The 230,686-nt window shown below is 47.4% G+C and carries 201 protein-coding genes, 4 tRNA genes and 2 pseudogenes (1 of these 207 cut by a window edge); 135 read left to right on the top strand and 72 right to left on the bottom strand.

Features of this window, described 5'->3' with window-relative positions:
- Positions 1–2: 2 nt before the first annotated feature.
- Positions 3–422: a cytochrome c-type biogenesis protein gene (locus EYR25_RS08750; RefSeq protein ID WP_011715695.1), complete on the bottom strand. Its 420-nt coding sequence runs from the start codon at positions 420–422 to the stop codon at positions 3–5.
- Positions 419–2,458, bottom strand: coding sequence for a heme lyase CcmF/NrfE family subunit (locus EYR25_RS08755; protein ID WP_133179409.1), 2,040 nt, complete (start codon positions 2,456–2,458; stop codon positions 419–421). The genes EYR25_RS08750 and EYR25_RS08755 overlap by 4 nt, the downstream gene beginning before the upstream one ends.
- Positions 2,459–2,963: 505 nt before the next feature.
- Between EYR25_RS08755 and sirA the strand changes: the two genes are divergently transcribed.
- From sirA to EYR25_RS08815, 12 genes are all read left to right on the top strand, one after another.
- Entirely contained in the window at positions 2,964–5,093 is a 2,130-nt protein-coding gene (gene sirA, locus EYR25_RS08760; RefSeq protein WP_039978842.1) for a dissimilatory sulfite reductase SirA, read from the top strand.
- 58 nt (positions 5,094–5,151) lie between these two features.
- Positions 5,152–5,595 carry a rhodanese-like domain-containing protein gene (locus EYR25_RS08765; protein ID WP_207953683.1) on the top strand — a complete coding sequence of 148 codons (444 nt, stop codon included), beginning with the start codon at positions 5,152–5,154 and terminating at the stop codon, positions 5,593–5,595.
- Positions 5,596–5,689: 94 nt separating this feature from the next.
- Positions 5,690–6,469 (top strand): FKBP-type peptidyl-prolyl cis-trans isomerase, encoded by a 780-nt coding sequence (locus EYR25_RS08770; RefSeq protein ID WP_133179411.1) that lies wholly within the window; start codon positions 5,690–5,692, stop codon positions 6,467–6,469.
- Positions 6,470–6,533: 64 nt separating this feature from the next.
- Positions 6,534–7,208 (top strand): nitrite reductase, encoded by a 675-nt coding sequence (locus EYR25_RS08775; RefSeq protein WP_133179413.1) that lies wholly within the window; start codon positions 6,534–6,536, stop codon positions 7,206–7,208.
- An 86-nt stretch (positions 7,209–7,294) separates the two neighbouring features.
- Positions 7,295–8,002: a 4Fe-4S dicluster domain-containing protein gene (locus EYR25_RS08780; RefSeq protein ID WP_133179415.1), complete on the top strand. Its 708-nt coding sequence runs from the start codon at positions 7,295–7,297 to the stop codon at positions 8,000–8,002.
- Between the two features lie 2 nt (positions 8,003–8,004).
- A complete protein-coding gene (gene nrfD / locus EYR25_RS08785; RefSeq protein ID WP_011715701.1) occupies positions 8,005–8,952 on the top strand; it encodes an NrfD/PsrC family molybdoenzyme membrane anchor subunit in 948 nt (315 codons plus the stop codon).
- Positions 8,953–9,074: 122 nt separating this feature from the next.
- Positions 9,075–9,566, top strand: coding sequence for a nitrous oxide reductase accessory protein NosL (locus tag EYR25_RS08790; protein WP_133179417.1), 492 nt, complete (start codon positions 9,075–9,077; stop codon positions 9,564–9,566).
- Between the two features lie 9 nt (positions 9,567–9,575).
- A complete protein-coding gene (nosD, locus tag EYR25_RS08795; RefSeq protein WP_133179419.1) occupies positions 9,576–10,850 on the top strand; it encodes a nitrous oxide reductase family maturation protein NosD in 1,275 nt (424 codons plus the stop codon).
- Positions 10,847–11,893, top strand: coding sequence for an ABC transporter ATP-binding protein (locus tag EYR25_RS08800; protein ID WP_133179422.1), 1,047 nt, complete (start codon positions 10,847–10,849; stop codon positions 11,891–11,893). The genes nosD and EYR25_RS08800 overlap by 4 nt, the downstream gene beginning before the upstream one ends.
- On the top strand, positions 11,890–12,777 hold the full coding sequence (locus EYR25_RS08805) for an ABC transporter permease (RefSeq protein ID WP_133179424.1): 888 nt from the start codon (positions 11,890–11,892) through the stop codon (positions 12,775–12,777). The genes EYR25_RS08800 and EYR25_RS08805 overlap by 4 nt, the downstream gene beginning before the upstream one ends.
- A 214-nt stretch (positions 12,778–12,991) precedes the next feature.
- Complete coding sequence (locus tag EYR25_RS08810; protein ID WP_133179426.1) at positions 12,992–14,275, top strand: winged helix-turn-helix domain-containing protein; 1,284 nt, start codon at positions 12,992–12,994, stop codon at positions 14,273–14,275.
- A gap of 231 nt (positions 14,276–14,506) precedes the next feature.
- Positions 14,507–16,639, top strand: a complete 2,133-nt coding sequence (locus EYR25_RS08815) for a M13 family metallopeptidase (RefSeq protein WP_133179428.1) — start codon at positions 14,507–14,509, stop codon at positions 16,637–16,639.
- A gap of 46 nt (positions 16,640–16,685) precedes the next feature.
- Here EYR25_RS08815 and EYR25_RS08820 read toward each other — a convergent pair whose 3' ends face one another.
- On the bottom strand, positions 16,686–19,079 hold the full coding sequence (locus EYR25_RS08820) for a fatty acid cis/trans isomerase (RefSeq protein ID WP_133179430.1): 2,394 nt from the start codon (positions 19,077–19,079) through the stop codon (positions 16,686–16,688).
- 184 nt (positions 19,080–19,263) lie between these two features.
- On the opposite strand from EYR25_RS08820, the gene EYR25_RS08825 reads away from it, so the two are divergent.
- Positions 19,264–19,890, top strand: a complete 627-nt coding sequence (locus EYR25_RS08825) for a flavin reductase family protein (protein ID WP_133179432.1) — start codon at positions 19,264–19,266, stop codon at positions 19,888–19,890.
- Positions 19,891–20,407: 517 nt separating this feature from the next.
- On the opposite strand, the gene EYR25_RS08830 is transcribed toward EYR25_RS08825, so the two are convergent.
- The 3 genes from EYR25_RS08830 to ubiD all read right to left on the bottom strand — a co-directional run bounded on the left by EYR25_RS08830 (position 20,408) and on the right by ubiD (position 24,576).
- Positions 20,408–21,421 carry a hypothetical protein gene (locus tag EYR25_RS08830; protein WP_133179434.1) on the bottom strand — a complete coding sequence of 338 codons (1,014 nt, stop codon included), beginning with the start codon at positions 21,419–21,421 and terminating at the stop codon, positions 20,408–20,410.
- Positions 21,422–22,293: 872 nt separating this feature from the next.
- Complete coding sequence (gene fre, locus EYR25_RS08835) at positions 22,294–22,992, bottom strand: NAD(P)H-flavin reductase (RefSeq protein WP_023268869.1); 699 nt, start codon at positions 22,990–22,992, stop codon at positions 22,294–22,296.
- A gap of 102 nt (positions 22,993–23,094) precedes the next feature.
- Positions 23,095–24,576, bottom strand: a complete 1,482-nt coding sequence (gene ubiD, locus EYR25_RS08840; protein WP_023268868.1) for a 4-hydroxy-3-polyprenylbenzoate decarboxylase — start codon at positions 24,574–24,576, stop codon at positions 23,095–23,097.
- Between the two features lie 158 nt (positions 24,577–24,734).
- Here ubiD and EYR25_RS08845 point away from each other — a divergent pair, with 158 nt between their 5' ends.
- Both EYR25_RS08845 and EYR25_RS08850 read left to right on the top strand, forming a co-directional pair.
- Positions 24,735–25,490, top strand: coding sequence for a hypothetical protein (locus EYR25_RS08845; protein WP_133179437.1), 756 nt, complete (start codon positions 24,735–24,737; stop codon positions 25,488–25,490).
- A 95-nt stretch (positions 25,491–25,585) separates the two neighbouring features.
- Complete coding sequence (locus EYR25_RS08850; RefSeq protein WP_133179439.1) at positions 25,586–26,803, top strand: MFS transporter; 1,218 nt, start codon at positions 25,586–25,588, stop codon at positions 26,801–26,803.
- Positions 26,804–26,863: 60 nt separating this feature from the next.
- Here EYR25_RS08850 and EYR25_RS08855 read toward each other — a convergent pair whose 3' ends face one another.
- The 4 genes from EYR25_RS08855 to arfB form a co-directional block, all read right to left on the bottom strand.
- Positions 26,864–27,541: an SDR family NAD(P)-dependent oxidoreductase gene (locus EYR25_RS08855; RefSeq protein ID WP_133179441.1), complete on the bottom strand. Its 678-nt coding sequence runs from the start codon at positions 27,539–27,541 to the stop codon at positions 26,864–26,866.
- Positions 27,542–27,568: 27 nt separating this feature from the next.
- Positions 27,569–28,024 carry an acetyl-CoA carboxylase biotin carboxyl carrier protein gene (gene accB / locus EYR25_RS08860; protein ID WP_133179443.1) on the bottom strand — a complete coding sequence of 152 codons (456 nt, stop codon included), beginning with the start codon at positions 28,022–28,024 and terminating at the stop codon, positions 27,569–27,571.
- A gap of 34 nt (positions 28,025–28,058) precedes the next feature.
- Complete coding sequence (gene aroQ / locus EYR25_RS08865) at positions 28,059–28,493, bottom strand: type II 3-dehydroquinate dehydratase (RefSeq protein ID WP_133179445.1); 435 nt, start codon at positions 28,491–28,493, stop codon at positions 28,059–28,061.
- A gap of 101 nt (positions 28,494–28,594) precedes the next feature.
- Positions 28,595–29,008 carry an alternative ribosome rescue aminoacyl-tRNA hydrolase ArfB gene (gene arfB / locus EYR25_RS08870; protein WP_133179447.1) on the bottom strand — a complete coding sequence of 138 codons (414 nt, stop codon included), beginning with the start codon at positions 29,006–29,008 and terminating at the stop codon, positions 28,595–28,597.
- A gap of 148 nt (positions 29,009–29,156) precedes the next feature.
- Between arfB and EYR25_RS08875 the strand changes: the two genes are divergently transcribed.
- From EYR25_RS08875 to EYR25_RS08905, 7 genes are all read left to right on the top strand, one after another.
- Complete coding sequence (locus EYR25_RS08875) at positions 29,157–29,522, top strand: SpoIIAA family protein (RefSeq protein WP_023268861.1); 366 nt, start codon at positions 29,157–29,159, stop codon at positions 29,520–29,522.
- 36 nt (positions 29,523–29,558) lie between these two features.
- On the top strand, positions 29,559–29,762 hold the full coding sequence (locus EYR25_RS08880) for a DUF3012 domain-containing protein (protein WP_133179449.1): 204 nt from the start codon (positions 29,559–29,561) through the stop codon (positions 29,760–29,762).
- 164 nt (positions 29,763–29,926) lie between these two features.
- The gene (locus tag EYR25_RS08885; RefSeq protein WP_165953558.1) at positions 29,927–30,376 is read left to right on the top strand and encodes a hypothetical protein; all 450 of its coding nucleotides are present in this window, start codon (positions 29,927–29,929) and stop codon (positions 30,374–30,376) included.
- A gap of 208 nt (positions 30,377–30,584) precedes the next feature.
- Positions 30,585–31,955: a TolC family protein gene (locus EYR25_RS08890; RefSeq protein WP_133179453.1), complete on the top strand. Its 1,371-nt coding sequence runs from the start codon at positions 30,585–30,587 to the stop codon at positions 31,953–31,955.
- A 15-nt stretch (positions 31,956–31,970) separates the two neighbouring features.
- Entirely contained in the window at positions 31,971–33,251 is a 1,281-nt protein-coding gene (locus EYR25_RS08895; protein ID WP_133179455.1) for an efflux RND transporter periplasmic adaptor subunit, read from the top strand.
- A gap of 77 nt (positions 33,252–33,328) precedes the next feature.
- Positions 33,329–36,541: an efflux RND transporter permease subunit gene (locus EYR25_RS08900; protein WP_133179457.1), complete on the top strand. Its 3,213-nt coding sequence runs from the start codon at positions 33,329–33,331 to the stop codon at positions 36,539–36,541.
- A gap of 129 nt (positions 36,542–36,670) precedes the next feature.
- On the top strand, positions 36,671–36,994 hold the full coding sequence (locus EYR25_RS08905; protein ID WP_133179459.1) for an antibiotic biosynthesis monooxygenase family protein: 324 nt from the start codon (positions 36,671–36,673) through the stop codon (positions 36,992–36,994).
- An 81-nt stretch (positions 36,995–37,075) separates the two neighbouring features.
- Here EYR25_RS08905 and mscL read toward each other — a convergent pair whose 3' ends face one another.
- Positions 37,076–37,486, bottom strand: coding sequence for a large-conductance mechanosensitive channel protein MscL (gene mscL, locus EYR25_RS08910; protein WP_023268854.1), 411 nt, complete (start codon positions 37,484–37,486; stop codon positions 37,076–37,078).
- Between the two features lie 189 nt (positions 37,487–37,675).
- On the bottom strand, positions 37,676–38,623 hold the full coding sequence (locus EYR25_RS08915) for a LysR family transcriptional regulator (protein WP_133179461.1): 948 nt from the start codon (positions 38,621–38,623) through the stop codon (positions 37,676–37,678).
- Positions 38,624–38,720: 97 nt separating this feature from the next.
- Here EYR25_RS08915 and EYR25_RS08920 point away from each other — a divergent pair, with 97 nt between their 5' ends.
- From EYR25_RS08920 to EYR25_RS08940, 5 genes are all read left to right on the top strand, one after another.
- Positions 38,721–39,776, top strand: coding sequence for an HlyD family secretion protein (locus EYR25_RS08920; RefSeq protein WP_133179463.1), 1,056 nt, complete (start codon positions 38,721–38,723; stop codon positions 39,774–39,776).
- Between the two features lie 13 nt (positions 39,777–39,789).
- Positions 39,790–41,397, top strand: a complete 1,608-nt coding sequence (locus EYR25_RS08925; RefSeq protein ID WP_133179465.1) for a DHA2 family efflux MFS transporter permease subunit — start codon at positions 39,790–39,792, stop codon at positions 41,395–41,397.
- Positions 41,398–41,524: 127 nt separating this feature from the next.
- The gene (locus EYR25_RS08930) at positions 41,525–41,998 is read left to right on the top strand and encodes a GNAT family N-acetyltransferase (RefSeq protein ID WP_133179467.1); all 474 of its coding nucleotides are present in this window, start codon (positions 41,525–41,527) and stop codon (positions 41,996–41,998) included.
- Positions 41,999–42,041: 43 nt separating this feature from the next.
- On the top strand, positions 42,042–42,368 hold the full coding sequence (locus tag EYR25_RS08935; RefSeq protein WP_133179469.1) for a putative quinol monooxygenase: 327 nt from the start codon (positions 42,042–42,044) through the stop codon (positions 42,366–42,368).
- A 26-nt stretch (positions 42,369–42,394) separates the two neighbouring features.
- Entirely contained in the window at positions 42,395–43,282 is an 888-nt protein-coding gene (locus EYR25_RS08940; protein WP_133179471.1) for a radical SAM protein, read from the top strand.
- Between the two features lie 305 nt (positions 43,283–43,587).
- Here EYR25_RS08940 and EYR25_RS08945 read toward each other — a convergent pair whose 3' ends face one another.
- Positions 43,588–44,313 carry a FadR/GntR family transcriptional regulator gene (locus EYR25_RS08945; RefSeq protein ID WP_133179473.1) on the bottom strand — a complete coding sequence of 242 codons (726 nt, stop codon included), beginning with the start codon at positions 44,311–44,313 and terminating at the stop codon, positions 43,588–43,590.
- Between the two features lie 280 nt (positions 44,314–44,593).
- Here EYR25_RS08945 and EYR25_RS08950 point away from each other — a divergent pair, with 280 nt between their 5' ends.
- The 10 genes from EYR25_RS08950 to EYR25_RS08995 all read left to right on the top strand — a co-directional run bounded on the left by EYR25_RS08950 (position 44,594) and on the right by EYR25_RS08995 (position 55,260).
- Positions 44,594–45,829 carry an OprD family outer membrane porin gene (locus EYR25_RS08950; protein ID WP_243729948.1) on the top strand — a complete coding sequence of 412 codons (1,236 nt, stop codon included), beginning with the start codon at positions 44,594–44,596 and terminating at the stop codon, positions 45,827–45,829.
- A 379-nt stretch (positions 45,830–46,208) separates the two neighbouring features.
- Positions 46,209–47,876, top strand: a complete 1,668-nt coding sequence (locus EYR25_RS08955) for an FAD-dependent oxidoreductase (RefSeq protein ID WP_039978820.1) — start codon at positions 46,209–46,211, stop codon at positions 47,874–47,876.
- A gap of 65 nt (positions 47,877–47,941) precedes the next feature.
- Positions 47,942–48,286, top strand: a complete 345-nt coding sequence (locus EYR25_RS08960; protein ID WP_039978818.1) for a cytochrome c3 family protein — start codon at positions 47,942–47,944, stop codon at positions 48,284–48,286.
- A 278-nt stretch (positions 48,287–48,564) separates the two neighbouring features.
- The gene (locus EYR25_RS08965) at positions 48,565–48,909 is read left to right on the top strand and encodes a metalloregulator ArsR/SmtB family transcription factor (RefSeq protein WP_133179477.1); all 345 of its coding nucleotides are present in this window, start codon (positions 48,565–48,567) and stop codon (positions 48,907–48,909) included.
- A gap of 40 nt (positions 48,910–48,949) precedes the next feature.
- Complete coding sequence (arsB, locus tag EYR25_RS08970; protein ID WP_133179479.1) at positions 48,950–49,969, top strand: ACR3 family arsenite efflux transporter; 1,020 nt, start codon at positions 48,950–48,952, stop codon at positions 49,967–49,969.
- A 65-nt stretch (positions 49,970–50,034) separates the two neighbouring features.
- Positions 50,035–51,048 (top strand): ArsJ-associated glyceraldehyde-3-phosphate dehydrogenase, encoded by a 1,014-nt coding sequence (locus EYR25_RS08975; protein ID WP_133179481.1) that lies wholly within the window; start codon positions 50,035–50,037, stop codon positions 51,046–51,048.
- Positions 51,049–51,087: 39 nt separating this feature from the next.
- Positions 51,088–52,326 (top strand): organoarsenical effux MFS transporter ArsJ, encoded by a 1,239-nt coding sequence (gene arsJ, locus EYR25_RS08980; RefSeq protein WP_425057222.1) that lies wholly within the window; start codon positions 51,088–51,090, stop codon positions 52,324–52,326.
- A 4-nt stretch (positions 52,327–52,330) separates the two neighbouring features.
- Entirely contained in the window at positions 52,331–53,194 is an 864-nt protein-coding gene (locus tag EYR25_RS08985; RefSeq protein WP_133179485.1) for a DUF2927 domain-containing protein, read from the top strand.
- A 118-nt stretch (positions 53,195–53,312) separates the two neighbouring features.
- Positions 53,313–54,755, top strand: coding sequence for an MBL fold metallo-hydrolase RNA specificity domain-containing protein (locus EYR25_RS08990; RefSeq protein ID WP_133179487.1), 1,443 nt, complete (start codon positions 53,313–53,315; stop codon positions 54,753–54,755).
- 133 nt (positions 54,756–54,888) lie between these two features.
- Complete coding sequence (locus EYR25_RS08995) at positions 54,889–55,260, top strand: hypothetical protein (RefSeq protein ID WP_243729949.1); 372 nt, start codon at positions 54,889–54,891, stop codon at positions 55,258–55,260.
- 67 nt (positions 55,261–55,327) lie between these two features.
- Here EYR25_RS08995 and EYR25_RS09000 read toward each other — a convergent pair whose 3' ends face one another.
- On the bottom strand, positions 55,328–56,683 hold the full coding sequence (locus EYR25_RS09000; protein WP_133179491.1) for a flavohemoglobin expression-modulating QEGLA motif protein: 1,356 nt from the start codon (positions 56,681–56,683) through the stop codon (positions 55,328–55,330).
- A 279-nt stretch (positions 56,684–56,962) separates the two neighbouring features.
- Between EYR25_RS09000 and EYR25_RS09005 the strand changes: the two genes are divergently transcribed.
- Complete coding sequence (locus EYR25_RS09005; RefSeq protein ID WP_133179493.1) at positions 56,963–57,925, top strand: PDC sensor domain-containing protein; 963 nt, start codon at positions 56,963–56,965, stop codon at positions 57,923–57,925.
- 104 nt (positions 57,926–58,029) lie between these two features.
- Here EYR25_RS09005 and EYR25_RS09010 read toward each other — a convergent pair whose 3' ends face one another.
- Positions 58,030–58,206 carry a PA3496 family putative envelope integrity protein gene (locus tag EYR25_RS09010; protein WP_011621344.1) on the bottom strand — a complete coding sequence of 59 codons (177 nt, stop codon included), beginning with the start codon at positions 58,204–58,206 and terminating at the stop codon, positions 58,030–58,032.
- A gap of 311 nt (positions 58,207–58,517) precedes the next feature.
- Here EYR25_RS09010 and EYR25_RS09015 point away from each other — a divergent pair, with 311 nt between their 5' ends.
- The 4 genes from EYR25_RS09015 (at position 58,518) to rimK (ending at position 63,903) form a co-directional block, all read left to right on the top strand.
- Entirely contained in the window at positions 58,518–60,671 is a 2,154-nt protein-coding gene (locus EYR25_RS09015) for a CHASE domain-containing sensor histidine kinase (RefSeq protein WP_133179495.1), read from the top strand.
- The gene (locus EYR25_RS09020; RefSeq protein WP_023268834.1) at positions 60,668–61,102 is read left to right on the top strand and encodes a response regulator; all 435 of its coding nucleotides are present in this window, start codon (positions 60,668–60,670) and stop codon (positions 61,100–61,102) included. Before EYR25_RS09015 ends, EYR25_RS09020 begins: the two co-directional genes overlap by 4 nt.
- Positions 61,103–61,111: 9 nt before the next feature.
- Positions 61,112–62,830: a putative bifunctional diguanylate cyclase/phosphodiesterase gene (locus tag EYR25_RS09025; RefSeq protein WP_023268833.1), complete on the top strand. Its 1,719-nt coding sequence runs from the start codon at positions 61,112–61,114 to the stop codon at positions 62,828–62,830.
- 167 nt (positions 62,831–62,997) lie between these two features.
- Entirely contained in the window at positions 62,998–63,903 is a 906-nt protein-coding gene (gene rimK / locus EYR25_RS09030; RefSeq protein WP_133179497.1) for a 30S ribosomal protein S6--L-glutamate ligase, read from the top strand.
- 44 nt (positions 63,904–63,947) lie between these two features.
- Here rimK and EYR25_RS09035 read toward each other — a convergent pair whose 3' ends face one another.
- The 4 genes from EYR25_RS09035 to EYR25_RS09050 form a co-directional block, all read right to left on the bottom strand.
- Positions 63,948–64,640: a TorF family putative porin gene (locus EYR25_RS09035; RefSeq protein WP_133179499.1), complete on the bottom strand. Its 693-nt coding sequence runs from the start codon at positions 64,638–64,640 to the stop codon at positions 63,948–63,950.
- A gap of 290 nt (positions 64,641–64,930) precedes the next feature.
- The gene (locus tag EYR25_RS09040; RefSeq protein WP_133179501.1) at positions 64,931–65,203 is read right to left on the bottom strand and encodes an HU family DNA-binding protein; all 273 of its coding nucleotides are present in this window, start codon (positions 65,201–65,203) and stop codon (positions 64,931–64,933) included.
- Between the two features lie 146 nt (positions 65,204–65,349).
- Complete coding sequence (locus tag EYR25_RS09045; RefSeq protein ID WP_133179503.1) at positions 65,350–66,147, bottom strand: response regulator; 798 nt, start codon at positions 66,145–66,147, stop codon at positions 65,350–65,352.
- 73 nt (positions 66,148–66,220) lie between these two features.
- Positions 66,221–66,604 carry a hypothetical protein gene (locus tag EYR25_RS09050; protein WP_133179505.1) on the bottom strand — a complete coding sequence of 128 codons (384 nt, stop codon included), beginning with the start codon at positions 66,602–66,604 and terminating at the stop codon, positions 66,221–66,223.
- Positions 66,605–66,728: 124 nt separating this feature from the next.
- Between EYR25_RS09050 and EYR25_RS09055 the strand changes: the two genes are divergently transcribed.
- Positions 66,729–67,238: a DUF4240 domain-containing protein gene (locus EYR25_RS09055; protein ID WP_133179507.1), complete on the top strand. Its 510-nt coding sequence runs from the start codon at positions 66,729–66,731 to the stop codon at positions 67,236–67,238.
- 6 nt (positions 67,239–67,244) lie between these two features.
- Here the strand turns inward: EYR25_RS09055 and EYR25_RS09060 are convergent, their stop codons facing one another.
- Positions 67,245–67,559, bottom strand: a complete 315-nt coding sequence (locus EYR25_RS09060; protein ID WP_133179509.1) for a hypothetical protein — start codon at positions 67,557–67,559, stop codon at positions 67,245–67,247.
- Between the two features lie 151 nt (positions 67,560–67,710).
- Entirely contained in the window at positions 67,711–68,019 is a 309-nt protein-coding gene (locus EYR25_RS09065) for a hypothetical protein (protein ID WP_133179511.1), read from the bottom strand.
- 270 nt (positions 68,020–68,289) lie between these two features.
- Here EYR25_RS09065 and EYR25_RS09070 point away from each other — a divergent pair, with 270 nt between their 5' ends.
- Entirely contained in the window at positions 68,290–68,814 is a 525-nt protein-coding gene (locus EYR25_RS09070; protein ID WP_133179513.1) for a DUF3016 domain-containing protein, read from the top strand.
- A 15-nt stretch (positions 68,815–68,829) separates the two neighbouring features.
- Here the strand turns inward: EYR25_RS09070 and EYR25_RS09075 are convergent, their stop codons facing one another.
- Positions 68,830–70,584, bottom strand: a complete 1,755-nt coding sequence (locus tag EYR25_RS09075; protein ID WP_133179515.1) for a GGDEF domain-containing protein — start codon at positions 70,582–70,584, stop codon at positions 68,830–68,832.
- 138 nt (positions 70,585–70,722) lie between these two features.
- The gene (locus EYR25_RS09080) at positions 70,723–71,031 is read right to left on the bottom strand and encodes a prephenate dehydrogenase (RefSeq protein WP_133179517.1); all 309 of its coding nucleotides are present in this window, start codon (positions 71,029–71,031) and stop codon (positions 70,723–70,725) included.
- A gap of 48 nt (positions 71,032–71,079) precedes the next feature.
- Between EYR25_RS09080 and EYR25_RS09085 the strand changes: the two genes are divergently transcribed.
- Positions 71,080–71,976 (top strand): TraB/GumN family protein, encoded by an 897-nt coding sequence (locus tag EYR25_RS09085; RefSeq protein WP_133179520.1) that lies wholly within the window; start codon positions 71,080–71,082, stop codon positions 71,974–71,976.
- A 142-nt stretch (positions 71,977–72,118) separates the two neighbouring features.
- Here EYR25_RS09085 and EYR25_RS09090 read toward each other — a convergent pair whose 3' ends face one another.
- Positions 72,119–72,904 carry a methyltransferase domain-containing protein gene (locus EYR25_RS09090; protein WP_133179522.1) on the bottom strand — a complete coding sequence of 262 codons (786 nt, stop codon included), beginning with the start codon at positions 72,902–72,904 and terminating at the stop codon, positions 72,119–72,121.
- 660 nt (positions 72,905–73,564) lie between these two features.
- On the opposite strand from EYR25_RS09090, the gene EYR25_RS09100 reads away from it, so the two are divergent.
- Positions 73,565–74,395, top strand: a complete 831-nt coding sequence (locus EYR25_RS09100) for a MaoC/PaaZ C-terminal domain-containing protein (RefSeq protein WP_133182800.1) — start codon at positions 73,565–73,567, stop codon at positions 74,393–74,395.
- A 53-nt stretch (positions 74,396–74,448) separates the two neighbouring features.
- Here EYR25_RS09100 and EYR25_RS09105 read toward each other — a convergent pair whose 3' ends face one another.
- Entirely contained in the window at positions 74,449–75,339 is an 891-nt protein-coding gene (locus EYR25_RS09105; RefSeq protein WP_133179524.1) for an aldo/keto reductase, read from the bottom strand.
- A 228-nt stretch (positions 75,340–75,567) separates the two neighbouring features.
- Here EYR25_RS09105 and EYR25_RS09110 point away from each other — a divergent pair, with 228 nt between their 5' ends.
- Positions 75,568–77,280 (top strand): formate--tetrahydrofolate ligase, encoded by a 1,713-nt coding sequence (locus EYR25_RS09110; protein ID WP_133179526.1) that lies wholly within the window; start codon positions 75,568–75,570, stop codon positions 77,278–77,280.
- Positions 77,281–77,360: 80 nt separating this feature from the next.
- Here EYR25_RS09110 and EYR25_RS09115 read toward each other — a convergent pair whose 3' ends face one another.
- A complete protein-coding gene (locus tag EYR25_RS09115) occupies positions 77,361–79,013 on the bottom strand; it encodes a mechanosensitive ion channel family protein (RefSeq protein ID WP_133179528.1) in 1,653 nt (550 codons plus the stop codon).
- Between the two features lie 221 nt (positions 79,014–79,234).
- On the opposite strand from EYR25_RS09115, the gene EYR25_RS09120 reads away from it, so the two are divergent.
- A complete protein-coding gene (locus EYR25_RS09120) occupies positions 79,235–79,564 on the top strand; it encodes a hypothetical protein (protein WP_023268816.1) in 330 nt (109 codons plus the stop codon).
- An 80-nt stretch (positions 79,565–79,644) separates the two neighbouring features.
- Here EYR25_RS09120 and EYR25_RS21495 read toward each other — a convergent pair whose 3' ends face one another.
- Positions 79,645–79,770 carry a hypothetical protein gene (locus EYR25_RS21495; protein ID WP_011627280.1) on the bottom strand — a complete coding sequence of 42 codons (126 nt, stop codon included), beginning with the start codon at positions 79,768–79,770 and terminating at the stop codon, positions 79,645–79,647.
- A gap of 255 nt (positions 79,771–80,025) precedes the next feature.
- Here EYR25_RS21495 and EYR25_RS21335 point away from each other — a divergent pair, with 255 nt between their 5' ends.
- The 6 genes from EYR25_RS21335 (at position 80,026) to rraB (ending at position 84,633) form a co-directional block, all read left to right on the top strand.
- Positions 80,026–80,316 carry an ABC-type zinc uptake system zinc chaperone gene (locus EYR25_RS21335; RefSeq protein ID WP_133179530.1) on the top strand — a complete coding sequence of 97 codons (291 nt, stop codon included), beginning with the start codon at positions 80,026–80,028 and terminating at the stop codon, positions 80,314–80,316.
- 81 nt (positions 80,317–80,397) lie between these two features.
- Positions 80,398–81,579 carry a porin family protein gene (locus EYR25_RS09135; protein WP_023268814.1) on the top strand — a complete coding sequence of 394 codons (1,182 nt, stop codon included), beginning with the start codon at positions 80,398–80,400 and terminating at the stop codon, positions 81,577–81,579.
- Entirely contained in the window at positions 81,563–82,471 is a 909-nt protein-coding gene (locus EYR25_RS09140) for a metal ABC transporter solute-binding protein, Zn/Mn family (protein ID WP_133179532.1), read from the top strand. Before EYR25_RS09135 ends, EYR25_RS09140 begins: the two co-directional genes overlap by 17 nt.
- Before the next feature lie 4 nt (positions 82,472–82,475).
- The gene (locus EYR25_RS09145; RefSeq protein WP_133179534.1) at positions 82,476–83,255 is read left to right on the top strand and encodes a metal ABC transporter permease; all 780 of its coding nucleotides are present in this window, start codon (positions 82,476–82,478) and stop codon (positions 83,253–83,255) included.
- Positions 83,256–83,438: 183 nt separating this feature from the next.
- A complete protein-coding gene (locus EYR25_RS09150) occupies positions 83,439–84,182 on the top strand; it encodes a 1-acylglycerol-3-phosphate O-acyltransferase (protein WP_133179536.1) in 744 nt (247 codons plus the stop codon).
- A 43-nt stretch (positions 84,183–84,225) separates the two neighbouring features.
- Positions 84,226–84,633, top strand: a complete 408-nt coding sequence (rraB, locus tag EYR25_RS09155) for a ribonuclease E inhibitor RraB (RefSeq protein WP_011715766.1) — start codon at positions 84,226–84,228, stop codon at positions 84,631–84,633.
- A 57-nt stretch (positions 84,634–84,690) separates the two neighbouring features.
- Here rraB and EYR25_RS09160 read toward each other — a convergent pair whose 3' ends face one another.
- Together EYR25_RS09160 and EYR25_RS09165 are read right to left on the bottom strand one after the other, a co-directional pair.
- Positions 84,691–85,665 carry a GGDEF domain-containing protein gene (locus EYR25_RS09160; RefSeq protein WP_023268809.1) on the bottom strand — a complete coding sequence of 325 codons (975 nt, stop codon included), beginning with the start codon at positions 85,663–85,665 and terminating at the stop codon, positions 84,691–84,693.
- Between the two features lie 18 nt (positions 85,666–85,683).
- Positions 85,684–86,679: a response regulator gene (locus tag EYR25_RS09165; protein ID WP_023268808.1), complete on the bottom strand. Its 996-nt coding sequence runs from the start codon at positions 86,677–86,679 to the stop codon at positions 85,684–85,686.
- 569 nt (positions 86,680–87,248) lie between these two features.
- On the opposite strand from EYR25_RS09165, the gene EYR25_RS09170 reads away from it, so the two are divergent.
- Positions 87,249–88,055, top strand: coding sequence for a crotonase/enoyl-CoA hydratase family protein (locus EYR25_RS09170; protein WP_133179538.1), 807 nt, complete (start codon positions 87,249–87,251; stop codon positions 88,053–88,055).
- A gap of 65 nt (positions 88,056–88,120) precedes the next feature.
- On the opposite strand, the gene EYR25_RS09175 is transcribed toward EYR25_RS09170, so the two are convergent.
- The gene (locus tag EYR25_RS09175) at positions 88,121–89,038 is read right to left on the bottom strand and encodes a DUF3530 family protein (protein ID WP_133182802.1); all 918 of its coding nucleotides are present in this window, start codon (positions 89,036–89,038) and stop codon (positions 88,121–88,123) included.
- Between the two features lie 247 nt (positions 89,039–89,285).
- Positions 89,286–92,192 (bottom strand): RNA polymerase-associated protein RapA, encoded by a 2,907-nt coding sequence (gene rapA, locus EYR25_RS09180; RefSeq protein WP_133179540.1) that lies wholly within the window; start codon positions 92,190–92,192, stop codon positions 89,286–89,288.
- Between the two features lie 402 nt (positions 92,193–92,594).
- Between rapA and EYR25_RS09185 the strand changes: the two genes are divergently transcribed.
- From EYR25_RS09185 to EYR25_RS09195, 3 genes are all read left to right on the top strand, one after another.
- Positions 92,595–93,989: a PhoH family protein gene (locus EYR25_RS09185; protein ID WP_011627270.1), complete on the top strand. Its 1,395-nt coding sequence runs from the start codon at positions 92,595–92,597 to the stop codon at positions 93,987–93,989.
- A gap of 218 nt (positions 93,990–94,207) precedes the next feature.
- On the top strand, positions 94,208–97,918 hold the full coding sequence (locus EYR25_RS09190) for a response regulator (protein WP_023268803.1): 3,711 nt from the start codon (positions 94,208–94,210) through the stop codon (positions 97,916–97,918).
- Between the two features lie 84 nt (positions 97,919–98,002).
- Entirely contained in the window at positions 98,003–100,405 is a 2,403-nt protein-coding gene (locus EYR25_RS09195) for a zinc-dependent metalloprotease (RefSeq protein ID WP_133179543.1), read from the top strand.
- Between the two features lie 40 nt (positions 100,406–100,445).
- On the opposite strand, the gene EYR25_RS09200 is transcribed toward EYR25_RS09195, so the two are convergent.
- Positions 100,446–102,254, bottom strand: coding sequence for a protein kinase domain-containing protein (locus tag EYR25_RS09200; protein WP_133179545.1), 1,809 nt, complete (start codon positions 102,252–102,254; stop codon positions 100,446–100,448).
- A gap of 244 nt (positions 102,255–102,498) precedes the next feature.
- Here EYR25_RS09200 and EYR25_RS09205 point away from each other — a divergent pair, with 244 nt between their 5' ends.
- Together EYR25_RS09205 and EYR25_RS09210 are read left to right on the top strand one after the other, a co-directional pair.
- Positions 102,499–102,843, top strand: coding sequence for a hypothetical protein (locus EYR25_RS09205; RefSeq protein ID WP_039978797.1), 345 nt, complete (start codon positions 102,499–102,501; stop codon positions 102,841–102,843).
- A gap of 89 nt (positions 102,844–102,932) precedes the next feature.
- Positions 102,933–103,589 carry a thiopurine S-methyltransferase gene (locus tag EYR25_RS09210; RefSeq protein ID WP_133179547.1) on the top strand — a complete coding sequence of 219 codons (657 nt, stop codon included), beginning with the start codon at positions 102,933–102,935 and terminating at the stop codon, positions 103,587–103,589.
- A 199-nt stretch (positions 103,590–103,788) separates the two neighbouring features.
- On the opposite strand, the gene EYR25_RS09215 is transcribed toward EYR25_RS09210, so the two are convergent.
- Positions 103,789–103,980: a bacterioferritin-associated ferredoxin gene (locus tag EYR25_RS09215; protein ID WP_011715776.1), complete on the bottom strand. Its 192-nt coding sequence runs from the start codon at positions 103,978–103,980 to the stop codon at positions 103,789–103,791.
- Positions 103,981–104,217: 237 nt separating this feature from the next.
- Between EYR25_RS09215 and EYR25_RS09220 the strand changes: the two genes are divergently transcribed.
- Entirely contained in the window at positions 104,218–105,792 is a 1,575-nt protein-coding gene (locus tag EYR25_RS09220) for a methyl-accepting chemotaxis protein (protein WP_133179549.1), read from the top strand.
- 159 nt (positions 105,793–105,951) lie between these two features.
- Here the strand turns inward: EYR25_RS09220 and EYR25_RS09225 are convergent, their stop codons facing one another.
- Positions 105,952–106,884, bottom strand: coding sequence for a D-2-hydroxyacid dehydrogenase (locus tag EYR25_RS09225; RefSeq protein WP_133179551.1), 933 nt, complete (start codon positions 106,882–106,884; stop codon positions 105,952–105,954).
- Between the two features lie 90 nt (positions 106,885–106,974).
- Between EYR25_RS09225 and EYR25_RS09230 the strand changes: the two genes are divergently transcribed.
- A complete protein-coding gene (locus EYR25_RS09230) occupies positions 106,975–107,310 on the top strand; it encodes a DUF3392 domain-containing protein (RefSeq protein WP_011621386.1) in 336 nt (111 codons plus the stop codon).
- A 23-nt stretch (positions 107,311–107,333) separates the two neighbouring features.
- Here the strand turns inward: EYR25_RS09230 and EYR25_RS09235 are convergent, their stop codons facing one another.
- From EYR25_RS09235 to rsgA, 5 genes are all read right to left on the bottom strand, one after another.
- Positions 107,334–108,056, bottom strand: coding sequence for a glycerophosphodiester phosphodiesterase (locus EYR25_RS09235; protein ID WP_133179553.1), 723 nt, complete (start codon positions 108,054–108,056; stop codon positions 107,334–107,336).
- Positions 108,057–108,071: 15 nt separating this feature from the next.
- Positions 108,072–111,275, bottom strand: a complete 3,204-nt coding sequence (locus EYR25_RS09240; protein WP_039978981.1) for a mechanosensitive ion channel domain-containing protein — start codon at positions 111,273–111,275, stop codon at positions 108,072–108,074.
- A 68-nt stretch (positions 111,276–111,343) separates the two neighbouring features.
- Positions 111,344–112,228, bottom strand: coding sequence for a DMT family transporter (locus EYR25_RS09245; protein ID WP_023268794.1), 885 nt, complete (start codon positions 112,226–112,228; stop codon positions 111,344–111,346).
- A 14-nt stretch (positions 112,229–112,242) separates the two neighbouring features.
- On the bottom strand, positions 112,243–113,121 hold the full coding sequence (asd, locus tag EYR25_RS09250; protein ID WP_011627258.1) for an archaetidylserine decarboxylase: 879 nt from the start codon (positions 113,119–113,121) through the stop codon (positions 112,243–112,245).
- 80 nt (positions 113,122–113,201) lie between these two features.
- The gene (gene rsgA / locus EYR25_RS09255) at positions 113,202–114,266 is read right to left on the bottom strand and encodes a small ribosomal subunit biogenesis GTPase RsgA (RefSeq protein WP_133179555.1); all 1,065 of its coding nucleotides are present in this window, start codon (positions 114,264–114,266) and stop codon (positions 113,202–113,204) included.
- Between the two features lie 112 nt (positions 114,267–114,378).
- Between rsgA and orn the strand changes: the two genes are divergently transcribed.
- From orn to EYR25_RS09395, 28 genes are all read left to right on the top strand, one after another.
- Positions 114,379–114,924, top strand: coding sequence for an oligoribonuclease (orn, locus tag EYR25_RS09260; RefSeq protein ID WP_086902935.1), 546 nt, complete (start codon positions 114,379–114,381; stop codon positions 114,922–114,924).
- Positions 114,925–115,113: 189 nt separating this feature from the next.
- Positions 115,114–115,189, top strand: a tRNA-Gly gene (locus tag EYR25_RS09265).
- A gap of 123 nt (positions 115,190–115,312) precedes the next feature.
- Positions 115,313–115,388 (top strand) — tRNA-Gly (locus EYR25_RS09270).
- A gap of 32 nt (positions 115,389–115,420) precedes the next feature.
- A tRNA-Gly gene (locus tag EYR25_RS09275) sits at positions 115,421–115,496 on the top strand.
- A 44-nt stretch (positions 115,497–115,540) separates the two neighbouring features.
- A tRNA-Gly gene (locus EYR25_RS09280) sits at positions 115,541–115,616 on the top strand.
- 440 nt (positions 115,617–116,056) lie between these two features.
- Positions 116,057–116,512, top strand: coding sequence for a ferritin family protein (locus EYR25_RS09285; protein ID WP_011621393.1), 456 nt, complete (start codon positions 116,057–116,059; stop codon positions 116,510–116,512).
- Positions 116,513–116,756: 244 nt separating this feature from the next.
- The gene (locus EYR25_RS09290) at positions 116,757–118,256 is read left to right on the top strand and encodes an NAD(P)H-hydrate dehydratase (RefSeq protein ID WP_133179557.1); all 1,500 of its coding nucleotides are present in this window, start codon (positions 116,757–116,759) and stop codon (positions 118,254–118,256) included.
- Positions 118,257–118,335: 79 nt separating this feature from the next.
- A complete protein-coding gene (gene tsaE / locus EYR25_RS09295) occupies positions 118,336–118,794 on the top strand; it encodes a tRNA (adenosine(37)-N6)-threonylcarbamoyltransferase complex ATPase subunit type 1 TsaE (RefSeq protein ID WP_133179559.1) in 459 nt (152 codons plus the stop codon).
- 8 nt (positions 118,795–118,802) lie between these two features.
- Positions 118,803–120,194 carry an N-acetylmuramoyl-L-alanine amidase gene (locus tag EYR25_RS09300; RefSeq protein WP_133179561.1) on the top strand — a complete coding sequence of 464 codons (1,392 nt, stop codon included), beginning with the start codon at positions 118,803–118,805 and terminating at the stop codon, positions 120,192–120,194.
- Between the two features lie 13 nt (positions 120,195–120,207).
- Complete coding sequence (gene mutL / locus EYR25_RS09305; protein ID WP_133179563.1) at positions 120,208–122,154, top strand: DNA mismatch repair endonuclease MutL; 1,947 nt, start codon at positions 120,208–120,210, stop codon at positions 122,152–122,154.
- Positions 122,147–123,073, top strand: a complete 927-nt coding sequence (gene miaA, locus EYR25_RS09310) for a tRNA (adenosine(37)-N6)-dimethylallyltransferase MiaA (RefSeq protein ID WP_133179566.1) — start codon at positions 122,147–122,149, stop codon at positions 123,071–123,073. Before mutL ends, miaA begins: the two co-directional genes overlap by 8 nt.
- Before the next feature lie 92 nt (positions 123,074–123,165).
- A complete protein-coding gene (hfq, locus tag EYR25_RS09315; RefSeq protein WP_011070934.1) occupies positions 123,166–123,438 on the top strand; it encodes an RNA chaperone Hfq in 273 nt (90 codons plus the stop codon).
- Positions 123,439–123,461: 23 nt separating this feature from the next.
- Positions 123,462–124,769, top strand: a complete 1,308-nt coding sequence (gene hflX, locus EYR25_RS09320; RefSeq protein WP_011715789.1) for a ribosome rescue GTPase HflX — start codon at positions 123,462–123,464, stop codon at positions 124,767–124,769.
- A gap of 36 nt (positions 124,770–124,805) precedes the next feature.
- Positions 124,806–125,951: an FtsH protease activity modulator HflK gene (hflK, locus tag EYR25_RS09325; RefSeq protein ID WP_133179568.1), complete on the top strand. Its 1,146-nt coding sequence runs from the start codon at positions 124,806–124,808 to the stop codon at positions 125,949–125,951.
- A gap of 3 nt (positions 125,952–125,954) precedes the next feature.
- A complete protein-coding gene (gene hflC, locus EYR25_RS09330) occupies positions 125,955–126,848 on the top strand; it encodes a protease modulator HflC (protein ID WP_023268786.1) in 894 nt (297 codons plus the stop codon).
- Between the two features lie 368 nt (positions 126,849–127,216).
- On the top strand, positions 127,217–127,807 hold the full coding sequence (gene petA / locus EYR25_RS09335; protein WP_011715792.1) for a ubiquinol-cytochrome c reductase iron-sulfur subunit: 591 nt from the start codon (positions 127,217–127,219) through the stop codon (positions 127,805–127,807).
- Positions 127,807–129,021 (top strand): cytochrome b, encoded by a 1,215-nt coding sequence (locus EYR25_RS09340; protein WP_011715793.1) that lies wholly within the window; start codon positions 127,807–127,809, stop codon positions 129,019–129,021. The genes petA and EYR25_RS09340 overlap by 1 nt, the downstream gene beginning before the upstream one ends.
- Positions 129,021–129,719: a cytochrome c1 gene (locus EYR25_RS09345; RefSeq protein ID WP_133179570.1), complete on the top strand. Its 699-nt coding sequence runs from the start codon at positions 129,021–129,023 to the stop codon at positions 129,717–129,719. The genes EYR25_RS09340 and EYR25_RS09345 overlap by 1 nt, the downstream gene beginning before the upstream one ends.
- Before the next feature lie 96 nt (positions 129,720–129,815).
- Positions 129,816–130,445 carry a stringent starvation protein SspA gene (gene sspA / locus EYR25_RS09350; RefSeq protein WP_011715795.1) on the top strand — a complete coding sequence of 210 codons (630 nt, stop codon included), beginning with the start codon at positions 129,816–129,818 and terminating at the stop codon, positions 130,443–130,445.
- Complete coding sequence (locus EYR25_RS09355) at positions 130,445–130,882, top strand: ClpXP protease specificity-enhancing factor (RefSeq protein ID WP_011715796.1); 438 nt, start codon at positions 130,445–130,447, stop codon at positions 130,880–130,882. Before sspA ends, EYR25_RS09355 begins: the two co-directional genes overlap by 1 nt.
- A 156-nt stretch (positions 130,883–131,038) precedes the next feature.
- A complete protein-coding gene (locus EYR25_RS09360; RefSeq protein ID WP_133179572.1) occupies positions 131,039–131,614 on the top strand; it encodes an anthranilate synthase component II in 576 nt (191 codons plus the stop codon).
- Positions 131,615–132,069: 455 nt separating this feature from the next.
- Entirely contained in the window at positions 132,070–134,550 is a 2,481-nt protein-coding gene (locus EYR25_RS09365) for a S9 family peptidase (protein ID WP_133179574.1), read from the top strand.
- Between the two features lie 199 nt (positions 134,551–134,749).
- Positions 134,750–135,895, top strand: a complete 1,146-nt coding sequence (locus EYR25_RS09370; protein WP_133179576.1) for an HDOD domain-containing protein — start codon at positions 134,750–134,752, stop codon at positions 135,893–135,895.
- Positions 135,896–135,950: 55 nt separating this feature from the next.
- Entirely contained in the window at positions 135,951–136,862 is a 912-nt protein-coding gene (locus EYR25_RS09375) for an alpha/beta hydrolase (RefSeq protein ID WP_133179578.1), read from the top strand.
- Between the two features lie 308 nt (positions 136,863–137,170).
- Entirely contained in the window at positions 137,171–138,388 is a 1,218-nt protein-coding gene (locus EYR25_RS09380; protein WP_133179580.1) for an aspartate aminotransferase family protein, read from the top strand.
- A 127-nt stretch (positions 138,389–138,515) separates the two neighbouring features.
- Entirely contained in the window at positions 138,516–139,535 is a 1,020-nt protein-coding gene (gene astA / locus EYR25_RS09385) for an arginine N-succinyltransferase (protein WP_023268779.1), read from the top strand.
- Positions 139,536–139,543: 8 nt separating this feature from the next.
- Complete coding sequence (astD, locus tag EYR25_RS09390; protein WP_133179582.1) at positions 139,544–141,007, top strand: succinylglutamate-semialdehyde dehydrogenase; 1,464 nt, start codon at positions 139,544–139,546, stop codon at positions 141,005–141,007.
- Between the two features lie 164 nt (positions 141,008–141,171).
- On the top strand, positions 141,172–141,975 hold the full coding sequence (locus tag EYR25_RS09395) for a DUF1338 domain-containing protein (RefSeq protein WP_133179584.1): 804 nt from the start codon (positions 141,172–141,174) through the stop codon (positions 141,973–141,975).
- A gap of 125 nt (positions 141,976–142,100) precedes the next feature.
- On the opposite strand, the gene EYR25_RS09400 is transcribed toward EYR25_RS09395, so the two are convergent.
- From EYR25_RS09400 to crp, 4 genes are all read right to left on the bottom strand, one after another.
- The gene (locus tag EYR25_RS09400; RefSeq protein ID WP_133179587.1) at positions 142,101–143,429 is read right to left on the bottom strand and encodes an ATP-binding protein; all 1,329 of its coding nucleotides are present in this window, start codon (positions 143,427–143,429) and stop codon (positions 142,101–142,103) included.
- Complete coding sequence (locus EYR25_RS09405; RefSeq protein WP_011715803.1) at positions 143,426–144,100, bottom strand: response regulator transcription factor; 675 nt, start codon at positions 144,098–144,100, stop codon at positions 143,426–143,428. Before EYR25_RS09405 ends, EYR25_RS09400 begins: the two co-directional genes overlap by 4 nt.
- Positions 144,081–144,428: a PepSY domain-containing protein gene (locus EYR25_RS09410; protein WP_023268775.1), complete on the bottom strand. Its 348-nt coding sequence runs from the start codon at positions 144,426–144,428 to the stop codon at positions 144,081–144,083. Before EYR25_RS09410 ends, EYR25_RS09405 begins: the two co-directional genes overlap by 20 nt.
- 82 nt (positions 144,429–144,510) lie before the next feature.
- Positions 144,511–145,146 carry a cAMP-activated global transcriptional regulator CRP gene (crp, locus tag EYR25_RS09415; protein WP_011070954.1) on the bottom strand — a complete coding sequence of 212 codons (636 nt, stop codon included), beginning with the start codon at positions 145,144–145,146 and terminating at the stop codon, positions 144,511–144,513.
- A 419-nt stretch (positions 145,147–145,565) separates the two neighbouring features.
- Here crp and EYR25_RS09420 point away from each other — a divergent pair, with 419 nt between their 5' ends.
- Entirely contained in the window at positions 145,566–146,345 is a 780-nt protein-coding gene (locus EYR25_RS09420; protein ID WP_039978780.1) for a tetratricopeptide repeat protein, read from the top strand.
- Between the two features lie 117 nt (positions 146,346–146,462).
- Here the strand turns inward: EYR25_RS09420 and thpR are convergent, their stop codons facing one another.
- A complete protein-coding gene (thpR, locus tag EYR25_RS09425; RefSeq protein ID WP_133179589.1) occupies positions 146,463–147,035 on the bottom strand; it encodes an RNA 2',3'-cyclic phosphodiesterase in 573 nt (190 codons plus the stop codon).
- Positions 147,036–147,206: 171 nt separating this feature from the next.
- Here thpR and EYR25_RS09430 point away from each other — a divergent pair, with 171 nt between their 5' ends.
- From EYR25_RS09430 to EYR25_RS09465, 8 genes are all read left to right on the top strand, one after another.
- The gene (locus EYR25_RS09430; RefSeq protein WP_023268772.1) at positions 147,207–149,393 is read left to right on the top strand and encodes a putative bifunctional diguanylate cyclase/phosphodiesterase; all 2,187 of its coding nucleotides are present in this window, start codon (positions 147,207–147,209) and stop codon (positions 149,391–149,393) included.
- Between the two features lie 193 nt (positions 149,394–149,586).
- Positions 149,587–151,593, top strand: coding sequence for a TonB-dependent copper receptor (locus EYR25_RS09435; protein ID WP_133179591.1), 2,007 nt, complete (start codon positions 149,587–149,589; stop codon positions 151,591–151,593).
- Positions 151,594–151,724: 131 nt separating this feature from the next.
- A complete protein-coding gene (gene hrpB, locus EYR25_RS09440) occupies positions 151,725–154,274 on the top strand; it encodes an ATP-dependent helicase HrpB (RefSeq protein WP_165953486.1) in 2,550 nt (849 codons plus the stop codon).
- A 77-nt stretch (positions 154,275–154,351) separates the two neighbouring features.
- Complete coding sequence (gene mrcB, locus EYR25_RS09445; RefSeq protein ID WP_133179593.1) at positions 154,352–156,646, top strand: penicillin-binding protein 1B; 2,295 nt, start codon at positions 154,352–154,354, stop codon at positions 156,644–156,646.
- 77 nt (positions 156,647–156,723) lie between these two features.
- The gene (locus EYR25_RS09450; RefSeq protein WP_023268767.1) at positions 156,724–157,002 is read left to right on the top strand and encodes a peptidylprolyl isomerase; all 279 of its coding nucleotides are present in this window, start codon (positions 156,724–156,726) and stop codon (positions 157,000–157,002) included.
- 169 nt (positions 157,003–157,171) lie between these two features.
- A complete protein-coding gene (locus tag EYR25_RS09455) occupies positions 157,172–157,621 on the top strand; it encodes a hypothetical protein (RefSeq protein ID WP_133179596.1) in 450 nt (149 codons plus the stop codon).
- 721 nt (positions 157,622–158,342) lie between these two features.
- Positions 158,343–158,948, top strand: coding sequence for a tetratricopeptide repeat protein (locus EYR25_RS09460; RefSeq protein ID WP_133179598.1), 606 nt, complete (start codon positions 158,343–158,345; stop codon positions 158,946–158,948).
- 239 nt (positions 158,949–159,187) lie between these two features.
- Positions 159,188–160,165, top strand: coding sequence for a transposase (locus tag EYR25_RS09465; protein ID WP_133179600.1), 978 nt, complete (start codon positions 159,188–159,190; stop codon positions 160,163–160,165).
- A gap of 604 nt (positions 160,166–160,769) precedes the next feature.
- On the opposite strand, the pseudogene EYR25_RS21340 reads toward EYR25_RS09465, so the two are convergent.
- Both EYR25_RS21340 and EYR25_RS09470 read right to left on the bottom strand, forming a co-directional pair.
- Positions 160,770–160,910: pseudogene (locus EYR25_RS21340) on the bottom strand (IS3 family transposase); the annotation flags it as partial.
- Positions 160,911–161,122: 212 nt separating this feature from the next.
- A complete protein-coding gene (locus EYR25_RS09470) occupies positions 161,123–164,215 on the bottom strand; it encodes a M9 family metallopeptidase (RefSeq protein WP_133179602.1) in 3,093 nt (1,030 codons plus the stop codon).
- A 428-nt stretch (positions 164,216–164,643) separates the two neighbouring features.
- Here EYR25_RS09470 and EYR25_RS09475 point away from each other — a divergent pair, with 428 nt between their 5' ends.
- Positions 164,644–165,642 (top strand): NAD(P)H-quinone oxidoreductase, encoded by a 999-nt coding sequence (locus EYR25_RS09475; protein ID WP_133179604.1) that lies wholly within the window; start codon positions 164,644–164,646, stop codon positions 165,640–165,642.
- Positions 165,643–165,964: 322 nt separating this feature from the next.
- Positions 165,965–166,369, top strand: a complete 405-nt coding sequence (locus EYR25_RS09480; protein WP_023268761.1) for a hypothetical protein — start codon at positions 165,965–165,967, stop codon at positions 166,367–166,369.
- A 109-nt stretch (positions 166,370–166,478) separates the two neighbouring features.
- On the opposite strand, the gene EYR25_RS09485 is transcribed toward EYR25_RS09480, so the two are convergent.
- The 5 genes from EYR25_RS09485 to cutA all read right to left on the bottom strand — a co-directional run bounded on the left by EYR25_RS09485 (position 166,479) and on the right by cutA (position 173,051).
- A complete protein-coding gene (locus tag EYR25_RS09485) occupies positions 166,479–167,510 on the bottom strand; it encodes an aldose epimerase family protein (protein ID WP_133179606.1) in 1,032 nt (343 codons plus the stop codon).
- Between the two features lie 123 nt (positions 167,511–167,633).
- Positions 167,634–168,779, bottom strand: a complete 1,146-nt coding sequence (galK, locus tag EYR25_RS09490) for a galactokinase (RefSeq protein ID WP_133179608.1) — start codon at positions 168,777–168,779, stop codon at positions 167,634–167,636.
- Between the two features lie 329 nt (positions 168,780–169,108).
- Positions 169,109–170,740, bottom strand: coding sequence for a cation:proton antiporter family protein (locus tag EYR25_RS09495; protein ID WP_023268758.1), 1,632 nt, complete (start codon positions 170,738–170,740; stop codon positions 169,109–169,111).
- A gap of 152 nt (positions 170,741–170,892) precedes the next feature.
- Entirely contained in the window at positions 170,893–172,731 is a 1,839-nt protein-coding gene (locus EYR25_RS09500) for a protein-disulfide reductase DsbD (protein ID WP_133179610.1), read from the bottom strand.
- Positions 172,728–173,051 (bottom strand): divalent-cation tolerance protein CutA, encoded by a 324-nt coding sequence (gene cutA, locus EYR25_RS09505; RefSeq protein WP_023268756.1) that lies wholly within the window; start codon positions 173,049–173,051, stop codon positions 172,728–172,730. The genes EYR25_RS09500 and cutA overlap by 4 nt, the downstream gene beginning before the upstream one ends.
- A 223-nt stretch (positions 173,052–173,274) precedes the next feature.
- Here cutA and EYR25_RS09510 point away from each other — a divergent pair, with 223 nt between their 5' ends.
- Positions 173,275–173,865, top strand: a complete 591-nt coding sequence (locus tag EYR25_RS09510) for an FxsA family protein (protein ID WP_133179612.1) — start codon at positions 173,275–173,277, stop codon at positions 173,863–173,865.
- 154 nt (positions 173,866–174,019) lie between these two features.
- Here EYR25_RS09510 and EYR25_RS09515 read toward each other — a convergent pair whose 3' ends face one another.
- Together EYR25_RS09515 and EYR25_RS09520 are read right to left on the bottom strand one after the other, a co-directional pair.
- Entirely contained in the window at positions 174,020–177,103 is a 3,084-nt protein-coding gene (locus EYR25_RS09515; RefSeq protein ID WP_133179614.1) for an efflux RND transporter permease subunit, read from the bottom strand.
- Positions 177,104–177,106: 3 nt separating this feature from the next.
- Positions 177,107–178,189 carry an efflux RND transporter periplasmic adaptor subunit gene (locus EYR25_RS09520; protein ID WP_133179616.1) on the bottom strand — a complete coding sequence of 361 codons (1,083 nt, stop codon included), beginning with the start codon at positions 178,187–178,189 and terminating at the stop codon, positions 177,107–177,109.
- 129 nt (positions 178,190–178,318) lie between these two features.
- Here EYR25_RS09520 and EYR25_RS09525 point away from each other — a divergent pair, with 129 nt between their 5' ends.
- On the top strand, positions 178,319–179,308 hold the full coding sequence (locus EYR25_RS09525) for a LysR family transcriptional regulator (RefSeq protein WP_023268751.1): 990 nt from the start codon (positions 178,319–178,321) through the stop codon (positions 179,306–179,308).
- On the opposite strand, the gene EYR25_RS09530 is transcribed toward EYR25_RS09525, so the two are convergent.
- Positions 179,305–180,663 carry an MATE family efflux transporter gene (locus EYR25_RS09530; protein ID WP_133179618.1) on the bottom strand — a complete coding sequence of 453 codons (1,359 nt, stop codon included), beginning with the start codon at positions 180,661–180,663 and terminating at the stop codon, positions 179,305–179,307. The genes EYR25_RS09525 and EYR25_RS09530 overlap by 4 nt on opposite strands.
- A gap of 227 nt (positions 180,664–180,890) precedes the next feature.
- On the opposite strand from EYR25_RS09530, the gene EYR25_RS09535 reads away from it, so the two are divergent.
- Both EYR25_RS09535 and groL read left to right on the top strand, forming a co-directional pair.
- Positions 180,891–181,181: a co-chaperone GroES gene (locus EYR25_RS09535; protein ID WP_011071021.1), complete on the top strand. Its 291-nt coding sequence runs from the start codon at positions 180,891–180,893 to the stop codon at positions 181,179–181,181.
- Between the two features lie 57 nt (positions 181,182–181,238).
- Positions 181,239–182,876, top strand: a complete 1,638-nt coding sequence (gene groL / locus EYR25_RS09540; protein WP_023268749.1) for a chaperonin GroEL — start codon at positions 181,239–181,241, stop codon at positions 182,874–182,876.
- 240 nt (positions 182,877–183,116) lie between these two features.
- Here groL and EYR25_RS09545 read toward each other — a convergent pair whose 3' ends face one another.
- The 4 genes from EYR25_RS09545 to EYR25_RS09560 form a co-directional block, all read right to left on the bottom strand.
- Positions 183,117–184,877, bottom strand: a complete 1,761-nt coding sequence (locus tag EYR25_RS09545; protein WP_133179620.1) for an ATP-binding protein — start codon at positions 184,875–184,877, stop codon at positions 183,117–183,119.
- Positions 184,874–185,353 (bottom strand): hypothetical protein, encoded by a 480-nt coding sequence (locus EYR25_RS09550; RefSeq protein WP_133179622.1) that lies wholly within the window; start codon positions 185,351–185,353, stop codon positions 184,874–184,876. Before EYR25_RS09550 ends, EYR25_RS09545 begins: the two co-directional genes overlap by 4 nt.
- Complete coding sequence (locus EYR25_RS09555; protein WP_133179624.1) at positions 185,350–186,522, bottom strand: dsDNA nuclease domain-containing protein; 1,173 nt, start codon at positions 186,520–186,522, stop codon at positions 185,350–185,352. The genes EYR25_RS09550 and EYR25_RS09555 overlap by 4 nt, the downstream gene beginning before the upstream one ends.
- Before the next feature lie 113 nt (positions 186,523–186,635).
- Complete coding sequence (locus EYR25_RS09560) at positions 186,636–187,442, bottom strand: NYN domain-containing protein (RefSeq protein WP_133179626.1); 807 nt, start codon at positions 187,440–187,442, stop codon at positions 186,636–186,638.
- A 950-nt stretch (positions 187,443–188,392) separates the two neighbouring features.
- Between EYR25_RS09560 and EYR25_RS09565 the strand changes: the two genes are divergently transcribed.
- From EYR25_RS09565 to EYR25_RS09585, 5 genes are all read left to right on the top strand, one after another.
- Complete coding sequence (locus tag EYR25_RS09565; protein WP_133179628.1) at positions 188,393–188,695, top strand: c-type cytochrome; 303 nt, start codon at positions 188,393–188,395, stop codon at positions 188,693–188,695.
- A gap of 1 nt (position 188,696) precedes the next feature.
- Complete coding sequence (locus tag EYR25_RS09570; protein ID WP_133179631.1) at positions 188,697–189,923, top strand: sulfite oxidase; 1,227 nt, start codon at positions 188,697–188,699, stop codon at positions 189,921–189,923.
- Positions 189,923–190,306: a cytochrome C gene (locus EYR25_RS09575; RefSeq protein ID WP_133179633.1), complete on the top strand. Its 384-nt coding sequence runs from the start codon at positions 189,923–189,925 to the stop codon at positions 190,304–190,306. The genes EYR25_RS09570 and EYR25_RS09575 overlap by 1 nt, the downstream gene beginning before the upstream one ends.
- Positions 190,303–190,686: a c-type cytochrome gene (locus EYR25_RS09580; RefSeq protein ID WP_133179635.1), complete on the top strand. Its 384-nt coding sequence runs from the start codon at positions 190,303–190,305 to the stop codon at positions 190,684–190,686. Before EYR25_RS09575 ends, EYR25_RS09580 begins: the two co-directional genes overlap by 4 nt.
- A gap of 63 nt (positions 190,687–190,749) precedes the next feature.
- Positions 190,750–191,253, top strand: coding sequence for a hypothetical protein (locus EYR25_RS09585; protein WP_243729950.1), 504 nt, complete (start codon positions 190,750–190,752; stop codon positions 191,251–191,253).
- Positions 191,254–191,395: 142 nt separating this feature from the next.
- On the opposite strand, the gene EYR25_RS09590 is transcribed toward EYR25_RS09585, so the two are convergent.
- On the bottom strand, positions 191,396–193,639 hold the full coding sequence (locus EYR25_RS09590; RefSeq protein ID WP_133179637.1) for a TonB-dependent hemoglobin/transferrin/lactoferrin family receptor: 2,244 nt from the start codon (positions 193,637–193,639) through the stop codon (positions 191,396–191,398).
- A 194-nt stretch (positions 193,640–193,833) separates the two neighbouring features.
- Here EYR25_RS09590 and EYR25_RS09595 point away from each other — a divergent pair, with 194 nt between their 5' ends.
- Positions 193,834–194,220, top strand: coding sequence for a carboxymuconolactone decarboxylase family protein (locus tag EYR25_RS09595; RefSeq protein ID WP_023267738.1), 387 nt, complete (start codon positions 193,834–193,836; stop codon positions 194,218–194,220).
- 67 nt (positions 194,221–194,287) lie between these two features.
- Here the strand turns inward: EYR25_RS09595 and EYR25_RS09600 are convergent, their stop codons facing one another.
- Together EYR25_RS09600 and EYR25_RS09605 are read right to left on the bottom strand one after the other, a co-directional pair.
- Complete coding sequence (locus EYR25_RS09600; protein ID WP_133179640.1) at positions 194,288–194,791, bottom strand: hypothetical protein; 504 nt, start codon at positions 194,789–194,791, stop codon at positions 194,288–194,290.
- Between the two features lie 186 nt (positions 194,792–194,977).
- Entirely contained in the window at positions 194,978–195,229 is a 252-nt protein-coding gene (locus EYR25_RS09605) for a DUF2999 family protein (RefSeq protein ID WP_007650566.1), read from the bottom strand.
- 393 nt (positions 195,230–195,622) lie between these two features.
- On the opposite strand from EYR25_RS09605, the gene katG reads away from it, so the two are divergent.
- From katG to EYR25_RS09625, 4 genes are all read left to right on the top strand, one after another.
- Positions 195,623–197,845, top strand: coding sequence for a catalase/peroxidase HPI (gene katG / locus EYR25_RS09610; protein WP_133179642.1), 2,223 nt, complete (start codon positions 195,623–195,625; stop codon positions 197,843–197,845).
- 196 nt (positions 197,846–198,041) lie between these two features.
- The gene (locus tag EYR25_RS09615) at positions 198,042–199,535 is read left to right on the top strand and encodes an ATP-binding cassette domain-containing protein (RefSeq protein ID WP_133179645.1); all 1,494 of its coding nucleotides are present in this window, start codon (positions 198,042–198,044) and stop codon (positions 199,533–199,535) included.
- 175 nt (positions 199,536–199,710) lie between these two features.
- Positions 199,711–200,007 carry a DUF134 domain-containing protein gene (locus EYR25_RS09620; protein WP_133179647.1) on the top strand — a complete coding sequence of 99 codons (297 nt, stop codon included), beginning with the start codon at positions 199,711–199,713 and terminating at the stop codon, positions 200,005–200,007.
- Positions 200,004–200,501 (top strand): NifB/NifX family molybdenum-iron cluster-binding protein, encoded by a 498-nt coding sequence (locus EYR25_RS09625; protein WP_133179649.1) that lies wholly within the window; start codon positions 200,004–200,006, stop codon positions 200,499–200,501. Before EYR25_RS09620 ends, EYR25_RS09625 begins: the two co-directional genes overlap by 4 nt.
- Before the next feature lie 447 nt (positions 200,502–200,948).
- Here EYR25_RS09625 and EYR25_RS09630 read toward each other — a convergent pair whose 3' ends face one another.
- The 4 genes and pseudogenes from EYR25_RS09630 to EYR25_RS09645 all read right to left on the bottom strand — a co-directional run bounded on the left by EYR25_RS09630 (position 200,949) and on the right by EYR25_RS09645 (position 204,234).
- Positions 200,949–201,611, bottom strand: a complete 663-nt coding sequence (locus EYR25_RS09630; RefSeq protein WP_037429972.1) for a hypothetical protein — start codon at positions 201,609–201,611, stop codon at positions 200,949–200,951.
- 299 nt (positions 201,612–201,910) lie between these two features.
- Positions 201,911–202,888 (bottom strand): annotated as a pseudogene (locus EYR25_RS09635) (transposase).
- A 186-nt stretch (positions 202,889–203,074) separates the two neighbouring features.
- On the bottom strand, positions 203,075–203,422 hold the full coding sequence (locus EYR25_RS09640) for a thioredoxin family protein (RefSeq protein ID WP_023268672.1): 348 nt from the start codon (positions 203,420–203,422) through the stop codon (positions 203,075–203,077).
- A 218-nt stretch (positions 203,423–203,640) separates the two neighbouring features.
- Complete coding sequence (locus EYR25_RS09645; protein ID WP_133179651.1) at positions 203,641–204,234, bottom strand: excalibur calcium-binding domain-containing protein; 594 nt, start codon at positions 204,232–204,234, stop codon at positions 203,641–203,643.
- A 304-nt stretch (positions 204,235–204,538) separates the two neighbouring features.
- Between EYR25_RS09645 and EYR25_RS09650 the strand changes: the two genes are divergently transcribed.
- The gene (locus tag EYR25_RS09650; protein WP_039978743.1) at positions 204,539–204,895 is read left to right on the top strand and encodes a PadR family transcriptional regulator; all 357 of its coding nucleotides are present in this window, start codon (positions 204,539–204,541) and stop codon (positions 204,893–204,895) included.
- 1 nt (position 204,896) lies between these two features.
- Entirely contained in the window at positions 204,897–205,847 is a 951-nt protein-coding gene (locus EYR25_RS09655) for an HAAS signaling domain-containing protein (protein ID WP_023268669.1), read from the top strand.
- Between the two features lie 22 nt (positions 205,848–205,869).
- On the opposite strand, the gene EYR25_RS09660 is transcribed toward EYR25_RS09655, so the two are convergent.
- Positions 205,870–206,670: a type 2 periplasmic-binding domain-containing protein gene (locus EYR25_RS09660; protein WP_133179653.1), complete on the bottom strand. Its 801-nt coding sequence runs from the start codon at positions 206,668–206,670 to the stop codon at positions 205,870–205,872.
- Between the two features lie 442 nt (positions 206,671–207,112).
- Between EYR25_RS09660 and EYR25_RS09665 the strand changes: the two genes are divergently transcribed.
- From EYR25_RS09665 to EYR25_RS09700, 8 genes are all read left to right on the top strand, one after another.
- Positions 207,113–209,194 carry a TonB-dependent receptor gene (locus EYR25_RS09665; protein ID WP_133179655.1) on the top strand — a complete coding sequence of 694 codons (2,082 nt, stop codon included), beginning with the start codon at positions 207,113–207,115 and terminating at the stop codon, positions 209,192–209,194.
- Positions 209,195–209,429: 235 nt separating this feature from the next.
- Positions 209,430–210,926, top strand: coding sequence for an alkaline phosphatase family protein (locus EYR25_RS09670; protein WP_133182808.1), 1,497 nt, complete (start codon positions 209,430–209,432; stop codon positions 210,924–210,926).
- A gap of 42 nt (positions 210,927–210,968) precedes the next feature.
- Positions 210,969–212,609, top strand: a complete 1,641-nt coding sequence (locus tag EYR25_RS09675) for an alkaline phosphatase family protein (RefSeq protein WP_133179657.1) — start codon at positions 210,969–210,971, stop codon at positions 212,607–212,609.
- Positions 212,610–212,717: 108 nt separating this feature from the next.
- Positions 212,718–213,464, top strand: a complete 747-nt coding sequence (locus EYR25_RS09680; RefSeq protein ID WP_133179659.1) for a hypothetical protein — start codon at positions 212,718–212,720, stop codon at positions 213,462–213,464.
- A 153-nt stretch (positions 213,465–213,617) separates the two neighbouring features.
- The gene (locus EYR25_RS09685) at positions 213,618–214,448 is read left to right on the top strand and encodes an AraC family transcriptional regulator (RefSeq protein WP_133179661.1); all 831 of its coding nucleotides are present in this window, start codon (positions 213,618–213,620) and stop codon (positions 214,446–214,448) included.
- Between the two features lie 112 nt (positions 214,449–214,560).
- On the top strand, positions 214,561–215,265 hold the full coding sequence (locus EYR25_RS09690) for a LysE family translocator (RefSeq protein ID WP_133179663.1): 705 nt from the start codon (positions 214,561–214,563) through the stop codon (positions 215,263–215,265).
- Positions 215,266–215,399: 134 nt separating this feature from the next.
- Complete coding sequence (locus EYR25_RS09695; RefSeq protein ID WP_133179666.1) at positions 215,400–216,209, top strand: hypothetical protein; 810 nt, start codon at positions 215,400–215,402, stop codon at positions 216,207–216,209.
- 99 nt (positions 216,210–216,308) lie between these two features.
- Positions 216,309–217,043: an Lcl domain-containing protein gene (locus tag EYR25_RS09700; protein WP_133182810.1), complete on the top strand. Its 735-nt coding sequence runs from the start codon at positions 216,309–216,311 to the stop codon at positions 217,041–217,043.
- A 37-nt stretch (positions 217,044–217,080) separates the two neighbouring features.
- Here EYR25_RS09700 and EYR25_RS09705 read toward each other — a convergent pair whose 3' ends face one another.
- Complete coding sequence (locus tag EYR25_RS09705; RefSeq protein ID WP_133179668.1) at positions 217,081–217,623, bottom strand: hydrolase; 543 nt, start codon at positions 217,621–217,623, stop codon at positions 217,081–217,083.
- A gap of 324 nt (positions 217,624–217,947) precedes the next feature.
- Here EYR25_RS09705 and EYR25_RS09710 point away from each other — a divergent pair, with 324 nt between their 5' ends.
- The 5 genes from EYR25_RS09710 (at position 217,948) to aroG (ending at position 222,682) form a co-directional block, all read left to right on the top strand.
- The gene (locus tag EYR25_RS09710) at positions 217,948–218,286 is read left to right on the top strand and encodes a P-II family nitrogen regulator (RefSeq protein ID WP_011071066.1); all 339 of its coding nucleotides are present in this window, start codon (positions 217,948–217,950) and stop codon (positions 218,284–218,286) included.
- Positions 218,287–218,296: 10 nt separating this feature from the next.
- Positions 218,297–219,547, top strand: coding sequence for an ammonium transporter (locus EYR25_RS09715; RefSeq protein WP_133179670.1), 1,251 nt, complete (start codon positions 218,297–218,299; stop codon positions 219,545–219,547).
- 116 nt (positions 219,548–219,663) lie between these two features.
- Positions 219,664–220,011, top strand: coding sequence for a hypothetical protein (locus EYR25_RS09720; protein WP_133179672.1), 348 nt, complete (start codon positions 219,664–219,666; stop codon positions 220,009–220,011).
- Between the two features lie 118 nt (positions 220,012–220,129).
- Positions 220,130–221,314: a tetratricopeptide repeat protein gene (locus EYR25_RS09725; RefSeq protein ID WP_133179674.1), complete on the top strand. Its 1,185-nt coding sequence runs from the start codon at positions 220,130–220,132 to the stop codon at positions 221,312–221,314.
- 309 nt (positions 221,315–221,623) lie between these two features.
- The gene (aroG, locus tag EYR25_RS09730; protein WP_133179676.1) at positions 221,624–222,682 is read left to right on the top strand and encodes a 3-deoxy-7-phosphoheptulonate synthase AroG; all 1,059 of its coding nucleotides are present in this window, start codon (positions 221,624–221,626) and stop codon (positions 222,680–222,682) included.
- 50 nt (positions 222,683–222,732) lie between these two features.
- Here aroG and EYR25_RS09735 read toward each other — a convergent pair whose 3' ends face one another.
- Complete coding sequence (locus tag EYR25_RS09735) at positions 222,733–222,909, bottom strand: hypothetical protein (protein ID WP_023268654.1); 177 nt, start codon at positions 222,907–222,909, stop codon at positions 222,733–222,735.
- Between the two features lie 447 nt (positions 222,910–223,356).
- On the opposite strand from EYR25_RS09735, the gene EYR25_RS09740 reads away from it, so the two are divergent.
- On the top strand, positions 223,357–225,153 hold the full coding sequence (locus EYR25_RS09740) for an ABCB family ABC transporter ATP-binding protein/permease (RefSeq protein WP_133179679.1): 1,797 nt from the start codon (positions 223,357–223,359) through the stop codon (positions 225,151–225,153).
- Between the two features lie 82 nt (positions 225,154–225,235).
- Complete coding sequence (locus EYR25_RS09745; protein ID WP_023268652.1) at positions 225,236–225,493, top strand: hypothetical protein; 258 nt, start codon at positions 225,236–225,238, stop codon at positions 225,491–225,493.
- 33 nt (positions 225,494–225,526) lie between these two features.
- Here EYR25_RS09745 and EYR25_RS09750 read toward each other — a convergent pair whose 3' ends face one another.
- The 3 genes from EYR25_RS09750 to EYR25_RS09760 all read right to left on the bottom strand — a co-directional run bounded on the left by EYR25_RS09750 (position 225,527) and on the right by EYR25_RS09760 (position 227,976).
- Entirely contained in the window at positions 225,527–225,733 is a 207-nt protein-coding gene (locus EYR25_RS09750) for a hypothetical protein (protein WP_039978734.1), read from the bottom strand.
- Positions 225,734–225,880: 147 nt separating this feature from the next.
- Positions 225,881–227,371, bottom strand: coding sequence for an FMN-binding glutamate synthase family protein (locus tag EYR25_RS09755; protein ID WP_023268651.1), 1,491 nt, complete (start codon positions 227,369–227,371; stop codon positions 225,881–225,883).
- Positions 227,372–227,382: 11 nt separating this feature from the next.
- Complete coding sequence (locus tag EYR25_RS09760; RefSeq protein ID WP_023268650.1) at positions 227,383–227,976, bottom strand: histidine phosphatase family protein; 594 nt, start codon at positions 227,974–227,976, stop codon at positions 227,383–227,385.
- 188 nt (positions 227,977–228,164) lie between these two features.
- On the opposite strand from EYR25_RS09760, the gene EYR25_RS09765 reads away from it, so the two are divergent.
- The 3 genes from EYR25_RS09765 (at position 228,165) to EYR25_RS09775 (ending at position 230,288) form a co-directional block, all read left to right on the top strand.
- Positions 228,165–228,755 (top strand): DUF5610 domain-containing protein, encoded by a 591-nt coding sequence (locus EYR25_RS09765; RefSeq protein ID WP_133179681.1) that lies wholly within the window; start codon positions 228,165–228,167, stop codon positions 228,753–228,755.
- Positions 228,756–228,877: 122 nt separating this feature from the next.
- Positions 228,878–229,627, top strand: a complete 750-nt coding sequence (locus tag EYR25_RS09770; RefSeq protein ID WP_133179683.1) for a ferredoxin--NADP reductase — start codon at positions 228,878–228,880, stop codon at positions 229,625–229,627.
- 64 nt (positions 229,628–229,691) lie between these two features.
- The gene (locus tag EYR25_RS09775; protein ID WP_023268647.1) at positions 229,692–230,288 is read left to right on the top strand and encodes a glutathione S-transferase; all 597 of its coding nucleotides are present in this window, start codon (positions 229,692–229,694) and stop codon (positions 230,286–230,288) included.
- Positions 230,289–230,298: 10 nt separating this feature from the next.
- On the opposite strand, the gene EYR25_RS09780 is transcribed toward EYR25_RS09775, so the two are convergent.
- Positions 230,299–230,686: the 3' portion of a hypothetical protein gene (locus EYR25_RS09780; protein ID WP_039978732.1), read on the bottom strand. 32 nt of this gene lie beyond the right edge of the window; only the last 388 of its 420 coding nucleotides appear in the window; the start codon falls outside the window, past its right edge — the gene reads right to left on this strand; its stop codon occupies positions 230,299–230,301.

Consider the following 230,686-nt stretch of genomic DNA (forward strand, 5'->3'; position numbering starts at 1 on the left):
CGCTATGGTCTGCGTTTTATTAGTGCCAGCCCTAAGCCCAATCCAACGACCAGTAGTACTATAGGGCCGAGCCAGAGTGCCAGTGTGGCGGGCTTAAATTCGGGCTGATAACGGATTTTCTCGCCGTAGCGCTGCACCATAAAATCGAGGATCTCGTCCCGCTTATAGCCTTGTTCCAACAGTGAAAAGATTTGCCCTTTAAGCTCATGGGCAATCGGTGCCTGAGACTCAAATAAGGTTTGATTGGTCGCCATAGGGCAGCGCAGCACTTTGCTGATCTCTATGGCTTGCTGTTGATAGGAGGCGCCAAGGTTGGGAGCCTCCTGCGCCGTTGCTAGAAAAGTTGCGCCTCCAAAGCAGAGACTCAGTGATAGCAACCAAAACAATAGGCTCAAATAAGGCGAGCGAAACAGTGGGTTCATAACGACATTGTCTCCCTTGGTGAGTTGGTTACATTCAATGCCTTTGTTTGTGCGACTCTATGAGGTTGTTTGATTGGCCATGCGGCAATAGCGCCCGCAAGCATCATCAATAAGGCGCCCAGCCAGATCCATGTGGCTAAGGGTTTATAACTAATGCGGATCAGGTATTCGGTGTCGCTCAGTTGTAGCCCCATTGAGACATAGAGATCCCGCCAAAAACCGTGGTCTATGCCCGCATGGGATACTTCCATACCATTACTATTAAAGGTTTGCCGTTGCGGATGGAGGTAACCCAGTACAAGATCATCCTGCTTGGCATCGCGGATGCTGATATTGGCCTGAATCGCTGTAAAGCTTGGGGTTTCTACTGGTTCTGTGCTTTCGTACACCAGCACATAATTGGCAAGCGGTTTACCTTGGCTTGGTCCCATACGCAGCAGGGCTTCCTGCTCAAAAAACGACACTGAGGTTGCGCCGATAATGGTGACCGCCACACCCAAATGACCGACTAGCATGGCCAATCTGGCGCGCTTTGATTTTGTCGATATAGCGGGCTTAGGTGTGGTCAATGCTTTAGATTTCACCCTTACACTCATCCCAAGACTGCAGAGCAAAAATAGTGCACTAGCGCAGCCAAAGAATAGGAAGAGTGCACCATCGGCTTGGGTTCGAACCGTCATCAGCGTTGCGATAATCACAATGGCGACAGAGGGCAAGGCTAATACCTTGAGTGGCTTGCGAGTTGACGCCTTCCAAGCGATTAACGGCGCTATGCCCATTAAGATCACTGCGATAAAGGTCAATGGAACAAACATGGTATTGAAATAGGGGGCGCCGACCGACAACGTGCCTAAGCCTAGCAGCTCGTAGATCAGGGGATAAAAGGTGCCCAGCAGAACGGAAAAGGCTGCAACCACTAATACAATGGCTCCAAGGAGTAACAGTGTCTCTTTGCTCAATAGGTTATGGCTGACTTCCCGTTTCAACGCTGGCGCTTTGATTGCAAAGATTAATAGTGCAGCACCGACAAAAAGCACCAATAAACAGAGGATTGACATGCCTCTGGTGGGATCTGCCGCGAAGGCATGTACCGATTGCACTATGCCGGAGCGCACCAAAAAGCTGCCTAATAAGCTCAGCGAAAATGCCAAGATGCACAAAAATAGCGTGGTCAGAGCAAAGCCTTGGGTCTTTCTTGTCAGCACTAGGGAGTGCACTAGCGCGGTGGCAACCAACCAAGGAATAAAAGAAGCATTTTCAACGGGATCCCAAAACCACCAACCGCCCCAGCCCAGCTCGTTATAGGCCCACCAGGAGCCAAAGGCATTGCCGCCGGTGAGGAATATCCACGCCAATAATACCCAAGGCCGCAAGTATTCGAGGTGGCGAGCAGCTAACTTCCCTCCAATGAGTGATGCAAGCGCCGCAGCAAAGCAAACTGTGAGTCCGACATAGCCTAAAAACAGCATAGGCGGGTGCAGTATTAAGCCAATGTCTTGCAATATCGGATTGAGGTCGCGCCCCTCAATGGGGATGTTGGGCAGCAAACGGGCAAAAGGATTGGAGGTAAAGAGTAAAAACAGATTAAAGCCAAGGATAACGAGAGCGAGAATCGCCAGCAGTCGCGCAAAATAGGCTTTATCTGTCCGCATATCGGCATTACCTAAGCCAGCGAATTTGCCCGCTTGGCGCCAATTGATAATGGCCCCCCATAACGCGATGGCTAACACCCAAAACAGCATCGAGCCTTCATGGCTGCCCCACACAGCGGCAATTTTATAGCCGAGGGCAAGCTGGCTATTGGAATGGTTCGCCACATAGGCAACCGAAAAGTCATCGACCACAAAACAATAAATTAAGCTAAGCAGTGCACTTAGTAGGGTAAAAAAAAGCGCATTAAAAAAACTGCTTCCCCAATTAATCAAATAAAGATGGTGCTTACTTATTCCTACTAAGTGAAATAAAGCTGAAAAGAGTGCCAATACAGTACTCATGATCAGCAATATGTGCCCGATTTCTGGAATCATATTTATCATTAATATTTCCTGTATAGCATTATTTGTCGCATCTCATAAACACTGAAATTAATGATGGTTTAAAATTTTTTAGCGGTTAATCGCTACTCACTTATTTATTGTTGCCTTGGTAAGTTGGACATTGAGTCTTTAACCAATCAACGATTTGCTCGCAGGGTAACTGAGTATTTTCAAAAGGAATGTGATCTGCCTCGGTATTAAAATGGTCATTCATGTCTTTGGTGGTTTTTGAAAAATCAAACCGATTTTTAGGTTTTTTTAGAACTAAAAAAACGGATTTAAAATCTAAAAAATCACTAAAATAGAATAGTTATATTGTTGATTTTATTTATATTTAATGTTTTTAGCTCTATTGATTTCTGAAGCGAAAATTAATGTGCTCTAGCGCAGATTTTTTGCTTTTTCTCTCATTCATCATGCAGTCACTGGTCAATTGTTTATGTCGTTCAGTGAACAGTTAGGTTCAGTGGAAAATATAAAACTAATGATAAATTAGGAGTGAATGATGAAGCGATGGAAATCCAAAGTAGCATTAAGCGTGCTATTTTGTTTAGGTTCTGCCGTAAGCGTTACCACAGTCGCCTCCGATGCTAAGTCGGAGGGTAAAGTGGTGCCTGGCGTGGGTAATAAACAGCAATCCCACTATACTCAAGATATTTTGGCTAACCCCAATTTAAATGAAAATCTAATGGAAAAATCCCGCGGTGTGAAAACATTGCAGGATTATATTGTTCAAGAGCAAGAATTGTTTGATTTTCTATTTGAAAATCACCCAGTTTTTAAATATAACGCAGAAGGTCGATTAAAGGGCACTTATAAAGTCAGTGACCGTGGTGAAGAATATTTACACGGTGGTGACAGTGTTGCTTACAGCAAACACAGTAAAGAAGTGAACCCTACAGATGGCACCGCGGTGCGTTACAGTTCCTACAACGATGGTCAACGTCCAAAGGCGTTGCAATATCGTTTAGGGGCGAAATCGATTTTAGATTTCCCTAACAAGTTTGTTGGCCCAGAAAAATGCGGTGAGTGTCATGGCCCTCAATACGAGAAGTGGAGACGTTCACGCCACTCTAAGACGATTCGTTTCCCTGGCGAGCATCCTGAGGTCGATAACGACCTGAAGAAAACCATGTATAGCACTAAGGATACCTCGATTTTGCCATCGGGTATTACGCCAGATGCTATCTACGCCACTGTCGGTACACCACGTACCAAGTATGGCTTTATCGACGCTTACTTAGTGCGCGGTACTTACCACGTTAAAGATGGTCTGTTGAAGGACGGCACTGGGACTATGGTCGCCGGTGGTAACCAATTCTCCCGCGGTTGGGCTGAGTGGTTAACCCCTGAAATGGCGGCAAAAATCAATAAAGCCATCCCAAGCTTCCCTGTCAAAATGGAAGACTTTGGAACCAGCGGTTCACACCAATGGGGCATGAGTTCATACGGTGCTAAGTATGAGAAGGAATTCCTGTTCCAACCTGCTAGCTCCTACTGCGAAATGTGCCACACCTTTAAGTTTGACTTCCAAACGAAGGATGAATTCTTCGCGGCCTTAGGAAACCCGAAAGAGCTGCAAAAGCACACTATTGCCAAAGGGATTACCTGTGAAGAGTGCCATGGCGCCGGTGGTCACTTAGACGGCGGTATCGGTGGTGGCATGCCATCTAACTGTGAACGTTGTCACCAACGCTTCAACTTTGTTGAAGAGTTGGCTGAAACGCCACAGGGTCAAGAAAAGCTGGAATATGCCTTCAACGTGAAGATGAAATCTTCTTGCCCATCCTGTGGTACTGAAGGTTCGCAAATGTTTGCCTCTGCACACTATGACAAAGGTATGCGTTGTTCAACCTGTCACGATCCACACGAAGTGACTGATGGTGATTGGAAATCTGGTACTACTAAGCCAAAAATCATCAAACAGTGTACTGACTGTCACACGGCTCAAGCCGAGATCGCCAAGAACACCAACACCCACAGCAACCAAACTTGCCAAAGCTGTCATATGCCAAACATGGGAAGCTGTGAAAACTTCACTGCCATCCAATTCCCAGATATGGCGGGCTTCGACAACGTGCGTAAGTCACACATGTGGAAGATTGATGTCGACCCACTGCGTAAGACCCTTAACCCACCAGAAGGCAAGTCTCGCGATGCGACCACTAAGGGCTGGACTGTGGCGAAAGACGAGAACGGCTACAACTACCTCGACCTGATGTGGACCTGTGCCCGTACGTCGGCCTCTGACCACGACGTAACTGAAAACAAAGGTTGTCATAGCCAGTTCCAATCCGAGCTAGAAGTTGGTCTGCACTTCGAAGATCAGATGGAAATCTACGGCGAAGTTCAAAAGTGGCAAAAACCCGTTAAGGATACTTTTGCTCAAGTAGAACAAGCCCTTGCCCGTATCGACAAGCTGTTAGAAGTCACCAAGCTGTCGGTAGAAGACAAGACTCAAGTGTTGATGTTGACCGACAAAGCCCAAGATGTTGTCCGCCTGATCAAGGCTGACGGTTCATGGGGTGTCCATGGTCCACGTTACTCACTGAAACGTCTCGACGCTGCCTTGACCTATGTCACTCAAGCCCAAGCCATTATTGATGCTAACGGTTTGAGCGCACAGAAAATGTAGTTCGACTCGAGTCTAACTTGTCCCCGGCACGCGAGTGTCGGGGGCTATACGAGGCCAAATGATGAATAAAGCGATTCGACACAGCCTGTTAGGCGGCTTACTGGTACTGAGCCTAGGTGGCATGAGTTTACCCGTCGCGGCTGGTGGTGGCTCTGATATCTCCGAGGCGCCCTATAACGAAATTCAGTTGAATCCGATTTCCATGCGGGAAGCCGAAACCTTAGTCGGTCAGCCAGGGGTTTATTTTTTCGATGTAAACACGCTGGAAATCTGGGCGGAAGGTTTTATCCCCGGAGCGGTTTTTTTCAATGTGCAAAATTGGCGAGAGCTTCTGCCAAAGAATAAAGACGCTGTGATGGTGTTCTATTGCGCTAACCGTCTTTGCACCGCCAGCAACATGGCCGCACGGGAAACCATGAAGCTAGGTTACACAGGTGTGCGACATATGGCCGATGGCATCTTCGGTTGGCGCATGTCGGGTAGAGCAACAGAAAAACCATAGTAATCAAATAAATATTATTAATCGGTTATGGGTTATCCCATACGTTTTCGGCTAAAGCACTAAAGCCCAAGGGCTAAATTGTAGAGAACATAAAATGAAAATATCTATGCCAACTTCTTTTATCCCAAAAACCCTCACAGTGGCGACCTGCGCAGCTTTGTTTGTCTCTATGACGAGCTTTGCTGCCCCAAGCCTTAAAACCGATGCAGATAAAGCCTCTTACAGCATTGGCGCCTCAGTGGGTAATTACATTTCTGGCCAGGTTTATAACCAAGTGGAACTGGGCGCAGAGGTGAATGTGGACTTAGTGGTGCAGGGCTTTGTCGATGCCTTGAAAAAACAGCAGCAATTAACCGATGAAGAAGTGCTGACCTATCTAAATCAACGCGCCGAAGAGCTAAATCAAGTGAGAAAGGCTAACGCCGAGAAGCTCGCCGCAGAAAACACTAAGGCAGGTGAAGCCTATCTTGCTGAAAATAAGAAGAAATCAGGCGTAACCGTTACCGAGTCAGGCCTGCAATATGAAGTGTTAACCCAAGGCACCGGCAATAAACCCAACCCTGAAGATGTGGTCACTGTCGAGTATGTCGGCAAGCTTATCGATGGTACTGAGTTTGAAAACACCATTGGCCGTAAAGAACCCACCCGTTTTGCCCTGATGAGCGTGATCCCGGGTTGGGAAGAGGGCTTAAAACTCATGCCTATGGGCTCGAAATACCGTTTTGTTATTCCAGCAAACTTAGCCTATGGCAATGAATTTGTAGGTGAAATTCCACCGCAATCAACTTTGATCTTTGAAATTGAGTTGAAAAATATCGAAAAGCCCAGTGAGAAAAAAGAAGCCCGCATGATGGGCATGATGCCAGCCCACTAAGGGCTAAACATTGGCTTAGGTTCAGTGAGTGATGAACTTGGATAGGCGAGCGTTGAGGTAAAGCATGGCAAGTTTAGGATTCAGCATAGCACTGCTGTTAAGCGGATTTGTGGCTTGGATTTTCTGGCAACACGCGCGTTTAAACCTGCTGCAATCGGTGGAGAGGCTCCCTCAAGTCTCCTACCTTGTGCCCGCATTGAGCAGTGGTTTGCTGCTATTGCTCACGCTCGCTATCTATAGCCAAACGGGGCGTTATCAGGATTGGGATACAGGCAAACTCAATGAAAACATTGACTATTTAGTGGCTGCCGACATCACCAAAGCTCTGCGCCTCGTGGATGAACAACCGCAAAACCCGTTGGCATTACAGGCGCTTGCCGAGGCTTACAGCGCCGGTGGCTTATATGCCGATGCGGTGCAAACCCTAGACAAACTGCTTGTGTTGGTGGGGGAGGATGCAGAGGTGCTCGGCGCTAAGGCCAATGCCCTCTATTACCGCGATGGTCGGCAAATGACCGCAGAGACCCAAGCACTGATTGCACAGACGCTTGCGCTTGCGCCCTTTGAGCCGCAGACGCGGATGCTACAGGCCAACGACGCCTATCTCCATGGGCGCTACCAAGAGGCGATAGACCATTGGCAAGCATTACTGGCGCAGCCAAGGGCAGAGATTAATCGTGAGGCCCTGTTAAACGCCATCGGCAAGGCTGAAAGCAAATTGAATGAAAGTGGATATTAATCAAGTCGCTAGCCATTTTCAGGCATGTTGGAACGATAACGATATAAATAAAAACGTCGGTATAAAACCGATAGATGGAGGATGTTGTGAGTGAAAATATAGAGAGACGGAGGTTCCTTAAAAGCGCTGGCATGTGCTCTTTGATGTTAACGCCTTTAGCCGGGTGTTCGGTCAAAGAAGAGTCCGACGGCGCCCATAAGCCCCATTACGTCATGGTCTTTGACCAAAACAAGTGTGTCGGCTGTGGCGACTGTAAAACCGCCTGTAATAAAGCCAACCATTTACCTGAAGGCAAGTCACGGGTATTGCTCGAGCAGCAGAGTGGCCGTGTCGAGGGTCAGCCTTGTCCACATTGCGGCAAGATGAGCTGTGACTGTGAACGTAAGTTTGTGCGGGTTTCCTGCCAGCAATGCAAGAACGCCCCCTGTGTCACAGTTTGTCCGACTGGCGCGGCGCACCGGGACGCGAAAACGGGCATTGTGACTATGGATGCGAGCAAATGCGCCGGCTGTAAATACTGTATTGGGGCTTGTCCTTACAACGCCCGCTACATCAACAGCGATACGGATGTGGCCGATAACTGCGATTTCTGTTTGAACAGCAAGTTAGCTAAGGGCGAATTACCCGCCTGTGTGCAGAGCTGTAAATACGATGCGCTGATCTTCGGTGATGCCAACGATCCTCAATCCTACGTAAGCAAACTCTTAGCGGTAAAAGACTCAGTGCGCATTAAGCCACAGTTTGGCACTGAGCCGAGCTTACGTTACATACCAATCGTCAAACTGGGAGTGTAAATATGGATACCAGTATGGAATTTACCCTAGGCCTCTCCCAAGGCGTCGCTTGGCCTTGGCCAATTGCGGTGTACTTGTTCTTCGCGGGCATCTCCGGCGGTGCGTTAACCATTGCGCTGGCACTGCGGTTCTACTTAGGTCAGGTTGAAAATACCGCCTTCTTAAAGGCGGCGACCCTGCTGTCCTTTGTCACCATTAGCTTAGGGATGTTGTGTCTGGTGCTCGACCTGACTAACCCCTTATTCTTCTGGCGAATTTTGGTGTTCTACAACTTAAATTCTGTGATGTCGATTGGTGTGATTGCCCTGTCGGTGTATATCCCGTTAGTGGCTGTGGTCGCGCTACTCGCCCTCGAAAAAGAGCTGATGGCCATCCCCCAATTGCAGTTCCTCGGCCCCATCATCACTAAGTTGAAGGGCTTTAGACGCCCGATGGAAGCACTGGTGTTATTACTGGCGTTATCCGTTTGCGCTTACACCGGCTTCTTAATCTCCGCCCTGATCCGCTTCCCGCTGATCAACACCTCGGTATTGCCTGCGCTGTTTATTGCCTCAGGGCTTTCAGCGGGCGGCGCTTCGGCCAAAATGCTGGCGGTATGGTTGTTTAAAGAACCTTTGCACAGCGGTGAGATGAAGATTCTGCACGGCGCCGAGTGGCCGATTATGTTCGCCGAAGCCCTGTTTATTTTCATGATCGCCACCGCGCTATTAACCGGCAATGCCGGAGGCCAGTTTGCCTTTGCCGCCTTCCAGGAAGGGATCTGGGCAAGCGTATTCTGGATTGGTGTGGTCGGTATCGGTTTTGGTGCGCCGCTGCTCCTTAACTTCGCCACGGGTAAGCATTTTAGCCATTCGGCCAAAGCGTTTTATATGTCGGGTATGTGCGCGGTAGTAGGCATGATGTGCTTGCGACTCTTCATTCTGTTGGCGGGTCAAAACTACGCAATTTAACCCAAAGCTAAGGCCCAAGGCCTGAAGCGATGAACCATTTTTGTATCAACCCTCGTCACAAGAGGTCTGTCCCTGCAAGGTGCCTTGGCGAGGTGTTGATATTTTTTAGAAGGAATAACAGGATGAAAAAGTACCTAAGTTTGCTACTACTCGCTCCTTTGTTATTGGGTTGCAACAAGAGTGAAGCCACGGATCATCAACATAAAGCCGAGATGATCCATGAGCATGACCGTTGCCACCTTTGCGGCATGGTGATCACTAAATACCCAGGGCCTAAGGGACAAGTGCATTTGAAGGCCGAGAAGATGGTGCCTAAGTTTTGCTCCAGTCGCGATATGTTTAACTTTGCCCTACAGCCTGAAAACAAAAGACAAATTGATTACATGATGGTGCATGACGCCGCATCGACCGACTGGGATCAACCAGACGATGGCGCCTTTATCGATGCCGCCAGCGCGTTTTATGTCTACGGCACCAGTAAAAAAGCCGTGATGGGGCCAGCAGTTGCACCTTTTAGCACGAAAGCCGCCGCCGAGGCCTTTGCTCAGGAATACGGTGGCCGCGTGCTCCGCTTTGAAGATATCACCCTCGAATTACTGGCTGGCGATAAGTAGGCGATTGGTATGTGGCGCTGCTTGCTCCTCGGTTGGCTCTGTAGTTTATCCCTTGTTGGGTTAGCGCAGGAGTTTAGGGTCACAGACACTGCGGCTTTGACCCAAGCCCTCACGCGGGCGCAGGATGGCGACACTATTGTGCTCGCCACTGCCGTTTACGAAGGCAATTTTACTGTCAGCCACGCGATTCATCTTAAGGGCGAAGCGGGGGCGACTCTCGATGCACTGCGCCAAGGTAGCGCTTTAACCATTGCGGCGCCCAAGGTCATTGTTGAAGGGCTGAATATCCGTCACTGGGGGCGGGATCTTTATTACCACAATGCCGGTATTTTGCTGCAACCGGGTGCTGACGAGGTGCTCATCAAGGGCAATCGGCTGATGGGGGATGGCTTTGGTATCTATGGCGAGCAGCTTAGTGCGCCCCGCATTAAGGAAAACAGCATTAGCGGTAATGGCGCCATTTATGTGTTGGATAGGGGGGACGGTGTATTCCTCAAGCATGTAAGTGCGCCCCAAGTGCAAGCTAATCATTTTATTTTTGTCCGCGATGGTGTGTATCTCGAGTCGGTGACAGATAGCCAAATCCACCATAATCAATTCGCTAAGCTGCAATACGGCATTCATTACATGTACACCAGAGGCGATGAAGCCTCAAACAATCAAGCGATTAGCGTCGATGGCGGTTATGCCTTGATGAACTCACAGCACATCTTTTTACACCACAACAAGGTCAGTCAAGCGCGGGACTTTGGCATTCTGCTCAATATCACTAATGATGCCCATATTCAGGCAAATATCGCGACAGAGGTGGTCAATCCCCAAGGTTCGCTGGAGCTTGGCAACGAGGGCAAGGGTATTTTTATCTATGCTGCGCAGAATAATCGCATCGAGGCGAATGAGTTTAGCCATAGCGATACTGGGATTAGCATGGCCATGGGCGGCGAAGCAAATCGCCTTTGGCACAATCGTATTTTAGCCAACCAGACCCAAGTGAAATACGTCGGCGAGGCGCAACTCGAGTGGAGTTATCAGGGGCAGGGCAATTACTGGTCCGAATATCAGGGCTGGGACACTAATGGCGATGGTGTCGGGGATATCGCCCATCGGCCCAACGACAGTTTGGACAAACTCTTTTGGCTCTATCCCGAGGCGAAACTGCTGATGGAAAGCCCTGTGGTTTTGCTGCTGCGTTGGGTGGAGCGGCAGTTTCAGCCAACGGGCGTAAGCGGTGTGAGTGACAGCTTTCCCTTAATGGGATGGAAAACCGAGGGAGATGGGCAATGAGCCATTTTAGCAATGATGCAAGGCATAAACAGGCGCTTACCTTGATGAAAAGCGAGGCTTCATCACAAGGGCAAGTGGCGGTTAAGGCCATTGGGCTTTGTAAGCGTTATGCAAAGTTTGAGGCACTCACGGATCTTAATTTTGAACTTCATACAGGCCAAACCTTAGCACTACTTGGCCACAATGGTGCGGGTAAATCGACCTTGATTAAAATGATCTTGGGGCTTATCTCCCCAAGCCATGGCGAGCTATTTGTGCAGGGGCAATCGCTGCATACCAAGCGACCCAACGCTAATCTGTCATTAGGCTATTTACCTGAAAACATGAGCTTTTATGACAATATGACGGCGCAGGAGATCTTAAGCTATTTTGCCAAACTTAAGGGTGTCGCCCCCAAGCGAGTATCCATTTTGCTGGAAGAATTTGGTCTAATGGCGGCCAAGGATAAACGCCTCTGCACCTTTTCCAAGGGCATGCGCCAACGTTTGGGATTAGCTCAGGCGGTATTGGCAGATCCCAAGGTGCTGCTATTGGATGAACCGACTGTGGGGTTAGACCCGCTCGCATCGGCATTTTTATATCAGAAAATGGCGCAATTGAAGGCGCAGGGCTGCGCGATTATTATCAGTACCCACGAGTTAGGATTAGTGCAAGATCAAATGGATAGCGCGCTGATCTTAGGCCAAGGTCGGCTTCTCGCCTCGGGCGATTTAACCCGCCTTAGAATAGCCAGTGCGCTGCCAAGCCAGCTTGAATTACATCGTGTTTTACCGCTTCAATATCAGCAGCTTATCAGTCTGCCGCTATTTGCCTCACTGCAGAACCACTCAAGTGCTAATAGGGTGTGCTTCAGTGTGCCCGATGCGCTTAAGGCTAAGGTTATCGAACAATTGCATCTTCTTAAAATCCATGAGTTTTCCATTGCGCCAGCGAGCTTGCAGGATATTTTCCATCATTTTATGGCAGGGCTGAATAGCCCTAATGCGTCAACTGTGTGCTCGGGTGCAGGAGAAGAGCAAGATCAAAGGGAGTTAGTGGCATGAGTCAGATAAGCATCGAGCAAGGCTGTGCCCAATATTGTCCTCCACGGGCGCTGACACTGATTCAAGCCATTGCCGTGAAAGAGTTTAAGGACAATTTACGTAACCGTTGGTTGGGCTTGATGGCAGGGATCTTGTTGATTCTATCCCTGTGCGTGAGTTTTATGGGCAGCGCCGTGTCGGGCACTGTGGTATTGCTCGAGAGTGCACAAATCTTCTCTGGCTTAGTTACGCTCGCGGTATTTATCTTGCCCTTGGGGGCGATTTTACTTAGCTACGACAGTTTTGTCGGCGAGCGCGAGTCGGGCACTCTGTTGTTGTTACTCACTTATCCCTTGGCTCGTTGGCACTTGGTGTGCGGCAAATTACTCGGCCATGCCTATGTGATGATTACTGCCTGTGTAATGGGATTTGGTACGACGGCATTGTTACTACTGGCCTTTGTTGAAGAACACGCCAGACACGCCTTAATCATCGGATTTATCCACTTGATTTTCAGCGGGATTTTGCTGTCGCTGGTGTTTGTGCTTTTGGGCTATTGCGTGAGTTTGAGTGTGCGTGAAAAGGCCAAAGCCCTAGGCGTATTACTGCTACTGTGGTTTGTGCTGGTCTTGGTTTATGACTTAGTGCTGCTCACGGCGCTGGTGAGTTTGGCGGAAGTGTTCAATCGCCAGCTATTTAACCTATTGATTTTAATCAATCCTACCGATCTTTTCCGTGCCTTAAATTTGCTTGCTAATCCCGCCGATAGCCTATCGGCGAAGAGTAGTCTCGCCCTGATTGCTCAAACGGGAATGGGGCCTGTGCTGATGTACGCCATGCTGGCAACATGGATAGGGCTTTTAGGGTTGCTGGCTAGCTGGATTTTTTCACGGCAAGAGGTTTAGTTTTTGCTGCATTAGTTTAGATTTACGCTTTAAAAACAATAAGTAAACTGAGTGTAGAGTCACAGTATTTTATGTTGTTAAAAGGTAAAATAAGCCATCTTGATTTGGTAGCCAGGAATCACGGTTGCTCTCGGGTGAAACTGAGTTTCACTGTGTTTGCCCGTTGTTAGCGCAATCATAGTCTATTGTTTTGGCTTAGTTTTGGGCGCTTAACATGCATAAAATCACTTCATATCTAATGTTAGATGAGCAGGCCAAAGAGCTTGTTGACCTTGTTCATGGAACCCATATCGGCCTGACTTTTTCAGAAACCGCCGTACTCGTATTGCTGTTATCTTCCCCGAATGCGATTTTTACCAAGGAAGAATTGCTGCAAGTTGGCTGGCCTGAACGCGTGGTCGCACCCACCTCGTTAACTCAGTGCGTCAGCACCTTACGCAAAAAATTAGAACCCTATACCGAAGTGCAGCTCAAAACGGTGGCGCGCCGGGGTTATCAGTTGCATGTGTCCGAACAGTCCCATGTGAAAATGTTGGCGATTAACGATGCCGATGCGATCCGCGATGCGATTGTCGGCGTCTCTGCTTGGACTAAGGTGGCTGGGATAATCATATTGGGGCTGATCCTGACTTTGCTCTGGTACTTGAGCGATCACCATGCCGTGGTGAAACATGTCGCTAAATGGAATGCCGATAAATATATCAGCCTCAATATTGGCGGCACTTTGGGGACGGCGCAGGTGCTGTATATCGACGATGAGGAACATTTACATCCCTCATGGTGGCAAAAACATTTAGCACCAGAAGGTAACCATATCAGTGGCTTACCTTATTTCAGTGCCTTTGCTTCAACAGATGGCAAAAACTACTCTATTTCAACTTGCCCGTCGCTCGATGCCAAGGATTGTACTGGCAAGGGCATAATCAACATCACTGCTATCGATGCTAAACCCGCAGGGCTCAGCATGGCGGAATTTATTCCGCTCAGTAAAAAGATGGAGGAGCGCATTCGCTACAATCGGGTAGTGTTACCCGTTGATGATAAAGGCGTGGGTGAGCTGCTAGAGCACAACTACCACGCGGATATTTACTTCCCTGTAGCGGGTGAGTTGCTGGTTCGCACGGATCTGAGCATGTCACTGGTGTACGAGGGGCAAAATCGGGGTAAGTTTTACTCTACCTCCTGCATTACCGACCAGGACTGTTTAACCACACCAATTAAGTACACAATCCGAGGCGAATTTGAGCAGTATCAAACGCAAATTGATGATCTGAATGTGGATGTATTTCATGTCAAAGTGTCGCAAAAGGAACTGACTAAACCCGATGAGGTGAGCCATTCGGCCATGCAGTTTTACCGTGCGATTCGCAAACACGATATTCGCGATGAAGATCTGTTCTATTATCGGGTTTATCAAAATAAGGACACTGCCGTTTGGATCGTCCCGCAAATGGGACAGTTGCTGGCGTGGACTCAGTACACCCAAGTTAAGCTTTAATCACAAAACCATCTAAACAGCCGATAACCATCGGCTGTTTTGCTTTTTGCTAGAAGCATCCGCTTGCCAAGAGATAGAGTGTATTAAAGACTTTGCATTAACTTTCTATCATAAAGTGTGAGTTTCTTTTACATCCCACCATATCGCCAGTTACACTGCCTCGCCATGCTGGAAAGCATTTAAATAGCCAAAATACCAAAAATACAAGAATAACAACGGAAGGAGTCTCATATGTCGGACCGCCTGATCCCCGCCATATTACTGTCGACGACAGTACTGACAGGGTTAACTGCCTGTGGTGATAACACCAAGGAAACCGCCGCTGCCGCCAGCGATAATGCTGCAAAAGTACAAACCAGCGCAGCGCCTGCTGCCAGCCAACCCGCCATGACGATTGGCATTAACCTCGCGGCCATGTCGCCCAAGGTGAAACCCGGTGATGACTTTTATACCTACGCCAATGGCGAGTGGATGAAAACCACAGAGATCCCCGCCGATCGTTCAAGCACAGGCGCTTTTTTAGTGGCTTTCCAAGAGACGGAAAAGCATAAAACCAGCCTGATAGCCGACTTAGTTAAGGCCGAACACGCCGCTGGCAGCGATGATGCGCGCATTGCCAATTTCTACAAGGCTTACACTAACACCGCGGCAATCGATGCGGCGGGCATGAAGCCAATGGAAGCCGATTTGGCTGGCTATCAAGCCATTGCGGATAAACACGCCCTGTCGGCGGCGCTCGGTGCTAACCTGCGTGCCGATGTGGACCCTCTCAATGCCACCGACTTTTTCACCGAAAACCTCTTCGGTATTTTCGTGACTCAAGGTCTGGCGACGCCGGGTGAAGTGCTGCCTTATATTCTGCAAGGCGGTTTAGGGTTGCCCGAGCGCGAATATTATCTGTCGGACGACCCTAAAATGGTCGAGATCCGCACCGCTTACCGTGCCTATATCGAGACCCTGCTGACCGATGCGGGCATCAGTGATGCTGCGGCCCGTGCCGATCGCATTTTTGCCCTCGAACATAAAATTGCTAGCGTTCACGCCAGCCGTGAAGACAGTGAAGATTTCACTAAGGCATCGGGTGTGTGGAGACGCGCCGACTTCGACGCTAAAGCCCCGGGTATCGACTGGACTGCCTTTTTAGAGGCCGCCCAGCTTGGCAAGCAAGACAGATTTGCCGCCTATCACGCCAGTGCTATTACCAACCTCTCGGCGCTGGTGGCCTCTGAGCCGCTTGATGCGTGGAAAGACTGGTTGGTGTTCCACCATATCAACAGCCACGCCGATGTATTGCCATCGGCTATCGATAACGCCTCTTTTGCCTTTAACGGCACTAAGCTGTCAGGCACCCCTGAGCAGCGCAGCCGTGATAAACGCGCATTGAGTGCCTTGGATGAATACCTAGGTGATGCCGTGGGCCGCGCCTATGCCGAGCATTATTTCCCGGCATCGGCCAAGGCCGAAGTCAGCGCTATGGTCGACAATATCGTGACTGCCTTTGGTAAGCGTGTCGAAAAACTCGAGTGGATGGACCCTTCCACCAAGCAAGAAGCCCTAGCTAAGGTTGCGACCATCGCCGTGGGCGTGGGTTACCCCGATAAATGGCGCAATTACGATGCCTATGCGGTATCGCCAACCAATGCCTATGCCAATGCTATCAATGGTGAAAAGGTGGAATACGCCCATCAACTCGCCAAAATCGGTAAACCTATGGATAAGGGCGAGTGGTGGATGACGCCGCAAGTGGTTAACGCGGTTAACCTGCCGGTGCAGAACGCGCTTAACTTCCCTGCGGGGATTTTGCAGCCACCATTCTTCGATGCTAAGGCCGATGCCGCCTATAACTACGGTGCGATTGGCGCTGTGATTGGCCATGAGATCAGCCATAGCTTCGATAACAATGGTGCGGCGTTCGACTCGACTGGCGCTATGCGTAACTGGTGGACGCCAGCGGACTTTGCTCAGTTTGCTAAGCAGGGTGAGGCATTGGCGAAACAGTTTGATACCTATGCGCCATTCCCAGATCTGCATGTAAACGGCAAGCTGACCTTAGGTGAAAACATTGCCGACGTAGCGGGCTTAGCGGCCGCGCTCGATGCCTACCATGCCTCGCTTAACGGTAAGCCTGCGCCGGTTATCGATGGCTTTACTGGCGACCAACGCTTCTTTATCGGCTTCGCGCAAACCTGGGCGACTAAGATGCGTGACGAAGCCCTACGTGCCCGCGTGGCGACCGATGGCCATGCCCCTGGCATGTACCGTGCGCTGACCGTGCGTAACTTAGACGCTTGGTATACTGCGTTCGATGTGAAGCCCGGCGACAAGCTCTACTTAGCCCCTGAGGACCGCGTGAAGATCTGGTAAGTTTAAGGTGCTAAAAACAAAGGGAACCCTAGGGTTCCCTTTTTTGTTAGCGATTTTGCAGTCGATTGTAGTCCAGCCAACCGCTTTCAATTGGATGACTGTCGAAAAAGGCTTGGTTGAGTTTGTCACTAAAGGCCCAAAATCGCTGATCGGTACGGCGCACCGCCGCCAAATCCAATAACGCCTCGTAGTCTTTTTCGGTTTGCATGCCTTCGACCTTAGCTACGACTTTGGCTAAGTCCTGCTCCTTAATATGCCAGAAGGCTTCGGGATAACTGCCCAAAAGCCCGCGCACTAGCGTGACATCATCCTTAGCGGGCTCGCGATTGCTTTCCTCATTGAATAGGCTCGAAATATTCCGATGGGCACTGTTACGCACTAAGGTAAAGATTTCCGCTTTGCCCGTTTTTTCAGGCTCAATCATAATCATCGTCAGCTCGGGCAAAAGAGTCGCTTGCGTACCTTTGACTCTGCCTAGCGCCTGCAACAATGCCTTGCTATTGGGTTGTAACTGACTGAGTGCGATTTGATAGCGTTGGGGCTGAACCTTGCCGACCTTAGCGGCCAGTTTTTGGTAGAGTTCGGCCTTAAGATCGTCCGTGTAGTAGAGCACGCCAGTGGGTTGATTGAAGGTATTAATATCCCCCGCGATAAAGGCGGTCAGCTGGGTGCCCGCATCCTGATACCAATCCTTGAACTGCTTACGGCGCTCCTCTTGGGGCAACAAGGTCAAGAAGTTAGACTCGCCCTCCATGCGTAAAAAATCCATATACAGGCGGGTGAGCAGCTGGTGGCCATAGTTGCCATACACATCGAAACCTGCGACCAAGAGGTAGTGAATACGCTCTAGCAGGGCATAGTCGATCACCCAAGCCGTTTTGGGGGATTCTCCCACTAACCCTTTGACCACAGTGGCATTATCGAAATGCCTAAACACCGTCAGGCTGGCATTATCATTACTGCCTTCTCCGTCCCATAAACCATCGATAGTGAGGTGTCGGCCATTTTTAAACTTTTGATTTAAAAATTGATTTCTCGCTCTCATATAATCGCCCTGTTTGGCGGCGTATTTCACCCAGGTCACGGCAAGGGCGGTGCTTTCTTCCTCGGCGGGCATGCGTAGGTTCTCGATTTGGCCCCGATAGAAGTCGGTAAAGTCGCTATCGTCCATATATTCTGGGGTGACAAAGTAGACCCAAAATCTATCGTTGATCACATTGAGGGCGACCTGACCACGGCAAACTGGCCCCTTGATAAAGCCCATAATGGTGTCTTGGGCGCGGGTGAGCATAAAGCGATAACGCGAGCCTGCGGGCAGTTGAATAAAGGCCTCGAAGGGATTGGCCGCCACGCTTGGTTTATAGCTGGGTAGCGAGCTGACTTGGTATTTTGCGTCGATAAACCAGCGCTGCCAGTTTTGCAGCACAGTGTTATTTAAAGCGTAGGGAATATGGGTTTTATCGACGATCGTGGCGCGATAGGGCTGAAAGCGGTAATACACCCGCGACACTTGCGGATCGTCGAAGGGGCGGCGGCTAGCAATCAGATCAATCGGTTTGCCCGGCGGTGTGCGTGAGCGCACTAACTCAAAGTAAATCGCAGGGGCATTGGCCGCGGTTAACGACTCAAAATACAGGTGGAAGGCAAATAAGTGCTCGTAAATATAACGGGCGCTCAGTTGCGCCTTGAGGCTATCGGCGTTTAAAAACTGCTCCCAGCGAGCGATTTCGTCGTTGAACTCGGCGCTAAGTGCAGCTGGCGTTGGCAACACAGCGCCCTGTTCAAGCCATTGCATTAATACCTTATGTTCCTGCTGATTGAGCGCAGGCAAGCCGTAGGGCATACCGGCAAGCGGCTGGTATTGCTCGTATTTTTCCATTTCCTCAATGCTGGCGCACTGCTGAACCCGATCGAGGCTAAAGTCGAAACTCTTATCGAGCAGTTTAGTGTCCGGCAGGGGATGGGCCTGTTTTAGCGTTAGCATCCGCGCCAGCACTGAGGCCTGGGTATTGGCCTGTGGGGTTTGGGCGCGCTCATTAAGCACGGGATAAAAACCGCGTTCGCGCCATGCTTCTGGCGTGTGGGCGTCGACAAATAACCGATTCGGCGTTGCCGCCATCAAGCGGGTGCCCTGATAGACCTTTTCCTTATTGGCGCCCCGTTCAATGCCCTCACTAGAGGTCATTTTCAGCTGACAGGGTGCATCGTAACAGGCATGGCAAACCACACAGCGACCATTGATGATAGGTTCAACTGCTGAGTGGTAAGTCTTTGTTTGTGAAATGAGTTCACTAGGATTAAGCTGATTACCTGCGCGATTTTGCGGCGAGCTTTTACCGTAAAGATTATCGAAATCCACCTGGGCGACGCTGGCACAACCCGTGACCGCTAACACTAGGGCCAATAACCAACGTTTCCAGATTGCATTTATCGGATTCATTTACCACTCCTTTGCCCGACTGACGAGCTTTATCCATGCTTAATCTGCAACACTCTAGCAGAATAGTCTGAACAAGTTGAATTTACTGTTTATTTAGGGTGTTTATTCGGCCTGTTCACGGGGTAATATGAATAGCATTAGTGGATGCTATGCTTTATTAGGCACAAATCGACAAGGGAAGAAGATGACTACTGAACGCTATTTTTATGAGCCGAGCAAGGGACATGGACTATCGCACGACCCCTTAAATGCGATTGTCGCCCCCAGACCCATAGGCTGGATCTCCTCGCGCAGTGCCCAGGGGCAACGCAATCTCGCGCCCTATAGTTTTTTCAATTGTTTCAACTACAAACCACCTATCATCGGCTTTGCCAGCACAGGCTGGAAAGACAGTGTCGCCAATATCGTCGACACCGGCGAATTTGTCTGGAACCTCACCACTCGCAGCCTTGCCGAGAAAATGAATCAAACCTCGGCCATGCTGCCCCGCGGGGAGGACGAATTTGCCTTTGCTGGACTCACCCCCAAGGCGGGCACCATCGTTCAAGCCGAGTTGGTGGCCGAAAGCCCAGTGAACTTTGAATGTAAGCTTTCTCAATGCATTCAATTAACTGCCGCCAATGGTGACAAGATTGATACTTGGCTCGTCTTAGGTGAGGTCGTTGCCGTGCATATCGCCAAGCATTTACTCGATAGTGACGGCGTGTATCAAACCGCCCTCGCTGAACCCGTGCTGCGCGCCGGCGGCCCATCCGCCTACTATGGGATCTCCGAAGAGCAAAGGTTTGATTTACATAGACCACAAGTGTAGGTGGTGGTACTCAAACTTCGTTTGAGTTTTTTATTCAAAATCAAAGTCAAAGTCGTGGGGCTTCACCCCACACCCGACCAAAAGGGGAAAAGCGCCTGTTCCCCTTTTGGAAATCCCCCGGCGTCCCTAGCGAAGTTAGATGCATTAGTTACCTGTCTCATACTCCAATAAAAATCGCCTAACGGCTCAGATGGGACATCCCTGTCCCCCCGAGCCTGCGCCATCATCCATGATGTCGCCACGGCATTTTTATTTGCGTATTTCGACAACTTCGTAGGGGAAGGTGAACTTCTGCTATTTCTGGGTTAGCTGTGTATCTCAAAAGAGTTCTGCCTGTCCCATCTTTTGTTGCAAGACTGCAAACCATTAACGACCGATATCCCGTTGTGAAAGGTGAATTATCGATTAACGTAAATGAAGATTGAACAAAATAGGACATTAGCCTTGCTAAATCTCAGGTGACCATATATGTCCTATCTTTTACTAAAAGAGTTTTATCTCTCCCATTTTTCACTTGTTATGACTTAAGCCACTCAAATACGCCAGCAGCTATTAAGCTTGCAAAAATAGCTTGGCCGTTGGTCCAAAGAAAAATCGATCTCGAATCTTTAAAGAACTCTTTGTTTCTGTTTATGGTATCTGACTGTTCTTTATCATCACCTTTCGTAATATCAAAAATTACATCTTCACCGGAAATATCAGAGAGATTTTTGAATACTTCTTGAGCTCTTGAGCCACCAATGTTCATCAGAACGGATAAGATAAGTTTCGAAGATATAATCAATGTAACAAATGCTGGCAGTATGTACTTATTCTCTAACACCTCAGGTATTGTGAAAGCACAGTACGCCAATACAAAAACTGCGGCTGCAGAATATGAATAGTGGACAGTCCTAGCGACTTGAATTTTATGTTTTTTAAGTAGTTCATAACCTCCTGATAGGAGTTTTGGCTGCTTTTGCCCCGCATGCCAGTCCTCGACCACTCTCATAATATCTTTGCTAAGCTTGTCATTTACATGATCCGTCCTACAAAAAACAGGGCACATTAAGTTTTCAAGATTATCTAGCTGGTCTGAATCGCTTGACGCCATTAATTGAAGTAAATTTCCTGGCTTAATACCCTTAGCAATTCTTATAAAAACAGCGTGCTTCAAAGAGTTTCCTGAATCGTAGTCTTCATATAGAAAATTTATCTTGATTGTAATTTCTTTCGTTTTGTCTGGCTCATTCCAAGCATAGGATTCAAATTCAGCAAACGGTTTTTCGACAAAGTCTTTCTCGAAACCAACTCCTACGACGATAGTGCAATCTCTAACATGAGCTAGCTTCAATTGCTCGTTGATATCTTTTATTAAAATTACTATGTCGTCCTTTGATACCAGAATTGCTCCCTTGAAAGGCCTAGATCTTGTTGTTGTTTCACCATGTAGCATGTAAAAAATGTGTTTTAAACGGTCGGAGTTAACTTCAAGCGATAGCGAACCTCCTTCTGTAGATACTTCATTTCTAGTTATTAGCGTCTTGTTCATTCAAGATAAACTCCGTGATCAAACTATATGGTCATAACGTCTTAGTATTGATGTACCGCGCTGTGTGCAGGGCATAAATTTCTTGTTGACTGTCACATCCCTGCAAATTGGTATAAACGATGCTATAGGAATTCGCTTCTTTGTGATAGCGTTTTTTATACAGAATTAATGGGTAATGCATTGATATTAATTAAACTTATTTATTATTTTAAGTTCACTTTTGACTTGCTAAAAAAGATCGAACAGGCATAACTCTTTTTTGTTTTTAAATCAGAGTCAAGATCAAAGTCAAAGTCGTGGGGCTTCACCCCTGATTTTTAATCAAGAGTGACCAAAAGGGGAGCAACAGCAATTCCCTCTAGCTTCTTTGTTAACAAGAGCCTTACCAAACAACTTATCAAGACACCCATTGTTAAATCTCATTTATCAGTAATGATTGGACTGGCAGAATCTGTTTGAGTAACAAATTACGGATTTGCTACAGAAGTTCACCAACCCCTCGGAGTTGCCGCAGGGCGAATAGACAAATTGCGTGAGTCTTGCCATGGATGGCAAGCTAGCTTTCGCAGGTGCAGGGACGCATCCTTCGGAAGCGATAGCAAATTTGGCTATGAGCACAAGGGGTTTTCAACTCCGTTGGGGCGTCTTGGAGCATCCAAGGAGGATAGGACGAGCAGTCCTCCTTGGTCGGGTGTGGGTTGAAGACCCACGACTTTAATCTTTTCTTTGGATAAGCAGATTTACTGAGTGGGTGTATCCACAAAATGTGAAATACGGCATGACGTATAAAACAAAACCCCAGTTTTCACTGGGGTTTATTGTTTGAGCCTGGATTGGCAAAGGTTAGTCAGCCAAACTCACCAATTAACGCGTTATTTGATAAATGCGAAGGCATCGCCGTAGAGATGGGCTTCATCGACGCCCATTTCGCGGAAGATTTCGCGGGCGGCGCCGACCATATCGAAACGACCTGCGATATAGATGTCATAGCCGTTTAGGCTAATAAAATCTTGCTTGATTTGCGCGAGCAGGTTGGCAGTTTTACCCTGCCAGTTTGCTGGGGCTTCTTCCACCACGGGCACAAAGTGTAACCAAGGGTGGGCGTCGTGCCATTGGCGGGCGATGCTTTCGTAGTACATGGCATCTTGGGTTCGGCAACCCCAGTAGAGAGTGGTTTCGACCTGTTGGCCAAGGGCGATTTGTTGCTCGACAATACTCTTAATGTATGAGAAGCCTGTGCCACCGGCGATTAACAGGCGAGGGCGAATACTCTCATGGCGTAGATGAGCGTCGCCACCTGGCGCTTCGATATCGATATGCGTGCTATTACGCAATCTTTCAACCACTTGCATTGGATAGCTTTCGCTGACGGCCGCACCAATATGAAGCTCAATCACTTCGGCATTAGGGGCGGACGCGATAGAGAAGGGACGTTTATCTTTTTCACCCATCACAACACACAGGTATTGTCCCGCTTGAAACTCCAAGGGGGTATCGGGCTTTAACCACACCTGATACACGGCGTCGTTAAAGGGGGTTACTTTCTCTATCTTACAACGTATGGTTTTCATCAAACTTCCTTTGCACCTTTTTTATCTTGTTAGAGGTGTCGCATTAGGGCCATTCGCGGCCAATTCTTTTGGCTTAAGTGGGTACGTCGTGCTTAAGCTGAATTATAGGGTTGGGCTGTCGTCTATGCCTAACTCATCCCAGATTGAGTCGATCTTTTGCTTGACCTTAGGATCCATCACAATCGGTGTGCCCCATTCGCGGTTGGTTTCGCCTTCCCACTTATTAGTGGCATCGAGACCCATTTTGGAGCCGAGGCCCGCCACGGGAGAGGCAAAGTCGAGGTAATCGATAGGCGTGTTATCGATCATCACGGTATCGCGTTTAGGGTCCATACGTGTGGTTATGGCCCAAATCACATCGTTCCAGTCGCGGCAATTCACATCGTCGTCGACCACCACAATAAATTTGGTATACATAAACTGGCGCAGGAAGGACCAAGCGCCCATCATCACCCGTTTAGCATGGCCAGGATATTGTTTACGAATCGAGATCACCGCCATCCGGTAAGAACAACCTTCGGGTGGCAGGTAAAAATCAATAATTTCAGGATATTGCTTACGCAAGATTGGCACAAAAACTTCGTTGAGTGCCACACCTAACATGGCGGGTTCATCCGGTGGACGGCCTGTGTAGGTGCTGTGGTAAATCGGATCCTTACGGTGGGTAATATGGGTCACGGTAAAGACAGGGAATTTATCCGTCTCGTTGTAGTAACCCGTGTGGTCGCCGTAGGGGCCTTCTTCGGCCATTTCGTCGGGGTCGATATAGCCTTCGAGGATAATCTCGCTGCTGGCGGGTACTTCTAAATCACAGCTTAAGGCCTTGCAGACTTCGGTGCGCTCGCCGCGCAGTAATCCTGCGAAAGCGTATTCGCTCATGGCATCGGGCACTGGGGTGACTGCGCCTAAAATGGTCACAGGATCAGAGCCTAAGGCAACCACCACTGGGTAACGCTCGCCGGGGAATTGCTCTTTAAAATCGGCAAAATCAAGCGCGCCACCACGGTGGGACAGCCAGCGCATAATGAGTTTATTCTTGCCGAGCAACTGCTGACGGTAGATCCCAAGGTTTTGGCGACTCTTACGCGGCCCTTTAGTAATGGTTAAGCCCCAAGTGACCAGCGGCGCGACATCGCCCGGCCAGCAATGCTGAATTGGTAGCTGGGTTAAATCGACTTCATCACCAGTTTTAACCACTTGTTGGCAGGCGGGATTACGCACTGTCTTAGGCGGCATATTCAAGGCTTGCTTGAACATAGGAATTTTTGAAATCGCGTCTTTAAAGCCGCGTGGTGGCTCGGGTTCTTTTAAAAACGCCAGCAGCTCACCCACATCGCGCAGTGCTAACGGGTCGTCTTTGCCCAGCGCCATAGCGACACGTTTTGGGGTACCAAAGAGGTTGGCCAGCACTGGCATTGAATGATTGGTTGGATTTTCGAATAGGAGTGCAGGGCCTTTGGCGCGTAGAACGCGATCGGCGATCTCTGTCATTTCTAAATGAGGATCAACGGGGTAGCTAATGCGTTTGAGTTCGCCATTGGCTTCCAGATGATCGATAAAGCTGCGTAAATCCTTAAAACTCATGTGGAAATAGCCTCTGCAGTGGAAATCCGTGTGGCGCGCACTATAGCATTTTTCTGTTTTAGGGTTAACCTATTCAGTGATCTTCAAGCTTTGGAAGCGTAAAATGCTTGTCTTAGGTCGATGTTTATTTGACCCGTGCCCGGTATCTCGAGGTTTATATGACGCTATCTCCATGCCTTGTTAAAGATAAAAATCTTCAACTTCAATCAGTTTGCTTACCTAAGCCGGCTGAGCTTTGGCATAAAACAGGCTTTGCCTTGTCTTTACTGGGTGCCTTATTGATTTGCACCTTAGCCGTGCCTAATCTGGCGGCGGCGCGCGATCGCGGCGATGACCGCCATAGCGAGAGTCATGGTCGCCACGACAATCACTACAATAATCACCATAAACATGGTGATAGCCACCGCCACTATCGTCCCTATTACCGCCCTTATTATCCTTGGGGATTGGGTTTAGGGGTTGGTTTAGCGACGGGCTGGAACCTTGGCTATGGCTGGAATGATGGGATATGGAATGATGACTGGCGTTGGAATAGCTCGCGCTATTGGAACTCCCCCTATTCGGGCATAGGTTTGTCGATTCCTATGGCCTATGATGATACGCCAGTAGCGGTTTCGCCCCCAGTGAGAGTCACAACCAGTATGCAATATTCGCCGACTGAAGGTCGGATGGTGTCAAATATGCCAACCAATAGCGCAACTGTGATATCGGCGGCTTCAACGGCGAGCGCATCAACAGCTTCGGCGGAGCAAATGGCCAAAGTTCCCCGTGCGCGAGCGGCGCGCAGTGTGTCGAGTCTGCCGAGCAATGCCAGAATAGTGCAGCAGGATGGCCGTACCTTATATGAATGGCAAGGCACGCTTTATGCCTTCGATTGGAATAGCCAAACCTATCAAGAACAGTTAGTTAAGTAATCCATTTTTATCAACGCTTCTATAACTGGAGCCCCAAGTGGGCTCCTGTTTTTTTCTTAGCCAGTTGTCGTTTTACAGAATCGCGGAGAAATCGTTTGCAAGCAGTTCAACCCAACGCTCAACCCCCAGCTCAAAGCAGCGCGCTTTGGGTGTTGTTAGCCTTGGCATTAGGCACTTTTGCCCTTGGCACCACAGAATTTGCCGCCATGACCTTAGTGCCTTATATCGCCAGTGATTTAAGTGTCGATGTTGCCCATGTGAGTTATGCCATCAGCGCCTATGCCCTTGGGGTGGTGGTGGGATCGCCCATCATTATGGTGCTGGGAGTGAGGATTAAGCGGCGCACACTGTTAATCGCCTTGGCCGCCATGATGGCGGTTGCCAATGGTTTAAGTGCCTTGGCGCCCAGCTTGAATTGGTTAGTCTTTTTCCGCTTTTTAAGTGGCTTGCCCCATGGTGCATATTTTGGTGTCGCTATGTTACTGGCGGCATCCTTAGTGCCTCCCGAAATGAAGGCTCGAGCGGTTTCTCGGGTGATTATCGGCTTAACCTTAGCGACTATCGTTGGCGTGCCCTTTGCGACTTGGATGGGGCAAACCGTCGGTTGGCGCTCTGGTATCGGTATAGTGGCGATTATTGCCGCCGTTACTGCCGTGATGCTGTATTTTCTCGCGCCGAATGTCGCCGTACCGCAAAATGCCAGTCCGAAAAAAGAGCTGCAAACCCTGAAGAACCGCGAAGTTTGGCTCACGCTCGGCATTGCGGCTATCGGTTTTGGTGGGATTTTCTGTGTGTATACCTATCTGGCCGAAACACTGATCCAAGTCACCCTAGTCGAGCCTTTTAAAATCCCGGTGATGATGGCGGTCTTTGGGATTGGCGCCACCTTAGGCACTTTAGTCTGTGGCTGGGCGGCGGATAAGTCGGCGCTGGCGGCGGCATTTTGGTCGTTGGTGTTAAGTACCTTAGTGTTGGCGCTGTATCCGAGTTTGACGGGATCTTACTGGGCATTAATGCCGATAGTATTCTTTGTGGGTTCGGGGATTGGTTTGGCAACCATAGTACAGGCGCGATTAATGGATGTGGCCCCCGATGGACAGGCCATGACCGGCGCTTTAGTACAATGTGCCTTTAACCTTGCCAATGCGATTGGCCCTTGGGTGGGCAGCTTAGTGATCTTATCTGGCCAAGGCATCGCCGCGACTGGCTATGCCGCAGCGCTGTTGTCCCTCGGCGGTTTAGTTATGTGGTGGTTAACCCATAGGGAGAGCCGTCGCGCTGATAATCTTTGTACTGCAAACTGCATTGATTAAGCTGACCATGGCGGCGCATATCCATATCTGCACCGCCTATCGGTTAATTTCTTAACTTTTTTAACCTCTTTGTATGGTGATATCGGCGATATAACCATGCTCAGTGGCAAGCAGCGTTTGTTTTAGCATACCAGCGGCCTCATCGGCGGACATAAAGCTTGAGGTATCTAGACTCTTACCACTGCTCGGCCAAAAGCCAGTATCCATACCGCCGGGATAAACCGCAATCAACTTCATCGGACTTTGCTTGAGCTCCAAACGCACCGATTCGATAAAGCCACGCACCGCCCACTTGGCGGCGCAGTAGGTCGATTCACCCGCTTTGGCGGCGAGGGCGGCGGTGGACATCACGATCACGACCTTAACTGCTTGCTGTTTATAGCGTTTCACTAATTCACGTACCAACAGAATGGTTGAAGTGACATTGTTATTCAGCAGCGCTTGGATTTCACTCGTGCCTTGGGTTTCCAGCGCGCCAAAGTAACCACTGCCAGCGCAGTGAATAACCGTGTTGGGGGCATCAGTGAGTCCATCGAATAACGCTTCGACACTCGCATCGTCCGCTAAATCGGCACTGATGGCGCTGATGCTTTGGGTCGAAAATGGGCTGAGGGCATTGGCCACGGTATGCAGGCGATTGGCATCGCGCCCCGTCAGTGTAAGTGCTTGGTTATCCTTGGCATACAGGGCCGCTAATGCCGCGCCTAAGCCACTGCTTGCGCCAGTAATCAGTATCATCTTTACCTCTAAATTCTATTTCGAAGTCTAGGTTTCGATCAGAGTGAACAGCGGCTGGTCGAAGGCGACATCGTCTCCGTCTTTCACCCAAATAGCGCCGACTATACCGTCACGCTCGGCTTCGATGGGATTTTGCATTCGCATGGCTTCGATAATGCAAAGTTTATCGCCGCGCGCTACCCGTTGACCCACACGCACTAGCGGCGCCTCGGTTTGGCCTTGTGAGGTATGGAAGGTGCCCACCATGGGCGATAGCTGCACAAAACCTTCAATCATGGGCAGTGCGTCACGGGTTTTGGCAGGCTTTGGCGTCAGTGCGGGAGAGGGGGCAGGATTGTGCGCGCTCTCATGTGTGCTTGAGGTATGCGGGCTGTAGCGGGTGATGCGAATAGACTCTTCCCCTTCGGTAATCGCCAGCTCTGCAATCCCAGATTCCTGCACTAATTCAATCAGTTTTTTGATCTTTCGAAGGTCAACGGCCATGGCTTGTGGCTCCCAGAGCTCACGCTTATCGCGTTTATGCTTTTAATCTTTTAATCGCCGCCGCGAGGGCAAACTCATAGCCTTGGGCGCCGAAACCACAAATCACCCCAATGGCCTTATCGGACAAATAGGAATGGTGACGGAAGGGCTCGCGGGCATGAACATTGGATAAATGCACTTCAAAGAAGGGAATATCCACCCCAAGTAGTGCGTCACGCAGGGCCACACTGGTGTGGGTAAAGGCAGCGGGATTGATAATAATCATCTGCGCATCGGTGGCATGGATAGCGTTGATCAGCTCAAATTCGGCATTCGATTGAATATGCTCAAGTTGTACGCCTGCCGCCTGTGCTTGTTCAGTTAACAGGGCAACGATATCGGCTAAGGTTTGATGACCGTAAACACTGGGCTCACGGCGGCCAAGGAGATTCAAATTGGGGCCATTGATGAGCAGAACTTTATGATTCATTACGCTTTCCTTTTACGACATGCCTTAACGGGTTGAATGCCATTAACTTAACCTGTTCGGGCGGATTTTGCATTATGAATGTCACCGCGTTGTCGGCGGGGCTAATCAAACTTAATTTGTCGCATGGCCTTAGTGGCGCCACGTTGTTTTTTGGTGTCTAAGCGTTTGGTTTGGCTGCTTTTGGTTGCACGTGTCGGTATACGTTTTTTGGGCACTTCGGCCACGCTGGCAACTAGAGCGATAAATTGCTCCAAGGCGGTTTGCCGATTCGCCTCTTGGCTGCGGCTCGCCTGACATTTGATGATGATTTTGCCGCTGGCGGTGATGCGATGATCGGCTTTTTGCAGCAGGCGCTGCTGATAAAACTCGGGTAATGACGAGTTTCTGATATCAAAAATCAATTGGGCGGCGGTGGAGACTTTATTGACATTCTGCCCGCCAGCGCCGCTGGAGCGGATAAATTGCCACTCGATTTCATTTTCCGGAAGTTCCACACGGTTTGAGATTTTTATCATGGCAGACTTAGTGGTTTGTCCAATTGCTTTGAGAAGCGAGCAATAACTGCTTATGGCTTTTCAATAGATTTGTTATCATCGGGCGCATTCTTGCAGGGCAAGCGTGGCTGCCCGTTGCAAAATAGTGTTCTCGTTTCGGAGTGCCTTTATGTTATGCCAAATCCCCGATATTGCTAAGGGTGTTATCAGTCTTTTCGCCAGTGGTCGACTCTCTTCAACCGATTATCGTACCCGCTTACAGCCGGCCATTAAGAGTTACCGCAAGGATTGGGGACAAGTTTGCCTGTATATCGAGGCGGATGTCTTACTCGAAGGTTGGGAATTTGAGTCGCTAACGGGCAGTGGTGAAGTCCAACTCCCTAATTTTGAAGCTTTAGTATTTGTTGGCGGCCCAGATTGGGTGGGTAATGCTGTGCGCTTACTCGGCCCCTTTATGCAGGGCGAAGTCGCTTGGTTCCCCTTGGAGCAGAAAGCCAAAGCCATTGCGTGGATCGCTAAACGTTCAACTTTTTAATGGCCCATGGTGGGTATAACTTATAGGGAATTAACTATGTTTTTGTTGAAAACTATGACTACCAAACCGACCGCAAAATTAGGCGCTATCGCCCTAGTGTTGGCCTTTACCGCAGGCTTAAGTGCCTGTGCGCCAGAGGTAGGTAGTGATGCTTGGTGTAAGCAAATGAAGGAAAAACCTAAAGGTGATTGGACGGCTAACGAAGCGGCCGATTACGCCAAACACTGCGTGTTTAAGTAAGTTTTTCAAGCGAATAGTGTCACAGCTTGGCTTATTTTTAGTTGCAAGCTGTGAACTTATGCTTAAAATCCCTGTCTGAAGTTTGCACAAGCTATTACTTAACAACCTACTGAATCGTCCAAAGGTGATATTTGATTTCGACCGCCAAGCCATTCTTTAGCCGAATGGTGACCCTACTGATAGCCATTATCGTGCTGCAATTTGCGGGCGCGAATTTGGGTGCCCATCAGTTACATGCGGGCAATGGCGCCGAAGAAGCCGAAAATCATCCCCATCTCCAATTTAGTGCTCCTGTGACCACCTTGGCCCAATGTGTGGATTGTGTGTGTCCCAACGAGCAGACACTCGGATTCAGTGCCGAGGCGTTTGGCGAAACGGCACTTAAGTCGGGTATAGCAACGGCGAGCGTGAGTGGCCATTCACACTTAGTGCAAACCACTGAAATTCAAGATTTTGACCTTTGCCTCGATTGCCAATGTCACGGCGGTCATGTGGCCCTGTTATCCCATACCGAGAGCCAAACGTCTATCGCGTTTGAATCGGCTTATGTACCAACGGATTTAGCCTATTTCCCACCTGATCAATTACCTAAGTACCGCCCTCCCATCGCTTAACCTTCCATATCTGCTTATCGCTTCGTTATTGTGCGCAGCCATAAGCCCTTAATTTATCCCCAACGCATCGATAACTGGTCTAAACGGCCATGGCTCGCGCTAGCGCTTTGAGTTTATTCGACATTTTACGCTTTTGGGGAGCATTCGATTGGTATCCACACGTCTCTTGCGTGGGGCCAGTCCTATTTAGATATTGTTAGGAATTGCGATGAAGAAAACCATTATCGCCCAGACCTTGTTTGGCCTATTTAGCACACTCGTGCTCGTTGGCGGACAGGTTCACTCTGCTGTTGCAGCAACCTCAGGCCTTGAAGTGAACGAGTTAAATACTGAAGGCACTTTATTAGCGCAAGGCGAGCTATTAACCGAAGAAACTCAAGCTTCCCTCAAGCAGTGGATGCCAGAGTTACTCAAGAAAATTAATCAGTTACCCGAAGTGCAGGCGCAAATTGCTCGGCAGCAACAGGCTGAGCTCGCCATTGCGGCGGCGGATCGCGCCATCTATAACCCTGATCTTGGACTCAATTATCAAAACGCCGACACAGATACCTACAGCCTAGGGCTGAGTCAAACCCTAGATTGGGGCGATAAGCGCGGCGTAGCGACCCGCCTTGCCCAGCTCGAGGCACAAATCCTGTTAGCGGATATACAGCTAGAGCGCAGTCAGATGCTGGCCGAGCGGCTATTGGCGCTGGCCGAGCAAGCGCAGAGCAATAAGGCGCTGACCTTTGCCGAGCAGCAATTAAGGTTTACACAGGCACAGCTCAATATTGCCGAGCAGCGCTTTGCGGCGGGGGATTTATCCGATGTTGAGTTGCAACTGCTAAAGCTCGAACTGGCGAGTAACACCGCCGACTATGCGCTGGCCGAGCAAGCGGCGTTAGTGGCCGATGGCAAAGTCATCGAATTACTCGGCGTCGATAAGCTGGGATTTAGGGAGTTTATCCCCGAGATTGGTCAATGGGTGACGCAAATGAACCCGAAAGTGGATTTACCCGCATTGACCAGTGCCCATCAACAGGTGTTGTTGGCCAAGGCCAATGCCATGAAGGTTAAGGCGGACACGGCGGCCGATCCCACCATCAACCTCGGTGTTGAAAAGGAAGGCGATGACAACAAGTTTGGCGTCGGCGTGGCCATCCCTTTGCAGGTGCGGAATAACTACAGTGAGTTACAGGCGGTTGCCGACAAGGGTATAGCAATCGCGGAGCAGAACTACTTAGCCCGTGAGCGAGTGCTTACGGCCAAACAGGCACAATTTACCAATGCCTTACCCCGTTTACTGGCGCGCTACCAAGATTGGCGCGAGCGAGTCGCTGCCTCGGGGAGTAAAGCCGCTAAATCCTTAAGTGAGCAGTGGCGTTCGGGTGATGTGAGTACCAGCGAGTATTTGCAGAGTCGACGTCAGCTCGCGGCCAGTTATTTGGTCGGTTTAAACCTCGAAACGGCAATTTATCAGAGTTGGTTAACTTGGATGGGGGACAGCGGTCAGCTGCTGCCCATGATTGACACCTTAGCCGACGCATCCGTCGGCAAATCAAGGCCCATTTCTTCCACACATGCCGTGCCAGCAAAGTAATCGTGAGGTAATACTATGAATTCATTTACTCAAAAATCGTCTTTCCAAACTTTGGGCACAGTGTCTGCTGTGGGCTTAAGGTCTTTATTTACTCCTTCCCGTTTAGTGTTGGCCTTGATGCTGTCCTCCTTAACCCTGACGCCGAGCTTCGCGGGTGAAGGCCATGATCACGGAGCTGAAAAGGTCACCAATAAGGCAGAAAAAAGCGCTTTAGCGACTGAAGATGACCATGGTGAGCAGGCACTTACTTTTACGCCTGCGCAGTTGGAGCTGGCAGGCGTGCGCCTGTTGCCCTTGAGCAGCGATAGCTTAAGTTTTAGCAATCTCAACCTCGATACTATGGCGACCGCCACTCTAGTGGTTGACCGTGATAGAACCGCGACCTTAGCACCGCAGCTGGATGTGCGGGTGCAGGCGCGCCATGTGGTGCCCGGTCAAGAGGTGAAAAAAGGTGAGCCCTTACTGACCTTAGGCGGCGCAGAAGTTGCCAAGGCGCAGGCGGAATATATCAATGCCGCCGCAGAGTGGAGCCGAGTGCGCCGGATGAGTGAGGGCGCGGTGAGCGTGAGCCGCAGAATGCAGGCGCAGGTTGATGCCGAACTGAAGCGAGCGATTTTAGAGGCGATCAAAATGACCCCTGAACAAATTCGTACTTTAGAGTCGACCCCTGAAGCTATCGGAAGTTATCAACTGTTGGCACCTATCGATGGCCGAGTGCAGCAGGATATCGCCATGCTAGGTCAAGTGTTTACCGCTGGTACGCCATTAATGCAATTGACCGATGAATCGCACCTTTGGGTGGAAGCGCAATTAACCCCAGCACAGGCGGCTAATGTGAATGTCGGTGGCCCGGCGTTGGTGCAAGTGGGGGATAAAACGCTGGCGGGCAAGATTATCGGCCGTTCCCATGAGCTGGATAGCGTAACCCGCACCGAGCAGATTTTAGTCAGCATGCCAAACCCAGAGCATGTGCTGCACGCGGGGCAATTTGCCGAGCTGTATTTTGCCGATGCGCCTAAGGGGAGCGACTTATCATCAGGCTTATCTTCTGGAATCGTCTTGCCCGATGCGGCGCTTACCCGCAGTGGGGATGGTGATTGGCAGATCTTTATTCAAGACGAAGATGGTTTTGAAGCCATTGAGGTGGAGCTGGTGCAGCGTCAGCGTGGCTTAAGCCTAGTGCGCGGCGACAAGTTGGATAAGGCACGGCAGGCACAACTAAAAGTGGTAGTGGGAGGCGCATTTTTCTTAGCGTCGGAGCAGGCTAAAGCTGGCTTTGATATTCATGCCCACTAATGCCGCTTAGTCGAACCTTCTCAAGCCCTCTTTTTACGCCTTTTTAAAGGCTTAGGGCGAATGCGCGAGGAATTTTTATGTTGCAAAAAGCAATCGAAGCCGCGATTAAAAATCGGCTATTAGTAGTGCTGGCACTGCTTGCTGTGGTGGCCACCAGTGTGGCCATGTTGCCCAAACTGAATCTGGATGCCTTTCCCGATGTCACCAACGTACAGGTGACTATCAATACGGCGGCCGAGGGCTTGGCCGCCGAGGAGGTGGAAAAGCTCATCAGTTATCCGGTCGAATCGGCCATGTATGCCTTGCCGGCGGTGACTGAGGTGCGCTCATTATCCCGTACTGGCTTGTCGATCGTCACAGTGGTATTTGCCGAGGGCACGGATATTTACTTTGCCCGTCAGCAAGTGTTTGAGCAGTTACAGGCGGCGCGGGAGATGATCCCAAGCGGAGTGGGTGTGCCAGAAATTGGCCCTAACACTTCAGGTTTAGGGCAGATTTATCAGTATATTCTGCGGGCTGACCCTAGCTCGGGTATTAATGCCGCCGAGCTGCGAAGCCTTAACGATTACCTCGTCAAACTGATCATGATGCCCGTGGGCGGCGTGACCGATGTTTTATCCTTTGGCGGCGAGGTGCGCCAGTATCAAGTGCAGGTCGACCCTAACAAGTTACGAGCCTATGGTTTGTCGATGGCGCAGGTGAGCGAGGCGCTTGAGAGCAATAACCGCAATGCTGGTGGCTGGTTTATGGACCAAGGCCAAGAGCAATTGGTGGTGCGGGGTTATGGCATGTTACCCGCGGGTGAAGCAGGGCTTGCCGCGATCGCCCAAATCCCGCTGACAGAAGTGCGTGGCACGCCTGTGCGAGTAGGCGATATTGCTAAGGTCGATTTTGACAGTGAGATCCGTGTAGGAGCCGTGACTATGACGCGCCGCGATGAGGCCGGTCAGGCGCAAAACTTGGGGGAAGTAGTGGCGGGCGTGGTGCTTAAGCGCATGGGCGCCAACACTAAGGCGACGATTGATGATATCGATGCGCGGATTAATCTGATTGAGCAGGCGCTACCCAAGGGCGTGTCCTTCGAGGTATTTTACGACCAAGCGGACTTAGTGGATAAGGCCGTTACCACAGTGCGCGATGCGCTATTAATGGCCTTTGTGTTTATCGTGGTGATCTTGGCGCTGTTCCTCGTGAATATCCGTGCCACCCTGTTGGTGCTGTTGTCTATTCCCGTATCCATTGGTTTGGCGCTGATGGTGATGTCCTACTATGGCCTGTCTGCCAACTTGATGTCCCTCGGTGGGTTAGCGGTGGCCATTGGGATGTTGGTCGATGGTTCTGTGGTGATGGTTGAGAATATTTTCAAACATTTAACTCAGCCAGATCGCCGTCATTTAGCTGAGGCGAGGGCGCGCGCCGATGGCGAAGCCGACCCATACCATGGCGATGAGGATGGTAGTATCCGCGCCGTTGAAGCGGATAACAGCATGGCCGTGCGCATTATGCTGGCGGCGAAAGAAGTGTGCAGTCCGATCTTCTTCGCGACCGCCATCATCATTGTGGTGTTTGCGCCGCTATTTGCCTTGGAAGGTGTAGAAGGCAAGCTGTTTCAGCCGATGGCCGTCAGCATTATTTTGGCGATGATTTCCGCTTTACTGGTGGCCTTGATTGCCGTACCGGCACTGGCGGTTTATCTGTTTAATCGTGGCGTTGTGCTGAAGGAGAGCGTCGTCTTAGCCCCTTTGGACTCGGCCTATCGCAAGCTGCTGAGTGCAACCCTTGCTAGGCCAAAGTTGGTGATGATCAGCGCGCTGCTGATGTTTGCAATGAGTATCGTATTGTTGCCAAGGCTGGGTACCGAGTTTGTGCCCGAACTAGAGGAAGGAACGATTAACCTTAGGGTGACGCTGGCACCGACTGCGAGCCTTGGCACTTCCTTAGATGTGGCGCCAAAGCTTGAGGCCATGCTGCTGGAATTTCCCGAGGTGGAATATGCCTTGAGCCGTATCGGTGCGCCCGAATTAGGCGGCGATCCAGAGCCCGTCAGCAATATCGAAGTCTATATCGGCCTTAAACCCATCGAAGAATGGCAATCGGCTAGCTCGCGTTTGGAGCTGCAACGGCTGATGGAGGAAAAGCTTAGCGTCTTCCCCGGACTGCTGTTTACCTTCTCACAACCGATTGCGACGCGAGTCGATGAGCTGCTCTCTGGGGTAAAGGCACAGTTGGCGATTAAGCTTTTTGGTCCTGATTTAGCCGTGTTGTCTGAAAAAGGCCAAGTGCTCACCGATCTGGTGGCGAAAATCCCCGGTGCTGTGGATGTGTCCCTCGAACAGGTGAGTGGTGAGGCGCAGCTGGTGGTGCGGCCAGATCGTTCACAGCTTGCCCGCTATGGTATCAGCGTCGACCAAGTGATGTCGCTGGTGAGCCAAGGGATCGGTGGCGCGAGTGCTGGACAGGTGATCGACGGTAATGCCAGATACGACATTAATTTGCGCCTCGCTGCCGAGTATCGCAGCAGCCCGGATGTGATTAAGGATTTACTCCTTAGCGGTAGTAATGGCGCCACAGTGCGTTTAGGTGAAGTCGCCAGCGTTGAGGTAGAAATGGCGCCGCCGAATATTCGCCGTGACGATGTGCAGCGCCGTGTGGTGGTGCAAGCCAACGTGGCGGGTCGGGATATGGGATCTGTGGTCAAAGATATCTATGCGTTGGTGCCTCAGGCCGATTTGCCCGCGGGATATACTGTGATTGTCGGCGGTCAGTATGAGAACCAGCAAAGAGCACAGCAAAAGCTGATGTTGGTGGTGCCAGTCTCTATCGCCTTGATTGCCTTGCTGTTGTACTTCTCCTTTGGCGCGGTGAAGCAGGTTTTGTTGATCATGGCGAACGTTCCTCTGGCATTAATTGGCGGTATCGTGGCGCTGTTTGTCAGCGGCACTTATCTGTCGGTGCCGAGCTCCATCGGTTTTATCACGCTGTTTGGGGTGGCTGTGCTCAATGGTGTGGTGTTAGTGGATTCGATTAACCAGCGCAGGCAGAGCGGTGAGTCGCTGTATGACTCGGTTTATGAAGGCACGGTGGGACGATTACGTCCAGTACTGATGACGGCCTTGACCTCAGCCTTGGGTTTGATCCCCATTTTAGTGTCATCGGGTGTGGGCAGTGAAATCCAAAAACCGCTGGCGGTGGTGATTATCGGCGGGCTGTTTAGCTCTACTGCGCTGACCCTATTAGTATTACCGACCTTATATCGCTGGTTATATCGTCACGATAAATTGCCTGACTAGTTGGCCGTTAAGCCTTGGCGCGATTTTGTGCCAAGGCTTAACGTTAAAGTTTAAAAATCAGCGAGCTATAGTGTGCGATATAGGCTAGGCTTAGCGCTGGTATTAAGGATAAGTATCTCTGGAGAGAGTATGATCGCAGTCATTTTTGAAGTCGTTCCCACGAAAGAAGGAAAGGAAGAATATCTGCACGTAGCCGCTGAAATGCGCCAATATTTAGAAGGCCGCAAGGGATTAATTTCGATCGAACGGTTTCAGAGCTTAACCGACGATGGCAAGGTGCTAAGTCTATCGTTTTGGGAAGATATGGCCTCTATCACCCAATGGCGCAATCAAATGGCCCATAGCATTGCTGAGCAGACTGGGATTATGCCTTGCTTGTTTAACGCTTATCGCATCCGCGTTGCCGAAGTGGTGCAAGACTATAGTGAAACCTTAATTGATGCAGCTGAATAACCTAAGCGCATAATCCAAAACAAAACCCATCGCAGTCGATGGGTTTTTTATTGCAATCAATCAGATAAAAATGGCATTAGCTTATTTTTCTTGCTGTGCTTTAAGCAGATCGCGGATCTCTGATAGTAATTCTTGATCTTTGGTTGGTGCTGGTGGGGCTTTAGGCGCTTCTTCCTGTTTGCGTTTTAGGCTATTAATGGCTTTTAAGCCCATAAAAATCGCGAAGGCGATAATGGTAAAGTCGATAATAGTTTGAATGAATTTACCGTAAGCAATCACCACCGCTGGCGCATCGCCCTGGGCTGCGAGCAACACAACGCTCAGATCGCTGAAATTCACGCCACCTAAGATGATCCCAATTGGCGGCATAATGATATCGGCCACAAAGGATGAGACTATCTTGCCAAAAGCGGCACCGATAATAATACCCACCGCCATATCGATCACATTGCCACGGGACGCAAAAGCCTTGAACTCTTTAATTAAGCTCATAAGGTTTCCTCCTAAATTAAAAATGAAATGTTAAATTTTATTGTGTTAACTGTATCAGGAAAACCTAAGGGTCTTTTGCTGCCTGTTACCTTGCCAAGCTTATAGGGGCTTAAGGATTAAGGCAATTCTGGTATTCAGGATTTCTCCTTCGCGGCTTTATTTCTACTTGTCAAAGTTACAATTGTTAAGTTAGCGTGAGTTGCTTTGTTCTTGTTGACCAATAAATTCTGGCACTTCTAATACCTGTGATCCCCAGCGTTTAAACAGGGCAGAATAGATAAATTCGATAAACACTCGATATTTTCGCGGCAAATAAGCACGCTTGGGGTAACTGAGCACCACTTTGGTTTGCACCATAGGGTAATCGTCGAGGAGTCGTACTAAATAACCTTTCTCTACCGCCTCTTGGGCAATAATTGAAGGTACGGCCGTAATGCCAAGCCCTGCAATAGCGGCTTCGCGGGCAATGGTGACATTGTTTACCGTGAGTTGTGTTACCGGTTCAATCACCACCCAAGACTGACCATCAAATAGCTTCCATGCGCCTTCAATATGGGCCGACTGTAAACGAATCGCTTTATGCTTGGCTAAGTCCTGCGGCACTTTGGGTGTGCCATGCTCGGCTAAATACTTGGGGCTGGCCATCAAGGATTTATAGGCGTTAACTAATGAATAACTCTGTAGGCGGGAGTCGCTCGAGTCAGCGATTTGGAATAACAAATCGATACCTTCTTCTATCACATCCACCTTGCGGTTAGTGAGCTCAGCCTCGATGGTGATGTCTGGATAAAGGGTTAAAAACTGGGCGAAGATAGGCCCGAGGAATAATTGGCCTAATTCGATGGGGCACACTATTTTTAGGTTGCCTTTAATCAATTGCTGGTGGGCGCTGAGTTGATTTTCGGCGCTCTGTAGATCGCTCAAGATCTTATTGATCCGATTGTAGTAGCTTGATCCCGCCTCGGTGAGTTTGAGGGCGCGGGTCGTTCGGAATAACAATTGGGTACCAGTATCTGCCTCAAGTTCGGCAATCTTGCGGCTGACAGTGGCCTTAGTTAAACCAAGGGCCTTAGCGGCGCCGGTGAAGCTGCCTTGCTCGACGACTTGGGCAAATATCTGCACGCGATTGAGATCCATGATTGTTACACCTGTGAAACAGTGGGTTGATTTTTAACTATCTAATAAACGTGATGAGACAGTAGTACACTAGCACTCACTAATCAAGGAGTCATTCATGTCCAAAAGTAAACTCATCATCGCCGTTCCACTATTGCTCGCCGCCGTTGCGGGTGGCGGTTATTACTGGTGGACGCAGGTTCGTTTTATCGAAACCACTGATAACGCCTATGTTGAGGCCGATATTTCCCATGTGAGCGTGAAAGTACCGGGTTATGTGGTGTTATCCGATGTGACCGATAACCAGCATGTGCGCAAGGGCGAGTTATTGGCGCAGCTTGAGGATAACCAGTTTAGCGCCAAAGTCAGCCAAGCCGAGGCGTCACTCGCCAGTGCTAAGGCCGATCTGCAAACCTTAGCTGCTAAGGTGGAATTGCAGCACGCGTTGATCAGTCAAGCGAGTGCGGGCGTGGTCGCGGCGCAGGCCGATAAAATCCGTGCCGAGCAACAGTTAAGCCGAGCTAAAAAGTTAAAAGTCAGTAACTACAGCTCACAGGACGATGTCGACCAATTACAAGCCGGTTTTGATTCTGCTGCCGCGCGTCTCGATGAAGCCAAGGCACTGTTAGTGGCTAAAGAGCGTGAGCTCGCCGTATTTAATGCCCAGCTGAATCAGGCTGGTTCTGTGGTTGAACAGTCGAATGCGGCATTGGAGCTGGCTAAAATTCAGCTTAATGATACCCGCGTGACCGCGCCTTTCTCTGGGGTGATTGGTAAACGCGGCGCTATGGTGGGGCAATATGTGCAACCCGGCCAGGCACTCTACAGTTTGGTTCCGGATGGGGCTGTGTGGATCACGGCGAACTTTAAAGAAACCCAAATCCAACATATGCAACCTGGACAGTCGGTGCAGGTCAGTCTCGATGCGTTTCCCGACAAAACCTTTACAGGTGTTATCGATAGTCTGTCACCGGCGTCCGGAGCCAAATTTAGTCTGCTGCCCGCCGAAAATGCTACGGGTAACTTCACGAAAATCGTGCAACGTATCCCTGTGCGGATCCGTTTAGATCTCTCAGAAGAAGAGGCGCGTGTCGTCCCCGGTTTAAGTGCCGTGGTCAAGGTCGATACTGCTTCGCATCCGACGACAGCCATCGCTGCTAACGTCGGTCGCTAAGTAGGTCGTTAACATGAGCACAATTGCTGCGGCATCTGAGGCTATCGCCGCGGGGGCTACAACGAGCGAATATGAGCGCGGTAGTCGCCGTTCGTGGATTGCCGTTTTCGGTGGTTTGATTGGCGCCTTTATGGCGATCCTCGATATTCAAATCACCAATGCCTCGATGAAGGAAATCCAAGGCAGCCTCGGCGCAACGCTGGAGGAAGGCAGTTGGATTTCAACGGCTTATCTGGTTGCCGAGATGATTGCGATTCCGCTCTCGGGCTGGCTAAGCACTGGGCTTTCGGTCAGGCGTTACCTGCTATGGACCACCGCAGCCTTTATCTTTGCTTCTATCCTGTGTTCGATTTCGTGGAACCTCGAAGCCATGATCGCCTTTCGGGCGTTGCAGGGCTTCTTTGGTGGCGCGCTGATCCCACTGGCGTTTCGGCTGATCTTAGAATTTTTACCCGAGAATAAACGTGCCGTGGGGATGGCGTTATTCGGGGTGACGGCCACGTTTGCGCCATCGATTGGCCCAACCTTAGGCGGTTGGTTAACTGAGCATTTTAGCTGGCATTACCTGTTTTATATCAACGTACCGCCCGGATTGCTGGTGATGGCGATGTTGGCCTATGGCCTCGAAAAGCGCCCTGTGGTGTGGGACAAGCTGAAAAATGCCGACTTAGCGGGCATTGTCACCATGGCGCTGGGCATGGGCTGCTTAGAAGTGGTGCTAGAGGAAGGTAACCGCAAGGATTGGTTTGGCTCGGATTTGATCCGCAATCTCGCCATCATTGCCGCGGTGAATTTGGTGTTGTTTGTGTGGATCCAGCTTAAACGTAAAGATCCTTTAGTGAATTTACGCCTGCTCGGTAAACGTGATTTTGTGCTTTCGACCATAGCTTACTTTTTGCTCGGGATGGCACTCTTTGGTGCTATCTATTTGATCCCACTTTATTTGTCCCAAGTGCATGATTACACACCGCTGGAAATCGGCGAAGTCATTATGTGGATGGGTTTCCCGCAGCTCTTGGTATTGCCATTAGTGCCGCGGTTAATGCAACGTTTCGACGGGCGTTATTTAGCCGCCTTCGGCTTTTTTATGTTTGCCCTCAGTTATTACATGAATAGCCAAATGACCGCCGATTACGCCGGGCCGCAGATGATCGCCTCCCAGGTGGTGCGCGCCTTAGGCCAGCCCTTTATCTTAGTGCCCATTGGCATGTTGGCGACGGCCCATTTAAAGCCCCATGAGAATCCTTCGGCTTCGACCGTGCTGAACGTGATGCGTAACTTAGGCGGCGCCTTTGGTATCGCGCTGGTGGCGACCTTAACCGATAACTTGGCCCGTAGTCATTTGGCCCATGTGAAGGAGTCTCTGCCAGCGGTCAGCACACAGGCGCAGGATTATTTGAATCAGAGCGCCAACATGTTGCAACAGGGCGGCTCGGATCCCTATACCGCCTCCATGCAGGCCAAGGCGCTATTAGGGCAAACCATGAGTCAGCAGGCCTATATTCAAGCCTATAACGATGTGTTTTTTATTATGGGCGCCCTGTTATTAATTGCCGTGGTGGCTGTGCTGCTTATCCGTAAACCACAAGGGCCAGTCGCCCACGATGCGGTTGTCGAATAAGACTGACTTATTTCGTTTTCGCAATGCGTAACCCCTGCGCCTTAATTCCCCCAGGATTAAGGCGCTTTTTTATGTGTAGACCTGTGATAGACTCGAGCTCTTTTCCGGTTGTACGCAGAGCTTTTTTATGTCGATACCAGATTCAGTCGAGTGGCAAAATCTTAAATTTAATCAATTAACTGCTAACACTTTGTATGACATTCTCAAACTGAGAGTCGATGTGTTTGTGGTTGAGCAAGCCTGTGCTTATCCAGAGCTTGACGATAAGGATAGGCACCCTGAAACCCAGCATTTAATCGGCTTATCGCCAGCAGGCGAGCTGCTCACCTATGCCCGCATCTTACCCCCTGGGCTGAGTTATCCCGAGGCCAGCATTGGCCGAGTCGTTGTGTCTCCTGCGGGACGAGGTAAAGGATTGGCAATGCCGTTGATGCAAAGGGCGATTGAATCGGCGCTCAGCACTTGGCCTGCTGCGGGGATCCAAATTGGTGCTCAGGATTATCTGAAAAGCTTCTATCAGAAACTCGGGTTTAGCGCGTGCTCTGAAATGTATTTGGAAGATGGTATTCCCCATATTGATATGCGCTACCAGCCTCAGTGATCTGGTTTTAACTAGCTGAATTTACTCTTATTAAGGAAATCAAATGACTACAGTTACGGACTATAAAATTAATCAACAACAACTCGTTTGCGTCGCGAGCTTTTTAGCGAAAGAGGGTAAAACCGAGGCCTTGATTGTGGCGCTTGCTTCGCTTATCCCCGATACGCGCCGCGAAGCGGGCTGCATCCGTTATGAGCTGAATGTCAGCCGTGATGAACCGCGCCGCGTGACTTTTGTGGAAAAGTTTGTCGATATCGCCGCGTTCGATGAGCACTGCGCTAAGGATGCCATTCAGCATTATTTCCATCAGGTGATGCCCGAGTTAGTCGAGTCCTTCCATGTGGAAACTTACCATCAAGTCATCGCTTAATTTATCTTACTTAACAGGAGTTTGTAGTGTTACTTAATTACATTGAACCTGTATTTAGACCGCCATCAGAATGGAAGTCGCTAATACTGCAAGTGACTAACGGTTGTAGTTGGAATCAGTGCAGTTTTTGCGATATGTACACTCAGCCGCAAAAAGCCTTTAGAGCACAAAAACTCGATAAGATTGAAAAAGATATTCTCGCGATTGCCCAAACTGGTATGCCTGTATCGCGGGTGTTTTTGGCTGATGGTGATGCAATGAGCTTACCCTTTGCTCGGTTAGAGGCGATTTGCGAGTTAATCCAGCGCCACTTGCCGCAGGTTACACGGATCAGCAGTTATTGTTTGCCGCGTAACTTGAATAATAAAACCCCTGAGCAGCTCGCTCGGCTGAGGGAGTTAGGCTTAAGTCTGCTGTACGTTGGCTGCGAAAGTGGTGATAACGAAGTGCTGGCCAAGATTAAAAAGGGCGAAACTTTCGAGTCATCGCTGGCGGCATTACAAAAAATTCGCGCGGCGGGGATGAAGTCTTCTGTCATGATCCTCAATGGCTTAGGTGGCGTGGCGTTATCGCAGCAACATGCCATCCACTCGGCCAAGTTGATGAATGTTGCCCAGCCCGATTATTTATCCACATTGGTGGTTACTTTGCCGCTCGGTACAGAGCGGATGGATGCAGTGTTTGATGGCCAGTTTCAGTTACCGGACCAATTAGGATTATTCCAAGAAATGCAAACCCTGCTTAGCCATTTGGAGCTGGAGCAAACGATTTTTCGCTCCGACCATGCCTCTAACTATCTTGTTTTAAAAGGAGTACTAGGTAAGGACAAGGCTAAATTGCTGGCACAGGTCGAGCAGGCAATTCACGCGCCGCGCAGCATTCAACTCAGGCAGGAATGGCAGCGCGGATTATAAACCGATTGAGTGTAAGTTGAAGATTAGGCTTTGCTCGCTCCGGCATGTTCGCGTTTATCAAACGAGTCACGACGCGTTGTGAGTCTACTTAAATGACAGGGGCTCTTATGACTGAAATTAAGAGCTCCGGCTTGTCAAACGGCCCATTTGGACGGCGTATAGTAGGTATTTTTACTGTGTTAACAGCCAGTTGTTAACCACAATATACGGGCTTTGACTTACATAAATATCAGCCAAATTACTGCAAAAATAACCCTGAAACGTCAACACGCCCTAGTTACTGGACTTACCTTTGATATTTAGCATTAAGCGTTATTTTGCCGCTTGATATATCTCAGTTCGATTTCTTTTAAACGACGGTTAAAATCTTCTAAATGCGCTAGCATGGCGGCTTCAGCTTTGGCCTCGTCTTTTTCGATTACGGCTTGCACTATTGCATCGTGTAAGCCTAAAGGATGGATTTCATCCGTCGGCGGCTCATACTTTATGGTTTGATTTTTAAGTAAAATTAACAGCGACTTGACTATGGCTTCTAAAAAACGGTTTCCAGACATTTCAGCTAATAAATAATGTACTTCGGAGCGTAAAGCGACAGTATCCGGATAAGCGTGCGAATCATTCTCGTGTCGTAAAGCTTCGTGTAGCGCTATTGCCTGCGTTGGTGTGCAATTTTTAGCGGCCATCCGGGTGACTTGAGGCTCAATCAAAATACGCGCTTGGCATAACTCAGGAAGTGACAGTTTTCCCATCATAAACATATCATGACAAGCGTCACTTAAACGTTCAAATGTCAGATGTTTAACAAATGCACCGCCAGTTGCACCTTGACGAATTTCGACTAATCCGCCAGCCTCAAGGCTTTTAATTGCTTCTCTGACAACGGTTCTACTCACTTGAAATAACTCAATGAGCTCGCGTTCAGATGGCAGTTTATCACCTGCTTTATAATCACCACCTAAAATAGCGTTTTTTAGCTGTTGTCCTACTTCACTAGATGCTTTTATCTGCTTAATTGGCTTGAAGTTATGCACTAGTTTGCCCTCAAAATACTTAGTGAGGTCATCTTAACATTAAAAGCACTTTTGAGGCAGAAAATGTACTCTCGCTTTTCCTATATTAGTGATTAAAAAATATTCATTTTTGTTGATCAAAGTAACATCTAGATAAATTTCGCAACTAGTTTCTCATATTTACTCAATCTTTATTGTTAACAAAAGTTATACGTCATACATTTGTCCAAAGTGGTTTTGAGTCTGTTTCTTAACCAGTATAGGTATGTTCAACATATCAACTCATAACAGGAAGATGATGATGAAAATTAAAAGCTTGTCTTTTTTTGTGCTATCTGCGCTTTCTGTATCTGCGTTTGCAGATACAACAATTGATAAAATGTTTAGCGAAGGAACAGTTAAAGGTGAATTGCGATTATTTGATTTTACGCGTGATTTTGATGGTGCGACAAATAAAAAACATGACACTTCATTAGGTGGGCTGTTCTATTATAATACAGCGAAAGTAAGTGGGATTAGTTTTGGGACTAGTTTTGCATCTGCTAACCCTATTTGGGTTAACGACTCTGATAGTGTTTATGGTTTAGTTGCTCGAGATGCTAATGGTGGCCACGATAACGTTAATCGATTACAAGAATATTTTGTTCAGGGCGAATGGTGGAGTACTAAATTTAAAGTTGGGGCTCAAGAATTAAGAACTCCTATGATGAACCCTCACGATATTCGAGCTATTCCAAGAACGTTTCGTGGATTTACTGTTGAAAATAACAGCGTAAATAATCTTACCCTTTCAGCATTATATATTACGGATTCAATGGGATGGTCCGATAATAGTTTTGTATCTGTAAAAGATGCGGTACAAAGTGAATTGGCCAGAGCGGGTATTGTCGCTAATGTTGCAGATAATCCAGTGTATGCACTTGGTGCTAAGTACCAGTTACCAATTGAATGGGTCAAAACTGAGGTTAGTCTTTGGCATTACAGGATGGAAGATGTTTTTAATCAATCATATGCAAAGATTAAGCTATCTACTGACCTCGGTGTGGCGAACGTTTATTTTACTCCTTCTTATTTAACTCAGAAATCAACAGGCGAAGAAACGGGTGGCCCATTAGACACTTACCAATATGGTTTTCACCTAGGGGCTAAATTTGCCGGTGCTGATATTACCTATTTATACGCTAAGACAGGTGATGATACTGTGCTTACACCATGGGGTGATGAAAAAGTCGTTATCCAGCAAGTTTATCAATCAGCACGGGGGAATGAAGAGGTTAATGCATTGAAACTGGCATATGATTTTGAAAAGCTAGGTATCAATGGATTAGAAGCTTATGCATATTATGGACAATATGATGTACCAGAAGATAAGGGGAGTGATTTTAGTGAGATGAACTATTCAATTAGTTATAAGTTCTCTGGTGTTCTTTCTGGTTTAGGATTAAAAGCTCGATACGCTAATATCGATTTTGATCAAGGTGAAAACTTTAATGATGTTAGATTTTATATTAACTATAAATTTATGTTAGGTCATTAGCGATAAATTTTGCTCCCTGCAACTTTTCTAAGGGTATACCATGATGATTAGGTATGCCCATTTTTGTCTTAAATCTAATTAGTAGTCATTTGTTAGAATAAAAATTTTATTAAATATTGCTAATTTAAATTAAATAGTTGGCTGTTCATAAAATAGGGCTGATATTCCATAAAATGAATATTTGTGAAGCACTGCAAATATGCATTGAATACCTCTTTTTTAGTATTGTCATATGTCATACATTTAATTGTACGTTGGTTGTGTTTCGTTCAAGTCAACGCAACAGTTTTAGATTCTAAACACGTAAAAATCTGGGCACGAATAACCCAGCACCATTGTGAGTGTGATGGTGCTCACAATGCTGGCAAAGGAGTATCAAATGAGCAACAAATCAAAAGAAATTGACCAATACACAGCGAGTGTTCTTCAAAACGGTATATCTCGAAGAAGTTTTCTCACCCGAGCAGCAATGGGCAGTGGTGGATTAGCTTTTGCGACGTTAGGCATGGGGTCTGCTAGCGCGGCACCTTTGCAGGCAGAGGGGGCATATGGCGAGATTGGTGGTGCAACCTTAAGTTTTTTACCTAAACCTAAATCTATTGCGGATAAGGACATAGCAACAACTCAAACATTTGATGTGGTCGTTGTTGGTGCCGGAGCTTCGGGTGTCCCAGCTGCACTTTCTGCCAGAGAAAATGGTGCTACAGTTGCGTGTTTGCAAAAACAACCAATACCAGTTTCACAGGGTAACACTGGGTCTGGTATCGATCTTAAGACCAGTGACAAGTCTGCAATTGAGGCACTTGTTAGCCGTTTAATGGCCGATAACGCCCACCGTTCTCATCCTGGCTTATTAAGACAATGGGCTTACAACTCAGGCGAAGCGGTCACTTGGGTGATTGATCGTATGAAGCAAAGTGGCGGCCAGGTTGTCGACCAAGGCACTAAAGTACAGCACGGTATTCGCGGTATTGCAGACCAAGGTGATCGTTTAAATTTTGTTACGTCCTTCTGCGGACCTAAACCCTACACTACTGGTGACGGTATCCGTGCTCTCGCTAAAACTGCCGAAAAGGCGGGTGTTAAATTTTTCTTCAACACGCCAGCACAACAATTGATCCAAGACGAGTCAGGCAAAGTTGTAGGTGTTATTGCTCAAACTCGTGATGGTAAATATCACAAATTTATGGCGAAGAAAGGCGTCATTCTGTCTTCTGGTGATTACCAAAATAACAAGGCAATGTGTGACTTCTTTATTCCAGATCTGAAAAACTTCGAACGTAAACAAATGGATCGTACTGGTGATGGTTTTGCTATGGCCTATTGGGCCGGTGGCGTTATCGAACCTGTTGGCCATACCAAAATGCTACACGATTTTGATGCTGGTCCCGCTTCAATGTGTGACATGCCATTCTTAGCCGTTAATCGTAAAGGCGAGCGTTTCGTCAATGAAACGGTTGAGATGTCACTAATGAATAACTACCTCAAAGATGAGTATAACGCTGGCCATTACTCTCAGGTTTTTGATTCTGATTACATGACACAAGCGAAGGATTGGCCAGGTCACCTTTATTCACCTGAAGAGCTAAAGGACTATATGCCTGAAGTGCCTGGTGAGAAAAAGGGTGTATATCCTTCATTAACAAATACCTACTCAGCAAATACCTTAGAAGAATTGGCTGTAAAGCTTGAGTGCGATCCAAAAACCTTTGTTGCAAGCGTAAATCGTTACAACGAATTGTGTAAGAAAGGTAAAGACGAAGATTTTGGTAAACCAGCGAGCAAAATGGTTCCGGTGCTTAAGCCACCATTTTATGGCATTCACCGTCGCATGAGAATTTCAACCTTATGTTCCGGTATTTTGGTTAACGAGAATCATCAAGTGCTTGATGCAGATGGTAAAGAAATTCCGGGTCTCTTCATTGTGGGTAACTTAGGTGCAGGCTTCTACGGTGGTGTTGATTACCCATTAACGGTATTCGGCTTGTCTCTGGGACGTTGCTATACCTTTGGTTATTTAGCAGGCAAATACGTCGCGAAACTTTAAGCGCCAAATTATCAATAGTGGCTGCTTTTTAATGGCATCCAGTGACATGAATGATGGAATTTAAAATGAAGAATCTCACAATTATTTTTGCCCTTGTTCTGGGCATTTTCGCAGCAAATGCGATAGCAAAAGATAATGTTTTACTCGATCAAACCCATGCTGCAAAAGGAATCAAATGTAACAGTTGCCATGGTACTGAGGCTCGTCAAGCTGTAACTATGCTGAAATGCGTACAGTGCCATAATACTGAAAAATTAGCGCTAAAAACCGAAAACGTGAAACCGACTAACCCCCACAAAAATCGTCATTTTGCGACTGAAACGGATTGCGCAAAATGTCATCATATTCACCAAAAATCAGAAAACTACTGTGTAGGATGTCATCCTAGGTTTGACCTAGTCACGCCATAGCAGTTGAGTTGTATCAAGCGGATTTAAAGCTTCTCGACACAAAATGCCAGTTAACCTTAACTGGCATTTCTTTTTACTTGTTTGGTGGCCTTAAATCTAAGGAGTTCCACTTTTGCTGGCCCCTTAAGTCGATTTCCCCCTCGTTATACACCCAATCTTCTTCGGTTAAGTTGTCAGTTTTTAAGCCAAAAATATATGGGTAAAAAATAACTATACACATACGTTTTTTCATATATACAATTCCGCATATGTTTTAATGGCTATTTTGGAAGCGCTCAATGCACCCCGTCACTTTTTTTAAAGCCCTTGCCGATGAGACTCGGCTGAAATGTTTATTACTCATTCAGCGCGAAGGGGAGTTGTGCGTCTGTGAATTAATGGCCGCGCTGTCGGAGATCCAACCTAAGATCTCGAGGCATTTAGCACAGTTAAAAAAAGCAGGGATCTTAGTCGATAGGCGCCAAGGACAATGGGTGTTTTATCAAATTAATCCTGAGCTTAATGCTTGGTGTCAGCAAGTGTTGGCGCAAAGTTGTGAGGCTAATAGTCCGTTTTTAGCTGAGAGTATGCAGAACCTGTGCAGCATGGGAGCTCGTCCCGAACGTGCGAAAGCTTGCTGTTAAGTAAAGAAATGGATTCGATATGAGATAAGTTGAGGTCGTTATGGGGAGCTTTGAACGTTATTTAAGTGTCTGGGTTGGCTTGAGTATTCTTGCTGGAGTCTCGCTTGGGAATCTGGTGCCAGAGGCATTTTCCGCTATCGCGGCTGTCGAGTTGGCCCATGTGAATTTGATTATTGCGTTATTCATCTGGGTGATGATTTATCCCATGATGGTACAAATTGATTTTTCCGCGGTGAAAAATGTCGGCAAAGCGCCGAAAGGATTGATATTAACCCTTTTCATTAACTGGTTAGTTAAGCCATTCACTATGGCATTGTTAGGCTGGTTATTTTTCAAGTTGGTATTTGCGGATTGGGTTGATCCGCAAACCGCCAGTGAATATATCGCGGGAATGATATTACTCGGTGTAGCGCCTTGTACTGCAATGGTGTTTGTGTGGAGCCAACTTACTAAGGGTGACCCTAACTACACCTTAGTGCAAGTCTCTGTTAACGATATCATTATGGTGTTTTTATTTGCGCCGCTCTCTGCATTGTTGCTGGGGGTGAGTGATATTCAAGTGCCATGGCAAACCCTGTTAATTTCCGTTGTCCTCTATGTGTTATTACCTTTGATTGCGGGAGTCATGACACGTAAACGCCTTGAGGCTCGTAATGATGCGAGTGCTGTGCCGCAGTTACTGGCAAAGCTTAAACCTTGGTCTGTGATCGGTTTACTAGCCACTGTTGTGCTGTTGTTTGGGTTTCAGGCAGAAACCATTCTCACCCAGCCACAAAACATACTTTTGATCGCCATCCCATTGATTATTCAGAGCTATGGCACCTTTATCTTGACCTACTGGCTGGCGTTAAAGCTCAAACTGACCCATGCGATTGCCGCGCCCGCGAGCATGATCGGTTCTTCTAACTTCTTTGAATTAGCCGTGGCCGTGGCGATTTCGCTCTTTGGTTTACATTCGGGGGCCGCGTTGGCGACCGTGGTGGGCGTGTTGGTCGAAGTGCCAGTGATGTTGTCTTTAGTGTACTTTGCCAATCGCACCCGCCATTGGTTTACGACTTAATCTGTTTTTGAAATAAATGATATTTAAAATCAACAAATTGTAAGTTAACTGGGTAGTTATAAATCATGGCAATTAAAATCGGGATTAATGGATTTGGGCGCATGGGACGTTTGGCTCTGCGCGCGGCGTGGGAATGGGATGATGTTGAGTTTGTACAGATCAACGATCCCGCAGGGGATGCAGCTACCTTGGCCCATTTGCTTGAGTTCGATTCAGTTCACGGTCGCTGGCTTTATCCGATCACGGCGAGTCAGGATGGTTTTCAAATTCAAGACAGAACCATTCGCACCACACGCAATAAGACGATTGCCGAAACCGATTGGTCGGGATGCGATGTGGTGATTGAAGCCTCCGGGGTGATGAAAACCAAAGCCTTACTGCAAGCCTATTTAGATCAAGGCGTGAAGCGGGTAGTGGTGACGGCGCCTGTTAAAGAGGAAGGTGTGTTAAATGTGGTGATGGGAGTAAATCATCAGTTATACGACCAGGCTATTCATCCGATTGTGACCGCGGCTTCCTGCACTACTAACTGTCTTGCGCCTGTGGTGAAAGTGATCCATGAGCAGATTGGCATCAAGCATGGCTCTATGACCACTATCCATGATATTACCAATACTCAGACGATTCTGGATGCGCCGCACAAGGATCTGCGCCGCGCTCGCGCCTGTGGTTTAAGTTTAATCCCCACCACCACGGGCAGTGCGACGGCAATTACCCATATTTTCCCAGAGCTTAAGGGCAAGCTGAATGGTCATGCTGTGCGGGTGCCGTTGGCGAACGCTTCTCTAACTGACTGTGTATTTGAGCTTGAGCGCAGCGTGACCGAAGCGGAAGTGAATGCGCTGCTACAAACCGCCGCCGAAGGCGAACTCAAGGGCATTTTAGGTTATGAGGAGCGGCCGTTAGTGTCGGTTGATTATAAAACCGATCCCCGTTCGAGCATTGTCGATGCACTTTCGACCATGGTGGTGAATGGTACTCAGCTAAAACTCTACGTGTGGTACGACAATGAGTGGGGATATGCCAACCGTACGGCAGAGCTTGCCCGCTTAGTCGGCCAGCTTGATTTGCCGCGTTAGGAGAGCACTGTGCCTGCTGCCAAGCTATTTGAACAACTGATGCAATTGCCCGCGGCCGTGCGGCAATATTTGCTGATCACCTTCAATTATTGGAGTTTTACCTTAACCGATGGTGCGCTGCGGATGTTGGTGGTGCTGCATTTTCACGATCTCGGTTATACGCCATTCGCGATTGCGATGTTGTTCTTGTTCTATGAGATTTTTGGTGTCGTCACCAATCTGGTGGGCGGTTATCTCGGCGCTCGCTTGGGGCTTAATCGCACCATGAATCTAGGCCTTGGCATGCAGGTATTGGCATTAGGGATGTTATTGGTGCCATCGGCCAGTTTACCGCTGTGGCTCGCTGGCGTGCCCTGGGTGATGGCGGCGCAGGCGCTTTCGGGCATTGCTAAAGATCTCAACAAGATGAGCGCGAAAAGCGCGATTAAATTGCTGGTTCCAAAGGGTGAGCAGGGCAGGCTTTACCATTGGGTAGCCCTGTTAACCGGGTCTAAAAATGCCCTTAAAGGGGCGGGTTTTTTCCTCGGTGGCGCCTTGCTGGCGGGATTGGGTTTCAATATGGCGATTGCCGCCATGATGGCCGTGCTTGCGCTGGTGTGGTTAATGAGTTTGGTCTTGCTGAAAAAGGATCTGGGGAAAGCGAAGAACAAACCTAAGTTTACTGAGATTTTTTCTAAGAGTCGCAGCGTGAATATTCTCTCAGCGGCGCGCCTGTTTTTGTTTGCCGCAAGGGATGTGTGGTTTGTGGTGGCTTTGCCCGTGTATCTGGCGAGCCAATGGGGCTGGGACCATTGGGCCGTGGGCGGCTTTTTGGCGCTCTGGGTGATAGGTTACGGCATAGTGCAAACCTTAGCTCCGAAGATCGCTGGTACGAGTAGGGCAGCAGCTAACACTTCGCCGCGCATCCCCGACGGTTATACCGCCTTAGTTTGGTCGACGTTATTAGCTTTTATTCCCGCGTTAATTGCACTCAGTTTGTATCTGGATTTCTCACCACAGCTAAGTCTGATCCTGGGGCTGATGTTATTTGGCGGACTGTTTGCGATTAACTCGTCACTGCACAGCTATTTAATTGTGAGTTACGCCAGTGAAGAGGCGGTATCCCTAGATGTTGGGTTCTATTATATGGCTAATGCCATGGGGCGTTTACTGGGAACCGTGCTTTCGGGTTGGGTGTATCAAAGTTATGGACTGGTGGCCTGTTTGTGGATTTCGACGGCCTTTATTGCAACAACGGCACTGATCTCTATCAAGCTGCCTCGACAAGTCAAAGGATAGCAAGATGTTGAGCTGGCGAAAGCGTTTACCGGGCGTTAGAACCATTTGCTTTGTCTGCATGGCTTCGCTATTCGCTGTTTCGCCGCTCTTAGCATCGGTTACACCTGTATTAAATTCCGCATTAGCTGAGACAACCAATCTCACCCCAAAGCCTATTCGAGATTGGAAAAATCCTGCCTACATTATCCAAGCCTTCGATGAGATAGCCCTTAAAAATGAATACGATAAAGATAAACATCGGGTACGGAAATGGCGTCAGCCCGTGCGCGTCTTTGTCGAGCATCAAGTGAGCGATAATGGGTTGCATGCACAATTGGTGCAAATGCATTTAAGCCATCTGGCACAAATCACCGGCCACAGTATTGCCAAGGTGGAATCGCTCGAAGAGGCCAACTTACATTTAGTCTTTACCCGTCAATCCCAATGGGCCGATGTGGTGAGGCGTCTGATGGGGGCAAGTGCGGCCAGTAATATTCATGGCTCTGTGTGTATGGGGAAATTTGCGCTTAATTCCCAGAGTGAGATTGAGCGTGCTTGGGTCGTTATCCCGGTCGACCAAGCGCAAATGCATGGCAAATTGGTGGCCTGCGTGGTGGAAGAAATCACCCAAGTGTTGGGCCTACCCAATGATTCGGAGAAAGTATTTCCTTCCATTTTTAACGATAAAACACCGCAGGATTTACTCACTGGGCTGGATTATATTTTGCTGAAACTGCTCTACAGTAAGGATATTCATGCCGGCATGACGGCCGCCGAAGTGCAACCCATATTGCAAAAACTACTCGAACAATGGCAGCGGGATGGCACGCTGACACAAGCCGATAAAGCGGTTCGTCAGGGCCAGTTGTACCCACTGTTAGGTTATTGATCCCCAAGGTTTTACATCGAAAGTTGGCTTTGATCATGCTTTACCAATTATTCCTTTTTCTTTTAGGAATAAGGGCATAGTCTATCTTTAAAAGAGATAAATATGCTGGAGGCAAGCTATGCAGATGACATTGCAGTTTTTGGGCGCGACCGAGGAAGTGACTGGCTCGTGCCACTTGCTCACAGTGGCAGGTAAGCAAATGCTGCTCGATTGCGGCCTCGTCCAAGGCGGCAAGGCCGATGAGTTACGTAATCACGAACCTTTTAGCTTCGATCCTCTTGCTATTTCAGCCGTTGTCTTGAGTCACGCCCATATTGATCATTCGGGCCGCTTACCCCTGTTGGTTAAGGCAGGCTATACCGGGCCGATTTTTACCCATAAAGCGACGGCTGAGCTGTGTGCCATCATGCTAAAAGATGCTGCCATGCTGCAGGTGCGCGATACCGAAAGAACCAATAAAAAGCGTGCAAAGCATGAGTTGGAGCCTTTAGAACCGCTATTTACTGTAGAAGATGCGGAGCAGGCCATTACTCAGTTTGTGTCGCTGGAATATGGCCAAGTCACCCGAGTGCTCCCCCATGTGGATATTTGCTTATCGGATGCGGGGCATATTTTAGGCTCGGCACTGGTGGAGCTTTGGTTAGGTGAGAGGAAAGCGCAGAAAAAACTGGTCTTTAGTGGCGACCTTGGCCGTGCTGGCATGCCGATATTACGTAATCCCACCTTAGTCGACACCGCCGATTTAGTGTTAATGGAAAGCACCTACGGTAATCGTTTCCACCGCAGTTGGACCGATACTCTGGCCGAGTTAAAGGCGATTTTCGCCAAGGCGGTGACCGAGAGTCACGGCAATATTCTGTTGCCGGCCTTCTCCGTTGGGCGTGCGCAGGAGCTTTTGTATCTATTTCATTTATATGCCAAAGAGTGGGATCTCTCCCGCTGGAAAGTCTGCCTCGATAGTCCTATGGCGATTGAGGCAACGCGGGTGTATGTCAATAATTACCCCTTAATGGACGATGATTTTAAGCGCTTTACCCGCCAGCACCCGGGGCAACATCCGTTATTGTCGAATGTAGAATTTATTCAAACGACTGAGGAGTCTATCGCCCTTAACGATGTGCACAAAGGATTGATTATTATTGCGGGCAGCGGCATGTGTAACGGTGGCCGCATCCGTAGTCATTTAGAGCACAATCTATGGCGTCCAGAATGTGATGTGATTATCTGCGGCTATCAAGCTCTTGGTACGCCGGGACGCGCCTTAGTCGATGGCGCCGAGGAGCTGACTATCCATGGTAATAGCATTAAAGTTGCCGCTAAATTGCATACTGTCGGTGGCTTATCGGCCCATGCGGATCAGGCGGAGTTATTACGTTGGTATCGACATTTTGAAGCGCAGCCGCCCTTGGTGCTTGTTCACGGTGAGCCCGAAGCGCAGCAGGGATTAGTCGCGGTGATGAATCAAGACTCAAAAACCAAACCTAAAGCGCTGGCCATCGCCACCCGTGGCGATATGTTGGATTTAAATGCCTTACCCAAATTAGTTTGGGTGACTAACTAGCTAAGATAATGTTCTTAATTAGCAAATTTTGCGGCATTATTGACATTGAAAAATGCTTGGATTACACCTTTAGACACTTTTACTCATGGCTATCGTATCTCGCTATGATAGACAGGCTCAATGGAATGAAATAATGATAAATCGAAAAAGCTATTTGCTCGTATGTATTCTTTTGCTTGGCGGATGTAGTGGGGCAACGTTTAGAACCAATGTCGGATCAGTGGCGTTAAATAATGCGATTGCAGGCACGGTGGAAGTGTACACAATGGCGGAGTTATCACGACATAAATACGTAGGATTGGGGGAAGTGTCTGCAACCTATTGTAAAAGCGATATCGACCCAACGGTAAAAGTTGATATTGATGATTTGAAAAAGGATTTAAAGCTTCAAGTGCAGAAGTTAGGTGGAAATGCGATTATTTTCTACGAGTGTGGTAAGGGGATCTATCCTGCTTGCCAGCAGTATTTAGAGTGTAATGGCGAAGGGTTCGAAATCGAAAACTAAGCGTTAAAAACTCAGTCTTAACATTGAAGGCTCACACTGTTTGTGAGCCTTCAATATTTATGGGATTTTAGTCCGAGTTATTATCAAATTCAGTGTCGTCGAGTAACTCGAGGCTTGGGTCGATACTGGGCACATCTTTAAATAAGCGGGTGAAGTGACGTTGCACCCCTTTCAGATCGATTCCGGCTAATCCTGAGGCGAAACCAAACCAAGCATACAAGCCGCTGAAGTTGTCGAACATCGGCGGCAGATACTTAGGTGGCGTCAAAATCCCTTCTTGGCAAGCTTGATAGAGTACAGGGATATCTTCGATGGCGAGTTTGCCTAAAAACAGCATAGGGATCAGTTCGGGTAAACCCGATGTGATGGCGCTGCGGATAAAGTTGATGTTTTCAACATAGCCACGCACATAGGAAATATCTTTGGTAAAAAAGCTGCCACCTTCGACCATGCCGCCACGAAACACCCTTTGCGTGACCCGATAACTGTCCTTAGCGCTAAGATTTAACTCCCTAAAATAGTTAAACACTTCAATAAAGTTCGCCCCCTTTTCTGCCATATCTACCGCAGCGACACGGTCGCTAATACGGCGGGCACGGCCAGGGTTTGAACTCAGGGTGAGCATTTCGAGTAAGACGGCGAGCCCTTCTTGGGTGGCAGCTACGCGGGGAGACCCGACGCTAAGCCAAGTAGCATGGGGCTGAGCCCGGCCATTGAGGGTGGTACCCACATGCACCCAACCTTCATGGACTTCGTACACATTGAGATCTGACTCGCTGAACATGGCCTTGCTGTTGAGTTTGACCGTATCGCCACCCACTGCGGCATCGGACACAATCCCGTCACTCAAGCGCACCCGCATATCATCACTGTGGAAGTATTTTTCCAATCGCTGGCTCAGCACATTCACGGCTTCGGGGGCGCTAATGATTTTAGGATGATGCTTATTCATATGCCTTGCGGCGGGCAGGGAGAAAATATAACTGAGCTTATCGCCCAATTGGCGCAGGGTGTGGCGATCGCCATGTAGTCTGTGGCTGGCGCTGCCGTAGAGTTCTTGACTCAGCTGACCAAAGACGGGTGTTCCTCGATGACCCAGCATATCGACAACCAAGCGATATTGATCGACGTTAGCAACTAAGATCTTACCCAGCTTGTCTTTTTTACCCAAACGGCGGTGGATTTCTTGTTTTAGGTCAAGCAGCTCGGTTTGAGTTTTAATGGGATCGAAGGGCAAGGCAATTTTTTGATAAAAATCTTGACTAATTGCTGGCAGAACCGTGCCTTTACTGGAGAGAAAACGCTCTTCCATTTCCCGTGGCCATTTGATGGCATCTAAAATTTTAATCGGCGTTTGGATGCGGATAAGCTCATCGGAAAGGCGATGTAAATCTTCTTGATACTGGGCTAACGACTCTGACATTCCCGTAATCCTGTGCGACTTGGACGATAAAAATTAGCTTAATCATAGCGGTAAAGCCGCTGTATTTATAGGTTTCTACCCTCAAGCACTTGAATATTGTCGATTAAATTGCTGATAAGTTATCGGTTTAATGAATCATTTTGGTGCAATACGGCTTATTTTGGCGCGAGACAGCGTTGGTTTAGTCTCATAACTCACTGTTAAACATTAACTTATTTTGCTGGCATCAAAGCTGCTTTGTGTGTTTGAGCAATCGGATAACGTTGATGGGAGAGAGTTATGGCTGCAATGAGCTATTTGAGTGTGATTGAGCGTTATCACGAGTACGAGGCCACAGTGCATGAGCTGATGGAGTCTATTTTAACGGGCATTGCCGATGCGGACTTATTTCACCAGCCTAAAGTCGATATCAAGGCCATGAAAGGCATTGCGGGCGGTTATCCCTTTGTCGAGCTGATGTACTTGCTCGATACCGAAGGAGTGCAAATTAGTCAAAATATCGCAGTGGTCGATCAGCAAATCAAGCTCGTGCCCCTTGGCGGTAATTGCGACCGCAGCCAGCGGCCCTATTTTATCAATCGAGATGAGTCCGACGGGGTCAATATCACTCGACCTTATTTATCCAATGCCAGCGGGAGCTTATGTTTATCGGCCTCCTTAGCCATTGTGCAGCAGGAGCAAAAGCTGGGCTATCTGGTCGTCGATGTGGATCTGACGAGAATGATTGAATTTATGATGGGCGACAGTGCTAGACGCCGAGTAACGCCAGCGTTTAAAGCCGTGTATGGCGTGATAGTTGCGGGACTTTTTGTGTTGGTGATGGTGCTGCTTTGGACGGCGCTCAGGGATATCTATGGCTTATTTGTGGTGGAGCATGTCGGGCAAGATCCATTGCAACCCTTTGGGATTATTATCTTTATGACTCTGGCGTTAGCAATTTTCGACCTCGGGAAAACAATTCTGGAGGAAGAAGTATTAATGCATAAGGATATTTTTCGCCACAGCTCGACTCGCAGAACCATCACTCGGTTTGTTTCAACGATTTTGATCGCCATTTCAATTGAGGCCTTATTGACCATGTTTAAGGCGTCACTTGGGGAGAAACAATATATCGAGCCGGCGATTTGGATGATGCTTGCTGTAGTGGGTTTATTAGTCGGATTAGGGGCTTATGTGTATCTTGGGGCAAAAGCGGAATGGCTACTGATCAAAACTCAGGCCTATAAGAGTGGCAAAAAGTAATATCAAAATAATAGTAAATTGTACACCCAGCCCCTAGGAGCTGGGTGAGGCTTTTAGAAAAACGTCGGGTTTGAGAGACCTAACGCCTTAAGGGAACGGGAAGCTTAGAAAAAGTCGTCATCTCCTAATGCACGTCTTAACTCGGCGCGTTCGAGGTAATCTTCTAGGCGTTTCTTTATCTCACGCTTATGTTGCATTGCCTCGGCTGCTTTGCTGTTTCTAGGGGTGGTCATTGCCTCAATTTCAGTATCGTTGGGCACGACTTCAGTAATATGAGCCATAACGAATTCCTCATTGTTGTTCCTAACGCCTTTCTATCTAAAAAGAGTGTGGCAGAAAAGCAAAAAATTTTGCCAATAAAAGTAAAATTTTCTTCCCGTCATCTCAGGGGCAAATCCTTCCGTTTTGTGGGTTTTGGAAGGGTAACTCAGTTATTTCATTTTTTACTGAATTAGGTGATTTTACCTATAACTCTTTATTTTTGTATTTAAGTTAATTCCTACTTAAATAGTCGGATAGACTTGAATTTGCTTAAAAGTCGAACAACACTTGGGGGAGATAACACAAATGTGACTGTGCTAGGGAAGCCAACATGGACATGGATCGTGCGCTAGCGTCTTTCGACCCTCCAAAAAGTTTTTTTATCAGTGTGCTCCGTTCAAGCTGGCTAATGTTTGTCGCGGCAATCATCTTTATGGGTATTTCTTGGTATGTTCTAGAGGAATATTTACGGGATAGGGGAGAGGAGCGATTCAAGAATAATGTACAGGATTTAACCGAGGCAGTGAGTCGCAGAATGACTGCCTATGAGCAAGTATTGCGTGGCGGTGCAGGGTTGTTCTTGGCATCTAACGGTGTTACTCGGCATGAATGGCAAACCTATGTTTCTAACGCACGCTTGTCTGACTACTATCCCGGCATTCAAGGTTTAGGTTTTGCTCAATTTGTAACGCCAGACACCTTAAATGCTTTTACCTCGGCAGTTCAGCAAGAAGGCTTCAGCGACTTTAAAGTAACTCCTGTCGGTCATCGTGAACTCTATTGTGTTATTAAATATTTGGAACCTTTTGACTGGCGAAATCAGCGAGCGTTTGGTTTTGATATGTGTTCGGAATCAACTCGTCGAACCGCTATTTTACATGCTATATCAACGGGTTTACCTCAAGTCTCTGGTAAAGTCACCTTAGTGCAAGAAACCCCTGATGATACCCAAGCTGGCATTCTTATGTATCTTCCTTTGTATCATGGCCAACCTACGACTGAAGCTGAACGTGTGAAGCAGGCCTTAGGGGTCGTTTATGCTCCTTTTCGTATGGACGACTTAATGCAAGGGATTATGGGGAAAAGATTTTCCGGTCTAAAACTTGCCATTTATGATAGTTCCGAGGCAAGTCATGCCAATCTGATGTTCAGTTCCCACAAAAACCTCCCCTCATCGAAGGACGTTTTTTATCAATCCCAACTAGAAACCATGGAAGGGCGTACTTGGCGGCTGGATATTTCCTCTGAATCACGCTTTATTTCAAGCACTGAGCAAACACAGAGTATTTGGTTGCAGGTAATTGGTAGCGCATTTGTGCTGGCTCTATTTTATGCCGTTATCAGTATGGCTCGTAATCGCTATCAAGAGTCGTTATTAGCGGCAGAATTAATTGCTAATGAAAAACGCTTTCGCTTAGTGATTGAGGCCTCGCCGAGCGCACTTGTTATGGTGGATAGAACTGGCGCTATTACATTGGTGAATACCCATGCAGAGAGTCTGTTTGGCTATGCTCGAGAGGAGCTACTTGGTCGCTCAATTAATATGCTGCTACCCGAGTCCAGCAGAGGGATTCATCAACAGCATTTAGCCCACTATATGGTTCATCCCATCGCGAAGAATATGTCGATGCGTGATGAGCTTTTTGGTTGTTGCAAGGATGGCACTTTGCTAGCAGTTGAAGTTGGTTTAACTCCCATTCATTTCAGTAACGGGATTTATATATTAGCGACAATTAATAATGTTTCAGAACGTAAAAGAATTGAAGCGCAGCGAATTGAACATACGGCTGAGTTAGAACGGATTAACCAAGAGCTAGACAGGTTTGCTTATATTGCCTCCCACGACTTGAAATCTCCCCTTAGGGGAATTGAACAATTGACGAACTGGTTGAATGAAGATCTTGCCGATAACACAAACGAAAACGTCCAGAAATATTTAGGGTTAATTCAAAGCCGTATCCAAAGAATGGTGCTGTTACTGGACGGTTTACTCATGTTTTCTCGGATAGGCAGAGTCGATACTGAAATCGTTCAGGTCGATTCGCGACAGCTTATTGAAGATATGTTCGCATTAGTCGCTCCCCCACAGGGATTTGAGCTAGTGCTTGAAGGAGATTTTCCACAATTTGCGACGGTTAAAACGTTGCTTGAGTTGGTAGTTAGAAATTTAATGAGTAATGCTATTAAGCACCATGATAGGGGCTGTGGAGTTCTCAAAATAGTCTGTGAAGCCCAAAAATCGTCGTATTTGTTTAGTGTCATTGATGATGGCCCTGGCATTTCAAGCAATTTTCATGGGAAGGTTTTTGAAATGTTCCAAACGCTCAGGCCTAGAGATGAGGTTGAGGGGAGTGGTTTAGGCTTATCACTCGTTAAAAAGACGGTAGAAAGCCTTGGTGGGAAAATTCGACTAGAATCAGAAGGGCGAGGATGTTGTTTCCGGTTTAGTTGGCCGATGCGCATAGTCAACAAGGAGGGGATATGAGCAATAGTCATGACTATAAACAGGTCACCATTCTATTAGTGGATGATGATGATGTGGATTATATGGCCGTTCAGAGGGCGATGAAGCAACTGCGACTGCTAAATCCTTTAGTGCGAGCAAGGGATGGGCTAGAGGCGCTAACGATTTTAACTCATTCAGATGCCATAAAAGGTTCTTATCTAATCTTACTCGATCTTAATATGCCCCGAATGAATGGATTTGAGTTTCTCGAACATATTCGTTCTGACCCGACCTTGTCTTCATCGGTTGTATTTATGCTGACAACTTCAAGCACAGATGAAGATCGGATGAAGGCATATAGCCACCATGTTGCAGGTTATATGGTGAAAACCGATATCAAAGATGGCTTCCATAACATTTTTAATATGTTAGAAGGCTACTGGCGGATCGTGGAGCTTCCAAGCGTATAGGATCTATTTATGGATTTACTACTGATCGATGATGATGAAGTCGATAGAACAGCCATCATTCGCGCATTAAGACAGTCAAAATTAGCATTTAATGTCATTGAGGCTAATTGCGCTTTTGACGGACTAAACTTGGCTTTAGAACGCCACTTTGACGGCATATTACTCGATTATCTATTGCCAGATGCTAATGGATTGGAAGTACTGATCAAACTCAATTCAATGACTCAAGAACAAACCGTTGTGGTGATGCTGAGTCGTTACGAAGATGAAAAGCTGGCTCAACGTTGCATAGAGTTAGGCGCGCAGGATTTTTTACTGAAAGATGAAGTCAATTCAAGAATCTTAAGCCGTTCAATTCGCTACGCTAAGCAGCGCGCATCTATGGCATTGGCTTTAAGAAATAGCCATCAAAAACTCAAAGAGTTAGCTGAACACGATTCTCTGACTAAATTAATGAACCGTTATGGTTTTGAATTATGTTTAAACCGCGCCATTGCAAGGGCAAAACGTAGCAATGATTTTTTAGCGGTGATATTACTCGATCTAGATGATTTTAAAGCAATTAATGATACTTTGGGCCATCAGACTGGAGATATTTTACTCGTGAAGGTGGCATCGAGACTCAGTGCCGTTTTACGTGATGGTGATGTTATTGCCCGTTTAGGGGGCGACGAATTTGTCGTGCTTGTGACAGATAATGACTATAAATATTTCCCTATGATAGTGGCTAATCGGCTACTTAAAGCATTTGAAGAAGTGTTTTGCCTTGGTGATAACGATGTCATGATTGGTGCCAGCATTGGAGTGGCCTTTTACAACGAGGCCGCATCCGATAGCTCTGAGTTGATGAAATGCGCCGATATTGCCATGTACCGTGCCAAAAAAATGGGCCGTAATCAGATCCAGTTTTATTCCGAGGCATTAGATAAAGAAGTTCGCTATCGAAATCATATTGAATCCAGTCTGCGGATTGCTTTAAGACAGAACGAGCTAAAAGTTTATTATCAGGTACAAGTGGATGCTAAAACTCATCAAATGGTGGGGATGGAGGCGTTGATCCGCTGGTTGCATCCGCAAGATGGTTTGATTTCACCGGATCAATTTCTGCCCATCGCTGAAGAAATTGGTTTGATGGAGGAAATCGGGGATTGGGTATTACTGGAAGCTTGTCGGCAGGCGCAGCTCTGGCTCAGTCAATTAGCCCCTTTAGGACACAGTTTTACTATTGCCGTAAATCTATCCGCCTCTCAAATTGGGCATATCGATTTGTATGAAAAAATTGCCCATGTGCTTGAGCAAACTGGCTTAGCCCCAAATGCACTGGAGTTAGAAATTACCGAAAATTGTTTGATTGAAGAGCCCCATGAACACGCCAAAATCCTTGATAAAATTGCGCAACTGGGAGTGCGATTTGCGTTGGATGACTTTGGCACGGGTTTTTCATCCCTCGAACATATAAAGCTATTTCCAATCAGTGTGTTAAAAATCGATAAGAGCTTTATTGCTTCCTACGATAAGGACGAAAAGGACACTCGTTTGCTTACTGCACTCCTTAACTTTGCCTATGGTTTTAACGTTACTTCTGTTGCCGAAGGAATTGAAACCCTTGAGCAAGCAGAATTTTGCACAGTGAGGCATTGCAACTTATTGCAAGGCTACCTCTTTTCTCGTCCTGTAGAAGCAAGTGAGTTTGAGGCAAAGTACATCACCCCATTGCTGCCTAAATAATGAAGCCAAATTGTGAACATTATCTTACGTTTGGTTAAGGCTTAGGTTTTCGTCTGGTGGTGAATATTTTCTTGCTTTACACTGAGCAATAGACAAATATCTGCGCCCCTGTCTGATGCAACTCGCTCAGAACTTCAATCTACAGTGTTTAATTTGGTCATTTGGCAATGAAAATAGGTATTTTATCCCAGTTCCCTGAGTTGTATTCCACTCGACGTTTAGTTGCGGCCTGTGAGAGTCGTGGACATGAAGCCGTGGTTATTAATACCTTGAATTGCTACATGAATATCAACTCCATCAAACCGAGCATTCATTATCAAGGTCAAGAGCTGACTGGTTTCGATGCGGTTATTCCTCGTATTCACGCAAGTGTGACTTTTTACGGTTGTGCTGTTGTGCGCCAATTTGAAATGATGGGGGTATTTGCCGCTAACGATTCGATTTCAATCGCGCGCTCGCGGGATAAGTTACGGGCGCTACAATTACTTTCCCGCAAGGGTATTGGCATGCCTATCACAGGGTTTGCGAATAAACCTAATGATATTCCCGATTTGATTAACATGGTGGGTGGCGCGCCTTTAGTGATTAAGTTACTGGAAGGCACGCAGGGGATTGGCGTGGTGTTAGCCGAAACAAAAACCGCTGCCGAGAGTGTGATTGAAGCCTTTTTAGGGCTGAAAGCTAACATCATGGTGCAGGAATATATTAAGGAATCCAACGGCAGCGATATTCGCTGTTTTGTTGTGGGTGACAAAGTGGTTGCTTCGATGAAGCGTCAGGGCCCCGAAGGGGATTTTCGTTCCAATTTGCATTTAGGTGGCTCTGGGGAAAAAGTTAAAATTACGCCAGCAGAGCGCAAAATGGCGGTCGCCGCTGTTAAAGCCATGGGATTGGTGGTCGCAGGCGTCGATATTTTACGTTCTAATCGTGGTCCGTTGATCCTTGAAGTCAATTCGGCTCCAGGGATTGAAGGGATAGAGCAGACCACAGGGATTTCGGTCACCGAACCAATTGTGGAATATATCGAGAAGATGGTATCTGCGCGTAAATCGAATCGTGCCGTGATTGCCTAACAAAAACACGCCGCGATTATCGCGGCGTTTTTTAGTGTTAAATTTTATAAATCAAAACCGTAGGAGTAGCCAAGGACGACTTTGGCATCCTCACCATTGAGATCCGTATCCGACACCATAAATGAGACAGTTCCTATACTGGTGTCAGCACTCAAGGTAACGTTGTAATCTGCGTAGTTATCTTCACCAAACCAGGACTCAACCACATCCCCGCTGGAATAGCCGTAGTGCAGTGACAGGCTGAGTTTGTCGGTTAATGGGAAGGATGCTGTGGCGGCAAGGTAACTCATATCTTTATCATCTAATGGATCAGCAGCTACATCATCACCCGCATTGATTACATGGGAATAGCTGAGTTCAAACCATTTCCAAGTGATGGCACCATGCAGTTCACCAAAATCGATACTGCCTTCAGCATCGGGGTAGGCGTAGTAAAGGTAGCCAAAATCGTAGCTGAGATCTTCGGTAATATTGCCGCCATAACCAGCATAGAGGTCTAATTCATAACTGGTATCATCCCCAAAGTCGACATTTGATGCCCAAGTGCCAGCATAGAATCCGGAATCATGGCTATAATCTAGGCCTCCTTGTATGGCGACCGCATCTTTGGTTTGAGTCACTCCGCGCCATAGATAGTTAGAGGTGCCGCCAATATTGCCTGATACCGCCGCAAAGACATTGGTGGTTAGTAATAATCCCGTTGATAATGCCAAAACGCTGCACAGTGATTTTCTCATTCTCATCCCCTCGATTGACTTATTTATTGATTCACTCATGCCACCTAGGAGCGAGTGACATTGGTGCATCATGGTTTTTTCTGATAAGGGAATTGCTAATCACATGCCATTATTTTAAATGCTTTAAAAACAGTGTATTAAAAAAAATATGTTAATAAAATGTTTTTAAATGCTCAAATATAGAGCAGTGTGCGCACCGTGTTTGTGCAAAAAATCAGCTTTTGTGTTTTGAATGAGGTAAAAAAAACACCTCACGAAGGAGGTGTTTTATATAACGAATATCGAGCAAATTAATTCACGCTATCACGCAGGGTTTTACCCGCTTTAAACTTGGGTACAGTCGCTTCAGCAATCTGAATTTCTTTACCCGTTTGAGGGTTACGTCCTGTACGAGCTGCACGAGTCGTGGTTTCAAAAGAGCCAAATCCAACGATAGAAATTTTGTCACCGTTTTTCATTGATTCAGTAATCGCTGCTTCGAAAGATTTCAATGCACGTGTGGCTTCAGCTTTTGTGATATCGGCATTTTCTGCAATCTTGGCGATAAGTTCTGTTTTGTTCATTTTTATTGTCTCTTCTTTCCGTAGATTTATTAAGTCAGCGTGCCTAACATGCCACAAGGTTTAGTCGTTGGAAAGCCTTTTGCTACGGGCTTGTGTCATCTAAGTAACAAAATTGGAGGCTATTTTCTCCATTCGTGACTTAGGTTTTATTCTTCGAGCAATTGATATAAGAGTTGTTTGACTAATTTGGGCTCGAAGGGTTTATCGCATAATGCATTCACACCTGCCTGAGATACGTTGCTTAAGTGAGCATCGTTGGCCTCGGAAGACACCATTAAGATAGGTACATGGGATTGTTGGCTTTCGCTACGGATAAACTGAGTGAGCGCCAGACCATCGACGCTTGGCATATTGTAATCGGTAATGATCAGATCAAACATATTGTTACGCATCAACTCAATGGCTTGGGCGCCATCTTCTGCTTCAGTAATCTGCTTAATCCCTAGGTTACCAATAGTACGCTTGATGACATTACGTGCCATGCGGCTGTCATCGACAACCAGCACGCGTACGTCGTGGACATCGAAGTGGCTTAAATCGAGTTCATCGTGACTGAGCAGATCGATAGTTGCATTTAGTGCCTTGCCTAAGTGTTCTGCGTTAAAAGGCTTGGGAAGGATTGCCACCACCCCCGATTGACGGAAAATCTCTAACTGCTCACGACGGCACTCGCTCGAAACCAACATAAATTGAATGTCTTTATATTCACTATTGGCTCTTAAGTAACTTAAAAACTCTGTTGCGGTGCCATCTTCAAAATACATTGCACTGGCGATGAGATCCGGCTTATGCCGAGCAATAACTGTCTTGGCTTCTGCGATATTGGCAGCACTTTCGATGCTAATAATGCCTTCTTGCTGTAAGCGCTTGATAATGATTCGGCGCTGTGTTTCCGATGGCTCCATAATAAGCATCGATAATTCGCTGGGCGATAAATGAGTCATAGTTACAAATAATCTGGTCTTTTTAGAGAGGTGTTAACTTAGGTGAGAAATAACTTCTTCGCAACATATTCGTTTAGCCATTTGTTTTTGCAGTTAAATAATCTCTCGTTATTCGAGAGAAGGCTATCCAATATTGAATCATTAACAGGGAAATGATGCTTATCACTAAGGGGAGCATAGGGATATTGTGGCCTTCAATCACCACTTTGACGTCCTGCGGGGTAATTTGATAGGCGATAATGGCAGTAACCCCTAGTGCTGACAGGCCTAAGGTTTGTAATCCAATATAAATTTTCAGCACTAAGCTAGACCAAGGTGCTTGCGTCAGTATGCCAAATAATACGGGCAAAACGCCTAAGCTAAAGAGATCGAATGAACCCGTGGCAACCGCACGTAGCAGGGCGATAATGGCAAAAAGGGTATAAAGGGCAATTAATAAAATAAGGCGTTTAGGCATTGGCTTGGGTTTATGGGTTATTTTTAGTGGAGCAAGTGTAGGAAAAGCCCCGAACTGAGTCCAGCATAACCGTATTATCATGTAGAATACGCCTGTGCTTGAGCATTCAATATTAGGTTAAGTGATGACAGAAATAGAATTTTGGGACTTAGTGACCCGCAGTGAGCCAGCGCAATCCCAGGAATCTTTAGTGCAGGCATTAAAGCAAAAGTTAGCAGCGCTGAGTGACGATGAGCTAAAAGCCTTCGATAAATTGTTTGGCCAGCAGATGCGTCGAAGCTATTTATGGTCAGTGTGGGGAGCGGCTTATATCATCACAGGCTGTGATTCCGATTATGCCTTTGCCGAGTTTCGCGCGTTTCTGATCTCACTTGGGCAGGCTCGTTATGAGGCGGTGATTGCCAATCCTGACACTTTGGCGCAGTTATCAGCATGGCCCGAGAAAGACGGCTACGCCTATCCTTTCATCGAAGATTACGACTTGATCGCGGGTCAACTATTTGAAGACAAAACGGGTAAGGAGTTGCCTTTTATTCCGTCGGGTAAGGCGACGCCAGCAGGTAAAAAATTTAGCACTAAGCCCAAAGATTTAAAGCAGCAATATCCTGAGCTTAGCGCGCGTTTTCCGTTTTAATTTGGCTTACGAGCGTAAGCAGGCATTGCTACTTACATCGAAGGTCATTCCGTAGCGAGGGCAAGTTTCGCGCATCAGTTGATGCTCTTGCTCCGCTAATTGACGGCTAAATTCTTGGTCGAGCTGCTCAGTCATGCGCTCTTCTGCCTGCTGTTGTGACTGAGCCAGTTTATCAAAGTGCGATTTCACCACTTGCTGCTGCGCAGCACTGAGGGTGGTGGCATGGCTAGGTAAACTGATGAGTGTGCCTAGGGTGAGCAGTGTCAGTAAGGCAAACTTTGCCATCATAGGTTGCTGCAGATTTGTGGTTGTTAGTTTCATAGATAAACTCCAAATTTAAATTACCGATAATCGGTTAGTCTTTAAATCGTCGTTTGGCTTTATACAGTGCATCCATGACAAACAAAACCAAAGGTATTGCTGAGAAATTAAGCATACTGGAGGGATCTTGAACCTTGGCTGAACCGCTATCTTACTGCTCGTTTCGCATCTCTTGGCATTGAAATCCCTGTTTACGGTAGTCAAATCCACACTTTAGACCGCACTCCCAAGGCACATTATCGTAAAAAGATGACTGCTCTTTGGCGAAGTCTCGACAGGTTTCATAACTGTCAAAATTATCTGTTTTCTTATATTTACCGGAATCGTAACCATGGGTATAGATGAAGGACGACCAATTTTCAGGGCGCGTGTCTTTCTCCCCAGAGGAGATAAACCAAATCGCGCTGGCAAAACAAGTAAACAGGATTAATACAAACACTGGTACAACGGGGAATTTCATTTTTAATTCGTGGTCATAATCGAGTGTGCGAAGAATAATACTTTTTTACGTAATATGCGCGTTAAAAAATCACAAATTAATAACTTTATCTCTTATTAGGTATTGGATACAAAAAGATACGAGTTTATCCGGCATAATATAAAATATTTACTAATCTATACAAAAGCTTACTCAATCAAGGCTGTGATGAATAGCATTTTGCATTAAGCTGAAGTTCAGGTTAGATTTTGTACGGTATATGGCAGAAACAATGAGGCCTAGGAGGCAAATATGAAAGTTCAGTTCCTATTACTCGCCAGTGTGTTGAGTTGCAGTGCTGTATGGGCCGCAGACGAGGCGAAAACCGACCCAGTGACAGAAGATGGGGTTGTTAAGATTGTTTGGCAAAATCCAAAGGATTTCCGTGACATTAAGTCGTCCGGCGAGATCCAATCCCGTTATGAACAGCGTTTATTTGATACCTTAACCGCGAATATCAATAAAGAAGCGGCAAAAGTCCTAAAGCCGAATCAAAAGTTAGAGATGACGGTGACCGATGTCGATCTCGCCGGGGATATGCGTCCAACCTTTGGGGCAACCGCCGATGATTTACGGGTGATCAAAGAGCTTTATCCACCACGCATGACCTTTAGTTATCAAGTGCTTGAAAATGACAAAGTGATCATCGCCGGGGATGAAAAGCTCTCTGATATGGGCTTTATGACGGGCATTCAGCCGTTAAATGACAAGCCATTTAATTATGAAACCAAAATGCTAAACGATTGGTTAAAAAAGACCGTTGCACCGAAACTTTAGGCTGATTAAATCAACTTAAGCACTTAATGCTTGAGGGAGCACATCTCTTTCTTCTAACAGGCAAAATCCGTTACTTGCTGATTTTGCCTGTTTTTTTGCCTTGGCACTTAAGGTCGAAAGGCTGTGTTCATTGCAGTTATAGGTATGGGCGGGAGTAAGAACGCCGACACACAGGCTGATTAACTTGTGATAACAGGCTTGTCCTTGTCTGTCATCGGCGAGCATTTCTTGGGCTTGCCAATGCTCTGCACTATAAAAGAGCGACTTGTTGGCCTCAAACTCCGTTAATATGCGTTGGCAGCGCTCGATGAGTTGCTCACAGGTGCTGATCACCACAAAGTCATCGCCACCGACATGGCCGATAAAACAGTTGTCAGTTTTATACTTCACTAACAGATTGGCGACCTCGCAAATCACCTCATCGCCGCGGCAGAAACCGTAAATATCGTTATAGGGCTTGAACTGACAAAGATCAAAATAGGCCAAGTAGAAGGGCTTTTGTTGGTTTCGGAGGCGTTTGAGTTCTTCCTGAATAGGCACATTACCGGGTAAATCCGTTAATGGATTGGCATGCCTTGCCATCTTAATCCTGTGCTCGGTGATCCGCTGTAGCAAATCTTTGGTGTGACCGATGCCAAGCAATTTGCCCCGACGCAGAATGATAAATTGCTGGGCGACGGTATTGGCGCTCTCCGAGGTCAGTAATTGACTCACAATCGACAGGGGCTCGTTGGCTTCAATCTGCAACACTTGCGGGTCCATGACTTCACTGACGGCATGGTTTTCATGCAATGCTCGACCATAGGGCGTGCTAAAAAGTTCGAGCAAGGTGGCTCGGCTAATAATTCCCAGAGGATGTTGATCTTGCACCACTACCACGGCTTGCAATGCGGGTTGAGAAATAAAGGTATCACTGAGGTGCTTCAGCTTAAGTGTCGGCACCACTGTGATGGCGCTAGTGCAGAGGCTTTCGGCGGATTCACTGTATCTGGGCTGAACTTGGGTATTATTCGGCACTAAGGTCGCTTTCATCGCGCGGCTCGGCAGTGCCTCGGGGCGTCCGAGCAAATAACCCTGACAATAGACTATGCCTAGCTGTTTGAGTACGGCGAGTTCTTCTTGGGTTTCAATCCCTTCAGCTATCACTTTGCAGGTGAGGCTTTGACACAGTTCGACAATCGAGCGCACAAATTCTTGCTTAACTGGAGTCGAATCGATTTGGTGAATAAAGTGGCGATCGATTTTTACATAGTCGGGCGATAACTCAGACCAGAGCCGTAAACCCGAATAGCCCGCACCCAAATCATCGATAGCGGTCATAAAGCCTTGGCTGCGATAGTGATTCAGGCAAGATTTCAGTAAGTCGATATCGTCGGCGGGATATTGCTCCGATAACTCAATCACCACCTGTGAAGGTGAGATCCCAAGCTGCTGTAACAGTTGCAGCGTCATACCCTTAGGATGGGTGGGATCGAGCAGGGCCTTAGGGGAAATATTAATAAACAAACGGCCTTGGAACTGGCGCAGTTTGAATTGCTCCAGCGAAATGCGGCGGCAGAGTGTCTCGAGTTCGCTCAATTTGCCCTGATGTTCCGCGGTTTTAAACAGCGGAATGGGTGAGTAGAGCGGGCTATGCTCCGGCCCACGACTCAGTGCTTCAAATCCGTGGATCTTGTGTTCCAAGATATTGAAAATAGGCTGAAAAAGCGGGCTAATGGCCCCCTTTGCGATAATCTTATCAAGCTCTTTTGCCAGATCTAAACTCGTCATTACTTCAGCCCCCACGACAATGTTTGCGGAGTCTATGACTTAGAAATGACAAAATGATGACAATTTTGTTTGCCAAAAGTCCGTGTACAGGAAATGAGAGCAAACGCTGAAATTGATGATATTTCAGCGTTTATTGAATTAGCTTTGCTTTTTGAAGGCGTGCAGGGTTTTGAGTAGGGCGGCTAGTTGGCGCACTAAGGTTTCCAGTGCGGCAGGATCTAGGCTGCTCTGTTGTTGCAGCTTAGTGAGGTCGTCCACCAATTCTTGCACATAGGGCAAAAAGCGGTTGCTCGACACTATAAAGCCTTGCTCGGCGGTGAAGATGCTAGTGAATTTCCCATGGCCCGCTTTTTTCAATTCATCTAACTTAGCGTCAGCGTCTATGGCTTGGCGATAGGCGATTTGAAGATTTTCTTTCAGTTGCTCTATAACCTTAGTGTGTGGCATAACAGCGTCTCATTGCAAAATTTGCAGGAATTATAAGGGGCAAAGGATATGGCAACAAGTCGGTGGCGACTATTACTGGCACTGTGCGGCGTCGCAATGTTTACCAGTGCGTCGAGTTGGGCGGCACAGACGGATAAACCGCCGTTTTATCAGGTGCAATGGCAGGGCAAATCCGCTTACCTGTTGGGTTCAATCCATATTGGCCGTGCCGATTTTTATCCTATGCCAGCGCAAGTGGAGGCGGCATTTACCAAGTCCAAGGGATTGGTGGTTGAAATCGATACCAATAAAATCGACAGCCGTACCCTATTGCAAAAGTATGGTATGGCGGCTCTCGCACAGGGGCTCGATTGGCAGAGCCGAGATAAACAAACGATAGAGGTGATGCGCCACTATTGTGAAGACAAGGCAAGCCTATGCCAGTCGATTCAAGCATTTGCACCTTGGTTGCAGGCATCTCAACTTAATCTACTGCGCTACAATAGCTTAGGTTTTAGCACCGACTATGGTGTAGATATGCAGTTGCTTGGCCGTGGGGGTAAGCCTGTGTATCAGTTAGAGACGGCTGAGTCGCAGTTCCAATTACTGTCCTCCTTCGATAGCCAAGTTCAGTGGTCTATGGTGCGCGAAGCCATTAATGCCTCTGATGCCGAACTACTCTCACTGGTTGAGGCGTGGCGCTCCGGTGATGAAACTGTGTTGGATACTTTGATGCAGGAGCAGCTTGGAGGGGAGGGCGACACCCAGATGCTGGATAAAATTCTCTGGCAGCGCAATAAAGTCATGGCCGATGGCATGATGAGGTTAATGACCGCAGAAGCCGCCAGCGAACCGCTATTTGTGGTGGTAGGCGCAGGCCATGTGGTGGGTGATAAAAGCGTAGTTCAGCTACTTAAACAGAAGGGCGCCACCGTAATCGCCTGTTGGCGTGAGCAATGTGACTGATATAGCTATATGACGGATGACTGGGGGGATTCTGGATTTGAACGCACTGGGGTTGAATACACTTAGTGAACAGAACTAGGGTCGAATCATATGGTGATGAAACAATAAAGGACGCTTTGGCGTCCTTTATTGTTTCGCGAGCTTATGCGGATGTGTCGGTTGCGGCGCTTTGCCCCAGAAAATGCACATAACGACCGAGCGAAATATAGGGCTCGCGTTGGGAATACTCGAGCTCCATCGTCAGCAGCTTTTGATAGTCAAAATCCGCTGGCTGATGTTTTTTCAAATAGTCGTGAATGACTCGCACACCCGACTCGCGCAGCAGATCCATATTCCATTCGGCAAACCATTGTTTGACATCATGAATATACAGCGGGTGCGTGGGTGTGAGGCGCACCTTCTTCTTCACTTTAAGATCGGCGGCAACATAGTCGAAATTACCCGACACTAATGCATGGAAGCGCATTGCTTCTTTATTATAAAACATCAGCGAAAACAGCCCATTAGGCTTAAGCATGGTCAGCAAGCCTTCCATGGTGGTTTTCGCATCGGCCAGCCATTCGACTACGGCATGGCAAAGGATAAGATCGAACTTGCCATGTTCCTCGACGGAGAGGGCTTGAATCGGCGCGTGGACCAAACGGATAGCCAATGGCGTGTCGCTGGCATCGATTTGTGTTTTCGCTTGGGCGAGCATTTCGGCGGAAATATCACACAACACCACTTCATGGCCCAGACGTGCCAGCTTTTGGCTGAAATAACCAAAACCGCCGCCCGCATCTAAAATCCGCAGTTTTTTATCGCCAAATTGCGCCAAGGCGGGAGCGAGATCGCGCCATAACACGGCGGCACGGATTTCACCTTTAGGGGTGCCGTAAATGTTCTTCGCGAACTTTTGCGCGAGTTTATCGAAATTCTTATCTTGCACGGGTTAACTAAGTTAAAGACTGGGGGCAATAGTGTGGCACAGGCGTAATCTTTTCGCACTCGCAGTGTGGATAAGGCAAAGTCATACAGGACAATGACTTTATAATATATTGATTTTTAATGAGATAAAAAATCACAGTAAAGTTGGGGATATCCAGAACTCTATCCCCTGGGGTATAATCACGCCGTTTTCGATAAACCTGACTCTAATATACCCAAGCGACCTGAAGATATGAGTTTCAGAGCGTCTAGGGGGCTTCAATTCAAGGCGCATCAATGAAAGAATGTCGAGCACCTTGTGAATTGATGCAACACCGAAGTGGAGTGCCCTAGGCGCTCCGTCTCGGCGGGTTTTAACGCTCTTTATGCTGTGTTGGTTATTTTTGACTTAGACCACTAGGTCTGCAAATAACCGCCTTGCCTAAAGAGCGTTACATTCCCGCTGAATCCTCATCTTCAGGTTGTTTGGGTATAATTGTCCATTCGGTGAGTCAGCATCAGCCCTTTTTAGACACAGTTTTGCCTGTTTTACACTCGTGAGCTTTTTGATTTTTCAGATGTTATGCATCTGTACGGGGTATTTCTGGTTATTCGTGTGTAGGGATAGTTAATTAAAAGGTAATCAGACTTGAATAATGCATATTGTGTTGAATTGAACGCGATGCCCTCGCTGTTTTCTCTTTATCGCAAGATTTTCTTTGGTCGTAAACCCGGTTGGGATCAACAGCCCTTGCCTTATATCAAGGTGTCGGCGCCCAATGTGCAAGTGTCCGAGGCCAAAGTTAGCCAATATGCCCAAGTGTGTGGCTTTGATTTCAACGGTAAAATATTACCGCCAACCTATTTGTATGTGATGGCATTTCGCCTGCACGCGGTGATTTTTACCCACGATGGTATTACCTTCCCGCTGCTGGGGATGATCCATTTAAAGAACCGTATTCAAGTTTATCGTCCGACGACAGTTGATGAAGTGTTCTCCCTCGAATGCGCCTTAACCACCAGTCGTGAAACCGATTCAGGCTTAGAGTTTGAATTTGTCTCTAAGGTTTTTGTGGGCGAAGAGCTAGTTTGGGAATCGCTGTCGACTTACCTCTATCGTATCGAGACCGCTGGCCGCCGCGTTCGTCCACCTAAGGCGCTCGAGATGGCTTGGGACTCGCCCCAATCTTGGGAGTTGAGTGAAGATTTAGGCCGCCGTTATGCCAAAGCATCAGGCGACTATAACCTGATCCACCTGCATCCCGTGCTGTCGAAACGTTTTGGTTTTGACCGTGTGTTGGCCCACGGTATGTGGTCTAAGGCGCGCTGCTTAGCAGAATTAATGCCTGAGATTGGTGAGCGTCCCTTCGTGGTCGATGTGGCATTTAAGTTGCCGTTACTGATGCCTGCCGAAGTAGGATTTGGTTACGAAAAATCACAAGACAAGTGGGTATTTGAGCTACGCGACAGTAAAGGTCGCAGACCGCACCTCAGTGGTGAAGTGCAGCTTTAAGCATGATGAAAACGGCGCCTAAGGCGCCGTTTTTGTTGGTGTTGTTTGCAGTGCTAAGGCACGCTGTGTCCGGTTGATGCTTGCCAGATACTAAACCATTGCTGCCTGTCTAGGGTGAGTGACTGCGAGGCCACCGCCGTTTTTATCCTCGCAATATTTCCACTGCCGATAATCGGCACGGGCCGACTCGGTAACATCCGCACCCAGGCATAAATCACTTGGCTGATATCTTGGGCGCCAATCTCATCGGCGATGTTCGCTAAGGTTTGTTGCAGGCGAATGGCCTGTGGATGGCTATTATCAAAGATCTTGCCGCCGCCCAAACAGGACCAAGCCATAGGCCGAATGCGCCGCTCCTGACATAAATCGAGAGTACCATCGTGCATACTCGCCATTGCCAGCGGTGAGATTTCGATTTGATTGGTGACTAAGGGCTGAGTTAATCTCGACTGCAATAATGAAAACTGCGCGTTGGTGAAGTTAGATACCCCAAAGTGTTGTACCTTGCCCGCCTGTTTTAAGTCAGCAAAGGCGTCGGCCACGTGATCGGCGTCCATCAAAGGATCGGGTCTGTGGATCAGCAGCAGATCTAAATAATCGGTTTTCAGCTGCTTTAGTGATTGCTCCACACTGGCAATAACATGCGCCTTGGAGGTGTCGTAATGGTTTACATAGCGCTCGGGACGACAATCGAAGGCGGGCTTAATGCCGCATTTGCTCACCAATTGCATCTGCTGCCTTAAGCCGGGTTTTAGCGTTAACGCCTCGCCGAACAGGGCTTCGCACTGGTATTGGCCATAAATATCGGCGTGATCCATAGTGGTCACACCTAGGTCGAGATATTGCTCTATCAAGTTAAGCCGCTCGGAGGGTGACATTTGCCAACTGTGCATTCGCCAAAAGCCGGCAACAAACTCTGAAAAACTAAAAGGGGATCCGCTCATGTTGTTTCTCTTTTGGGAATCTGTATTTTGTAGGGGAAAGGACCCGAGTCGATTTATTTGATGCAGATTAAGGAATCGCTCATTAACCCTTTCGATGGCTATATATCTTAAAGCTAATCACCTAATATCCGCCATATTCAATCAGCCGTTGCTGATACCAACCGATTTTGCATACCTATTTTGTATTCCTTGTCTAGAGAGCAAGGTACTCAAGGGAGAGATGACCCCATGCTAACCGATATGGATATTTCGCGCCGCGCGCACCTAAATGATATCGCCGCGCTTGGCGCCGAATTTGGGTTATTGCCCGATGAGATGCAACTATTTGGCACGACTAAAGCCAAGGTAGATTTACGTGTGCAGCAGCGTTTAGCCGAGCAGCAACAGGGCAAACTGATCATTGTCACCGCCGTGACGCCAACGCCCCACGGCGAAGGCAAAACCGTTACCACCATTGGTTTAACCCAATCCCTCAAAGCGCTAGGTAACAAGGTGTGCGCCTGTATTCGCCAGCCCAGTATGGGCCCAGTATTTGGGGTGAAAGGCGGAGCCGCTGGTGGCGGTTACGCCCAAGTGGTGCCCATGCAGGAGCTGAATCTGCATTTAACAGGAGACATACATGCCGTCAGCAGCGCCCATAATCTTGGCGCGGCAGCGATAGCCTCTCGGCTGTACCATGAAACGCGGTTAGGCAAGGTCGAATTTGAGCTGCAGTCTGGGCTGAGTTACTTAGATATAGCGCCTAACGGCATCCGTTGGCACCGAGTGGTCGATCATAACGATCGCTGTTTACGTGAGATTGAAGTCGGGCTAGGTGAAAATAATGGCCCCGCTTACACCTCTGGCTTTGATATTACCGCCGCCTCCGAGTTAATGGCGATTCTGGCGCTGAGCCGTAATCTTGCGGATATGCGCGCGCGTATTGGCAAGCTTGTGCTGGCTGTAAATCGCCAAGGTGCGGCTATTAGCGCGGAAGATCTTGGGGTTGCCGGCGCGATGACGGCGATCATGGCGGATGCGGTAAAACCTACCTTAATGCAGACCTTAAACGGTGCGCCTTGTCTTATCCACGCAGGGCCATTTGCCAATATTGCCCACGGTAACTCGTCGGTGATTGCCGACGATATCGCCCTAAAACTGGCCGATTTTGTGGTAACGGAAGGTGGTTTTGGCTCCGATATGGGGTTTGAGAAATTTTGTAATATCAAGGCGCGCCAGTCGGGATTAACTCCAAGCGCCGCAGTGTTAGTCACCACCTTAAAAGCACTGAAGGCCAACAGCGGCTTAACTTCGGATGCGGATATCAATGCGCCCGACCAAGTCCGTCTCGAGGCGGGATTTGCCAACTTAAACTGGCATATCAACAATGTGGCGCGTTACGGCATTCCCGTTGTGGTGGCTATTAATCGCTTTGCCACCGATACGGATGCCGAGCTTAATTGGTTGATTGAGGCCGTTGCGGGCACTGCTGCCTTTGGCTGCGAGCTTAGCGAGGCGTTTAGCCAAGGAGAGGCGGGGGCGTTGGCCTTGGCGCAAACCGTCATGCGCGCCTGTGAGCAGCCAAGCAAATTTACCCTACTATATCACGATGAAATGGCGCTTGAGGCGAAATTATCCACCTTGGCCGAGGTCGGTTATGGCGCTGCTGGGGTAAGTTTTTCTGAGACGGCTAAGCTGCAATTACAGGAACTCAATGCGCTTGGTTATGGACATTTACCTGTCTGTATGGCAAAAACACCCTTATCCATTAGCCATGACCCTCAACTTAAAGGTGTACCGCAGGGTTTTACCGTGCCTGTGCGTGAGTTAGTGTTAAATGCGGGGGCTGGATTTATTACCGCGCTGGTGGGGAATGTGATGACTATGCCTGGGCTTGGATTAGTTCCCGGCTATTTAAAGATTGATATCGGCGCCGATGGCGAGATTACTGGTTTAGGTTAATATAATTAACATTTTGAATATAATGAAAAAGGCGCAATCTAGGATTGCGCCTTTTGTTTAGTTTTCGTGTTGGCGGAGCGTTATTTATTGGTTTGGTAAATATGCACATCGCGCTGCGGGAAAGGAATGCTAATGCCCTCGGCATCGAAGCGCATTTTCACTTCGCGGGTAATATCCCAATACACATCCCAATAATCTTCGGGTTTGGCCCAAGGACGGACGATAAAGTCGACCGAGGATTCCCCTAACACATGCAGCTTAATGGTTGGTGCAGGGATTTTTTGCACCTTAGGATGCGCCTCAACAATCGACTTAAGCACGGCTTCGGCATGCTCAATATTGTCGCCATAACCAATACCGAAGGTCATGTCGACGCGGCGTTGATGCTCGGCGGTAATATTGTTAATGGTATCGCCCCAAATCTTATTGTTTGGAATGATAAGTCTTTGGTTATCCAATGTTTTAATTGTAGTGGAGACTAGGCTCATATGGCTTACGCGCCCAGTAACACCTGCGGCGTTAATCAGATCGCCCACATCGTAGGGGCGATAGATCAAAATCATCATGCCCGAGGCAAAGTTCGAGAGTGAATCCTGCAGGGCGAAACCGATAATCACACCGGCGATACCAAAGCCTGCCAATAACGGGCCTAACTCTATGCCAAGTTGAGAGAGGGCAATCAGCACGCCGATAGTAAAGACCGCTTTGCCCGAGAGCGAGGTAAAGAAGTCTTGCAGTAACTTACTGAAATTTAACTTAGAGTTACTGACAGTATTACGGACAATCTTCTTCGCCAGTTTGCCTGCAAGGCTTGCGACAAACAGGATCAGACAGAAGATAAATAACTTAAAGACTAAAGTAGGACCATGGTTAATGGCCTGTTCTTTGGCGGTATTGAGCCATTGCTCAACGAGGCTTGAGGCTACATCGATACTCAGCACATCTTGAGTAATATCGCCTGAGATACTGAACAAGGTCTTTTTCAGTGAGGCAGTATTTTGCTCTAGCGCATCGAGTAAGTCGATATCTATGCTAAGGCTTTGACTGTTGAGCGCCAATCTATCCTTCAGCTGCATAACGCGACTGGTTTGCGCTGCGGTCACGTCTTTACCCGCATTAGTGGCGGCGTTGACTGCATTTTGTAACTGTTGCTGAGTGAAGGTAACAAAGCTATCGAAGTTATCGGCGCGACTTAAGAGGATTTGGGTCAGCTCGGTTTTTTGCGCTGCCACATCTTCACCCATTTGGCTGAGCCAGTTTAAGGTCTCGAGTCGTTGTTTGTAGTTATTGTCCTTATCGAGCTCGCGATGTGAGATCTCGAGTAGAGTCGCTTCATCATCCGTCGTGCCGAGCTTGTGGGACAACTTAGTGACGATATCATTAAAGTACTCATTGATTTTGATATTAAATTTCAGCTGCTCATGCACTATCGACAGCATAAAAGTTTTATCGTAGGTGCCGTCTTCTAACAGCGCTTTAATCTTATTGCGTAGCTGTAAGGTCTTATTCTGAATACGGTATTCAACAATGGTACGCAATTCACCTTGGGATTGAGCTAAGCGCGCAATATCTTCTTTAATGGCTGCTTGTAATGTTGTGAGCTCAACTTGAGCTTCATTAGGGATTGGCGCGGTTTGCGTGGCGGCGACCGGTTCTGCATCCGTCGCGAAAACCTCGGTACTCAATAGCAGGGGAAAGCTTAGGGCAAGTATTAATATGAGTGAGCGGCGCATAGGCGTTATCTTCAATAAAAATAGGTAGCTACATCATAGAAGGTGCGTTTAACACTGTAAAATCGCAACAGCATAAATTGTTGCTAGAGTACGAAAGTTGTGCGCGGGTTTGCAGCATTAAGCTATTGCGGGAAGTCTTGCTGCAAGAGTGCTAATTAGTTCGACTTAATGGGATGAGGATCTGGTAGACTTAGCGCCCCATAGTTAGGAATGTACCGTAAATGTTGTGCTCCCATTGCCATCAGTCGATTAAAATTGCTCAAATTACCCAACAGCGTGGCAAAGGCTTTCACGCTCAAGTGCAATGCCCCCATTGTTCAGCGTGGCTGGGGCACAACCCTAAGTTATTGAAGCTAAAACTTTTTGGCTTTTATGCGAGCTTAGCTACAGGCTTATACTGCTACTTCGATGCCTCGACGCGGCATTTTTTGATCCCTGTGATGATCTTCTGTGTGATGTTGCTGCTGGTGAGCCATTTTATGGATCAATTGCAAACCATTGAGGCACCTAAAAAAGAAGACGATAGCGATCAACGGCAAAAGTATCGCTAGAGGTGAGGGGATTGGATTAACCGAGTCGAGCTGCGCAGGTGTTATCGCACAGGCTCAACTTGGTTTAGACTAGAGCTTGGCTATTGAACAACCTGTTCTTGACTCTCTAATGAGTGTTCTACGTAATAAATACCACCCAAAATCACTGCGCCGAAAATCACTATCCCTAAGATTAATCCTAAGTTTTCACGAAAAAATGCTAGCATTTTGGTTGCCTTTTGCTGGATTGAATGGATTCTAGATTGAGCGGGTATCACACCGAGCACATCATAGTTTTACTGACTTAAGCTAATCTTAAATAACTCTTTTTGCCAACCTGAGTCAGTTTTTTGTTGTACGTTTTTCACCCTAAAGTTGCAATGGTAAATATCTTGTAACGCATTGCAGGGCGATTACCTTATTGCAACTTGCTAGCCGCCTGACTTAAACTTGAGCCACTTTTTTACTATGGGGACGACTGAGTGAGACTGCACAGTCACATAAGACGCACAATTTCGATATGGCTTGCTGCCGTATTGGTATTGCTGTCTTTTGTTGCCTCAGCCCATAGCGTGACTCACCTTGATGATGGGGCAAAGACGCACTGTACTTTGTGCTTTCATCAACATCAGCTGAATAAAATTCTGCTCACCCAGCCGCTTAAGCTCCATTTAGCGGTACAGCGATTCGATGTTTGTGAGTTTGTCTTACCCATTACCTTCTCTAAACACGTCAGTGTTTACCTAAGCCGCGCGCCGCCAGCTCTCCGTTAAATCAACTTTTACATTTTAACTTATTGTATTTCTTGGTGACTTTTCTGGGTCATCGAGTGCTAGTTGTATTTTGGAGATATCATGACTGTTTTGAACAACCGAATTTCTTTGGTGGCCTTGGCATGCGCATTTGCATCGCCGACATTATTTGCCGCTGACTCAAGTTTAACCAATCCAGCGATTAGCGCAGTACTCAATGGCTACTACCAAACGGCTGAACGTCCATTGGCTGAAACCGCCGAAGGCTTTGGTTTAGGTGAAACTGAGCTGGCCATGAGCGCCAATATTGACGACATGTTCTATGGCAAAGTGACCGCCGTTGTTGAGATGCACGACGGTGAAACTGAACTCAATCTCGAAGAAGCCTTTATCCAAACCATGGCGATGCCAGCGGGTTTCTCAATCCGTGGCGGACGTTTCCTCTCGGATATCGGCTATTTAAATAACCAGCATTTACATACTGACTCATTCACTGATCGCCCGATTGCTTATCGCGCATTTTTCGGCGGCCATTATTTTGATGACGGTGTGCGCTTAAACTTTGTGGCGCCAACGGATCTGTATTGGACCATAGGTGCAGAAGCCTTTAAAGGCGATAGCATGCGCGCTGCCGATGAACACGGTGAGCGTGAGTTTAAAAACGTGGGTGTTTACACCTTCTACACCAAGATCGGTGGTGATATTGGTGATAACAGTTCATGGCAGGCGGGATTGAGCTACCTGCGTAACGAAAATGGTCAAGTTACAGCCCATGAAGAGGGTGACGAGCACGAAGATGAAGCGGCCGAGGAAGGCCATGATCACAGCCATGCGGCATCTTACACAGGCAAAAATACCTATGGGGCTGATTTTGTGTATAAATGGGCGCCAAATGGCAACTATAAATACCAAAACCTGACCCTGAGCGGTGAGTATTACCGCGTGACGGACTTTGTACCGAGCGACCTGCATCCTGAGGACGCGCCGAGCAAGGACTATCATCAAGGTTGGTATCTGAGCAGCGTGTATCAATTCACGCCTAGCTGGTCTGCGGGTGTGCGTTACGGTGAGGTGGATACTCAAGAGCTCCATGGCGATCATTTCCATGGACAGAAGTTAAAGGAATCTGAGGTGAGTCTGGCGTGGCATTCGAGCCATTTCTCCACGGTACGTTTCCAATACACCAATCAGAAGGGAACTAACTTCGATGGAATCGAAGACGACAATGTTTTCACTATTCAATACATTATGTCTCTGGGGGCTCACGGTGCGCATCAATTCTAATTTTGTTAAAGCGGCCGCAGCGGCCCTGTCTATCGCTTGTTCAGGCTTTGCCCACGCTGAGCTGAATGTGTTTGCCTGTGAACCCGAATATGCCGCACTGGCAAAAGAGCTGGCTCCAAATGCTAACATTTATTCGGCAACCACGGCCCTGCAGGATCCACATCAAGTGCAGGCGCGTCCGAGTTTGATCGCCAAAATGCGCCAAGCGGATCTAGTAGTCTGTGCGGGCGCCGATTTAGAAATCGGTTGGCTACCAATGCTGCAAATGAAGTCGGCTAACGCTAAGGTTCGCTCTACCGATCAGGGGCTGTTTTTCGCCGCCGATCAGATCGATACCTTAGATAAATTAGCGAGTGTCGACCGCAGCATGGGCGATGTGCATGCACAGGGTAATCCGCATATTCACTTCGATCCCAATCGTCTGCTCACTGTCGCGAATGCACTGAGTGCCAAGATGAGTCAGCTGGATCCAAGTGAGGCGGCGAATTATCAAAAGGCCCTAGCGGACTTTAGTTCACGTTGGCAGGCGGCTATTCCTCGCTGGGAAGAACAAGCCAAAGCGTTAAAAGGCAAAAAAGTCATCGCTTACCACACCAGTTTTAGATACCTGTTTAACTGGTTAGGCATAGAACAAGTCGCTGATCTTGAGCCTAAACCCGGTTTGGCACCGACTAGCGGTCATTTAGCGAGTCTGCTTAGCCGCGCCGAGCAGAAGGATATTCTGGCGGTGGTTGTGGCGTCCTATCAGGATGAGCGTGGTGCTAACTGGTTGGGCGAAAAGGCTAATCTGCCAGTTGTCATGCTGCCAATGTCAGTTGGTGGTAACGATGCCAGCCAAGATCTCTTTAGCCTCTACGACAGTGCAATTTCCCTCTTAAACGGGGTGAAATAAGCCTATGCTGGATCTGGAACTGATGTCGATCCTGCTGCCAGCACTGGCGGCGGGGATCTTAGTGCTCTCAACGCATATTGTACTTGGTAAACAAGTGCTTAAGCGTGGGATTATCTTTATCGATTTAGCTATTGCGCAAGTAGCCGCGTTGGGGGCGATTGTGGCACATATGGACCACAGATTAGAGGATATACCATTTTCTAATGTGTGGATGCCAGCCTTATTCGCCCTTGCGGGGGCGGGATTTATCGCTTGGTTATCCAAGCGTATGGCGGGCGAGCTAGAGGCGATGATAGGTTGCTTTTACGTGTTGTCGGCGGTGGCGGCCATGCTATTGTTGGCAAATGATCCACACGGGGCCGAGCTGTTAAAGCAATTGATGTCAGGCCAGATCCTTTGGGTGAGTTGGTCGCAATTAGTGTTGCCGACAGTGGTGTATGCGGCTGTGTTAGCGGTGATATTCTTGCGGCCACAAATCTTAAATGGTGCGGGATTCTATCTGCTATTTGCGTTGGTGATCACTTTATCGGTTGAGCTGGTGGGCGTCTATTTAGTGTTTAGCACCCTTATTTTACCTGCACTTGCCCTTAACAAGTATCAAGGTAAAAACGGCTTGTTTTATGCCTATCTGGTAGGCCTTACGGGTTACTTGCTTGGCTTAGTGCTATCGGCTACGTTGGACTTACCGAGCGGTGCGGCGATTGTCGCTACCTTAGCCATAAGTGCTTTAGTATTCCGTTTAGGCTTAAGTAAAATCGCGGCAGTGAGCCAGGTCGCAAACTAGGTTTTTAGCTTAGCTTTTTAAGCTTAGATATTGATTTAAAAGCCCATCGGCATGCATGATTGCGCGTGTGCCGATGGGCTTTTGTTTGGATTGTTAGCAACTCAGCTTACAGATGTAAACATTATATTGAGTCCCTTGGGCTGGGTGGCTATACTGTCGCCACTTTCACCCTTGGAGCAAGTCGTGCTGTTAATCGTCAGATCTGTGTTGTTGGCTGTGTCATTGTTACTCGCGTTTATTTTTGGTGGTTTGGTTTGTTTGTTGAGACCTCGTCACCGTGACAATGTACATATGTTCGCCAAGATCTTCTCATCCGTCGCCCCCATTTTAGGGCTCAAAGTCATAGTACGTCGGCATAAAGAGGTGCAGGATGGCCCCTACATTTTTTTAGGGAATCATCAAAATAACTTCGATTTGTTCACTCATACTAAAGCTGTGCCCAAAAGTACCGTCAGTTTAGGCAAAAAGAGCTTAGTGTGGATCCCGCTATTTGGGCAGATCTACTGGTTATCGGGCAATATTCTGATCGATAGAAAAAATCGTAACAGTGCCTTCGATACCATGGCCAAAACCGCTGAAAAGATTAAACAGAACCGTTTATCTGTGTGGATTTTCCCCGAGGGTACCCGCTCACGTGGCCGTGGTCTGCTACCTTTTAAGGCTGGTGCTTTCCATACTGCGCTTGCCGCAGGGGTGCCGATAGTGCCAGTGCTCGCCTCTTGCCAGAGCCATATTAATTTAAACCGTTGGGATAACGGGGTTGTCATCATTGAGATGATGGCGCCTATCCCGACCGAAGGGTTAGACAAAGCCGATGTTAAGGCCTTTTCTGCCCAAGTGTATGAGACTATGTCGGCCAAATTTAACGAGATAAATCGTGAAGCGGCAACATTAATGGGTAAAACTCTCGAAGGTGATGACGTATAATAGCGCCAATTTGAGCCAGTTTTACCTTAACGGAGACAAATCCATGTCTATTGAAAGTCAATTAAAAGCCCAACTTGCCGAGAATCGTGACATAGTGCAAGCCCTGCTTGACGATGGCTCAGAGCCAGATGCGGAATACACCATTGAGCATCATTTCTCATCTAGCAACTTCGACCGCTTAGAAAAAGCCGCCGTTGATGCATTCAAACTCGGTTTTGAAGTCAATGATGCCGAAGAAATGGAGCTGGAAGATGGCTCAGTGATTTTCTGTTTTGATGCTATTGCTTACCACAAGCTGGAAGTGGCATTACTGGATAAAGCGACCGAGCAGTTACTGCAACTCGCCGCTAAACAAAAAGTGGATTACGACGGCTGGGGCACTTACTTCGTTGGCGATGACATCGACGATGAAGAAGGTGACGACGAAGAAGATGACGGTTTCCCGCACTAATTCTCGACCATTGAGATTTGAGTAACAAAAAGCCCATCAACGATGGGCTTTTTGGTTTTAGTAACCTGTTGTTTGTGCGGTGTGCAGGACGCTACAGTTACGGCCCTTCTGTTTGGCTTCGTATAACGCTTTGTCTGAGCAGGAAATCCAACTTGAACTACTCGTAATATGTTTGCCTATTTCACATACGCCAAGGCTGACAGTCACTTTAATCTTCAGCCCCTCATACACTACGGTGGATTCAGCGATCTTTTCCCTCAAACGCTCGGTAAAGTTGAGGGCATCGGTGCCACTGGTATTGGGCATGACTACGGCAAACTCTTCGCCGCCATAGCGACCGACACAGTCGGTTTCCCGCAATGAATGACTCAGAAGATGGGCGATATGTTGAATAACCTTATCACCGGCTAGATGGCCATAGGTATCATTAATATTTTTAAAGTGGTCAATGTCTATCATGACCAAACTTGCCATGCCTGAGTAGCGAGCATAGAGATCAAACTCATGTTCCAAACATTGTTGCCAATGGCGGCGGTTATGGAGCTGTGTCAGACCATCTGTTTGACTAAGGCGTTCTAACTGTTCGTTGGCGGCCTTGAGCTGCAGTTTGTTGACCGCGATATCGGTAACATCATAAATAATCACGCTGATATGGGTGATTTTTCCCGTTAATGATGCCAGAGGTAACAGGGTCACATTTTGGTACATAAAATCGGCACGGCCAGTAATCGGGCGATAGTTTTTAAACTGAAAGACATAAGGTCTTTGCTCCCAACTGATAAAGGCTCGATTTTTAAGCATAAAAACCGATTCCATCTTTTGCTTTAACCAAGCCGCGGGCAATTCAGGGAAACGAGTAAATAAGTTTTGACCTTTTATGGAATTGGGCGATACGCCACTATGGTTTTCCATAAAACCGTTCCACAGTTGGATATTGTAATCGCGATCTAATACCACTAGACCCACTTCTATGGTTTGTACCATATCGATAAGCCAATGGAGTTCGTTCATTGCGCTTTGATCGTTTGACATAAGGTAAAGTCCAACTGATTAATCGAGTAAATAACCGAGTTTGTAGCTCAGTGTCGGTATTGAATCTTCAGTAAATAACAACAGTAAGTCGCACTGAATATTATGATTTTCAATACGATAGTTAATTTCCATAGCTAATGTTCTGTGCCATTTTTCAGAATTATCATGGATAAGGTCGTTCACTGTGCAATGGCGGCCTAACACCACAGGATGCGCTTGGCTGAACTTCATATCCAATTGCTCTGAGATACCATTAAGGAAGGCACCAATAAGTACGTTACCAGTATCGATCAACACTTCAATTTCGGTATTTTTATCCTCAGGGTTGGCGACGCCCATGAGTTTAGCCATATCTTGGAAGCTTGAATCATGGAATAGCAATAAGGCTTCACCCGCCACACCGGCTCCAATAAATCCTTGGCAGAGAGCTGAGACCGTGGAGCTTTCCTCTGTGGCCTTGAGTGCCATCGTCAGTTCGCTGACCTCAAGCACATTGACATTCGGGATTGGTAATAGCACAAAAACATCGAGCAATTTGGCTAACAGATCGGCGGCGCGCCCCATGGCGACGTTGGCGATCTCTTGGCAGGCGTCACGCATATCGACTTTGATCATCGGCGTGTCTTCCGCCTGATCTTTTTGTGTTAGGGTGAGAATGCCATATTCCTGCAGAATATTGCTGATGGCATCGGCACTGACGGGCTTTTGAATAAAATCCAATGCGCCTAAAGCTTTAACCCTTTCATGGGCTTTGATCTGTATATCCCCAGAAACCACAATAATCAGCGCGGGGAGATCGTTTTGCTGGACGGTTTGCAGTACTTCATAACCATCCATTACCGGCATATTGAGATCGAGGAATACCACTTCGCCTTTACCAGCGCGAATGGCATCTAAGCCTTCGGCACCATTAGTGGCATAGGTAATCTCCACATCCCACTCTTTAGGTAGGGTGCGTGCCATTTGTTTGCGCGCCATGGCGGAATCGTCACAGATGAGTACAGATATTGTCATACTGACTACAGATCCTTATTTGCCCATTTATTGAAGATAACACTAATTCTGAATGTTTGAGTGACGAATTACGTCCTTCGGGCAAGTTTTATTTATATCATCTATAGGTAACATATAGATTTTAATGAGTAATTTTATTCATCTTTCCATAAATTCTAAGAGCAAATGGCGGTTAAAATTTGGGATAGATAAGTAAAATTCCATTGTTCATTATTCACAAAAAAATACGCCTACTTTGCGAATACTAATATGCTTAATCCATCGAATGAGGCCCAAGGTATCTCTCACGTGCAAAGATTGATACAGATACCTTAGATAAGCTGAGTTGCCAGTAATGCAATTTCCTAAAGGAATGCAGGAATTAATCTGACGCGTATCTAAATCTAACAGCTTAATAATCATGAAATTATTAGGATTAGACTCCAGCCTAACATAATCAGTCACTAATACTTAATGACGGCTGACAATATTTTGACTTAAGTCAAAATTTAGCCTTATGTTACATCCTTTGGTTGATCATGCCAATTGTGTTAACATTTATTCTGGACTGACCAGTAACAGGATATTTCATGACGGAGCCTTGTGTACAAGTATCGGTTGAGAATGGCATTGCATATGTCAGGCTCAATCGCCCAGAAAAATATAATGCAATTAATTATTTGATGTTTAGCGAGCTGGACAAAGCGATTAAAAGCATTAAAACAGACACACGCGTTCGACTGGTGATTTTATCGGGTGCTGGCGGCCATTTTAGTTCGGGGCTGGACGTAAAGAGTGTGATGTCTGCACCGATGCAAGCATTTAAGTTGTTGTTTAAATGGTTGCCTGGCAATGCCAACTTGGCACAGAGAGTTTCCCTTGGCTGGCAACGTTTACCCGTGCCCGTAATCGCGGTGTTGGAAGGTTGCTGTTATGGCGGTGGCATGCAAATCGCCTTAGGTGCGGATGTTAGAATTGCGACTCCTGACAGTAAGTTATCTATTATGGAAGCCAAATGGGGGCTAGTGCCGGATATGGCGGGCTTAGTGACGCTCAGGCAAATTATGCCTAAGGATCAGGCGATGTTGCTCAGCCTTACGGCCAAAGTCTTATCGGGTGAAGAAGCTAAAAACTTGGGATTAGTGACTCAGTTAAGTGATAACCCAATGTTAAGCGCGCAGCAATTGGCCCAAGAGCTTCTCAATACCTCCCCCGATGCCGCCGCGGCGATTAAGTTGAGCATCAACCGCAGTTGGACTGCGTCGATTCGTGCACTGTTATGCCGTGAGTCGTGGAGCCAAGTCAGACTGTTACTCGGAAAAAATCGTGCGATTGCAGCGACTCGTCAGCTAAAGGATCCCAGTAAAGCCTATCAAGATCGCCAATCGGGTTGGTAGCGGGTGTAAGTCAGTTGGTTAGAAAGCCGTGGCAATGGATAGCTTAGGTTTATAAGGCTCACACCTTAATAGGCGCCGCTCATGCGGGCGGCGAATCCTCTAATGGCCGTTAAACAGTTCTGCCACGCACTCTCGTTATCCAGATTCAACGTCAATGTCGTTTGCCGATAATTTGGCGCTTCTAAGGTCACGGCGAGAGTTTTGCGTTGTGCAGCTGTTTCTATCGATGCAGGATGGCCATCGGGTGATTGAATATCGAGTATCGGCATAGTGAGCTTGGCCAGCTTTTCGGCGATGGCTTGATTACGTGTCTCATCTTCGCTGTAGGGATTGATGACAATCAATACATCTGGATCGGCAATTTTCTTTTGGCTTAATAGGCTTATCAATAATCCCGCACTTTGGTCTGCTGTGATCAACACTCGTTTACCGGGGAAGTCGGTGCCAACGCTGTCGAGCTGTGACATGCTTTTGACTAAAAAGTCTTCTTGTTCAAGCAGGTGCTTATTGCTTTCTTCTGGCTTTACCTTTTGACTCGGTTTATTCGACGGACTACTGAGCTGTGCTGCCCCCGCAGAGGTCACTTCGGTTGCTGGAGTGGCAAAATTGGGACTTGGTGGTTCTGTTGGCGGTGTGAGGCTTAAGCTCGCCCAACCAGCAGCATTGATATTACGTCGGACAAAGGCCATTAATCCGGGCGCATCGGCGGTGCCATTAGTGGCGGGTAAAATAATGGCTGCACCGAGTTTTTTTCGGCCTTCCCATGAGCGGACTAAGAGTTCAAGTGGTTGGTCATCTATGGTGATTTGCTTGATCTCGCTCGCGGGTAAATAGCTGCTCGCTCTTTTAGCGGGAGCGTTAGATTTAGACTGAGCAGCTTCGGCGCTAGGCTCGGGAGTTTGGCTACTGGGATCGGCGGCGAGTAAGCTCGCACAGGCGAGAGCTAAGGCTAGGCCCAATACCGAGGGAATAATACGCGCCATAGAATTGATAACCACCTGTGTAGTCTCATAAATTCAATTAGCTAGAGTATAACCTGAAGCGGCGTAGCAGAAGCAATTTTTGCTTGAGGTCGTGACGGCGACCGCGCACAGCAGTGCCTTGACCCAGTCCATAGCCATACTTATTGTAAAGTCGGAAAGAAAAAATAAAAACGCCCTGCAATTGGCTGGGCGTTTACATATTCGCTTAAGTGAGCCTGAGGCGGCTCAGGCTTACCGTCATTGCGGATTAGACATGGCTCACCAATACCATACGAATCGCATCGAGCTGTAGCTGACTCGCGTCGAGGTAAGTGCTCAGTTCCTGCATTTGATTACGCAGGTATTCTAACTCTTCCTCACGGATATTCGGGTTAACCGCTTTCAAGGATTCTAAACGGTCTAATTCGCTCGTCAGTTGGCTGGTCATTTTCTCACGTGCCTGTGCCACTAACTCGTTCACCGCGGCTTGGGCATATTCTTCACCCTTAGCAAATAACGGATGCAGAATCGGTTGTGAAGCTGTAACCAACTTGCTGCCAATATGGCGGTTAACCGCGCTTAACTGTTTGTCAAAGCTGGTGTAATCCACCTTGGCTGACAAATCGTTGCCGTTTTTATCCAGCAGTACGCGGATAGGTGTTGGTGGCAGATAACGGTATAACTGGCTCGATTTAGGCGCCGAAGCATCCGCCATATAAATCAGTTCTAAGAACAGGGTGCCTGCGGGTAAGGCTTTGTTTTTCAAAATCGCGACGCTAGTCGTGCCTGTGTCAGAGCCGGTGATTAGATCTAAACCTGTTTGCACTAATGGGTGCTCTTGGGTGATCAGGGCGATATCGTCACGGGACAGCGCGGTATCACGGTCGAAGGTGACTGTCACACCATCTTCATGCAGGCCCGGATAGGTTGGGAACATCATATGTTCGCTTGGGCGCAGAATGATAGAGTTTTCACCTTTATCTTCTTGATCGACACCGATAATGTCCCACAAGCGGATCACCGAACCAATCAGCTTAGTGTCCTGATCACTTTGGGCTAAGCGCTCGACAATCGCCTTAGCCTTATCACCACCGTGGGAGTTGATTTCCAGCAGCTTATCGCGGCCTTGCTCCATAGCGTGTTTCAGTTCTTTGTAACGGCTTTGGGTGTGATTGAGCAGATTGGTCAGCTCATCTTCATCCCCGCCGACGAGAACGTTTAACAGATCTTCGGCAAATTCACTGAACAGCACATGGCCACTTGGACAGGTCAGTTCGAAGGCATTCAGGCCTTGATGATACCAGTTGAGCAGACGCTCCTGCGCCGTATCTTGCAGATAAGGCAGGTGAATTTGGATATCGTTCTTTTGACCAATACGGTCTAAACGGCCGATACGTTGCTCTAATAAATCTGGGTTTAATGGCAGATCGAACAGCACTAAGTGGCTGGCGAACTGGAAGTTACGCCCTTCGGAGCCGATTTCAGAACAGATCAGCGCTTGGGCGCCGCCTTCTTCTTGAGCGAAGTAGGCACCCGCCTTGTCGCGCTCGATGATCGACATGCCTTCGTGGAAGACTGTGGCTTGAATACCTTCACGGGTACGCAGTGCTTCTTCTAAGCTCAGGGCGGTATCGGCGCCGCTGGCGATGATCAGCACTTTCTTGCTGCGGTGCGACTTTAAGAACTCGATTAACCAATCCACGCGAGGATCGAATTTCCACCAACTGGCGCTGTTATCTTCAAATTCTTGGTAGAGTTTTTCAGGGCTTAGGGCTTGTGCCGCTTTGGCTTCTAAGCTCTTACGGCCACCCATCATCTCATTCACACGGGCAGCGGTAAGATACTGCTCAGGCATTGCATGGGGATAGGCGTTGAAAATACGTTTCGGGAAGCCTTTTACCGAGGCGCGACTGTTGCGATAAAGCACGCGGCCAGTGCCGTGACGATCGAGCAATTCTTGCAGCAACTCGCTGCGGGCCGCTTGTTGCAGCTCGCTGTCGATATCTTCGGCTTGAATTAACCGAATGCTCGGCGCTATGTCTTTCTCGCTGAGTAATTCGGTGAGGCTATTGATGGCGGCATCGGATAATTTTCCGTCGCCCGCTAAGGCTTCGGCGGCAACGGCGACATCTTTGTAGCTGTTTTCTTCGGCGAGGAAGGCATCGTAGTCGTAAAAACGATCCGGGTCGAGCAAACGCAGGCGCGCAAAGTGGCTCTCATGGCCGAGTTGATCCGGCGTTGCGGTCAGCAATAATACCCCAGGCACTACTTCGCTTAATGCTTCAACCACTTGGTAGGCACGGCTCGGAGCTTCTTCGGTCCACTCTAAGTGGTGGGCTTCGTCGACGACCAGCAGATCCCAGTCGGCATCGAGTGCTTGGTCGAGACGTTTCTTTTTACGCAGTAATTCGAGGGAACAAATCACTAACTGCTCGGTGTAGAAAGGATTGTCGTGATCGGCAAAGGCCTCGACACAACGGTCTTCATCAAATACCGAGAAGCGCAGGTTAAAGCGGCGCAGCATTTCCACTAACCACTGATGACGCAGGGTATCCGGCACAATAATCAACACCCGTTCGGCGCGGCCAGTGAGCAGTTGTTGATGGATAATCAGACCCGCTTCGATGGTTTTACCTAAACCCACTTCGTCGGCCAGTAATACACGCGGCGCATAACGGCGACCCACTTCATGGGCAATCCACATTTGGTGGGGGATAAGGCCAACGCGTGGACCTTGTAAGCCGAGTAAATCTGAGGTCGCCAGTTGATGACGCAGTAACTGGCATTGATAACGAATGCCGAAACGGTCGAGGCGGTCAATCTGACCGGCAAACAGGCGATCCTGCGGTTTGTTAAAGCGAATATTGTGGTTTAATAGGGTCTCACGCAGGCTGGCTTTTTCGCCCGTTTCGCTGTGGATACCGTGGTAGACAACGAGGCCGTCTTTTTCGGTGAGTTCTTCAACCGCGAGGCTCCAGCCTTCATGGCTTTCAACCGTATCGCCAGGGTTGTATATGACACGGGTCAGGGGGGCTTCGTTGCGCGAGAACATGCGGTTCTCACCAGTCGCAGGGAATAACACTGTGACCATACGGCCTTCAACTTGTACGACTGTTCCTAAACCAAGCTCTGACTCGGTATCACTTATCCAACGTTGTCCTAAGGCAAACGGCATCTTAAATTCTCATCTCTGGGCGGACTCTAACAAAGGGCGCGTATGTTATATCAATACTAGGGATATTTGAATCGCCCTCTCACCCGTTAGAGCCTAATTCCCCACACACTAGATTACAAATTGAACAGTGAAGAAAATTCTCTATAGTGCTTCGATGATTTGTCATGCTACTGTCATATCGAGGGACCTACACTGCCCTCGAGTCACCGACTTAAACACGGGTTCATTCGGTTGGCATTCACAGAGAATGGTGCCAATATTAGTTTAAGCCGCTAGCCGTCTTTATTAAGTAGAGGCTTGAACTTTAAGATCATTCTTTACTTCGCCAACTGACATAGGAGCCATATCCACTCACCGGGAAAGAGATGTAGCATAAAAACAATCGAGCACTCTGGAGGCGCCATGGAACAAGACGACAGAAAGTTGTTTGTACTGGATACCAATGTGTTACTACATGAACCTTTGGCGATCTATTCGTTTAAAGAGCACGATGTGGTCATTCCGATGACAGTGCTAGAAGAGCTAGACCAGATTAAAGATCGAAAGAGTGATGTGAGTCGGGATGCTAGGGTCGCCATACGGGCGCTGGAAGATACCCTAGGCGGTGATACTACACCGGAACAAATCATTAATGGTGTCCCTTTGCCGAGTCGAGAAGGGCATGCCGATGCGATAGGGGCGCTGTCTATTTTCCCTGACCATCTTGTCGATTTTACCCTAGGCGCCCTGCCGGGGGATGGCAACGATAACCGCATTATCAACACAGCTCTGCACCTGCAAAACCTCCACCATCCACGTACCGTGGTGTTAGTCACTAAAGATATCAATATGCGTCTTAAGGCCAAGGGCGCGGGTATTCAATTGGTTGAGGATTATCGAACCGACCAGCTGATCGATGATATTCGTTTCCTCAGCAAGGGCTTTTATCAATTCGAAGGAAATTTCTGGGAACATTTAAACAAGGTATCCACCGAGCGCCACGGTCGACATACGATTCACGAAGTCCCACTGAAAGATTTAGACAACGAACCCTTCTACATTAACCAGTATCTGATTGATACCGAATCTGATTTTTGTGGCCGAGTTACCGAGCGAAGCGATACCCATCTGCATATTTTAGATCTGGGCCGCGAACGCTTAAAAAACCTCGAGGCTTGGGGCGTAAAACCCAAGAATGTTTACCAAGGTATGGCGTTGCAGGCGCTGCTCGATCCCGATATCGATCTGGTGATCTTAACGGGGCCAGCGGGTTGCGGTAAAACCTTACTGGCAATGGCGGCGGCACTTGAGCTGGTGGTGGAGCGCAATCGCTACGATAAGGTGATTGTGACTCGTAATACGCCGGAAATTGCTGAATCAATAGGTTTTTTACCCGGCACCGAAGAAGAGAAGATGATGCCATGGCTGGCGGCCATTACCGATACCTTAGAAGTGCTGCATAAGAATGATGTGAATCCGACCGGCAGTTTGAACTACATCATGGAGAAGGCGAATATCCAATTTAAGTCGATCAACTTTATGCGCGGCCGTTCAATTCAAAACTCCATCGTGCTCTTGGATGAATGTCAAAACCTCACGGCATCTCAGATCAAAACCATGATCACTCGGATGGGCGAAGGCACAAAATTGATTTGTTGCGGTAACTTAGCACAGATCGATTCGAACTATCTCACCGCGGTGACCTCGGGGTTAACCTATATAGTGGAACGTTTTAAAGACTTTGAAGGCAGCGCTAACCTGTACTTGAATGGGGTGGTGCGTTCACGCTTGGCCGAATACGCCGAAGAACATCTCTAACATTTACTTTATTGTTACAAAAGGTCTCACTCGTGGGACCTTTGTTTTTACGCATTTCTATGTTTTTCAATTAACTAATCATAGACTTTGACAGCCTTCGTACGGCAATTATTTGATGCGACTCGGGGTTTCTTCCTGCTAATATATGAAGCCATAAATGAACTCAGTCACTTTTGCCACCGATGGCTAAAATCAAGCGCTGCAATCAAGGGTAGTGGATGAAATCGAGTGAGCCGGATCTCCAGCTAAAATCGCCGATCCAAAAGAATTATAACCGTGCTGTTTTTTATACTTATATCGGCGTGATTGTCCTGTCGTTGCTGACGGCGTGGATGTTTTTCGATCGCCAAAAAACTCAGCAGATGGATCAGCGTGAAGAGCAGGTCGAGCGTCACGTATTGCAAATCGACTTATTACTGGAGTCGAGCATCCGCGCGGTGAAGAGTCTGCGGGATGTGGCCGTGGATCACCTGCGCTTAGGTGAACTGGTGCGTAAAGAGCGTTTACCGCAATACGGCAAATTTAACGAAAGTGGTCAGTATTTTACCTTAGAGCCTAACTACGCCAAGGGCGGTAAACCCTTTACCAACATGGGGCGGATCACGGGCGCGGGCTCCCTCGATGGTCGCAGCGATAAGTTCTACCAAGAGCTGGAAATGCTGTTCGAATTGTCACTGTCTTTCCCTGTGGCTAAGGAAGCCGCGCCTAAAGCCTCGGCGATTTATTATTTATCCCGCCAACGGATGATGTCCTACTTCCCTTGGACCAACGGTGACCAGCGTTTTAGGGACGAGCTGCTCAATAAGAAACAATTCCAATACGCCACTCCGGCGATGAACCCGCAGCGCAGCGTGTTTTGGAGTGAGGCTTATGTCGATTCGACGGGCAAAGGCTTGCTGACCACCTTAGGAGTGCCTGTTTATCTCGATGATGAGTTTATGGGGTCCATTAACCTCGATATGACCTTGGCCTCATTGGCGCGGCAAATTCGGGTGTACTTCAAGATGCCAGGGACGGTGATCCTGCTCGATCAGCAGAACAATATTTTGTCCCACAGCGACTTCGATGGCTCCGATATCAATCGGGTGTACCACATCAGTCAGCGCATTCCTTCAGAGCTGCATTCGCTCCCCGAGTCCGAATTGTTCGATGCCCACGAAGGCATCATTCGTAACGGTTACTATATTCACTCGGTCGCGCTGCATAACGCGCCGTGGCGCTTGTTGTATCTGCAGAATGAAGACGATCTGTTCCAAGATTCGGTCGAAAAACTGCAGCTGACCTTTATCCTAGTAGTGATCGCTCTGTCGGTGCTGGTGACCATAGTGCACTGGCAAACGCGCCGCTCCTTCGTGAGCCCGGCATCGCGCCTGTTATCCCACTTAGAGGGCTGCTCCCAAGAGCCGCGTAAACCGCCAGAAAAAATTACTCCGGGATGGGAGCCTTGGTTCCTATTGGTGAGCCGCATCTTTGAGGAAAACAAGCAATACACCCATCATTTAGCCGAGCAGAATAAGCGACTCGACAAACTGGTCGCGCGCCGTACCGAGCGGTTAAAAGATGCGACCGAACGCCGCGAGCGTGAGTATGCGTTGTTGCGCTCCTTACTCGACTCCATCCCAGAAGCTATTGTCTTTAAAGATAAAGAAGGCAATTACCTCGGCTGTAACAAGGCCGCCGAGCGGATGCTGGGCTACACCGAAAGCGAGATGATCGGTCTGTCGTCGGAGGATTTAACCTCGCCAGAAATGGGCATTCGTATTCGCGCCGAGGATGAGCAGATCTTAAAAGATCGCACCCCGCTGCGTTATCAAGAGAAGGTCGAGTTAGCGGGCAAACCTGTATTGCTCGATACCCTGAAACTGCCTTTCTATAACCGCCGTGGCGAGCTACAAGGCTTGATTGCCGTGTGGCGCGATGTGACGCGTGAGTACGAGTCCGCCGAGCAGTTACGCCTGTCGGAGGAGCGTTACCATTTAGCGATGGACGCGGTGGAAGACGGTCTGTGGGACTGGTATCTGGATTCGGAGCATATTATTTGCAACCCATCCTACTATTCGATGCTGGGTTATAAACCCAATGAATTCCCTGCGTTAGTATCGGCAATCGATCAGCTGACGCACCCTGACGATAGAATTCGAGTTGAAGAGTACCGTAATCAGTATCTGCAAAATCCCGTCGATGCCTATGAGATCGAGTTTAGGATTTTAGGCAAAAATGGCAGTTATCACTGGGTGCTTTCCCGCGGCCGGGTGGTGGAGTTTACCGCCGATGGTCAGCCTAAGCGTATGGTCGGTACCCATAAGGACATCACGCGCCATAAGAGTAACGAAGTGGCGCTGCTTGAAGCGAAGCAGGACGCGGAACTGGCGAACCTGTATAAGAGTGAATTCTTGGCGAATATGAGCCATGAAATCCGCACGCCAATGAACGCCATTATCGGTATGTTGCAGTTAGCGCAGCGCACCTCGCTGACGGCGCAGCAGAAGGATTACCTCGAAAAAGCTGGTTTCTCGGCGCAGTCATTACTGCGGATTATTAACGATATTCTCGACTTCTCTAAGATTGAGGCGGGTAAATTAGAGCTGGAGCGGGTGCCGTTCCCACTGGATAAAGTGCTCGACCATGCCCTCGATCTCAACGCGCTTAAGGCGCAGGAGCAAGGCGTCGAGTTATTACTGTATGCGCCAGTGACGGCAGGCCTCATTCTTAAGGGCGACCCGCTGCGTCTAGGCCAAGTGTTGATTAACCTGTTATCGAACGCGGTGAAGTTTACCCAATCCGGTGAAATTGAACTGGGCTGCGAAGATGTGGGCGAGCGCGACCATCGAATTACCTTAAAATTTTGGGTGCGGGATACGGGTATTGGGATCAGTAAAGATCAGCAGGAAAAACTGTTCGATGCCTTTGCCCAGGCCGATGGTTCGACGACCCGTAAGTACGGTGGCACGGGATTAGGTTTATCGATCAGTAAGCATTTGGTCTCCATGATGGGCGGCAAGATGCAGGTGCAGAGTGAGTTAGGCGTTGGCAGTACCTTCAGCTTTACCATCAGCTTTGAAATTGCTGAAGAGGCCAAGGTTGAGCCCTTAGTGGTACCTGAAAAACTCAATAATTTACGCACACTTGTGGTGGACGATAACCCGACGGCGCTGCAAATTTACTCGGCGCTGATGCGCGATTTCCACTTCGAGGTGGATACGGCCGCCAGCGGCGCCGAGGCGCTGTATAAGTTGTCGCGGGATCCTATCGATTTATTGTTGCTCGACTGGATGATGCCAGAGATGGATGGCGGCGATGTGATCACCGCCATCGATACTATGGTGGCCGAAGGCCGCATCGCAAAACGACCTATTATCATCATGATGACCGCCTATGCGGCTGAGCCTTTACAGCACGAAGTCGAAACTGCCAATGTGTTTGCCGTGTTGCAAAAACCCTTTAAGGCATCGAGTCTGTTCGATGAAATCATCGCCGCCTTTGCCGATGAGCCAAGGCTCAATGTGGTGCAGCCTATTGATGAAGTGCCTGCAGAAGAGGGCGAACATACTGGCCTGGTGCTCTTGGTGGAAGATAACTTTATCAACCAACAGGTGGCGACCGAGCTGTTAAAGAGCGCGGGATACGAAGTCGTGGTGGCGGGGAATGGTCAAATTGCCCTCGATATTATCGACTCGCGCCCCTTTGATGCGGTATTAATGGATATTCAAATGCCAGTGATGGATGGTTTAACCGCGGCGCGGGCACTGCGTGAACGCTTTAGCGCCGATGTGCTACCTATTATCGCCATGACAGCCCATGCGATGTCGGGCGATCGGGAAAAGAGTCTCGCGGCGGGGATGAATGCCCATATTACTAAGCCGATAGTGCTAACGGAGCTGTTTGAAACCTTATCGCATTGGATAAAACACAAGAATAATCATCATTAATCGTTTGCCCGGGGCCAATGATGGCCCCGCGTGGTTTAGATTTTGTGTAACATGACCACGTAGACAGCCCAATCAGGAGGAAAGATGAAACCCTATAGCCTAGCCCTCGCCATCCTACTCTTAGGTTTACCCACACTCAGCGTTGCTGCGAATTTACCGAGCACTAAAGTCGTTAAGCAGAGCCAAGCCGCTAAGGGATTTCTTAATCTTTACTATGAGCCAAGCGAGGGCGAGTTATACCTCGAGGTGAGCCGCTTAAATCAACCCTTTCTCTTGGTGACTAGCTTGCCTGAAGGAGTCGGTTCTAACGATATCGGTCTCGACCGTGGCCAATTAGGCCAAACCCGCATGGTGCAGTTTGAGCGTCAAGGTCCCTATATCCAGCTTAAGCAGCTAAACACTCAGTATCGCGCCAATACCCAAGATGCCGCCGAAAAACGAGCAGTGAATGAAGCCTTTGCCGATTCAGTATTGTGGCAGGGCAAATTGCTCGACGGTAAGCCAGATATGGTGGCGATTAGCGAGTTAGTGCTCAATGATTTACACGGCGTTGCCAGCGTACTGCAACATACTGGGCAGGGGAGTTATCGCCTTGATTTAACCCGCTCGGCAATTTTACCCGCTGGGGTGAAATCCTTTGAAAAGAATAGCGATGTCGATGTGCAGCTTACTTTTAAAGCCGATGCTGCGGGTGAGCAAGTGGCGAGGGTCACGCCCGACGGCACTTTAATGTCGGTGCGGATGCGCTATTCCTTTGTCGAATTGCCTGAGGAGGGCTATCAAGCTCGCGCCTATCATCCCATGAGCGGCTATTTATCCGATGAGTATCGCGATTATGCCACGCCGTTTTCGGCGCCACTGGTGCAACGGGTTATTTTGCGCCACCGCCTGCAAAAGGTGAATCCTGGTCCTGCGCCCAGCGAAGTAGTTAAGCCCATCACCTATTACCTCGACCCTGGTGTGCCTGAGCCTATCCGCTCGGCGCTGCTCGATGGCGCACGCTGGTGGGAAACGGCCTTCACCCAAGCGGGATTTATCAACGGCTTTAAGGTTGAACTCTTACCGCCCGATGCCGATCCGCAGGATATTCGCTACAACATGATCCAGTGGGTACACCGCGCCACGCGGGGCTGGTCCTACGGCGCGGCGTTAACCGATCCGCGCACCGGTGAAATCATCAAAGGCCAAGTGACCTTAGGTAGCTTGCGTGTGCGTCAAGATTACTTAATTGCCAAAGGCTTAACTGCGGGCTGGCGTGATAGAAGCGCCGCCGAGCAAGCGGCTAATGACTTAGCCTTAGCGCGTATTCGCCAACTCGCCGCCCATGAGGTCGGCCATACCTTAGGCTTAGATCATAACTTTGCCGCCTCGACTAATCAGGATGCCTCTGTGATGGATTATCCCCATCCTAAGATCCTGCTGAAAGGTAATGACATTGATATATCAGCACCCTATGGCGTAGGTGTCGGGCCATGGGATAACTTTGCTATCGCGTACGGCTATAGCGATGAAGGCGATGCCACCGCTCAGCAGGCGCTGCAAAATCAGTTGCTGGCCGAAGTGGCCCGCAAAGGGCTGCGCTATATTGGCGAAGCAGATTCGCGCCAGAAGGATGCCAGTCAAGCCTATGCCAGCCTGTGGGATAGCGGTGACGATCCTATCGCGCAGCTACTGGATTTGAATCGTATTCGCGCTAAGGCGATTGAAGGTTTTAGCAGCACAGCCCTGTTACCGGGCGAGCCACTGGGTGAATTAGCCGATGCCTTTGTGCCTATCTATTTACTTAGCCGTTACCAAATCGATGCGGTCAGTAAGTTTATTGGCGGCACAGACTACAATTATCTATCCGTCGGCGAAGGCGCTCGCTGGAGCTATATCGCGCCGCAGTTACAATTGTCGGCCCTCGATGCACTGCTCAGCACCTTAGATGCCGCCAGCTTAACGGTTCCGCAAGCCTTACTCGATACGCTGGTGCCTAAAGCGGGTAATTATCAAGCGACGCGTGAGTCCTTCGAGTCTGGGCTTGGAGTGGTGAGCGATCCCCTCGGCATGGCGGAAGTGTTAGCGCGCCATACCGTGGGCCAGATGTTGATGCCACTGCGCTTAAATCGCGTCAGCCAAGGGGCGATGGCGGATAATGAGCAGCTCTCGGTCGAAACCTTACTCAATAAGCTGTTTGCCGCGACCCTTTATCAAGAAGATAAACTCGCTCTGATTGAAGGTGTGTGGATGCGGGTGAATGCGGTGGTGATTGATGAACTCTTGTCTGCCTATCACGATCCACAAACCTCGGCAGAGGTGAAGGCGGCTATTTATGAGCGCGCTCAATTCGTGATCAAACAGCTTAAAGCCAAAGCCAATCGCGCGAATGCCAAGGTAGCCTCCCACTACACTTGGTTGCAACAGGGGCTGAGTGCAGGGCTCACGGATGCCAACAGCAAACTCATTCCAAAACCCTTGAGATTGCCGCCGGGTTCACCAATCTAAGCTTGGTTTTCAGCATCATAGGCGCTAACGAGGAGATTCGTTATGCGCCTATTTCTTTTGGGTTTCTGGGATAAAAATGCTCGGACTTACGCTCAATATGGGTAAAGCGGCGAGTATTTTTATAGGGCAGTTTCATAAAGCCAGACACCCCATGACCTTGAATTTTACCCACATAATGCAGAATGCGGTCGAGGCTGGCGCGAAACGCCGCCTGTTTACGCGGATTGAGCAGTTTTAAGTAACTGTGGATCTTTAAGTGATTCGGCAGGGCCTCAAAAATGATGCAGCCCGTGTGGTGGATTTGGTTGATACGCGCCAATTCCTCCATGATTTCACTCGGTAATTCGAGGTTTTCATCCGGATCCTTACCGTCTTCAAAGTAAGAGTGCAGCCGCGATTTATCTTCAAGGGTCGGCACATCACCCACCTCGAAGGGCAGTTGCAAATCAGCGCTGGCGACAAAGGGTTCGCTGGTGTTTTCGCGCTCGATATGTAGTGTGTCTCTGGCGTTAAAGAAGCAGGCCTTAAACACCCCGATACGCTTAATTCCCCGCGCGAGCGTCACCATATTATTGACGGCGATGATGAGCGCACTCTTTTGTTTAGCATCGTAAATGGCCAGGTTGGAGTCGATAAACACGCCGGTTTCTTGCCAATGGATGGCAAGGCCGCCCACTATGGGATATTGACCTAGGCGACCCACGGCGGCGATAAAGCCCTTTTCGGTATCCCCCATACCGGCTAAGAAGTTGCGATAGTATTTTTCGAGCTGGATGTCATCCATCTTAGCGATGGGATCCTGGGCGTTATGTTCCTTTAAAAAGGATTTGCGCGAGCTGTAACTGACGGTTTCGACATCTTTTTCGCGGGATTGCACCCACACAGGGATTTCGCCCATCAGCTCAGCTTTTGGCAATTCAGGTAAATGCAATCTATGGCTGTGGCGCATGCTTTTGAGAAAATAATCCCCCGCCAGATTGCGCTGCACGGCATCGCTACTGAGCATGCCCTCTAAGGTGCGCGCCAACTCCATGGGTAAGCCTATGCTGGTGGGCGGGATTACCTGTGCGCCGAAGCGACTCGCCTGTCCAGAGGCCAAGGCATACAAGGTCGCTGCCACGCCTTGTTCGTCGAAACGCGGGCTGGAGAGCGCACCATTTAGCTGCTCTTCACCGATAAAATACACATCTCCCATGCGGGCATTGGTGTGCTGCTGATCGCTCGACATCAGCGTCATCACATTGTCTTCAACGGCCTTGTTGTGTTCATCCCGTTGGGCAAATACGGCTGAGCCCCAGTCGATAAGGGATAAGTGCTGACTTTCAATATCATAGACAAGGTTTGAAGGCTTAATATCGCCATGCACTAAGGGCTTACCCGTGCGCAGATAGTAGAGAATATCGGCCAGTTGGCGGGCAATGCTCATTACCATGGCGGGGGGCAGGGCGCCTAAGCGGCGGCAAAGCTGCTCAAGATCTTCGCCCTTAGCCCGCTCCATCACTAAGATCCCTTGTTTACCAACCCGCTCAAATTTGATCGCCCCCGGAATGTTGGGGTGTTTGAGCAAGGACAGCATAAAGGCTTCTTCTTCTAAGCGGTCTTGAATATGCTGCGGCAGATTAATTCTTGAGAATTTAAATACATGGGCTTCGTCGGCTTGGTTGATTCCCGCAAACACAAAGCCATAAGCGCCCTTACCGATAAACTCAATGTCGCGATAACCCAACTTACTTAATTGTTGTTTACATAAACGGATCCACGCCTTGTGCTTACGGGCATCGTTGGCTTTGAGCAAGTAAATGGATTGCTCTTCGGAAATGTAAAAATGTTGTAGTTGGGGTGTTTGCAATGCGCGACTCCTTGTTTTGGTTATTTAAACAGTAAGCGAGGCAGATAAGCAAATCGGCGTTGGATGCTCGAGTGATGTTGCCTGCGATAACCTTGTGATTTTAGAGTTTACCTATCCCATCATTTCGTCGCTGACTTTGATTTATATCAAGTTAAATCGTATGGAGTCTAGGTAATCTTAAGCCATTGGATGGGATACATGTTTGTTAAATTTCCCGTGGACAAAGTGGATGAAAGGAGGGCATATGCCCGCCCCAGATAAGGCTTTATTGATCGAGTTATTAGAGTTTCCGCGTAAGCGAATTTTGCAGTCAATGGAAGTGACCCATTGTCCACATGCGGTATTTTTTAATGATCGCGATGAGCAGTGTCTTACTTGCCACCAGGGCATGGAATGTATTTGGATGAACCAGAACGATGAGCTGGTGGCTGTCGAGCAAAAATCCGTCGCCGAGCTTAAGCAGCAGTTGCTGATTGCCGTCGACTTTATTGACTCTTCCTTAAGCCCACACCATTTGTCGCGCCGCCAATGCCAGTGTGACAATTGCGTTTGGTTACGCAAAGTACAAGAGGCTCTTGCGAGTCTGTAGAGCGAAATTAATATGCAGTATCTGAGATTTTACATCCACCCATGAATGCCATTAGAGTAAGGATAACTTTAGTCATTTGAGATATACCTATGGAACCCGGTTTTTGGCATGAGAAGTGGCAGCAACAGCTGATTGGTTTTCACCAGCAAGACATCAATCCCTTTCTCGTAAAGTATTGGCATACCTTGGCATTGCCCCCTGAGGCCCAAGTCTTTGTTCCCCTGTGTGGCAAATCTTTAGATATGTGCTTTTTAGCCGAGCAGGGGCATCAAGTGATTGGTTGTGAGTTAAATGAGCTCGCTGTGCAGCAGTTTTTCGAAGAGAACCAATTACCTATGCAGCAAAGCGCGATGGGGGTGCATCAGCATTATCAGACAGAGCAAGTCAGTTTATATCAAGGGGATATCTTCACTTTGCCTCCGTCTATTACGGCGCAAGTGAGTGGTTTTTATGATCGCGCCGCCTTAATTGCCTGGCCAGAGAGCATGCGGACGCAATATGCCAAGCAATTAGCGCAGTTATTGCCCCAAGGCAGCGTAGGTTTATTAGTGACACTCGATTATCCGCAGGAAGCCTTAAGTGGGCCGCCTTTTGCGGTGTCACCAACTTGGGTGGAGACGCATTTAAGTGACGATTTTGACATCCAACTATTGGATTGTCAGGACGTGCTTGCGGACAACCCAAGGTTTGTTAAGAAAGAAGTTCCTTGGCTGAATGAAGCGGCTTATCTATTAAGGCGCAGATAATCAGATTGCATCCCATTGAGCTCAAAGCATTTATGCTTTTGGGCTGAGTGGGATGTGTCATTAAGAGATCATTAGATTAGGGCAAAATAGGGGTATGCGCTGAGATTTGCGGTAGCCCGATTAAGGCGAGTGCCTCGCTCAAGGAACAAGAATTGAAATACAGATGTAGTTTGACAGAAAAAGAGCAGGAGGCTCGAAGTTAAGCCACTTCGTAATAATTAGGCTCGATTTCGAGTTGGTTTTGGATAATTTGTACGGCCATTCTGGCGCACTTACCGCATTGATCGGCAACGCCTAAACGCTTTTTAACGTCAGCAAGGCTAGAGTCTCCCTGACTTACAGCGTTTTTGATTTGCGTATCTGTGATGGCATGGCAGAGACAAACGTACATTTTTTCGACTCCAAAACGAATTAATCTAATTCTAAATGAAAACGCTTATCAAATACAATATTGTTGATGGTTTTGTTTTACCAATAATCCGATTTGTTACTCATTGCACATTTTTTAAACTATGATCTCTGCTCAGGGGTTGGAAAAGTGTGTTAACACGGATGATTGGATTGGTATCAAGGAGGGATAACTCATGGATGATTGAATAGAATATTCACATTAGGTCCAAGGGTTATCATGAGAACAAATTTACCTGTTACACAACGCGAAAATGACTATCCAGCTGATTGGATTTTGCTTTCAACAACTGATACTAAAAGTCATATCACCTACGCTAATCAATCCTTTTGTACTGTTGCCGGGTATGACCTTAATGCCATGTTAGGTCAGCCCCACAATATGGTGCGTCACCCCGATATGCCTCCCCAAGCGTTTGAAGATCTTTGGAAAACTATTCGCAAAGGTGAGCCTTGGAAAGGCATAGTCAAAAACCGCTGCGCCAATGGTGACCATTACTGGGTTGACGCCTATGTCTCACCTATTGTCATTAATGGTCAGGTGGCTGAGTTTCAATCGGTGCGAACCAAACCGAGCAGAGATCAGGTTAACAGGGCTGAAGCGGCCTACGCCGAGTTAAATAAAAGTGGCCAAGTAAAAGCATTAAAACGCAATTTTGATATGCCGACTAAGTTGGCATTGCTCGTCTTGGTTGCTCTATTGCCCATGTTGTATTTGGCGTTGCAGATAGGGGCGGTGGGATTTGTGGCGCTAGCCATCAGTGCTCTCGCGCTTTTTATCGGCGGCAATCTGATTTTAGGCCGCTATCGGGCGCTGGTTGCTAAGGCGAAGAAAATCTACGATAACCCTTTGATGGCACATATCTATACGGGTCAATCCGATGATTTGGGGGCGATTGATCTGGCACTGCAAATGCAAAATTCAGAGCTTAAATCCGTGTTAGGTCGTGCTCGAGATTCCTGTGATAAGGTGACAAAAGAAGCTAAAGTGTCTGCGGCTAAAGGTGAGGAAATTCAAAGTACCAGTCAGTCCCAACTTGCTGAGATTGAACAGGTCGCCACGGCCATGCAACAGATGACAGCAACCCTTGGGGATATGTCCTCAAATTGCGCCGATGCGGCGAGTGCATCGCAAATGGCGTCCGAGCAGACAATCAACGGCGATAAAACCGTTGTCAGCACTATTCAATCGATTCAAGCCATGGCGCAGCAATTACAGGAAACCTCGCAGGTGATCACTGAGCTAGAAGGTCATAGCCGAGATATAGGCACTGTACTGGATGTTATTCAAGGGATTGCTGAGCAGACGAATTTATTAGCACTCAATGCTGCGATTGAAGCGGCGCGGGCGGGTGAGCAAGGACGCGGTTTTGCTGTGGTTGCCGATGAGGTACGGGCGCTTGCGAAACGTACCCATGATGCAACAAAGGAAATTCACACAATGATTAACCTGTTACAACAAGGTACTCATAAGGCGGTGCGCAGTATGCAAGAGGGCGTGGATGCTGCTGGCGAATGTATTACTACAGCGGATTTAGCTGGAGCGGCACTGCGTACTATCCGTGAGGCGATTACAACGATCACTGATATGAACCACCATATCGCCAGTGCGGTAGAAGAGCAGTCGAGTGTCGCGAATGAGATGAATCGTAGTGTGGTAAATGTGTCGCAGTTTACCCATTCCAGCCACCAACTCGGCTGTGAAATGGTCGGTCTCAATGACGAAGTGATTAGCGAAATGGACTCCCATACTGTACTAGTCGGACAGTTTTTAAAGCGCAGTTTTAAAGTCTAACCTTTGTCGCAATCGTGAGTGACTTAATTAGATAGTGGCTTAATTAGTTAGCGGCTCAATTAGAGAGTGGCTTAATCGAAAGGCAATCAGCACTCTGATTGCCTTTTGTTTTTGCCTGAGTGACTGTAGTGATTCGTTATCTTTAACTATTCATCCCAACTAGTAACCCTGAGTAAAATCCACCTGATTTTGCAGCGGCTCAGCTACAATATAGCGGCGATAGTTGTCGCTAAAAATACGCACGATTTGCTCTGGATGACTCGGCGCCGAGATATGGGGCGTGATGATGGCGTTGGGTCTTTCCCAAATTGGATGACTCGCAGGGAGAGGCTCCTGCGTGAACACATCGAGAATGGCCAGCTGCGCAGGACGCGCAATCAACTGTGTATTGAGGGCATCGAGGTCGAGTACGTCACCACGGCCCACATTCACTAAAATCCCATCGGCTTTGAGTTTAGCGAGCATGTCTGCATTTAGCAGCAAACGTGTATTTGGGGTGCTGGGCAGTAAATTGGTCACTACATCGCTTTGGCTTAAGCATAGCGCGAGCTGCGATAGCGGCTGGATCAGATCAAAGCCTTCGACCTCTCGGCCGCTGCGGTTTATCCCAGTAACATGCATGCCGAAGTGTTTAGCGGTTTTCGCCACATGCTGGGCGATGGAGCCTGTGCCTAAGAGTAATAATCGCATCCCTTGCAAGCTGCTGCGCGTAGCACTTTGCACTTGCCAAGATTTTTGCCGCTGCTGCGCTTGATAAAACTGATGTCCTCGCACGTGGGCGAGCAGGTATCCAAACAGATACTCACTCATTAAGGGGCCGAAAATACCTTTAATGTTAGTGAGTTGATAATCTTTTCTTGCTCTAGGCCCCATCAGGGCATCAATGCCCGCAAAACTGGATTGCAGCCATTTTAGCTGTTTGGCATGGGGCAGCAGCGGCGCGGCAAGCTTAGGCTCGGCAAGCCAAATGTCGGCCTCTGCAATATTCGCGGGATTCTCATCGAGCAACTCAAGCCCAGGTAACTGCTGCGCCTCAATGAGCTGGCGATACTGCTCATTCGCCTTGGTCAGTAAGAGTAACTTGTGCCCCATGTCGTCTCCCTTTATGCTTGGTTGTCTTTATTTTTCAATATGCTGCTGTAGTTGTTTTGATTTTGCAGCGCCATTTTAGGTTGAGTGATTATGTTTGATCAGTTAGTCGCCATTATTGGCCATTTAGGAAATATGCTTCGTCCTTGGTCCTTCGATATCGCCACGGCCATGGTCGTGTGTTTGATTTTAGTATTTTCAGCCGATGTGAATCGTATCCTCAGACGGCATTTACTTGGCCATTCGTTTATTCTGCGAACCTTTGTTTTTATTATTGTGAATGCCTTTGGCTACGGACTGCTGATCGTCAAAGCTACGCCTTGGGTGGCAAGGCAAATCGTTGCCATGCCATCCCATTGGATGTTCTTGCTAATCGTCGCCATGTTCATCTTTATCGGCTATTGGGCGCAGCGAAATAGCCAAGCCTAAACTGCTAAATCCGCGCCAAGGGATTATTCGAAGTAGTCGCAGTAATCCGTGTTGGTGGGTTGCAACAGCGCCTGCATGGCGCGGTCGGGGAAATTGCTAAAGATCCCATCGACACCCAACTGCTGAAGGGCATGGATATCATCGCTATGATCGACGGTGTAAACATACACCTTAGCGCCCCGCTGGTGGGCATCATCCACTAAGGCTTTGCTGATAAAACTCACATCTAAATGCAGGGAATAGGCGTTTAGCTCGCTCACGACCGCAGCACCATCGAGGGGAATACTGGCAAGTAAGGGCGCCACTAATGCCTGTGGCAACGCCTGTTTGACTTGCTGTAAATAAGGGTGATTGAAGGATGAAATCAGCAATTGCTCCGTGCTGAACCCCAGTTCGGCAATCGCCTTAGGATAAAGCGCGAGTAGCGGGGCTACCGTATTCACCCCTTTCAGTTCGATATTGATTGTCGCGCGGCCAGCAACCAGTTCGAGCACTTGCCAGAGCGTGGGAATGGGCTCGCCTTTGACTGTGACTGTGTCCAGATATCCTTTGTTGACCAGATGGATGATGCCCTGGCCCGAGCTTTTACTGTCGAGTCTGCGGTCGTGAAATACCACTAGCTCACCGTCGACATTATGCACATCCAACTCAATGGCTTTGGCACCTAATTCAATCGCTTTGGCCATCGCGGCTAAGGTATTTTCTGCCACATAACCGCTGGCACCACGGTGAGCAAAAATAAGCATCTAATTTTCGTCCTATTAACTGCGGATAATGCCGACCTGATCGCGAGTTTGGCCATTTTTAAGATGGATTTCCATTTGCGGATAGGCGAGTTCTAAATTGTTTTCTTTAAGCTTACGGGTAATGCGTTTATGCAGATCGTGGCGTAGCGGCCAGCGTGCCGACATATCTTTGGCGTAGGCCCGTACTTCATAGTCTTGGGTATGTTTACCAAAGCCCGCAAACCACACTTCTGGCTCTGGATTAGGCAGCGCATTTTCACATTCTTGCACCGCTTGATAAAGCGTTGCTTCCACTTTGGCAGGATCCGAGTCGCGGGCAACCGACACATAAACAATCACACGGGTAATAGGATCTGACAGCGACCAGTTAATCAATTGTTCGGTAATAAAGGCCTTGTTCGGAATGATAATTTCCTTTCTGTCCCAGTCGATAATAGTGGTGGCGCGGATCTGGATTTTACTCACGGTTCCCGTTAAGTCGCGGATTGTCACTGTATCGCCAATACGCACTGGTTTCTCAAACAGAATAATCAGGCCCGAGATAAAGTTGGCAAAAATCTCCTGCAAACCAAAACCTAGACCCAGTGACAAGGCGGCAATCAACCATTGTAGTTTTGACCATTCCATCCCGAGATTCGAAAAACCAATCAACAGGCCTAAAAACACCACTAAATAACGGCTTACTGTGGTGATGGCAAAGCCTGTACCAGGTGTTAGGTCGAGTCTTTGCAAGATCATCAGTTCGAGCAGACCGGGTAAATTGGTGGCGATCATCAGCGAGAAGCCAACGATGATTAAGCCCAATAACAGCGATTTCATGGTAATGGGTAGCTGTTGCTCGACACCATTGATGCTGGTATTTGTCGTCCAGAGGGTAATGCCATCTAAGAAGGAAAATAGCGCCGTATGGGTTTGCGTCCACAGGCCAATCAAGCTGGCTAAAAACGCCAATAGCAATAGGGAGCGCACTAACCCGAGGGATTGACTCGAAATGGTTTCGAGATCGACTACGGGTTCTTCGTAGGTATCGAGGCCATCATTTGAGCTGTGGTGAGTCTCGCCCTTTTCCCGCTGTGCTAAACGCTCAGCCCGTTTCGCTTTCGCGCGGTCGAAGGCAATGCGGCGGCGCTCAATCAACATCCAACGTTTAATCAATTGATAAAGCAGCAGGAAGCTTAATCCCAATATGATGGAGAGTTGCAACTGCAACAGCATTTGGAAGGCGGTGAAATAGTAGCCTTTAAAGGCGAGCCCAGCACTGAGCAGCGGAACAGCTATCAACAATGCCCAGAGCATTTTTTGAATAAGGCGTTTGTTTTTGCCGTCTTTCTGGGTGTCGCTATTCTGGCGGCTTAGCACCAAGATATCCTTGTATAACAAGAATAACACCAAACAAAAACAGATAAATGCGCCACGGCCAATGCTATTGCGGATAAGCGAGGCATCGAGTATTTCGGTAAAACCCATAATGCCGAGAAGGGGGCTGGCGATAAACACAAAGTGTTTAAGTCTGAGCTGGCCTGCCTGAATCAGTTTTGAGGGCCGCTTAAAGTGGCCAACCAAGACCCCTTTGTCGAGGGCGAGGATAAATATCAATCGATACAATAGGTAAACTAATCCTATCGCTAAAATCCCCATGCCGACGGCCTGCACAAAGTTGCGTTCGGATTGATAGAAAATCCATCCCGCCGCCACTATGGGGAGCGGTTTGATCAGGGCATAACCAAGGCTCAGGACTAAGGATTTGAAGGTGTAGATAAATTTATCCTGAGTCACGTTGCCTACATAAGTGGCATAGTGACCCAGTAACCGATTGAATTTAGGTTTTATTAAATCTTGGATCACTAAACAGAGCACTAACAGAATGATCCACCATGACCAATAGTCATTTTGCTCCTGCCAGGCTTTACTCAATTGTCCCCACTGCGCCTCTTGTACTAACCACAAAGCGCTGCGTTGAACGTCAGTGAGCCAAAGCTTGTTAATGCTCGCAGCATTCGGGACCCAAAACAGATGCTCGTTGAGGGTATTCTTTAATATAAGATGTTGCTGGCTAAGTTGCTGATAATTTACTTTAAGTTTGCCGAGTTCACTTAAATATTGATCGTAACTCTGCATCAACTGCGTTAGTAGCGCTTGTTGTGAGCGCAGCAGTTTAATCTGCCCCTCGTTGTAGAGGTTGGTTTGCTCTAACTCTTGCTCGTTAAGTGCCTGTTGTTGCTCGAGGTGATATCTATCGAGGCGAGCATCGGCGATCAGCGTTTGCAGTTTCTCGTGGTTTGGCGGCTTAGGCAGAGATTGCAGCATCTGCAAAAAACGCTCACCAAAGGCGGAGTTCATTTTGACCCAAGTGATTTGCTCTTGGATATTTGCGAGTTGCTTGGCTTGGGATTGATATTGCAGCTCGGCCTGTTCTTGCTGCTCAACCACGTTATTGATTTGCAAAGTTAAGGTTTGCAGTTTTTGGCCGTAGATCTGATTGGTATCGGCGATATTACGGGTCACTGGATCCACAACCTTGGCGGTATCGACTAAATTTTTCGCCAAGGTTGCATCGGTTTGTTGCTGACGCTGTTTATTCATCGCCTTATTGATAGTTTCAATAAAGGCTTCCTGTTGACTTAATTGTTGGCGCACCAACTGTAACTGCAGCTGGGTGAGTTCGATGCGCTTTTGGCTACTGGCAAGCTCGGCCTCATTGGTAGCGAGGCTTTGCTCGAAGAAAACCCGTTGCGTTTGCTGTAATTCACCCGCTGGCGTATCGATAGGCGCCAATTCCGTTTTTTTATTTTGCAGCACATTCTGCCTAGCGTTGGCGATGACAGAGGGCAGCAGATTGTGGCGCTGTAACAGTTCGCTGACTTGATTACCGAGGGCGGTTTCGCTCTCTTTTAATTCCGACAGCCGTAAATAAGCCATCGAGGCTTGCTGGTTGAGATCTGTCGCTTTATCTAGCTTTAAGGGCTTAGCTGCTTCCTTTAAGCCTTGGTCGATGATTTTTTTGTTTTTTTCAAAATCGAGCTGAGCCTGCTGAAAACTGCTCGCATTCGCCGCCAGTCTGTCGATGTTGTTTTTAAGCTCTGCAATTTGATCGTCAATGCTAATATTTTGTTGCTGATTTTGGTTGTTTAGGCCAAGGCGCTTGTCCAATTGCAAGGGCGAATTGGCATGGAGAGAAAAAGACAAAAAAGCAATAACGAACAATAAAATACGTGGCATATAAGCAAAAGCAATTAGGGGCGAAAGACGCACTCATCTTAGCCAAATTGGGCCAAGATTGGTATGTTTCAAGCGTTCTTTTTTCGCCGTTGTGACTGGTGGGATTGATGGGTTTCGAAGATGGCGGTGGCGACTATGATGGTTCCGCCTATCAGGGTGTTGAGATTCAGCGCTTCGCCTAAGATCACTAATGCCAACATGGCTCCGTAGAAGGGTTGTAGGCAGGAGACTAACCCCACGGTTTTAGCGCTTAAATGGCGTAATGCCGAGGTGAATAAGGCATGGGGCGCGGCGGTAAACACCACTCCTAGCAGCACTATCAAGCCCCAAGTCTCGAGGGAGATAGTCTGTAACTCGGTTTGATGCCAAGGCATAAGAAACACTGCCGCCACTAAGGTCTGGTAAAACATGGTGTGGGGGCCGCTATATTGGGAAAAATATCGTTTTTGCAGCAGGTTGCGGGCGGTAAATAACATCGCCGAGACAATCCCGACCGCAATCCCTAGGGTTGTATCGTTGCCAAGATTGGCTTCGGGGATCAATAGCACCACGCCTATCAGCACTAAAACACCACTGATAATATCCATCAGCTTGATTTTATTGCCTGTTAATAACGGCTCGGCAATGACTGTCATCACAGGATAAGTGAAGAAGGCAATCATGCCGATGGCAACCGATGAGAGTTGCATCGCGGCGAAGTAGGTAACCCAGTGCAAGCTGACTATCACACCTAAGCCGATAGCAACCAGATAATCCTGTTTGCTGGCAAGGCTTAAATATTTACCGCGGAATTTGATGAGTAACGCCAACACCAAGGCCGCGACAACACATCGTAGGAAGGTGATATCGAGAGCGCTTAAGGGGATTAACTTGGAAAACAAAGCTGTGCCGCCAAACATCAGCACAGCTAAGTGTAATTCGATTAATCCCGAAGGTTTAGCGGTCTGGCTCAATTGGGTAGCCGTAGTTAGTCGGCTGACGCCTGATTTTTCAGATTAGCAAAGGCTTGACCCATACGCGTTACTGCTTCAGGCTCAACACCTTCGGCGAAGGTGTCGATAGCATCTTTAGCAAACAGCATGACGACGGTACTGCCAAGCTTGAAGCGACCCATTTCTTCGCCTTTATCTAAGGTAATGGCGTCTGGACCTACCGTTGGGTATTCCCATGTGAAGACTTGTTTGCCTGTTGGCGGCGTAATAGTACCAGCCCACACGGTTTCGATACTGGCCACAATGGTCGCACCCACTAATACCATGGCTAGTGGGCCAAGCTCGGTTTCAAAAATCGCCACAACACGTTCGTTGCGGGCAAACAGGCCTGGCACATGGCGCGCCGTTAAGGGGTTAACGGAAAACAGTTCGCCCGGCACATAGGTCATCTTTGACAGTGTGCCCTTTATCGGCATATGGATGCGGTGATAATCCTTGGGAGCCAGATAAATGGTCGCAAAATCACCTCCTTCGAAGCGTTTGGCATCTTCGGCTTGGTCACCCAGCAGGGTGAGTGAAGAATAGTGATGGCCTTTAGCCTGGAAAATACGCCCATCCTTGATGGGACCGAGTTGGCTAACGGCACCATCAACCGGGTGCACCATGATGTTGGCCGCAGTATTAATTGGGCGAATACCAGGCTTAAGTGCGCGGGTAAAAAAGTCGTTGAAGCTTTTATAGGCTTCGGGCTCGCTCTGAGCCGCTTCGCTCATATCGATTTTATATTGCTTGATAAACCATTTAATCGCGGCAGTCGTTAATGCGCCAGCTTCAGAAGCGGCAAGTTTACCGACTAAGCGAGATAACAGGTGCTTTGGCAGCATGTACTGCAGCGCAATTTTAACTTTATCCAATTTATGTTCCTTTCCTTTATGTTGCTCAACTTAGGTTAAGACTTGTTTTACGTTAATTTTATGCGAAACGATGGCGTTAGTTATTCATCGCTTTGGGCTCGAAAATGCCGTGCGTGACGCTGCTCATCAAGGCTTGCGATAATACGATGGTAGTTATTAAAGCGATCTTCGCTAATTTTACCCGCATCGACAGCGGCTTTTAAGGCACAGCCAGGGTCATCGCCATGCTTACAATCGCGGAATTTGCAGCCACCTAAAAAGTCTCTAAATTCGATAAAACACCAACCGACACGTTGGGCGGGTAAGTGCCAGAGGGCAAATTCGCGCACGCCGGGGGAATCAATTAAATCACCACCGCTGGGTAAATGCAGCAACTTAGCGGTCGTGGTAGTGTGTTGCCCCAGCCCTGAGTTGTCGGAGACATCGCCCACCAGTAACTCGGCTTCGGGCAGTAAGGCATTGACCAGTGAAGATTTACCTACACCGGACTGGCCGGCAAATACGCTCACTTTATCTTTCAGCAGGGCTTTAATGGTATCTAAGCCTTCGCCTAACTTACTGCTGACCTTGTATACGGGATATCCAATGGCTTCGTAGCGCTTTAAGGCGGCTTCAATGGCGGGGGCTTCTTCTGGTGTTAGCAGATCGATTTTATTCAAAATAATGATCGGCGGAATATCCGTGTCTTCGGCTGCCACTAGATAGCGGTCGATAATCTGGGTGGTAAAGCTAGGCAATACCGAAGACACAATCAAAATTTGGTCGATATTCGAGGCGATAATTTTCACGCCATCGTATAAGTCGGGGCGCGAGAGGGAAGAGCGTCTTGGGTGTACCGCTTCAACAATGCCGGCAATACCACTGTTGGCTTGGGTTTCAATGGCGAGGCGTACAATCACTTTATCGCCAGTAACTAAGCTCTTAATGGTGCGGCGAATGTTGCAGCGCACGATTTGGCTATCTTCGGTTTCAATATCGGCATGTTGGCCAAAGCGGGATATCACGGTTCCGCTTTGTTCTGGGCCGAGTGAGCTATCCTGTAACTCAGGCGCATTTTTATCACCATTGTCACGATTGAGGCGTTTCTCGTGATTGGCGCGCATACGGCGTAATTGGCCTTGGCTTAGGGGTTTCTTTTTACTCACTGATTTGTCTTCGTCAATTAGATGATTTTTTGTGTCTGAAAAAAGCAGTATGATACACGCTCTTGAATAAAAAAGCCTGAATTTAGGCTAACTGACATGATAAGGCTGAATTATGGCGGCGGACGCGAATAATCTCATTTGGATCGATCTCGAAATGACAGGGTTAGAACCCGATGTCGATAGAGTCATTGAAATTGCTACCTTAGTAACAGACCAAGAGCTCAATATTATCGGTCAGGGGCCTGTGATTGCTATTCATCAATCGGATGATGTGCTGGCGGCCATGGATGATTGGAACCAAAAACACCACGGTGAATCGGGTCTAATCGATAGAGTGCGTGCTAGCCAAGTGAATGAAGCACAAGCGGTTGCACAAACCATCGCATTTTTAGAGCAATATGTGCCTAAGGGCGCTTCGCCTATGTGTGGTAACAGCGTGGGTCAGGACCGTCGCTTCTTAAATCGTTATATGCGTGAACTGGAGGACTACTTCCATTACCGCAACCTAGACGTGAGCACGGTAAAAGAGTTAGTGAAGCGTTGGAGCCCTGAAACTATGGCGGGTTTCAAAAAGCAAAATACCCATCAAGCACTGCAAGATATCCAAGAGTCGATCGCGGAATTACAGTATTACCGCAGCAAAGTATTTAAAATTTGACCGATCAGCAGATAAATCTGCAAGAAGGGGTTGCAGCCGCATAAATTTTTCATATAATGCGGCCTCAGCTTTTTGATGCGGGCATGGTTGTCTAGTCAAATAAGTAAAGGCGACATTAGCACAGTTGATAAAGGTTAGGAGACGATACCTTTGTGAATGTTGAAGGCAAATGTGGCATCGATACAAAAGGCGACATTAGCTCAGTTGGTAGAGCGATACCTTGCCAAGGTATAGGTCATCGGTTCGAACCCGATATGTCGCTCCAAATACAAATTTAGTGATTCACCAAGTCATTAAATAAGAAATTATGCGACATTAGCTCAGTTGATAAAGGTTAATAGACGATACCTTTGTGAATGTTGAAAGCGGATGTGACAGCGATAATTATGCGACATTAGCTCAGTTGGTAGAGCGATACCTTGCCAAGGTATAGGTCATCGGTTCGAACCCGATATGTCGCTCCAATTTCAGACGGTTACAGTCTTAAAACGTAAATGCGACATTAGCTCAGTTGGTAGAGCGATACCTTGCCAAGGTATAGGTCATCGGTTCGAACCCGATATGTCGCTCCAAATACAAATTTAGTGATTCACCAAGTCATTAAATACAAAATTATGCGACATTAGCTCAGTTGGTAGAGCGATACCTTGCCAAGGTATAGGTCATCGGTTCGAACCCGATATGTCGCTCCAATTTTTCTCGTAAGCCTCCCCATAAAATCTTCTCCATTTCAAACTTATATATCACAACTTACGTAGTGCTACTTTGCTCTTTTGTATGCTTGGCATGTTTGTTCCGTTCTTGATTGTTCCAAGCACTTTTTTAGCACTTTCATCACTTTAATTTATTAATCTTTGTTTTCGCGGTTATTTTTAATGCTAATGCGGTTAAGAGCAGGCAGGATTTGCCTGCTCTGCGGCTGTAGTTGATGATGTTTTCTATTTTGTAAAAAATAAAACAGCAAGGTTAATGCGTGATCTGCGCCTTGTTTCTTCAAGATTTCCTAAATTAGATGGCGTTGCGAAAGTTAAATTATGACCTTGTTCAAATATTCGTAACGCTTTTACTTACATAATGAATCCAGACAAAGTTAATAGCGCCAAGTAGTTGGCTTAACACTGGAGTGCATTGTATGCGTATTCAACAATTACGTGATTTACTTGAGTATGTGGCGAATTGCCGCTTAGATATGGCGCAACTCTATGGCCGACTGAACAATCAGGCCGATTCTGCCCGCGTGAAGATGATGCTGGAATATTTTGAGTCTCATCAAAAACATGTGGCTGAAAAATTGCGTGATTATATGGATGAGGCGCCCGTTAGAGTATTAGATACTTGGTATAAAGACTTTGTATTTGAAGACTTTACTAAGCGCTGCCAAGACACTATGTTGCCTGCCAATATGACTGAAGATGATGTGCTGAATTTGCACCTCGATTTAGAAAATCGACTGATTGGCTTATTAGAGAAAACCGTTAACTCAACCACAGCCGAAGATGCCCGCACCGCACTTGAGGGACTGATTCGGGTAGAGAAAACCCAGCAGCAACGTCTGGTGCATAGCACGATTCGGATGGATGATATCTAATTCGATGCCGAATGACCTCTCAAAGCCAGCGCAATGCTGGCTTTGTTGTTTTTGCCGGATGAGTATTATTCACTTTGGACGCTTTTTGCATGGCAACTGATTTACGTCATAATTTTACGGCGCGGTTTTTGTTATTTTCTTGATCTCATTGGTTGATTTAACCATTCAATACTTCGTTCTCACCGATAAAGTGGCGTATTCGGTGAGCAGTCCTTTTGATTAGTTGTCGCGCAGGAGATCCTCTATGGCACAAGATTTATCGAGTTTACCCACGGCGCTTTATACGCAGCAGCAGGTGAGAGCCGCTGAATTGCTTGCTGTTTCAGAAGGTGAAACCACTTTATATCAATTAGTTGAACGTGCAGGTCGGGCGGCATTCGAGTGCTTTACTCAACAGCGTGAACGGCATCCTCAGCTTGAAGAAATGCCTTTACTAGTACTGGCGGGTAGCGGCAATAATGGCGCCGATGCGCTCGTTTGCGCGCGCCTAGCCTTAGAAGCAGGGCATCAGGTCAAGGTTTATTTGCTCAAGACCCAAGGCTCTGCAGAGTTCGAGCAAGCACTTTCTGCCTATCTAAACCAGGGCGGTGTTATTGATTCCCCTAATATCGAAGCGATACAGCAGGCACCAATCATTATCGATGGTCTGCTGGGCACAGGCGTACAGGGCGCTGTGCGTGAGGAATTAGCCGCACTAATTCGTGCGATCAATCAGAGTGAAGCTTGGGTACTGAGTTTAGATCTGCCCTCGGGAATTGTTGCCGACACTGGCGTTGCTGCTCATATCGCCGTGATGGCGGATGTCACTCTATGCTTTGGTGGATTAAAACAGGGACTTTTGACCAGCAAGGCGAGGCACCACTGCGGCCATTTGGCTTTTGCCGATCTGGGATTAACGCCTTTCTTCGATGCTGAGAGTGCAATGCGAGTCGGCGGTGAAATGTTAAAAAGCCATTTTGCCGCAAGAGCACGGGACAGCCACAAGGGGCAATCGGGCAAGGTAACGCTGATCGGTGGTGATTTTGGTATGGCTGGAGCCATTCGCCTCGCCAGTGAAGCCTGCTTACGTGCGGGTGCCGGATTGGTGACTGTGATCAGCAGGCCTGAACATCAACTGACAGTAAACGTCTCGCGCCCCGAATTGATGTTTTGGGGCTGTGAGCTGGTCGATATGGAGGTCTATCTGCGCCTAGGTTGGGCGCAGGTGGTGGTACTTGGTCCGGGGTTAGGAAAACACGACTGGGGTTATAACTTGTTTAAAGCCGCGGGCTTAAGCGATAAACCCTGTGTGCTCGATGCCGATGCTCTAAATCTATTGAGTCAAGAACCGCGCAGGCAAACTAACTGGGTACTCACGCCCCATCCTGGGGAAGCTGCGCGGCTTTTGGGGTGTAATGTCGCCGACATTGAGCAGGATAGATTCGCTGCCGTGCGTGCTCTGCAGCAAAAATATGGTGGCGTGGTGCTGCTCAAAGGTGCGGGTACTGTCATTTTTGATGGAAAACAGATGGTCGTTGCACCTGTTGGTAATCCGGGGCTTGCGAGTGGTGGGTGCGGCGATGTGTTATCTGGTATTATAGGCGCACTTATGGCTCAAGGAATGGATAACATGCAGGCGACCGTTGTTGGAGTTGTCGTTCATGGCTGCGCGGCCGATTTGGCTGCAGTGCAGGGTGAGCGGGGCATGTTAGCCAGTGATTTGATGCCTTTTATTCGCCAATTAGTAAATAGTGATTTACTCTAGGCGCTGTAAAACTTAAGCGCAAGACACTCCCGCGCTTAAGTTGCCTCCTCCATCCATAACAGCAGTGATAAAAGCGGAAATGACAGAGTTAACCTTTCAATTAAATAACGAAGACGAGACTATTGCGGTTGGGCAAAAATTGGCCCGCCATATTCAAGCGCCTTTGACTCTGTATTTGACGGGGGATTTAGGGGCGGGTAAAACCACTCTGAGCCGCGGGTTAATCCAAGGATTAGGGCATAAAGGAGCGGTAAAGAGCCCAACCTACACTTTAGTTGAACCTTATGAGCTAGACGGTGTCGAAGTTTATCATTTTGATTTGTATCGTTTAAACGATCCTGAAGAACTCGAGTTCATGGGGATCCGTGATTACTTTACCGATAGGAGCCTGTGCATCGTGGAATGGCCCGACAAAGGTCATGGACTCTTGCCCGATGCTGATATTCACTTGCATTTAAATTATGTTAACCAAGGACGTGAAATCCAAATTCGAGCCTTAACAGAATCAGGTAAAAAGCTATTAGCCGCAATAAAATAAAAACAAAGATGACTAAAAATAAGCATTACTTTCAGACTATTACTCTTTTTCTGTGCGCTTTTTTTGCTGTAGCAGCCCACGCGGCTAACCAGCTTGAGGGCGTGCGTATTTGGGCTGCTCCCGAGTCGACCCGTGTGGTGTTCGATTTGAGCGAAGCGCCTAATTACACTTATTTTTCCCTCGATGGACCCAATCGTTTAGTGGTCGACCTTAAAAAGGCGTCGACAAAACTGAGCCTGAAAAATATCGATAACAACAGCAAATTGGTTAAGGGGGTTCGCGTCAGCAAATCACCTACTAAAGGTGATTTACGTTTGGTGATCGATTTGGTTAAGCCATTAAATGCTAACCTGTTTTCCCTTCCGGAGACGGCGCCCTATGGTAATCGTTTGGTGGTGGATCTTGAGGATAAAACCTTAACGACAGCGACAGCGGTGGTGAGCTCAACTCCCGTTAAAACGGTTACTCAATCGGCGCAATCCTCCCGTGATATTGTGGTAGCTATTGATGCGGGCCATGGTGGTGACGATCCTGGTTCTATTGGCCCTTCAGGTGTTTACGAGAAAAAAGTCGCGCTAGAGATAGCCAAAAGAGTGGCCAGTAAGATCAACGATACGCCGGGTATGCGCGCTGTGATGATCCGTACCGGCGATTACTTTGTGAATTTGAACAAGCGCTCTGAGCTCGCCCGTAACAGTAAGGCCGATTTACTGATTTCTATCCACGCCGATGCTTTTACCTCGCCTAACCCCAGAGGCGCATCAGTGTGGGTTCTGTCGATGCGTCGGGCTAACAGTGAAATTGGTCGTTGGTTAGAGCAAAAGGAGAAACACTCAGAACTTTTGGGTGGTGCCGGGGAAATTATCCAAAATACTGATAATGAACAGTACCTTGCAATGACTCTGCTCGACATGTCCATGAACAGTTCCATGGCCATAGGCCACTCTGTTGCTGGGGATATTCTTAAGGATTTAGGAGCGGTCACTGAGTTGCATAAGAGTCGCCCTGAGTCTGCGAGCCTTGCGGTATTAAAATCCCCCGATATTCCTTCCATTTTGGTGGAGACAGGATTTATCTCGAATCCGAAGGAAGAAAGATTACTTAATAGCAGCCGCCATCAGGAAAGTATCGCAACCGCCATCCATAAGGGCGTTAGCCGTTATTTCCACAATAACCCGCCGGCCGATACCTTGCTCGCGAAGCGTAATAGCGGTGGCACTACGGCCAGCTCGAGCCCGAAATCCTCCTCGGGAAATATTAAGCACAAGGTGAGCCGCGGCGAGTCACTTTCGGCGATTGCTCAGCGTTATCAAGTGCCTATGGCTAGCATTAAGCGCGCCAATGGTATGAAGACGGATGTGGTACAACTCGGGCAAACACTCGTTATTCCTGAGAGTTAATAGGATGAAGTCTATGGGGATCCAGATCCTTCCACCGCAATTAGCTAACCAAATCGCCGCTGGTGAAGTGGTCGAACGGCCAGCTTCCGTGGTGAAGGAACTTGTCGAGAACAGCCTAGATGCTGGGGCGACGCGTATCAATATCGAAATCGATAAGGGCGGCAGCAAGCTGATTAAGATCCGCGACAATGGTTCGGGGATCCCAAAGGATGAGCTGGCCTTGGCTTTATCGCGCCATGCTACCTCGAAATTGCATTCCCTTGACGACCTTGAAGCGATTCTTAGTTTTGGTTTTCGTGGTGAGGCATTGGCGAGTATCAGTTCGGTATCCCGCTTAACCTTGACCTCGCGAACGGCCGAGCAAACGGAAGCGTGGAAGGCTTATGTCGAAGGCGTCGATATGGCGGTTAAAGTCATGCCGGCCGCGCATCCTGTTGGTTCAACTATCGAAGTTGTCGATCTGTTTTTTAATACGCCCGCCCGCAGACGTTTTCTTAAAAGCGATAAAACCGAATTTACCCATATCGATGAATGGCTAAAACGGATTGCATTAGTGCGCGGGGATATCCACTTTACCTTGACTCACAATGGGAAAACCGTACGTAACTATCGGCCCGCGTTAAATGAACCGCAGTATTTGCAGCGATTGACTCAGGTTGCTGGACGCCAATTTGCCGATGAGGCGTTGCGGGTCGAATGCCAACATGATGACCTGCGTTTAAGTGGTTATTTACAGTCCCCTTGGTCAACGGTGTTAACCGACACCCATTATTTTTATGTGAATGGCCGCTTAGTGCGCGACCGTTTAGTCAATCATGCGGTGCGCCAAGCATTTGCCCAAAAAGCCGAGGTCGAACAGCCTGGTTATGTGTTGATGCTGGATATCGATCCCCATCAGGTGGATGTGAACGTGCATCCGGCGAAACACGAAGTGCGCTTTCATCAGAGCCGCTATGTGCATGATTATATTCTGCAAGCACTGCAATCGGCGCTTGAAGAAGCGGGTGAGCTGGGTCTTGAGCGTCCTTTTGAGTCGAGTTCGCCACAGGTTAAGGATGAGATTTCTCTCTCTGAATCTGGGACGCAGACACAAACTGAGTATCTTGCCTTCGAGCTGCAATCGCCTGAATCTAAAACTCATTCAACTTGGGATGAAGCTTCACGTGCGGATACTTCTCGTGCCGAGATGTCATGGGAAAGCCGGGTCGATTCGCCGCTAGGTGAGCGTACTCGGGATAATGCCAGCGCGCGTCCGTATTCTGGCGTGCAAAGCAATGCCTACGGCAGTATGGCCGTTCCGCGGGAGTCACGCAGTGGTTCGGCTGGGGAAAGTCGTGCCCGAGCGGAGCTTCCTTCTAAGGCGGCTATCGCCAGTTACGGCGAATTATTGCAGACGCCATCCTACAGCGTGCAGGACAAGCCGTATCAACCCGTGCTTGCAATGCCCGCCATACTCAATGGTCAATATTGGGTGTTGGCGCAAGGGCAAAACTTGAGTCTATTGCCGATTCAATCTGTGGCGTTAGCGACCCGTAGCCATGAGATAGAAACAAAGCTGGCAACCGGCTTGATAGGTCAGCCATTATTGATGCCAGTATCGATTGCCGCCGATACCGATTGGCCGGCATTACTCGAAGAACATGAAACACTTATCCGGCAATTAGGATTAGAGCTAACAATTCGCTATCAGCAGTTGATAATTAAAAAAGTGCCCCCATATCTCAGGGATAGCCAGTTAGCGAAGGTGATCCCCGAGTGGTTGCAATCGCTACGTTTTGAAGCGCCAGCACCTAATGCATTGGCTGTGTGGCTGGCAGAGCAGAGTTTGACTGGATTTACCTCGGCACCGGATATTTGGGCGGCCTATTGCCAGTTAACTGAAGAGAAAAGACATCAAATTGCCAATAAAGCAGTATCCTTACCTTGGCAATCGTGGCTAGAAGAGCAAGCAATTGAATAAAGAATTACAGCCAAAAGTGGTTTTTTTGATGGGACCAACGGCGTCCGGAAAAACCGCTTTAGCACTCGAATTAGCCGAAAAGCATAATTGCGAGATTATCTCGGTTGATTCAGCATTGATCTATCGCGGCATGGACATTGGCAGTGCTAAGCCCTCTGCCGAGGAATTAGCGCGAGGTCCGCATCGACTGATCGACATCCGCGATCCGGTAGAGAGCTACTCCGCCGCCGATTTTAGGGCCGATGCGCTGCGCGAGATTGAACAGATTATTAGCATGGGCAAGACCCCGGTATTAGTGGGTGGGACCATGATGTACTTTAAGGCGCTTTTAGAAGGATTATCGCCGCTACCGAGTGCCGATGAGGCGATTCGGGCCGATATTCAAGCCGAAGCGGACACAAACGGATGGGAAGCACTGCACGAGCAATTAAGGGAGATAGATCCCGTATCGGCAGAAAGAATTCATCCTAATGATCCACAAAGGCTTTCAAGAGCGATAGAAGTATATAGAATAAGCGGTAAGAGTCTGACCGAGTTAACTCAAACCAAGTCGGCTCCTTTACCCTATGATGTGGTGCAATTTGCCATTGCGCCCCGTGAGCGCAAAGTGCTGCATGAGTTAATCGGGCAGCGTTTTCGGATAATGTTAGAGCAAGGTTTTATTGATGAAGTCGCCCAGCTGAAAGCGAGAGGTGACCTACATTTAGATTTGCCCTCAATGCGTTGCGTGGGATATCGACAATGTTGGCAGTATCTCGATGGTGAATTTGACTATGATACTATGGTCGAAAAAGCCGTTGCCGCTACTAGGCAATTAGCTAAGCGTCAATTAACATGGTTGCGTAGTTGGCCAGAGTTGAATTGGCTTGAAAGTGGTGCTGAGGGGAATTTAGTTACACTTATGCGTCAATGCCGCTAGCTTATTAGCCCTTGCTGTATAATACTAAAACTAAACAAAAAACTTCACTGATAACGATTTATTTTTATATAAATTAAAAAGGAAATAATAAAATGGCTAAGGGGCAATCTTTACAAGACCCATTTTTGAACGCACTACGCCGCGAGCGCGTTCCTGTATCAATTTACTTGGTAAACGGCATTAAACTCCAAGGACAGGTAGAGTCGTTTGATCAGTTTGTCATTCTGTTGAAAAACACAGTGAGCCAAATGGTTTACAAACACGCTATTTCTACCGTAGTACCTGCTCGTCCATTTAACGTTGCTGGCCATCAAAATGCCCAGGGCGGTTATGGCGCGCAAGACGATATGCCAAGTGGCGAATAAGTTTTAATTGAGGAGTTTGCTTCTTGTTTGATCGTTATGAGGCGGGAGAAACAGCGGTTCTTGTCCATATCGACTTTTCCGATGAGGAACGCCGGGAAGACTTAGTCGAGTTACAGCTATTAGTCGAGTCAGCTGGAGCACGCTCAGTCGGGGTCATTACTGGAAGTCGACGCTCACCAGACCGTAAGTTTTTTATTGGTTCTGGTAAAGCCGAGGAGTTAGCTGCATTAGTAGCTGCGACCGAGGCGAATGTGGTTATTTTCAATCACGCCTTGAGTCCTGCTCAAGAGCGAAACCTTGAACAGGTGTGTCAGTGCCGTGTATTGGACCGAACCACGCTGATCTTGGATATTTTCGCTCAACGTGCTCGGACCCATGAAGGTAAGTTACAGGTGGAGCTAGCGCAATTGCGCCACATGTCGACGCGTCTTGTGCGTGGTTGGACTCACCTTGAGCGCCAAAAAGGCGGTATCGGTTTACGTGGCCCGGGTGAAACCCAGCTCGAAACCGATAGACGTTTGCTCAGGGGCCGTATTAAAAATATCAATAAACGCTTAGAGCGTGTTGATAAACAACGTGAGCAGAGTCGCCGCGCCCGTAAGCGTAGTGACATGCCAACAGTCTCATTAGTGGGTTATACCAACGCGGGCAAGTCAACGCTGTTTAATGCCTTAACCTCATCTGATGTTTATGCAGCCGACCAGCTATTTGCCACACTCGACCCCACATTGAGAAAGTTAGATCTGCCCGACGGTGCCGTGATTTTAGCTGACACTGTAGGTTTTATTCGCCATTTACCACACGATCTGGTTGCCGCGTTCAAGGCAACATTGCAGGAAACGCGTCAAGCGGATTTATTGCTGCATATTGTTGATTGTGCTGATGAAAATATGGCGGATAACTTCGAGCAGGTACAAAACGTGCTTGAAGATATCGATGCTGCCGAGGTGATGCAGTTGGTCGTCTGTAATAAAATCGACCTGCTTGAGGATGTCACGCCGCGCATCGAATACGATGAACACGGTAAGCCTGTGCGCGTCTGGCTTTCGGCACAAAAACGTTTGGGATTTGATCTGCTCCTGAAGGCGATCACCGAGTTGATTGGTGAAGTTATTCATGAGTTTACACTTAAGATTCCGGCAACTGCTGGACATTATCTTGGCCAGTTTTATCGACTGGATGCGATACAGCAGAAAGAGTACGACGATCTGGGGAACTGTATTTTGTCTGTTCGTTTATCGGATGCCGATTGGCGCCGATTAGCTAAACAGAGTCAGGGTGAGTTAGAAACCTTTATCTTCGATCCGTCGACAGAAAAGGCTGTTTGTTAATAATCTAATTTATTTCATCCACTTATGGAGTGCTAAATGGCTTGGAACGAGCCCGGTAACAAGGGTAATGATCCTTGGGGAAATAAAGGTGGTAACGACAAAGGACCACCAGACCTTGATGAGGTTTTTCGTAATCTTTCAAAACGCTTTGGCGGCAAAGGCAATGGCTCATCAGGCCAGAGCTTTAGTTCGTTCAGCTTAATCATCATTCTTGCCATCGCTTTTGTTGTTTGGGGACTCTCGGGTTTTTACACCATTAAAGAAGCTGAGCGTGGTGTTGCGCTGCGTTTTGGTCAGCACATTGGTGAGGTGGGACCTGGTCTGCATTGGAAGGCTACGTTTATCGACCAGATTTATCCCGTTGATGTGCAGTCTGTTCGCTCCATTCCTGCTTCTGGCAGCATGTTGACCTCAGATGAAAACGTCGTGAAGGTCGAGTTGGACGTACAGTATCGCATTTTAGATGCGTACTCTTATCTGTTCAGTGCCGTTGATGCGAATGCCAGCTTACGTGAAGCCACAGACAGTGCGCTGCGTTATGTTATCGGCCACAACAAGATGGACGATATTCTGACCACTGGTCGTGATGCGATTCGTCGCGATACTTGGAAAGAACTCGAGCGCATCATTGAGCCGTACAAATTAGGCTTAGCCATTGTTGACGTTAACTTTTTGCCAGCGCGTCCGCCTGAAGAAGTGAAAGATGCTTTCGACGATGCGATTGCGGCGCAAGAAGACGAACAACGCTTTATCCGTGAAGCCGAAGCTTATGCCCGTGAAGTTGAGCCTAAAGCGCGCGGTGAAGTTGAGCGTATGGCGCAACAAGCGAATGCTTATAAAGAGCGTGAAATTCTTGAGGCTCGCGGTAAAGTGGCTCGTTTCGAGTTACTGTTACCTGAGTACCAAGCGGCACCTGAAGTCACCCGTAAGCGTTTGTATCTCGATGCAATGCAGCAGGTGATGACAGATACCAACAAGGTACTGATCGACGCGAAGAACAATGGCAATTTAATGTATTTGCCTTTAGACAAGTTAATGAAAGAGAAGCCTGTGACTACGCCAGAGGTTGAGCATAAGGCTCAGCAGAACGTCAATTCTTCATCTATGTCAACGACTCGCATTAGTGAGCCTTTGAGTGGACGCCCTTCTCGCGAGGACCGTGCTCGCCAAGGGAGGGAGTAATCCATGGGTAGATTAAGTATTGTTCTGATTGCCATCGTATTAGGCATAGGTTTGTCATCTGTGATGGTCGTTAATGAAGGCGAGCGTGCGATTGTGGCGCGTTTCGGTGAAATCGTAAAAGATAAAGTTGACGGCAAACCAGTGACCCGCGTTTTCGGCCCTGGCATACACTTTAAAGTGCCTGTTATCGATAAGGTGAAGTTACTCGATGCGCGTATCCAAACCTTAGATGGTGCAGCGGATCGTTTCGTCACCTCTGAGAAAAAAGATTTGATGGTCGACTCCTATGTGAAGTGGCGTATTTTCGACTTCGAAAAATACTACCTCTCCACTAACGGTGGTATTAAGTCGAATGCTGAGACCTTACTACAACGTAAGATCAACAACGATTTACGTACCGAGTTTGGTCGCCGCACTATCAAGGAAATTGTTTCTGGTAAACGCGATGAGCTGCAAAATGATGCGTTAGAAAACGCCTCTGAAAGTGCAAAAGACTTAGGTATTGAAGTGGTTGACGTGCGTGTGAAGCAAATCAACCTACCCGCAAACGTGAGTAACAGTATTTACCAACGTATGCGTGCCGAGCGTCAAGCCGTTGCTAAAGAGCATAGAGCACAGGGTAAAGAGCAGTCTGAAATTATCCGTGCAACCATTGATGCCAACGTGACTGTGAAGATAGCCGAAGCCGAGCGTAAAGCCTTAACCATCCGCGGTGAAGGTGATGCGCAAGCCGCGAAGATTTATTCTGATGCTTACAGTAAAGATCCTGAGTTTTTCAGCTTCTTACGTAGCTTAGATGCTTACCGTGCGAGTTTCTCTGGTAACTCTGACGTCATGGTATTAGAACCAGATAGCGAGTTTTTCAAATATATGAAGAGCACTTCACCTAAGAAGTAAGCAATCAATAGTGTGTTGAAATGGGTCCTGACAACAGGGCCCATTTTTTTATCTGCTGGAAAATGTAAAGTGACAAAATGGGAGCTGGAGTTATATTAGCGATGCATGGATTATGCCGACCTCACAGTCCGTTTGCTCAAAAAGTATATCAAAACGATTAAAATCGCTTAATTGTTGTGCTTTTTTTGTCCATTTTTTAAAAAACACGCAATCTCCCTAACTTAGTTGAGTGTTTTCACTATGATCTGCTTCTAATTTTTAGCTATAATGAGCCCCGCTTCAAACTTCGATTTTTGCCCATGGTGATAACTAGGTGGCAGAAAGTCTTTGAAAAACAAAAATTCCAACACCCTCTGGGAGATAAGTGGATGAGCAATGCGCCAGTCGATACCGGACGTCGCAGATTCCTGACAGCCGCAACCGCCGTAGTAGGTGGTGCTGGTGCCGTCGCTGTAGCGGTTCCTTTCATCAAGTCATGGAATCCGAGTGCCAAGGCGAAAGCTGCAGGTGCGCCGGTAGAAGTAAATATCAGTAAAATTGAGCCAGGTCAGCTGATCCGTGTTGAATGGCGTGGTAAACCTGTATGGGTTGTCCGTCGCACAGAAGCAGTGATTAATGAACTGCCAACACACGACGATAAGCTAAGAGATCCAGCGTCTGCAGAAATGCAACAACCTGAATATGCAACAAATCCTCTGCGTTCTATTAAGCCAGAGTATTTTATTGCCGTCGGTATTTGTACCCACCTAGGATGTTCACCAACTTATTTACCAGATTCATTTGGTGAGCAAGTTCAAGGCGTGACTTCTGGTTTCTTCTGTCCATGTCATGGTTCTAAGTTCGATATGGCGGGCCGCGTATTCCAAGGCGTTCCAGCTCCATTGAACCTAGTTATCCCTCCACATCAATACGTTGATGATGGCACCGTTATCATCGGTGTAGATAAAGGAGTGGCGTAATGGTTAAGAATTTAATTAATTGGATCGATGCGCGTATCCCAATGACGGCGACTTATAACCGTCACGTGGGTCAGTATGCGACGCCAACTAACTTTAACTTCTGGTACTTCTTCGGTTCATTAGCCATGTTGGTATTGGTTAACCAATTACTGACGGGTATCTGGTTGACCATGAACTATGTACCAACAGCAGAAGGTGCGTTCGCCTCTGTTGAATACATCATGCGTGACGTAGAGTACGGCTGGTTATTGCGTTATATGCACTCAACTGGTGCGTCTGCATTCTTCGTGGTGATCTACTTACATATGTTCCGTGGTCTAATTTACGGTTCATATCAAAAGCCTAGAGAACTGCTGTGGCTATTCGGTATGTTGATTTTCCTCGTGCTGATGGCTGAAGCATTTATGGGTTACTTGCTGCCATGGGGACAAATGTCTTACTGGGGCGCGCAGGTAATTATTTCTCTGTTCGGTGCTATCCCTGTTATCGGTGATGACTTAACCCTGTGGATCCGTGGTGACTACGTGATCTCTGGTGCGACACTGAACCGTTTCTTCGCTCTGCACGTTATCGCACTGCCATTAGTGTTAGTGGTTTTAGTGTTCTTGCACTTAATCGCTCTGCACGAAGTGGGTTCAAACAACCCAGATGGTATCGAAATCAAGAAGAACAAAGACGAGAATGGCTGGCCAGTCGATGGTATTCCATTCCACCCATACTACACAGTTAAAGACATTATGGGCGTTGCGGGCTTCCTGATCGTGTTCTGTTACGTACTGTTCTTCATCCCTGAAGGCGGCGGTTACTTCCTTGAGAAGCCAAACTTTGAAGCGGCTAACCCAATGAAGACACCAGAGCACATTGCGCCTGTATGGTACTTCACTCCGTTCTACGCCATCTTACGTGCTGTTCCCGATAAATTGGGTGGTGTGGTAATGATGGGTCTGTCGATTGCAGTACTATTCGTATTGCCTTGGTTAGACCGTTGTAAAGTGAAGTCAATTCGCTACCGTAGCACGCTGCACAAGTTGAACATTGCTCAGTTCGCTGTATCGTTCATCGTCTTAGGTTACTTAGGCGCTGTACCTGCAACACCAGAGCTGACTATTGTTGCACGTATCTTCACTGTGACGTATTTCGGCTACTTCTTATTGCTGTGGTTATACAGCAAAAATGAGAAAACTAAGCCTGTTCCAGCGAGGTTGACACACTAATGAAAAAATTACTGATTGCATTAGTTACATTGATCCCGACGCTGGCGATGGCCGCGAGTGGACACAATGTACATTTAGAAAAAGCCAATGTTGATCTGCATGATAAGGCTTCTTTAGAGCGTGGTCTGGACATATTCCAACACTATTGCTCTGGTTGTCACAGCACTCAGTATCAACGCTATGAACGTGTGGCGAATGATCTCGGTATTTCTGCCGATGATATGCGTAGCAAGTACATGTTTACCGATGCCAAAATCGGTGAGCTGATGCAAAACGCAATACCACATAAAGATGCGGCTAAGTGGTTCGGTGCAACACCACCAGACTTAACCTTAGTCGCACGTGTTCGTGGCGAAGATTGGGTGTATTCATACCTCAAAGGCTTCTACAAAGACCCAAGCCGTCCATTCGGCGTAAACAACACTGTCTTCCCATCAGTGGGTATGCCACACGTTCTTGAAGAACTGCAAGGCACACCTGTTAAGCAAGAAGATGGCACTATTGTGGTCTCTGGTGGTAAGTTAAATGCAGAAGAGTACGACCAAGCAGTACGTGATATCACTGGCTTCTTAGTCTATTCGGCTGAACCTGTTAAGTTAGAGCGTCAAGCTTTAGGTTGGTGGGTACTTGGATTCCTGTTTATCTTCTTTATTGTGGCCTACCTCTTGAAGAAAGAGTACTGGAAAGATGTACACTAGGCACCAATAACGGGTAAAATATAGTATCCGCATAGTGTAAACGGGGGGCTTTGCCCCTCGTTTACTTTTGTTTTATTTCGACTCTGGAGGGTATCAATGGCTGTTGCTGCCAACAAACGCTCTGTCATGACACTGTTTTCAGGTGCTGATGATCTGTATAGCCATCAAGTGCGTATCGTGTTAGCTGAGAAAGGGGTTACTGTTGATGTTTTACAGGTCGACCCTAATGAAATGCCTGAAGATTTACTTGAAGTAAATCCTTATAACTCAGTGCCAACCTTGTTAGATCGTGAACTCGTTCTGTATGAATCACGTATCATCATGGAATACTTGGATGAGCGTTTCCCTCATCCACCTTTGATGCCTGTTTACCCAGTATCTCGCGGCCAAAGCCGTTTGATGATGCACCGCATCGATACTGACTGGTACTCACTCGTTGACCGTATTCGCAAAGGCGATCGCGCTGAAGCGGCCCGTAAAGAACTGACTGAAAGTTTACTTTCAATCGCGCCAGTATTTGGTGAAATGCCTTACTTTATGAGCGAAGAATTCGGTTTAGCGGATTGCTACCTCGGCCCATTATTATGGCGTTTACCTGTATTAGGTATCGAGTTAGACAGCCGCGTAGCGAAAGACATCAAAGCTTACATGACACGTATTTTCGAGCGTGAATCATTTAAAGCTTCGTTGACTGAAGCTGAACGCGAAATGCGCATGGGAATGTAATGAAAGCGTTGACTCCAAATCGTCCTTATTTACTCAGGGCTTACTACGATTGGTTGATGGACAACCAATTAACGCCTCACGTTGTCGTGGATGCCTTTGTGAAAGGCACCCAAGTACCACAGCAGTACGTGAAGGATGGCCAGATCGTATTAAATATCGCGGCCAGCGCGGTGGGCAATTTGCAAATTGGTAATGAATTTGTGGAGTTCAATGCGCGTTTCGGTGGTGTACCTCAACAGGTATTATTGCCAATGGCCTCGATTGTGGCCATTTACGCCCGTGAAAATGGCGCAGGGACTGTCTTCGATATTGAAGATGCATACTTGGTCGAAGAGGAAGCTGAATCGACCTTGTCAGTTATCGAGACAAACGAGAAGCCAACCGAACCAACGGATGAGCCGCCGAAGCGTCGCAGTCATTTAACCCTAGTTAAATAGGTTACTTGCACCCTGTTCTATACTCTTGAAAGCCAGTCTATCGACTGGCTTTTTTATTGGATAAAGGTTTAATCCGCGCAAAGGCCTGTGGTAGCATTTGCGCCGCATTTCAGCCGTGGAATGCATCGACTTACCATTTGAGCCAATGGATTTTGTATGTTGCTAATGATCGACAATTACGACTCTTTCACCTTTAACTTAGTGCAGTATTTTCAGCAGTTAGGGCAAGAGATCGTGGTTAAACGCAATGATGAAATCAGCTTAGCGGAAATCGAGGCTCTGGCACCGAGCCATTTAGTCATATCTCCAGGCCCCTGTTCGCCCAATGAGGCGGGGATTTCCCTCGCGGCGATTGAGCATTTTGCCGATCGTTTACCTATCCTCGGTGTGTGTTTAGGGCATCAAGCCATGGCGCAGGTGTTTGGTGCTAGGGTTGTGCGAGCGCAGCGAGTCATGCATGGCAAAGTCAGTGCGATTACTCATACTGGCGAGCGCCTGTTTAAAGGCTTAAATCAGCCATTGACTGTAACTCGCTACCATTCACTGCTGGTCGATGCTGTCCCTGAGGGATTTGTGCTGGACGCTTGGTTTGACGACCCAACCCATGGCCGCGAAATCATGGCCATGAGCCATAAGCAGCTGCCACTCTTTGGCGTGCAATTTCACCCCGAATCAATTTTGACCGAGCAAGGCCATGAATTGTTAGCAAATTTCTTGTCGCAATTGGTTTAGATTAAATCCAAAAGATCTATTCAGCTCTAGGGTGTGTTGACGTTTCAGGGGTGTTTTTGCAGCAATTTGGTGGGCGTTTATGCAAGGCAAAGTCCGTGTAGTGTAGTTATTCTACATAAACGGACGATAACGCGGCAGAAACGTCCGCCAAATGCTGCCCGAAGGGTTCGTCTGGCAAGCCCTTGAGCTTACTTCCGGTCATAAGAGCAGCTCGTCATTTGAGTCAAATAACGACACTTCATTCCTCGTTTCCCGAGCATGAGCTTGCCAGAACGAACAAAATTCAATCTCGAAACGTCAACACGCCCTAAGCTTTGTTACAAGATTTCTCCTCCTTTTAAGCAAATATGTCGCCCAAGTGTGATATAACTGCCGCAAAACGACGCTTGCCCACTCGCCTTGGAGTCTACTCCAGAGTGTTGCTAGGGCTGCGATAACAATAAAAGGAAGGACGAATGAACAGCGTAATGCGAAATTTGGGTTTAAGTGCGTTAGCCGTTGCGGTATTGACGAGTTGCGCCGCCACCTCAACTGAAACGGCGACTCCCGCGACCACACCACAGGCTTATCAAGTCCCTTTAGCTCAGCCTCCCCAAGTTTCACAACCGCTTACGCTGAATCAAATTATGGCGAACCCCGATTGGATGGGGATTTTCGCTAAGGAAGCCTACTGGAGCGATGACAGCCAGAGCGTTTTCTTTGCCCGCCAACCTAGCGCATCGCCGCTACGGAATTACTATCAGCAGGGCATTAATGACAGCCGCGCCGTTGAACTGGCTATCGATAAGCTACACGCGGCGGACCAACAGTTTGGCGTGTTAGACAGTGCTAAGACCAACAAGGCGTATCTCTATCAAGGCAATATTTTTGTTAAGCATTTAAGCTCTGGCAAAATCACTCAGCTTACCCGCCAGCGAACGGCGATCAGTGGCCTGCGTTACCTTAACAATGGCGATATTGCCTATTGGCAAGGGGATAATGTTTTCCAAATCCATCAAGACAGTGGATTAGTCGAGCAGTTGGCTGAAATCAAAATGGCGAAAGCGCCCGAGGGCGTGAAAGAGCCGAGCAGCTACTTAGCCAAGCAGCAGCACAGACTCATTCAATATGTGGCGTTGCAGCAAGAAAATGCCAAAGCCAAAGAACAATTTAAGAACGAATTGCAAAAGAGCGATCCGACCCTCGCCGCCAACACTTGGTATCTCGGTGATGCTGAGGTGGTGTCTGAGCTGAGTTTGTCGCCAGACGGTCGCTATCTGTTTGTGGCCTTAACCGATAAAAACTACACCGGCAGCAGTGAACACGACATCATGCCAAACTACCTCGGTAGCGAAGGCTATATCGATCCTGTGCCAGTCCGCGCCCGTGTTGCAGAAGATAATCCACCAGGGCAACGCTTTGTGGTACTCGATCTAAATGAGCATAAACAGATTGATGTGACTATCGAAGGCTTAACAGGCTTCGATGAGGACGTTTTAGCTAAGGTGAAGACTGAAAACGCCAAGGCAAAAGGTGAGTCGTATCAAAGCACTAAGGCTCCCCGTAAAATTCAGTTGATGCAGGATTGGGGCTGGACTCAAAGCGCGATTCAATGGCATGAGTCTGAGGACAAACTGGCGGTGATGGTCGAAGCGACCGATAACAAAGACCGCTGGATTGCCAGTGTCGATCTGGCAAAGGGCAAGTTTATCACCGAGCATCGCCTCCATGATGATGCTTGGGTGAACTACGACTATAACCAATTTGGCTGGTTACCAGGAACAGACACACTTTACTATCTCTCTGAAGAGACAGGTTATTCTCAGCTTTATATCAAACCCCGTGGCGAAAAGCCCCGCGCCTTGACTCAAGGTAAGTTTGTGGTAAGTGACATCACCCTGTCGCCCGACGCAAACTACATCTACTACAAGGCTAACCAAAGCCACCCTGGTATTTACAACGTTCACCGTGTGAATATTGCCTCGGGCAAAAATGAGCAATTAACCCAGTGGGACGGTAACTTAGATTACAGCTTAAGCCCCGATGGCACTAAGTTGCTGCTCAATGCCTCTCGCCGTACAGCGCCGAATGAGCTGTATGTTCAGCCGATTGGCGGTGAGTTAAAACAGCTCACGTCATACACCAGCGATGCCTTTAAGCAATATCCATGGCAAGCGCCCGAAGTGGTAGCCGTCCCTTCTAACCATGGAGCAGGCCAAGTGTATGCGCGGGTTTATTTGCCCCAGGGCTTTGATAAATCGCGCGCCGAAAAATATCCCGCGGTTATCTTTAACCATGGTGCGGGCTACCTACAGAATGCCGATTATGGTTTCAGTGGTTACTTCCGTGAGTTTATGTTCCACAACCTACTGACCCAGCAGGGTTATGTGGTGATGGACATGGATTACCGTGGCTCTAAAGGTTATGGCCGCGACTGGCGCACGGCGATTTATCGCAACATGGGTCACCCAGAAGTTGAAGACTTAAAAGACGGTGTGACTTGGATGGGACAAAATGCCAACGTGGATATTAAGCGTGTCGGTACTTATGGTGGTTCTTACGGCGGCTTCTTAACCTTTATGTCCTTATTTACTGAGCCTGAGTTATTCCAAGCAGGCGCAGCATTGCGCCCTGTGGCGGATTGGGCACATTACAACGCGCCATACACCTCCAACATTTTAAACACACCGGATGTTGATCCTATCGCCTACGATCGTAGCTCGCCTATCGAGCATGCCCAAGGTTTGACTAAGCCGCTACTTATCATGAGTGGCGTGATGGATGACAACGTGTTCTTCCAAGATAGCGTGCGTATGGTGCAGCACCTTATCGAGCTGGAAAAACCTATGTTCGAAACCGCAATTTATCCGGTTGAGCCCCATGGTTTCCGTCAGCCATCGAGTTGGTTGGACGAATATCGCCGTATTTATAAGCTGTTTGAACAAGAGCTTAAGTAAATTTCGCGAAAGTATTAAGGCCTCATATCGAGGCCTTTTTCTTGAGCATAATTTACGGGCGCAAGCCCTGCATCAATGTTGTGAGATTGTGACCCGTTGCTTATTGCTAAGACTTAACGTATGTGCTGAAATTATGAAGTTTTTAAAGCTTTTAGCAAATGCGCGCCACTTAGCACGGGCGAAATAGGAAAGATAAACTGTGGCGATATCGGTAGCGGGCGGTGTTAGACCCGGCAAAATTATAGAGATAGAACATAGGCTCTATCAGCAACTGATCCTCGGTAAGCAAAAGGCTGGCCCAACCTTATTGGATGATTTAGACCGAGAGCTTGAGGCCGATGCCAATAAACTCGATGTCGAGCGAGAGGCGATTCTGTCGCGGCTACTCAAACAAATTCAGGCCCGTGAGGTTTTTGAAGCCATTTCCAAGCAACTCATCGAAACGGTCAATAATGCTATTGAGCATCAACTGGCATCCCCAGAGTTAGTGCTAGCCAAGTCGGATATTAACGAATCACAGATCCTGCTGCTCGAGCTGTTGCTGGCAAAAAACCTTGATGCGACGCGATTAAGACCCTTAATCAGCAATTTAAGCTGGTTGTGTCGCGATTTAACCAATATGGTTAATAGTCCTGCATTTCGGGCGCGCCGCCCGCAGAGCTCCGACGTACGAGTCACCGATATCAAATTAGTGATGAATTACATTGGCATCGAAAACCTGCGTACCATTATTCCTTATTTTTGCCTACGTAATTGGCTGCCGAGTGGCAATGCTAAGTTACTCTGGACCACCCGTAAGCTATGGCGCTATAGCATTGTGAGCGGAATAGCCGCGAATGCGTTAGCGCAGCTTCATAATACTGACTCAGCCTTAGTTTATAGTGGCGCATTATTGAATCAGTTAGGCACCTCGGTTGTGCTGAGTTTGAGTGCGCGTTTATTTGATAAAACGTGGGGCAATTGGATCCGTGAGGCAAGTTCGAGTCGAGATAAGGAAGTGTACGATGCTGTTATTGCCACCGAATTCCCTGCTAAAGTGGTTTTTGAGCAAGTGTTAGCCCATGGACATAAGCTTAATTGGCAACTATTAGAGTTACTTAAGTTTGAGCAGAGTCCATTAACTCAATTGCTTAAAGAGTTGGACCAAACTTTAACTTACCGCGAACTCTCTATGCCGGCCGCATTAGTGGCACGGGCGAATTGTTATGCTAAGGTGCTGTTGCTTGAAGAGATGCGCCAAATCGAGCCGCAGGAAAAACGCTTAATGTTCGATTATTACGAGCTCAGCGAGCAGGAAGTACTGCGCCTAAAAGCACAGAATTATCGGAAGTTGGATCTGCTGTAATCTGCACGCCGTTCCCATCGGTGTCTAATTGCGGCACTGATGTGGAGGACGGGAAATGCCAAGCTGGCAAGCATCTGTATTAAATACTATTTTATCCTATGTGGCACGGCCATCGATCAGCCGAGGTAAGGCCAAACTTCCCCTAAGCCAAGTTCGGCAACGTTTATTAGAGCTAGATAAGCGCTGGTTGCCATGGCCTGAAAAACTCGTTACTGCCTCAATTCCCTTACAACATTCCACACTACTGCATTATGTGCTGCTCAATGACACGCCGCGTTTGGGCAATCTATTTTACATTCGCGGCGGCGGATTCTGTTTTAAGACTCCCCATGCCCACGCAAGACTGGTGGCCGATATCAGCGAACGTTGTCGCCTAAACACGTTTATCCCGGATTATCGTTTAGCACCGGAACATCCGTATCCCGCGCCCTGTGACGATGTGCTCGAGGCTTACCTGCATTTAATTGAGTTGAAAGGCAACGATAATCTGGTGCTAATGGGCGATTCTGCCGGCGGCAATTTAGCCTTAAGTCTGTTGCTCGAACTGAAAAAGCGCCATCTGCCCATGCCTAAAGCCTGTGTGTTGTTGTCACCCGCGCTCGATTTAGCGATAACTGGTGATACTGAGCTGATTTTAGGTGCCGATGATCCGTTCTTTACCATTGAGTCGCTATTGCGGCTGCGCGGGGCGTATCTTGCAGGGGCGAATCCCATGTCTGAACGGGTGTCACCTTTACAGGGGAACTTGGCTGACTTGCCGCCACTCTTAGTGATTGCTGGTACGCGCGAGTTACTTTTACAGGACTCAGAACGACTGGTTATGCAAATTAAGGCCTGTGGTGGCGCGGTCGAATCGCGTTTTTATCACAACATGCCCCATGTTTTTCCCCTGTTCCATCTGTTGCCAGAAGCGCTTGAGGCGAGGGAGCAAATTGCAGATTTTGTGCTTTCACAGCTGATTCGTTAAAATTGTGTAGTTATTCATATTCAGTGAATAGCTAGCAAAAATAGGGGTAAATAACTTTTTTTCTGACTAAATATGCTAAAGGCCTCTGGCGTAAACGCTTGTATAGTTCTTAAACTACAATCTTTATGCAGTTTGACCCAAAGCATGGCGAATGTTGTTTGTGAAAAACTGGTATTTTGATCACAATTTCGCTAATAATGGCTATTAATAGACACAAGCATACCCTGTATCACTAACTCAAGATAAAGATACGTTGGGGACTCAGACGGCTCCCGAGGTCGTTACATTTAAACAAAGGATGAAGAAGAATGAGCGTTGATATGAAGTTGAATCGTGCCCAGTTTGATGCGGTTATGGTGCCTAACTATGCGCCTGCTGCAGTGATCCCTGTACGTGGCGAAGGAAGCCGAGTATGGGATCAAGAGGGTAACGAGTTTATCGATTTTGCCGGCGGTATCGCGGTAAATTGCTTAGGTCACTGTCATCCCGCCTTAGTGAATGCCTTAAAAACGCAAGGCGAAAAATTATGGCACCTGTCTAACGTGATGACCAACGAGCCAGCGCTTGAGCTTGCAACTAAGTTGGTTAACAGTACGTTTGCTGAGCGTGTGTATTTTGCTAACTCTGGCGCCGAAGCCAACGAAGCTGCACTGAAATTGGCCCGTCGTTATGCCTTAGAAAAATTCGGCGTAGAGAAAGATGAAATCATCGCCTTCGATAAAGCTTTCCACGGTCGTACTTTCTTCACCGTGAGCGTTGGCGGTCAAGCAGCCTATTCAGATGGTTTTGGTCCAAAACCACAAAGTATCACGCACTTACCCTATAACGATATTGCGGCATTAGAAGCGGCGGTATCGGATAAAACCTGCGCCATTATGTTAGAGCCGCTGCAAGGCGAGGGCGGTATTATTAATGCTGATCCTGCGTTCCTCAAAGCGGTGCGTGAACTGGCTAATAAACACAATGCACTGGTGATTTTCGACGAAGTACAAACCGGTGTTGGCCGTACGGGTGAACTATATGCTTACATGGGCACCGACATAGTGCCGGATATTCTGACCACGGCTAAAGCGCTGGGCGGTGGTTTCCCGATCGCAGCTATGCTGACGACCGCAGAAATTGCTGAGCACTTGAAAGTCGGTACTCACGGTTCAACCTACGGTGGTAACCCATTAGCTTGCGCTATCGGCAACGCGGTATTAGATGTGGTTAACACACCGGAAGTATTGAACGGTGTGAAACATCGCGAGCAGTTATTACGCGATGGTCTGAACAAAATTAATGAAAAATATCATGTTTTCTCTGAAATTCGCGGTAAAGGCTTGCTGTTAGGGGCGGTCCTTAATGAACAGTACCAAGGTCGTTCACGTGACTTTTTAGTAGCGTCTGTTGCTGAAGGCTTAATGAGCCTGATGGCGGGTGCTAATGTGGTACGTTTTGCTCCTTCACTGGTGATCCCTGAGGCAGATATTGCAGAAGGCCTAGCACGTTTTGAGCGTGCTGTGGCGAGCATCGCTGCTGCCTAAGCGACCAAAGGAGTGCTGAATTTTATTCGCACTCCTTTTTTGTCAGGGAATACTTGCGTGTATCTATCCTGTCTTTTTTAAGATAGGCGCCTTGATGCACAGCAAGCTTAAGTGAGGAGACACTAAGATGTTAATCATACGTCCTATTAAGGCAGGCGATTTTGAATCTCTATATCAAATCGCCGAAGAGTCTGGCCATGGCTTTACCTCATTGCCAGTCAATGCCGATTTGCTTAGGCATAAAATTGCCCGTGCAGAAGCCTCATTCGTTAAGGTGGTTGATAAGCCCTTCGATGAAGGCTATTTGATGGTGCTCGAGGATACCGCGACCCGCGAAGTGGTTGGTACTTGTGCCATTGAAGCCGCAGTGGGTATGGAGGATGCCTTCTACCACTATCGCCTCGGGACAGAGGTTTATCATTCTGAGCAAATCGAAGTTCGCAACGAGGTCGAAACCTTAACTCTGTGCCACGATTACACTGGCGCTGCTGAGCTTTGTACCCTGTTTTTACGGGAGCCTTATCGTAAGGGGAATAATGGCCGCATGTTATCCCGCAGCCGTTTTCTGTTTTTAGCTCAACATGCAAAGCGTTTTGGCGAGACTGTGATTGCCGAAATGCGTGGTGTGAGCGATGCCGATGGTCATTCCCCCTTCTATGGTTGGCTGCAAAAAAACTTTTTAGGTATTGATTTTGTTCAGGCCGATTACCTGTCGGGTCTAGGCAAAAAAGCCTTTATGGCGGAGATGATGCCCCGCAACCCCGTGTACGTTTGCCTGCTGCCAGAAGAAGCACAAAAAGTGATAGGCGAAGTGCACACCAATACCCGTCCAGCCTTGAGTCTGCTTCAGGCCGAAGGCTTTAGATGCCGTGGTTATGTGGATATTTTCGATGGTGGTCCAACGGTGGAATGCCGTCTCACAGATATCCGCGCCGTGCGTGAGAGCCGTCTGCTGACCGTGGATATTGGTGAAATGCCTGAATCCGATAAGCAATTTATTGTCTCTAACACTCAATTAGCCAATTACCGTGCGACCTCCGCTTGTCTTGCTGTGGATGACAAAACCGAGCAAGTGGTAATTAGTCCAGAACTCGCCGAGGGTTTGTTACTCGCAAAAGGCGATCAAATCCGTATTTTGGCAATGTAGGAATGCAAATGACACATTTTATTAAAGGCCAGTGGCAAGCTGGCAAGGGTCATGATGTGACCTCTAGCAACCCAGCAAATGGCGAAATCATTTGGCGTGGCCAAACGGCGACAGCTGATCAAGTCAATGCCGCCGTCGATGCTGCCCGTGAAGCTCAGTTCGATTGGTTTATGTTAGGTTTTGATGCGCGTTTAAAGATTGTCGAAGCCTATCGCAGCCAACTCGAAGCGAATAAAGCCGAACTAGCCGAAACGATCGCTCAAGAAACCGGTAAACCTCAATGGGAAACGGCGACAGAAGTCGCTGCCATGATTGGTAAGATTGGCCTGTCGGCCACAGCTTACAACAAGCGTACCGGCACTGAGGCCAATGATACTCCAGCAGGGCGCGCGGTATTGCGTCATAAGCCACACGGTGTGGTTGCTGTGTTTGGGCCTTATAACTTCCCAGGGCATTTACCCAATGGTCATATTGTGCCAGCGCTGCTCGCGGGCAATACCGTGGTGTTTAAGCCCTCTGAATTGACGCCTAAAGTGGCCGAGTTGATGGTCTCTCTTTGGGAAAAGGCGGGTCTGCCCGCGGGTGTTATCAACTTAGTGCAAGGCGAAGTCGATACGGGTAAGGCGCTGGCGTCGCACCCACAACTCGACGGCCTGTTCTTTACCGGTAGTTCTCGCACTGGTCACCTATTGCATCAGCAATATGCGGGTCATCCTGGTAAGATCCTCGCCTTAGAAATGGGCGGTAATAACCCACTGATTATTAAAGGTGTCGCCGATATTAAAGCGGCGGTGCACGATATTCTGCAATCGGCCTATATTTCATCTGGCCAGCGTTGTACCTGCGCCCGAAGGCTCTATGTTGAGCAAGGCGAGCAGGGCGATGCCTTAGTTGCCAAGTTGGTTGAAGCAATTAAGCAGATTAAAGTCGGACCTTGGAATGCGCAGCCACAGCCTTTTATGGGCTCAATGATTTCTGAAGCTGCGGCGAAAGGCATGGTTGCGGCGCAGGCTAACCTACAGAACTTAGGCGGTGTCTCACTGGTTGAACTCACTCACCTGCAAGCGGGAACAGGCTTAGTCTCACCCGGGCTTATCGATGTGACTGCGGTGAGCGAGTTACCCGATGAAGAATACTTCGGACCACTGCTGCAATTAGTACGCTACAGCGATTTTGACCAAGCGATTAAGCTGGCTAACCAAACCCGTTATGGCTTATCCGCGGGGATCTTGGCCGATAGCCGTGATGATTATGAGTATTTCCTCGCCCGCATTCGTGCGGGTATTGTGAATTGGAACAAGCAGATCACTGGTGCTTCTGGCGCAGCCCCCTTTGGCGGCGTAGGCGCTTCGGGTAACCACAGGGCGAGTGCATTTTATGCCGCCGACTATTGTGCTTACCCTGTTGCCTCCGTTGAGGCGGATGCGGTGAGTTTACCCGCAAGCTTAAGCCCAGGGTTAAGTTTAGAGTGACATCATTGAGGAAGAACCTAGGTTCTTCCTTTTTCATAGCAAGCAGTAACGTTACTTGGGCTGCTACTGAGCGCCGTTGTGCAGCAAGTGGCTAGGGTCGTTACATTGAGTGCGAGCGGCAAAACAATACGCACTATAGTCGCAGCACAATAAAAGGAGTTTTTATGCACACAGATATCAATGCGTTATTTGCCGCTCTCTGGCAAGACTATATTCAAATGACCCCATCTGCGGCCAAGGTGCACGAGCTACTCGGTCACGGCAAGCCAATCATCAACGACCATATCGCTCTGCGTACTTTTAACATCGCTAAGGTGAATTTAGCCGTATTGGCCGAGCACTTTACCTCTTTAGGTTATGTGGCTTGTGGTGACTATAAGTTTGAACAGAAAAAACTGGTGGCTAAGCATTTTGAGCACCCAGATGCGACTCAGCCAAAGGTGTTTATTTCTGAGTTATTGGTGGAAGAATTTAGTCCATCACTGCAAAGCACCATCCAAGGTTTGATTGCCCAAGTGGATGAAGAGGCGACTAAAGCGGATAACTTTATCTATTCGGGTCGCCATTGGAAGCTGGATGCTAAGACCTATGAGACGCTGCTCGAAGAGAGCGAATATGCGGCTTGGGTTGCGGCCTTTGGCTACCGTGCCAACCATTTTACAGTCTCTATCAATCACCTCGAGGACTTCGAGACATTAGAGTCGGTGAACGATGCGCTTAAGCAAGCGGGTTTTGTGCTCAATAGTGCAGGTGGCGAAATCAAAGGTTCGCCGGAGGTGTTACTGGAGCAATCCTCGACCATGGCCGATAAAATCGCAGTGGCATTTAGCGATGCAACGGTTGAGATCCCAAGCTGCTTCTATGAATTTGCCCTGCGTTATCCCAAGGCGAATGGTGAGCTGTACACGGGTTTCGTGGCCGCATCAGCCGATAAGATTTTTGAGAGCACCAACGCGAAAAAGGCCTAATGAATTAAGGCGATTTGCTGACTCATCTCAAACAAAAACGCCATCGTTCGATGGCGTTTTTATTGGTAGCACTTAGAGCACATAGCTTAACACTTGTTCGCTAAGCACTCTTAGCTAAGCACTCGTTAGCCAAAGACTAGTTCAATGCTGAGACCAGATAAGTGGCTGCTGTGCTTAAACTTAAGCTCAATGCCATATTGCTCGGCAATTTCTTTCACTATCGATAACCCTAGGCCATGGCCCATCACAGATTCATCGAGGCGCGTGCCCCTTTGGGTGAGTTTATCGAGTTCGTCATCGGCAACACCTGGGCCATCATCATCTATGCTGAGGCAGAGTTTGCTTTGTTCCTTCCACAGTTTTACCGTGACTTGGCTGCCCGCCCATTTAAAGGCGTTATCGAGCAGATTCCCTAAGAGCTCCATACCATCTTCCCTATGGATGGGCAGGCGCTGGATACTAGGATCAAGCTCAAAGTCGCAGTTGATGTTTTTACTTCTATGCACTTTGTTGAGGGTATTGGCGAGGCTGTGAAGATCTCTCGGTACCACTAACTGGGCGGCAGGTAACATATCGCCGGTGATCCGCGCCGCTGCAAGTTTACGCTCGACCATTTTATGGATAGCGTCGAGCTGCTGTTGCAGCGCCATGGCGGTATCGGGATCTTTAAGCCCCAAGGCTTCAACCTGTTGCTGCATCACCGCCAGCGGGGTTTTCAGCCCATGGCTTAAGTTGCCTAAGTTGTTGCGACTACGCTCAATTTGCTTGGCGGTGTATTCCAATAATTCGTTGTAGGTCTTCGCTAGCGGTTGCACTTCAGGCGGAATGTTATTCAGCTCTAAGGCGTTAATCTCGCCTTCCTGCAGGCGGGAGAGTGCATGTTGGATCTGTTTTACCGGTTTAAAGGATTGACGCAGGATCAAGAAGATCCCCGCGATCATGGCCACCAACATGGCGAGGTTAATCCCAAGCTTAGTGCCATAGACCTCACTAAACACGCGTCGGCCGATACTTAAATCCTGCGCTACCGTTAGGGTGGCGGTGACATTGGCGCTGCTCGAGTTTAGCCCTAGGGATAATAGCTGCATATCATTGTTTTTCGGCCCTTTTGCCTGCCATACGCGGGTCTGGTTTGGCGCTAAAGGTTCGATATCGAGCTGCATGTCCCACAGGGAGCGTGAGCGGATCACTTCATTGGGCAGGTTGAGCTGGAAATAACGCCCCGAATAGGCAGGGCGATAGAAGCTCGACAGTTGGCTCTGATCGATGTGGATCTCCCCATTATTGATATGGGTTGCCAACATGATGTGCTCAAGATCTTCTTCTAAGCGGTTGATAATGGAGTCGTGAAACGCTTGGCGCAGCATGGACTCAAACAATATGAGTCCAATCACAGTGCCTAACACTAATAAGCCCGTTAACCATAAACTGAGCTTAGTGCGAATGGAGATCATGCAGTCAGGCCGTGGAAGATATAACCTTGGCCGCGGCGGGTTTCAATCGCGGTTTTACCGAGTTTCTTACGCAGGTGAGTCACGTAAACTTCAACTACGTTACTCTCTTTCTCATCGTCAAACTGATAGAGCTTGTCCGTCAGTTGTGCCTTGGATAACAGCTTCTTAGGCGACATGAGGAAGATCTTTAACAGCCTGAACTCCATTGCGGTCAATTCATACAAGTGCTCGCCAACGCTGACTGTCTGCTCCGCCTCATCTAAGGTGACGCCACCATAGCTCAACTGTTTACTTGGATTATTTAACCGACCGTGTGCACGGTGAATAAGCGCTTGGATACGCGCGAGTAGTTCCTGTGCATGGAAGGGTTTACCTAAATAATCATCGGCGCCGGCATTAAAGCCTTCGACCTTTTCATGCCATTGGCTGCGAGCTGTAAGCATAATAACCGGTGTGCTAATACCTTGATTACGCCAGCCTTCGAGTAATTCCAGTCCATTACCATCGGGTAGGCCAATGTCTAAAATCACGCAATCGTATTGGGTTTCTTTTACGAGGTAATCGGCTTCAAGCGCTTTGTCAGTAATATCGGTAACGTAGCCAGCCTGTTTGAGTTGCTTCTCCAGTTCGGAGACCAACATAGGGTTATCTTCAACGAGTAGCAGTTTCATGTTTTCGACATTCGCTCGGTAGTGCGGTGGAGTGTTCAAGTTGACCATTGGTGGCATCAATACTGAGATTCACTATTTGGCCGCGTTGTACTTTGATTTGTAAATCATAGCGCCATTTATGATCTTCTTGATAGAGATGCGCGTCAATTAGTTCGCCTTGGCAGAATTGATTCACCACAGCAAGGGTGCCATTGAGTGATAAAATTTGCCCGGAATTGACTAAAGCCTTGGCTTGATAATGTTCTAATTCAATCGGTTCGGCGTGAATTATTGTTGGATGCACCAGCGTAAACAGACTGAAAAAACCGATAAATAACAGCCGTTTCATTTATGCTCCCCAATAAAAAATGGCCTAGATTTTATGCTAGGCCACTTTAATGAAACAGGCTTAAATCAAGCTGAAGTCTATCTTAACGGGTACCATATACCACAATGGTTTTACCGTGTGCTTGGATCAAATTCTGCTCTTCAAGCATCTTTAAGATACGACCCACAGTTTCGCGGGAGCAACCGACGATCTGACCAATTTCTTGGCGAGTGATCTTAATTTGCATGCCGTCTGGGTGAGTCATGGCATCGGGTTGCTTAGCTAAGTGCAACAATGTTTGGGCAATACGGCCCGCCACATCGAGGAACGCTAAATTACCCACTTTCTGGCTAGTGCTTTGTAGGCGATACGCCATTTGAGCCGATAGCTTCATCAGAATTTCGGGGTTAACTTGGATTAATTGCTTGAACTTCTTATAAGAGATTTCAGCAATTTCACATGCTTGTTTTGCGCGAACCCAAGCAGTACGTTCAGCTTGTTCTTCGAACAATCCTAACTCACCGATAAAGTCGCCTTGATTAAGATAAGAAAGGATCATCTCCTTACCTTCTTCATCTTTAATCAATACCGCTACAGAACCTTTTACGATGTAATAAAGGGTATCTGAGTCTTCACCAGCATGGATCAAGGTGCTTTTAGCGGGATACTTATGAATGTGACAGTGTGATAAAAACCATTCCAAAGTTGGGTCCGGTTTTGGCTTACCAATCAGAGCCATGTCGATGTTCCTCGATTGATTAAAACGAAAGTAAGAATATTCTAAATAAGCATTTTACGTCAATTACACTCATAAAAACTTGATACACCTCTTAGTTTAGAATGAGTGAATAAATGCAATTAACCACCTAAAATTAGAGCTTATTTTGCTACTTTAGTGATATTAGTCAACTAAATCGGTGCCAAACTCACTGGATTCACTTAACTCTGTAGAGTTAATCACATCTTATAAACGCATTTAAGGGTTTTTGTGAAGAAAATAACCTCAATATCGACGAATAAATAGGGGAAGTGGAATTATTGAGGGGCTTTGTGGTTATTTCTATTTAATATGGGTTCGATTATGCCGATTTAGGCTCGACTTATGGGAATAATTCAGGCTAACTTGAAGACGCGGTTGTTTTTTGAAAGAGGTACAAGGTGAAATACAGGCAATGGGTTTTAGGCGCAGGATTCACTCTATCCCTAGGGATGAGTGCTGCCGCGCACGCATTTTCTATTCCACAGCCAGCTAGTGAAGTTGCGGCGAGTAAATTTGTGCATATTCAAGTTCAGGCGGAGCAGGGCGATGCCGACGCACAATTTTTACTAGGACTCATGTTTCTCTCTGGACGTTATGTACAGCAAGAAGTGCCAACCGGATTACATTGGATGACCCTTGCCGCTGAGCAGCAACACGAAAAGGCGCAGCAAACCTTAGCGGATCTCTCCTTTGAAGGGCAGTTAGTGAAGCGTGACTTAGCCGTGGCCGAACGTTGGTATAAGGACATGGGTGAGCGCGGTAATCGCTGGGCGCAATTTCGTTTAGGCTTTATTTATGCCTCGGGTGGCGATGGCATTGCGCGTAACTGCGGTAAAGCCGTAGAGCAATTTACTCGTGTTGGGGATGATATTGCCCTTGGCAATGTGGCGTGGATTCTCGCAACTTGCCCTGAGGCCGAATATCGCGATGGTAATAAAGCGCTCGAGTTATCTCTTAAGCTGCTTAAAGTGAATGAGAACGACCCCACCAACCTCGATAACTTAGCGGCTGCCTATGCCGAAGTCGGTGATTTTGGTGCCGCGGTATCGACCCAGCAAAAAGCGATAGCCGCTTTAAAGATGACGGCTGAAGCTACTAAGACCGACGAGTTTCAGCAGCGCCTGCACAGCTATGAACAAAAGCGCGCCTACCGTGAGACTTTGCGTTTACTCGATTAACTCCGTCGGCGTTCTCACCTTCCTATCAGCCCGAGCCATGCTCGGGCTGATTGTTTTTACAGATTATTTTTACGGATTGCTTCTGGTGCAATGTTTATTCGCGTGAGCGGATTAGGCTTATGCGAGCGGCCAAGAATGTAAGATTTGATACTCCACCCCGTGATTACCACTGGCGGAAAGATACAAATGCAGCTGCTCGGGGACGAGCGTGAGTTCAAGCATCGAAGCTTGGATGACTTTCTGCTGTACCAGCTCCTTAAGCGTTAGCTCACTGACCAAGATGCCTGACGGCTTTGCCTTTCTAAATAAGCTGATATGGGGCCGAAATGGATGCTCACTCCGATGCAACTGTAATTGCTGGGCTAAATCCTGTGCTTGAGATGCCAAGAGGGCTAACTCAGGACTGATGTTATCGCCCTTTAAACAACAAACCTGCGCTTTAGGCCATAGGGCGATACTATCCAAGGTGACGCTAAATTGGGGTTTAGCTAGCTTATCGACGCCGTCGAGCAACAGTGCAACTTGAGTCGGATTGGCTAGCCCTAAAAAGGCGAGGGTTAAGTGCAAATTAGTGCGAGTCACAGGTTTGGCATTCGGCGTTATCTGTAATGCCAAGCTTTGCTGCAACAGTAGTAGTTGTTGCCTTTGTATGCTGCTGGGATCAAATCCAAGAAACAGACGTTGTAACACTCTTTACCTCCTTCGCCTGCTCAAATGCCAAACATAAGCTATGCTTTTGTTTGGTAATGCAGAAAGTACTACTGGGGTGGTTGGCTATAGGCTTTCGATTACGTGAGTTTCTCCACTGGAAGTGGAGAAATACTACCTTAAATGGAATTGTAGGTAAGGAAATCTTTTTTCATGTCAGATGGTTTAGCAAATCCCCTTCAACAGGCATTAGTGACGATTTTTAGTGAAACGCCACTAGAAACCCTAGAGCAAAATGTTGACCGAGCATTAGAGGCTATTACGCTTCAACTTCACTGCGACGGTGTGTTTGTTCTGACGGGGAGCTTATCCCTGGATCATCTGCGTACCCGTAATCTCTATTTAAAACCGCAATTTAGTCAAGGCCAGCAAACGCGTGTTTGGCCGCTTGCGCGTATGCCATTTTTTCGATCTCTGGTTAGAAATCCAAAGCTACTGAATCTTTCCGATGTGAATACATTGCCGCCGGAGGCCCAGGCGGAGCGAGCGTTATTAAGGGATTGGGATGTTAAAAGTTTACTCGTGTTACCTCCAGTGGTGTTTGGCGAAACCCGTATTGCCCTTGGTGCCGTCAATTGCTCTGAGTGTTGTGAATGGAGTGAGGCGTTTATTCAAGAGTTTCAACATGCAGCTGTGATGATTGGCTCTGCTATGGAGTTAACGCGCATCGCCCACGATATGTTAGCGAGTGAAAATAAATACCGTGAAGTCTTTAATCAACTGCCCTTAGCCTGCGCCTTACTCGATAAACAAAATCAACTGACCATGCTCAATAAAGTGGCGTTGCAAACCCTTCCAGCACAACATGGTTATGATTTATTCGATATGGTGCGTGAAGAAGAACATGCCATGTTAACCGATACACTGCACATGGTGCGTGAGGGCGTATTAGGGCAAGCCTGGTGCGAGTTACCATTGAAATCGCTCCATCAATTAGTTTGGTTGAGGCTCAGTTTTAGCCAAATTCACGGCGATAAAGACACCTTAGTGATGATCGCGGAGGATGTCAGCGAAAAATATCGCCTGGCCGATGAACTGTCTTTCCATGCTAATTATGACGCCCTTACGGGGTTACCCAATCGGCTGCATTTTGAGGCATTGCTCGAAAATCTGTTGCACGCCAAGGACGATATGCCCACCTGTGTTGCCTTTATCGATGTCGATCAATTCCAGGTGATTAACAATATAAGCGGCCATCAAGCGGGTGATAAGCTATTGTGCCAGTTGGCATTACGTCTTAAACAACTGGTACGTAAGGGCGATATTGTTGCCCGTCTCGGCGGTGATGAGTTTGGGATTTTAATGCATTATTGCAATGTGGATTCGGCGCAGCATATCGCTAAACGGATCTGCACTCAGTTAGCGACCCATGAGTTTATTTGGGAAAACCGTTGTCATAATGTCAGCGTGAGTATGGGAATCGCTAAACTCGATAAGTCAGCCTCAGATATTTATACAGTGATGAGTCATGCCGATGCCGCTTGTCGCCTCGCGAAGGATAAAGGGCGTAATGGTTGGCATTTATATAGTGCTAAAGATCCTAAAATGACGCGTCTCTATACCGAGATGATGGCATCAGTCGATATTGTTAGTGCGCTTGCACTCAATCAATTTGAGCTTTATTTTCAAAGTATTGCACCGTTAAATAAACAGCAGTCTGGGTTACATCTAGAGGTGTTACTGCGCATGGTGCAACCCAATGGCACTATTGTTTCACCTGCGATTTTTTTGCCAGCTGCCGAGCGTTATAACTTAGCGGCAAAGGTGGACCTGTGGGTAATTGATAATCTACTTAAATGGGGAAGTAGCCATTTAGCAACATGGCAGCAACTGGGGCTTGTGTCGGTTAATCTATCGGCGACCTCATTGGGGGACAGCGAGTTTATGAATTGGCTCGAAATGCGGCTGATGACCGAACCTGAGCTGGTGGATAAACTTTGCATCGAAATTACCGAAACCGCCGCCGTTAGCCAATTAGATCAAGCCACTAAATTGATTGAAGTGCTGAGGCCATTAAACTGCCAACTCGCGCTGGATGACTTTGGAGCGGGATTCTCAAGCTTTGCCTACCTTAAACGCTTAAACGTGGACTATGTCAAAATCGACGGCCAGTTTGTGATTAACCTGTGTGAGGATGAGGCCGACCAAGCCATTATTAAAGCCATTTGTCAGCTCGGACAAGATATGGGGTTCGATGTCGTGGCGGAGTTTGTCGAATCGGCGGAAATTGGTTTGAAATTAAAAAGCTTAGGCGTGGACTATGCCCAAGGTTATGCCATCAACAAACCTGCACCACTCCTATCATTAACCTCGGGATTAGCGGATCCTTGGCTTGTTTAAGTGTGGATGTTTTTCATTATTTGCAATTCTTAAAATGTAAGTGATTAATTTATCAATATTAATCCGATTGTGACCCGCCGCAATTTGGGCTGCGACAGATTGTCGCGCCCAGCCGAGTTTTGATTGCGCTTCCTTCGCCAGTAACAACAATACCCCCACAAAAATCATTAAAAACAATATGTAGGGGAATGTCATGCTGTATCAACCTATCAAATTAGCCGTTATTTTAGCGGGTGTTTTGGGCACTGCTGCGCCTCAACTGGCTTGGTCTGCTGAGGCGGCCGATTGTGGTGAAAACCAAAAATGTAAAGATTATCTGCTAGTTACCGCCGATGTAATGCGTCAACCCGTACACTTAGTGAGCGATCCTAAACAGAACCGTTTGCCATTGCCTGCCTATGATGGTTCGGGATTTTTACGTTCGATCCCCGGATTTAACATCACGCGCAAAGGCGGCTCAGGTGGCGATCCTATGTTTAGGGGGCTGGGCGGTTCGCGTCTAAACATAGTCGATGATGGTCAGCATGTGTATGGCGCCTGCGGTGGACGTATGGATCCGCCCACCAATTATATTTATCCCGAAACCTACGATCAGATAACGGTAATTAAAGGCCCGCAGACGGTGAAATATGGCCCCGTCGGCACCGCGGGCACAATTCTGTTTGAGAAAAACCGCCATCGTTTTAATCAAGCGGATCTTGAAGGGCGTGCCAGTGCGACGGCTGGCAGTTTCGATAGACGAGATGCCATGGTGGAGTTGAGTGCCGGTGATAAGAATTACTACCTTGATTTTGATATTAATCAATCGAGTAGTGATCATTATCAGGATGGCAATGGCAATAAAGTCCAATCCAGTTATGACCGTCAAAACGCCAATCTTGCCCTGGGTTGGACGCCAACAGAGCGCACTGTGGTGGAGTTAACCTACGGAGAGTCGAGCGGTGAGGCAGAGTATGCCGACAGATTAAATAAGGCTCGCCAAATTGATAACCGTGATGCGGCGTTACTGTTCCAACATGAGTTTGAGTCGAGCTGGTTGGCCGCAGTTGAGTTACAAGCCTTTAGTAACAAAAACGACCATATAATGGACCGATTTGATGAAGGGGTGAATTCTGGCTCCAATGTGCGCCGGATGACCGACGGTGGTCATCTTTGGTTTGATTTAACCCCGCTCGATGCCCTCGAATTAACACTGGGGCTGGATTATATGTCTAGCGCGCATGATGGCCGCAGTATGGCGCCCGGCGATGTTGGTTTAGACGACTTACTCAATAAGCCGTTTAAGGAAGATATGCGCTATAAAAACTACGCGCTGTTTGCCGAATCCCGCTATGGCTTTGATAACCAAGGTTTAGGCAATAGTAGCTTGCACGCTGGGTTGAGGGTTGATCGCTGGGATGGCGAATTGTTAATTGCCCAGCAGGGTGAGCGGGAGGATACCCTCTACAGCGGTTATGTGCGTTATGAATATCAACTCGATGCTCACCAATATTATGCAGGATTTGGCTCGGCGCAGCGCATGCCAGACTATTGGGAGATCATGAAGGCCAGTGCCGATAATCCAACACAAAAAGCCTTTGATCTTAAAGCTGAAACGACCAATCAATTTGATATAGGCTGGATTTATCAGGGGCCTGTGGAGGCTTCGGTTTCACTCTTCTATGGTGAGATTAATGACTATATTCTGATTGATTCGACCAGCAATACCACAGTAGCGCGTAATATCGATGCCAGCTTATTCGGTGGCGAAGCAAGCCTAGACTATGCGCTTAATGAGCAGTGGTCGACTCAACTTACCTTAAGTTATACCCATGGTGAAAACGATACGGACAAGGTCGCGCTTGGGCAAATATCACCGTTAGAGGCCAGATTAACCGTTAACTATCAATGGCAAGCTTGGACAATGGCGGCGCAGTGGCGTGTGGTGGCCGCGCAAGACCGTTACACCTTAGGCCATGGCAACATCGTGGGCCAAGACTTAGGCCCGAGCAGCGGTTTTGGTACGCTGGCGCTTAATGCATCTTGGTCATACAGCAAGGATTTATCCTTTATCTTTGGTGTCGAAAACCTGTTTGATGCAACCTACGCTGAACATGTGAGTAAGGCAGGCACGGGTAACGATCTGCCGGGTAGTGAGGCCATGTTTAGGGTCAACGAGCCGGGCCGTAATCTCTGGGCTAAGCTGACCTATCAGTTCTAACTCGGCTTATTTGTACTTTTGGCGCCCCGAGAGCCTTGCTGTCGGGGCGATACTATTTTTAGCAAGCCAATGCCAAACAAAACAGTCATGTATCAAAGCGAAGGCCGCGGGAGGGACACTGCCTAAGGCCTATGTTAAACTGCCCCATCATTTTCCCTGTTGATACTGTTGCATTGAACAATCTACCCATTCATTCCTTATTGCCATCCCTGCGCGATGCCTTTGCGAAACATGCGCAAGTTATCCTCGAAGCGCCTACGGGGGCGGGTAAATCGACCGCATTGCCCTTAGCCATGCTGGATTGGCCTGAGATTTCGGGGCGGATTTTAATGCTGGAACCTAGGCGTGTAGCCGCCCGCAGTGTGGCGCAATTTATCGCCAGTTGTCGGCAACAGACGGTGGGGCAAGAGGTAGGTTATCGCGTGCGTGGCGAGTCAAAGGTGAGTGGTGAGACTCGGCTTGAGATCGTTACCGAAGGGATTTTAACTCGCATGATCCAGCAAGATCCTGAATTAAAAGGCATTGAGATGATCATTTTTGATGAGATCCACGAACGGCATTTGACCACAGATCTTGGTTTAGCCCTCGCTCTCGAAGTGCAAAGCTCACTGCGGGATGACTTAAAAATCCTCGCCATGTCGGCAACCTTATCTGGCCTAACATTAGCCGAGTTGATGCCCGATGCCGCCCTGTTACAGAGTGAGGGTCGCAGTTTCCCTGTCGACATTCGCTATCGCCCGGTTGCCGGACAGCAGCATTGGCTCGACCATCTTAGCCGCGTTGTGCTCGATGCCGCGACATCCGTTGGTGATAACGGCCCGCAGAATATTCTGGTGTTTTTACCGGGTAAAGCCGAAATCCTTAGAGTGGCGCAGTATCTGGAAGAGCGCCTCGATAGCAGCCGAGTGGCGGTGTGCCCACTCTATGGCGAGTTATCGGCGCAGGAGCAGGATAGGGCGATAAAAGCCGATAGCAGTAGGCGCAAGATAGTGCTTTCCACCAACGTGGCCGAGTCGAGCCTGACTATCGAGGGTATTGGCCTAGTTATCGACAGCGGTTATAAACGCCAAGCGAGTTTTAACCCTAAAACTGGGGTCACGCGCTTAAGCCTTAAGCGTATCAGCCAAGCCTCGGCTACCCAGCGTGCTGGCCGTGCGGGGCGTTTGGCGGCGGGCGAGTGTATTCGATTATGGGGCCAAGAAGAGCATCAACGTCTGCTCAAGGCCGATGAGCCCGAAATCAGCCAAGCCGATTTAGTCGCCATGGCCCATGACTGTGCCTACTGGGGCGCGAAATCCTTCAGCGACTTACTGTTATTGACTGAGCCGCCCGCGGTGAACGAGGCATTAGCTTGGCAATTGCTTCAGCGTTTAGGTATGGTCGATGAACAAAACAAACTTACTCAGCACGGCAAGGCGGCCTATGAGTTGGGGTGTCATCCGCGCCTTGCCCATATGTTATTGGTGGCCAAATTTCGCGATGAACATCAATTGGCTGCCTTAGCCTGTTTACTGGCGGGGATTTTAGAGGCGCGGGGATTACCGCGCAAAGGCGCCGATATCATGAATTACCTGCATTTGGCCACCCAAGGCAGTGCGGGGCAGCAGGCCAAACAATGGCTTAAAAAGCTGGCGCTAGACAAGCAATTTACTCAGGCTGATTTAGTGGCCATAGCCTCCCATGCCCATCATCAGGATGTCGGTTTGCTGTTGGCGCTGGCGTATCCCGACCGCATTGCCAAATCCCGTGGCGTCGAGGGCTATCAATTGGCCAATGGAACGGGTGTGGTGCTCAATGCCGAAGATGCTTTAGCGCAAACGCCTTGGCTGGTGGTGGCGGATTTTCAAGAAACCGAAGGTAAGAATGCAGGGCGGATTTATCTCGCCAGTCCATTATTGCCAAGTCTGTTCGATAAGGAATTGGCCGAGCTGGTGGAGCGCCATGACCAATGTGGCTGGGATGAAACTAAAGGCCGCGCGGTGGCTGAACGTCAAATGAAAGTCGGGCAGATATTGCTGAAATCCGAGACGATTGCTAACCCCAATCGAGCGCAAATAGTGGCGGCATTGCTGAGTTACATTCGCCAGCAGGGGTTACAAATCCTCAATTGGAACGATAACTTAGCGCAGTTTCAAGCGAGGTTAAAGTTAGCGCGTGAGTTAGATCCTAATGCCGATTGGCCGGATATGAGCGACACCGCGCTGCAGGCAAACCTTGAAACTTGGCTGGCGCCCTACCTTGAAAATGTGAATAATCTGCCGCAATTACAAAAACTCGATTGCTTTAGTTTAGTGATGAATCAATTGAGTTGGTCGCAGCAGCAGGCGCTCGATGCACTGTTGCCGACCTCCTGGCCTTTAGCCACGGGCACCTTTGCGCCCATAGTGTACGAGACCTCGGGTCGCGCCTTACTGCGGGTTCGCTTGCAGGAAACCTTTGGTATGGCTGACAGCCCGCTATTAGCCCAAGGCAAGCTGAAGGTGACGATGGAGCTGCTGTCACCGGCGCAGCGCCCCTTGGCTCTGACGGCGGATCTCGCCAGTTTTTGGCAAGGGCCCTATGTGGAAGTGAAAAAAGAAATGCGTGGGCGTTATCCTAAACACCTGTGGCCGGACGACCCTGCCAATACGCTACCGACAAAATTTACCAAGAAAAAAACCTTAGGTTTATCTCAGTCATAGCCTTTAGACTGCTTTGATTTACAACCTTGTGTTGTGCCTGTGACTGATGCCGTTAACGCATAAATGATGAAGTAGATATGACAACTAAGACGACAAAAAAAGCGAAAGCGCAGCGCAGCCGTGGCCTGTTTGGGCACATTTGGTCGCTCACTTGGAAGCTCGCCTTAATCGGCCTCGCCGTTGTGACCTTCTACGGTATTTACCTCGACCAAATTATCGCCCGTAAGTTTGAGGGGCAAAAATGGCACTTACCCGCACAAGTATTTAGCCGCTCCATGGCGTTATACCCAGGCGCTGCCGTGAGTCATCCGCAGTTGATGGCCGAGTTAAAGCTACTTGGTTATCGCAAAGTCGCCAATCCCCGCGAGGTAGGTGAGTTCTCTGCATCCAGCACCAAAATCGAATTATGGCGTCGTCCCTTTTTGCATCCTGAAGGTGATCAGCCTGAGCAGCGAGTGATGATCACCTTCGATAGTGAAGGCGTCAGCTCTATTGCGCGCATGGAAGATAAGCGCCAGTTAGCGGTTTTCCATTTAGAACCTGTATTGCTCGACCGCATGATCACCGGTGACGGCGAGGACAGGCTATTTGTCTCTACCGAAGATATGCCCAAACATATTGTGCAGGCACTATTGCTGGTGGAAGACCGCAGTTTTTACGAGCACCACGGGGTGAACCCGTTCGCGATTCTGCGCGCGGCTTTTGTGAATATCAGCGCGGGTCGTACCGTGCAGGGTGGTTCGACACTGACCCAGCAGTTGGCGAAAAACTTTTTCCTTTCGAGCGAGCGCTCGTTGCTGCGTAAAGTTCGCGAAGCCTTAATGGCGGTAATTATCGATTTTCGCTACAGCAAGGAAGAAATTCTCGAAGCTTATCTCAACGAAGTGTATATGGGGCAAGATAAATCCCGTGCCGTGCATGGGATGGGGCTGGCTTCGCAATTCTATTTTGGTCGTCCCATTGGCGAGTTAACCACGGCGCAGCAAGCCTTTTTAGTAGCAGCGATTAAGGGACCGTCTTACTACAACCCATGGCGTTATCCTGAGCGCAGCCAAGAGCGTCGCGATTTAGTGCTGCGTCTCTTGATGGAGTCGGGTGAGCTGACGACTGCACAATACAAGGTGGCGGTGGAGTCGCCCTTGGGTTTACGTAATGCCAATAAGCCTGTGCATCAAAAATTACCTGCGTTTTATGCCTTGGTTAAACAAGAGCTTAACGAGCGCTACGGCGATGCGTTATTAAAACAATCTGGGGTGAAGATTTACACCACACTCGATCCTATGGCGCAGGAAGCCGCCGAAATCGCCGTGACTCAAACCTTTAAGAGCTTAGATAAGGGCAATAAGTCGTTGCAGATAGGTATGGTGGTCACCGACAAATACACTGGCGGTATCGCGGCCATGGTCGGTGATAAAACGCCGGGCTTTGACGGCTATAACCGCGCAGTGGAGATCCGCAGGCCCATAGGCTCGCTTATCAAGCCATTTGTGTATGCGACCGCCTTGGCGCCGAATAGTAAATTTACCTTGGCATCGCCACTGAAAGATCAGCCGATTACCCTAAAGAATGAGCAGGGCAAAACCTGGTCACCGCAGAACTTTGATAAGACCTTTAGCGGCCAAGTCTCCTTGTTAACGGCGCTGAAAAAATCGATGAACGTGCCGACGGTCAACCTCGGGATTGCCGTTGGAGTCGATGCGGTGGCAACCACGCTGGCCAAATCGGGTTGGGAAGAACCACTTAACGAGTACCCGTCGATGCTACTGGGCGCGGTGAATGGCTCACCCTTAATGGTGGCGCAGGTTTATCAAACCCTCGCCGATAGCGGCGCTTATCGTAAACTCACCACAGTCACCGCTGTGCTCGATAGTGAAAATCAGCCTTTGCCCGTAACGCGTTCAGCCAAGGAGCAAGCGATTACGCCGGATACTGACTTTTTGGTGCAATATGCCATGCAGCAAGTGGTGCGCTCGGGTACAGCAACGCGCTTAGGCAATGCCTTCCCTGGTGTGGCGCTGGCGGGTAAAACTGGTACCAGTAACGATAGCCGCGATTCTTGGTTCGCCGGTTTTGATGAGCGTAACGTGGCTGCGATTTGGGTCGGTCGCGACGATAACGGTAAAACCAGTCTTTATGGCAGCAGCGGGGCGATGGCGGTATACCAAGCCTTCTTGAAGGAGCGACCACCCATTGGGCTGCGTTCTATTCCGCCATCGGGTGTGATCCAAGGCTATTTTGACCGAGATACGGGTGAAGCCAAGGAAGCGGGATGCAGCAATACCGAGGCATTACCCGCACTGAGAGGCACCTATAATCCAGCTAAAAACTGCGGGGAGCCGTTGCAGTGGTGGCAGAAGATTTTAGGTCAGTAACACTTATTCTTAATAGGTAAAGCGATAACGGCGGTGTTACTTAATTGCACCGCTGTTTTTGATAAAGAGAGTACAAGATGTTTAAAACCGCAGCCGCAGTGCATATCCTTGTTAAACACAAAGAGCAGGCGGAAGATATTATTAAGCAATTAAATAAAGGCGCGAATTTTGGCGCGTTAGCCAAGCGCTATTCCTCATGCCCGTCGGCGAAAAAGGGCGGCGATCTCGGTGAATTTAAACGTGGGCAAATGGTGCCCCAGTTCGATAAAGTCGCTTTTTCCGGTGAGCTACTGGTGCCACATCTCGTTAAAACCAAGTTTGGTTGGCATGTGGTGAAGGTGTTGTATCGCACTTAAGCAGGTTGCGTTGATTGAGTCAATAAGCTGACCTATCGACGCATTAAACTGCATCTCAACACCAATCTAAACGCTTATTAAAAAAATAGTTAACTCTGCGCGTTTCCTGCGTTCCCACGGGATAAACGCGCAAATGCAAGAATAAGACGTTAGCTTCTGGTATGTGTAAATGGATTTAAAACAAACAAATTTGCAGAGCATTCTCGACAGGCTCTATAAGACTGCGTTGACACTACTCCTACCACAATTAGGATTACTCACCATCGTTGGTTCAAAAAGTGATCAATATACTTTTTTACTGATGTTTATTGTTTTTCTAGCGGTGAATATTCTAATTCCCCTATGGTTACTCCTCTTCAACACTGGCAAATCAAAAATTGATTCATTTTCAATCACAATAGACGACCAGAACATTCTTGTTTCGACCTATGATGAAGTCCAAAAGATAGATAAAGCTTCATATTGTGGCTATAAAGTTACCTCGCATTATCCAAAGCAGATACAACTATTAGAGGCTAACGGCGAACATATAGAGTTTAGTTACTACGCGTTGAATAAAGACCAAAGGAACAGCTTGTTTGATTATTTGGAACCTGCGAAAGCTAACAATCTTATCTAGTCGCTCCCTTCGAGTGCAGGGATAAAATATAGGGCTGCTTGGCGATTATGGACCATATTCTTACCCCTAAGTGTGAGTTTTATCCATAAAAATCTAAATCTAAATCAATGGCTTAGAGTGAAAGGCTAACGCGCTTTTGTCCCAAAACAGGACGGCTGAATCGGATATTGCGTTATATGCATTGCCACGGTTTCCCCTGTGACATGCCGTGAACATATCCTTATAGGCTCGACGGCGGCATGTAGCCAACGGCCACTGTTGTAACTGTGGCAATCTTAACGAAGATTGAACTGTTCATCTGGCTAAAGGCTTTTTGCCCCCATTTCGTGTTTCGGCTAGTTAGCTCAATCGAAAATTTCCACTCCTGTTGCCATAAAAATTCTATGTATTTACCTATGTTTGGTTTACCAGAAATTGGCTGACAATGTATGGGTATGCAGTCATATTTAAATTTAGGTTTTTTGTATGATTTTAAGGCAGGAGCAGTGCGCACTAATTCAATCCGCAGTAAATAAAACTTTATAAAATCAAATAACTATAGAGACTGTCTTTTAGTTAATAGGCTTGGAAAAATGCGTATGCGCATTTTCCCAGATGGTGTATTTGATAAAAAGCTGATAACTTCTGCATAAACAGATAGTTAACTGTGCGCTGTTTTTACTGGTCTAACGTGAGAAACGCGTATGCGCACTAATAAAATGTTACGAGCTAAGGGATTATCGTGTCATCTGACGATTGGTATAGAAATAAAGATTGGAACGAATCTATCGAAGAGCACTTCTACTCGAAGTTGAAACGAGCAAGAATGCAACGAAATCAGTATTTGGTAATCCAAGCTCTTACTTTGGCTGATAAGCACCCAGAGGTATCTATTCGTTTGGTAGATGAATACTTCGAATCCAGAAAAGACAAATTTGAAGACGTCCGAGCACTATTAGCAAAAGCCAATGCATTTATCGCGCTAAATGATCTCGAAGGATGTATAGCCACCTTTAAAGAGATCCTTGAAAGAGAAAGGGAGTTTCCAAACCATCAAACAGGGGTGTACCTTGATTATCCATATTTGGTGGCAACTCAAAAAATAGAAAATGAGTACGCTAACGCACTAAGTGTATTACATGAGCATCTTGATAGGCTTACGATTCCACTTGATCATTATAAGTGGCATGCGTCTAAAGCTCTTATAAATAACGATGGCTCAGAAGCGCAAAAGGCACTTGAAGCGGCCAAAGTTAAGAGGTCTGGATTTCGTTTTCATCAAGATGTCGGTTTGGTGGGTAAAGAACATGAAAAAACAATCAAACATCTGTGCAAAATCAGCACGTAATAAGTGGCTGTTAGGGACTGCATTATGCTGCGCCCCTTGCAGCCCCAGAGCTAGGCTTTATGCGTTGAGGTGTTATGACCGAAGATTCGAAAATTATCTATAAGATCACGTATCCGAATGGAAAAATCTATATCGGCAAAGATCTCACAAATCAATAACAAAACTGGACACCCAGTCTTAATAGCGCGGTAGCTAACCTCCTACTATGCTTTGGTTAAGCATTGAACAAGGAGGTTTGTATGCCGCGCCCTCGCAGAACTCAGATAAGTCTTGAAGACACACCNTATTACCATTGCNGTAGCCGCGTGGTGCGGCGGGCATTTTTATGTGGTGATGATAGTTACTCGGGTAAAAACTATGACCATCGCCGCGCTTGGGTAGAGTCATTATTGTTTGAACTGGAAGCGGTTTTTGCCATTGATATCGCAGCCTTTGCGGTGATGTCGAATCATCTGCATGTGGTGCTGCGAGTCGATATCGAGACGGCCAATCGTTGGACAGACCGCGAAGTGCTTGAGCAGTGGCATAAGTTGTTTAAAGGCGATGAATTAACGCAAAAATTCGTGAAAGGTGAGTTAGTTGAAGCCCATGAGGTGAGCAGATTAAAGCACTCAATCGCTCTTTATCGCAGTCGATTATGCGATATCTCATGGTTTATGCGCTGCCTCAACGAACCAATTGCAAGACAAGCAAACCAAGAGGATAACTGTACAGGTCGCTTCTGGGAGGGGCGATTCAAATCGCAAGCTCTACTCGATGAAGCTGCGGTATTAGCCTGTATGACTTACGTTGATTTAAATCCGATTCGAGCGCAACTCGCTGAGACACCAGAACAATCCGACCATACCAGTATTCAACTGCGTATTCGGGCCGCATTAAAAGGTGAGCAGCCAAGCAATCTCCTGCCGTTTATTGGTAACGAGTGCGACGACCAACCCAATGGCATTGCGTTTTCATTAAAAGATTACCTTCAGTTGGTGGATGATACCGGCCGAATTATTCGCAACGATAAACGTGGATACATCAGTGAAAGTAGTACCAAGATACTGAACAGATTAAATATCCCCCATGACAATTGGCTCAAGCTGACCACCGAGTTTGGCAAGCTATTTCATGGTCCTGTAGGCACATTGCAAGAACTGACCGATTACTGCGAACACTTAGAAAAGCGACGACGGCACTTTGCGTCAAGCTGTCAGCACTTTAACAGTAACTGACAACGACCGACTTCATTTCAAAAGCCCCCATCCAGAACACATCCCAAGCACTATGGGCCTATTTACCTCGTCTGAAATACCACATTTTAGAAGGAATTAGCGCAATTTATTGTCTTATATGTAGTCCCTACGACTGTTGATGACTCCCACTAACGTTATTTTAGCTCGTACAAGTTGTAGGCAAACCGAAAGTGCATTATGTTGTTGATTAAAAAAATGGGTGGCCAGATTTATTCATAGGGAATGTAACTAGTCTTGTTGGAGCCTGCGATACAACTACAGGATTTTGTTAGATGAGCAATTTTCGTGAAACGATAAGAAGTATTGCAACAATAAGTCCTAGTTCAATCGGTGTTCTTCTTATTATTGGGGGCTGGGAGCCCATTTATCAGCTTCTATTGCTGTTTAAGGCTGTAGATTCGACTTTTAGTGGATTCTTCATAACTGTAGGTATTATCTTATCTCTTTTAATTTTTATATTTGATTATATAAAATATAAAGCAAGATCAAAGAACGTCAAAAAACGTTGATTTGTTGTTTTTCTATGTAAAAAGCCATCTGCATAGCAGGTGGCTTTGAAACAGTCCCCAAGAAGGTGTAGTGGTCAACTAATTTTGCCCACATCTTTATAGCTAAGCCAGTATCTGCGCTTGGATTCATTCGGAGCCAAACCACCATTGTAGTGATGTGGCCGGACCTGGCTGTAGTAGCCCAGCATGTAATCCAGTATTTCCTGTTCTGCTTCTTCTAATCTGGACACCCATCCTTCAGTGTCAGATTAACTTCTACTTTTAATCGCGGTTAACAATGGCTGGTTTATCAAACAATTGACCACTACAAGCGCGTGAGTTTGAGGCAATGCTAAAGCTGTTTTAGTGTGCTAACCGATTGAAATAATAAAAATCCCTGCTAGGCAGGGATTTTTGCTTTTAGCTTATACCGCAATAGCGTGGCTGATTAACGTAAATCTACTTGAAGGGCCACACCTGCACTTTGGCTTTCACTTTGGAGCGTAATGTAATACCAGCCAGCACTGGGATTATTGACCTTGATTTGCTCCGTAGTGCTGCCAGCGTTTGTTGAGGCGGCTTCATATTGCTGGGCATTGGCCCAGCTGCGACCCGAGTAAAGGCTGACATCTCCAGTTCCGTGAGCCGAGCGTACTTCTAGTTGGCTTGTTCCTTCGGGAATCCACAGGTAATAGTCATTACGGCCATTGGCACTACAGACGGCATCACCCGGCGTGAGTTGGGTATAGCTCACGGGTGATTTAGTCGCACAGGCATTGGCAATTTGATTAGGAACGCTACTGCCACCACCGGCTTTAAGGCTGAAGGTTACGCCACTAAATTCACTCGTGGTATCAACCGTGATATATCGCCAGCCACGGTTTGCCGTAAAGCTAAAGGACTCTTTATTGCCTTGATTTACACTGCTGGCTTGGGCATTGCTCGCACTTGCCCAAGTATTGGCATTAAAGTAAATATTGGCATCGCCTGTTCCCCCGCTTGTGCTGACACTAAATTGACTGTTGTCAGCATCGACCCAGAAATAAAAGCTATTACGGCCGCCGCTAATACATTCATCTTTTCCGAGGGTTAGCTTGCCGTAATTGATGGTTGCGGCACCGCAATTGCTGGGTACTTCACCACCAGTATCGCCGCCATCACCTAAGTCGGGATCGGTATCGGCAACTAACTCAGTGGTACTCACCAGCATATCAACACCACCAAAATCCCCTTCTAGGGTGATATAGTGCCAATACTCATTCGGGTTTAGGCTCACTTTGATCACTTGGTAATTACCATTGCCGATGCCATAGCCCTGATTTTTTTCAGCACTTGCCCATCCCCTTGAATCGTAATAAATGTCGGCATCACCCCAACCACCGCCAATTTTGATCCAAATATCCTGAGCCGAGCGGTCAGTATTGGCAAAGCTAAAGCTGGCTCGGCCTTGTTTGGCGTCAATACACTCCATGGGAACCTCAAGACTGAGGCTGGCAGACTCGCTGTAGCGGTATGCTTCGTTACTGACTTGACAGGGTGAGTAATCCTTGCTGATGGTACCAGTCGGGCCTTCCCAGTTGCCTTCGCGACCACTGGCATTAGCCTGTTCATCACTTGGGCCTTTATCGACAATACCGTTGTTGGCGGTGCTTAAACCACTGGTGAGCCAGCCGCGCCATTCGTTGTCATAGCGGGTGCCAATGGAATCCATAAATGCTTGATATTCAGCATATTGGTTATTACGCAGGAAGGTTAAGATCTGGCGAACATCATCGCGGTGATTTTCAAACATGAAGCGTACGGCGAGGTAACCCCAACGGTAGATGCGGTCTTGGCCAGAGTCATAGGTGTTTTTAAAGATGGTTGAGAGCATATACTCGCCCGTTTCACCCATGGCGATGGCAGCGGGGTTGGCATCTCGGTATGAAATATATTCCGCTAATCCTTCAATCCACCAAATTGTGTTGGCGGATACGCTGCGGCTGAAGTCGCCAAACAGGTTGTAGCGACCATCAAGGTAATGCACGTATTCATGCTGTAAGTTCCACACATGAAAATCTGGGCGACGCCATTCGGCCTCATAGGCAATAAAGCGCGCTTGGTTTTTAAGTCCTGCGGGAGAGCCTTCTAAATACATGCCGCCATTGTTGGTATTGATCCCAAAAATGCTGTTGGCAAGGGATTGATATTCTGACGAGCTGCCAAAAATCACCAGCTCTAAATCATCATTGTTATCCTGTGCGACCGCCTGCATTCCCGTTTCGAGTATCGTGTGGAAATGGCTTTCTTGCTGATTTAATACTCCGCATGCCCATTTTGCTTGATCTTGGTAAAGATCTTGGGCGCGGATCTTGAGACTGTCGGAGCATTTCCAATTAAACGGTAAGCTATCGGCGGCCAATTGCGCCTTGAAACCGCAGATCTGATAAGCATTGCAGTTGCTGCGATCGTAGTAATCTGCCATCTCGGCAGCTGCAAACCACAGCACTTTACTGGGATCATTTTTGCTGGTGCTATTTAAGATATTTTTGACCAATTGGGTCACTTTGGGGCGCATGGCATCAATGTAGTACAGTCTAGATAACTCTCTGACAGCATTGACTAAAACATATTCAGCATTGGTGCCGAGTAAGTCCCTATGGTTAAGTTGGAACTGGTTGAGCGCATCTAAAATGGCATGATCTCGGGCAAACAGTGCCTGCATGTCAGGATTCCACTGGGCGCGGAATAAGGTGGTAAACACTGTATTGGCGGCCGCATTCAGCGCAAAGCTGGCTTGCCATGTGCTGTTGTAGTCATTAAGCACTTTGAGGGTGACAAAGTTAAAATCGGCCCCCAGTTCAGCCGAATCAATCAGGATCAGTGCTTCTTTGAGCACGCTAGCATTGGCATCGGAGAGTGTCCAAATCGCGTTATTGGTAAAAAGTGCATTAAGCGCTGATTTTAAATTGTTTTTCACCGCGCTGCTGTAGGCGGGTACATCACTAGGGTTGTAAAACTGCACATAAAGCGCGGCGCGCACAAAGTAAATATGTGACTCAATGCCTTGGTTATCCACGCCAGTGTATTGGGGCGCCTTGGCCGCAATCGCATTAGCAACTGTGGATACATTCGCTTCACTAAATACGCTGCTTGCGTGACTTCCCTTGAGATTAAATAGCTTACCGACACACTGCGGCGTGGACTGCGTTAGCTCATCTAACAGGGCTTGGCCCGATTTACCAACAAAGTTACTACAGTCGGCATTGGCGGCAAAGCGGCTGACTTTTGATCTCGGAGAGTTCTCGAGCAATGCTTGCTGTTGTGAAGAATGTGCATCGAGGTACTCAGAGTGTGTCGGCTCGTTAGGGGAGGCTATCAAGCTGTTACTGGGTAATAACGGCCGATGGCTGGCATCAAAATTGAGTGGCGCTGACGGCGAAGCTATTGGTGCTAACGTACTGGGGATTGCAGCGTGTTGGTCTGATACTAAATGGTTATGGGCGAACGAAGGTGTTGCAATGGCTAAGCTAATAGCCGCGAAAAGTAGCGTCTGTTTCATGGTGTTTCCATCGTTATTTTATCTGCAAAGCAGATCTTCCTTGGGCGTTATCCGATGTATTACAGCAATTAACCTCGGACCTCATTGGTCTAACTGAATTTAACGCTTATCTAATTCAGTTAGCGCCGAAATATCATGGTGTAAATTGCATAAAATATCCAATATAAACCGATAAAAACTTACAAATATTTTACATTGAGTGCATCAATCTGTTTTTTATTGTGTTTTTTAAGTTGAATGGTCATGTAACCAATAAAGATTGGTAATCTAGAGCGCAATTGTTTTAATGTTGCTTCGCTTGAACTTGGTTGCAGGCTTCCCTTTGTTGACTCGTTAACTGTCAGCAAGAGCATTTACCTGTTAATAGGTTTGAACCTGCGTAGTGCCGATATGAGCCTGAAATCCAAAAGTTGTACAAGGAGTTAGCTATGTCAGATTTACCCAATGATTATGCCCATATTCATATTGAACAGCCCGGTGCGCCAGAGGTGATGCAACTTTCCCGTTCACCCATACCGGTTGTTGGGGCTGGACAAGTTCTTATCCGTGTAAGTGCGGCTGGGGTGAATGGGCCGGATCTTAAGCAAAGGGCGGGAGTCTATCCGCCACCCCCCGGAGCATCGTTAATTTTAGGGCTTGAAGTGGCTGGTGAGATTTGCGCCTTAGGTGAGGGAGTAACCCAATGGCAATTGGGGGATAAAGTCTGTGCTTTAGTTCCCGGAGGGGGCTATGGGGAATACACCTTGACCTATGCAGCTCATTGTTTGCCCATTCCCAAGGGGTTTTCGATGGTGCAAGCGGCAGCGCTGCCTGAAACCTTTTTTACCGTTTGGGGCAACCTCTTTATGCGCGCGGGACTAAAAGCGGGCGAAACGGTATTGATCCACGGCGGCTCAGGCGGTATTGGCAGTACGGCGATTTCCCTTGCTAAGCATTTAGGTGCAACAGTGATTACAACCACGGGGCAGGACGCAAAGCGCGACTATTGCGCTGGATTAGGTGCCCACCTTGTAGTCAATTACAACACCCAGAATTTTGTCGAAGAAGTCATGGCATTTACCCAAGGTAAAGGCGTTAATGTGGTGTTTGATATTGCAGGTGGTGACTTTATCAACTTGAATCTTCAAGCATTAGCGCTTGATGGCCGTATGGTGTCTGTGTCGACCCAACGTAGCGGCAAGGCAGAGGTCAATATTCTTCAGTTGATGGCGAAGCGAATTGTTTGGACAGGCTCAACTCTCAGACCTCAATCGGTTGAAGCCAAAGCTGAAATCGCAAGGCAATTACATGAACGTGTTTGGCCTTTGCTCGATAGCCAGCAAATTGTGCCGCATATTTTTGCAACGTACCCATTGAACGATGCACCTAAGGCCCATGCGCTTATGCAGTCGGGTGAACATAGAGGCAAAGTGGTATTAACCTTGTGATCTCACTGAGTAACATATGCATAAATGTGCTCGCCTCAATCCTTTGATGGAGGCGAGTCGCCGAATTAAAACTTGCTGTGATGTTTTTTTAGACTAAAGTCGTTAATGACAAAATATTTTAGAGACTTTGGCCGAAATTAATGCGTAATAAGTGAAAATTTCATGGTATGAGGCATTGATTATCGGAAATATTCTGTAAAAATACCCAGTTGAAAACGTCAGAGACTTTCCGGCGCTATTCGTGGATCAAAGCAAGCGACGCTTCGCTTATTCAGACTAAAAAACTCATAGTGTATGTGTTGATTTAAGGGTATTGGCATATATGTATAACACAGCAAAGAAACAGGTTTGGTATGGTGAGCTGAGAACATCGAAGGGCAACGCGATTGTCGTCCATGACAACCAGCTGCCAGAGGCTTCCCCTGGACGAATCTACCTCTATAATACCGACCGTGATGCCATTGTTGAGTATGTAGAAGACATAGTTAAAGTAAACCTACATGATTTAGATGATGCTGCGTTAAAAGCTGCAGAGGCTAAGTTTAGCGGCGCATGGAAAGCAGCTCGTGCTCAATTTATGAGCAAGCATCAAGCCCGTATTGACCTGAACAATGTGAAGGATTCTGGCCCCGTACGTAAGGCTAAGGCCGATGTTGAGCCTGAAATCGAAACCGATGCCATTGGTGCCGATTTTGATGAAGATTGGGGCGATGATTTCGACGATTAACACTGAGTTTGCCTAGGGCAAATTCGGTCAGGGTAAGGAATAATCCACTTTATTCCTTACCAGCTTTTCCTTCCTTTTCTCTACAGCTTTTTCCCTAATACGTTTATTTTTAGCCTTCAATATCAAATTGATAGCGGCTAATGTGATGATAAATTTTACCTGGTACTAACCACGCATCCTCTCCAAGTAGAACTTGATTCGGCGAGTCGGGTAGCATTTGTGGTTCAATACATACACCTTGATATTGGTTCAAACTTTGATGGTTTCGCCCCACGGTTCCCGCTAAAAAGTTAGCACAGTAAAGTTGTACACCAGGCTGATTGGTAAAAACCGTCATGGCGCGACCACTGACAGGGCTACTTAAACAACCAAAGCGGCGCAGCGAAGCATCGGGATTATCCATCAGATAGCAATGATCATAACCTTGGGTACTGGCCAGCGCTGGGTCTTGGAGTTTATCCCCTAGGGTAACACCTTGAGTTAAATCAAAAATACTGTCTTTAACCTCAGCAATGCCCGTAGGGATACCGACCTCATTCATGGTGAGATAGCGCGTAGCATCAATTTGCATACGATGCTGGTGGTTGTTGGGCTGACCATCAAGATTAAAATAGGAATGCTGCGTGAGACTGACGGGGCAAGGCTTATCTACAGAGGCGAGAATTTCCACATAGAGGTTGTTAGCGGCAAGGCGATAGTCAAGTTGAACTGTGCAGTTGCCAGGAAACCCCATGTCGCCATTGGGGCTGACTAGAGACAAACGCACACCGTCGGGAAGTGGACCTAAGTGCCAGTTTTTTCGATTAAAACCGTCTCGGCCACCGTGCAAACAGTTACTGGCCTGATTGATATCCAGTTGATACTCTTGCCCTTGATATTGCAGTTTGCCCATCGCAATACGATTAGCAAAACGTCCAGCGATAGCACCTAGGTGAGCGTTTTGGGTTAAATAATCTTCGGCACTGTCGCAGCCAAGCACGATATTAGCGCGCTCTCCCTGTCTATCCGGCGTCCAAAGTGAGCGAATAATGCCACCTAAACTGAGCACTTCTAAGGCGATGATGCCATTGTCTATCCGCACTCGTTCAATTTCGCCGCCGCGGGGATCTGTCCAAGGATCTAATACACTAAAACGCACCATTTAGCTTCCCTCTATGTGATTTAACCTTTTGATTTTGCCTCTTAAAAATAACAAATACCACTCATTCATGGCTGAATTCGTATGGTATTGGTCTGGATAAATGGATTGAGCGTAATTGACTGACTAGCTATCGATTCGCCCCGCGCCAGCACTCGCTGAACAGAGATAAACAGTTGCATCTATCCCTGTTTGCTCAAAAAATGCCTGTTCGACCGCAGAAACTACCGCATCGGTTAGCTCATGATCCACTAAGGCAACCACGCAGCCATCGGTCATGCGAATGCCACCGCGTTCCCCAATGACTTGGCTTACTATATCCACCAGAGTGTCGAACTCAGGCAGCGTTACCTCAAAATCATCCCGTAACGATTGATGGGACTGTGCCATTAATTGGCTGAATTTAGATAGATTATTTTGCTCTAGTGCCCGTGCTGCACTCTGAGTACGTTTGTTCTCGGTGACGACATGTTTAGCGCGGCGATACAGAGTTTCATCCAATTTATCCTTGGCACTTTCAAGTTGACGCAGATCGAGGTGGCGCAGGGCGTCGAGGCCAAAATACTCGGCAGCTTGAGCGCATTCTTCACGTCGCAACTCATTGATTGCTGCTAAACGTTGTTTCTCAATATGGGCATCAATAATGATCAGGCTGAGGTTTTCAGGGATCGCAATCGGTTCGCTATCAAGATCCAGACAGTCGATAAGCAGGGCATGATCCGGCTCGCCCATGGCACAAACCATATGGTCCATAATGCTGCAAGCAGATGAAACATATCGATATTCACCACGTTGAGCGAGCTGTGCCACCGCCATGGGTGACAGATGCAATTGGCTACTGTCGCTAATGGCGGTGCCAAATGCCACAACTAAGGCGCCGGAGGAGGATAGACCCGCTGCTAGCGGTACATCGCCCACGACTGCTAAGTCTAACCCTTTGGCGATAAGCCCAGTGTTGGCCATGGCGACGGTTAGGCCTTTTAAGTAATTCACCCAACCATCTTCAGGATGAATTTCGGTATCTTTGCCGAAGCTCCATTCCTTGATTTGGCCCGGAAAGGCATCGGCAACGGCGCGAAACTTATTATCTTCACGGCGTTTAACGGCGATAACGGTATGAAAATTAATGGCCGCGGGTAAAACAAAACCGTCATTGTAATCCGTGTATTCACCGATCAGATTTACTCGACCTGGGGCTTGATATAAATCATCGGCTTTAGTGCCAAAGGTTTGGACAAATAACTTAGTGGCGCGCTGCGCAGGGTTCGACATGCTGAAAAGACTTCCAAAAAAGCTGAGCTAATTTCGTTCTTGTCTTCGATTTATATCACGACTAAGTCGGCGATGTAACTGAGATTTTCTATGGCAAAGACGATAGTCTTGTTAGGGAAAAACGATAGTGATTATTAAAGCCTAAGTCGGGCGATAATAAGTTGAATTAATTGTTTGATTTTTATGATTTAAATAAGAGGTGATTTTGGCTATAGATTGACTATTTCCTGAGCCAATTTATAACAAAATAGGATGAGTTTAATTCATGGCAAAAAATGCGTATTTGCTTAATTAAACCCATCCAACTTGGTCATTTTGTACGAGAGACTCTATGCCTGTTTTTGAGCCCCTTCTTGCGCTTCGGTATCGGCCTTAGTTTCAGAGTCGGGCAACAGTTCATGGACAACATGGTCAACAAAACCCGCACCAGCGGCTTCGTACAGGTTATATACACTGTGTACGCCAGAGCTTCTAAGAGAGGCTGCATCATCGCCGTATTGCACGATGGCGCTCAGTTTTCCTTGATAATTCAACTTTTTAAGCTGCTCTACAGCGAACAGATTTCCTGCATGGTGTGGCATGGCCAGCAGCACTAACTCAAGGTTTGGCGCTTTATCTAGCTTTTCCCAAAAGTCAGTATCCGAGGCGTCACCTTGTACCACGTTACGGCCATTTGCCCGATGTAAATCGACCAAATCCTGCTTGTGTTCAATGCCAAGGATTTCACCATCGAAGCGTGCGCGCAGCTCATCGTAGGCTCCACTACCAATGCGGCCCATACCTAAAATCAAGAAGCGCGGATTACCAATGGCAATCGGTCTGTCCTCCGGATGCAGTGGTCGTTTTTCAAGCTTTATCAGACGTTGTTGGTATCTTTGATAGATATTGCCCACTGCTGCATTGAGAGGTGCGGCTAATAAAAAGCTAAAACTTAGGGCTACGGCGATAATCACCAGCCATTGTGAAGGCAACCAACCCTTGCTAGTGGCAACGGCAGCCACAATAAGACCAAATTCAGAAAAGTTACCAAGGTTAAACGAACCCAACATCGAGGTACGGGAGCGCAGCTTAAATCGTGTCAGAATATAGACGAATAACAGGATTTTTAATGGCACTAACAGAACCAAGAGCGCGGCCAATACAATATCCGATACAGTAGGTAGGCCATTAAGACCAATGGTTAAGAAGAAGGCGACAAGAAAGAGTTCTTTAAAATAGAACAAGGATTTAGCCAGCTCAGAGGCCTTTTTATGCCCCGCGAGTAAAATCCCTATGATAAGCGCGCCGAGATCCGGTTTAAGACCAACGGATTCAAATAACCAAGCACCGACAACCAGTGCCATAACTAATCCGAATAGCACTAATAATTCACCGTGACCAACACGGTCAAAGGCTTTATAAATCAGCGGTTTTGCCAGTGGCAATAACAATAGTGCAAATGCCCATACCGAAGGCACATCGCCCTTAGAAATAGTTAAAAAGAGTACGGCAAAAATATCCTGCATAATCAGGATACCAATAGCAACTCGGCCGTAAAGGGATTGCATATCCCCTTTATCTTCCAATACTTTTACCGCAAAAACGGTACTGGAGAAACTTAATGCAAACGCCAATAAGGTTAATTGCTCAATCCCAAGGCTGGTGAGTTGGGTTAAGCCAATTAAGCCTAATATTTTAAGAATTGGCACAAAGACTAAAATCGACAGCATTAAATGCACACTCGATCCTGCCCATACTTCGGCCTTAAATAGGCTACGAATATCGAGTTTTAGGCCAATAGCAAACAGTAAGAGAGTAACCCCCAGATTAGCAAGCTCTTGCAACAATGGCAGACTTTCTTTTTCGATACCTAAAACAAAGAGTACAAAGCCTGCCACTAAGTAGCCGATGAGAGGAGGAAGTCCTATACGGCTAACAAGCATGCCGCAAACAAGGGTGATAATGAGGATGGCTGGTTCCATGATGCTCCAATCTTAAAAGTCCACGTTAAACAAGGATTGTATAAGAAATCGATGACAGCGCGATAAAAAAGCGGACTTTTAATGAAAAAAGTCCGCTTTTTGTTGGTTTTACGCTAAAACGGCGTAGTGATAAATTAGCGTTGTGGCTGAGATTATTTCACTAAGTGATCTAAGTGGGCGGCAAATTCCTTCGGCCCCATAAAGCCCGTTACCCTTAAATCTTCCCTTTGCTCGCCTTGCTCGTTAAACATCAGCAGCGTCGGCAGGCCCAGCACGTTGTATTTCTCAAGCAGTGCCACATCCACGGCATCACTCTTAGTCACGTCGGCCTGTAGTAACACTATCTTGTTCATTCGCGTTAACACGTCGGCGTCCTTAAAGGTGATGGCCTCAAACTCTTTACAGGCAACACACCAATCGGCGTAGAGATCCAGCATTACAGGTTTACCTGCAGCGGTCGCCGCGGCAACTTCACGGTCTAAATCTTCAATGGATTTAATCCGTTTAAAGCCATGGGCTTGCTCAGCTGTTGTCGTAGTCGCAACCGGACTATGAGTAAAACCAAAGTGACCCATGACAGCTTGGAAGCCATAGGAAAAGCTTGCCAGCAGCGTGAGTGTGAGCAGCACTGAGCGCACGGTTTGTTTCCAGTTAAAGGCGCTGAGTTTGTTTTGGTGCATCAGATAACCAGTGAAGCTGATGCCCCACAGTGACCAAAGTACATCGGAAACCACACCCGTCCAAATACGGCCAAGCATCACAATCGATACCGCAATCAGCAGGAAGCCAAACACGGTTTTAATGATGTTCATCCAAGCGCCAGCGCGTGGCAGTAACTTACCACCCGAGGTGCCAATAATAAGTAGCGGCACACCCATGCCCATGCTCAGTACATAAAGCGCAAGGAAGCCTTGAACCAAATCACCGGTTTGCGCCACATAGACTAAGGCGCCAGACAGTGGTGCCGTAGTACAAGGCGAGGCCACTAATCCCGAGATCACCCCCATCAAAAACACGCCAACTAAATTGCCGCCCTTTTGATTGTTTGAAATTGAGTTCATCTTCTCCTGCCAGCTTGAAGGCAGTTTGAGATCGTACAAGCCAAACATGGATAAACTGAGTACAAAGAACAGGATAGCTAAAAAGACGAGCACAGCGGGATGTTGCAGTGCCGCTTGATATTTCATCCCAGCAGAGGCAACCACTAGACCTAAAATCGAGTAGGTGATCGCCATACCCTGCACATAGGCCATTGACAGGGTAAAGGCTTTGGCGGTCGACAGTTTTTGCCCTTGTCCGACAATAATGCCCGATAGAATCGGATACATAGGGAAGACGCAGGGCGTGAGCGCCAAACCAATACCAAGGCCGAAGAAGATCACTAAGGTCCAGAGCAAACTGTCGTTAGATAGCATCTGGCTTAGGCTATCTTGCTGAGTGATAGGCTTAGCGGGGGCGATGTCGGCTTGTTTAGCGTCAGCAGTGGCTGCAGACTCTGTATTAGCGTTGTCTGTGCTAGAGGCGATTTGTCCATCATTGGCCGCGACGGCTTTTAGGGTGACATCGCGCTTGGTCGGTGGATAACAGAGCTTACCCTCGGCGCAGCCCATAAAGGTTACGGTTAAGGTGCCATTGTCATTGGCTTGTTTCAGGCCTACCGGAATATCGATATAGGTGTAGTAAACCTCTTGCTCACCGAAATATTCGTCGTTATGAGGCTTGCCCTTTGGCAGATCTATGGTGCCCAGTTCGGCGCCATTGACACTAAACTTAAGCTTATCCCGATACATGTAGTAGCCGTCGGCAATCACCCAATTGAGGGTAACCTTATTGCCTTCCTGCTTAAAATCAAAGGCAAAGGCTTGATCAACGGGCATTAACTCTGGCTCACTTTTTAGAAAACCGAAGCTATTAGCGAAAACATTGCTACTTTGAGTTAAGGGCGTAAGCAGCAGTAAGGCGGTGAAGATAAAGCTAAGTAGTTTTTTCATGGCTGAGTGTTATCTTTTATCCAATCTAAATAGGCTGGTAGCCCGTGAGTGACGGGTACGGCAATAATTTCAGGCACTTGATAAGGGTGGAGTTGAAGCACAAGCTGTTCTAACTCGGCATAGCGGCTTTGTAAACATTTAATGTGTAAGCTAATTTCTTGCTCCTCACAGATTTTCCCTTCCCATGCATACACTGAGATAATCGGCGCCGAGATATGCACGCAAGCGGCAATGCGTGCTTCCACTAAGGCGTGGGCAATGCGCTTTGCTTGAGCTTCATCAGGGCAACTAGTGCTGACGACTAAATACTGGGCTTGCATGGCGTGAGGTATCGTCCCTTAACAATCTTAAACTTCGCTTAAGCCTATTAGGCTAAGCTACTTTACGTGCTTTTATGGTCTCATACATTAAGCTGGTCACAAAAGGGTGAGCTAAATATCAGAAGTTTCACTCCTTTACAGACTGCTCCTGCCAAATGACTTGAATTATGACCGGATAGCCCCCATTTAGTTTTCAAAGAAGTGAGATAAATCTGAGGTCGGTATGTTTTTAATCCTGTTTTTATTATTTGTGCTGATCCCAGTTGTCGAACTGTCGGTGTTGATCCGCGTTGGCGAAGTGCTCGGTACTTGGACAACCATAGGCCTAGTGCTATTTACCGCCATCGTCGGCGTTTCTTTAGTGCGCAGCCAAGGGCTAAGTACGCTTATGCAAGTGCAGCAAAAACTGGCTAGAGGCGAAGCGCCAGGGCAAGAAATTGTCGAAGGCATGATGTTAGCCATGGCGGGTGTGTTGCTGGTTATCCCTGGTTTTGTAACTGATTTTATTGGTTTATTATTGCTGACTCCTTTAACCCGTCGCCCGATTGCAGCCTTAGTGTTTAAACGTATGCAGCTGAGGGTGGTATCGGGTTTGCGGGGTGGTATGCACGGCGGTTTTGGTGCGGGCCCATTTGGACCGCATTCTGGCTCACAATCGAATCCATTTGGACAGCATCCCTTCGAGCAAGATAAACATGCCGATGGCAATGTGTACGAAGGCGACTATGAACATAAAGTCGATCCTAGCGATAAACGTCCCGAGAGCCATCAATTAGCGGATAAAGACGAACAACCCAAAGATCCAAAGGCGTAATCCGCTTTTCTGCTTCACCCTCTTTCCTCAGTGTAAAGCCTCAAGTTATCGGGGGTAGCCGCTATTCTTGAACGCCCCAAAATGAAAAGGCCAATCGATGATAATAAACAGCATCGATCGGCCACGCCGGGAAGCGTTTAGGGGGAGTGGCGAACTAGTTCTGCTCGCTCGCCACTGCATTCGGTTTGATATTGAAGGCCAAGCTGTACATCACTGGCAGTACGATAAGGGTTAACAGCGACGCAAAACCTAAACCAAAGATGATAGTGATCGCCATCGAGCCGAAAAAGGCGTCGGGGATCAACGGGATCATCCCGAGCATGGTGGTGATCGCCGCCATCATCACTGGGCGGACACGGCTGACGCTTGAATCGACTAAGGCGATATAGGCCGGCTTGCCTTCGTCGAGTTCTAGGTTGATTTGATCGACTAACACAATGCCGTTTTTAATCACCATGCCCGATAGACTCAGCAGCCCCAGCAGTGCCATAAAGCTAAAGGGCGCGTCGAAAATCAGTAATCCCGCCGAGACTCCAATCAAGGCCAGTGGCACGGTAAACCAAATCACTAAGGGTTGGCGTACCGAGTTAAACAGGAACACTGTGATTAAAAACATCGCCAAGTAACCCAGTGGAATCGAGCTAAATACCGCAGTTTGGGCTTCGCCAGCGGTCTCATACTCGCCGCCCCATTCGAGGTGATAACCCGCGGGGAGACTGATGGCTTCAACCTTATCCTTCACTTTACGGAGCACAGAATCGGCGGTTTCGTCGCTGCCAAGCTTAGGATCGGCCAGAACCGCTAACATCCGCATCCGGTCACGACGTTTCACTAAGGGGTTTTCCCATTGGGTTTCAAACTGGCTCACTACTTGGGTGGCAGGCACAAAGGTGCTGTGCTCACTACTCCAGATTTGCAGTTTCCACAGGCTGTCCGCCTGTAAACGCTCTTCGGCGGGGGCACGGGCAACGATGGGCAGTAAATGGCTGGTTTCGCGGTACAGGCCAATCTGTTTGCCGCTAAAGTTAATTAACAATGCGTTATCCAGATCTTGCTTACTGATCCCCGTTTCCCTCGCCTGCGCATTCTGCAACTGCGGACGGATTAAAGGCACTTGGTTGCGCCAATCGTGGCGAATACCATCCATACTCGGCTCTGCATGGAAGATGGCTTCGGCCTGCGCGCCTAATGCACGCAGCACTTCAGGATCATCGCCGTAGAAGCGCGCCTCGATCTTCGCGGCCGGAGACGGGCCGTTTTCCATGTTTTTTAATCGATATTGCGCCTGTGGGAATCGCTGATTTAATAGTGCTTCTAACTCTGGCATATAGACTTTTAAGGATGCTAAATCCTCCATTTCAACAATTAGCTGTGCAAAGGCGGGGTAGCCTTTTTCCGGTTGATAGGGCAGGACGAAACGCTGCGCACCTTGGCCAATGACTGTGGTTAAGTGTTTAAGGCCGCTGTGTTGCTCTTCGGCTTGCTTGAGTAGCAGCTGCTCAATATCGGCGGCGAAGCGTTCTGTGCCTTTGATATCCGTGCCTTCTGGCATCCAAATATCGACAAAGAAGATGGGCGTGTTTGACGCAGGGAAGAACACATTTTTGATATGGCCAAAACCAATCACTGCACTAACAAGCATGGCGCCGACCAGGAGAATACTGGCTATTCTAAAACGCAGGGCAAAGGTTAAGCTCGCGCGGTATACGCTGAAGAACCAGCCTTTGTAAGGATCCTGCTCCTCCTCATCTGCGGGGGCATCTTTAAACAGCAAATGGCAGAAGAAAGGCGTTAGGGTTATCGCAGTAATCCAACTGATAAATAAGGAAATCATCAACACTTGGAACAGCGAGCGACAAAACTCCCCTGCGGCATTTTGCGACAAACCAATCGGCGCGAAGGCGATAATCGCAATTACTGTGGCGCCAAGCAGTGGCCACTGGGTTTGCGACACAATTTGTTTAGCGGCTTCGAGGCGAGTCTTACCCCGGCGCAGGCCTATCAAAATGCCTTCCGTTACCACAATGGCGTTATCGACCAACATACCAAGTGCAATAATCAGAGCGCCAAGGGAGATTAGTTGCAGCTCAATACCTAGCACTTTCATCACAATAAAAGTACCGAGAATGGTAAGCAGCAGGATTAACCCCATTAAAAAGCCTGAGCGCAAGCCCATAAACAGCAACAGCACGGCAATAACGATGGCAATTGATTCTAATAGATTGATCAAAAAGCCATTTACTGTGTCATCGACCGCCAGACTTTGGTTATAAACCGTATCTAAGTTCATCCCAATTGGGCGTTGTGACTCCAGCTCGGCAAGGCGCTCGCTAACACTTTTACCTACTTCGACCACGTTGACGCCACTCGAAAACGAAATTCCCAGGGAGAGGGCGGCTTCGCCACGGTTGTGATAGAGCACATCTGGGGTTTCATCGTAATCTTTTTCTATATGAGCAATGTCGCCAAGATAGATAAGCTCGGTGCTGCCTGGTGGACTGACGATTAGACGCGCAAGATCCTGCACGCTGCTAAATTCGCCCGTGGGATGAATGCGGATCCGATGATCGCCAACCACCAAACTGCCCGCATTAGAAACCACGTTCTGATTGTTAATCAGACCGTAGATATAGCTTTGATCTAACCCCAGTGCCGAGAGTTTTTGTTGTGATATTTCAATCACAACCTGCTCGGTTACGCTGCCCGCGACAGAGACTTTTTTGACCCCTGGCACCAGTACCAGTTCGCGGCGCAAATAGTCGGCATAGTTGCTTAATTCGCGGTTGCTATAGTCAGGCCCTGAGAGATTAAACAAAATGCCGTACACATCGCCAAAGTCGTCATAGACCTTGGGCGTGCTAGTGCCGGGAGGCAGTTGTCCTGCGGTGTCGTTAACCTTACGACGCACCTCATCCCACACCTGTGGCAGGCTGGTTTTATCGTAGGTTTCTTTAATCTCTATTTGGATCTGCGACAGGCCCGCACTGTTGATTGAGGTCACATGCTTAACCGCATCGAGTTGCTGCAATGCATCTTCGAGGGGAAGGGTGACTTCTTCTTCCACTTGCTCTGGCGATGCGCCTGGATAGGCGGTGATTACAAGCGCTTCTTTAATGGTAAATTCGGGAAATTCTAATTGCCCAAGACCAGTAAAACTCACACCACCGCCCACGAGCAGCAGTAACACAAACATCCAGCTAATCACTTTGTGGCGGATGGAATACTCAGCAATATTCATGAATTACACTCCGCGCTGCCAGCGTAGTGGTTTAACTTTCATTCCATCGGATAATTGGGATACTCCTGCGCTGACAATTAAGTCGCCCTTGTTGATGCCGCCTAAGACTTCGATACCTTCGGTGGTGACTCGGCCTAAAGTCACAGCTGTGGGTTTCACTTCGCCCGATTGCGCTTGATAGACCCAGACTTGAACTCGTCCATCCTGATCGCGTTTGTCGATAGCTGTGACTGGCACTATGGCCGACGCGGTTTGATCTGGTGTTTTTACCAAGGCGAGGGTTAACTCAGCACTCATGCCCGGAAGTAATTGAATATCTTTAGGTTGCGGTAATGAAAATACCACTTCATAGGCCTGAGTACCTGGGGTCACTTGGGTCGAATATTCTTTGAATTTCGCATCAAACTCCATGCCTGCTAATGCGCTAAAACGTACCTTAGCGGTAAAGTTTTGCTGCTGAATATAGTTGTTTAGGCTCGCCGCCATCGCTTCGGGGACTTGAATGCTGACATCAAGCAAACTGTTGTTTTGCAGCGTTAAAATCCCTTGGTTGGCCTGTACGATTTGGTGATTATCCACTAAACGTTTGGCCACAGTGCCACTAAAGGGAGCGATAAGCTTGGTATAACTTAGCTGGTCACGGGCGGCGGCTAAGGCGGCTTTGGCCGATTTAAGTTGCGCTTGGGCGCTATCAAACTCAGCTTGAGAGATTAATTTGCGTTTGAGGAGTTCGGTTTTACGCTGAAAATCCGCCTCTAAGAGTTCATGATCCGCTTCGCGGGTCATTAAATTGTTATAGGCATCCCTGTCATCGAGTTTAGCCAACAGGCTACCTTGACGGATCTGTTGTCCTTCCACTAATGCGAGATCCGTCAGTTCGCCGGAAATTCTAAAGGATAATTCAGCGCGGCTATTAGCACTGACGCGCGCCGGAAACGTCCTTAAATTTCCCCCTTCGAGTTGCTCAACTTCAAAGAGTTTTACTGGACGAATGGCACTCGCCTGTACCGAGCTTTCCGCTGGAGTGCAAGCTGTGAGCACGGCTGGCAATAAAGCCGCTAGGGGAAGCAGTCGATATGATTTCATGGTCAGGGAGTCCTCGATAACAATTTATCAGCATTTTAGGGACGCGAAGATAACAGCTAAATTTGTTGCAATAAACGGGATACTTTGGGATTATGAGTCCCACATAATGAGATTGAAATTAAGTTAAAAATGAAGACAGAGGACTTAGCGTTATTTCACCGCATAGCCGAAACTGGTAGTTTGATCGAAGCTGCTGATTTGCTTAACTTACCTAAATCGACCGTGAGCCGCCGTTTACAGGCGTTGGAAGATGAACTGAATATCAAGCTATTCCACCGCCAGAGTCGCTCGATGACGCTGACCTCAGCGGGAAGCCATTTTTACCATAGATCGCAAAACATTTTGGCGCAGCTCGACGAAACCCTGTTTGAGATGACTAACGAAGATGCTGAGATCAGTGGCCATCTCCGAATTCAAATGTTTCCTATCCACAGCATGAATGTACTGATGCACGCCATATTCCGCTTTATGGATTTACATCCAAAACTGACGGTAGAAGTGATCAGTAGTGCAGAGTCCGTTGATATGGTTAAGAATAATCTCGACGTAGCCTTCGTGGTGGAACCTGCACTAGATACCTTAGATCTAGTCGTGCGGCCTATCTTCACCACGGATTTGCGTTTTTATGCCAGCCCCGACTACTTAGCGCAATACGGTACTCCAACAACACCAAAAGAGATTGAATCCCATAATGTGTCCTTATTTCGACTCTCAAATGGCAAGATCTTTAATGAGTTATGGATTGGTGCCGAACAGGAAGTGAGAGTGAGAGGCAATTTTTGCTCTAACAGTGTCGAGGTCGCAGTAGAGTTTGCCTTGCAAGGACGCGGGATCGTGTATGCGCCCGCAGAAGTGGTGGCTGATTACCTTGCTTCTGGGCAGTTAATTACCCTACTACCCGAGATAGAATCCCATCCAGGCGAATGCTATTTGGCTTATCCATCAAGACGTTATGTAAGTTTAGCCTGTAGACGCTTTATCGACTTTATTATGCAAGAGCTGGCTCCGAATGGTATTCCAACCAATCTTAGCACTCAAAATGTGCGTCGAGTCTGTAAAGCATCGGAAGAGCCATTCCCGCCTAATGATGTGCGTTTTAGCCTAAAAAGCACAACCTAAATAGCGTCGGCGGTCGTGACCTTGGTCGGCTCGCAAATCCGCTGCGCCAGATAATAACAAGCAATCCCCATCAAGAGGTTAGTGATGGGGAGCGCGAGCAGCAAGCTTTTCACCCCATCAATATAAGACCCCAGCGCCGCCAGCGGCAGCATCAATAACACTAAGCGGCACAGGTTAATCACTAACGAGCTCATGGGTCTGTGGTACGCATTCAGCGCCGTGGCAAAGATAATAACTATGCCCAGCGGGCCATAGGCGCAGGGCAAGACCAGAATATAGAAGCTTAACCACTCTAGCACCTGCGGATCGGTACTGAATAAACTCGCGAGTGGCTGGGCGAAAAATGCCAGTGGAATATAGAGTAAGGTTTGGAATACAAAGATAAATTTAAGTGATAACAGCAGCGCCTGTTTCGCCCTTTGGGGTTGGCCTGCACCGAGGTTTTGCGCGATAAACGGCATCAGGCTCGACGAGAGCGCCATTACCACAATTAACAGCACCGACTCTAAACGCGTGCCCGCACCAAAGGCTGCGACGGCACTGTGGTCGATATGCGCCAGCATCGCCATAATCACCGCATTGGCGAGTGGATTAATTAAATTCATCAGGGCTGCGGGTTGGGCGATATGGGCGAGTTTACTCCAGTTGGCGCGCATTCTATCGATATCAAATGCTGCCCGCTCAAGCATCCGCCGCTTAATAATCAGCAAATAACCCGAGAGCGACAGGGCTATCAGCCAAGAGAACAGGGTGGCAATCGCTGCGCCTTGGATCTCTAAGCGTGGGAAAGGCCCGATACCGAAGATTAATAAAGGGTCGAGGATTAAGTTAATGATCGCCGCCAACGACATAATCATCGCCGGGGAGCGAGTATCCCCCGTCGAACGTAAGCCTTGGTTGCCCACCATCAATAGCACCAACAGCGGCGCGCCCACATACCAATACATCATATAGTCATGAATAAGCGGCAAACTGGAGTTATTGGCGCCAAGCAAACTAAAGAGCGGCTTAATAAAAATGCTACCTAGGGCGGATAAGCTGGCGATAAGGATAAAGGTCAGCAGCAGTGCATCGTGCAAAAATACCTTGGCGCGTGGGGCATTGCCCGAGCCAATTAGCCTGCCAAGGTTGGTCGAAACCCCTGCGCCAATCCCAATGGCGATACTGGAAATAATCAAAGTCACCGGAAAGGTAAAACTGATCGCCGCTAAGGCCTCTGTCCCTAACTGACTGATGAAAAAAGTGTCAGCGAGGCTAAAACCTAGAATGGTCATAATGCCAATCAAGTTGGGGAGGCTCATGTTGAGCAGTACACGACCAATTGGCGCGCTAAGCAGCCCGTGTCTGTCTTTCATGGGGAAAATGGTGCCTTGTTTGCGAGCGGAGGCCGAATTCTAGCAGGATTGTGCCCGCTTGAAAAAACTGACATCAAAAATTTGAATTTTTTTTTGTAAAGGCACTTGGATCTGGCAAGGGGTAACCCCATATCACAGACATCAAAGGGGAAGCTGGAAATGCCTCCTCTTTTTCATCACAAAATCGCCTCGATTGTTGGGCATTAAATCATTAGGAGAGTTCATAGATGAATATTCGTCCATTACATGACCGCGTAATCGTTAAGCGTTTAGAAGTTGAATCAACTTCAGCGGGTGGCATTGTGTTAACTGGCAGCGCCGCCGAAAAATCGACTCGCGGGGAAGTCCTTGCAGTAGGTAATGGCCGTATTTTAGAAAACGGCACTGTAAGACCTCTGGATGTGAAAGTGGGTGATGTAGTGATCTTCAATGAAGGTTACGGTGTTAAGAAAGAAAAAATCGACGGTCAAGAAGTCTTGATCCTGTCGGAAGCTGACCTGATGGCTATCGTAGGTTAATCCACGACATCAATTCGACATTCCAATTAATCATCAAAATTTAAAGGATACTCAATTATGGCAGCTAAAGAAGTTGTATTTGGTAATGACGCACGCGTAAAAATGCTGGCTGGTGTAAACATTCTGGCTAACGCAGTAAAAGTGACCCTAGGCCCTAAAGGCCGTAACGTGGTATTAGACAAGAGCTTTGGCTCGCCACTGATCACTAAAGACGGTGTGTCTGTTGCAAAAGAAATCGAATTAGAAGACAAGTTCGAAAACATGGGCGCGCAAATGGTGAAAGAAGTTGCTTCTAAAGCCAACGACGCCGCAGGTGACGGTACCACAACTGCAACCGTTCTAGCACAAGCCATTGTGACTGAAGGCTTAAAAGCCGTTGCGGCGGGTATGAACCCAATGGACTTAAAGCGCGGTATCGATAAAGCCGTTGCTGCAGCCGTTATCGAGTTGAAAAACCTTTCTCAAGATTGCGCCGACTCAAAAGCTATCGCTCAAGTAGGTACTATCTCTGCAAACTCTGATGAGTCAATCGGCCAAATCATTGCTACTGCAATGGAAAAAGTCGGTAAAGAAGGCGTGATCACCGTTGAAGAAGGTCAAGCACTGGAAAACGAACTGGACGTAGTAGAAGGTATGCAGTTCGACCGTGGCTACCTGTCTCCATACTTCATCAACAAGCCAGAAACTGGCAGCGTTGAATTAGATCACCCGTTCGTACTGTTAGTCGACAAGAAAATCTCTAACATTCGCGAACTGTTACCAATCCTTGAAGGTCTGGCAAAAACCGGTAAGCCATTACTGATCGTTGCCGAAGACGTTGAAGGCGAAGCCTTAGCAACCTTAGTTGTGAACAACATGCGCGGTATCGTGAAAGTGGCTGCGGTTAAAGCACCAGGCTTTGGTGACCGCCGCAAGGCAATGCTGCAAGACGTGGCGATTTTAACTGGCGGTACTGTAATCGCTGAAGAAATCGGTTTAGAGCTTGAAAAAGCAACCTTAGAAGACTTAGGTACTGCTAAGCGTGTTGTGATCACTAAAGACAACACCACCATCATCGATGGTAACGGTGAACAAGCGCAAATCGAAGCGCGCGTAAGCCAAATCAAGCAACAAATCGAAGAATCAACTTCAGACTACGACAAAGAAAAACTGCAAGAGCGTATGGCTAAACTCGCTGGCGGTGTTGCGGTAATCAAAGTCGGTGCTGCGACCGAAGTTGAAATGAAAGAGAAAAAGGCACGCGTAGAAGACGCGCTGCACGCAACTCGTGCTGCGGTTGAAGAAGGCGTGGTACCTGGCGGTGGTGTTGCTCTGGTACGTGTTGCTTCTAAGATTGCTGACGTTGAAGTGGCTAACGAAGACCAAAAACACGGTGTGGTTATCGCGCTACGCGCAATGGAAGCACCACTGCGTCAAATCGCGACCAACGCAGGCGAAGAAGCCTCTGTTGTAGCGAATAACGTTAAAAACGGCAGCGGTAACTACGGTTACAACGCGGGCAACGACACCTACGGTGACATGTTAGAAATGGGTATCCTTGACCCAACTAAAGTGACCCGTAGCGCACTGCAATTCGCAGCGTCTATCGCAGGTCTGATGATCACCACCGAAGCAATGGTAGCTGAGCTGCCAAAGGCTGATGCGCCAGATATGGGCGGAATGGGTGGTATGGGTGGAATGGGCGGCATGATGTAATTTTTGCTGGTTTAAATCGGTGATTACGGCGTTGCTGCTCGCTCACATACAAACAACGTATGCTACGCTCACAGCGCCTTGTACTAACACGATTTATCCTGCGCAAAAAGCATCTGTGGTCTTTAGCTTAATCGCTTAAACCCAAATTCTTGTAAGAGAAAAATGAAAACCCCGATACTGGTAACAGTATCGGGGTTTTGTTTTTGGACTGGCGGCAAAGCTTTAGTCTGCCCATTTGCTTTAATTTGGCTGTCTTAAAAACATAAGTTGTTCACTACCTTTGTATATTGGGTTCCATTCAATGTCATCCATATCACCAATATAGCGATACTCAGTAGTTGAGAAAACAACTTGAATACCATATTTTTGGCAAAGTAATTTCAATTGAAGTATATATTTATTAAGGTCATCATTGTGTATTTCATGTTGCTTAGGCGTATCAAGTATTAGTACTTTAAAGCTAAGTAATGAATTTATCGCCATTAACTCAATGAGCGCAGCATGGTATGCAAGAACTGCACGAATTTTAGTGCTACCTTTCAACTGGGATACTTGTTCAGTACCTAGTACAGGAATAAAATCGTCTTTGAATGTGATATCAAAGCTAATATTTGTAGTGTGAATTACATTAAGCCATTTTATGAATAGTTCTCTTAGTTGAGATTTTATTTTCAATATAGATGGGATGGATTCTCTATTGGGGGTATAAGACTGATATTTTTCTAGAGCTATATCTCTTTGTTTTAGAATGTCTATGTGAGTATTTTCTATTTTTATAAGTGAGTCAAGTTCATCTTTTTGGCTCTGCAGTGAAAAAATTTTATTTTTAATTTCTGAAATAGAATCAACTAACGCAGAAATTTCTGATTTTATAGTGTATTTATTTCTTTCTTCAATAATACCTTGTACAACAGTCTCTAGTTGAGTTTTTTGTAATTTAAGGTTATCTATTTTTTCTTTATCTGCATCAGCATTTCGTTGTAGATCTTTAATTTGATCTTTTAGGTAAAGTAAGTTCTTACTATAAGAATCAGAGCTGGATGAAAATAAGCTGCATGAACTGGATCCACAAATTTCATTAAATGACAAGAACACTCTTCTAGCTTCTTCATTTAAGTTTAATGTTTCAATTTCTACATTTATTTCATGAACGATATTATTAATTCCTAGAGTTCTACTTTCAACTTCATAAATTTCATCTACCAGTCTACGAATCTCTTTTCTATTACTATTTACTAGTCTATCAAGAGCTAGTAAAGAATCATCATGTGTTGCTCCTGAAGATTTTAAAGCTTCTAGTTCTTGTTCAAGACTAGATATCTCGTGCAATATCTCATTATAGTTTCTAGATATTGAGTTGGCAGATTGTGTAGCAAATTTGAGCTTCAAAGCCGATGTGTTGACTCGCTTGTCTAACAATTCAAGCTGCTGCTTGGCTGAAAGCTGCGATTTCTTAATGTCAAACGAGTTTTTAACTGGGAGCCTCAAGATCATTCTCATTATTTCAGAGAACTGATCTCTTATAAAATTATTTGGAGCATGATAAAGCTTAGAATAACCGTCATCTTGATCAAGGTAATAAATAGGCAAAAAAGAAGCTATATATGCGTAAGTAGCTGAATTATTGTTTGATACTAAAGTTGTTGTTTTTATTCCTAGTTTTTCAAATATAAATGAAGAGTAATCTTTTTCATTGTAAAAATTTGATCTTCGACCTTTGCTATCAATCACTTCAATATCAACATCTCTACTATAGACTCGCTTTATATTGATTTTTTCATCATGGCATTCAACATTAAGTTCAACATGACTACAGTGATTGTAGATATCATTTCTGAAAACGGACGGAAAACCAAGGCAGTATGCAATTGACTGTACTAACGGTGTCTTGCCACATCCGTTAGGACCGTAAAGTTGAGTGAAATGATCGCCGAAAACAAGCTTGTCAGATTCCCATCCATTTTTATTTATTGGGAAAATTTTAATGTCTAGTAGTTTCATTCCAGTTCCAAGTCTAGCTGTTTTGATACACAAATATTTCTATATGAATTAGCAATTCTAGATAAGTTATATGATAGATCACTATCATTGCTCATTGCTTTTGAGATAACTTTTTTACCTAGTTCAGTTACAAAAACTCTATTGGATGACTTTTCTACTCCAATTAAATTTGTCAATTCTAAATAGCTTAAAGCTTTTACTGTACGTATTCTTAAGTTTGCAGACCAACCGATATGCTGAGCGGAACCTTTAAAGCCGGGGAGGCTCAACTCAATACTTTCACCGACTAATTGCCCTATTTCTGAAACAAGAGGCTTGCGTCTGTCCTTTGCTAATAATAAAATTATTATACTTATTAGTGGAAGTTGAAAAAGAGCTTCATTACTTAGAAATTGAGAGTGATAGTTATTTTTTCTCTTTGTATTAAAATATATGGTTTCATTAGAGACACTATCAAAAAAATCATCAAAATTCATGACTTCATCCTAACAATTTCTGATAGTAGTGCCCCGAATAATAGTTCCTTATTCAAGTCAAATAATAAATCGGACTGATTGAGTTCGTCGTATAATTTAGTTACCAATTTCTTTAAGTCCTTAAGATTAATAGATGTTCCATTTTCATATAAATGATGTAGTGCAGATTGAACTTCAATGAAGATTGATTGAAGGTCAAACTCTGGAATTGTATGTCTATTGTTTCTAACCCAAAGATCCCAACTTGTTTTAGATCTACTGCAGTATTCAATCTGTAATTCACTTGCACCGCTAGACTCTAAAAGTCTTTGAATAATTGATGCATTTTTTATTGCTTTATCATCACCGCCTTCAACTAAAATATCATACGCACTCTTAGAAATACTCATGATTGATAACAAGTCATCAATTGATACTGCAGCTTTATTTTCAATTGATTCCGCTGTAAGCTCTTGGATGGTACCAGATGATTTTCGCTCTATTAGTTCCAAAAGCTTCATGATGATCATTTTTGATTCAGTGTATTTTAATTCTATTTCACTGAACCTGTATATTTTGTCTCTAGTAAGGCTTTCGAATGTATCATCATTTAATTTTAAATGTTGAACATCAGTTTCAAATTTTATCTTTGAAAGCTTCTTTTTTATATCCTCTTCAGATATGTCAGAACTGCATTTTTCTTTGTATATCTCTTTGAATTGTTGTAGTAATATCTGTGTGAATTTATTTTCAAACTTACCTTCATTAATGTCCTTATATAAATTTTCTACATCATCATGAGTATTGATGTTTGTCTGAAAAACAATTGAGTTACAGTAAATGTCAAAAACTATCGTGTGGAGCAACATTTTTCCTATGAAGCTTTCTCTTATTTTTTTTGGTTCCTGATTCTTTATTCTATTTTTTTGTGTTAACAGGCCAAATAGTTCATTGATAGTCCAGTTATGGTTCTGTTTTGAATTAGTCTTTACTTGATAAAAAATGTAACCAACTCCATTTTCCCCTATTTTTCTAACGACAAAGTCATCATGAAGATCGCAGTACACTCTATCAACTCCATCTTTGTCTAAAATTGATAATGATGCTATTGCGGCGGCTTTCGCTTGGGCTTTAAACCTACTAAATGAATCTCTACCATTTTGTTCTCTAGGACTAACTTTATGAAGCATTGAATCACCATATTATCTTTAATAATATATCGATATAAATTTAATTTTTTGTTATGCAGATTAGCAATTGTAAATTTATGATTGTGTCTTTGTAATCTATAACTTAGCCTGTCTTATTTTCCATTCTTCTTTGCTCGTTTGATATCTCTTACCCATAGCACTGAGCCGTGGGTTTTACGCATTTCGAAGAGATCGATTGCGGCAAAGAGATCGCTGAGTTTTTTAAATCCGTAGTTTCGCTGATCGAATGAGCTGTGATTTGATATATGCGAGCCAATGTGACCAAGTTGTGCCCAGCCTTCTTCCTCTTCGGTTGCTTCTATGGCCTGTCGCAACATATTGAGCAGTTTGGTGTCACTTTTTAAATTACATTTTTGTGGTGTGGCGATTTTGGGCTGAACTTGCTCGGTTTTACTGACTGAGTCAGGTGTCGTTGGTGGAGGCTGAGTGGCTTCTGATATCACCTCAATTTCTTCTGCGACGACTACAGGTTCAGCATCGAGGTAGAGGAAGCGAGAGCAGCTATTCACGAAAGCGGCTGGTGCTTTACGTTCACCGAAACCAAAAACGGTTTTACCGTCGGCTAAGGCTCTGGTCACAAGGGGAGTAAAGTCGCAATCCGACGAGATTAAGCAAATAATGTCTATATCCTTTGTGTAAAGAATATCCATAACATCAATCACTAAAGCGATATCGCTGGCATTTTTACCTTTGGTTAAATCGAATTGTTGAATAGGCTGAATGGCATATTCATGGAGAATTTCTTCCCATGGCTTTAGGTTCGGGCTTTTCCAATTCCCATAGGCCTTTCGAATACTGATTAATCCGTGTTTTGCAAGCTCAGCGAGTACCACATCGAACTTTCTGGCTGGCGCATTATCGGCATCAATAAACACCGCTATTTTTTCTTTATTCTGCATGTGGGTTCCAACGAATGTAGTTGTTTTACTCGTTCATAAGCACGCTACCGCCCATGGCACTTGCTACCAGACAGCACATAGATGATAAATTTTTAATAAAAACAATCATAAAGCTATCAGCTTGTGGTTGGTGAAACCTTAAACTGAATCACAATTGGTACTGAGGGGGAGCATCTTTAAGGAGAGGTGTAGAATGCTTGTCCTTGCCTTGTTCGCTTTGTCGAGCGGATCTTCCCTGACTCATTTTATCGCCATTTTAATTAACTAATTTATCGTTAACACTAAATAGGCATTGATTAAGTAACAGCTTAAGCATTGTTTATTAATCAAAATTTAACTTAGCGTACAGCATATGATGAACAGCAGCAATAGTGCTGCGTTGCCAAGTAAAAGTTATCTCTTGGATTTTAAACGAGCCCCCATTGTTAATTTTCTAAAGAAATAGAAGGAATTACTCTGCTAGTTTGCATTAGCCCAAAATGGAACATTCATTTGTTTTTCAGTAAATCGCAGACAACACCAAAGTGACAGAAGTTCACGAGTGTCTGACGCGATAGCATAAGAATGCTTACTCCGTTGGGGCGTCTTGGAGCATCCAAGGGCGAAGGCCAACGGCCGTTTTGAGTGCGAGATAGGGATATCGAGCTGGTAGTTTAATATGGACGTTTTTGATACGACGAGCAGCCCTCCTTAGTCGACTCTTGATTAAAAAATCAGGGGTTGAAGCCCCACGATGTTAACTCCCTTTGGCCATAAGGCCAAAAACATCTCCCATTTCTAATCAATGGCTTGCCATTTTACTACTTGCTAATACAAGTCACTTCTTTTGAGCTTTTGACTCAATTGTATTGAATGTAAACCTCGATAAGCGTTGATGTAACTTAATGTTATCTGAATGGCTACGTTCAATGACAGTCGTCGTGATGAACACTAACTGAAGAGAATAACGGATGTTGCTGCGAGTGATTTATTCGGCGGGTGTGCTGATGCTTATGTTACCGGCGGTAACCCACGCCGATGAGAGCAATAAATTATTGAATATGTGCAAGGCCTGCCATGGCAAGTCTGGCATGAGTCGTTTTGAACATATTCCGAATATTGGATGGCAAAACTCGGATTATCTGTTGAAGCAGCTTCGAGCCTTTAAGGCTGGCACGCGCCAAGACCCCACTATGACTAAAGTCGCTCAGTTGTTGAGTGAGGCGGATATGCAGCAGATGGCGGAATACTTTTACCTCGGAAAGGATAAATAACATGGATCTTAATCGTCGAGTTTTTATAAAAGGTGCGGTAGCGACGTCGGTGTTATCCGCGCTGCCGGTTAAGTGGGTATTTGCCGATAAGCTTCCTGCTGGGGTTAGTGCTTTGGATATTTCGGCATTAACCTGGACTAAGGCTGAGGACTTACCGAGCTATTTCAAAGTATTAAACACTAACCCGCTGAATGCCTATCCGCCAGAGCATATGCTCGCGCCTTCGGTGACGCCTGCCGATGTTTCATTTATCCGCTGGAATGGCATAGTGCCTGATTTTAAGACGCTGGATGCTAAAACCTGGACTTTTAAAGTGGATGGCGAGTCGGTTATCACCCCTAAAACCTACACCATTGATGAGTTAAAGCGCCGCTTTAAACATTACACCTTACAGTTATTGATTGAATGTGGCGGCAATAGTCGCGCTGGCTTTTTCCCGAGCACTAAGGGCAATCAGTGGAATAACTCGGCGGTATTTTGTTCAGAGTGGACAGGGGTGTTGGTGAGCGATGTGCTTAAGGATTGTGGTGTTAAAGCCGATGCGGTTTACACCGGCCACCACGGGGCTGATTTGCATTTGAGCGGAAAAGGTGAGGCTATTTCCCGCGGTGTTCCTATCAAGGCGGCGCTCGAAGAGCTTGGGCTAATCGCATGGTCGATGAATGGTGAGGATATTCCTTACCTGCATGGTTATCCCCTACGTATCGTATTTGGTGGCCGGCCGGGCTCGGTTTCGCAAAAAGCGGCAACGGGGATCAGTGTGCGTAATAAAGTCCACGACGGGCATAAAATGGAAGCGCCAGCGTATCAAGTGCCAAAATATCCCATTGCACCCGGCGAGACGGTTGCTGAAAAAGACTATCGAATTATTGAAGAAATGATCGTGAAGTCTTTGATCACTCAACCGCAATCCGGCACTGAACTCGCTCAAGGACAAAAACTGACGGTTGCGGGCCATGCGTGGGCGGGCGTGCGCGAAGTGGTGAAGGTGGAAGTGAGTTACGATTATGGCACCCGTTGGTTTGTCGCTGAGCTGCAAAAACCGAAAAATGCCACCGCATGGCAGCAATGGAACATCGAATTACAACTACCAACACAGGGCTATTACGAAATCTGGGCAAAAGCGACTGATAGTCAAGGTGATAGCCAACCCGTTGTACAGCCACAATGGAACCCTAAGGGATATATGTTTAATGGTTGCCACCGTATTGCCGTTAGGGTGGTGTGATGAGAGCGCATGTCAATAAGCTGATAATGTGTGGGCTGCTATTCACTGGGGCGTCGTTTGCCGCCGAGTATCCCGTGGACCCTCAGTCGGGCCTTATTATGGCACCCGGTTGGGAATTGGTGAATTATCAATGCAATGCCTGCCACACCAGTATGATTGTTACTCAGAATCGCGGTGATAAAGCCTTTTGGAAAGAAACCTTGCAGTGGATGGTGGATACCCAAGGCTTATGGGATTTGTCGGATACATGGGAGCCGACGTTGAGCTACCTCAGTACCTATTATGGTCAAGCTGAAATGGATATGACCCTCTTTAGGCGTTTGCCCCTTGACGCAAGCCAGTTACCACCGCCAGCTAAACCTGCCGCTAAGGGATCTCAATGAAAACGTTTATTGTCAGTTTGCTTGTCCTGTGCTGCTTATCCACAGCGGTTTATGCCGAAGGTTATCAAGCCGATATCGAGCGGGGTAAAGCACTGGCCACGGCTCAATGTGAGTCATGCCATGGGCTGGCGATGATCGCCATGGCTAAGCAATTCCCCAATTTAAGGGGGCAAAAACCGGCTTACCTTAATAAGCAGTTAGTCGATTTCAAAGCGGGCTTACGCCTCGAACCGTTAATGCAATCACAGGTCAGTGCATTAACGGCTGAGCAATTACAGGATGTGGCGCTGTTTTATAGTCAGCAAGATATCCCCAACCTCAGTGCAACCTCAGTGCAAATTAGTGCGGCTAGCCGTTTGCTTGCTGACAAGAGTAAGTGAAGTGGTTAGCATCATGGTCATCGGCTTATAGCGACTACATTGCTGGGAATAGCGTTGATAGTAATGGCTTTGATTGGAGTGGCGTTGATGGTAATGGCATTGATAAATCGCAGAAAAATAGCATCTCTTATTGGCGTTCTGGTGTTACTGCCAGCATGGGGATATGCCCAGCAAGCGCCAGAGGTGAGCGAAGCTAATCACTGTCAGCCTGTCAGCGGCTCTGAACAACACTCTGTTCAGTGCGAGCATAACGCGGATAATACCGCCTACGATAAATTTGATGGTGTTGTATACCGTGGCGTCATCGATACTAAGCCAGTTACGCTGGAAATTATTGGTCAAGGCAACCAATATCGAATGACCGTTGATGGCTTGGCAACATTTGGGGAGTTGAATACCGAGCGCGGCTTTGAGCAGGATGAAAACGCTTCGCTCTTTATCCTTAACTGGCAACAGCCTGAAGCAGAACAGATAAAGTTTGTGAAATTATCCAAAGACCATTCAGTACTGGTGCGGGTTGATGCCAATGGCCAGCTCGATAACACCGCAATCCTTCATACGCGATAAAATGAGTCATTGTTGTTGGCGAGCGCTTGATTACAAATCAGGGGATGAAGCCGCGATTTTGATGGAGTGTATGGCTCAGAGAGATTGCTAAACATTCCCCGGTAAACACCGGGGAATTGCTTAGCAAGTACAACAGCTTGAATTAAAAATGATAATTCACACTCAGGTTGAAATAACGCCCAGGTTGGGTGAAATCATCCTTTTGTAAGTTCATGGTGCTATTGAGTAAGAACACGGATTGGCCAGCTACATCGGCGTAGTCAACATATTCCTTATCAAGCAGGTTATACACCCCAGCACGCAGATGCAGATTGTCGGTAACGTGCAGGCCCATGGTTAAGTCAAACACGGCGTAACCGGCGGTGTTATAGACTTCATTAAAGCTTTCTTTAGGAATACATTGGCCCATTACGCAAATATCATCAATGGTCAGGTTGATATCGTGGGTGCGATCCATCTTATCGGCCCAGCGGACCACTGCGCCAATGTCGGTTTCCATTCCTCCAATATCGCTATACCAATTCACCCCTAGGTTGCCTTTTAGCGGGCTAACGCTGTTAAGGTATTGACCGTTTTCATCGGTTCCATGGGTATAGGAGATATTGCCCCATAGCTCGATAGAATCTGTCAGCCAATGGTTGGCTTGGGCTTCAGCGCCGTAGAGTGTCACTTGATCGCGGTTGAAGTACTGGTATTTGAACTCCATGGGCTGCATCACCGGACCAAACACTGGCGGTTTAAAGCTGACATATTGCCAGTCAATAAAGTCGACCGCTTGGGTGTAGAAGGTGGTGAGTTCATATTGAGTATCTGCATGATTGCCACGGATACCCAGTTCCCAGGTGTGGGATTGCTCAGACTTTAAGTCATAGTTGGCTTGAATGATCACATCGGTCATCGAGCCACCATCGACTTCTAACTCACCCCATTTTTGATCGGGCGTAGGCATTTTATAGCCATAGGCATATTGGGCGTAGGCACTCACTTTGTCGGTAAGTTTATAAACGAGGCCTAGTTTAGGCGACCAAAAGGTGTCGCTCATTACCGCAAAGTCGGCGGGATCTTTACCTGCTTCCATCGCTTGTTGTTGGTCGGGGCTGTTACGGAAATAGTCATAACGTAGGCCGCCAATCAGGTTTAAATCACCATTTAACAGGGTGATATCGTCCTGCAAAAATAGCCCTAAACGGTTGCTATCGGTATCGGCAAAGGTAAAGGGAGTTTCGGTTTGCCAATCACCGCCGCTGCTGGCGATATTGTTGTTGCGATGACGCATCATTTGGGACCATTCATAGTCCATACCGTAGGTGATCTGATGGCCGTATCCCTCTGCGCCTAGGTATTTGCTGAAGGTGCTGGTTAGGCCCAGTCGCTGATCTTTAAATTCATAGTCGCGATATTCGGTAAGTGGGCGCGCTGTGGTACGCAAATCAAAATAATCGCGGTGTTCGAGTTGCTCCGTTTGGCCAAAATAGGCGGTAACGGTCAAATCATCGTGTAAGTAAGTGGCTTTATCGGAGCGCAGTTGCAGGGCGCCGTTGATCACTTGGGTATCGCGATCGGTATCAATCCGCTCCTGCGGTACTTGGGCACGATTGAGCTTATCTTCCCAGCGTTCTAGCGTTTGCTCTAGATAGTCGAGGGTGAGCTGCACTGTGGTGTGCTCATTAAAGCGGTATTTGCTCTTGAATAGCAGGCTGTCTTGCACGAGATCGCTTTCAGGCTGAGTATCAAAGTAGTTAGGTAACTCTTCGCCTTTGCGGTGCTGGTAGGTGAGCAAATTCTCAAAATCGCTATAGGCCGCGGCGCTGGTAAAACCGCCGGAGTACTCGTTATTGATGCCTGAATAGCCCGCATTGAGCGACACATAATAATCTTCGCCCCGCAGGTAGTCGCTGGCATCTTTTGTGCGCATCACTACTACGCCACCAAGGGCATCGGAGCCGTACATAGTGGATGCTGCGGCTTTAACTACTTCAATTTGCTTAAGACTTTGTACTTCGGTTAAACCACGGCCAGTGCCTTCAGCACCTGGGCCTAATGGCGAAGCATACTGGTTATTTACCCGCACGCCGTCTTTTACCATCATGACTCGGTTGCCGCCGATGCCGCGAATGGTCACTGAGGTCGGTTTGCCCGCGCCGCCCTTGATATCGACAGCCGATTCGTTACGGAACAGGCTACCAAAATCATTGCTCATATTGCGCTCAATGGCTTGTTCATCTATCACCAAAATAGATCCAGCCACCTGCTCAATGTTTTGTTCCATACGGGAGCCTGATACCACAATCACTTCTTGAATAAGTGGTTTAGCTTGTTCTTCTGCCCAAACGGGCAATGCACTTGCGACGGCAAGGGCGCACAGACTGAGCGGCAACGGTTTCATCAATCACCTTTATGCTTTGAAATGAGAATTGTTCTTACCTTGAATATGCGCGATAGCTTATATGGAATTTACCTTGAGATCAGGTTTTAATTGCCATAATGTGATCGATGCAAAGCCTGCGAATGATGTTTTTAAAGGGAATTATCTATTGAGCCAGTTAACCTTGTCAGAGTGTAGAGTAAAAGGATTGTCAGATGAACGAAGAGCAATATGAAAAAGGGCTTAAGGTGCGACGCGCTGTGATGGGGGACAGTTTTGTCGATAAGGCCCTTAGCAGCGCAACGGATTTTACCCAGCCATTACAGGCGTTAGTGACTGCCAATTGTTGGGGTGAAGTGTGGTCCCGTGAAGGATTACCGCTGCAAACCCGCAGTTTAATCACAATCGCAACTTTAGCGGCACTAAAAGCACCTACTGAGTTAAAAGGCCATGTTCGGGGAGCTTTGCGTAATGGTTGCACAGTTGCAGAAATACAAGAAGTACTCTTACATTCAACCGTTTATTGCGGTATGCCATCGGGCATTGAAGCCTTTAGAGCGGCAAAGGAAGTGATTGAAGAATGGCAAGCTGAGCAGGCTTAAGTTGCTGACAAACTTGGATATCACGCCCTAGTGATCTGAGTCTGATCCTAAGACCTTGATGCCGCGGTTATAGCCGCGGATCGGCCGATTGGCTTTCAACTTGGCCGATGACAGTTATATCACTCAAGTTTGATAGTTTGCCCCACTGCTGAATAGTCATCATGCCGGTGATTTCCTGGGCGCTGAAAGTTAAGCGAATACCATCTTTGCGGTATTCCTGCGGTAGATTTTTAGGCAATATTTTTTGGCCGTTATCGGCAATAATTCCCCAAAAACCCCCTTCTAAATTGAGATATCTTACAGTGCCTTGCAGCATCATACCTTCTCCTTTAGGTGAAATACTTAGCTTGTTAACAACTTTGTCGTCAGTCGCCTGAAGTCGCTTATCCTCGCGCTTATCTATATCGACCGGATTAACCTCTGCTGTACTTGCTTGAGCCGTGCTTGTTTGTGAGGGGCTTTGCGTGGCGGGTTTGTCCATACCCTGCGCATGTTGCGCTTGAGTTTGCTTTTGACAACCCAACAACAGTACGGGCAACAGTAGTACAAATAGACGAATAGATTGGCGCATCTTGATTCCTTTCAATCACTTTGAGCTATTGATGGTGTGTTACCACACTCTAGCAAATATTGTCCGCGAGGGGCGATAAGGTTTTTATATCTTTGTGTAGCAGTGTCAAAGGGGAGAGATAACAATTTGAATAAAAAGGCAAAGCCAACGCTACTTTGCCTTTATAAACCGATTGGCTGGGATAAATTACTTTTGTAGCTGCGCTTTAGCGGCTTCAACCTTAGCAAAATCTAAGCCCAGCTCGAGTACCGCTTCTTTAATCAGGGCGGGATTTTGCATTACCAGTGCCATCAGTTGTTGCAGTTTTTCTGGTGGAATGCCGAGCTGACCAATAATGCCCATCGCCATCAGGGGATTATCGGTTAGTGCTTGAAAAAGCTCGTTAATTTTTGCATCTGTGACATTGTGTTCTTTTAAGATGGCAATAATCGGATTCATTGCAATACCTTATCAAGGTTAACGGAAAACGGCTGCTATGCTAGCACAGATAGCTAAACCTGTTGGATGAACAATTTTATACCATAGTCATTACCTATAAGTTTAGTACTAGGGGTAATACAGTATGAATTTCGGTAAGCGGCAACTTTCTTAATGCTTTCATAAATTAACCATCGTTAATCTATTTTCGCGATTCCAATCATCGATATTAATCGTTTCAAATAGTTAGAAGCCTGTTATTAGACTGCAATCTCGGTTGTGTTAATGGCATATGACAATTTTGCCTTGGAGTAACACAACGATAAGGATTGCTGTATGCCGTTAAACAGCAAGCGGATGGCCCATTGTTAATACAAATCAATGGGCCGAACAGGACGAAACTAGGTAACTATCATGAAAATAAACACCCTTCCTACGCTATCGGCGTTAACTTTGGCTATGTCTCTCGCATTGGGGGCGGGAACGGCCACTGCGCAAGAGCAAGTCACAGGTAATCAATTTTGGTGGCCTGAAAAATTAAATCTCAGTCCATTACGTCAAAATGCGATAGAATCCAATCCCTACGGCAGTGATTATCACTATGCCGAAGCCTTTAAAACCTTAGATCTCGATGCGGTAAAAAAAGATATCAAAGCCTTGATGACCGAGTCTCAAGACTGGTGGCCCGCTGATTATGGTCACTATGGACCTTTCTTTATTCGTATGGCGTGGCATAGCGCGGGCGTATACCGGATTTTTGATGGCCGCGGTGGTGCTGCGGGGGGCCAACAACGCTTTGAACCCTTAAATAGCTGGCCAGATAACGTGAGTTTAGATAAGGCGCGCCGCCTGTTATGGCCTATCAAGCAAAAATACGGCAGCAAGCTGTCTTGGGGCGACTTGATGGTGCTAACGGGTAACGTGGCATTAGAGTCGATGGGCTTTAAAACCTTTGGTTTTGCGGGTGGTCGTGAAGACGACTGGGAAGCCGAAATGGTCAATTGGGGCTCAGAAAAAGCGTGGCTCGATAGTAAAAGACGCAACGAAAAGGGCGAATTGGCTAAACCTATGGGCGCGACCCAAATGGGCTTAATTTACGTTAACCCAGAAGGCCCGAACGGAGTGCCCGATCCCTTAGCCTCGGCAAAAGAAATCCGCGATACCTTTGGCCGTATGGCGATGAATGACGAAGAAACCGTTGCATTAATCGCCGGCGGTCACACCTTTGGTAAGGCGCATGGCGCGCACGATCCCGCAAAATGCGTGGGGGCCGATCCGGCCGCAGCAGGGATTGAAGAGCAAGGTCTCGGTTGGAAAAACAAATGTGGTAAAGGGCACTCTGAAGACACTGTTACCAGTGGTCTGGAAGGGGCTTGGTCATCTAACCCAACCAAATGGACCATGGAATATTTAACTTGGCTGTATACCTTTGACTGGGTACAAACTAAGAGTCCAGCGGGCCATATCCAATGGACGCCAGCCGATGATAAGGCGGCAAATCTGGTACCTGATGCTCACTTACCGGATAAGCGCCATGCGCCGATTATGTTCACCAGCGATATCGCGTTGAAGGAAGATCCTATTTATCGCGAGATCACCACGCGTTTCCTGAAAAATCCCAAGGAGTTTGAACTAGCGTTCGCTAAGGCGTGGTTTAAGTTAACTCACCGCGATATGGGACCAAAAGCGAGATATTTAGGCGCCGATGTGCCAGCAGAAACGCTGATTTGGCAAGATCCTATTCCTGCGCTTGATCATCCGCTTATCGATAACGCCGATATTAAAGCCTTAGGCAATAAGATATTAGCTTCAGGGTTAACGGTGCCAGAATTGGTGAGAACCGCATGGGCATCTGCCAGTAGCTTCCGTGGCACCGATATGCGTGGCGGGGCAAATGGCGCGCGCATTCGTTTAGAGCCTATGATGAACTGGCAGGCCAACAATCCAAAAGAATTAGCTAAGGTGTTGGCTAAGCTTGAGAAAGTCCAAAAAGACTTTAACGGTTCGCTCAAGGGTGGCAAAAAAGTCTCCTTAGCGGATGTGATTGTGCTTGGTGGTAGCGTCGCGGTTGAGAAAGCCGCGAAAGAGGCGGGAGTGAAGATTTCGGTGCCATTTACCCCAGGTCGTATGGACGCCACACAGGCGCAAACCGATGTGAACTCTTTTGCGGTGCTTGAACCTACGGCCGATGGTTTCCGTAACTATTACTCAAAAGACAACAGTCTTTCTCCTGCTGAGATGCTGATTGAGCGCGCCAATATGCTTAATCTGACCGTGCCCGAAATGACGGTGCTGGTGGGTGGTTTGCGTGCGCTGGATGCCAATAGTGCTGGCGTTAAACACGGTGTATTTACCGATAAGCCAGGTGTGCTGAGCAATGACTTCTTCGTTAACTTACTCGATATGTCAACTAAGTGGAGCAAGTCAGCCAAACAAGAGGGCATTTACGAGGGGCAAGACCGTAAGAGCGGTAAGCTTAAGTGGACAGCAACCCCTGTAGATTTGATCTTCGGCTCTCACTCTGAACTGCGCGCCGTGTCAGAAGTCTATGGTGCACAGGATGGCCAAGACAGATTCGTGCAAGACTTTGTGAAAGCATGGAATAAAGTCATGAACGCCGATCGCTTCGATATCTAAAGTGAGCAGTTAACCTCAAGCCCATCCGCGCGTTTTCGTCGGGTGGGCTTGTTATTTTTGTGGGTAATCAGTGTTTGAGCGATTGCTGGCTGGCATTCCATTCTGCTTATTTACTCAGTAGTATCAATATCATGATAAATTTTAAGTACATTCAGTCGAGTCAATGTTAATCGGGTTGAATACCTAAGGAAGTGGGATGGGGAATAGTGCTACGTACGGGGATAAAACGCTTGTTGTAAAAGGGTTGCGCTACGGCCGTGGCAATGAGCTGCTAGTCGTTGAAGATTGGCAGTTAATGCCGATGCAACATTGGGCTATTTTTGCGACCGACAGCTATAGCGGCTCACTCCTTGGGCGAATATTAGCGGGGGATACACAGCCTGATAAAGGCGAGATATCTGGATTACCGTCGCGAATTGGTTGGGTATCTCTCGGTTTACAGCAGGCATTACTTGAACGTGAGCTAGCAAAGGATGAACTCGACTATGGTTCAACGGTTGAATCCTTAGTGCTGGAGTCTTGTCTGCATACTGAGCGTTTGAGCGCCTTTTTACAAAAAGTGGAACTCGAACACTTAGCGCAAAGAGGATTTAGACAGTTATCGACTGGTGAAACCCGGCGGGTGATGTTAGCGAGGGCACTGGCAACTGAACCTGAGTTATTGATTTTAGATGACCCCTACGCAGGGTTAGATAGCGAGCATCAACTCAGCCTATCACAGTTGTTAGTTGAAATTGCCGAATATACTCAGTTGCTTATCATCACCTCCCGCCAAGAAGAATTACCGCCGTGCATTAGCCACGTGGCACTGTTTAATAGTGAGATGCTTAAATCTGGCCAGCATGTGCATAAGCTCAGCGCACCTATGTCGATTGAGCAATGGCATAGTCATCCTGTGATGGCACACTTAAATGCACTTTCCGCCAGCCGCAGTGCCGAGTTATTGGCGTTAATGGAACGCCAACTCCACAATGCCGAAGCCTTTGATCCCTTAGTTGAGATTAAAAATGGCAAGGTGGAATATGTTAGCGGCTTGATTTTTAAAGATGTGAATTGGCGGATTAGTGCGGGCCAACACTGGCAAGTGCGGGGGCCAAATGGTTGCGGTAAGAGTACCTTACTCGGGCTGATTTTGGGCGATCATCCCCAATGCTACAGTAACGATATCACCCTCTTTGGGCGTCCACGAGGCAGTGGTGAGAGTATTTGGCAGATTAAACAACGGATTGGAATAGTGTCATCGGCCTTGCATTTGCAATACCGAGTGAGTTGCTCGGCGCTCGATGTCTTGTTATCGGGTTTTTACGATTCTATCGGCCTGTACCATAAACCCACTAAACCTCAGGTCGATTTGGCGAAGGAATGGCTGGCAATTTTACATATGAGTGAGTTTGCCAGCACGGGCTTTAAGCAACTGGATTACGGCCAGCAGCGACTATTGCTTATAGGCAGGGCCTTGATTAAACAGCCGTTATTGTTGATTTTGGATGAACCCTACCAAGGGCTCGACTTTATCAATCGCATTTTGGTGATGCGGGCGCTGAATATGATTGCCGAGCACCATCTTAGCCAATTGCTGTATGTCTCCCATCATAGGGAAGATGCCTTGCCAGCCATTAAAAACTTTGTCGATTTTATCAAACAGGAAGAAGGTTATTCGGTCGAGATTAGTGAGGGGGCCGATGTGTAACTCGACTTAGCTATCGAACCTAACCTTATCATCATGGTGAGTAAAACTGTGATAACAGCCTCGGTTTAAAAGTGGTAAATGACCATAATAGTTTTTGGCGTACGCCAAAAACTATTCAAAGGGAGCATCAATGCTCGATTGCTTTCTAACATTTGCCCCTGAGGTGCAATCATAGATGCCAAGACCCAAAAAGTGCCGCCACTTATCGAGTTGTGTGCCCTGTAGCCTGTTTAAACCTAATGGCATACCAGCGGCCAACTTATCCCAGATCCTTTTAGCTGCCGACGAGTTTGAAGCCTTGGAGCTTGGTGATGTGCAGCGCCTAAGTCAGCTTGAGGCTGCCGCGCAAATGGGGATCTCGCGGCAAACTTTTGGTTATCTGCTCGCCAGTGCTCGCCAAAAAGTGGCGACTGCCATTACTCAAGGGTTAGTACTGAAATTACCGACTCCAAATGATAAGGACCCAATATGATTATCGCCCTACCGATTAGCCGTGGACGGCTTGCCAGCCATTTTACAAAGGCGCAGCAAGTCCATTTTTACGATGAAAATCATGAGCTTTTACTTTCTATCCCGAACCCCGCCCTTGGTGGCAATTGCCAAGATAAAAAAGCCTTGTTAGACGCCATTCGTGCCCAACACACCAGCATTGTGGTGGTGCAACATATTGGTGAGCGTATGCTTGGTAAGCTGCTCGATGCAGGGATCAGTGTGAGCCGAGGGGATAATCAATTATCGATTGCCACGCTGCTCGCCCAGAGTAAAGAGGTGAATTTGCGTTTAACCCAAGCATCACAGGGGCGCGCATCCCTTAAACATTTAGCTAAGGGCGGATGCTGTGGTGCTAAAGGAAGTTGTGGCTGCGGCGGTAAGGCAACCCAAACCTTGTTGAGCATGACTCAAGCGCAGCCAAGCTTAACCTTAGCAAAACCCATCGCATATAGTGGTTTTAGATTATCAAAATAGTCATGGCGTTATTGTAGGAGAGGAATAAAGTTTGATACTAAACAATCAATTACCCATGCGAGTACCGTTTTAGATTAAACATGACCCAAAATAAAGATTCATACTAATTGCTACTACTCAGTCTGACTCGAGCTACAACCGAGTATTAAAGTATCATACCCGTTGTAGCTCACTTCGGGACAAAACCTAAATAGCCTTTTATCTACTCAGGAAGTTTATTGCCATTGTTTCCACAGTGACACGCCGCCTCTTTATTTAACATGAAGTATCCCTATAGGCTCGACGGCGACATCTGCGGTACAGAATGTACTAATGCAGCGATCACATGGATGTGAATGAGCTGCCATGTCTCCAACGGTCACTGTAGACCCAATGCCAATTTTAACTATCCATTTGCTATATGTACGTAAAAAGCACCAGCTGTAGGCCTACAAGTGATTGTTATACCTATATTTGCTTAAGATCATTACGCATTTGTTCTCGCAGTTCTTTCGCCTTGCTTTTGGCTAGCTCACCAACTCTCATAAGCTCAGCTTGATTCTCCGCCGCCAAGTCTTGGTTATTCTCTATCGTTATTTTGACCAAATCTGACATCATCTTTCCAGATATCGAAAAAAGCTGATCGTATAACTCCTTGATTTCGTCAAGCAACACTGCCACTTCGTCACTTGCCGTTAAACGAAGGCTATTAGTCTCGGACTCAATAACTCGAAGCTCTAGGAATCCGTCTCGAGTTATTTTTGATATTTCCTCAGAAAATCTAATAGTTGCTGTTGTTGCCTCAGCTTCATCGTTACGATCACAAGCATGCAAATACGATGACATAAACTGATTCATTATCGGGAGGAATACATTTTGATAATCAGTTTGGTGCCTATTGTGTATGGCATCAATGTGTCTGAAATATGATTCATATTGCGCCGCCTTCATTTCGAAGACTTTTTTTCTCCGTTCTAGATCAAGATCAAACGATTGCTTAACTGCAATAAGCTCTCGTTCGTGACGCTTCTTATTAAAATATAGAAAAGCTAACCAGAGTGCATTTACTACCCCAAATGCCCACGCAGCATATTCAGGTTTCTCTGAAATTATTTTGAATAATTCTTCCATTCTCGAAAATCTACTTTAGGTATAACGTCTTAGTATTTATGCGCTGCGCTGTTCCCAATAAATAAAATAAATCGAGCCACCCATTTTGAATCAACAACATAATGCACTTTCCGTTTACCTACAACTTGTAAAAGTTAATATTGTTCAAAAAAGAACCATCAAAAGTCACAGGGATAGCATCTGAGGTAATAAATTGAGCTAATTCCTTCAAAAATAGTGTATTTCAGACGAGGTAAGTCATCCCATAGTGCTTGGGAAGTTTTAGGTAATGATTGCTGTCGAAGGGATATAAGCCGTTGTCAGTTACTGTAAAAGTGCTGGCAGCTTGCGACAAAGTGCCGTCGTCGCTTTTCTAAGTGTTCGCAGTAATGAGTCAGTTCTTGCAATGTGCCCACGGGACCATGAAATAACTTGCCAAATTCGGTTGTCAGCTTGAGTCAATTGTCATGGGGAATATTTAATCTGTTCAGTATCTTGGTACTACTTTCACTGATGTATCCACGTTTATCATTGCGAATAATTCGGCCGGTATCATCCACCAACTGAAGGTAATCTTTTAATGAAAACGCAATGCCATTGGGTTGGTCGTCGCACTCGTTACCAATAAACGGCAGGAGATTGCTTGGCTGCTCACCTTTTAATGCGGCCCGAATACGCAGTTGAATACTGGTATGGTCGGATTGTTCTGGTGTATCAGCAAGTTGCGCTCGAATCGGATTTAAATCAACGTAAGTCATACAGGCTAATATCGCAGCTTCATCGAGTAGGGTTTGCGATTTGAATCGCCCCTCCCAGAAACGACCTGTACAGTTATCCTCTTGATTTGCTTGTCTTGCAATCGGTTCGTTGAGGCAGCGCATAAACCATGAGATATCGCATAATCGACTGCGATAAAGAGCGATTGAGTGCTTTAATCTGCTCACCTCATAGGCTTCAACTAACTCACCTTTCACGAATTTATGCGTTAATTCATCGCCTTTAAACAACTTATGCCACTGCTCAAGCACTTCGCGGTCTGTCCAACGATTGACCGTCTCGATGTCGACTCGCAGCACCACATGCAGATGATTGGACATCACCGCAAACGCTGCCACATCAATAGCAAAAACTGCTTCAAGTTCAAACAGTAGCGATTCTACCCAACCACGGCGATGGTCATAGTTTTTACCCGAGTAACTATCATCACCACATAAAAATGCTCGCCGCACCACGCGGCTACAGCAATGGTAATAGGGTGTGTCTTCAAGGCTTATCTGGGTTCTGCGAGGGCGCGGCATACAAACCTCCATGTTTAATGCTTAACCAAAGCATAGTCGGAGGTTAGCTACCTCGCTATTAAGGTTGGGTGTCCATGTTTTATCCAGGGTGTCCATGTTTTATCCAATGTTTTGACCTTTTAGAAAAGGCTGTACACAGATGTGATCGCTGGCTTTTCAGTAGGATTCTTTATTACTTGGTGACAGTTATTCTGCATTCAGTAATTCATAGGGGCGGGCAATCGCTCCTTTGAGATCGCCAAGGGAAAACACCTTCGAAAAGCGCGCAAAGCTTTTGCCATAAAATATTGTTTCTACAACGGGCAGACTAAAAACCTGGTATCTCGCGGCAAGCTCGACTTGCGCCTCACAATCGATATAGGCGAGCTGCATCCTCGGGAAATCCTTGGCTAGCAAAGTGGCGATTTGCGGTTTAAGCGCCTGACACACCCCACAACTTGGTGCTCCAAATAAGAGTAATACCGCTGGATATTGCTTTAGTATGGCATCGAGTTGCTCGGGCGTTTCAATGCTGTGGATAATGGCATTAGGCATGGGTAATCCTATCTATTGGGGCTTTTACAGACAGAATATCACGGAATTAATCCCCATTTTACGGCACTGCTGCCGAGGAATGTTCCTATAAAAAATAGGCTCACCGTCAGTATTATTACGCCTAATACGATTAACCCTGTTATCTGTTTTCCGCGAAGATGACCTACCCAGTGCGCAAGCGTATTTATCATTTTTGTTTTACCTCGTTACAACATGGATTAGCTACACCATTGGCGCTCGCAGGGGATACCATCGCCATCACCATCCATTTGCGTGTTGGGACAATTATGAATGTAAAAGGTCGCTTCGGCACAGGAGCGCATATGGCTGCAATGGGTTTTACCTGCTTCACAGTGAAATTGAGGTTCGACTGTTCTTGGAGATTGTACTTCGGAATAAGCGGCTGGTTTTTCCTCAACAATAGTTTCTTGCCGTTGTTGAAATTCCTTATAGCCAAATCCTGCGAGTGCAACAAGTAATAAAAGTGAAATCAAACGGTTGAATGATGACTGAGTGTTGTTGGTGCTTTTATTGCCTCGATTGACCTGCGGCGTTCGGCTTGCGGCTGCTGATGTGGGGGTTGCTGCCTGTACCGCAACGCCCTCTATTGAAGCGATTACAGCTTTAATTTTGCCGTCATTTTGGACTTCAGTTTGGTATAAAATGCTATCGCCGACTTTCGGTTTTCGCGCCATCTTCTTAAGCACTGAGATATGGATAAACACATCACGAGCACCGCTTTGATCTGGCTGAATAAAGCCAAAGCCCTTTTCATCGTTCCAGCGAACTAATATCCCTCTCTCCATGAGCATTGATTATTCCCTTATAAGTTGATTCTGCGCCTAATTGGATTTACTTGCATAAAAGGCTGCCAGCTAAGTTACTCAAGTTAAAGCTTTTTGGCAATTTGTATCTTAGTTGTCCCGTGATTGATGCACTTTGCTTTATGCGGGCGATGGCTTTAGTACCTTGTGGTTTATTTGATTTGAAAAATAAGTCTCCAAACCGTTTTGACTAAATTTTGCGCTAAAAACTTGCCGTATTACTGTGTGTCGCATAGTATTTGCTGTGTGCCACATAGTATGTGTGGCACAGTGTTAATCATAGGAATTGATCATGACAAGTTCACAGCTAGTCAAAATGCGGCTCGAGTTACGCCGTGGCGTATTAGTGTTGGCGGTACTGGGATTATTAAAACAACCCCATTATGGCTATTCGCTCCGCAAACAGTTGCAGGACGGCGGTATCGATATTGATGAGGGGACGCTTTATCCCCTAGTGCGCCGTTTAGCCGAACAGGGATTGTTAGACAGTGAGTGGCGACAGGCTGAAGGGCGCGAACGCCGTTACTATCAATTGTCATCATCGGGGGCTGAGTTACTTAGCCAACTGACCGAAGAATGGCAGCAACTTAATGGTGCCTTGGCATTTTTGCTAGGGCAGGTTACCGATGAGAATACCGAGGAAAACTGATATGGAATTAGTTGACCGTTATATTGCCGCTGTGCAACGGGAATTGCCCGAAGATAAACGTCAGGAAATTAGTCGTGAACTCAAAGCCAATATCTGTGATCAATTGGATGCGCTTGCTGAACAGGGGGAGCTGTCGGAATCACAAATCGCCGCAGTGTTAAAGCAAATGGGACATCCTGCACAGGTCGCCTGGCAATTTGTGCCACCAAGCCCCATAGTGGCTAATGAAGATATCTCTTTGTTTAAGTACACCTTGTATATGGTACTGGGCGTCTTATTTGTATTGCAGGTGATTGGCGGTGCGACCCAATGGCTTGGGGCGAGTGAAGGGAGTTTATTGGGATTTTTGCTGCATATTGTCCATGGTTTTATCGGTGATGCTTGCTTTGCATTTACGGTAATTGTGTTGTCATTTTGGAGTTTTTCAATTCAGGGAAAATCAATTTCCGCTGGCTGTAGTAAAGACTGGCAACCGCAACAACTGCCCAAAGTGGCGCCTTCTTGGCAGCATATCCGCTTTAGTGACGTATTTTCTGATCTAGCGACTTATCTTTTTTTACTCATGGTAATTTGGAGTAGTGTCTGGATGAGTGCCGAGCAACTAGCGGCACGTTCAGTTATCTTCAGTGTTAATGTGCAGCAATTGCTGCAATGGTTTAGCCCCATTATTTTGCTGTCTATTTTGAATAGTTTTTGGCAACTGCGCCGTCAGGTGTGGACGGAAACATTATTGCTAACGAATATGGGGATTAATCTAGCCTATGCGTTATTTCTTGTTTTTCTGGCCTTTAACTCGCCATTGTTACAGGTTCAAGGATCTGACTTAAATGGTCTTTTTACAGTGCAACAGTTAGATAAATGGTTAAGTCATGCCCTGTTGGTTACCGCATTATTCCCTAGCTACGAATGTATTCGTGATCTGTTGAGGTGGCGTAAGTTAATCGCAAGCTAGAGGCTTAAATCGTGGCGTGTGATTATTTGTTTTGCTTACTGCTAATACTGGCTTGCGCTTGTTGCTTGTAAAGTTCAAATAAACCCTGCTGCTTCATTTTTTTGAGTTGTGCAGCAAGGTTTATAGCCAGTTGGCTATGGCGCTCGTTTAAATAACCATAGCTTGTGACTGCCTCCAAGGTCGCTATCGGTTTTATCAGGCCATCTTTAAACTCAGGAGTTTGCTGAAGGAGTTGCGAACTTATTTCTGAATCGATGTAGATATCAATCCGGCCATGAAGTAATTTTCGAAATGAGTTAATGGGTGAAGATGATTCACTAAGCCGTGCTTCTGGGATAAGTGCTGTAAGGATTTGTTCTACTCGCAATATGCCTCGGTAATATTCAACCTTATAGTTTGCTGCGGTTAGTGATTGCCAATCAGTAAGCTTGATATTGGGATTATTACTAAAGGCGATTAAATGTGTTTCGATAATGGGTTCTTCAACCCTAATCACATGTTGTACTTTATCGCCATAGTTGAACACTCTACCGGGTTCGCCATCGACTTTACCCGACTCCAGCATTTTGCTGGCTCGAATTGCGGGTACGAGTTCATAACTAAATTGATAACCCAGTTGGTCTAAGGCATGGCTGTAAATGAGTTCGGCCCATTTAAAGTAAAAGCTATGTTCAGGATCCTCATAAAACGCCATAGTAAATATGGGCTTATCCGTTACAGTCGCCGCTGTTGGCGAAGGTGTGGTTTCACTCGCTTGGGCGCTTAAGCAAAAGACGATTCCAATTAATATATTGGATATACCCGCAAGGTTCCTAAACGGCATACTCACTCCCTTTAATATGGAATATATAACACGCCCTAGTGTCGAAAAATCTAAATTTAACAAGCTAAATCAATGCTATAGATAATTTTTTGGAAATAAAAATTTTTCTGACTGATGCGCAGAGTTTTGCACAATCAAGGCGCTCTGTCGTACGCATAGTGAGCTCAGGTTATATAGAGTATAGCCATCCTAATTTATTGGCTTAGCTTTATTCTCCCTTGTTATTTCATCTGTGAAAATACTCAATATCGGCAATAAAATGTGATCTGGTGGCGGACAAATTGTCCTTTTGCCAGTAAAAATGTGCGACTCAGCACATAAATTCGATAGATAAATGTCGTTGGCGAATTTTTCCTCACTAGAGTTTGAGCTAGATCTGCTTTTATGCTGTGAAGACAGTGTTAAATCCGCGTCATCAACTCGTTGACTCGGGAAACACTCAATGAAACTAAAACAATACATTTTAAAAACACGGTCAGCTACAGCCTATTTAACCAGCGTATGTTTATTGCCACTTTGCGGCTTATCGGCCACAGCTCTGGCCGATGATCTGGATAAAATCGAGCGTTTAGAAGTGCGTGGCAGGCAAATTAATACCTTAGGCCATAGTACTTCGGCGTCGGAAGGGATAGTGGGTGCGGCGGAAATCGAGAGTCGCCCGCTGCTGCGGACGGGTGAGATCCTCGAGTTTGTCCCTGGAATGATCGTCACTCAGCACAGTGGTTCGGGTAAGGCGAATCAGTATTTTCTGCGTGGCTTTAACTTAGACCATGGCACAGATTTTAATACCCGTGTCGAAGGTATGCCGGTCAATATGCGGACCCACGGCCATGGCCAAGGTTATACGGATCTTAACTTTTTAATCCCCGAGCTGTTGGGGGAAATCCGTTACGCCAAAGGAGCTTATTATCCTGAAGTGGCGGACTTTTCCGGCGCGGGCGCGGCGCAAATTCTGCTCGCCGATGAACTCGCTTATCGCCAAGTTGGGGTGACCTTAGGGGAATACGGTTATCAACGGCTGGTGGCCACTCAGGATATGAAGACCGAGGTCGGCCGATTTATTTTAGGAACAGAGTTGCAGGCTTACGATGGCCCTTGGAGTGATATTAAGGAAGATGTTAGCAAAATCAATGTGGTAGGCCGCTATCTTACCAAGCTTAATGGCGGGGACTTTAGCCTCACTATGATGGCCTACGACAATAGCTGGAATTCGGCGGATCAAATTCCGGCGCGGGCGGTGGAGTCTGGGCTGATTGATTTTTACGGTTCACTCGATACCGATGTGGGCGGTGAGGCCAGTCGTTACAGCATTTCGGCGAATTATGACGCCGGTAACTGGCAGGCCAATGCCTATGCCATACGCTCGACCATGGATCTGTTTTCAAACTTTACTTACTTCTTAAACGATCCCATCAATGGCGATGAATTTGAGCAGGTCGATGAGCGCACCATTTGGGGCGGCGATATTAAACGCGACTGGCAAATGAGTCTGGCGGGGACACAAATCAATTACAGTCTAGGTGCCGATGTGCGCTACGACGATATTGGTGCCGTGGGTTTATATAACACCAAAGCACGGGAACGCCTCAGCACTGTGAGGCTCGATGAAGTGCAGGAACTCTCTACGGGATTGTTTGGCAAGCTGGAGTGGTTGCCTGCTGACCAATGGCGTTTGAATTTAGGCTTGAGATACGACTATTTTGATGTGCAGGTCGATAGTGATAATCCCCTCAACAGCGGCGATGCTTCCGATGGTATGTTGAGCTTAAAGGCGGGCGCTTCCTACCTAGTAAACGATAATCTGGAACTCTACATGAATGCGGGGCAGGGATTGCATTCTAACGATGCCCGCGGTGCAACCATTAAGGTCGACCCTGTCACGGGCGATCCGGTTGAAAAGGTCGATTTGTTAGTGCGCTCCAATGGCGGGGAGTTTGGGGTCAAATACTATGACCGTGACTTTATTAACTTCTCGGCGGCGCTTTGGTATTTAGAACTCGACTCTGAACTACTCTTCGTCGGCGATGCGGGCAATACCGAACCCAGCCGCGCCTCTGAGCGTTACGGCGTTGAAGTCACGGCCTATTATTGGCTTAACGATGATTTGAGTTTAGATATGGAACTGGCCTGGACCCGTGCCCGTTTTACCGAAAATGAACTCGATGAAGGCAAATATGTCGATGGCGCAGTGCCCTTTGTTGGCAGTGCGGGCATTACCTACCGTCCCGATGGCGATGGTTGGTATACCAGTGTCAGGCTGAGATATTTAGGTGAGCGAATTCTCGATAGTTTTGATGAGCATAAAGCCGATGACACTACCTTAGTGAACCTTGCCCTGGGTTATCAGTTATCTGGCTTCGATACTAAGCTCGAGCTATTGAATATTTTTGATAGCAAAGACCACGATATCGATTATTTCTACGAGTCTCGCCTAGCGGGTGAGCCAGCAGAAGGCGTGGAAGACTTGCATTATCATCCCGTGGAGCCGCGCATGGTGCGGGTGAGTGTCAGTTATCGTTTCTAACTTGAGTGACCATTCTTGAGTGACCATTGCTAGCACCAGCCGATACGCTAAGTTTATCCCGTAACTTGGATAAACTTAGCGTTTTCTATTCTGTTTACTGTAATCATTTAGACATCTTGCTGCAATGAAAACGCCATTAAAATCACGCCAGTTCGTCATATAAAGCATTGAAAATGTGGGCGCCTCTTAAGGGAATACCCTCATACACTCAATAATAAAATCGGTGATGAACGTGATGAATATTAAACGGATCGCTGCAGCTATCTCCTGCAGTTTAATGACGGTTGTAGCCCACGCTGCAGTCTTACCCGCAACCCAAACTGACAGTCAGTGGTTTAAAGACAGTGCAGCCAATGTTGCGGCTAAAGCGCAGCTTGAAACCAAGAAAACAGCTAAAAACGTGATTCTTTTTGTCGGCGACGGCATGAGTATTTCAACCTTAACTGCCGCCCGTATCCTGCAAGGACAGCAGCAAACGGGTAACCAAGGCGGTGAAGAAAACTTCTTAAGTTTCGAGCAGTTTCCACACACTGCGTTAGTGAAAACCTACAACACTAACCAGCAAACACCCGACTCCGCAGGTACCATGACCGCCATGGCGACCGGGGTAAAAACCAAAGCCGGTATTATCTCGATTTCTGACACCAGTTTACGTGGTAACTGTTTGTCTTCTAAAGGTAATGAACTCGTATCTCTAGTTGATCTTGCCAATGCTAAAGGCTTATCGACTGGGATTGTCACTACTGCCCGTTTAACTCACGCGACTCCAGCGGCCGCTTACGCTAAATCGCCAGAACGTGATTGGGAAGGCGATTTTAACCTGCCAGCCGAAGCCGTTGCGAATGGCTGTACCGATATCGCCAGCCAACTGGTGATGCGCGATGAGGCAAATTCACTCAGCGTTGCACTGGGCGGCGGTCGCAGCTACTTCTTACCAAAAGAAGTCACTGACGGTGAGAACAAAGCCGGTAAACGTAAAGACGGCAAAGACCTGACTAAAGCGTGGGTCGAAAACTTCAGCAAAGCGGCTTATGTGTGGGACAAAAAAGGCTTCGATGCTATCGATGTTGCCAATACCGATCACTTACTTGGCCTCTTTAACCCATCCCATATGGAATACGAAGCGGACCGCGCCGATGACGTTGGTGGTGAGCCATCACTTTCTGAAATGACCGCGAAATCCCTCGAGATTTTAAAGAAAAACGATAAGGGCTTCCTGCTGATCGTGGAATCGGGTCGTATCGACCATGGTCACCACGCGGGCAACGCTAGCCGCGCCTTGACCGATGCGGTTGAGTTATCTAACGCCGTAAAAGCCGCGGTAGATGCAACCAGCAGCGATGACACCCTGATCATGGTAACGGCTGACCACAGCCATGTATTTACCATTGCAGGCTACCCAAAACGCGGTAACCCGATTTTAGGTTTAGTCCACGATGTGGATGGTTCGTTAGCCCTCGCTAACGACGGCAAGCCTTATACCACGCTGGCCTACACGAACGGCCCTGGCGCAGTGGTTGGCGTGCGTGACGACTTAACCTCAGTCGATACTCAAGATAAAGACTTCATGCAACAAGCACTTATCCCAATGGAGAGTGAGACACACGCCGGTGAAGACATCAGCTTACACGCAATGGGCCCAGGTTCGAATCTGGTGCAGGGCGTGATTGAGCAGAACGTGATCTTCCACATTATCAACCAAGCCCAGCAGCTTGGCGGCACTAAGTACTAATAGGTCGTCTACGACCTACAGTTCTCACTTTTGGAGTAAAAAATGAATAAGAAATTACTGGTACTCGCAATCTCTGCCATGCTGGGTTTAGCTGCATGCGGTAGCGATGGTGACAACGGCGCGGCAGGTACGCCGGGTTCGAATGGTTCTAACGGTTCCAATGGCAGCGACGGTAAAGACTGGACCGCAGTCAACCAATGGTATGTTGATGCACAGGCTCGTGTGACTAAGGCCGATGGCCTGAGCGTTAACAACGATGTGGGCGCGGCGAAAAACGTGATCCTATTTGTCGGCGACGGCATGGGTGTCTCGACTATCACTGCAGCGCGTATTTTAGAAGGTCAATTAAAGGGCAAGACGGGTGAAGAAAACTCTTTATCTTTCGAAACCTTGCCTTACGTCGGTTTATCTAAGACCTATAACGTCGATGGTCAAACACCAGATTCTGCGGGCACAATGTCGGCGATGATGACTGGGGTGAAAACCGATGTGGGCGTGATTTCACAGGCCGAAGGCGTAGTGCGTGCTAACTGTGCATCGACTAAAGATCAAAACTTAGTGACATCTCTGGAGCTGGCCGCCATGGCGGGCATGTCGACTGGTGTGGTGACTACGGCGCGTTTAACCCATGCAACGCCTGCGGCAACCTATGCCCACGTACCAGAGCGTGACTGGGAAGCTGACTCAAACCTACCAGCCGAAGCCGTGACCAATGGTTGTAAAGATATCGCCGCGCAAATGCTCGACTTTAACTATGGCAACGGTTTAAACGTGATGATGGGCGGTGGTCGCCGTAGCTTTATCCCAAAAACCACGATTGATCCAGAAGGTAAAGCGGGCAAGCGTAACGATGGTCGCGATCTGACTGCTGAATGGTTAGCTAAGTACACTAATGCGGCTTACGTTCAGGACAGAGATGGTTTCCTCAATGTGGATGTGAAGAGCACTGACCATTTACTGGGTCTGTTCAACTCATCCCATATGGAATACGACTACGACCGCACCGAAGCGGGCGTGAAGGGTGAGCCATCGCTCGCAGAAATGACCGCCAAGTCGATTGATATTCTGAAGAAAAACACCAAAGGCTATGTGCTGATCGTCGAAGCGGGTCGTATCGACCATGCGCACCATGCGGGTAACGCCGCTCGCGCCCTGTATGACACAGTTGCGCTATCTGAAGCAGTCCGTGTTGCGATGGAAAAAACCTCGGCAAACGACACTCTGTTAATGGTAACGGCTGACCACAGCCATGTGTTCACCATCGCAGGTTATCCAACCCGTGGTAACCCAATCCTTGGCTTAGTGAAAACCAACGATGCTAACGGTATTGCCGAAGTGACTAACTCAACCGACGCTAACGGTTTACCTTACACAACAGTAGGTTATGCCAACGGTATGGGTTATGCGTCATTAGCGACGGGTGGCGATGAGCGTTATAACTTCCCTGTGGATGCAGGCCGTAAGGACTTGAACTTTGTGGACACCCAAGATGTTGGTTTCCATCAAGAAGCCCTAGTGCCATTAAGCGATGAGACCCATGCGGGTGAGGACGTGGCGATTTTTGCCCGTGGCCCAAGCTCGGATCTGGTCCAAGGTACGGTTGAACAAAACCATATCTTCCACGTGATGAACCGTGCGGCGAACTTAGTCGCGAAAGCGGAAGCTGCAATGGCGGCGAAGTAAGCCAAATGCCGATGGCGGGCCGTCCTGCCATCGGCTCTTATCTAACTGTCTGTAGAGACGTTAGTCAGTAATGCGAGTTATACAATTAGCGTGTAAGTGAGAAATAACATGAACAAACTCCTCTTAGTCACTCTGGTATCGACGTTAGCCTCCCCAGTGATGGCCTTAGCCACTCCCGTTAGCGCTGCTTCTGCTAATCAGGCCAATGCACAATGCACAACACTTGAGGCCAGCCATTTAAAAGCCCAGTACCAAGTCACCAATGCTAAGGGGCAAAGCTGGCAGATGACCCTGCTAAGAGACGGACAAGATTTTATTATTCAACGGGATAACACCACCTTTGAACAATGGGCACCCAATGGCGAATATGTGCGTTATTTCCCCGTTGAAAAACGCTCAGTCACCTATCGCAAGGGCGACTTAAGGGCGCTAAACATTCAGCACGACCGCGATCAGTTGTACCATGTAGTGTCTCCTGCATTGCCTGCCCATATGGCTAAAACTGAGCTAAAACAATTGCCTTGTTTTGCGGCTCAAGGCTTTGCGGGTAAGGTGAATGGCATGGACAGCCAGCTCGACTGGATTGCCAGCATTGAGCTGCCACAGCAATTTAATTTAGGTGAAGTTTTAAGTTATCAGTTGCTCAAGGTTGAGCCTTACAGCCACGAAGCATTCGCTGCTTTAACCCAGAATTATCAAGATATTGATTTTGCTGACGTGGGCGACAGTGAGTCCGACCCCTTTATCGCCAAGATGATCAACCAAGGCTTTATCGAGCACGGTAGCAGTGGTTTTTATAACAGCGAAGGCCATGCCATTGAGGCGCAAGGTGGCCACGGCAGTCATTCGCACTAATCCTGCATGTTGGATCTGACAAAACGCCCGCATTCGGGCGTTTTGCATTTTTGGGGAGGGCGCTGCAATAATTTACTATTCCGACCAAGATCTCGGCGGCTAGAATGAGTAATATCTAAAGTTGTCTTTGCCCTGTGAGATTAAGCTTGCCCTATGAGCCGTGTGACTCCCGTTGAAAATATCAATTACTGGCGCCATCCCAGCCTCTCGGGCATAGAACTGAGTCAGGCGGAATTTACGCATTTCAGTTTTGATAAACACGTGCATCTGGATTACCACTTAGGCGTGGTGACTCAAGGGGCGCAGCAATTTATCAATAAAGGCAGCCGTTATCAGTTAGGGCAACATGGGCTATCGACCCTCAATCCCGATGAAACCCACGATGGACAAAGCCGCGACGCCGAAGGTTATCGGGTTAAGGTGATGTCGATCCCCGTGGAGTATATGAACAGCATTAGCCAAGAAATGGGGCTCAAGGCGCATTTCTTTAATGCGCCCATGGTAGATGACCCTGCGTTATATCAATACTTTATCCAGCTACATGATGTACTCATTCAAGGTCAATGCTCTGTGCTGGCGGCCGAGTCGCACCTGCTGAACTTTATGCAGCTGTTATTGATGCGCCATCCCACGGGAATGCTGAATTTACGGCAGGATAGGGGGTTATCATGGCAGCAGTTAAATCGCATCAAACAGAAAATTCACGATGAGCCGTGGCAAAACACTCAACTTGAGGCGTTGGCCGATGAGGTTAACCTGAGTAAGTTCCAGTTTTTACGCCAATTTAAACTGGCGACGGGGATGACACCCCACGCCTATCTAAAGCGAGTGCGATTAGAGTTAGCGAAAAAGTCCTTAACCCATGGCGCCTTAGTGGCGGATGTGGCGCAGCAGTTAGGCTTTTTCGACCAGAGTCATCTAAATAAGGCGTTTAAGCAGGCCTTTTTACTCTCTCCCGTCCAATTTCAGCGGCGCATGCTTTAATACCATTGATATAATTTGTCTCGGTAAATTAACCGCGTGCAATTTCTTACAATGCAGGTGCTGCCAGCTTGGGCATACTGACGTTCTTATCTGTATTTGCGGAGCCCTATTGATGGATGTATCCCTGTTAGTCACCTTAGCCGTTATTCATTGTGTAGCCTTAGTCAGCCCTGGGCCGGATTTCGCCATTATGGTGAAGATTGCTACGTCGCAGCCGCGAAACACCGCAGTCGCCACGGCGGCGGGAATATCGGTGGCGATTTTAGCCCATACCATTTTGAGTTTAACTGGCGTCAGCTTAGTGATTAAAAGCTCCCATACCTTGTATCTGTTAGTGCAATTGCTGGGCGCTTCGTATTTGGCGTGGATGGGATTTGGCGCGCTTAAGGCTGCGGTGACCTTTTTCAGTAAACCCAAAACCGTATTGAACGGTGAGGGTGCCGATTCCTCTGGGTTTGCAACAACCTCAGAACACAGCATTGATATGCCCATGGCGGGTACTGTCAACGTTTTAACTCCTAAACAGGGTTTTATGAGGGGGCTTTATACCAATTTATTGAATCCCAAGGCTTTAGTGTTTTTTATCACCTTGTTCTCCGCCCTGATCACCCCGAGCGTGACGCCCGTGACTAAATTTGCCGCCGCGTTGATGTTATTTGTGTTGTCACTGCTCTGGTTTGGCTTTTTGGCACTCATGCTCTCAAAAGCCAAGGTGCAGCAAAAGTTGCAACGACTCACGCCTATCATCGATGGGGTAATTGGGGTGATCTTTATGTCGGTGGCGGTAGCGATAGTCTCGAGTTTGCTGTTGGCTTAAGATACTGGGAGCGAGGCTGTAATTAGGCTTTTAACACATAGGCTTGGGTGGGATTGTTTATGTTTATCCCACCTTAGCTATGCTATCCTTGCCAAGTCTTAATTTGGATGTTTTTGACGTTAAAGGAATAAGCCATGCCTCATGCTCTGTCTTCTCGAACATATTCAGGTATTCATCGACTTTCGCGTTTAGGGCTTTATGCGGGCTTGCTGCTAGGGAGTCTAAGCCTAGTGCCTCAGGCTATGGCCGCTCTAGAAGCGGAATATGTGCCGCAGGTTCAAGCCTTGATTGATGCGGCCAAGGCGGGTGATCGTCAGGCGATTGCCGAGCAAATCTCTTATCCCCTCCATCGGGAATACCCGCTCCCCGATGTGCAAAATCCACAGCAAATGCTGGCGAGATTTCAGCAAGTGTTTGATAGCAAGTTGCTGAGTCAAATCGCCAATTCGACCACGGAGAACAACTGGGAGACTATGGGCTGGCGCGGCATTATGCTCGATCACGGCAGTGTCTGGTTGGATTTTGATGGCAAAATCTCGGGCATTAATTACCAAAGCCCAGAGGAAGCTAAGTTAAGGGATGAGCTGATCGCGCAGCAAAAAGCGATGCTACACGAGAGTGTGCGCGAGTTTGCTAGCCCAGAGCTGGCGTGGGAAACCGCTCGATTCATCATTCGTGTCGATGCCATCGATAATAACCAATACCGTTATGCAGCTTGGGCAAAGGGCAAATCCCTGAGTGAGAAACCTGATTTAGTCCTCACAAAGGGTAAATTGGTGCGTGAGGGTACTGGCGGTAATCATTTCTTCCAGTTTAAAAGTGGTCCCTATCGCTATGTTTGCGATGTGATAGTGCTCAGCGCTGAAGAGAGCCCCGTGGGCATACTTTATGTTTACAAAAACGATCAATTGCTGGTGCAGGAGCCTGTGATTAAGGCGTTATAGCTTAATTGGCCATTCGCTTAAGGCTAATTCCCTGAAGCGAATGCCATCAAGGTTGTCTGTAACTGTCTTTTTATAAACCCTGGATTTAGGTTTGTTGTGATGATTAATACCGCCAAAATTGCCGTTTTCGGCACAGCCATAGTGCTGTTGTTTTTACTCACTGAATGTCGCCAAAAAGAGCAAATTCCCCTGTGCGGGCATGTCGAAGGTACGCCAATCGATACTAGCTTTGATGGCGGCCTCGATAATAACGACCGCACTCTTGCATCAACCCACTGTTTAAAAATTAGAGCACTTTACGATAAAAGTGATCGTCAAACGAAATGGTTTAGCAGTTCGCCTTCTATTGCTGTGATGAACGCCTTAGGTTATCTAAAACAAGATGATGCCAACAACAGTGGCGATTCCTATGCGATGACATTTAACGTGCAGGAGGAGTTTGTATTTGGTCCAAGCCGAGGAGAATATGCGCAGTTTCGTCAGGATGGTAAGGGCGTTATCTTACCCGGCACCGAAGCAGCCAAAGGCAATGAGGCTAAGGTTGGTGTTAACGGTCAGTTTGACCGCTGGTGCCAAAAATTGGCCTCAATCGAGTTTGCTGGTAAAGACAATTGGCGCAGGCCAACAGAGCAGGAGTTAAATACCCTCTATGGGTACGGCGAGAGTCGCGCAGCCTACCAACGTGCGCAGTGGAGCTCGACAATCCCTTCTTGGTCTAGCACAGTGTATGAGACTGAATTCGAGGTCGGCATTATCTCGGTCGCCTCCAGCGGTTATAGCTTTCGCAGTTATGCCAATAGTGCCAAATTTGCTGTTTGTGTCGCGGCGTTTTGATTCACTAAAGAGAGCTTGAATAAGCTCTCTTCTCGCCTTATTTAATCAACTTTATCAGCGCCTTAAATCTATCGCCTTGGGCTTCGTGTTGCAGTTCAAATAATAGTGACTCCACATTTGTGAGGCTTGCCCCTTTGGCGATCATCATTTGAATGCCCAGCTGTTTATTATCAACGCTACGGGAAGATACGGCATCGGCAACGACATGCACAGAGTAATGCTGGTCGAGCAGATCACGGCAAGTCTGGTATACGCAAACATGGGTTTCTATCCCCGCGAGCAGCACCTGTTTGCGCCTTGTTTGGGTTAGTGCATTGGCAAATTCATCACAATACCAACCACTAAAGTGTTGCTTGGCAATGGGCGAGCCCGTTTTTTCGAGTAAGGTTTTTAACTCTTCAGTGGTCGAGCCTAGTTTGGCGGGTAATTGTTCGAGCCAGAGAATGGGGATCTCGAACAGCTGCGCACCTTGGATCAATGTACTTAGCTGTTGGTGGAGTTTGGCTGTGTTATCCATGATCTGAGCGAGTTTTCCCTGCACATCGACGATAACGAGTACACATTGTTCGGGTTTTAACATCGGGTATTCCTTCTGCGCGGGTGGAATAAAGGCATCGTTTAGCGATTGCTCTGTTTATTTTTTGATTTGTTTATTTTTTACACTGTTAGTAAACCCTAATTGGCCAACCTCACCAATAGGGCAAAAGTCGAATATAGCGTGCACTTAAATTGCTCACTAAAAGAGTGCGTTGCCCTCACGCTTGCACAAGTCTGGTGCATTTTTAATCGCCGCACTCAGGGTGATTCTTTATTATTTATTTAAAATCAATGCATTAAAAATATGGCCTGATGATTGAATTACCTTTGCTACAAGTTAATAACAATCGCGTTTTTGGAGGTCAGGATGAAACTAGTCAGCGCTATCATCAAGCCATTTAAATTGGATGATGTCCGTGAAGCTATCGCCGGTATTGGTATTGAGGGGATGACGGTGACCGAGGTTAAAGGTTTTGGCCGTCAAAAGGGGCACACAGAGTTGTATCGTGGCGCCGAGTATCAGGTGGATTTTTTGCCAAAAGTAAAACTAGAAATTGCCACTAAAGCAGAAAATCTCGACATGTTGATTGAGGCAATTACCACTGCGGCTCATACGGGAAAAATTGGTGACGGAAAGATTTTCGTTATCGACTTAGAACATGCCATCCGTATCCGTACGGGTGAACTCGACACTGAAGCGCTATAGGGGGCGGAAGATGGAAGAACTAACAAAATTAGGCGTGACAGTCTCTGAGCTGCGTTTTGCACTCGATACCTTTTATTTTTTGATTTCAGGCGCTTTGGTTATGTGGATGGCTGCGGGTTTTGCCATGCTCGAAGCTGGCCTAGTGCGCTCTAAAAATACCACCGAAATTTTAACTAAAAACGTGGTGTTATATGCGATTGCCTGTGTGATGTACCTATTGATCGGCTACAACATTATGTACGTCGACAATGCCGAAGGCGGCTGGTTGCCTTCACTCGGTACGCTGATTGGCTCACAAGCTAGTGATGCTAACCATGCCTTAGAATCTGACTTCTTCTTCCAAGTCGTGTTTGTGGCAACGGCGATGTCGATTGTCTCTGGCGCCGTGGCGGAGCGGATGAAGTTGTGGGCATTCCTTGTCTTCTCCGTGGTGATGACAGGCATTATCTACCCCGTTGAAGGCTACTGGACTTGGGGTAAAGGCTTTATCTCTAGCTTAGGCTTTGTGGACTTTGCCGGTAGCGGTATTGTGCACATGACAGGTGCTGCTGCGGCTATCGCTGGGGTGTTACTGCTCGGTGCTCGTAAGGGTAAATATGGCCCTAACGGCCAAGTCAACCCAATCCCAGGCTCTAACCTGCCAATGGCGACCTTAGGGATGTTTATCCTGTGGATGGGCTGGTTTGGCTTCAACGGTGGCTCACAATTAATGGTTTCAGATGCGGCCAATGCAAGCTCTGTCGCTAAAGTTTTCGTAAACACCAACACCGCGGCCGCTTTTGGTGCTATCTCTGCCCTCGTTGTGTGCAAAATGATATGGGGTAAAGCGGACTTAACCATGATCCTCAACGGTATTCTGGCGGGCTTAGTGGCGATTACGGCTGATCCTTTATCGCCTTCACTATTGATGGCGGGTGTGATTGGTTTAGTGGCTGGTGGTTTAGTGGTGTTCTCAATTGTGGGCTTAGATCGCATTAAGATCGACGATCCAGTTGGCGCGATTTCGGTGCACGGCGTGGCAGGTTTCCTCGGTTTAATGTGTGTACCGTTATCAAATGCCGACGCCACTATCACAGCGCAATTAACCGGTGCAGCGATTATCTTCGCTTGGGTATTTAGCGCGTCATTTGCGGTATGGTTTGTGCTGAAGATGACCATGGGTATCCGTGTTTCTGAGGAAGAAGAATATAACGGTATGGATGCATCTGATTGCGGTATCGACGCTTACCCAGAGTTTGTGACAGTCAAAAGTGCAGGCTAACTGGTGTTGATATGACTTGATGCCTCTAAGGGATAAGAGGATAGTAAAGCAGAGCCAAGTGCTCTGCTTTTTTTATGGGTATTCGATTCTACTTGCACCGCAACAAGGAGCTAACGATGCGCTTAATCTTTGATCTCACAGCACCACTCAGACGCACCTGTTTGCTTGGGGGCATTCTGAGTGCACTCTTTGCCTTACCCGCTTTTGCGGGGCAAGTCGTAGTGACTCGCTCGGATGAGCCTTTCGATGCTTTTGCTGTTCGCGACCAAGTATTGAAAGATTATGAATGGCAGGAATCCTTGAGAAGACAGGAGCAAATTCAAATTCTGCAGGCTTTGCCACTTGGTTGTATTGCCAAGCTAAAGCCTTACCCTTACTTTACTTGTGGTCAGGATAACTACCGACCTTATCGTTATCAGCAGCAGGATGTGTATATCAAGGTTGATACTCCAACGCAGCGTTAACTCTCAAGCTGCCGCAATCCTTCGCAGCGAGCTGTTATTTTTTGTAACCATTTAATGACGTCTTTTTGGCCAAGTGTAATAAGCTCAAATAGGAGCCTTATGGTCTGGGGGACATCTCATGATACAACTGCGCACCATCTCAAGCGGCATAATCTGCTCATTATTACTTTTACTCTTATGGGGTTGCAGCTCAACAGCCCCAAAACCTAGTGATGAAATCGATGCCCTATTTGCAGATTCGTTGTTTAAATCTGTCAGTAATATTCCGAGCGTCGAGGATATTTTCAGCCTTCCACCCTCTGTGGCAGCCGATGTCAGGCGAGCCTACGATCGCTATAGCTTATCGACAAAAAATCCCGTCGCGGTGCACGAATGGTTAGCGAGTTATATCAATGCTAACCAAGATGGCGGCCATAGCGATTTTCGCTATCAAGATAATTTGACTCAAACCGCCAGCGAAACCTATGCTCAGCGCGCCGGAAACTGTATGTCGCTGGTGGTGATGACATCGGCCTTAGCGGATGTGTTTAAAATTGGCACTGAGTTTCAGGATATTGCGATTGAACCTGTGTGGGACAAACAGGGCGAATTTTATCTGATCAACGGCCATGTCAACCTACGTTTGCTCCCTGTCGAAAGCGTACATACGGTTTATGTCTCGGCCCATGCGATTCTGGTCGACTTTATGCCCGAGCGCGCTTTGCGGGGGTACGATAAAGTGCAAATTAATCGCCAGACCTTAACCAGTATGTTTTATAACAATATGGCTGCCGAATCCTTGGTCGAAGGGGATTTAGACCGCGCCTATGCGCTGATTAAAGCGGGCTTAAAATCTGGACACTTTATTCCTGCGCTTAATACCCTAGCTGTGATTTATCGCCATAAAGGCGATGAAAAGCGGGCCGAACAAGTCTATCGCTATGCGCTTAAGTTTGATGCTAATGATATGACGACTCTCTACAATCTCGCGGTGATTTTAGGTAACCAGGGCCGTTTAGATGAGTGGGCACAGGTTCATAAAGTGCTTGAATTAGCGCGTATTCGTAACCCTTATTACTACTATGATATGGGTGAGCAGGCCTATGATGAACACCAATACAGCGAGGCGCTCGCTTGGTATCAAAGGGCCGTGGATAAAGCCGATTATCGCCATGAGTTTTTCTTTGGTTTGTCACGTACCTATTGGGCGCTGGGCGATGAAAAACGTGCCAAACTCAATATGGAAAAGGCCATGGCACTTAGCCGTGAAGCCACAGATAAGCATCGTTATCAAGCTAAGTTACAGGCTATGCGGCAACACTAATCCTTTACTCAACCTCCTTTGTTTGTGTTTGACTACTGGCAAAGGAGGTTTTTTATTTTTGGCTTTCGCTAACACTTTGGTTTTTCGTCAAACACGGCATCGACCTTAATGTGAGTATCATATTGAAATATTTGAATTTGTATTTTTTAAAAATATGTTAAAACAAGACGTTATAGCTGATTTTTTGAAATGGAGACAACTTGGTTGCATTAGCGGCGCAGACTGGATAAATTGAACTCAGTATTGCAGTTGAGATCCCCTATTGCAGCGATAAAAATAGCCTAAACACGAGAGTTGGAGCAGTAAATTATGTATTACCAAAATGATGACGTTCGCATTAATGAAGTCAAAGAGTTACTTCCACCGATTGCGATTCTAGAACGATTTCCTGCTTCCGAAAACGCTGCTGCAACTGTGTTTAACGCCCGTCAAAGCATCCATAACATTCTCGCTCGCCAAGATGATCGTTTGTTAGTGGTCATTGGTCCTTGCTCAATTCATGATCCTAAGGCCGCATTGGAATATGGCCAGCGATTGGTTGCTCTGAGGGAACGTTATCAAGATCAGCTTGAGGTGGTTATGCGTGTTTATTTTGAAAAACCGCGTACCACAGTGGGTTGGAAGGGACTCATTAACGATCCTTATATGGATAACAGCTTCAAACTGAACGATGGTTTGCGTACCGCGCGTAAACTCTTGGTTGATTTGAATGACTCCGGCATGCCAACTGCGGGTGAGTTTCTTGACATGATTACCCCGCAATATGTGGCGGATATGATGTGCTGGGGCGCCATTGGTGCGCGCACCACAGAATCCCAAGTGCACCGTGAGTTGGCCTCGGGGCTATCTTGTCCTGTCGGCTTTAAAAATGGCACCGATGGCACGATTAAGGTGGCGATTGATGCCATTGGTGCCGCAAATGCGCCGCACCACTTCTTATCTGTGACCAAATTTGGCCATTCGGCGATTGTGTCGACTAAAGGTAATCCGGATTGCCATATCATTTTGCGTGGTGGCCGTGAGCCTAATTACAGCGCAGCCCATGTGGCGCAAATTAGCGAGCAGTTAAAAAAGGCGAGGTTGGTCGACAATATCATGATCGATTTTAGCCATGCCAACAGTAGCAAACAGTATCAACGCCAAATGGAGGTTGCCAACGATGTTGCAGAGCAAGTCGCATCGGGTAATAAGGCGATTTTCGGTGTGATGGTTGAAAGCCACTTAGTGGAAGGACGTCAAGATCTGATTGAAGGCCAAGCACTATGCTATGGTCAGAGTATCACGGATGCTTGTATTGGTTGGGACGATACAGAACGTTTGCTCTCAGTGCTAAATCAAAGTGTTATTGAGCGTCGTCAGCGGGCTTAATCGGGTTTAAGATCAAAAACAAAGGCGCTATCCCGGCGCCTTTGTTTTTATTATTTTTTGCTCATTTCTGCTAAATATTCGTTAGCTTTGGCTAAGCTACCAAAGGCGGAGATCAGGTTGTTTCTACCTTTATCCTGAATTTCAGGATTCCCCGATTCAATCATCATCCACACCCAAGTTTGGATAAGTGGTAATGGCGGGTATTGAACTTTAGCTGAATCCAACATAAAGCATCCTTCGATCTTAATTTATTAGAGTTATCTTAGTGTTATTGCAGAAGGAGTATGGAGCTAATTTCCACTCTCGCGACTGCGGCCAGAAGTTTGCAAATCCTGCTGCTAGCGAACTGAGTTCCATACGGCATTTTGGGTAAAATCGACAAAATAATCAACAGTCGAACCCATGTAATCGCTGCCTATTTTAGCGAGTGATATCCGGATAAAGCCCAGTTACCACGGCATTTCTTATCTTTAATAAGTCCTTAGCGAGCCATTCAAGCGTAAGTCGTAAGTGTGACAATTTGATATCGATAAGTTTGATGAATTTTGCCAAGGTTAATGCTGTTTGTCTGTCAGAAAAATCTGATTGATTTTATTCAAACTTTCTCTGTTTGATTGCACCTTAGTGTTCGCCATGCTGTTACAATTGACTGACTCAGGAAAAGGTTTAGATATATGCGCCCAACACTGTATTTTGAAGGTCCCATCGATAAGCTTAATTGGCATGTGGTTAAATTACTTTGGCCCTATTTGCTTGAATACAAGGGACGAGTGGCATTGGCCATGTCTTGCCTTATCGTTGCTAAGCTTGCCAGTGTTGGTTTACCTTTTATTCTTAAAGATTTAGTCGATACTTTAGATGTTAATAAAACCGCGCAGGCCTTGAGTGTGCCTATTGGCTTGGTATTGGCCTATGGTGCGGTGCGACTGTTAACCGCCATTACGGGAGAAATCCGTGACACCCTATTTGGTCGTGTCACGGAGCGGGCTATTCGCCGTTTGGGCTTGGCGGTGTTTGATCATTTACATCGACTCGATTTGGATTTTCACCTAGAGCGGCGCACGGGCGGTTTATCGAGAGACATTGAACGTGGCACCAGTGGTGTGAGTTTCTTGATGCGCTTTATGGTGTTTAACATAGTGCCGACCCTGCTTGAAATCGCCATGGTCATTGGCATTTTCTTTTTTAATTATGGGTTTGCCTTCGCAGCAATTACGTTGACCTCAGTGTTGGCTTATATTTGGTTTTCGGTAGTGGCAACTGAGTGGCGCACCGAATATGTTCGCGATGCAGCCAAGGCTGACTCCCTTTCCAATACCCGCGCTATCGACAGCCTGCTCAACTATGAGACCGTAAAATATTTCAACAATGAGAAATACGAATCGGAACGATATGACCAAGCCTTAGATCAATGGGAAGTGGCTAAACGTAAAAATCGTTTATCGCTGTTTGCCCTCAACGGTGGGCAGGCGCTGATTATTGCCTTAGCAATGACGGCGATGATGGCTTTAGCGGCATATAAAGTGACCAATAATGAGATGACCTTAGGTGACTTTGTACTGATTAATGCTTTTATGATGCAGCTCTTTATGCCGCTGAACTTCTTGGGATTTGTCTACCGTGAAATCCGTGGAGCTTTGGCTAATATTGAGCGGATGTTTTGCTTACTCGATAAGCACCCGAGCATCGTCGATAAACCCGACGCACTAGATTTTGAACCTAAGCGGGGTGAGCTTAGTTTTGAGAATGTGAGTTTTAGCTACGATGACAGACCCATATTGCGCAACGTCAGCTTTAAGGTCGCAGCGGGGAAAAAGGTTGCGGTGGTTGGGGATAGTGGCGCGGGTAAATCTACGCTTATCAAGCTGCTATTTCGTTTTTACGATGTGGAGCAAGGGCGCATTTTGATTGATGGGCAGGATATTCGCCAATTAACCCAGGATGCACTGCGCCGCGCCATTGCCATAGTGCCGCAGGATACTGTGTTATTTAATGATTCCTTAGTGGAGAACATTCGTTATGGCCGCCCCGAAGCGACGGATGAGGAAGTGCGCCATGCCATCAAACTCGCACATTTAGAGCATTTTATCGCGTCGCTCTCCCAAGGTTGGGATACCAAAGTGGGTGAGCGGGGATTAAAGCTCTCGGGTGGCGAGAAACAGCGGGTGGCCATTGCGCGGGCGATCTTAAAAGGCTCTCCGGTGTTAGTGTTTGATGAGGCTACATCTTCCCTTGATAGCCGCTCGGAGCAAGCGATTCTGTCGGCACTGCGCGAGGTCGCCAAAGGGCATACCAGCTTAGTGGTGGCGCATCGGTTATCGACCATTGTCGACGCCGATCAAATTGTGGTGTTAAGCCAAGGAGAAATTGTCGAGCAGGGGAATCATCAATCTTTACTGGCTCAGGATGGTCTCTACGCTAAGTTGTGGCGCATACAAAATGAGCAAAAACAGCTTTTAGTAGAAGTGTAACAGCGTTGGAACAATTCAGTTTTTATTCAGGTTCAGCTCTCTATACTCGAATCCAAGCAAATAACGATAAGAGGTGCTTGGCATGGAAAATATGGCATTAAGAGTCAATATTGAAGGCAGAGAAGAGAAAGTGAGCACAGACTGGTTTGCGATTATGGCAACCCTTAAAAAGCGCGGTGTGGATTATGATTCGCTACAACGCATTCATGCAGAGTTAAATGCGGGTCTTAAAGTAACTACAAGACGTTTAACGCTGGCTAAATTGAATCAACAACTTGAATTAGCAGGGATAATCCGTACAACAAATGAATACAGCTCGGATGTACGTGCTATTAATTAACAGATGGTATAAATGAAATAGGGAATATAAGAATTATATTCCCTTTATTTTTCCAGCCTTCCAACCTTCACATAACAGATTGAATTTACTGGTTGATTCCTCAATCCGCGTGAGCCGAATGACTTGGCCTTCACGAAAACACACTAATTCGCCTTCGATCTCCGTCAAGCGATTACAGCTCTTACAGCTTGTGCTGGCAGTTTTACTGGCTGGCATTTGGCTTACAAAGCTTGCTTTCACAGTGTTTCCTTAACTTAAAATAAAAATGTGGTTCAATTTAACGCACGCATCACGGATTTTACCCCTTTTGTGATACGCGTTCAAATTACCTTTTGCTAAATTAACATTAGACGAAAGTCGCACATTTTGCACACTAAAGCAAGTTACCTATTGATTGATATGGGAATAGTATTTATCCAGTGAAACCGACAAACCACTCTCGAGCACAATCCTCACATGGGATGGCCTGAGTTGCCTTGGCTCTTTAACGCCACAGGAGTGGGCGATCAGGGCTAAATCGTGGTGCAGATTATGGTTATAGTTGGCGACACGCGTTGATTTATCTCTAGGATCAAGACCTTGCTGCAGTTTCTTATTATGGGTCGTGATGCCTGTCGGGCAGGTATCTTTGTTGCATTGCAATGCTTGAATACATCCTAGGGCAAACATATTGCCGCGGGCTGAGGCGATAAAGTCGGCGCCTAAGGCGAGCGCCCAAGCCACCCTCGATGGCACTATGAGTTTGCCTGAGGCAATGACTTTTATGCGCTTACGTAATCCGCGCTGAATTAAGATATTGACCAATATGGGCAGGCTTTCTTTGAGTGGCAGACCCACATAATCCATTAAGGGTTGAGGGGCCGCGCCGGTGCCGCCGTCGGCACTGTCTAAGGTAAAAAAGTCGGGAGCAGAGGCTTCACCGCGGCGTTCAATTTCATCGCAAAAATCTTCGAGCCATTGTACATCCCCAAGTACCGCTTTGATTCCAGTGGGTTTGCCCGTGACATCACGAACTCTAGCAATCATATCCAGAATATCACCGACATTTTTAAACTCGATATGACCATTGGGGCTGATGGAGTCATGGCCCTGCGCAATACCGCGAATTTTGGCGATCTCCTCGGTGACTTTAACCCCCGGCAAAATCCCCCCTTTGCCTGGTTTGGCCCCTTGGCTCATTTTGATTTCAAACATTTTCACTTCAGGGTGCGCGGCGATCTCTTTAAGTTTGCCATCATCCAAATGACCATGCTCATTACGAACACCATATTTGGCTGTGCCGATTTGAAAAACTAAATCACAGCCGCCCTTTAAATGATAAGGGCTTAAACCGCCTTCTCCTGTGTTTAACCAACAACCAGCCTGCGCTGCACCGTGGGATAAAGCGGTGATAGCGGGGCGCGATAGGGCGCCGAAGCTCATGGCGGAGATATGGCAAATGGCTTTAGTGGTATAGGGCTGTTTGCAGTCGGGGCCTATGGTGAGTGGATGAATAGGGGTTGTGTCTTCATCTTGAGTGGGAAAGGCGGTATTCATAAACATAATTGTGCCCGTGCTATCCAGCGGGCGTGTCGAACCAAAGGCAATGGTTCTATCAACATTTTTAGCTGCTCTATATACCCAGCTTCGTTCTGCGCGGTTAAAGGGGAGTTCTTCCCTGTCCTGCGCAAAAAAGTACTGTCTAAAAAACTCGCCTTGTTTCTCAAATAAATACCTAAAGCGACCAATTACGGGGTAGTTGTGGCGTACAGCCTGTTTGGTTTGCAGTTTGTCAGCAAAGTACATGTAGACAATGGCTAGGGCGCCAAATCCGACAATGATCAAGAATAATCCAGAGAAGAGGTCGAGTCCCCACATAAACCAATTGAGTTCTTGCATTTTGTTATCCTTTATTCATTGCCGTAGCGGGTAGAAATTAAGCTTGCTGGCTGTCCATCATTAATCGAGAGTAAAAACAACTGACTGTAATCATTTTCACTAATATTGGGGATCTCTGGACCTCCGAGAGCTTTAATGATCAGTGGCACAGTATTGGAATGACCCGCGATTAAGCTATTACCTTTAACCGCATGCACTTGCTCAACGATCTGTTGAATATGGGCTTCGAGAGGTTTTTCGGCGGCGACGACAGTAATAGGCAAATGTCGCTCCGCAGACATTGGCTCTAAGGTCTGCCGGGTTCTTTGATATTGCGTGGCAATCAACTGAGACAGTGGCGTACGTGTTAAGGCGCTAACGAGTGCGAGAGCCCGTTGGTTACCGTCTGGGGAGAGTTGTGGATCCGCAGTTGGGGCATCGGCTTTTTCGGCATGTCGCACAAGAATAATTAGACGACCTTCGGCCCATACAAGATTAACTGGGCTAACTCCCATGGCTGTGAAGACTAACAAGCCCAATAGCAAGCGTCGTAATAGCTTGATGGGATAGGAACGCTCCGTTTGCCGAAGCCGAGTTAATGCCTTGAAACCACGAAAGATGGCCATGCGTCATATCCTTATATTATTGGCGTATGCAAGCAAGAAACGGAAAGTGAATCTAAATTTGGGTGCAAGCATATTCACTATTTGCATCATTGTGTTAGTTGATGATGGTACTGCAATTTATAAATTAACTAAAGCTGCTCAAAATTTGGTCGATAATTTAGTTTCCCAAAGTTGAGTGGACTAGCATCATGGAAATCAATAACCCTGCACAGGTACAGAGCACTTCTTCGACCCACAATAAATATGCTGAAAACGCGGCAAATAGTGATAAGACGAAAAATGTGGATGCCACCTCTAAGCAGACGGCGCAGCAAACCAGTAAGCAGTTAATGAATCAAGCGATTCTATCGGCACAGGAAGACGTGAGCCTAAAGTCCGGTGATCAATCTATGACCTTGCTTTATCGCGCGGCAATCGAAGCGATAAACAAAGAGCTAGCCCCTTCGATGGGCGAAAACGCCATTCAAACCGCCTATGACAATAACGTTGATACTTCCCCCGAGGCAACGGCCGACAGGATTGTGAGTTTTGCAACGCAGTTTTTTAGCATTCACCAGCAACAAAATTCGAATATGAGTTTGGACGAACAGCTGGACAGCTTTATGAGCATCATAGGTGGTGCGATCGACAATGGTTTTAAGGAGGCGAGAGATATTTTATCTGGCCTCAAAGTATTGCAGGGAGATATCGCTGATGGTGTCGATAAAACCTATGGGTTAGTGCAAGAAGGATTGCAAGCCTTTAGGGACAGCTTCAATAAAAAATCGGATGAGACTTAAGCGACTAACGTTTAACTTCCCTTCCTCTTACTTACGCTTAAGCCCCTTGAATAAGGGGTTTTTGTTGCGCTGATAACAGTCTATGCTAGGGGTCTATTTAACGTTTTGCTTGAGGGCGGGTTATGTGGACTAAGGGACGCGTTATTGAACGTATTGATTGGAATGATAAGTTATTTTCGCTGCGGATAGCGGCCGAGTTAGCTCCCTTTATTCCCGGTCAATTTATTAAACTAAGTCAGCAGCAAGAGGATAAGCGTGTTGCCAGAGCTTATTCCCTTGTAAATTCCCCCGATAAGCCCTATGCCGAAATTTTGGCTGTCGCCGTAGAGGATGGCCTGTTATCCCCGCAGTTACAGAATCTTACCATAGGGGATGAAATCGACATCACCCCAACAGCCACCGGCTTTATGACCTTGGATGAGATCCCAAAAGGTGAGTTACAAGGTCGGCATTTATGGTTTTTAGCCACGGGTACGGCTGTGGGGCCATTCTTATCCATGCTGGATACCGCAGAGCCTTGGCAGCGTTTTGAGAAGATCGTACTTGTCTATGGTGTGCGTGAAGCTAAAGACTTGGCCTATCTGGATAAATTAAAGGGCTATGCGGCGCAATATCCAGATCAGTTTATCCTGTGTTTAACCGTCACCCGTGAAAAGCTTGATGATGCATTGCAATGCCGTATCCCCGATGGCTTAGTCTCGGGCGAAATCGAGCGGAAAGTAGGATTAACCCTAAGTGCGGCGGATTCACAGGTGATGATTTGCGGTAATCCGGGGATGATTAGTGGCGCCCAAGCGGCATTGCTTGACAAGGGGCTCTCGAAAAATTTACGCCGTGCTCCGGGGCAAATAACCGTAGAAAAATATTGGTAGTCGTTTGAGTGTTAAAAACATTATGTAGATTGTTTTAATATCTTTGTTTAAGAAGGATTTTTTGATGAAGTTGCTCTGCTCTCTCGCTTCACCCTATGCTCGCTGTGTTCGCACGTTAATCCGTTATTTAGGGATTAAGGATATCGAAGAAGTCTTAGTCAATCCGATGGAAAACACCGCTGAGCTACTTGATGTTAACCCGCTTGGGCAGATCCCATGTCTAATCACCAACGATGGTGTGCCTCTCTTCGATAGCGAAGTGATTATGCGTTATTTAGACGCCGAATTAGGAGAGCAACAAATGTTCGGCGGCCAAGTGGATAATTGGGTATTACAGTGCCAATACTCGATGATTAAAGGGTTAACCGACAGCGCGGTAAAGTTGCGCCAAGAACAAATGCGTGAAGAGGAGGGCGTGAGATCGGCCTTTTGGACATCGCGTTTTGAGCAAGCTTTACTGCGTGGTTTGATGCAAATGGAGCACCAGAGTGTGATCACTCAGGCAACGATTCAAGCACCACAATTAGCTTTGATTTGCTTGTTAGATTATGTGGATTTCAGACACCCTGAACTCGATTGGCGTAAAGTTGCACCCGCCACAGCGATTTGGTTCAGTGAAATGCGTGAATTACCTGCTTTTATTGAGACGCGTCCGCAATAAAAACACACTATTAATGATCCGTTGAACGACGACCCTTAGGACTCTCACGGCGATTATGTTCACCAAATGCGCCGTAGAGCTCCTTCGTCATACCATAGTCTATGCGGCGATCACTGCCAGCTTGGCGTCTATCGTCATAATGCTGATAGTGACACTGACAGTTTGACTGTGAGCATGCTTTCATTGGGAGCTCTGGAGCTTCTTTTGATAGAAAGCGTTTTCCTTTAATGGCATCGGCTTGCTCGCAGCAATTTCCTGCATTTTCAATGCTCACACAGTGAAAAGGATGAGTTGTATTAGTTGCATGCCTTTCTCGTTTACTTGTGCCAGTCGCTTTGACCAATGATTTATGTTTGCTATGGCTATTTTTGAATGTCATTAATGACACTAAGCCGAGC

The sequence above is a fragment of the Shewanella decolorationis genome (genome assembly GCF_004354305.1).
In the GTDB taxonomy this organism is placed as follows: domain Bacteria; phylum Pseudomonadota; class Gammaproteobacteria; order Enterobacterales; family Shewanellaceae; genus Shewanella; species Shewanella decolorationis.

Bases quoted from the DNA above. Each gene is read 5' to 3' on its own strand.
- EYR25_RS09195 (WP_133179543.1), top strand. From the start codon at position 98,003: ATGAAACCCTATAGCCTAGCCCTCGCCATCCTACTCTTAGGTTTACCC.
- galK (WP_133179608.1), bottom strand. From the start codon at position 168,779: ATGTCGAACCCTGCGCAGCGCGCCACTAAGTTATTTGTCCAAACCTTT.
- EYR25_RS09235 (WP_133179553.1), bottom strand. From the start codon at position 108,056: ATGCTTATTTTTGCTCACCGTGGTGCCAGCGGTTATGTGGCAGAAAAT.
- sspA (WP_011715795.1), top strand. From the start codon at position 129,816: ATGGCTGTTGCTGCCAACAAACGCTCTGTCATGACACTGTTTTCAGGT.
- EYR25_RS09515 (WP_133179614.1), bottom strand. From the start codon at position 177,103: ATGAATATTGCTGAGTATTCCATCCGCCACAAAGTGATTAGCTGGATG.
- mscL (WP_023268854.1), bottom strand. From the start codon at position 37,486: ATGAGCTTAATTAAAGAGTTCAAGGCTTTTGCGTCCCGTGGCAATGTG.
- EYR25_RS09770 (WP_133179683.1), top strand. From the start codon at position 228,878: ATGTGGACTAAGGGACGCGTTATTGAACGTATTGATTGGAATGATAAG.
- EYR25_RS09395 (WP_133179584.1), top strand. From the start codon at position 141,172: ATGCACACAGATATCAATGCGTTATTTGCCGCTCTCTGGCAAGACTAT.
- EYR25_RS09485 (WP_133179606.1), bottom strand. From the start codon at position 167,510: ATGGTGCGTTTTAGTGTATTAGATCCTTGGACAGATCCCCGCGGCGGC.
- EYR25_RS09435 (WP_133179591.1), top strand. From the start codon at position 149,587: ATGCTGTATCAACCTATCAAATTAGCCGTTATTTTAGCGGGTGTTTTG.
- EYR25_RS09655 (WP_023268669.1), top strand. From the start codon at position 204,897: ATGGAATTAGTTGACCGTTATATTGCCGCTGTGCAACGGGAATTGCCC.
- EYR25_RS08750 (WP_011715695.1), bottom strand. From the start codon at position 422: ATGAACCCACTGTTTCGCTCGCCTTATTTGAGCCTATTGTTTTGGTTG.
- arfB (WP_133179447.1), bottom strand. From the start codon at position 29,008: ATGATAAAAATCTCAAACCGTGTGGAACTTCCGGAAAATGAAATCGAG.
- EYR25_RS09475 (WP_133179604.1), top strand. From the start codon at position 164,644: ATGTCAGATTTACCCAATGATTATGCCCATATTCATATTGAACAGCCC.
- EYR25_RS08960 (WP_039978818.1), top strand. From the start codon at position 47,942: ATGAAGAATCTCACAATTATTTTTGCCCTTGTTCTGGGCATTTTCGCA.
- EYR25_RS09220 (WP_133179549.1), top strand. From the start codon at position 104,218: ATGAGAACAAATTTACCTGTTACACAACGCGAAAATGACTATCCAGCT.
- EYR25_RS08895 (WP_133179455.1), top strand. From the start codon at position 31,971: ATGAATTCATTTACTCAAAAATCGTCTTTCCAAACTTTGGGCACAGTG.
- EYR25_RS08915 (WP_133179461.1), bottom strand. From the start codon at position 38,623: ATGGATCTCAATCGCGTGCAGATATTTGCCCAAGTCGTCGAGCAAGGC.
- aroG (WP_133179676.1), top strand. From the start codon at position 221,624: ATGTATTACCAAAATGATGACGTTCGCATTAATGAAGTCAAAGAGTTA.
- EYR25_RS09625 (WP_133179649.1), top strand. From the start codon at position 200,004: ATGATTATCGCCCTACCGATTAGCCGTGGACGGCTTGCCAGCCATTTT.
- EYR25_RS08900 (WP_133179457.1), top strand. From the start codon at position 33,329: ATGTTGCAAAAAGCAATCGAAGCCGCGATTAAAAATCGGCTATTAGTA.
- petA (WP_011715792.1), top strand. From the start codon at position 127,217: ATGAGCAATGCGCCAGTCGATACCGGACGTCGCAGATTCCTGACAGCC.
- EYR25_RS09640 (WP_023268672.1), bottom strand. From the start codon at position 203,422: ATGCCTAATGCCATTATCCACAGCATTGAAACGCCCGAGCAACTCGAT.
- EYR25_RS09480 (WP_023268761.1), top strand. From the start codon at position 165,965: ATGTATAACACAGCAAAGAAACAGGTTTGGTATGGTGAGCTGAGAACA.
- EYR25_RS08770 (WP_133179411.1), top strand. From the start codon at position 5,690: ATGAAAATATCTATGCCAACTTCTTTTATCCCAAAAACCCTCACAGTG.
- EYR25_RS09735 (WP_023268654.1), bottom strand. From the start codon at position 222,909: ATGTTGGATTCAGCTAAAGTTCAATACCCGCCATTACCACTTATCCAA.
- EYR25_RS08800 (WP_133179422.1), top strand. From the start codon at position 10,847: ATGAGCCATTTTAGCAATGATGCAAGGCATAAACAGGCGCTTACCTTG.
- EYR25_RS09680 (WP_133179659.1), top strand. From the start codon at position 212,718: ATGAACAAACTCCTCTTAGTCACTCTGGTATCGACGTTAGCCTCCCCA.
- EYR25_RS09575 (WP_133179633.1), top strand. From the start codon at position 189,923: ATGAGAGCGCATGTCAATAAGCTGATAATGTGTGGGCTGCTATTCACT.
- EYR25_RS09570 (WP_133179631.1), top strand. From the start codon at position 188,697: ATGGATCTTAATCGTCGAGTTTTTATAAAAGGTGCGGTAGCGACGTCG.
- EYR25_RS08955 (WP_039978820.1), top strand. From the start codon at position 46,209: ATGAGCAACAAATCAAAAGAAATTGACCAATACACAGCGAGTGTTCTT.
- EYR25_RS08775 (WP_133179413.1), top strand. From the start codon at position 6,534: ATGGCAAGTTTAGGATTCAGCATAGCACTGCTGTTAAGCGGATTTGTG.
- EYR25_RS09210 (WP_133179547.1), top strand. From the start codon at position 102,933: ATGGAACCCGGTTTTTGGCATGAGAAGTGGCAGCAACAGCTGATTGGT.
- rimK (WP_133179497.1), top strand. From the start codon at position 62,998: ATGAAAATAGGTATTTTATCCCAGTTCCCTGAGTTGTATTCCACTCGA.
- EYR25_RS08920 (WP_133179463.1), top strand. From the start codon at position 38,721: ATGTCCAAAAGTAAACTCATCATCGCCGTTCCACTATTGCTCGCCGCC.
- EYR25_RS08925 (WP_133179465.1), top strand. From the start codon at position 39,790: ATGAGCACAATTGCTGCGGCATCTGAGGCTATCGCCGCGGGGGCTACA.
- EYR25_RS09145 (WP_133179534.1), top strand. From the start codon at position 82,476: ATGCTGGATCTGGAACTGATGTCGATCCTGCTGCCAGCACTGGCGGCG.
- EYR25_RS08845 (WP_133179437.1), top strand. From the start codon at position 24,735: ATGACGCTATCTCCATGCCTTGTTAAAGATAAAAATCTTCAACTTCAA.
- rapA (WP_133179540.1), bottom strand. From the start codon at position 92,192: ATGCCGTTTGCCTTAGGACAACGTTGGATAAGTGATACCGAGTCAGAG.
- EYR25_RS08810 (WP_133179426.1), top strand. From the start codon at position 12,992: ATGCATAAAATCACTTCATATCTAATGTTAGATGAGCAGGCCAAAGAG.
- EYR25_RS09585 (WP_243729950.1), top strand. From the start codon at position 190,750: ATGGCTTTGATTGGAGTGGCGTTGATGGTAATGGCATTGATAAATCGC.
- EYR25_RS09615 (WP_133179645.1), top strand. From the start codon at position 198,042: ATGGGGAATAGTGCTACGTACGGGGATAAAACGCTTGTTGTAAAAGGG.
- EYR25_RS09740 (WP_133179679.1), top strand. From the start codon at position 223,357: ATGCGCCCAACACTGTATTTTGAAGGTCCCATCGATAAGCTTAATTGG.
- EYR25_RS09185 (WP_011627270.1), top strand. From the start codon at position 92,595: ATGGAACAAGACGACAGAAAGTTGTTTGTACTGGATACCAATGTGTTA.
- EYR25_RS09450 (WP_023268767.1), top strand. From the start codon at position 156,724: ATGTTTAAAACCGCAGCCGCAGTGCATATCCTTGTTAAACACAAAGAG.
- mrcB (WP_133179593.1), top strand. From the start codon at position 154,352: ATGACAACTAAGACGACAAAAAAAGCGAAAGCGCAGCGCAGCCGTGGC.
- ubiD (WP_023268868.1), bottom strand. From the start codon at position 24,576: ATGAGTTTTAAGGATTTACGCAGCTTTATCGATCATCTGGAAGCCAAT.
- EYR25_RS09000 (WP_133179491.1), bottom strand. From the start codon at position 56,683: ATGTCAGAGTCGTTAGCCCAGTATCAAGAAGATTTACATCGCCTTTCC.
- EYR25_RS09020 (WP_023268834.1), top strand. From the start codon at position 60,668: ATGAGCAATAGTCATGACTATAAACAGGTCACCATTCTATTAGTGGAT.
- EYR25_RS09565 (WP_133179628.1), top strand. From the start codon at position 188,393: ATGTTGCTGCGAGTGATTTATTCGGCGGGTGTGCTGATGCTTATGTTA.
- EYR25_RS08965 (WP_133179477.1), top strand. From the start codon at position 48,565: ATGCACCCCGTCACTTTTTTTAAAGCCCTTGCCGATGAGACTCGGCTG.
- EYR25_RS08990 (WP_133179487.1), top strand. From the start codon at position 53,313: ATGCAGATGACATTGCAGTTTTTGGGCGCGACCGAGGAAGTGACTGGC.
- EYR25_RS08890 (WP_133179453.1), top strand. From the start codon at position 30,585: ATGAAGAAAACCATTATCGCCCAGACCTTGTTTGGCCTATTTAGCACA.
- EYR25_RS09240 (WP_039978981.1), bottom strand. From the start codon at position 111,275: ATGCCACGTATTTTATTGTTCGTTATTGCTTTTTTGTCTTTTTCTCTC.
- cutA (WP_023268756.1), bottom strand. From the start codon at position 173,051: ATGCAAGCCCAGTATTTAGTCGTCAGCACTAGTTGCCCTGATGAAGCT.
- arsJ (WP_425057222.1), top strand. From the start codon at position 51,088: ATGCAATTGCCCGCGGCCGTGCGGCAATATTTGCTGATCACCTTCAAT.
- hflC (WP_023268786.1), top strand. From the start codon at position 125,955: ATGGGTAGATTAAGTATTGTTCTGATTGCCATCGTATTAGGCATAGGT.
- EYR25_RS09705 (WP_133179668.1), bottom strand. From the start codon at position 217,623: ATGTTAAAACCCGAACAATGTGTACTCGTTATCGTCGATGTGCAGGGA.
- EYR25_RS09160 (WP_023268809.1), bottom strand. From the start codon at position 85,665: ATGTCAAACGATCAAAGCGCAATGAACGAACTCCATTGGCTTATCGAT.
- astA (WP_023268779.1), top strand. From the start codon at position 138,516: ATGTTAATCATACGTCCTATTAAGGCAGGCGATTTTGAATCTCTATAT.
- nrfD (WP_011715701.1), top strand. From the start codon at position 8,005: ATGGATACCAGTATGGAATTTACCCTAGGCCTCTCCCAAGGCGTCGCT.
- EYR25_RS09760 (WP_023268650.1), bottom strand. From the start codon at position 227,976: ATGGCCATCTTTCGTGGTTTCAAGGCATTAACTCGGCTTCGGCAAACG.
- EYR25_RS09105 (WP_133179524.1), bottom strand. From the start codon at position 75,339: ATGAGCGGATCCCCTTTTAGTTTTTCAGAGTTTGTTGCCGGCTTTTGG.
- EYR25_RS09410 (WP_023268775.1), bottom strand. From the start codon at position 144,428: ATGAAACGGCTGTTATTTATCGGTTTTTTCAGTCTGTTTACGCTGGTG.
- EYR25_RS09170 (WP_133179538.1), top strand. From the start codon at position 87,249: ATGACGGAGCCTTGTGTACAAGTATCGGTTGAGAATGGCATTGCATAT.
- EYR25_RS09520 (WP_133179616.1), bottom strand. From the start codon at position 178,189: ATGAAATCATATCGACTGCTTCCCCTAGCGGCTTTATTGCCAGCCGTG.
- EYR25_RS09510 (WP_133179612.1), top strand. From the start codon at position 173,275: ATGTTTTTAATCCTGTTTTTATTATTTGTGCTGATCCCAGTTGTCGAA.
- EYR25_RS09550 (WP_133179622.1), bottom strand. From the start codon at position 185,353: ATGAATTTTGATGATTTTTTTGATAGTGTCTCTAATGAAACCATATAT.
- EYR25_RS08805 (WP_133179424.1), top strand. From the start codon at position 11,890: ATGAGTCAGATAAGCATCGAGCAAGGCTGTGCCCAATATTGTCCTCCA.
- EYR25_RS09600 (WP_133179640.1), bottom strand. From the start codon at position 194,791: ATGCGCCAATCTATTCGTCTATTTGTACTACTGTTGCCCGTACTGTTG.
- EYR25_RS09120 (WP_023268816.1), top strand. From the start codon at position 79,235: ATGTTGTGCTCCCATTGCCATCAGTCGATTAAAATTGCTCAAATTACC.
- EYR25_RS08950 (WP_243729948.1), top strand. From the start codon at position 44,594: ATGAAAATTAAAAGCTTGTCTTTTTTTGTGCTATCTGCGCTTTCTGTA.
- EYR25_RS09695 (WP_133179666.1), top strand. From the start codon at position 215,400: ATGCCTCATGCTCTGTCTTCTCGAACATATTCAGGTATTCATCGACTT.
- EYR25_RS08885 (WP_165953558.1), top strand. From the start codon at position 29,927: ATGGTGACCCTACTGATAGCCATTATCGTGCTGCAATTTGCGGGCGCG.
- EYR25_RS09005 (WP_133179493.1), top strand. From the start codon at position 56,963: ATGGCTGCAATGAGCTATTTGAGTGTGATTGAGCGTTATCACGAGTAC.
- EYR25_RS09135 (WP_023268814.1), top strand. From the start codon at position 80,398: ATGACTGTTTTGAACAACCGAATTTCTTTGGTGGCCTTGGCATGCGCA.
- EYR25_RS09085 (WP_133179520.1), top strand. From the start codon at position 71,080: ATGGCAACAAGTCGGTGGCGACTATTACTGGCACTGTGCGGCGTCGCA.
- hrpB (WP_165953486.1), top strand. From the start codon at position 151,725: ATGTTAAACTGCCCCATCATTTTCCCTGTTGATACTGTTGCATTGAAC.
- EYR25_RS08755 (WP_133179409.1), bottom strand. From the start codon at position 2,458: ATGATAAATATGATTCCAGAAATCGGGCACATATTGCTGATCATGAGT.
- EYR25_RS09365 (WP_133179574.1), top strand. From the start codon at position 132,070: ATGAACAGCGTAATGCGAAATTTGGGTTTAAGTGCGTTAGCCGTTGCG.
- EYR25_RS09765 (WP_133179681.1), top strand. From the start codon at position 228,165: ATGGAAATCAATAACCCTGCACAGGTACAGAGCACTTCTTCGACCCAC.
- EYR25_RS09580 (WP_133179635.1), top strand. From the start codon at position 190,303: ATGAAAACGTTTATTGTCAGTTTGCTTGTCCTGTGCTGCTTATCCACA.
- EYR25_RS09690 (WP_133179663.1), top strand. From the start codon at position 214,561: ATGGATGTATCCCTGTTAGTCACCTTAGCCGTTATTCATTGTGTAGCC.
- katG (WP_133179642.1), top strand. From the start codon at position 195,623: ATGAAAATAAACACCCTTCCTACGCTATCGGCGTTAACTTTGGCTATG.
- EYR25_RS09660 (WP_133179653.1), bottom strand. From the start codon at position 206,670: ATGCCGTTTAGGAACCTTGCGGGTATATCCAATATATTAATTGGAATC.
- EYR25_RS09035 (WP_133179499.1), bottom strand. From the start codon at position 64,640: ATGAGAAAATCACTGTGCAGCGTTTTGGCATTATCAACGGGATTATTA.
- EYR25_RS09360 (WP_133179572.1), top strand. From the start codon at position 131,039: ATGTTGCTAATGATCGACAATTACGACTCTTTCACCTTTAACTTAGTG.
- EYR25_RS09080 (WP_133179517.1), bottom strand. From the start codon at position 71,031: ATGCCACACACTAAGGTTATAGAGCAACTGAAAGAAAATCTTCAAATC.
- arsB (WP_133179479.1), top strand. From the start codon at position 48,950: ATGGGGAGCTTTGAACGTTATTTAAGTGTCTGGGTTGGCTTGAGTATT.
- EYR25_RS09710 (WP_011071066.1), top strand. From the start codon at position 217,948: ATGAAACTAGTCAGCGCTATCATCAAGCCATTTAAATTGGATGATGTC.
- EYR25_RS09590 (WP_133179637.1), bottom strand. From the start codon at position 193,639: ATGAAACCGTTGCCGCTCAGTCTGTGCGCCCTTGCCGTCGCAAGTGCA.
- EYR25_RS09685 (WP_133179661.1), top strand. From the start codon at position 213,618: ATGAGCCGTGTGACTCCCGTTGAAAATATCAATTACTGGCGCCATCCC.
- EYR25_RS09050 (WP_133179505.1), bottom strand. From the start codon at position 66,604: ATGCCTAAACGCCTTATTTTATTAATTGCCCTTTATACCCTTTTTGCC.
- EYR25_RS09010 (WP_011621344.1), bottom strand. From the start codon at position 58,206: ATGGCTCATATTACTGAAGTCGTGCCCAACGATACTGAAATTGAGGCA.
- EYR25_RS09175 (WP_133182802.1), bottom strand. From the start codon at position 89,038: ATGGCGCGTATTATTCCCTCGGTATTGGGCCTAGCCTTAGCTCTCGCC.
- EYR25_RS08975 (WP_133179481.1), top strand. From the start codon at position 50,035: ATGGCAATTAAAATCGGGATTAATGGATTTGGGCGCATGGGACGTTTG.
- EYR25_RS08935 (WP_133179469.1), top strand. From the start codon at position 42,042: ATGACTACAGTTACGGACTATAAAATTAATCAACAACAACTCGTTTGC.
- EYR25_RS09110 (WP_133179526.1), top strand. From the start codon at position 75,568: ATGCTAACCGATATGGATATTTCGCGCCGCGCGCACCTAAATGATATC.
- EYR25_RS08815 (WP_133179428.1), top strand. From the start codon at position 14,507: ATGTCGGACCGCCTGATCCCCGCCATATTACTGTCGACGACAGTACTG.
- EYR25_RS09560 (WP_133179626.1), bottom strand. From the start codon at position 187,442: ATGCAGAATAAAGAAAAAATAGCGGTGTTTATTGATGCCGATAATGCG.
- EYR25_RS09025 (WP_023268833.1), top strand. From the start codon at position 61,112: ATGGATTTACTACTGATCGATGATGATGAAGTCGATAGAACAGCCATC.
- EYR25_RS09075 (WP_133179515.1), bottom strand. From the start codon at position 70,584: ATGACGAGTTTAGATCTGGCAAAAGAGCTTGATAAGATTATCGCAAAG.
- EYR25_RS09065 (WP_133179511.1), bottom strand. From the start codon at position 68,019: ATGAAATTCCCCGTTGTACCAGTGTTTGTATTAATCCTGTTTACTTGT.
- EYR25_RS09715 (WP_133179670.1), top strand. From the start codon at position 218,297: ATGGAAGAACTAACAAAATTAGGCGTGACAGTCTCTGAGCTGCGTTTT.
- EYR25_RS09555 (WP_133179624.1), bottom strand. From the start codon at position 186,522: ATGCTTCATAAAGTTAGTCCTAGAGAACAAAATGGTAGAGATTCATTT.
- EYR25_RS09285 (WP_011621393.1), top strand. From the start codon at position 116,057: ATGCGTATTCAACAATTACGTGATTTACTTGAGTATGTGGCGAATTGC.
- accB (WP_133179443.1), bottom strand. From the start codon at position 28,024: ATGGCCGTTGACCTTCGAAAGATCAAAAAACTGATTGAATTAGTGCAG.
- EYR25_RS08765 (WP_207953683.1), top strand. From the start codon at position 5,152: ATGATGAATAAAGCGATTCGACACAGCCTGTTAGGCGGCTTACTGGTA.
- EYR25_RS09290 (WP_133179557.1), top strand. From the start codon at position 116,757: ATGGCACAAGATTTATCGAGTTTACCCACGGCGCTTTATACGCAGCAG.
- EYR25_RS09525 (WP_023268751.1), top strand. From the start codon at position 178,319: ATGAAGACAGAGGACTTAGCGTTATTTCACCGCATAGCCGAAACTGGT.
- EYR25_RS09645 (WP_133179651.1), bottom strand. From the start codon at position 204,234: ATGCTCATGGAGAGAGGGATATTAGTTCGCTGGAACGATGAAAAGGGC.
- EYR25_RS09535 (WP_011071021.1), top strand. From the start codon at position 180,891: ATGAATATTCGTCCATTACATGACCGCGTAATCGTTAAGCGTTTAGAA.
- EYR25_RS09665 (WP_133179655.1), top strand. From the start codon at position 207,113: ATGAAACTAAAACAATACATTTTAAAAACACGGTCAGCTACAGCCTAT.
- EYR25_RS09230 (WP_011621386.1), top strand. From the start codon at position 106,975: ATGTTTGATCAGTTAGTCGCCATTATTGGCCATTTAGGAAATATGCTT.
- hflK (WP_133179568.1), top strand. From the start codon at position 124,806: ATGGCTTGGAACGAGCCCGGTAACAAGGGTAATGATCCTTGGGGAAAT.
- EYR25_RS09380 (WP_133179580.1), top strand. From the start codon at position 137,171: ATGAGCGTTGATATGAAGTTGAATCGTGCCCAGTTTGATGCGGTTATG.
- EYR25_RS08985 (WP_133179485.1), top strand. From the start codon at position 52,331: ATGTTGAGCTGGCGAAAGCGTTTACCGGGCGTTAGAACCATTTGCTTT.
- EYR25_RS09470 (WP_133179602.1), bottom strand. From the start codon at position 164,215: ATGAAACAGACGCTACTTTTCGCGGCTATTAGCTTAGCCATTGCAACA.
- EYR25_RS09115 (WP_133179528.1), bottom strand. From the start codon at position 79,013: ATGCGCCGCTCACTCATATTAATACTTGCCCTAAGCTTTCCCCTGCTA.
- EYR25_RS09400 (WP_133179587.1), bottom strand. From the start codon at position 143,429: ATGATCTCCATTCGCACTAAGCTCAGTTTATGGTTAACGGGCTTATTA.
- EYR25_RS09055 (WP_133179507.1), top strand. From the start codon at position 66,729: ATGACAGAAATAGAATTTTGGGACTTAGTGACCCGCAGTGAGCCAGCG.
- EYR25_RS09500 (WP_133179610.1), bottom strand. From the start codon at position 172,731: ATGAAAAAACTACTTAGCTTTATCTTCACCGCCTTACTGCTGCTTACG.
- aroQ (WP_133179445.1), bottom strand. From the start codon at position 28,493: ATGAATCATAAAGTTCTGCTCATCAATGGCCCCAATTTGAATCTCCTT.
- EYR25_RS09060 (WP_133179509.1), bottom strand. From the start codon at position 67,559: ATGAAACTAACAACCACAAATCTGCAGCAACCTATGATGGCAAAGTTT.
- rraB (WP_011715766.1), top strand. From the start codon at position 84,226: ATGTCTATTGAAAGTCAATTAAAAGCCCAACTTGCCGAGAATCGTGAC.
- EYR25_RS09040 (WP_133179501.1), bottom strand. From the start codon at position 65,203: ATGAACAAAACAGAACTTATCGCCAAGATTGCAGAAAATGCCGATATC.
- EYR25_RS09375 (WP_133179578.1), top strand. From the start codon at position 135,951: ATGCCAAGCTGGCAAGCATCTGTATTAAATACTATTTTATCCTATGTG.
- EYR25_RS09165 (WP_023268808.1), bottom strand. From the start codon at position 86,679: ATGACAATATCTGTACTCATCTGTGACGATTCCGCCATGGCGCGCAAA.
- orn (WP_086902935.1), top strand. From the start codon at position 114,379: ATGGCGGCGGACGCGAATAATCTCATTTGGATCGATCTCGAAATGACA.
- EYR25_RS09015 (WP_133179495.1), top strand. From the start codon at position 58,518: ATGGACATGGATCGTGCGCTAGCGTCTTTCGACCCTCCAAAAAGTTTT.
- EYR25_RS09190 (WP_023268803.1), top strand. From the start codon at position 94,208: ATGAAATCGAGTGAGCCGGATCTCCAGCTAAAATCGCCGATCCAAAAG.
- EYR25_RS09670 (WP_133182808.1), top strand. From the start codon at position 209,430: ATGAATATTAAACGGATCGCTGCAGCTATCTCCTGCAGTTTAATGACG.
- EYR25_RS09300 (WP_133179561.1), top strand. From the start codon at position 118,803: ATGACTAAAAATAAGCATTACTTTCAGACTATTACTCTTTTTCTGTGC.
- fre (WP_023268869.1), bottom strand. From the start codon at position 22,992: ATGAAAACCATACGTTGTAAGATAGAGAAAGTAACCCCCTTTAACGAC.
- EYR25_RS09675 (WP_133179657.1), top strand. From the start codon at position 210,969: ATGAATAAGAAATTACTGGTACTCGCAATCTCTGCCATGCTGGGTTTA.
- EYR25_RS09215 (WP_011715776.1), bottom strand. From the start codon at position 103,980: ATGTACGTTTGTCTCTGCCATGCCATCACAGATACGCAAATCAAAAAC.
- EYR25_RS09495 (WP_023268758.1), bottom strand. From the start codon at position 170,740: ATGGAACCAGCCATCCTCATTATCACCCTTGTTTGCGGCATGCTTGTT.
- EYR25_RS09720 (WP_133179672.1), top strand. From the start codon at position 219,664: ATGCGCTTAATCTTTGATCTCACAGCACCACTCAGACGCACCTGTTTG.
- mutL (WP_133179563.1), top strand. From the start codon at position 120,208: ATGGGGATCCAGATCCTTCCACCGCAATTAGCTAACCAAATCGCCGCT.
- EYR25_RS09205 (WP_039978797.1), top strand. From the start codon at position 102,499: ATGCCCGCCCCAGATAAGGCTTTATTGATCGAGTTATTAGAGTTTCCG.
- astD (WP_133179582.1), top strand. From the start codon at position 139,544: ATGACACATTTTATTAAAGGCCAGTGGCAAGCTGGCAAGGGTCATGAT.
- EYR25_RS09630 (WP_037429972.1), bottom strand. From the start codon at position 201,611: ATGGAAGAATTATTCAAAATAATTTCAGAGAAACCTGAATATGCTGCG.
- EYR25_RS08790 (WP_133179417.1), top strand. From the start codon at position 9,075: ATGAAAAAGTACCTAAGTTTGCTACTACTCGCTCCTTTGTTATTGGGT.
- EYR25_RS08820 (WP_133179430.1), bottom strand. From the start codon at position 19,079: ATGAATCCGATAAATGCAATCTGGAAACGTTGGTTATTGGCCCTAGTG.
- EYR25_RS09545 (WP_133179620.1), bottom strand. From the start codon at position 184,877: ATGAAACTACTAGACATTAAAATTTTCCCAATAAATAAAAATGGATGG.
- EYR25_RS09045 (WP_133179503.1), bottom strand. From the start codon at position 66,147: ATGACTCATTTATCGCCCAGCGAATTATCGATGCTTATTATGGAGCCA.
- tsaE (WP_133179559.1), top strand. From the start codon at position 118,336: ATGACAGAGTTAACCTTTCAATTAAATAACGAAGACGAGACTATTGCG.
- EYR25_RS09620 (WP_133179647.1), top strand. From the start codon at position 199,711: ATGCCAAGACCCAAAAAGTGCCGCCACTTATCGAGTTGTGTGCCCTGT.
- EYR25_RS09340 (WP_011715793.1), top strand. From the start codon at position 127,807: ATGGTTAAGAATTTAATTAATTGGATCGATGCGCGTATCCCAATGACG.
- EYR25_RS09455 (WP_133179596.1), top strand. From the start codon at position 157,172: ATGGATTTAAAACAAACAAATTTGCAGAGCATTCTCGACAGGCTCTAT.
- EYR25_RS09650 (WP_039978743.1), top strand. From the start codon at position 204,539: ATGACAAGTTCACAGCTAGTCAAAATGCGGCTCGAGTTACGCCGTGGC.
- EYR25_RS08930 (WP_133179467.1), top strand. From the start codon at position 41,525: ATGTCGATACCAGATTCAGTCGAGTGGCAAAATCTTAAATTTAATCAA.
- crp (WP_011070954.1), bottom strand. From the start codon at position 145,146: ATGGCTCTGATTGGTAAGCCAAAACCGGACCCAACTTTGGAATGGTTT.
- EYR25_RS09100 (WP_133182800.1), top strand. From the start codon at position 73,565: ATGCCCTCGCTGTTTTCTCTTTATCGCAAGATTTTCTTTGGTCGTAAA.
- nosD (WP_133179419.1), top strand. From the start codon at position 9,576: ATGTGGCGCTGCTTGCTCCTCGGTTGGCTCTGTAGTTTATCCCTTGTT.
- EYR25_RS09345 (WP_133179570.1), top strand. From the start codon at position 129,021: ATGAAAAAATTACTGATTGCATTAGTTACATTGATCCCGACGCTGGCG.
- EYR25_RS09605 (WP_007650566.1), bottom strand. From the start codon at position 195,229: ATGAATCCGATTATTGCCATCTTAAAAGAACACAATGTCACAGATGCA.
- EYR25_RS08905 (WP_133179459.1), top strand. From the start codon at position 36,671: ATGATCGCAGTCATTTTTGAAGTCGTTCCCACGAAAGAAGGAAAGGAA.
- EYR25_RS09775 (WP_023268647.1), top strand. From the start codon at position 229,692: ATGAAGTTGCTCTGCTCTCTCGCTTCACCCTATGCTCGCTGTGTTCGC.
- EYR25_RS09745 (WP_023268652.1), top strand. From the start codon at position 225,236: ATGGAAAATATGGCATTAAGAGTCAATATTGAAGGCAGAGAAGAGAAA.
- EYR25_RS08995 (WP_243729949.1), top strand. From the start codon at position 54,889: ATGATAAATCGAAAAAGCTATTTGCTCGTATGTATTCTTTTGCTTGGC.
- EYR25_RS08830 (WP_133179434.1), bottom strand. From the start codon at position 21,421: ATGAACAAGACGCTAATAACTAGAAATGAAGTATCTACAGAAGGAGGT.
- EYR25_RS09595 (WP_023267738.1), top strand. From the start codon at position 193,834: ATGAACGAAGAGCAATATGAAAAAGGGCTTAAGGTGCGACGCGCTGTG.
- EYR25_RS09405 (WP_011715803.1), bottom strand. From the start codon at position 144,100: ATGAAACTGCTACTCGTTGAAGATAACCCTATGTTGGTCTCCGAACTG.
- EYR25_RS09755 (WP_023268651.1), bottom strand. From the start codon at position 227,371: ATGCAAGAACTCAATTGGTTTATGTGGGGACTCGACCTCTTCTCTGGA.
- EYR25_RS08880 (WP_133179449.1), top strand. From the start codon at position 29,559: ATGTTTTTGTTGAAAACTATGACTACCAAACCGACCGCAAAATTAGGC.
- EYR25_RS08855 (WP_133179441.1), bottom strand. From the start codon at position 27,541: ATGATACTGATTACTGGCGCAAGCAGTGGCTTAGGCGCGGCATTAGCG.
- EYR25_RS09070 (WP_133179513.1), top strand. From the start codon at position 68,290: ATGAAAGTTCAGTTCCTATTACTCGCCAGTGTGTTGAGTTGCAGTGCT.
- EYR25_RS09430 (WP_023268772.1), top strand. From the start codon at position 147,207: ATGTCAGATGGTTTAGCAAATCCCCTTCAACAGGCATTAGTGACGATT.
- EYR25_RS09725 (WP_133179674.1), top strand. From the start codon at position 220,130: ATGATACAACTGCGCACCATCTCAAGCGGCATAATCTGCTCATTATTA.
- EYR25_RS09530 (WP_133179618.1), bottom strand. From the start codon at position 180,663: ATGAAAGACAGACACGGGCTGCTTAGCGCGCCAATTGGTCGTGTACTG.
- EYR25_RS08875 (WP_023268861.1), top strand. From the start codon at position 29,157: ATGTTATGCCAAATCCCCGATATTGCTAAGGGTGTTATCAGTCTTTTC.
- EYR25_RS09225 (WP_133179551.1), bottom strand. From the start codon at position 106,884: ATGGGGCACAAGTTACTCTTACTGACCAAGGCGAATGAGCAGTATCGC.
- sirA (WP_039978842.1), top strand. From the start codon at position 2,964: ATGAAGCGATGGAAATCCAAAGTAGCATTAAGCGTGCTATTTTGTTTA.
- hfq (WP_011070934.1), top strand. From the start codon at position 123,166: ATGGCTAAGGGGCAATCTTTACAAGACCCATTTTTGAACGCACTACGC.
- EYR25_RS09700 (WP_133182810.1), top strand. From the start codon at position 216,309: ATGATTAATACCGCCAAAATTGCCGTTTTCGGCACAGCCATAGTGCTG.
- groL (WP_023268749.1), top strand. From the start codon at position 181,239: ATGGCAGCTAAAGAAGTTGTATTTGGTAATGACGCACGCGTAAAAATG.
- EYR25_RS08825 (WP_133179432.1), top strand. From the start codon at position 19,264: ATGACTACTGAACGCTATTTTTATGAGCCGAGCAAGGGACATGGACTA.
- EYR25_RS09355 (WP_011715796.1), top strand. From the start codon at position 130,445: ATGAAAGCGTTGACTCCAAATCGTCCTTATTTACTCAGGGCTTACTAC.
- EYR25_RS21495 (WP_011627280.1), bottom strand. From the start codon at position 79,770: ATGCTAGCATTTTTTCGTGAAAACTTAGGATTAATCTTAGGGATAGTG.